This is a genomic window from Ramlibacter humi (genome assembly GCF_004681975.1).
Classification (GTDB): Bacteria; Pseudomonadota; Gammaproteobacteria; order Burkholderiales; family Burkholderiaceae_C; genus Ramlibacter; species Ramlibacter humi.
The window spans coordinates 220,428-444,411 of record NZ_SMLK01000001.1 but is presented as its reverse complement, the minus strand read 5'-3'; the positions used below and the strand labels follow the sequence as shown (position 1 = coordinate 444,411).

206 protein-coding genes, 1 pseudogene and 1 riboswitch (2 of these 208 only partly in view) are annotated in these 223,984 nt (G+C 69.5%); of the genes and pseudogenes, 86 read left to right on the top strand and 121 right to left on the bottom strand.

The features are described 5' to 3' along the window. The 5 genes from mfd to EZ216_RS02095 all read left to right on the top strand — a co-directional run. A protein-coding gene (mfd, locus tag EZ216_RS02115; protein ID WP_135247921.1) for a transcription-repair coupling factor crosses the window boundary here: on the top strand, positions 1 to 3,135 show its 3' portion. Its footprint begins 312 nt before the window's first position; the window shows 3,135 of its 3,447 coding nt (coding positions 313-3,447); its start codon lies off the left edge, out of view; its stop codon occupies positions 3,133 to 3,135. A gap of 101 nt (positions 3,136 to 3,236) precedes the next feature. Continuing rightward, on the top strand, positions 3,237 to 3,545 hold the full coding sequence (locus EZ216_RS02110) for a DUF1272 domain-containing protein (RefSeq protein ID WP_135247920.1): 309 nt from the start codon (positions 3,237 to 3,239) through the stop codon (positions 3,543 to 3,545). Positions 3,546 to 3,653: 108 nt separating this feature from the next. Next, positions 3,654 to 5,015, top strand: coding sequence for an NfeD family protein (locus EZ216_RS02105; RefSeq protein WP_135247919.1), 1,362 nt, complete (start codon positions 3,654 to 3,656; stop codon positions 5,013 to 5,015). Between the two features lie 23 nt (positions 5,016 to 5,038). Further along, entirely contained in the window at positions 5,039 to 5,809 is a 771-nt protein-coding gene (locus EZ216_RS02100; RefSeq protein WP_205959605.1) for a slipin family protein, read from the top strand. Positions 5,810 to 5,889: 80 nt separating this feature from the next. After that, positions 5,890 to 6,555, top strand: coding sequence for a response regulator (locus EZ216_RS02095; RefSeq protein WP_135247918.1), 666 nt, complete (start codon positions 5,890 to 5,892; stop codon positions 6,553 to 6,555). Here EZ216_RS02095 and EZ216_RS02090 read toward each other — a convergent pair whose 3' ends face one another. Next, a complete protein-coding gene (locus tag EZ216_RS02090; protein WP_135247917.1) occupies positions 6,556 to 8,913 on the bottom strand; it encodes an outer membrane protein assembly factor BamB family protein in 2,358 nt (785 codons plus the stop codon). Positions 8,914 to 9,005: 92 nt separating this feature from the next. Between EZ216_RS02090 and EZ216_RS02085 the strand changes: the two genes are divergently transcribed. From EZ216_RS02085 to serB, 5 genes are all read left to right on the top strand, one after another. Further along, entirely contained in the window at positions 9,006 to 13,964 is a 4,959-nt protein-coding gene (locus EZ216_RS02085; protein WP_167772807.1) for an AAA family ATPase, read from the top strand. 134 nt (positions 13,965 to 14,098) lie between these two features. Then, positions 14,099 to 14,332 (top strand): hypothetical protein, encoded by a 234-nt coding sequence (locus tag EZ216_RS02080; protein ID WP_135247915.1) that lies wholly within the window; start codon positions 14,099 to 14,101, stop codon positions 14,330 to 14,332. Positions 14,333 to 14,357: 25 nt separating this feature from the next. Further along, positions 14,358 to 18,911 carry a coiled-coil domain-containing protein gene (locus EZ216_RS02075; RefSeq protein ID WP_135247914.1) on the top strand — a complete coding sequence of 1,518 codons (4,554 nt, stop codon included), beginning with the start codon at positions 14,358 to 14,360 and terminating at the stop codon, positions 18,909 to 18,911. A 29-nt stretch (positions 18,912 to 18,940) separates the two neighbouring features. Beyond that, positions 18,941 to 19,192, top strand: a complete 252-nt coding sequence (locus EZ216_RS02070) for a hypothetical protein (protein ID WP_135247913.1) — start codon at positions 18,941 to 18,943, stop codon at positions 19,190 to 19,192. 47 nt (positions 19,193 to 19,239) lie between these two features. Beyond that, on the top strand, positions 19,240 to 19,962 hold the full coding sequence (gene serB, locus EZ216_RS02065; RefSeq protein WP_135247912.1) for a phosphoserine phosphatase SerB: 723 nt from the start codon (positions 19,240 to 19,242) through the stop codon (positions 19,960 to 19,962). Here serB and EZ216_RS02060 read toward each other — a convergent pair. From EZ216_RS02060 to EZ216_RS02050, 3 genes are read right to left on the bottom strand one after another with little or no spacing between them, the layout of a single operon-like run. Continuing rightward, on the bottom strand, positions 19,959 to 22,697 hold the full coding sequence (locus tag EZ216_RS02060) for a sensor histidine kinase (RefSeq protein WP_135247911.1): 2,739 nt from the start codon (positions 22,695 to 22,697) through the stop codon (positions 19,959 to 19,961). The two genes, serB and EZ216_RS02060, sit on opposite strands and share 4 nt — an antisense overlap. Continuing rightward, entirely contained in the window at positions 22,694 to 24,286 is a 1,593-nt protein-coding gene (locus EZ216_RS02055; RefSeq protein ID WP_135247910.1) for an alkaline phosphatase D family protein, read from the bottom strand. Before EZ216_RS02055 ends, EZ216_RS02060 begins: the two co-directional genes overlap by 4 nt. Positions 24,287 to 24,332: 46 nt before the next feature. Beyond that, positions 24,333 to 25,592 carry an MFS transporter gene (locus EZ216_RS02050; RefSeq protein WP_135247909.1) on the bottom strand — a complete coding sequence of 420 codons (1,260 nt, stop codon included), beginning with the start codon at positions 25,590 to 25,592 and terminating at the stop codon, positions 24,333 to 24,335. A 126-nt stretch (positions 25,593 to 25,718) separates the two neighbouring features. Here EZ216_RS02050 and EZ216_RS02045 point away from each other — a divergent pair, with 126 nt between their 5' ends. Together EZ216_RS02045 and EZ216_RS02040 are read left to right on the top strand one after the other, a co-directional pair. Beyond that, the gene (locus tag EZ216_RS02045; protein WP_135247908.1) at positions 25,719 to 26,837 is read left to right on the top strand and encodes an ABC transporter substrate-binding protein; all 1,119 of its coding nucleotides are present in this window, start codon (positions 25,719 to 25,721) and stop codon (positions 26,835 to 26,837) included. A gap of 101 nt (positions 26,838 to 26,938) precedes the next feature. Next, positions 26,939 to 27,565, top strand: a complete 627-nt coding sequence (locus tag EZ216_RS02040) for a CDP-alcohol phosphatidyltransferase family protein (protein ID WP_135247907.1) — start codon at positions 26,939 to 26,941, stop codon at positions 27,563 to 27,565. A gap of 7 nt (positions 27,566 to 27,572) precedes the next feature. Here EZ216_RS02040 and EZ216_RS02035 read toward each other — a convergent pair whose 3' ends face one another. From EZ216_RS02035 to EZ216_RS02025, 3 genes are read right to left on the bottom strand one after another with little or no spacing between them, the layout of a single operon-like run. Continuing rightward, entirely contained in the window at positions 27,573 to 27,833 is a 261-nt protein-coding gene (locus EZ216_RS02035) for a DUF5985 family protein (protein ID WP_239024251.1), read from the bottom strand. A gap of 3 nt (positions 27,834 to 27,836) precedes the next feature. Continuing rightward, positions 27,837 to 28,091, bottom strand: a complete 255-nt coding sequence (locus EZ216_RS02030) for a DUF5985 family protein (protein ID WP_135247906.1) — start codon at positions 28,089 to 28,091, stop codon at positions 27,837 to 27,839. A 1-nt stretch (position 28,092) separates the two neighbouring features. Then, positions 28,093 to 28,470 (bottom strand): hypothetical protein, encoded by a 378-nt coding sequence (locus EZ216_RS02025; RefSeq protein WP_135247905.1) that lies wholly within the window; start codon positions 28,468 to 28,470, stop codon positions 28,093 to 28,095. Positions 28,471 to 28,558: 88 nt separating this feature from the next. Between EZ216_RS02025 and thpR the strand changes: the two genes are divergently transcribed. The 3 genes from thpR to EZ216_RS02010 all read left to right on the top strand — a co-directional run bounded on the left by thpR (position 28,559) and on the right by EZ216_RS02010 (position 31,264). Then, the gene (gene thpR, locus EZ216_RS02020; protein WP_135247904.1) at positions 28,559 to 29,083 is read left to right on the top strand and encodes an RNA 2',3'-cyclic phosphodiesterase; all 525 of its coding nucleotides are present in this window, start codon (positions 28,559 to 28,561) and stop codon (positions 29,081 to 29,083) included. Positions 29,084 to 29,234: 151 nt separating this feature from the next. Continuing rightward, entirely contained in the window at positions 29,235 to 30,041 is an 807-nt protein-coding gene (locus EZ216_RS02015; RefSeq protein WP_135247903.1) for a DUF6502 family protein, read from the top strand. Beyond that, complete coding sequence (locus EZ216_RS02010) at positions 30,038 to 31,264, top strand: DUF5666 domain-containing protein (RefSeq protein ID WP_135247902.1); 1,227 nt, start codon at positions 30,038 to 30,040, stop codon at positions 31,262 to 31,264. Before EZ216_RS02015 ends, EZ216_RS02010 begins: the two co-directional genes overlap by 4 nt. Here the strand turns inward: EZ216_RS02010 and EZ216_RS02005 are convergent. The 4 genes from EZ216_RS02005 to EZ216_RS01990 all read right to left on the bottom strand — a co-directional run bounded on the left by EZ216_RS02005 (position 31,261) and on the right by EZ216_RS01990 (position 33,785). Then, a complete protein-coding gene (locus EZ216_RS02005; protein WP_135247901.1) occupies positions 31,261 to 31,938 on the bottom strand; it encodes a hypothetical protein in 678 nt (225 codons plus the stop codon). The genes EZ216_RS02010 and EZ216_RS02005 overlap by 4 nt on opposite strands. A gap of 56 nt (positions 31,939 to 31,994) precedes the next feature. Then, positions 31,995 to 32,306, bottom strand: a complete 312-nt coding sequence (locus EZ216_RS02000) for a PilZ domain-containing protein (RefSeq protein ID WP_167772806.1) — start codon at positions 32,304 to 32,306, stop codon at positions 31,995 to 31,997. Between the two features lie 37 nt (positions 32,307 to 32,343). Continuing rightward, positions 32,344 to 32,655, bottom strand: a complete 312-nt coding sequence (locus EZ216_RS01995; protein WP_135247899.1) for a PilZ domain-containing protein — start codon at positions 32,653 to 32,655, stop codon at positions 32,344 to 32,346. A 131-nt stretch (positions 32,656 to 32,786) separates the two neighbouring features. After that, entirely contained in the window at positions 32,787 to 33,785 is a 999-nt protein-coding gene (locus EZ216_RS01990; RefSeq protein WP_135247898.1) for an aldo/keto reductase, read from the bottom strand. A gap of 324 nt (positions 33,786 to 34,109) precedes the next feature. Here EZ216_RS01990 and EZ216_RS01985 point away from each other — a divergent pair, with 324 nt between their 5' ends. The 3 genes from EZ216_RS01985 to EZ216_RS01975 all read left to right on the top strand — a co-directional run bounded on the left by EZ216_RS01985 (position 34,110) and on the right by EZ216_RS01975 (position 38,209). Beyond that, positions 34,110 to 35,273 carry a WD40/YVTN/BNR-like repeat-containing protein gene (locus EZ216_RS01985; protein WP_239024250.1) on the top strand — a complete coding sequence of 388 codons (1,164 nt, stop codon included), beginning with the start codon at positions 34,110 to 34,112 and terminating at the stop codon, positions 35,271 to 35,273. 230 nt (positions 35,274 to 35,503) lie between these two features. Continuing rightward, positions 35,504 to 37,099: a sialidase family protein gene (locus EZ216_RS01980; RefSeq protein ID WP_135247897.1), complete on the top strand. Its 1,596-nt coding sequence runs from the start codon at positions 35,504 to 35,506 to the stop codon at positions 37,097 to 37,099. Positions 37,100 to 37,576: 477 nt separating this feature from the next. Beyond that, a complete protein-coding gene (locus EZ216_RS01975) occupies positions 37,577 to 38,209 on the top strand; it encodes a class I SAM-dependent methyltransferase (protein WP_135247896.1) in 633 nt (210 codons plus the stop codon). Here the strand turns inward: EZ216_RS01975 and EZ216_RS01970 are convergent. From EZ216_RS01970 to EZ216_RS01955, 4 genes are all read right to left on the bottom strand, one after another. Further along, positions 38,190 to 38,783: a DUF2889 domain-containing protein gene (locus EZ216_RS01970; RefSeq protein ID WP_135247895.1), complete on the bottom strand. Its 594-nt coding sequence runs from the start codon at positions 38,781 to 38,783 to the stop codon at positions 38,190 to 38,192. The genes EZ216_RS01975 and EZ216_RS01970 overlap by 20 nt on opposite strands. 15 nt (positions 38,784 to 38,798) lie before the next feature. Continuing rightward, positions 38,799 to 39,239, bottom strand: coding sequence for a helix-turn-helix domain-containing protein (locus EZ216_RS01965; RefSeq protein ID WP_135247894.1), 441 nt, complete (start codon positions 39,237 to 39,239; stop codon positions 38,799 to 38,801). A 182-nt stretch (positions 39,240 to 39,421) separates the two neighbouring features. Then, a complete protein-coding gene (locus EZ216_RS01960) occupies positions 39,422 to 40,018 on the bottom strand; it encodes a DedA family protein (RefSeq protein WP_167772805.1) in 597 nt (198 codons plus the stop codon). Next, positions 40,018 to 40,986 (bottom strand): LysR family transcriptional regulator, encoded by a 969-nt coding sequence (locus EZ216_RS01955; protein WP_135247892.1) that lies wholly within the window; start codon positions 40,984 to 40,986, stop codon positions 40,018 to 40,020. Before EZ216_RS01955 ends, EZ216_RS01960 begins: the two co-directional genes overlap by 1 nt. Positions 40,987 to 41,076: 90 nt before the next feature. Between EZ216_RS01955 and EZ216_RS01950 the strand changes: the two genes are divergently transcribed. From EZ216_RS01950 to EZ216_RS01940, 3 genes are all read left to right on the top strand, one after another. Next, a complete protein-coding gene (locus tag EZ216_RS01950; RefSeq protein ID WP_135247891.1) occupies positions 41,077 to 41,880 on the top strand; it encodes a DODA-type extradiol aromatic ring-opening family dioxygenase in 804 nt (267 codons plus the stop codon). After that, positions 41,873 to 42,505 (top strand): esterase, encoded by a 633-nt coding sequence (gene ypfH / locus EZ216_RS01945; RefSeq protein ID WP_135247890.1) that lies wholly within the window; start codon positions 41,873 to 41,875, stop codon positions 42,503 to 42,505. Before EZ216_RS01950 ends, ypfH begins: the two co-directional genes overlap by 8 nt. 77 nt (positions 42,506 to 42,582) lie before the next feature. Then, positions 42,583 to 43,875 carry a phospholipase D-like domain-containing protein gene (locus tag EZ216_RS01940; protein WP_135247889.1) on the top strand — a complete coding sequence of 431 codons (1,293 nt, stop codon included), beginning with the start codon at positions 42,583 to 42,585 and terminating at the stop codon, positions 43,873 to 43,875. Here the strand turns inward: EZ216_RS01940 and EZ216_RS01935 are convergent. Continuing rightward, positions 43,872 to 44,918 carry an Ldh family oxidoreductase gene (locus EZ216_RS01935; RefSeq protein ID WP_135247888.1) on the bottom strand — a complete coding sequence of 349 codons (1,047 nt, stop codon included), beginning with the start codon at positions 44,916 to 44,918 and terminating at the stop codon, positions 43,872 to 43,874. The two genes, EZ216_RS01940 and EZ216_RS01935, sit on opposite strands and share 4 nt — an antisense overlap. A 106-nt stretch (positions 44,919 to 45,024) precedes the next feature. Between EZ216_RS01935 and EZ216_RS01930 the strand changes: the two genes are divergently transcribed. Beyond that, a complete protein-coding gene (locus EZ216_RS01930; RefSeq protein ID WP_167772804.1) occupies positions 45,025 to 45,849 on the top strand; it encodes a MipA/OmpV family protein in 825 nt (274 codons plus the stop codon). Here the strand turns inward: EZ216_RS01930 and EZ216_RS01925 are convergent. Beyond that, complete coding sequence (locus EZ216_RS01925; RefSeq protein ID WP_135247886.1) at positions 45,846 to 46,148, bottom strand: hypothetical protein; 303 nt, start codon at positions 46,146 to 46,148, stop codon at positions 45,846 to 45,848. The genes EZ216_RS01930 and EZ216_RS01925 overlap by 4 nt on opposite strands. Before the next feature lie 222 nt (positions 46,149 to 46,370). Here EZ216_RS01925 and EZ216_RS01920 point away from each other — a divergent pair, with 222 nt between their 5' ends. Beyond that, positions 46,371 to 46,556 carry a hypothetical protein gene (locus tag EZ216_RS01920; protein ID WP_135247885.1) on the top strand — a complete coding sequence of 62 codons (186 nt, stop codon included), beginning with the start codon at positions 46,371 to 46,373 and terminating at the stop codon, positions 46,554 to 46,556. Position 46,557: 1 nt separating this feature from the next. Here EZ216_RS01920 and EZ216_RS01915 read toward each other — a convergent pair whose 3' ends face one another. Both EZ216_RS01915 and EZ216_RS01910 read right to left on the bottom strand, forming a co-directional pair. Continuing rightward, positions 46,558 to 47,223, bottom strand: coding sequence for a papain-like cysteine protease family protein (locus tag EZ216_RS01915; protein WP_135247884.1), 666 nt, complete (start codon positions 47,221 to 47,223; stop codon positions 46,558 to 46,560). Positions 47,224 to 47,432: 209 nt separating this feature from the next. Further along, a complete protein-coding gene (locus tag EZ216_RS01910) occupies positions 47,433 to 48,347 on the bottom strand; it encodes a cupredoxin domain-containing protein (RefSeq protein WP_167772803.1) in 915 nt (304 codons plus the stop codon). Positions 48,348 to 48,519: 172 nt separating this feature from the next. On the opposite strand from EZ216_RS01910, the gene EZ216_RS01905 reads away from it, so the two are divergent. Further along, positions 48,520 to 49,497, top strand: coding sequence for an HDOD domain-containing protein (locus EZ216_RS01905; protein ID WP_167772802.1), 978 nt, complete (start codon positions 48,520 to 48,522; stop codon positions 49,495 to 49,497). A 6-nt stretch (positions 49,498 to 49,503) separates the two neighbouring features. On the opposite strand, the gene EZ216_RS01900 is transcribed toward EZ216_RS01905, so the two are convergent. The 3 genes from EZ216_RS01900 to EZ216_RS01890 form a co-directional block, all read right to left on the bottom strand. Continuing rightward, positions 49,504 to 50,067, bottom strand: coding sequence for a type 1 glutamine amidotransferase domain-containing protein (locus EZ216_RS01900; RefSeq protein WP_135247881.1), 564 nt, complete (start codon positions 50,065 to 50,067; stop codon positions 49,504 to 49,506). 116 nt (positions 50,068 to 50,183) lie between these two features. After that, positions 50,184 to 50,963 carry an SDR family NAD(P)-dependent oxidoreductase gene (locus tag EZ216_RS01895; RefSeq protein WP_135247880.1) on the bottom strand — a complete coding sequence of 260 codons (780 nt, stop codon included), beginning with the start codon at positions 50,961 to 50,963 and terminating at the stop codon, positions 50,184 to 50,186. Between the two features lie 389 nt (positions 50,964 to 51,352). Next, entirely contained in the window at positions 51,353 to 53,149 is a 1,797-nt protein-coding gene (locus tag EZ216_RS01890; protein ID WP_135247879.1) for an ATP-binding protein, read from the bottom strand. A 176-nt stretch (positions 53,150 to 53,325) separates the two neighbouring features. Between EZ216_RS01890 and EZ216_RS01885 the strand changes: the two genes are divergently transcribed. Both EZ216_RS01885 and EZ216_RS01880 read left to right on the top strand, forming a co-directional pair. Then, on the top strand, positions 53,326 to 53,784 hold the full coding sequence (locus EZ216_RS01885) for a hypothetical protein (protein WP_135247878.1): 459 nt from the start codon (positions 53,326 to 53,328) through the stop codon (positions 53,782 to 53,784). Between the two features lie 2 nt (positions 53,785 to 53,786). Then, positions 53,787 to 54,239, top strand: coding sequence for a bacteriohemerythrin (locus tag EZ216_RS01880; RefSeq protein ID WP_135247877.1), 453 nt, complete (start codon positions 53,787 to 53,789; stop codon positions 54,237 to 54,239). Between the two features lie 7 nt (positions 54,240 to 54,246). On the opposite strand, the gene EZ216_RS01875 is transcribed toward EZ216_RS01880, so the two are convergent. Beyond that, positions 54,247 to 55,803: a CYTH and CHAD domain-containing protein gene (locus EZ216_RS01875; RefSeq protein WP_135247876.1), complete on the bottom strand. Its 1,557-nt coding sequence runs from the start codon at positions 55,801 to 55,803 to the stop codon at positions 54,247 to 54,249. Between the two features lie 144 nt (positions 55,804 to 55,947). Between EZ216_RS01875 and ppk2 the strand changes: the two genes are divergently transcribed. Together ppk2 and EZ216_RS01865 are read left to right on the top strand one after the other, a co-directional pair. Further along, positions 55,948 to 56,853: a polyphosphate kinase 2 gene (gene ppk2 / locus EZ216_RS01870; protein WP_135247875.1), complete on the top strand. Its 906-nt coding sequence runs from the start codon at positions 55,948 to 55,950 to the stop codon at positions 56,851 to 56,853. A gap of 135 nt (positions 56,854 to 56,988) precedes the next feature. Next, entirely contained in the window at positions 56,989 to 57,417 is a 429-nt protein-coding gene (locus EZ216_RS01865; protein WP_135247874.1) for a response regulator, read from the top strand. Here the strand turns inward: EZ216_RS01865 and EZ216_RS01860 are convergent. Then, entirely contained in the window at positions 57,414 to 58,226 is an 813-nt protein-coding gene (locus EZ216_RS01860) for a transglutaminase-like domain-containing protein (protein ID WP_135247873.1), read from the bottom strand. The genes EZ216_RS01865 and EZ216_RS01860 overlap by 4 nt on opposite strands. Positions 58,227 to 58,404: 178 nt before the next feature. On the opposite strand from EZ216_RS01860, the gene EZ216_RS01855 reads away from it, so the two are divergent. Further along, entirely contained in the window at positions 58,405 to 58,776 is a 372-nt protein-coding gene (locus EZ216_RS01855) for a PA2779 family protein (protein WP_135247872.1), read from the top strand. A 95-nt stretch (positions 58,777 to 58,871) separates the two neighbouring features. On the opposite strand, the gene EZ216_RS01850 is transcribed toward EZ216_RS01855, so the two are convergent. From EZ216_RS01850 to EZ216_RS01825, 6 genes are all read right to left on the bottom strand, one after another. Next, positions 58,872 to 60,383 (bottom strand): MFS transporter, encoded by a 1,512-nt coding sequence (locus EZ216_RS01850; RefSeq protein WP_135247871.1) that lies wholly within the window; start codon positions 60,381 to 60,383, stop codon positions 58,872 to 58,874. Positions 60,384 to 60,520: 137 nt separating this feature from the next. After that, positions 60,521 to 61,357, bottom strand: a complete 837-nt coding sequence (locus EZ216_RS01845; protein WP_135247870.1) for a PPK2 family polyphosphate kinase — start codon at positions 61,355 to 61,357, stop codon at positions 60,521 to 60,523. Positions 61,358 to 61,454: 97 nt separating this feature from the next. Continuing rightward, complete coding sequence (locus EZ216_RS01840) at positions 61,455 to 61,877, bottom strand: LytR/AlgR family response regulator transcription factor (RefSeq protein WP_135247869.1); 423 nt, start codon at positions 61,875 to 61,877, stop codon at positions 61,455 to 61,457. Positions 61,878 to 61,961: 84 nt separating this feature from the next. After that, positions 61,962 to 63,179: a hypothetical protein gene (locus EZ216_RS01835; RefSeq protein WP_135247868.1), complete on the bottom strand. Its 1,218-nt coding sequence runs from the start codon at positions 63,177 to 63,179 to the stop codon at positions 61,962 to 61,964. Positions 63,180 to 63,633: 454 nt separating this feature from the next. Continuing rightward, complete coding sequence (locus EZ216_RS01830) at positions 63,634 to 64,833, bottom strand: aminotransferase-like domain-containing protein (protein ID WP_135247867.1); 1,200 nt, start codon at positions 64,831 to 64,833, stop codon at positions 63,634 to 63,636. 201 nt (positions 64,834 to 65,034) lie between these two features. Beyond that, positions 65,035 to 65,667, bottom strand: coding sequence for a hypothetical protein (locus tag EZ216_RS01825; RefSeq protein WP_135247866.1), 633 nt, complete (start codon positions 65,665 to 65,667; stop codon positions 65,035 to 65,037). A 161-nt stretch (positions 65,668 to 65,828) separates the two neighbouring features. On the opposite strand from EZ216_RS01825, the gene EZ216_RS01820 reads away from it, so the two are divergent. The 3 genes from EZ216_RS01820 (at position 65,829) to EZ216_RS01810 (ending at position 67,769) form a co-directional block, all read left to right on the top strand. Beyond that, positions 65,829 to 66,173, top strand: a complete 345-nt coding sequence (locus EZ216_RS01820; RefSeq protein ID WP_135247865.1) for a hypothetical protein — start codon at positions 65,829 to 65,831, stop codon at positions 66,171 to 66,173. Next, positions 66,170 to 66,964: a S1 family peptidase gene (locus tag EZ216_RS01815; protein WP_135247864.1), complete on the top strand. Its 795-nt coding sequence runs from the start codon at positions 66,170 to 66,172 to the stop codon at positions 66,962 to 66,964. The genes EZ216_RS01820 and EZ216_RS01815 overlap by 4 nt, the downstream gene beginning before the upstream one ends. 70 nt (positions 66,965 to 67,034) lie before the next feature. Beyond that, complete coding sequence (locus EZ216_RS01810; RefSeq protein ID WP_135247863.1) at positions 67,035 to 67,769, top strand: dienelactone hydrolase family protein; 735 nt, start codon at positions 67,035 to 67,037, stop codon at positions 67,767 to 67,769. Between the two features lie 17 nt (positions 67,770 to 67,786). Here the strand turns inward: EZ216_RS01810 and EZ216_RS01805 are convergent, their stop codons facing one another. Beyond that, on the bottom strand, positions 67,787 to 69,154 hold the full coding sequence (locus EZ216_RS01805; RefSeq protein ID WP_167772801.1) for a S8 family peptidase: 1,368 nt from the start codon (positions 69,152 to 69,154) through the stop codon (positions 67,787 to 67,789). Positions 69,155 to 69,261: 107 nt separating this feature from the next. Between EZ216_RS01805 and EZ216_RS01800 the strand changes: the two genes are divergently transcribed. Together EZ216_RS01800 and EZ216_RS01795 are read left to right on the top strand one after the other, a co-directional pair. After that, positions 69,262 to 70,164: a YihY/virulence factor BrkB family protein gene (locus EZ216_RS01800; RefSeq protein ID WP_135247861.1), complete on the top strand. Its 903-nt coding sequence runs from the start codon at positions 69,262 to 69,264 to the stop codon at positions 70,162 to 70,164. Positions 70,165 to 70,243: 79 nt separating this feature from the next. Further along, positions 70,244 to 70,699, top strand: coding sequence for a hypothetical protein (locus EZ216_RS01795; RefSeq protein ID WP_135247860.1), 456 nt, complete (start codon positions 70,244 to 70,246; stop codon positions 70,697 to 70,699). Between the two features lie 58 nt (positions 70,700 to 70,757). Here EZ216_RS01795 and EZ216_RS01790 read toward each other — a convergent pair whose 3' ends face one another. The 5 genes from EZ216_RS01790 to pcaC all read right to left on the bottom strand — a co-directional run bounded on the left by EZ216_RS01790 (position 70,758) and on the right by pcaC (position 76,119). Continuing rightward, positions 70,758 to 72,368, bottom strand: coding sequence for a gamma-glutamyltransferase family protein (locus EZ216_RS01790; RefSeq protein WP_135247859.1), 1,611 nt, complete (start codon positions 72,366 to 72,368; stop codon positions 70,758 to 70,760). Positions 72,369 to 72,495: 127 nt separating this feature from the next. Then, entirely contained in the window at positions 72,496 to 73,485 is a 990-nt protein-coding gene (locus EZ216_RS01785; RefSeq protein WP_239024249.1) for a Bug family tripartite tricarboxylate transporter substrate binding protein, read from the bottom strand. A 122-nt stretch (positions 73,486 to 73,607) separates the two neighbouring features. Then, on the bottom strand, positions 73,608 to 74,510 hold the full coding sequence (locus tag EZ216_RS01780; RefSeq protein WP_135247857.1) for a crotonase/enoyl-CoA hydratase family protein: 903 nt from the start codon (positions 74,508 to 74,510) through the stop codon (positions 73,608 to 73,610). 62 nt (positions 74,511 to 74,572) lie between these two features. Next, complete coding sequence (locus tag EZ216_RS01775) at positions 74,573 to 75,739, bottom strand: acyl-CoA dehydrogenase family protein (protein ID WP_135247856.1); 1,167 nt, start codon at positions 75,737 to 75,739, stop codon at positions 74,573 to 74,575. Then, a complete protein-coding gene (gene pcaC / locus EZ216_RS01770; RefSeq protein ID WP_135247855.1) occupies positions 75,736 to 76,119 on the bottom strand; it encodes a 4-carboxymuconolactone decarboxylase in 384 nt (127 codons plus the stop codon). Before pcaC ends, EZ216_RS01775 begins: the two co-directional genes overlap by 4 nt. Before the next feature lie 79 nt (positions 76,120 to 76,198). On the opposite strand from pcaC, the gene nth reads away from it, so the two are divergent. From nth to EZ216_RS01740, 6 genes are all read left to right on the top strand, one after another. Further along, positions 76,199 to 76,849, top strand: a complete 651-nt coding sequence (gene nth / locus EZ216_RS01765) for an endonuclease III (protein ID WP_135247854.1) — start codon at positions 76,199 to 76,201, stop codon at positions 76,847 to 76,849. Between the two features lie 39 nt (positions 76,850 to 76,888). Beyond that, on the top strand, positions 76,889 to 77,368 hold the full coding sequence (locus tag EZ216_RS01760) for a J domain-containing protein (RefSeq protein ID WP_167772800.1): 480 nt from the start codon (positions 76,889 to 76,891) through the stop codon (positions 77,366 to 77,368). 34 nt (positions 77,369 to 77,402) lie between these two features. Continuing rightward, positions 77,403 to 77,672 carry a hypothetical protein gene (locus EZ216_RS01755; protein WP_135247852.1) on the top strand — a complete coding sequence of 90 codons (270 nt, stop codon included), beginning with the start codon at positions 77,403 to 77,405 and terminating at the stop codon, positions 77,670 to 77,672. Positions 77,673 to 77,680: 8 nt separating this feature from the next. Further along, complete coding sequence (gene crcB, locus EZ216_RS01750; protein WP_239024248.1) at positions 77,681 to 78,061, top strand: fluoride efflux transporter CrcB; 381 nt, start codon at positions 77,681 to 77,683, stop codon at positions 78,059 to 78,061. Positions 78,062 to 78,347: 286 nt separating this feature from the next. After that, positions 78,348 to 78,587: a hypothetical protein gene (locus EZ216_RS01745; protein ID WP_135247850.1), complete on the top strand. Its 240-nt coding sequence runs from the start codon at positions 78,348 to 78,350 to the stop codon at positions 78,585 to 78,587. A gap of 25 nt (positions 78,588 to 78,612) precedes the next feature. Continuing rightward, the gene (locus EZ216_RS01740) at positions 78,613 to 80,598 is read left to right on the top strand and encodes an AAA family ATPase (RefSeq protein ID WP_135247849.1); all 1,986 of its coding nucleotides are present in this window, start codon (positions 78,613 to 78,615) and stop codon (positions 80,596 to 80,598) included. An 11-nt stretch (positions 80,599 to 80,609) separates the two neighbouring features. On the opposite strand, the gene EZ216_RS01735 is transcribed toward EZ216_RS01740, so the two are convergent. The 16 genes from EZ216_RS01735 to EZ216_RS01660 all read right to left on the bottom strand — a co-directional run bounded on the left by EZ216_RS01735 (position 80,610) and on the right by EZ216_RS01660 (position 102,739). After that, positions 80,610 to 81,881 carry a type II toxin-antitoxin system HipA family toxin gene (locus EZ216_RS01735; protein ID WP_135247848.1) on the bottom strand — a complete coding sequence of 424 codons (1,272 nt, stop codon included), beginning with the start codon at positions 81,879 to 81,881 and terminating at the stop codon, positions 80,610 to 80,612. Further along, positions 81,878 to 82,207 (bottom strand): RodZ family helix-turn-helix domain-containing protein, encoded by a 330-nt coding sequence (locus EZ216_RS01730; protein ID WP_135247847.1) that lies wholly within the window; start codon positions 82,205 to 82,207, stop codon positions 81,878 to 81,880. The genes EZ216_RS01735 and EZ216_RS01730 overlap by 4 nt, the downstream gene beginning before the upstream one ends. 59 nt (positions 82,208 to 82,266) lie before the next feature. Beyond that, positions 82,267 to 83,721: an efflux transporter outer membrane subunit gene (locus EZ216_RS01725; protein ID WP_167772799.1), complete on the bottom strand. Its 1,455-nt coding sequence runs from the start codon at positions 83,719 to 83,721 to the stop codon at positions 82,267 to 82,269. Positions 83,722 to 83,744: 23 nt separating this feature from the next. After that, on the bottom strand, positions 83,745 to 87,008 hold the full coding sequence (locus EZ216_RS01720; protein WP_135247845.1) for an efflux RND transporter permease subunit: 3,264 nt from the start codon (positions 87,006 to 87,008) through the stop codon (positions 83,745 to 83,747). After that, positions 87,005 to 90,151 (bottom strand): efflux RND transporter permease subunit, encoded by a 3,147-nt coding sequence (locus EZ216_RS01715; protein WP_135247844.1) that lies wholly within the window; start codon positions 90,149 to 90,151, stop codon positions 87,005 to 87,007. Before EZ216_RS01715 ends, EZ216_RS01720 begins: the two co-directional genes overlap by 4 nt. 58 nt (positions 90,152 to 90,209) lie before the next feature. Next, positions 90,210 to 91,829, bottom strand: a complete 1,620-nt coding sequence (locus tag EZ216_RS01710; RefSeq protein WP_135247843.1) for an efflux RND transporter periplasmic adaptor subunit — start codon at positions 91,827 to 91,829, stop codon at positions 90,210 to 90,212. A gap of 172 nt (positions 91,830 to 92,001) precedes the next feature. Then, on the bottom strand, positions 92,002 to 93,645 hold the full coding sequence (locus EZ216_RS01705; RefSeq protein ID WP_167772798.1) for an alkaline phosphatase family protein: 1,644 nt from the start codon (positions 93,643 to 93,645) through the stop codon (positions 92,002 to 92,004). Beyond that, positions 93,642 to 94,079: a universal stress protein gene (locus EZ216_RS01700; RefSeq protein ID WP_135247841.1), complete on the bottom strand. Its 438-nt coding sequence runs from the start codon at positions 94,077 to 94,079 to the stop codon at positions 93,642 to 93,644. Before EZ216_RS01700 ends, EZ216_RS01705 begins: the two co-directional genes overlap by 4 nt. Positions 94,080 to 94,157: 78 nt before the next feature. After that, positions 94,158 to 95,180, bottom strand: coding sequence for a nicotinate-nucleotide--dimethylbenzimidazole phosphoribosyltransferase (gene cobT / locus EZ216_RS01695; protein ID WP_135247840.1), 1,023 nt, complete (start codon positions 95,178 to 95,180; stop codon positions 94,158 to 94,160). Then, positions 95,177 to 96,640 carry a cobyric acid synthase gene (locus EZ216_RS01690; RefSeq protein WP_135247839.1) on the bottom strand — a complete coding sequence of 488 codons (1,464 nt, stop codon included), beginning with the start codon at positions 96,638 to 96,640 and terminating at the stop codon, positions 95,177 to 95,179. Before EZ216_RS01690 ends, cobT begins: the two co-directional genes overlap by 4 nt. A 1-nt stretch (position 96,641) precedes the next feature. Continuing rightward, positions 96,642 to 97,409, bottom strand: a complete 768-nt coding sequence (locus EZ216_RS01685) for an ABC transporter ATP-binding protein (RefSeq protein WP_135247838.1) — start codon at positions 97,407 to 97,409, stop codon at positions 96,642 to 96,644. Further along, entirely contained in the window at positions 97,406 to 98,362 is a 957-nt protein-coding gene (locus EZ216_RS01680; RefSeq protein ID WP_135249087.1) for a FecCD family ABC transporter permease, read from the bottom strand. Before EZ216_RS01680 ends, EZ216_RS01685 begins: the two co-directional genes overlap by 4 nt. A gap of 74 nt (positions 98,363 to 98,436) precedes the next feature. After that, positions 98,437 to 99,297 carry an ABC transporter substrate-binding protein gene (locus tag EZ216_RS01675; protein ID WP_135247837.1) on the bottom strand — a complete coding sequence of 287 codons (861 nt, stop codon included), beginning with the start codon at positions 99,295 to 99,297 and terminating at the stop codon, positions 98,437 to 98,439. Then, complete coding sequence (locus tag EZ216_RS01670) at positions 99,294 to 99,971, bottom strand: bifunctional adenosylcobinamide kinase/adenosylcobinamide-phosphate guanylyltransferase (RefSeq protein ID WP_135247836.1); 678 nt, start codon at positions 99,969 to 99,971, stop codon at positions 99,294 to 99,296. The genes EZ216_RS01675 and EZ216_RS01670 overlap by 4 nt, the downstream gene beginning before the upstream one ends. After that, entirely contained in the window at positions 99,964 to 100,773 is an 810-nt protein-coding gene (locus EZ216_RS01665) for a cobalamin-binding protein (RefSeq protein WP_135249086.1), read from the bottom strand. Before EZ216_RS01665 ends, EZ216_RS01670 begins: the two co-directional genes overlap by 8 nt. Positions 100,774 to 100,792: 19 nt before the next feature. Further along, positions 100,793 to 102,739 carry a TonB-dependent receptor gene (locus EZ216_RS01660; protein ID WP_135247835.1) on the bottom strand — a complete coding sequence of 649 codons (1,947 nt, stop codon included), beginning with the start codon at positions 102,737 to 102,739 and terminating at the stop codon, positions 100,793 to 100,795. A gap of 69 nt (positions 102,740 to 102,808) precedes the next feature. Beyond that, positions 102,809 to 103,080, bottom strand: a riboswitch (cobalamin riboswitch). A gap of 37 nt (positions 103,081 to 103,117) precedes the next feature. On the opposite strand from EZ216_RS01660, the gene EZ216_RS01655 reads away from it, so the two are divergent. The 3 genes from EZ216_RS01655 to EZ216_RS01645 all read left to right on the top strand — a co-directional run bounded on the left by EZ216_RS01655 (position 103,118) and on the right by EZ216_RS01645 (position 104,993). After that, positions 103,118 to 103,330: a cell division protein ZapB gene (locus EZ216_RS01655; RefSeq protein WP_135247834.1), complete on the top strand. Its 213-nt coding sequence runs from the start codon at positions 103,118 to 103,120 to the stop codon at positions 103,328 to 103,330. Positions 103,331 to 103,340: 10 nt separating this feature from the next. Next, complete coding sequence (locus EZ216_RS01650; protein ID WP_135247833.1) at positions 103,341 to 103,676, top strand: cell division protein ZapA; 336 nt, start codon at positions 103,341 to 103,343, stop codon at positions 103,674 to 103,676. Positions 103,677 to 104,177: 501 nt separating this feature from the next. Next, entirely contained in the window at positions 104,178 to 104,993 is an 816-nt protein-coding gene (locus EZ216_RS01645) for a sulfite exporter TauE/SafE family protein (protein WP_135247832.1), read from the top strand. 27 nt (positions 104,994 to 105,020) lie between these two features. Here EZ216_RS01645 and EZ216_RS22055 read toward each other — a convergent pair. From EZ216_RS22055 to EZ216_RS01615, 6 genes and pseudogenes are all read right to left on the bottom strand, one after another. Then, positions 105,021 to 105,680, bottom strand: a pseudogene (locus EZ216_RS22055) (alpha/beta fold hydrolase); the annotation flags it as partial. Positions 105,681 to 105,749: 69 nt separating this feature from the next. Then, positions 105,750 to 106,058, bottom strand: coding sequence for a hypothetical protein (locus tag EZ216_RS01635; RefSeq protein ID WP_135247830.1), 309 nt, complete (start codon positions 106,056 to 106,058; stop codon positions 105,750 to 105,752). A 60-nt stretch (positions 106,059 to 106,118) separates the two neighbouring features. Beyond that, positions 106,119 to 106,898, bottom strand: coding sequence for an enoyl-CoA hydratase/isomerase family protein (locus tag EZ216_RS01630; protein ID WP_135247829.1), 780 nt, complete (start codon positions 106,896 to 106,898; stop codon positions 106,119 to 106,121). Then, the gene (locus EZ216_RS01625; RefSeq protein WP_135247828.1) at positions 106,895 to 108,097 is read right to left on the bottom strand and encodes a CaiB/BaiF CoA transferase family protein; all 1,203 of its coding nucleotides are present in this window, start codon (positions 108,095 to 108,097) and stop codon (positions 106,895 to 106,897) included. Before EZ216_RS01625 ends, EZ216_RS01630 begins: the two co-directional genes overlap by 4 nt. Before the next feature lie 147 nt (positions 108,098 to 108,244). Continuing rightward, on the bottom strand, positions 108,245 to 109,210 hold the full coding sequence (locus EZ216_RS01620) for a Bug family tripartite tricarboxylate transporter substrate binding protein (RefSeq protein WP_135247827.1): 966 nt from the start codon (positions 109,208 to 109,210) through the stop codon (positions 108,245 to 108,247). Between the two features lie 114 nt (positions 109,211 to 109,324). Beyond that, the gene (locus EZ216_RS01615) at positions 109,325 to 110,554 is read right to left on the bottom strand and encodes a pyridoxal-phosphate-dependent aminotransferase family protein (protein ID WP_135247826.1); all 1,230 of its coding nucleotides are present in this window, start codon (positions 110,552 to 110,554) and stop codon (positions 109,325 to 109,327) included. 95 nt (positions 110,555 to 110,649) lie between these two features. Between EZ216_RS01615 and EZ216_RS01610 the strand changes: the two genes are divergently transcribed. The 5 genes from EZ216_RS01610 to EZ216_RS01590 all read left to right on the top strand — a co-directional run bounded on the left by EZ216_RS01610 (position 110,650) and on the right by EZ216_RS01590 (position 119,879). After that, the gene (locus EZ216_RS01610; protein WP_135247825.1) at positions 110,650 to 111,345 is read left to right on the top strand and encodes a GntR family transcriptional regulator; all 696 of its coding nucleotides are present in this window, start codon (positions 110,650 to 110,652) and stop codon (positions 111,343 to 111,345) included. Further along, positions 111,342 to 114,404: an FAD-binding and (Fe-S)-binding domain-containing protein gene (locus EZ216_RS01605; RefSeq protein WP_135247824.1), complete on the top strand. Its 3,063-nt coding sequence runs from the start codon at positions 111,342 to 111,344 to the stop codon at positions 114,402 to 114,404. The genes EZ216_RS01610 and EZ216_RS01605 overlap by 4 nt, the downstream gene beginning before the upstream one ends. 45 nt (positions 114,405 to 114,449) lie before the next feature. After that, positions 114,450 to 114,899 (top strand): GNAT family N-acetyltransferase, encoded by a 450-nt coding sequence (locus EZ216_RS01600; protein WP_135247823.1) that lies wholly within the window; start codon positions 114,450 to 114,452, stop codon positions 114,897 to 114,899. A gap of 134 nt (positions 114,900 to 115,033) precedes the next feature. Beyond that, the gene (locus EZ216_RS01595) at positions 115,034 to 115,372 is read left to right on the top strand and encodes a hypothetical protein (protein ID WP_135247822.1); all 339 of its coding nucleotides are present in this window, start codon (positions 115,034 to 115,036) and stop codon (positions 115,370 to 115,372) included. A 133-nt stretch (positions 115,373 to 115,505) separates the two neighbouring features. After that, entirely contained in the window at positions 115,506 to 119,879 is a 4,374-nt protein-coding gene (locus EZ216_RS01590) for an ATP-binding protein (protein ID WP_135247821.1), read from the top strand. A 123-nt stretch (positions 119,880 to 120,002) separates the two neighbouring features. On the opposite strand, the gene EZ216_RS01585 is transcribed toward EZ216_RS01590, so the two are convergent. The 6 genes from EZ216_RS01585 to EZ216_RS01560 all read right to left on the bottom strand — a co-directional run bounded on the left by EZ216_RS01585 (position 120,003) and on the right by EZ216_RS01560 (position 126,821). Then, positions 120,003 to 121,169: an ABC transporter substrate-binding protein gene (locus tag EZ216_RS01585; protein WP_135247820.1), complete on the bottom strand. Its 1,167-nt coding sequence runs from the start codon at positions 121,167 to 121,169 to the stop codon at positions 120,003 to 120,005. A gap of 88 nt (positions 121,170 to 121,257) precedes the next feature. Next, positions 121,258 to 123,114, bottom strand: coding sequence for an AMP-dependent synthetase/ligase (locus tag EZ216_RS01580; RefSeq protein ID WP_135247819.1), 1,857 nt, complete (start codon positions 123,112 to 123,114; stop codon positions 121,258 to 121,260). A 49-nt stretch (positions 123,115 to 123,163) separates the two neighbouring features. Further along, complete coding sequence (locus tag EZ216_RS01575; RefSeq protein ID WP_135247818.1) at positions 123,164 to 123,973, bottom strand: ABC transporter ATP-binding protein; 810 nt, start codon at positions 123,971 to 123,973, stop codon at positions 123,164 to 123,166. Beyond that, the gene (locus tag EZ216_RS01570; RefSeq protein ID WP_135247817.1) at positions 123,970 to 124,773 is read right to left on the bottom strand and encodes an ABC transporter ATP-binding protein; all 804 of its coding nucleotides are present in this window, start codon (positions 124,771 to 124,773) and stop codon (positions 123,970 to 123,972) included. Before EZ216_RS01570 ends, EZ216_RS01575 begins: the two co-directional genes overlap by 4 nt. Further along, positions 124,770 to 125,846, bottom strand: a complete 1,077-nt coding sequence (locus EZ216_RS01565) for a branched-chain amino acid ABC transporter permease (protein WP_135247816.1) — start codon at positions 125,844 to 125,846, stop codon at positions 124,770 to 124,772. Before EZ216_RS01565 ends, EZ216_RS01570 begins: the two co-directional genes overlap by 4 nt. A gap of 99 nt (positions 125,847 to 125,945) precedes the next feature. Continuing rightward, positions 125,946 to 126,821 carry a branched-chain amino acid ABC transporter permease gene (locus tag EZ216_RS01560; RefSeq protein WP_135247815.1) on the bottom strand — a complete coding sequence of 292 codons (876 nt, stop codon included), beginning with the start codon at positions 126,819 to 126,821 and terminating at the stop codon, positions 125,946 to 125,948. Between the two features lie 117 nt (positions 126,822 to 126,938). On the opposite strand from EZ216_RS01560, the gene EZ216_RS01555 reads away from it, so the two are divergent. The 3 genes from EZ216_RS01555 to EZ216_RS01545 all read left to right on the top strand — a co-directional run bounded on the left by EZ216_RS01555 (position 126,939) and on the right by EZ216_RS01545 (position 129,454). Further along, positions 126,939 to 127,736 carry a crotonase/enoyl-CoA hydratase family protein gene (locus EZ216_RS01555; RefSeq protein ID WP_135247814.1) on the top strand — a complete coding sequence of 266 codons (798 nt, stop codon included), beginning with the start codon at positions 126,939 to 126,941 and terminating at the stop codon, positions 127,734 to 127,736. Between the two features lie 2 nt (positions 127,737 to 127,738). Further along, positions 127,739 to 128,545 carry a helix-turn-helix domain-containing protein gene (locus tag EZ216_RS01550; RefSeq protein ID WP_239024247.1) on the top strand — a complete coding sequence of 269 codons (807 nt, stop codon included), beginning with the start codon at positions 127,739 to 127,741 and terminating at the stop codon, positions 128,543 to 128,545. Positions 128,546 to 128,632: 87 nt separating this feature from the next. Further along, entirely contained in the window at positions 128,633 to 129,454 is an 822-nt protein-coding gene (locus EZ216_RS01545; protein WP_135247813.1) for a class I SAM-dependent methyltransferase, read from the top strand. 209 nt (positions 129,455 to 129,663) lie between these two features. Here EZ216_RS01545 and EZ216_RS01540 read toward each other — a convergent pair whose 3' ends face one another. Continuing rightward, positions 129,664 to 130,308 carry a hypothetical protein gene (locus tag EZ216_RS01540; RefSeq protein ID WP_135247812.1) on the bottom strand — a complete coding sequence of 215 codons (645 nt, stop codon included), beginning with the start codon at positions 130,306 to 130,308 and terminating at the stop codon, positions 129,664 to 129,666. A 76-nt stretch (positions 130,309 to 130,384) separates the two neighbouring features. Here EZ216_RS01540 and EZ216_RS01535 point away from each other — a divergent pair, with 76 nt between their 5' ends. The 9 genes from EZ216_RS01535 (at position 130,385) to EZ216_RS01495 (ending at position 140,232) form a co-directional block, all read left to right on the top strand. Next, positions 130,385 to 131,053, top strand: coding sequence for a Shedu anti-phage system protein SduA domain-containing protein (locus EZ216_RS01535; RefSeq protein ID WP_135247811.1), 669 nt, complete (start codon positions 130,385 to 130,387; stop codon positions 131,051 to 131,053). 84 nt (positions 131,054 to 131,137) lie between these two features. Next, the gene (locus EZ216_RS01530; protein ID WP_135247810.1) at positions 131,138 to 131,842 is read left to right on the top strand and encodes an AbiU2 domain-containing protein; all 705 of its coding nucleotides are present in this window, start codon (positions 131,138 to 131,140) and stop codon (positions 131,840 to 131,842) included. 277 nt (positions 131,843 to 132,119) lie between these two features. After that, positions 132,120 to 132,380 (top strand): energy transducer TonB, encoded by a 261-nt coding sequence (locus EZ216_RS21240; RefSeq protein WP_167772797.1) that lies wholly within the window; start codon positions 132,120 to 132,122, stop codon positions 132,378 to 132,380. A gap of 502 nt (positions 132,381 to 132,882) precedes the next feature. Then, positions 132,883 to 133,365, top strand: a complete 483-nt coding sequence (locus EZ216_RS01520) for a hypothetical protein (protein WP_135247808.1) — start codon at positions 132,883 to 132,885, stop codon at positions 133,363 to 133,365. 175 nt (positions 133,366 to 133,540) lie between these two features. After that, positions 133,541 to 134,320, top strand: a complete 780-nt coding sequence (locus EZ216_RS01515; protein WP_135247807.1) for a hypothetical protein — start codon at positions 133,541 to 133,543, stop codon at positions 134,318 to 134,320. A gap of 112 nt (positions 134,321 to 134,432) precedes the next feature. Next, positions 134,433 to 136,043 carry an acyl-CoA carboxylase subunit beta gene (locus tag EZ216_RS01510; RefSeq protein WP_135247806.1) on the top strand — a complete coding sequence of 537 codons (1,611 nt, stop codon included), beginning with the start codon at positions 134,433 to 134,435 and terminating at the stop codon, positions 136,041 to 136,043. A gap of 149 nt (positions 136,044 to 136,192) precedes the next feature. Next, positions 136,193 to 137,347 (top strand): acyl-CoA dehydrogenase family protein, encoded by a 1,155-nt coding sequence (locus EZ216_RS01505; RefSeq protein WP_135247805.1) that lies wholly within the window; start codon positions 136,193 to 136,195, stop codon positions 137,345 to 137,347. Next, on the top strand, positions 137,344 to 139,302 hold the full coding sequence (locus EZ216_RS01500) for an acetyl/propionyl/methylcrotonyl-CoA carboxylase subunit alpha (RefSeq protein ID WP_135247804.1): 1,959 nt from the start codon (positions 137,344 to 137,346) through the stop codon (positions 139,300 to 139,302). Before EZ216_RS01505 ends, EZ216_RS01500 begins: the two co-directional genes overlap by 4 nt. Before the next feature lie 276 nt (positions 139,303 to 139,578). Further along, the gene (locus EZ216_RS01495; RefSeq protein ID WP_205959603.1) at positions 139,579 to 140,232 is read left to right on the top strand and encodes a DsbA family oxidoreductase; all 654 of its coding nucleotides are present in this window, start codon (positions 139,579 to 139,581) and stop codon (positions 140,230 to 140,232) included. Positions 140,233 to 140,239: 7 nt separating this feature from the next. On the opposite strand, the gene EZ216_RS01490 is transcribed toward EZ216_RS01495, so the two are convergent. Next, a complete protein-coding gene (locus EZ216_RS01490) occupies positions 140,240 to 140,587 on the bottom strand; it encodes a hypothetical protein (protein ID WP_135247803.1) in 348 nt (115 codons plus the stop codon). A gap of 219 nt (positions 140,588 to 140,806) precedes the next feature. On the opposite strand from EZ216_RS01490, the gene EZ216_RS01485 reads away from it, so the two are divergent. Next, positions 140,807 to 141,049: a hypothetical protein gene (locus EZ216_RS01485; RefSeq protein WP_135247802.1), complete on the top strand. Its 243-nt coding sequence runs from the start codon at positions 140,807 to 140,809 to the stop codon at positions 141,047 to 141,049. On the opposite strand, the gene EZ216_RS01480 is transcribed toward EZ216_RS01485, so the two are convergent. The 10 genes from EZ216_RS01480 to EZ216_RS01435 all read right to left on the bottom strand — a co-directional run bounded on the left by EZ216_RS01480 (position 141,046) and on the right by EZ216_RS01435 (position 152,549). Next, positions 141,046 to 142,200, bottom strand: coding sequence for a class I SAM-dependent methyltransferase (locus EZ216_RS01480; RefSeq protein WP_135247801.1), 1,155 nt, complete (start codon positions 142,198 to 142,200; stop codon positions 141,046 to 141,048). The two genes, EZ216_RS01485 and EZ216_RS01480, sit on opposite strands and share 4 nt — an antisense overlap. A 10-nt stretch (positions 142,201 to 142,210) precedes the next feature. After that, positions 142,211 to 144,418: an ATP-binding protein gene (locus tag EZ216_RS01475; RefSeq protein WP_135247800.1), complete on the bottom strand. Its 2,208-nt coding sequence runs from the start codon at positions 144,416 to 144,418 to the stop codon at positions 142,211 to 142,213. Between the two features lie 40 nt (positions 144,419 to 144,458). Further along, positions 144,459 to 145,988, bottom strand: a complete 1,530-nt coding sequence (locus tag EZ216_RS01470; protein ID WP_135247799.1) for a malonate--CoA ligase — start codon at positions 145,986 to 145,988, stop codon at positions 144,459 to 144,461. A 19-nt stretch (positions 145,989 to 146,007) separates the two neighbouring features. Then, positions 146,008 to 146,769: an enoyl-CoA hydratase/isomerase family protein gene (locus EZ216_RS01465; protein WP_135247798.1), complete on the bottom strand. Its 762-nt coding sequence runs from the start codon at positions 146,767 to 146,769 to the stop codon at positions 146,008 to 146,010. A gap of 3 nt (positions 146,770 to 146,772) precedes the next feature. Continuing rightward, positions 146,773 to 147,771, bottom strand: coding sequence for a Bug family tripartite tricarboxylate transporter substrate binding protein (locus EZ216_RS01460; protein WP_135247797.1), 999 nt, complete (start codon positions 147,769 to 147,771; stop codon positions 146,773 to 146,775). A 37-nt stretch (positions 147,772 to 147,808) separates the two neighbouring features. After that, the gene (locus tag EZ216_RS01455) at positions 147,809 to 149,173 is read right to left on the bottom strand and encodes a malonyl-CoA decarboxylase (RefSeq protein WP_135247796.1); all 1,365 of its coding nucleotides are present in this window, start codon (positions 149,171 to 149,173) and stop codon (positions 147,809 to 147,811) included. Then, entirely contained in the window at positions 149,170 to 149,838 is a 669-nt protein-coding gene (locus tag EZ216_RS01450; protein WP_135247795.1) for a GntR family transcriptional regulator, read from the bottom strand. The genes EZ216_RS01455 and EZ216_RS01450 overlap by 4 nt, the downstream gene beginning before the upstream one ends. Before the next feature lie 71 nt (positions 149,839 to 149,909). Beyond that, positions 149,910 to 150,662 carry a methanethiol S-methyltransferase gene (mddA, locus tag EZ216_RS01445; protein ID WP_135247794.1) on the bottom strand — a complete coding sequence of 251 codons (753 nt, stop codon included), beginning with the start codon at positions 150,660 to 150,662 and terminating at the stop codon, positions 149,910 to 149,912. A 113-nt stretch (positions 150,663 to 150,775) separates the two neighbouring features. Then, the gene (gene lgt / locus EZ216_RS01440; RefSeq protein ID WP_135247793.1) at positions 150,776 to 151,603 is read right to left on the bottom strand and encodes a prolipoprotein diacylglyceryl transferase; all 828 of its coding nucleotides are present in this window, start codon (positions 151,601 to 151,603) and stop codon (positions 150,776 to 150,778) included. A 28-nt stretch (positions 151,604 to 151,631) separates the two neighbouring features. Further along, positions 151,632 to 152,549 (bottom strand): LysR family transcriptional regulator, encoded by a 918-nt coding sequence (locus tag EZ216_RS01435; RefSeq protein WP_135247792.1) that lies wholly within the window; start codon positions 152,547 to 152,549, stop codon positions 151,632 to 151,634. 166 nt (positions 152,550 to 152,715) lie between these two features. Here EZ216_RS01435 and ilvD point away from each other — a divergent pair, with 166 nt between their 5' ends. Then, positions 152,716 to 154,416 (top strand): dihydroxy-acid dehydratase, encoded by a 1,701-nt coding sequence (gene ilvD / locus EZ216_RS01430; RefSeq protein WP_135247791.1) that lies wholly within the window; start codon positions 152,716 to 152,718, stop codon positions 154,414 to 154,416. Positions 154,417 to 154,542: 126 nt separating this feature from the next. On the opposite strand, the gene EZ216_RS01425 is transcribed toward ilvD, so the two are convergent. After that, the gene (locus EZ216_RS01425) at positions 154,543 to 154,782 is read right to left on the bottom strand and encodes a TIGR04438 family Trp-rich protein (RefSeq protein ID WP_135247790.1); all 240 of its coding nucleotides are present in this window, start codon (positions 154,780 to 154,782) and stop codon (positions 154,543 to 154,545) included. Between the two features lie 129 nt (positions 154,783 to 154,911). Between EZ216_RS01425 and EZ216_RS01420 the strand changes: the two genes are divergently transcribed. Further along, complete coding sequence (locus tag EZ216_RS01420; RefSeq protein ID WP_135247789.1) at positions 154,912 to 155,226, top strand: c-type cytochrome; 315 nt, start codon at positions 154,912 to 154,914, stop codon at positions 155,224 to 155,226. 159 nt (positions 155,227 to 155,385) lie between these two features. Here EZ216_RS01420 and acs read toward each other — a convergent pair whose 3' ends face one another. Further along, positions 155,386 to 157,371, bottom strand: a complete 1,986-nt coding sequence (gene acs, locus EZ216_RS01415; protein ID WP_135247788.1) for an acetate--CoA ligase — start codon at positions 157,369 to 157,371, stop codon at positions 155,386 to 155,388. A 180-nt stretch (positions 157,372 to 157,551) separates the two neighbouring features. On the opposite strand from acs, the gene EZ216_RS01410 reads away from it, so the two are divergent. Further along, on the top strand, positions 157,552 to 158,169 hold the full coding sequence (locus EZ216_RS01410) for a YqhA family protein (RefSeq protein ID WP_135247787.1): 618 nt from the start codon (positions 157,552 to 157,554) through the stop codon (positions 158,167 to 158,169). A gap of 54 nt (positions 158,170 to 158,223) precedes the next feature. On the opposite strand, the gene EZ216_RS01405 is transcribed toward EZ216_RS01410, so the two are convergent. Then, a complete protein-coding gene (locus EZ216_RS01405; protein ID WP_135247786.1) occupies positions 158,224 to 159,231 on the bottom strand; it encodes an aldo/keto reductase in 1,008 nt (335 codons plus the stop codon). Positions 159,232 to 159,395: 164 nt separating this feature from the next. On the opposite strand from EZ216_RS01405, the gene EZ216_RS01400 reads away from it, so the two are divergent. After that, the gene (locus EZ216_RS01400; protein WP_135247785.1) at positions 159,396 to 160,496 is read left to right on the top strand and encodes a two-component system sensor histidine kinase NtrB; all 1,101 of its coding nucleotides are present in this window, start codon (positions 159,396 to 159,398) and stop codon (positions 160,494 to 160,496) included. Here EZ216_RS01400 and EZ216_RS01395 read toward each other — a convergent pair. From EZ216_RS01395 to EZ216_RS01360, 8 genes are all read right to left on the bottom strand, one after another. Next, a complete protein-coding gene (locus EZ216_RS01395; RefSeq protein WP_135247784.1) occupies positions 160,486 to 160,968 on the bottom strand; it encodes a hypothetical protein in 483 nt (160 codons plus the stop codon). The genes EZ216_RS01400 and EZ216_RS01395 overlap by 11 nt on opposite strands. Beyond that, positions 160,965 to 161,384, bottom strand: a complete 420-nt coding sequence (locus EZ216_RS01390) for a MarR family transcriptional regulator (protein ID WP_135247783.1) — start codon at positions 161,382 to 161,384, stop codon at positions 160,965 to 160,967. Before EZ216_RS01390 ends, EZ216_RS01395 begins: the two co-directional genes overlap by 4 nt. Next, complete coding sequence (locus EZ216_RS01385) at positions 161,381 to 161,725, bottom strand: GIY-YIG nuclease family protein (protein WP_135247782.1); 345 nt, start codon at positions 161,723 to 161,725, stop codon at positions 161,381 to 161,383. The genes EZ216_RS01390 and EZ216_RS01385 overlap by 4 nt, the downstream gene beginning before the upstream one ends. A gap of 322 nt (positions 161,726 to 162,047) precedes the next feature. Next, positions 162,048 to 163,001, bottom strand: coding sequence for a Gfo/Idh/MocA family oxidoreductase (locus tag EZ216_RS01380; RefSeq protein ID WP_135247781.1), 954 nt, complete (start codon positions 162,999 to 163,001; stop codon positions 162,048 to 162,050). An 87-nt stretch (positions 163,002 to 163,088) separates the two neighbouring features. Further along, positions 163,089 to 163,766 carry a sulfite exporter TauE/SafE family protein gene (locus EZ216_RS01375; protein WP_135247780.1) on the bottom strand — a complete coding sequence of 226 codons (678 nt, stop codon included), beginning with the start codon at positions 163,764 to 163,766 and terminating at the stop codon, positions 163,089 to 163,091. Between the two features lie 4 nt (positions 163,767 to 163,770). Further along, complete coding sequence (gene hemN / locus EZ216_RS01370; protein ID WP_239024246.1) at positions 163,771 to 165,150, bottom strand: oxygen-independent coproporphyrinogen III oxidase; 1,380 nt, start codon at positions 165,148 to 165,150, stop codon at positions 163,771 to 163,773. A gap of 62 nt (positions 165,151 to 165,212) precedes the next feature. After that, on the bottom strand, positions 165,213 to 166,001 hold the full coding sequence (locus tag EZ216_RS01365) for a helix-turn-helix domain-containing protein (protein WP_135247779.1): 789 nt from the start codon (positions 165,999 to 166,001) through the stop codon (positions 165,213 to 165,215). An 18-nt stretch (positions 166,002 to 166,019) separates the two neighbouring features. Beyond that, the gene (locus tag EZ216_RS01360) at positions 166,020 to 166,403 is read right to left on the bottom strand and encodes a response regulator (protein WP_135247778.1); all 384 of its coding nucleotides are present in this window, start codon (positions 166,401 to 166,403) and stop codon (positions 166,020 to 166,022) included. A gap of 179 nt (positions 166,404 to 166,582) precedes the next feature. Between EZ216_RS01360 and EZ216_RS01355 the strand changes: the two genes are divergently transcribed. Then, positions 166,583 to 166,927, top strand: a complete 345-nt coding sequence (locus EZ216_RS01355; protein ID WP_239024245.1) for a GIY-YIG nuclease family protein — start codon at positions 166,583 to 166,585, stop codon at positions 166,925 to 166,927. Positions 166,928 to 167,063: 136 nt separating this feature from the next. On the opposite strand, the gene EZ216_RS01350 is transcribed toward EZ216_RS01355, so the two are convergent. The 11 genes from EZ216_RS01350 to EZ216_RS01300 all read right to left on the bottom strand — a co-directional run bounded on the left by EZ216_RS01350 (position 167,064) and on the right by EZ216_RS01300 (position 176,736). After that, positions 167,064 to 167,702, bottom strand: a complete 639-nt coding sequence (locus EZ216_RS01350) for a response regulator (RefSeq protein ID WP_135247777.1) — start codon at positions 167,700 to 167,702, stop codon at positions 167,064 to 167,066. Next, entirely contained in the window at positions 167,699 to 168,742 is a 1,044-nt protein-coding gene (locus EZ216_RS01345) for a PAS domain-containing sensor histidine kinase (protein WP_135247776.1), read from the bottom strand. Before EZ216_RS01345 ends, EZ216_RS01350 begins: the two co-directional genes overlap by 4 nt. A gap of 144 nt (positions 168,743 to 168,886) precedes the next feature. Further along, the gene (locus tag EZ216_RS01340) at positions 168,887 to 169,105 is read right to left on the bottom strand and encodes a hypothetical protein (RefSeq protein WP_135247775.1); all 219 of its coding nucleotides are present in this window, start codon (positions 169,103 to 169,105) and stop codon (positions 168,887 to 168,889) included. 9 nt (positions 169,106 to 169,114) lie between these two features. Beyond that, entirely contained in the window at positions 169,115 to 169,390 is a 276-nt protein-coding gene (locus EZ216_RS01335; protein WP_135247774.1) for a FixH family protein, read from the bottom strand. A 21-nt stretch (positions 169,391 to 169,411) separates the two neighbouring features. After that, the gene (gene ccoG, locus EZ216_RS01330) at positions 169,412 to 170,839 is read right to left on the bottom strand and encodes a cytochrome c oxidase accessory protein CcoG (RefSeq protein WP_135247773.1); all 1,428 of its coding nucleotides are present in this window, start codon (positions 170,837 to 170,839) and stop codon (positions 169,412 to 169,414) included. 175 nt (positions 170,840 to 171,014) lie between these two features. Then, the gene (gene ccoP, locus EZ216_RS01325) at positions 171,015 to 171,932 is read right to left on the bottom strand and encodes a cytochrome-c oxidase, cbb3-type subunit III (protein WP_135247772.1); all 918 of its coding nucleotides are present in this window, start codon (positions 171,930 to 171,932) and stop codon (positions 171,015 to 171,017) included. Positions 171,933 to 171,943: 11 nt separating this feature from the next. Further along, positions 171,944 to 172,081, bottom strand: a complete 138-nt coding sequence (locus EZ216_RS01320; RefSeq protein WP_135247771.1) for a cbb3-type cytochrome oxidase subunit 3 — start codon at positions 172,079 to 172,081, stop codon at positions 171,944 to 171,946. Positions 172,082 to 172,091: 10 nt separating this feature from the next. Further along, positions 172,092 to 172,718, bottom strand: a complete 627-nt coding sequence (ccoO, locus tag EZ216_RS01315; RefSeq protein WP_135247770.1) for a cytochrome-c oxidase, cbb3-type subunit II — start codon at positions 172,716 to 172,718, stop codon at positions 172,092 to 172,094. Between the two features lie 19 nt (positions 172,719 to 172,737). Then, the gene (gene ccoN / locus EZ216_RS01310) at positions 172,738 to 174,177 is read right to left on the bottom strand and encodes a cytochrome-c oxidase, cbb3-type subunit I (RefSeq protein ID WP_135247769.1); all 1,440 of its coding nucleotides are present in this window, start codon (positions 174,175 to 174,177) and stop codon (positions 172,738 to 172,740) included. Positions 174,178 to 174,241: 64 nt separating this feature from the next. Next, on the bottom strand, positions 174,242 to 174,379 hold the full coding sequence (gene ccoS / locus EZ216_RS01305) for a cbb3-type cytochrome oxidase assembly protein CcoS (protein ID WP_135247768.1): 138 nt from the start codon (positions 174,377 to 174,379) through the stop codon (positions 174,242 to 174,244). 101 nt (positions 174,380 to 174,480) lie between these two features. Further along, on the bottom strand, positions 174,481 to 176,736 hold the full coding sequence (locus EZ216_RS01300) for a heavy metal translocating P-type ATPase (RefSeq protein WP_239024244.1): 2,256 nt from the start codon (positions 176,734 to 176,736) through the stop codon (positions 174,481 to 174,483). Between the two features lie 101 nt (positions 176,737 to 176,837). Here EZ216_RS01300 and EZ216_RS01295 point away from each other — a divergent pair, with 101 nt between their 5' ends. Next, the gene (locus tag EZ216_RS01295) at positions 176,838 to 177,281 is read left to right on the top strand and encodes a universal stress protein (protein ID WP_135247766.1); all 444 of its coding nucleotides are present in this window, start codon (positions 176,838 to 176,840) and stop codon (positions 177,279 to 177,281) included. Between the two features lie 12 nt (positions 177,282 to 177,293). Then, positions 177,294 to 177,713, top strand: coding sequence for a universal stress protein (locus EZ216_RS01290; protein ID WP_135247765.1), 420 nt, complete (start codon positions 177,294 to 177,296; stop codon positions 177,711 to 177,713). Between the two features lie 117 nt (positions 177,714 to 177,830). Here the strand turns inward: EZ216_RS01290 and EZ216_RS01285 are convergent, their stop codons facing one another. From EZ216_RS01285 to EZ216_RS01260, 6 genes are all read right to left on the bottom strand, one after another. After that, positions 177,831 to 178,685: a class III extradiol dioxygenase subunit beta gene (locus tag EZ216_RS01285; protein ID WP_135247764.1), complete on the bottom strand. Its 855-nt coding sequence runs from the start codon at positions 178,683 to 178,685 to the stop codon at positions 177,831 to 177,833. Then, positions 178,686 to 179,060, bottom strand: coding sequence for a protocatechuate 4,5-dioxygenase subunit alpha (ligA, locus tag EZ216_RS01280; RefSeq protein WP_135247763.1), 375 nt, complete (start codon positions 179,058 to 179,060; stop codon positions 178,686 to 178,688). An 87-nt stretch (positions 179,061 to 179,147) separates the two neighbouring features. Continuing rightward, on the bottom strand, positions 179,148 to 180,077 hold the full coding sequence (locus EZ216_RS01275; protein WP_135247762.1) for an amidohydrolase family protein: 930 nt from the start codon (positions 180,075 to 180,077) through the stop codon (positions 179,148 to 179,150). A gap of 10 nt (positions 180,078 to 180,087) precedes the next feature. Beyond that, a complete protein-coding gene (ligK, locus tag EZ216_RS01270) occupies positions 180,088 to 180,771 on the bottom strand; it encodes a 4-carboxy-4-hydroxy-2-oxoadipate aldolase/oxaloacetate decarboxylase (protein ID WP_135247761.1) in 684 nt (227 codons plus the stop codon). 32 nt (positions 180,772 to 180,803) lie between these two features. Further along, the gene (locus tag EZ216_RS01265; RefSeq protein WP_135247760.1) at positions 180,804 to 181,832 is read right to left on the bottom strand and encodes an amidohydrolase family protein; all 1,029 of its coding nucleotides are present in this window, start codon (positions 181,830 to 181,832) and stop codon (positions 180,804 to 180,806) included. Between the two features lie 30 nt (positions 181,833 to 181,862). Beyond that, complete coding sequence (locus EZ216_RS01260; RefSeq protein WP_439126702.1) at positions 181,863 to 182,564, bottom strand: substrate-binding domain-containing protein; 702 nt, start codon at positions 182,562 to 182,564, stop codon at positions 181,863 to 181,865. 103 nt (positions 182,565 to 182,667) lie between these two features. Between EZ216_RS01260 and EZ216_RS01255 the strand changes: the two genes are divergently transcribed. Next, positions 182,668 to 183,579, top strand: coding sequence for a LysR substrate-binding domain-containing protein (locus EZ216_RS01255; protein WP_135247759.1), 912 nt, complete (start codon positions 182,668 to 182,670; stop codon positions 183,577 to 183,579). Between the two features lie 497 nt (positions 183,580 to 184,076). Here EZ216_RS01255 and EZ216_RS01245 read toward each other — a convergent pair whose 3' ends face one another. The 8 genes from EZ216_RS01245 to EZ216_RS01210 all read right to left on the bottom strand — a co-directional run bounded on the left by EZ216_RS01245 (position 184,077) and on the right by EZ216_RS01210 (position 191,773). Next, positions 184,077 to 184,976 (bottom strand): NAD(P)-dependent oxidoreductase, encoded by a 900-nt coding sequence (locus EZ216_RS01245; protein WP_135247757.1) that lies wholly within the window; start codon positions 184,974 to 184,976, stop codon positions 184,077 to 184,079. Between the two features lie 9 nt (positions 184,977 to 184,985). Further along, entirely contained in the window at positions 184,986 to 185,957 is a 972-nt protein-coding gene (locus EZ216_RS01240) for a tripartite tricarboxylate transporter substrate binding protein (RefSeq protein ID WP_135247756.1), read from the bottom strand. A gap of 139 nt (positions 185,958 to 186,096) precedes the next feature. Beyond that, a complete protein-coding gene (locus EZ216_RS01235; RefSeq protein WP_135247755.1) occupies positions 186,097 to 186,801 on the bottom strand; it encodes an ABC transporter ATP-binding protein in 705 nt (234 codons plus the stop codon). After that, positions 186,794 to 187,558: an ABC transporter ATP-binding protein gene (locus EZ216_RS01230; protein ID WP_135247754.1), complete on the bottom strand. Its 765-nt coding sequence runs from the start codon at positions 187,556 to 187,558 to the stop codon at positions 186,794 to 186,796. Before EZ216_RS01230 ends, EZ216_RS01235 begins: the two co-directional genes overlap by 8 nt. Then, entirely contained in the window at positions 187,555 to 188,565 is a 1,011-nt protein-coding gene (locus tag EZ216_RS01225; RefSeq protein ID WP_135249080.1) for a branched-chain amino acid ABC transporter permease, read from the bottom strand. The genes EZ216_RS01230 and EZ216_RS01225 overlap by 4 nt, the downstream gene beginning before the upstream one ends. 118 nt (positions 188,566 to 188,683) lie before the next feature. Further along, positions 188,684 to 189,559 carry a branched-chain amino acid ABC transporter permease gene (locus tag EZ216_RS01220; RefSeq protein WP_135247753.1) on the bottom strand — a complete coding sequence of 292 codons (876 nt, stop codon included), beginning with the start codon at positions 189,557 to 189,559 and terminating at the stop codon, positions 188,684 to 188,686. Positions 189,560 to 189,677: 118 nt separating this feature from the next. Further along, positions 189,678 to 190,850: an ABC transporter substrate-binding protein gene (locus EZ216_RS01215; protein ID WP_135247752.1), complete on the bottom strand. Its 1,173-nt coding sequence runs from the start codon at positions 190,848 to 190,850 to the stop codon at positions 189,678 to 189,680. 161 nt (positions 190,851 to 191,011) lie between these two features. Next, the gene (locus EZ216_RS01210) at positions 191,012 to 191,773 is read right to left on the bottom strand and encodes a GntR family transcriptional regulator (RefSeq protein ID WP_135247751.1); all 762 of its coding nucleotides are present in this window, start codon (positions 191,771 to 191,773) and stop codon (positions 191,012 to 191,014) included. Positions 191,774 to 191,921: 148 nt separating this feature from the next. On the opposite strand from EZ216_RS01210, the gene EZ216_RS01205 reads away from it, so the two are divergent. The 6 genes from EZ216_RS01205 to EZ216_RS01180 all read left to right on the top strand — a co-directional run bounded on the left by EZ216_RS01205 (position 191,922) and on the right by EZ216_RS01180 (position 197,021). After that, positions 191,922 to 192,965, top strand: coding sequence for an aromatic ring-hydroxylating dioxygenase subunit alpha (locus tag EZ216_RS01205; RefSeq protein WP_135247750.1), 1,044 nt, complete (start codon positions 191,922 to 191,924; stop codon positions 192,963 to 192,965). A gap of 1 nt (position 192,966) precedes the next feature. After that, positions 192,967 to 193,920 (top strand): PDR/VanB family oxidoreductase, encoded by a 954-nt coding sequence (locus EZ216_RS01200; protein ID WP_135247749.1) that lies wholly within the window; start codon positions 192,967 to 192,969, stop codon positions 193,918 to 193,920. A 159-nt stretch (positions 193,921 to 194,079) separates the two neighbouring features. Beyond that, positions 194,080 to 195,192, top strand: coding sequence for a 5-methyltetrahydropteroyltriglutamate--homocysteine S-methyltransferase (locus tag EZ216_RS01195; RefSeq protein WP_135247748.1), 1,113 nt, complete (start codon positions 194,080 to 194,082; stop codon positions 195,190 to 195,192). Positions 195,193 to 195,311: 119 nt separating this feature from the next. After that, positions 195,312 to 196,301: a Vgb family protein gene (locus tag EZ216_RS01190; protein WP_239024243.1), complete on the top strand. Its 990-nt coding sequence runs from the start codon at positions 195,312 to 195,314 to the stop codon at positions 196,299 to 196,301. A 120-nt stretch (positions 196,302 to 196,421) separates the two neighbouring features. Continuing rightward, positions 196,422 to 196,718 (top strand): GYD domain-containing protein, encoded by a 297-nt coding sequence (locus EZ216_RS01185; protein WP_135247747.1) that lies wholly within the window; start codon positions 196,422 to 196,424, stop codon positions 196,716 to 196,718. A 105-nt stretch (positions 196,719 to 196,823) separates the two neighbouring features. After that, positions 196,824 to 197,021 carry a hypothetical protein gene (locus EZ216_RS01180; protein ID WP_135247746.1) on the top strand — a complete coding sequence of 66 codons (198 nt, stop codon included), beginning with the start codon at positions 196,824 to 196,826 and terminating at the stop codon, positions 197,019 to 197,021. On the opposite strand, the gene EZ216_RS01175 is transcribed toward EZ216_RS01180, so the two are convergent. The 4 genes from EZ216_RS01175 to EZ216_RS01160 all read right to left on the bottom strand — a co-directional run bounded on the left by EZ216_RS01175 (position 197,015) and on the right by EZ216_RS01160 (position 200,949). Next, positions 197,015 to 197,593 carry a DNA-3-methyladenine glycosylase I gene (locus EZ216_RS01175; RefSeq protein ID WP_135247745.1) on the bottom strand — a complete coding sequence of 193 codons (579 nt, stop codon included), beginning with the start codon at positions 197,591 to 197,593 and terminating at the stop codon, positions 197,015 to 197,017. The two genes, EZ216_RS01180 and EZ216_RS01175, sit on opposite strands and share 7 nt — an antisense overlap. A 174-nt stretch (positions 197,594 to 197,767) precedes the next feature. After that, a complete protein-coding gene (locus EZ216_RS01170) occupies positions 197,768 to 198,745 on the bottom strand; it encodes a Bug family tripartite tricarboxylate transporter substrate binding protein (protein ID WP_135247744.1) in 978 nt (325 codons plus the stop codon). Between the two features lie 45 nt (positions 198,746 to 198,790). Further along, a complete protein-coding gene (locus EZ216_RS01165; protein ID WP_135247743.1) occupies positions 198,791 to 199,993 on the bottom strand; it encodes a CaiB/BaiF CoA transferase family protein in 1,203 nt (400 codons plus the stop codon). Next, complete coding sequence (locus tag EZ216_RS01160; RefSeq protein ID WP_135247742.1) at positions 199,990 to 200,949, bottom strand: hydroxymethylglutaryl-CoA lyase; 960 nt, start codon at positions 200,947 to 200,949, stop codon at positions 199,990 to 199,992. The genes EZ216_RS01165 and EZ216_RS01160 overlap by 4 nt, the downstream gene beginning before the upstream one ends. Before the next feature lie 74 nt (positions 200,950 to 201,023). Here EZ216_RS01160 and EZ216_RS01155 point away from each other — a divergent pair, with 74 nt between their 5' ends. Both EZ216_RS01155 and EZ216_RS01150 read left to right on the top strand, forming a co-directional pair. After that, positions 201,024 to 201,938, top strand: coding sequence for a LysR family transcriptional regulator (locus EZ216_RS01155; protein ID WP_135247741.1), 915 nt, complete (start codon positions 201,024 to 201,026; stop codon positions 201,936 to 201,938). Further along, complete coding sequence (locus EZ216_RS01150) at positions 201,935 to 203,917, top strand: aconitase family protein (protein ID WP_135247740.1); 1,983 nt, start codon at positions 201,935 to 201,937, stop codon at positions 203,915 to 203,917. The genes EZ216_RS01155 and EZ216_RS01150 overlap by 4 nt, the downstream gene beginning before the upstream one ends. A gap of 160 nt (positions 203,918 to 204,077) precedes the next feature. Here EZ216_RS01150 and EZ216_RS01145 read toward each other — a convergent pair whose 3' ends face one another. From EZ216_RS01145 to EZ216_RS01130, 4 genes are all read right to left on the bottom strand, one after another. Beyond that, entirely contained in the window at positions 204,078 to 205,616 is a 1,539-nt protein-coding gene (locus tag EZ216_RS01145; protein ID WP_135247739.1) for a SpoVR family protein, read from the bottom strand. After that, positions 205,613 to 206,923, bottom strand: a complete 1,311-nt coding sequence (locus tag EZ216_RS01140; protein WP_135247738.1) for a YeaH/YhbH family protein — start codon at positions 206,921 to 206,923, stop codon at positions 205,613 to 205,615. The genes EZ216_RS01145 and EZ216_RS01140 overlap by 4 nt, the downstream gene beginning before the upstream one ends. A gap of 36 nt (positions 206,924 to 206,959) precedes the next feature. Beyond that, positions 206,960 to 208,882 carry a PrkA family serine protein kinase gene (locus tag EZ216_RS01135; RefSeq protein ID WP_135247737.1) on the bottom strand — a complete coding sequence of 641 codons (1,923 nt, stop codon included), beginning with the start codon at positions 208,880 to 208,882 and terminating at the stop codon, positions 206,960 to 206,962. A 333-nt stretch (positions 208,883 to 209,215) separates the two neighbouring features. Next, entirely contained in the window at positions 209,216 to 210,079 is an 864-nt protein-coding gene (locus EZ216_RS01130) for an amidohydrolase family protein (protein ID WP_135247736.1), read from the bottom strand. Between the two features lie 92 nt (positions 210,080 to 210,171). Here EZ216_RS01130 and EZ216_RS01125 point away from each other — a divergent pair, with 92 nt between their 5' ends. The 8 genes from EZ216_RS01125 to EZ216_RS01090 all read left to right on the top strand — a co-directional run bounded on the left by EZ216_RS01125 (position 210,172) and on the right by EZ216_RS01090 (position 218,919). Further along, entirely contained in the window at positions 210,172 to 210,945 is a 774-nt protein-coding gene (locus EZ216_RS01125; protein ID WP_135247735.1) for a crotonase/enoyl-CoA hydratase family protein, read from the top strand. Beyond that, complete coding sequence (locus EZ216_RS01120; RefSeq protein WP_135247734.1) at positions 210,945 to 212,816, top strand: feruloyl-CoA synthase; 1,872 nt, start codon at positions 210,945 to 210,947, stop codon at positions 212,814 to 212,816. The genes EZ216_RS01125 and EZ216_RS01120 overlap by 1 nt, the downstream gene beginning before the upstream one ends. Then, entirely contained in the window at positions 212,813 to 213,577 is a 765-nt protein-coding gene (locus EZ216_RS01115) for an SDR family NAD(P)-dependent oxidoreductase (RefSeq protein WP_135247733.1), read from the top strand. The genes EZ216_RS01120 and EZ216_RS01115 overlap by 4 nt, the downstream gene beginning before the upstream one ends. A 38-nt stretch (positions 213,578 to 213,615) precedes the next feature. Further along, positions 213,616 to 214,737 (top strand): ABC transporter substrate-binding protein, encoded by a 1,122-nt coding sequence (locus EZ216_RS01110; protein ID WP_135247732.1) that lies wholly within the window; start codon positions 213,616 to 213,618, stop codon positions 214,735 to 214,737. A 146-nt stretch (positions 214,738 to 214,883) separates the two neighbouring features. Then, a complete protein-coding gene (locus EZ216_RS01105; protein ID WP_135247731.1) occupies positions 214,884 to 215,921 on the top strand; it encodes a branched-chain amino acid ABC transporter permease in 1,038 nt (345 codons plus the stop codon). 1 nt (position 215,922) lies between these two features. Continuing rightward, on the top strand, positions 215,923 to 217,689 hold the full coding sequence (locus EZ216_RS01100; RefSeq protein ID WP_135247730.1) for a branched-chain amino acid ABC transporter ATP-binding protein/permease: 1,767 nt from the start codon (positions 215,923 to 215,925) through the stop codon (positions 217,687 to 217,689). After that, on the top strand, positions 217,689 to 218,423 hold the full coding sequence (locus EZ216_RS01095) for an ABC transporter ATP-binding protein (RefSeq protein ID WP_135247729.1): 735 nt from the start codon (positions 217,689 to 217,691) through the stop codon (positions 218,421 to 218,423). The genes EZ216_RS01100 and EZ216_RS01095 overlap by 1 nt, the downstream gene beginning before the upstream one ends. 16 nt (positions 218,424 to 218,439) lie before the next feature. Then, the gene (locus EZ216_RS01090; protein ID WP_135247728.1) at positions 218,440 to 218,919 is read left to right on the top strand and encodes a MarR family winged helix-turn-helix transcriptional regulator; all 480 of its coding nucleotides are present in this window, start codon (positions 218,440 to 218,442) and stop codon (positions 218,917 to 218,919) included. Positions 218,920 to 219,175: 256 nt separating this feature from the next. On the opposite strand, the gene EZ216_RS21945 is transcribed toward EZ216_RS01090, so the two are convergent. After that, positions 219,176 to 220,840: a methyl-accepting chemotaxis protein gene (locus EZ216_RS21945; RefSeq protein ID WP_275405126.1), complete on the bottom strand. Its 1,665-nt coding sequence runs from the start codon at positions 220,838 to 220,840 to the stop codon at positions 219,176 to 219,178. A gap of 241 nt (positions 220,841 to 221,081) precedes the next feature. Between EZ216_RS21945 and EZ216_RS01080 the strand changes: the two genes are divergently transcribed. Continuing rightward, a protein-coding gene (locus EZ216_RS01080) for a hybrid sensor histidine kinase/response regulator (protein ID WP_135247726.1) crosses the window boundary here: on the top strand, positions 221,082 to 223,984 show its 5' portion. Its footprint extends 208 nt past the window's final position; only the first 2,903 of its 3,111 coding nucleotides appear in the window; it begins with the start codon at positions 221,082 to 221,084; its stop codon lies beyond the right edge, outside the window.

Sequence of the window (223,984 nt, the reverse complement as noted above, 5' to 3'; positions counted from 1 at the left end):
GTCATCGTGCCGGCCACCACCGCGCTGTACCGCGTGGCGCCGCCCTCCTTCCTCGCCGGCTACACGTTCCAGTTCGCGGTCAAGCAGAAGCTGGAAGAGAGCAAGCTGAAGGCGCAGCTCACGCTGGCCGGCTACAACCACGTCACGCAGGTCGTCAGCCCCGGCGAGTACGCCGTGCGCGGCGGCCTGATCGACCTGTTCCCCATGGGCTCGTCGGTGCCCTACCGCGTGGACCTGTTCGACGACGAGATCGATTCCATCCGCACCTTCGATCCCGACTCGCAGCGCAGCCTGTACCCGGTGCCCGAAGTGCGCCTGCTGCCCGGCCGCGAGTTTCCGATGGACGACGAGGCGCGGGCGAAATTCCGCAGCCGCTGGCGCGAGCTGCTGGAAGGCGACCCGACCAAGAGCCGCATCTACAAGGACATGGGCAACGGCGTCGCGACGTCGGGCATCGAGTACTACCTGCCGCTCTTCTTCGACGACACCGCCACCGTCTTCGACTACCTGGGCCCGCAGGCCACGCTGGTGCTGCACGGCGAGCTGGAGCCCGCGTTCCAGCGCTTCTGGCAGGACACGCGCGATCGCTACCGCCTGCTGCAGGGCGACCCCGAACGGCCGCTGCTGCCGCCCGAGGCGCTGTTCCTCACCATCGAGCAGTTCTTCGCGCGCGCGAACGAGCAGGCGCAGCTGTCGCTGCGGCCCGGCGCGCAGGACGTGGCAGACAGCGCGCTGTTCCAGAAGCTGCCCGACCTGTCGGTCGTCCGCGGCGCCGAAGAACCGCTGGACAGGTTCAAGCGCCATCTCGCCTCCACCGCGCACCGGGTGCTGGTGCTGGCCGAAAGCGCGGGCCGGCGCGAAAGCCTGCTCGACTTCCTGCGCGCCAGCCACGTCTCGCCGCCCGCGTTCGACTCGCTCGAAGAGTTCCAGTCGTCCGACGAAAAAGTGGGCATCGCGGCGGCCGCCCTTGTCGAAGGCTTCCAGTGGATGGAAGCCGGCCTGGACTTCGTCACCGAGACGGAGCTGTTCGCCGCCGGCGCCACCACGCGCCGCCGCCGCAAGCAGGAACAGGTCAGCGACGTCGAAGCGCTGATCAAGGACCTGTCGGAGCTGAACGTCGGCGACCCGGTGGTGCACGCGCAGCACGGCATCGGCCGCTACAAGGGCCTGGTCAACATGGACCTGGGCCAGGGCAACACCGAGTTCCTGCACCTGGAATACGCCGACAAGGCCACGCTGTACGTGCCTGTGAGCCAGTTGCACCAGATCAGCCGCTACACCGGCGTGTCGGCCGACGAGGCGCCGCTGCACAAGCTGGGCTCGGGCCAATGGGAGAAAGCCAAGCGCAAGGCGGCAGAGCAGGTGCGCGACACCGCAGCCGAGCTGCTGAACATCTACGCCCGCCGCGCTGCGCGCGAAGGCTTCGCCTTCCGCTTCTCGCCGCAGGACTACGAGACGTTCGCCAACGACTTCGGCTTCGACGAGACGGCGGACCAGAACGCGGCCATCCACGCGGTGATCCAGGACATGATCTCGCCGCGGCCCATGGACCGGCTGGTGTGCGGCGACGTGGGCTTCGGCAAGACCGAGGTGGCGCTGCGCGCCGCGTTCATCGCGGTGACGGGCGGCAAGCAGGTGGCCTTCCTCGCGCCGACGACGCTGCTGGCCGAGCAGCACTACCAGACGCTGGTGGACCGCTTCTCCAAGTGGCCGGTGAAGGTGGCCGAGATGAGCCGCTTCCGCTCGCAGAAGGAGATCACCGCGGCGGCCAAGGGCCTGGCCGACGGCAGCGTCGACATCGTGGTGGGCACGCACAAGCTGCTGTCGCCGTCGATCAAGTTCAAGAACCTGGGCCTGCTCATCATCGACGAGGAGCACCGCTTCGGCGTGCGCCACAAGGAAGCGATGAAGGCGCTGCGCGCCGAGGTGGATGTGCTGACGCTCACCGCCACGCCCATCCCGCGCACGCTGGGCATGGCGCTGGAAGGCCTGCGTGATCTGTCCGTCATCGCCACCGCGCCGCAGCGCCGCCTGGCCATCAAGACGTTCGTGCGCAACGAAGGCAACGGCGTCATCCGCGAAGCCGTGCTGCGCGAATTGAAGCGCGGCGGCCAGGCCTACTTCCTGCACAACGAGGTGGAAACCATCGAGAACCGGCGCGAGCGCCTGGAGCAGCTGCTGCCCGAAGCGCGCATCGCGGTGGCGCACGGTCAGATGCCCGAGCGCGAGCTGGAACGCGTGATGCGCGATTTCGTCGCGCAGCGCTTCAACGTGCTGCTGTGCTCCACCATCATCGAGACCGGCATCGACGTGCCGACCGCCAACACCATCGTCATCAGCCGCGCCGACAAGTTCGGCCTGGCGCAGCTGCACCAGCTGCGCGGCCGCGTGGGCCGCAGCCACCACCAGGCCTATGCCTACCTGATGGTCCCGGACAAGGAGAGCCTGACCAAGCACGCCGAGCAGCGGCTGGACGCGATCCAGCAGATGGAGGAACTCGGCTCCGGCTTCTACCTGGCCATGCACGACCTGGAGATCCGCGGCGCGGGCGAGGTGCTGGGCGAGAACCAGAGCGGCAACATGCTGGAAGTCGGCTTCCAGCTGTACAACGAGATGCTCTCGGAAGCCGTGCGTTCATTGAAGGCGGGCAAGGAGCCCGACCTGCTGTCGCCGCTCTCGGCCACCACGGACATCAACCTGCACGCGCCCGCGCTGCTGCCCGGCGACTACTGCGGCGACGTGCACCTGCGGCTGTCGTTCTACAAGAAGCTGGCCAGCGCGAAGAACACCGACCAGATCGATTCGCTGCTGGAGGAGATCGTCGACCGCTTCGGCAAGCTGCCGCTGCAGGCGCAGAACCTCATCGACGTGCACCGCCTGCGCGTGCTGGCGCGGCCCTACGGCGTGGTGAAGGTGGACGCGGCGCCCGGCGTGACCCACATCACCTTCCGGCCCAATCCGCCGATCGATTCGCTGCGCATCATCGAGCTGGTGCAGAAGAACCGCCACATCAAGCTGGCCGGCAACGAGAAGCTGCGCATCGAGCGCGAGCTGAAGGAGCCGAAGGACCGCGCGCAGATGGTGCGGGATGTGCTGCGCGCGCTGGGACAGCCGAAGGTCGCCGAGCCGGCGTAAGCCGCGCGAGAGACCGGAGTCCCCGCGAAGGCGGGGACCGGCTGGAGTTTGGCGGAATCTGTCCGGGGGGCTCTCCTACCATTGGCGGCAGGAGGCCCCCCATGCTCGAACTTCGCCCGTCCTGCGAACACTGCGACAAGCCGCTGCCGCCCGCTTCGGCCGAAGCGCGCATCTGCTCCTTCGAATGCACCTTCTGCGCGGATTGCGTCGACCAGGTGCTGCGCGGCGCCTGCCCCAACTGCGGCGGCGGCTTTGTCCCCCGCCCCATCCGCCCTTCGAAGCGCTGGGTCGGGCACGCGTGGCTGGGTGAGCGCCCGGCCGGCACCCGCAAGCACCACCAGCCGGTCGACCCGCAGGTGCACGCGGCGTTGCTTGCGGAACTGGGCGACCTGCCACCGGAAAAGCGCTGACGAACGCACGGCCGGGCTGCGCGCCAACGGCCCAGCTGCCAGGCTCCCAGGAGCAAACCAGGATGCAAATCGCATTGACGACGGTCGAGTGCCGCCTAGACTGGTTTCATGAGCCGTGCGCTTCGTTGCCTGCTGTGCTTTCTCGTCCTCTGCGTCTTCACCGGCGCAAGCGCGCAGGCGCCTGCCCAACGCGCAGTCGTGGTGCTCGAGGTGGATGGCGCGATCGGTCCCGCCAGCGAGGACTACCTGCACCGCGGCCTGGCCCTCGCGCAACGTGAGCACGCGCAGCTGCTGGTGCTGCAGCTCGACACGCCCGGCGGCCTGGACACCGCGATGCGCGGGATGATCAAGGACATCCTGTCCTCGTCCGTGCCGGTGGCCACCTTCGTGGCGCCCGGCGGCGCCCGGGCCGCGAGTGCCGGCACGTACATCCTCTACGCCAGCCACGTCGCCGCGATGACGCCGGCCAGCACGCTGGGCGCGGCGACGCCTGTGGCCATCGGCTTGCCGTCCGGCGGCGGCACCGCGCCACGGCCGGCTGCGTCCGCCCCGTTCCCCAGCGCCAGCGGGCCGTCGGCCGCCGAAGCGGGCGACGCGCTTGCGGCCAAGCGCATTTCGGATGCGGCGGCCTACATCCGCGGGCTCGCGCAACTGCGCGGCCGCAATGCCGACTGGGCCGAGAAAGCCGTGCGCGACGCGGCCAGCCTGTCGGCACCGGAGGCGATCCAGCTGAAGGTCGTGGACCTGGTCGCGACCGACGTGCCCGACCTGCTGCAGAAGCTCGACGGCCGCGAGCTGCAGATGGGCGCCACCGTCCAGCGCCTGCAGACCCGCGGCGCGCCCGTCGTCGCCTTCGACCAGGACTGGCGCAGCCGGCTGCTGTCGGTCATCACCAATCCCAGCCTTGCATTGCTGCTCATGATGGCCGGGGTCTACGGCCTCGCGTTCGAGTTCAGCAGCCCGGGCCTGGTGGCGCCCGGCGTCATCGGCGCCATCTGCCTGGTGCTCGCGCTGTTCTCGCTGCACATGCTGCCGGTCAACTACGCCGGGCTGGCGCTCATCCTGCTGGGCATCGCGTTCCTGGTGGCCGAGGCGTACCTGCCGACTTTTGGCGTCGTGGGCTTCGGCGGCATCGTGGCGTTCGCGTTCGGCTGCGTGATGCTGATCGACAGCGACTCGCCGGGCTACGGCATCCCGCTGCCGTTCATCGCCGTGCTCACGGCGGCCTCGGCCGCCTTCCTGCTCATTGTGGGCGGGCTGGCCGTGCGGACCCGGCGGCGGCCGGTGGTCACGGGACCGCAGACGCTGGTGGGGGCCGGCGGCGAACTGGTGGAGTACGCCGGCGGCACCGGCTGGGCCGTGGTGCAGGGCGAACACTGGCGGGTGCGCGGGCCGGACCAGCTGCATGCCGGCGACCGCGTGCGCGTGCACGGCCTGCATGACGGCGTGCTGGAGATCGTGCCGCTCTGAGCCGGCACGGACGGGACATCGCGATGATCGCGGGCGGCATCGGCATCGGCTTCGTGGTCCTGCTTCTGGCGGTGGTGCTGGCCAGCGCGCTGCGCGTGCTGCGCGAGTACGAGCGCGGCGTGGTGTTCCAGCTGGGCCGCTTCTGGAAGGTGAAGGGGCCGGGCCTGGTCATCCTCATCCCGGGCCTGCAGCAGCTGGTGCGCGTGGACCTGCGCGTGGTGGTGATGGACATCCCCAGCCAGGACGTGATCACGCGCGACAACGTGTCGGTGAAGGTGAGCGCGGTGCTTTACTTCCGCGTGGTGGATCCCGCGCGCGCCATCATCCAGGTGGAGCGCTTCCTGGAAGCCACCAGCCAGCTGGCGCAGACCACGCTGCGCGCCGTGCTGGGCAAGCACGAGCTGGACGACCTGCTGTCCGAGCGCGACCGCCTCAACCTGGACGTGCAGAAGATCCTGGACGCGCAGACCGACGTGTGGGGCATCAAGGTCACCAACGTCGAGATCAAGCACGTCGACCTGAACGACACCATGGTGCGAGCCATCGCGCGGCAGGCCGAGGCCGAGCGCGAGCGCCGCGCCAAGGTCATCCACGCCGAAGGCGAGCTGCAGGCGTCGCACAAGCTGGCCGAGGCGGCCGAGGTGCTGTCGCGGCAGCCGCAGGCGCTGCAGCTGCGCTACCTGGAGACGCTGACCGTGATCGCGGCCGACAAGAACTCCACCATCGTGTTCCCGCTGCCGCTGGAGATCCTGGGGCCGCTGCTTCGCTCGCTCGGGGGCAGCCCGCCGCGCTGAGCCCATGCCGTCCCGCAAAGACGGTACCCCTCGCCCCCGGGGGCGATGTGACAATGCCTTCCCATCCGGGAGGTTCCGCCATGGCTGCCAGTGTGCTGATCGTCGAGGACGAGTCGGCCTTCCTGCACCGGTTCTCTCAGGCCGTGACGGCCGACGAGACGTTGCGCCTGTACGGCGCCGTGGCCAGCGTGGGCGCGGCCAAGGCGCTGATCGACGCGGACCCGCCGGATGTCGTGCTGACCGACCTGGGCCTGCCGGACGGCAGCGGCGTGGAGGTGATCCGCCACGCCGTCGCGCGGCGGCCCGATTGCGACGTCCTCGTGGTGACGATGTTCGGCGACGACGTGCACGTGACCGACAGCATCGCCGCGGGCGCGACCGGGTACCTGATGAAGGACGCCCTGACGGAGCGCATCGCCGAAGCGATCCGGGAGGTGCGCGCCGGCGGAGCGCCCATCAGCCCCGGCATCGCCCGGCGCGTGCTGCAGCGGTTCCGGGACGCGGCGGCGGCCTCTTGCGCGACCGCGCATTCCGCCGAGCGCGCCACGGCCGAGGGCACGCTGACGCGGCGCGAGACGGACATCCTGCGCCTCGTGGCCAAGGGCCTGGGCTTCGCCGAGATCGGCGAGGTGCTGGCCATCTCACCGCACACCGTGGTCACCCACGTCAAGCGCATCTATCGCAAGCTGGCCGTGCACTCCCGCGGCGAAGCGGTGTACGAGGCGCGGATGCAGGGCCTGCTGTAGTCAGGCCAGCCGCAGCGCCTGGCTGTTGGCGACCAGCCAGACCGAGAACCGCGCCGGCCACGCCGTGCCCTGCGACCGGCGCAACGTCAGCACCGTGTCGTCGCCGTCCAGCGTCCGCGCCAGTTCGTTGCTGTAGTCGGTGGAGACCGGCACGCCGCTGTCGTCGAGCAGCGCCAGCGACAGGCAGGCCTGGCCCAGCGAGGTCGCGGCGCGGCAGCGCGCAGTCACCTGGCCGTCCTGCACGGTGCAGGTGGCCTGCAAGCCGGGCACCTCTTCCTGCGGGTGGTTCACTCGCATGTCGCCGCTGCCCAGCACTTCGATGGGGCGGTCCGCGCTGCCCATGCCCAGGCCTTCGAGGAAAGGGCCGTAGAACTCCACGCCGGCAGGGAAATAGCTGATGCGCAGGCACGGCTCGGGCCCGGGCCGGCCGGCGGCATCCAGCCAGCAGGTCAGGCCGAAGTGCTTCATGTGGGTGGTGAAGCCGTTCAGTTCGGACACCACTTCGTGGCCCTCCAGCGCGAGCATGCCGCTCGCGCTGTCGTAGCGCGCCACCAGCGGAAAGCGCACCCGCGTCGCCACGTCCGGGTTCGCGTTCACCTGGCATCCGGTCAGCCAGTAGAGCCACCGGTCCTGTCCCAGCGCGGTGACCTGCGTGATGGCGTAGACCAGGGTTTCGAAACCGATCTGGTTGTAGCTGGGCATCAGGCCGGGCAAGGCCATCACGATGCGCTGCAGCCAGAGGTGGGCCGGCGGCAGCGCCGGGGGAGCACCGTCGCCGGGCAGCACCGGCACGATCCACACGTTCCGGACCGTGCCGGCGCGGTACCCGGCTTCCATGCGCAGCCCCTGCCGCTGCGGTTGCACCACCCAGTCGGCCTGCAGTTCCAGCGCCAGTTCCTCGCCGGGCTGCGCGTCGCGCGGACGCAGCAGCACGTAGCGGCGGTCACCCGAGAGCGCCACTTCCCAGCGTTTTTCCGGCAAGGCACGCACGTCCTGCAGCAGGCCCAGCGTCGCCTGGCTCGAACCGCCGGGCCCGGGCATGCGCGCATCCAGCGTGAAGCAAAGGGTCTGGCCGCAGCGCACGGCGCCCGGGTGGCCGCGCCGGCTGACGCCCCACACGTCGGTGGGCAGCAGGAAGGCTTCCGGCCGCAGGATCGGCCCTTGCGCCTGTTCTTCCTGCTCCACCGCGGCCGTGGCGGGCCACGGCAGGTGGTGCAGCGCGCCTTCCGAATCGCCGATGACCACGCCGGCCGGCGCCAGGGCCGGCGACGCGTTCACCGCCTTGCGCGGCCCGGGCACCGGCAGGGGGAACGCATGCAGGCGCCTGCCATCCGGGCCCAGCACCAGAAGGTGGCCATCACCGGTGCCCAGCCAGATGCGGTTCGCCGCATCGACGGCGGGAGACGAGCGCAACGGATTGAGCGGGCTCGTGTCGTACTGCCACAGCACCTCGCCGCTGAAGGGATGCAGGGCGTAGACGCTGCCGTCGCAGCCGGCCTGGATCACGGTGCCGCTGGACAGCTGCGCCGGGCTCGCGTACAGGTGGTCGCGGGTCTGCAGCGTCCACGCCGGCGCGCCCGGCAGCTTGCCGCCGCTGAAATCGAAGGCGTACAGCGTGCCGTCGAACGAGCCCGCGTACAGCCAGTCGCCCTGGCCCCACAGGGGGCTGGCGACGACGCTGCCGCCGGTTTCGTAGCGCCAGAAGGTGCGATCGCCCGCGTCCACGCCGAACAGGTTGGGCCGCGGGATCGGGTCGCCCGCCATGCGCATGGCGTTGTTGCCGAAGAACATCTGGCCGTGCCGGTTCACGCAGGGCAGCGACCAGCCCTGGTCGTCCAGCGCGAAGTCCCAGAAGGTGGCGGGCTCGCCGCGCTCGACGAGGTAGAGGCGGCGGTTGTCGCAAGGGGCGACAACGCGGCCGCGGGCGTCCAGCGCCAGGTGGCCTTCGAACCAGTTGATGAAGGCGTCGGTGGGCCGCGCCGCCTGGAACCAGCGCGTGGCCTCGGTGGCGCCCTTGCGCCGGTGGTAGATCCAGCCGTCACCGCAGGAGAGGTAGAGCCCGTCGTCGGCCAGCAGCGGGGTGGTGTCGATCAGGTGCGGCAGATCCTGCTTGGCGAGCAGGTCGCGCTGCGGGGACAGCGCCAGCAGCCGCCCCGCGCCGTCGCCCGACCAGATCGTGCCGCCGGCTTCGATCACCGGCGAGTTGAAGATGCCGCGCGCCGCGTTGCCGGGCCGATCCGCCGCTTCTTTCGGCGGGTAGGTCCAGCCGCGCGCGCCGGGCTGGCCCTGGAAGGCCACGCGCCCGGTCTGGGCGGGATTGCCGCGAAAGCGCGGCCACGGTGCATTGTCTTCCCCCATTCGAAGCGCTCCCCTCGCAGCGTCGCCGCGCGTCGGGTCAATATACTGGCGCGGGCCGTTTCGACCAAGCCGGGCCCCCAAGGAGCATGCGCATGCTGACGGCCCTGTCGAACCGGTTCGAAGCGGTGGAACCACTGCGCGAAACCCCTGGCCTGCTGGTCGCTTCGGCACGCGCCGAAGGCCGGCCCGTCATGCTGTGGCACCGCGCCGGCCTGGACGCCGCGGCCTGCGCGGCCAACCGCGCAGCCGCCGACCGGCTGCGCGCCGCCGGTGCCAGCGGCGCCCCGCTGCAATGGCTGCAGTCCGCCGCCGGCGTCACCTGGGTGGTGGAGGCCGACGAAGGACTCTTCCTGGACGAATGGCTGGCCGGCGCGCCGCAGCCGCCCTTGGGCGTGGCGCTGCGCCTGCTGCTGGACTTGGCGCAGGCGCTCGACGGCCTGCACCGCGTGCGCGTGCTGCACCTGCGCCTGCGCCCCGGCTGCGTGCGGGTGATGCTCGCCCCGCTGCCGCGCGCCCGCCTGCTGGCGGCCGAAGCCGTCGGCGGCGAAGAGGCGGCCGCAATGCCCGACGGCGATACGCGCGACGATTTCCGCTTCAGCGCGCCGGAGCAGAGCGGCCGCAGCGCCGCCCGGCCCGACGCCCGCACCGATCTCTACCTCCTGGGTCTCATGGCCTACCAGTTGCTCGCGGGCCGCCTGCCCTTCGAAGCCGCGGATGCGCTGGGCTGGATCCACGCACATGCGGCGCAGGAACCGCAGGACCTGGGCCGGCTGCGTCCCGAGGTGCCGCCCGCGCTGGCGGAACTGGTGCATGCACTGCTGGCCAAGCCGCCCGCGCATCGCCCCGCTTCGGCGCGCGTGGTCGCGGAGGACCTGCGGCGCTGCCTGGACGCGCTGGTCGCGCAGCGCCCGCTCGCCGGGCTCGCGCTGCAGGCCCCGCGCGCCCGCTTCACCCTGCCGCGCGTGCTGGTGGGACGCGAACCGCAACGCCAGATGCTGGCGCAGGCGTTGGCGCGCGCGCGCGCCGGCGCGGTCGAGGCCCTCGTGCTGGCGGGCCCATCGGGCATCGGCAAGTCCGCCCTGGCGACCCACCTGCTGGGGGAGGCACAGGCGCAGGGCGCCTGGGTGGCGCACGGCAAGTTCGACCAGTTCGGCTCCGGCGGGCCGTTCGCGGCTCTGGCGCAGCTGTTGCGGGTGCTGGGGCGCGCGCTGCGCGAAGCGCCGGACGCCGCACGCCGTGTCGCCGAGGCTGCCGGGCCCGAAGGCGCCGCGCTGGCAGCGCTCTCGCCCGAATGGGCCGCAACGATGGGCGTGCCGGCGGCCGCGGCGGAGATGCCGCCGGCGCAGGCGCGCCAGCGGCTGGTGCAAGCCTTGTCCGGGGCTCTGGGGGCGCTGGGCCGGCAACGCCCGCTGGTGCTGTTCGTGGATGACGTGCAGTGGCGAGACGGCGAAACCCTCCCCCTCCTCCTCGCCGCGCTGTCGGACCGGGCGGTGCGCTGCGTCCTGCTGCTGCTTGGCGAGCGCAGCGACACCGGCGTGCCGATCGAAGGCGAGGCGCTCGCCGGCAGCCAGCCGGCGCCGGCCCTGCAGCGCTGCGTGCTGCCGGCGCTGGACAGCGACGCCCTGCTGCACTGGCTGCAGCTGGCGCTCCCCGGCGGCTTCACCGACGCCGCCGCCACGGTGGCCTACCTCGCCGTACGCAGCGGTGGCAATCCCCTGTTCCTCGGCCAGCTGCTCGACGCGATGGTCCTGCGCGGCCAGCTCGTGCCGGAGGCCGATGCGCGCTGGCGGCTGGACGCGGCGGCGGCGCGCGGCGAGGCCCTGCCCGAGTCCGCGTTGCAGGCCGCCAGCGGCCGCATGCGCGCGCTGGGCGACGCGCCCGCCGCGACACTGGGCCTGGCCGCCGCGCTGGGCGCGAGCTTCGACGAGACGGTGCTGGCGGCTGTCGGCGGCACGCCCGTCGACGCGCTGCGCGAACTGTTGCGCAGCGCCCAGCAGGAAAGCCTGCTGGAAGCCGAAGGCGCGCCGGGCCGCTGGCGCTTCACGCACGACCGCCTGCAGCAGGCCGCCTACGAACTGGTTCCGCAGCCGCAACGCCTGCACTGGCACCTGCGCATCGGCCGCGCCCTGCAGGCGGCGGCCGCGCCGCAAGACCTGTTCGAGGCTTGCCGCCACCTGAACCTGGCCGCGCCGCTGCTGGATGCGCAGGAGCGCACCGCGCTCGCACGGCTGGACCACCGCGCCGCGCTGCAGGCGCGCGCGAGCGCCGGCTTCCGGCCCTACGCGGCCCTGATGCGCGCGGCGCTCGCGGTGCTGCCGGCCGAAGGCGGCGTGAGCGCGGCGCAGCGCGTCGCGCTGCTGCACGACGCGGCCGACGCCCTGCTGCTGGAACGCGACCTGGCCGGCTGCCGCGAATGTCTCGAGCAGGCGCGGGCGCTGGCGACCGGAGACCTGGAGCGGGCGCGCAGCGACGAGTTGCACGTGCACTGGCTGATCGCGCAGGACCGCGCCCAGGAGGCGCTGACCTACGGCCTGGCGGCGCTGACGCGGCTGGGCATGCCGCTGCGGGAGGACCGCGCCACGGCGGCCACGCTGTGGCACCTGCTGCGCCTGAAACTGCTGCTGCGCGGGCGGCCGATCGCGGCCTGGACCGGCGCGCCGGCCAGCGAGGACCCGCGCCACCTTCAACTGCAGCGGCTGATCTTCGCCACCATCAACGTCGCGCACACACTGGCCTCGCCGGCTTACGCGGTGCTGGGGCTGGCGGGGGCGCGGCTGTCGCTGCAGAAGGGCCTGACGCCATGGTCCTGGCAGCCGATCGCGGTGGCGGGACACGTGCTGTCCGGCGTTTTCGGCGACATCGCCACCGGCCACCAGCTGGGCGAACTGTCGGTGCGGCTGGGAGAGCGCTTCGGCACCCACAGCATGAGCTTCAACCACCTGTTCTACGTCATGCACTGGAAGACGCCCGTGCTGCGCACGGCGCCGGGGTTGCGCCAATGCTTCGAGCAAGGCGAGCGCAGCGGCAACTTCGAGATCGCGGGCTACGCCGTGTCCATGCACGTGGGCGTGATCTGGAACGCGATGCAGTCGCTGGCGGCGGTGCAGGAGGCGCTGGACGAGGCGCGCGCATTCGGCCTGCGCCACGGCAACGACCTGGTGCTCGATTGCTGCGACACCTTCGCCTGGCTGCTGGGCCTGCTGCGCGGCCCGGGGCTGGCCGGTCCCATCGCGCCGCTGCGGCGCGTGCGTGCCGATGGCCGCGTGCTGCCGCACGACCCCATCTTCGACCTGATCCACGACCAGCTGGCCGTCATGCTCAACGTCACGGCCGGCCATTTCGGCGACGACGTGGTGGCCTGCGGCGAACGCGTGCGGCGCAACCTGCACCGCATGGCGGGCAACTTCTCGACGCCGTTGGCGCACTGGTTCGAGGCCCTGCTGCACGCCGAGCGCCTGCGCACCCGGCCATCGGCCGCGTCGCGCCGCCTGATCCGCCGCCACCTGGAGAAGCTGCGCCACTGGGAGCGGCACTGCCCCGCCAACCACGCGCACCGCGTCGTTTCGCTGCGGGCCGAACTGGCCGCGCTGGCTGGGCGGGAAGAAGCCGGCGCGCTCTTCGCCGAGAGCGTGCGCCTGGGGCGCGACAACGGCTTCGCCGGCGACGCCGCCATCGTCGCTCATCGCTGGGCGCGCCACAGCGCACGCGCCGGCCGGCCCGAAGACCTGCGCCAGGCCATGGAGCTGGCGCACGAGCTGTTCGCGCACTGGGGCTGCACCGCGATGCTGCGCGAACTGGAGGCCGCGCTGCCCGCGTTTGCCAGGCCCGGCGCCGCGCCGCAGCGCGCCCTGCCGCTGGACGCCGCCACGCTGATCAAGGCTTCGCAGGCCATCAGCGCCGAACTGGAGATCGCGGTCGCCGCCGGCCAGCTGCTGCAGCATGCGATGGAGAACGCCGGCGCCCGCTACGGGGCGCTGCTGCTGGACGAGGGCGGCGGCATGAAACTCGCGGCCGAGCGGGCCGAGGCCGGTGCCCGCCTGGAGAACCGGGCCGGCGCCGCGCTGGAGCAGACGGCGCTGCCGCAGGGCCTGCTGCGCTCGGTGCGCGCAGGCGGCGAGGCGGTGCTGGCCGACGCGCGAGCCGAGCCGGCGCACGGCCCGTGCCTGCGCTGGGCCAGCCACACCGCCGTCTCGGTGCTGTGCGTGCCGGTGGTGGCGGCGGGCGGCACGCTGGGCGCGCTGTACCTGGAAAACGAGCTGCATGCCGGCTGCTTCACTCCGGAGCGCGCCGCGGTGGCGCGCGTGCTCGCGGCGCAGGCGGCCATCGCGATCGCCAACGCGCGCCTCTTCGGGGAGCTGGCAGTGGCGCACGAGGAACTGCAGCGGGCCAACGCGCTGCTGGAGGAAAGGGTGGCGCAGCGCACGCGCCAGCTGGAGGACAACCACCAGCGCCTGCGCCAGCTGGAGCGGCGGCGCGCGGCCGACGACGAGCGGCAGCGCATCATGCGCGACCTGCACGACGGGCTGGGCTCGCAGCTGTTCGTGACGCTGTCGCGCGTGGAGCGCGGCGAACTGGCCGCGCCGCAGGTAGGGGACGCGCTGCGGGCGTGCATCGTCGACATGCGCCTGGTGCTGGAGGCCATGAGCCCCGACGGCGACGACTTCCTGGAAGCCTGGGGCAGCTTCCGCTTCCGCTGGGAAGGGCAGCTGCGCGACGCAGGCGTCGCGAGCCGGTGGCAGGCGCAGGCCGACCTCCCGGCCATCGCCCTGCCCGCCCCGACGGCGCTGGGCCTGTTGCGCATCGCCCAGGAGGCCCTGACCAACGTGCTCAAGCACGCCCAGGCGCGGCATGTGGAGGTGCGCCTCGCGCTGCACGAAGGCACGCTGCGCCTCGAACTGCGGGACGACGGCCGCGGCTTCACGGGCGAACCCGGGCCGGCGTCGCGCGGCCTGGCCAACATGCGCGCGCGCGCCAGCCGCATGCATGCGGCGCTGGAGATCGAGCCGCTGCAGCCTGGCACCTGCGTGCGCTTGCGGCTGGCCATGCCCTGAGCGCCGGCGCGCTACCGCGAACGCGGTACGCCATGGCCGCCCGCCGCCGCGATCGCGGGATCGCGCCGGCGGGCACGCGTTCCTAGAGTCCGCCTCGACGGTGCAATCCCGCGCCGTCCACCACGGGGACCGACATGAAGATCACGTATTCCAGCGCGGCGCAGGCCACGCTCCAGGCGATGCACCACGAGACGCAGACGGAGCTGAAGACCCTGATCGGCCAGTGGGTGACGGCCAACGCCGCCGGATGGGAGCTGGACGTGCTGCAAACCAAGGCCATCGCGTTCAAGGGCACCAATCGCACGATCCAGGCGAAGCTGCGCAAGGGCACGGTGGCCGAGCGCGAAGTCGAGATCCTCAAGGTCTGACGCCGGCATCCCCAGGGAGAACACCATGCGTGAAATCGCCTTCCAGGACATTCAGGCGCACGGGCTGGTCGATGCCTACTGGCCCGAAGAAGACACGCGGATCTGCTTCACCGGCCCGGCGGCGCGGACGCTGTCCGCCGCGCACGTCGCGGGCCCGGCCGCCGGCGCGCTGGCCGGCCGCTTCGCGTGCACGCCGGACCCGCGCGGCACCGATCGGTGCCTGTTCGAATTCACCGCCTCCGGCGATGCCGCCGGCCGCTACGACGCCGCCGACCTGCAGTTCGACCTGCGCGCCGGCGACGTCACCCACCGCCTGGTGCTGCGGCGCGCGCTGCGCGACCCCGACCAGACGGTGGGCATCGCGACCCGGTCGCAGCGCCGGCCCGACCCGGGCGACTACGCGCTGGCGCAAACCTGGTCGGAAGAGGAGACCTGGTTCAACAACGACTTCCGCCTGACGCGCTCGGTGTCCTGCTGCGCGCTCACCATCGAACTGGGCAACGCGCAGAACCCGCTCAGCCGCCTGCTGGGGAACACGGACGACCTGCAGAACCTCACCCTGATCGCGGACCGCCTGGTGGTGTCCAGCACGGTGCGGCTGCCGCAGACGGCCATCGAAATCTACGCGCGGGTCGTCGAATTCGCGCCCGGCGCCCGCATCGACACCTCGGCCAATCCGCTGGAGCTGTGGGCCGACGAATGCGTCACGGGCGAGGCCGGCGGCGCCGGCGGCCCGGTGACCTTCCATGCGCGCGACATCGTCGGTGCGCCTTGCGTGGTCTCCAACGGTGCCAAGGGTGGGCGCGGCGGCAACGGCCAGGCGCGCAACCCGGTCCAGCTGGCGACCTACCCGTACGGCAACAAGACCATCCAGCGCAAGTACTTCCTCGGGCCGCCCAAGGATCTGGTGGTGAAAGACAACCTGCGCAGCGACGACGAGCGCCACATCCTGGACCGGGCGGTGCGCGTGGACTACTGGGACAAGGAGCCGCCCGCCGAGGGCAACATCGAGCGGCCGTACTTCAACATCCCGGACCTCGCCAACGGCGAAACCTGCTGGGGGGCATGGCCCGGCTTCGCGCCCATCCGCACCCGCGAGCCCGCCGGCCAGGGCGGCCCCGGCGGCGACGGCGGCACGGTCGGCGGCACCGCCGGCATCGCGCCCGCCCTGCGGGCCGCCGGCGCCGTCACGGCGCAAGGCGGCGAGCCGGGAGACAACGGCACGCCGGCCACGCCGCTGAACGCGACCAACGCGCGCCAGCCCCTGAACCCCTGCAAGGCCAAGCTGATGTACTGGCGCGGCTTCTGGGACGCCGCCAACGAGATGAGCATCACCGTGCTGGCCGAGGCGCCGCCGATGCAGCTGGTGACGCCGCCCGAACCGGGGCCCGCCGCCACGGGGCGCAGCCTGCCCGTGGCCGACGTCCCCGGTGGCTGGTGCCATCCCACGCTGGCCAACCGCGCATGCGACCATGCGCAGAAGCTGTTCCGTGCCGGCTTCACCGCCGAAGCCACGCTGCTGGTGGAGGCCTACGGCAAGGCGCTGAAGGACGGTCAGTTCGCCCAGGGCTTCAGCGCCGGCGACTTTCTCCCGGAGGCAGCCGCGCTGGACGCCCTGCATGAGCGGCTGGAGAGCGGGCTCGACGCCTTCGGCAAGCGCCCGGGCTGGGTGCCGGCCCTGTCGTTCGAGCTGAACCTGAAGCTCTACCGCGCCACCATCGACGGCGCCATCCCGGTGCTGTGCTTCGCGCGCTGGCTCAACGCCCGCTACGAGCAGCTGTCCACCGCCTCGCTGGAATGGGACCTCGCGCTGGACGGCCTGGTGCGGCGCCGCAAGGCGCTGGCCGAGGAGCACAACGACGCGCTCGCCTCCCTGGACGGCATCCGCAAGGAGATCCTGGATGCGAAGGTGGAACAGGACGCGTTGCGCCAGAGCCTGCGCGACAAGGAAGCGCAGCTGGAGAAGCAGGTCGTCGCCAACGAGAAGCAGAAGGCGATCTTCAAAGGCGTGCTCAACATCCTGTCCGGCGTGCTGCAGCTGGTGCCGGTGGGCCAGCCGATCACCGGCATGATCGGCCAGGGCGCCAACATCCTGGGCGCCATCGACTCGTCCAAGTCGATCGACGAGAACCTGCAGGCCATGAAGGGCAAGGGCCTGGACGCGCTGGCCGAAAAGACGGTTTCGGGGCTCGCCAGCGCCGGCAGCGACAAGCTGGGTGCCCAGGTGGCGGCGCTGGAGGAGCAGTACGCCAGGCTGAAGGAAAAGCGCAAGGCCGAATGCGACCGCAAGCTCAACGCGGCGGCCGAACGCCAGGCGCGCCGCGAAGACGTGGCCAGGCAGCGCGAGCAGGACAAGCAGAAGGTGCTCGGCGAGTTGGCGGGCAAGCACGGCCTGCCCGCCGGTGCCAGCGAAGCCGACGTGCTGGCCAAGCTGAAGGAAAAGGGCATCGCCGGGGAATACGGCAAGCGCCTGCGCGCCGAAGGCCAGGCGCGCGTGGCCGAGCGCAGGAAGAACGACGCGACGCTGCGCGCCTGGAAGGACGAGGACAGGCAGCTCGATCGCACGGCGGCCGAGCGCCAGCAGCCGCTGAAGGACTTCTCCGGCCAGCTGGGCCAGGTGGCCAACCAGGCCGGCAGCGCCGTGCACGACCTCACCGAGGGCATCTCGGCGCTCAGCGTGCCGCGCTCCACCATCGACGCCGAACTGGCCAAGGCCAAGGAGAACTGCCCGGCCTACATGGACCTGATCCACAAGATCGACGCCGCGTCGGAGCGTCAGGGCGACGCCGCGACCTCGCTGGCGTCCGCGCTGGAAACCGTGCGCGACTCGCTCGCCCGCATGGGCGAGGTGCAGGCGGCCATCGCCAGGATCACCGCCGCCCGCGACGGCGCCCTCAAGGCGCTGGATCCGGCGCTGCACGGCTACTTCCAGGTGGTCGAGCGCGACGCGGTGGAGAGCCTTGCCCGCATGCAGTACTACCTGGCGAAGTCTTTCGAGTACCGGCTGCTGCGCCCGTGCACCAAGGCGGACTTCCTGCTGAACGACCTGACGGCCAGCGTCGACAAGCTGTGCAACGCCGCGCCGGCGGCAGGCACGCCCGACACGCTGCTGCAGGCGGTGGACCTGGTCTTTCCGCGCGAGAAGATCGAGAACGTGCGGCGCACCTACGAAGCGCAACTCCAGTCCATCGTGGCCGAGCTGGTGGACGTGGTGAACACCACCGACGTCGCCTACCAGCAGAACGTGTACGTCACGCTCGATGCGCAGCAGCTCGCGCAGCTGAACACCACGGGCTCGACGACGGTCAACCTGATGGAAGCGGCGCAACTCGATCCTTCCGACCAGAACGTGCGGCTGCTGTCCATCGGCCTGGACGAAGAGGCCGGCCTGGCGCTGAAGGCGCCGCCGGCGGACCTCAACCTCAACTTCTGGCTGGTGCACGCCGGGCAGTCGATCCTGCGGTCCGAGGACACGCTGCTGGCCTTCCTGACCAAGATCCGCGAAAGCGCCAACAGCAAGCAGGAAGAGCGGGGGCGGGCCTGGAGCGTCTCCTGCGCCTACAAGGACGGCGCGGTCAGGATCGCCAACAACCGTCCCGACGACGGCGACGCGAGCCTGCTGGACTGGCTGGTGGGCCAGTCGTCCAACCGCGTGGCCGCCAACACGGCGCGCTACACGGCGCCGGCGGCGTGGTCCGACATCCTGGTGACGCGCACCGTCCTGCCGGCGCAGTACGGCGACAAGGCGCAGGTGACCAAACTGCGGCTGAAGCTGCTCCTGAGCCACATGCGGCGCAGCAGCGTGGACGTGAAGACGCTGTCGCTGGTGGGCAACCACGGCCTGCGTCCCTTCCTGTCCTTCTCCGGTGCCGACGTCGCCGGCCGCGGCGACGGGCGCGCCACCGCCCTGCGCATCTATCGCACGGGCGAGGCCGTGGAGGTGCAGGCGCCGGCCAGCTGCGGCGGCCAGCGCTTCCAGTACTGGGAAGCCTTCTACTACTCCGGCCGCGCTTCTGCGCGCTTCGAGGCACGCCGGCGGGAGTTCGTCGCCGACGAGCACATGTGGCTGCAGGCGACCTACGGAGAGCTGGGCGCCGTCTGCGACGCGGGCACCTTCCGGCGCATGGGCTTCACCCAGGAGGAAGGGGCCTACGCCAAGGCCTGCGACGGCCTGGGCAGCGTGCGCATCGCCGTGCAGGAACTGCCGGCGGGGCCCGACGGCGTGCCGCAGTTGCTGGCCACCTCGCTGGCGCTCGGCGTGGACGGCGACGGCTTCCCGGCGCAGGCGAGCGTGGGCGGCTTCGGCTACCCGCTGCGCCAGCTCGACGGATGGACCGCATCCGGGCAGGGCCGCAAGGTGCTGCGCCTGCTGCAGGAAGAAGTGCCGCGCGGGCTGCTGGAAGGCCTCACGCGCGAGGTGGTGGCGGAAATGGAGCGGCACGGCCAGTCGGCGGACCTGCCTCGCATCGTCTCGAAGCTGGCCCGGGTTCGGCAGCTGGTTCCGGCCAGCCCGTCCGCACCCGCACCCGCGCCGGTGCCGCGCGAGCGCGAGCAGTCCGAGATGGCCGCGGCCAAGTGAATGTTGTTCAACCCTGAAAGGAGATCGTGATGAGTGGCGTGAAAAACGTGGATGGCGACAACAAGGAAGTGAGGCTCGGCATGCTCAAGGGCACGGTGAGCGTGTACAACCCCAAAGGGGCGAACGTGAGCTACTGGATCGAACTTGGCGCCGAGCGCCATCCGGACCAGACGCTCAGCGCGGGCCACACCGACAAGTTCGACTGCGGGGCCGGCCGGGAGGTCCACATCCGCAACCGCGGGCCGGGCAAGCTGCAGGTTCTGAACGCCGGGCTGACTTGACCCGGCGCCGCGCGAGCGGCCAGGCGCGGGATGGGACAATCGCTCCCATGCCCGCGCAAGATTTCTCACCCGGCCTCGCCATCCAGGGCTTCACCCCGCCCCTTCGCCTCTCCGGCTTCAAGCTGATCGCTTTCGACATGGACTCGACGCTGATCAACATCGAGTGCGTCGACGAGATCGCGGGCGCGGTGGGGCTGAAGGACGAAGTGGCGGCCATCACCGAAGCCGCCATGCGCGGCGAGATCGCCGACTACAAGGAAAGCCTGCGCCGCCGCGTGGCGCTGCTGCGCGGCGTGACGGTGGCGGACATGGAACTGGTCTACACCACGCAGCTGCAGCTGAACCCCGGCGCCGAGAAACTGGTCAGGGCGTGCCAGGCCGCGGGCCTGAAGACGCTGCTGGTGTCCGGCGGCTTCACCTTCTTCACCGACCGCATCCGCGACCGGCTGGGCATCGACTTCACGCGGTCCAACGTGCTGGAGATCGAGTCCGGCCCCAACTGCGGCCAGCTCACCGGCCGCATGGTCAACCAGCCCTGGGGCGACATCTGCGACGGCGCCGAGAAGCGCAAGATGCTGTTGGAGACCTGCGCGCGGCTGGGCATCTCGCCAAAACAGGCCATCGCCATGGGCGACGGCGCCAACGACCTGCCGATGATGGGTGAGGCCGGCCTGTCCGTCGCCTACCACGCCAAGCCCAAGGTCCGCGAGCAGGCGATGGTGCAGATCAACGAAGGCGGGCTCGACCGCCTGCTGGAAGTGTTGGCTTAGGCGGCTGCCACCGGCTCCGGCTGCAGCGGCAGCCGCACGATGAACCGGGTGCCGCGGCCCAGCTCGCTGTGCACCTCGATGCGGCCGTGGTGCACCTCCACCGCGTTCTTCACGATGGCCAGGCCCAGGCCCGTGCCCTGGATCGCGCCGACGTTGCTGGCGCGGTGGAACGACTCGAACAGGTGCTGGACTTCTTCGGCCGGGATGCCGATGCCCTGGTCGGCCACCTCGAACACCATCTCGCGGCCCTCGGGCCGCACCGTAAGCAGGACCTTGCCGCCGGCGGGCGAGTACTTCACCGCGTTGGACAGCAGGTTGCCGAAGATGTGGCGCAGCAGCTTCTCGTCGAACTGGCCCTGGCCCACGCCGGCCGCCCAGCGCGCCGACACCTCGCAGCGCGTGTCGGGGTGCTGCGCCCTCGCCTCTTCCACCAGCTTGCGGCACAGGCCCGGCAGGTCCACCGAGCCGGGCACGAAGTCCAGCATCCTCGCGTCGGCCTGCCCCAGCAGCAGGATGCGGTCCATCATGCGCGACATGCGCTGCACGCCGGACGCGATGTCGTCCAGCGTGGCCAGCCGCTCGGACTGCGGCAGCCGGTCGCCGTAGTGGCGCAGCACTTCCTCGGCCGACAGGATGGCCGCCAGCGGCGTGCGGAACTCGTGGCTGGTCATGGCGACGAACCGCGTGCGCAACTCGTTCAGCGCCTTCTGCTGCTCCAGCGCCTCGCGCACCTCGTCGGCCGACTTCTTTTTTTCGGTGATGTCCAGGAAGGTCCAGATCACGCCGCTGTCCGGGTCGTGCGGGCGCACGCAGCTGCCGCCCATCTCCACCCAGAACAGCTCGCCGTTGCGGCGCCTCAGCCGCCTCTCGTGGGTGTAGCCGTTGGTGGCGATGAGCGCGGCGCGCGCCTCCACGCCGAAACGCAGCCAGCTTTCCTCGTCGGGGTGGATGTACATCGACGACTGGCCGATGAGGATCTGCCGCGGGTAGCCCAGCATCTGCGCGAACTTCTCGTTCACCCACTCGTGGCGGCGGTTGACCGACAGCACGATGCCCATCACGGCGTTGTTCAGGATGGCCTCGCGCTCGGACATGGTGCTGCGCAGCTGCTCTTCCAGCTGCTTGCGCTCGGTGATGTCCATGATCCCCCACACCGTGCCCAGCGCCAGGTCGCTGCGGCTGGCGGCCTTGCCCGACAGCTGGATCCAGATGCGCGTGCCGTCGATCCGCCGCACCGGCAGTTCGCGCTCGTAAACGTCGCCGCGCGCCACCGCGGCAGCCACCTCGTGGCCAACCCGCAGGTACTGCTCGCGCGATTCGTAGAACGGCTCCATCGAGATGATCGAGTTCCGGTCGGCCCCGAAGATGTCCAGCATGGCCTTGTTGGCCCACTTGAAGCGGCCCTGCGGCGTGAGGAAGGCGATGCCGACCAGCGAGTTCTCCAGGATCACCTCGCGCTCTTCCAGCACCTGCTTCAGCCGCTCCTGCGATTCCGACAGCACTTCCACCATCGCGTGCTCCGCCGCGATGCGCGCCTGCGCCTGCTCCTTGAAGCGGCGCGCCACGTTGATGCGGTCGCCCAGCGCGAACGACAGCAGCACCATCTCCAGCGCCGAGCCGATCAGCAGCGCGTTGGACGTCAGCGCGTTGGACGGCAGCACGCCCGTGTCGTGCAGCGACAGCAGGCCCACGCCCAGCAGCAGCATGGCCCAGGCGGTGAAGAACCAGCGCGCGCCGGCGTATTCGCGCCGGATGCTGATGTAGCCGATGGCCGCCATGGTCGCCACGCTCACCACGGCCAGCACCGTGACCATCCATGCCGCCACGTGCAGCACCGACAGCGCGGCGAGCAGCGCGATGCCCCAGCCGGCCATCTGCGCGAGCAATACCTTGTCCAGCTTCGGCATGCGGGCGGCGCTGGAGAGGAAGCTGCGCGCGAACTGCAGCCCGAGGATGGCGGCGGCGCTCAGGCCGACGGGGACCGACACGCCGGTCCACCAGGTCCACTCCGGCCACAGGAACTGCGCGCCCAGGCCCGACAGCGCGGCCTGGCCGACGCCCATCGAGGCGACGAAGGCCACGTACACCAGGTAGGCGCGGTCGCGCACCGATACCCACAGCAGCAGGTTGTAGAGCAGCAGCCCGCCCAGCAGGCCGAAGTACAGCGCCAGCGTGGCGTAGGTCTGCTGGTCGTGCGCCCACAGCGCCCTGGGCTGCCACAGGCGCACAGGCGCGGATACCGTGCCTTCCGACTGCACGCGCAGATAGATCGTCGACGACGTGCCCGGGTACACGCGCACCGGGAACACGTGGTTGCGGTGCGGCAGCTCGCGCGCCGCGAACGGCTCGTTGTCGCCGCCCACCTGCTGCTGGAAGCCGAAAGCCTGGTCGGGCGAGAACAGGTTGATGTGGTCCAGCGGCGGATAGGCCACCTCCAGCAGCCAGTCGCGCGGCACGCCCGCCGGCACGTCCAGCGACACCTTCAGCCAGAACGCGGACCGCGTCAGCCCGAAGTTCGGGCCCGGACCCAGCGGCGCCAGCGGCTTGAACTTCGCCTGGGTGTCCGGCCGCAGGACGTCTTCCAGCTGCAGCATGCCGCCCGCGTCTTCCAGGTAGCTGAACGAGCGCGAGAGCGGGTAGCTGGGCTCGTCGCCGAGCATCACCGTGTCGGCGCGCGATTGCCACGCCGCCAGCAGCAGCAGCACGGCGAACAGCGAACGCGCGAAGCGGCTCACGCCCGCTCCAGCCGGCGCGCGCCGGCTGCCACGTGGAACGCGGCAAGCGTCGCGATGCCCGAATCGGCGCGCCGCACGTCGTCCAGGCCGCGCAGCGTGGCGGTCATGCGCGAAGGCGTGAACTCGGCCACGCCGTAGCCGCGATGCTCGGCGTCGGCGAACACGAAGTGCGGGTTCTCGGCCAGGCGCGCGGGCATGCGGTCCACCGCCCCGGGACGCGAGGTGATGCTGGTGCCGCAGAACTCCACGCCCAGCGTAGCGCTGTCCGGGCGGCGGTAATCGGCCTTCAGGTGGCCGACCCAGTTCTCGTGCACGTCCCCACCCAGGAACACGGGATTGGCCACCGCGTGGCGCTGCAGCGCGCCGGTCATGCGCCGCCGCGCCGCCGCGTAGCCGTCCCAGCCTTCGCTGGAGAACAACTCTCCCGGGCCGGGCTTCAGGTCGCGCTGGCCGAAGAGCGTCTGCTGGCCGACGACGGTCCAGCCGCTGCCCGCCTTCGCGAACTGCTGCGCCACCCAGTCTTCCTGCGCCGCGCCGAGCAGCGTGCGCGCCGGGTCTTCCCACACGGCGCACGTGGCCGGATCGATGGCGCCCGCAGGCCGGTCGTCCGGCGGACAGGGCTGCGCGTCGCGGTACTGGCGATCGTCCAGCAGCAGCAGGTCCGCGAGGCGGCCGAACCGGTAGTTCGTGTACAGCCGCAGCTCGCCGCCCGGCTGGCCTTCGCCCAACGCGCGCGCGAAAGCCGAAGCGCGCACCGGCATGTGCTCGTAGAAGGCCTGGTACGCCGCAGCGCGCCGCGCGGCGAAATCGGCCACGCGGTTCATGCCCATCGGCCGCGGGTCGCCCGGGTGTTCGCCGGCGTAGTCGTTCTGCACCTCGTGGTCGTCCCAGGTCACCAGCCAGGGGCAGGCCGCGTGCATGGCCTGCAGCGCGGCATCGCTGCGATGCAGCTCGTACCGTTCACGGTAGTCGTCCAGCGTCTTCACCCAGCCCAGCTTGGGGAAGCTGCGCACCGCCGAAGTGGCGTTCGGGTACTCGTAGATGTAGTCGCCGAGGAACACGACGAAGTCCAGCGATTCGTCGCGCATGTGCCGCCACGCCGCATAGTGCCCGTGCTCCCAGCGCTGGCACGACGCGTACGACACGCGCAGGCGATCGGGCATCGCATCGGGCGCGGGCAGCGTGCGCGTGCGGCCGGTCACGCTGGTGGCGTCGCCGCAATGGAAGCGGTAGTGGTACCAGCGGTCGGCCGCGAGCCCGGGCACTTCGACGTGCACGCTGTGCGCCAGCTGCGGCAGCGCCAGCGTCTCGCCCTGCCGCACGATGCGGCGGAAGCCGTCGTCTTCCGCGACTTCCCATCGCACCGCCACCGGCACGCGGCCGCCTTCCGGCAAGTCGCCGCGCGTGGGGCGCAAGCGGGTCCACAGCACGACGGAATCGGTGGCCGGCGCGCCGCTGGTGACGCCCATGGAGAAAGGATTCGAAGTCCAGCGAGCCTGCGCGCCGAGGTCCGGCAACCAGAGCAACCCGGCGGCCGCCGCCGCGAGCTGCAGCAGCTGGCGGCGGGTGGTTTCGGGGGCGGCGGGCATGGCCGGGGCACTATAGCAACTCATCCGGCGCCGCCCCGCCGGCGAACTACGCCCGCGCCATCCTGTGCACCCGGTGCAGCAGGAACAGCACGATGGACAGGTTCAGCGCGTTCCATGCGATGCCGTTCAGGAAAGCCGCGCGGTACGAGCCGGTGAGGTCGAACACCGCGCCCGACATCCACCCGCCCAGCGCCATGCCGAACAGCGTGGCCATCAGCACCGTCCCCACCCGCGCGCCCGCTTCCGCCGGCGAGAAGTGCTGCCGCACGATCAGCGCGTACGAAGGCACGATGCCGCCCTGGAACAGGCCGAACATCGCGGACACCAGGTACAGCGGCACCAGTCCGTTGAACGGCAGGAACGACAACAGCGCGATGCCCTGCAGCACCGACCCCAGCAGCAGCGTGCGCAGCCCGCCGATGCGGTCCGAGATCCATCCCGAGACGAGCCGGCTGACCACGCCCATCCCGAGCATGATCGCCAGCATCTCCGCGCCGCGCGCCGCGCCGAAGCCCAGGTCGGTGCAGTACGCGACGATGTGCACCTGCGGCATCGCCATCGCCACGCAGCAGGCCACGCCCGCGACGCACAGCAGCCCTTGCGCGACGGCGGGCGACAGCCCCATCGGGCGGCTGGTGGACGGCGCGTCGCTGCCTGCCGCGGCGGATGGCGCCGCCGCCGCAGGCGGCCGCGGCCGCAGGAACCACGCCAGCGGCAGGATGGTGGCGAGGCAGAAAACGCCGATGCCCACGTAGGTCTGGCGCCAGCCGGAAGCGTCGATGAAATGCTGCATCACCGGCGGCCAGATGGCGCCGGCCACGTAGTTGCCGCTCATGCAGATGGCCAGCGCGGTGCCGCGGCGGCGATCGAACCACTGCGAGGTGTCCGACACCAGCGGCGCGAACGTGGCGGACGTGCCCAACAAACCCATCAGCAGCCCCTGCGCCAGGCAGAAGGTCCACAGCCCCGGCGCGAGGCCCGCGAGGATGAAGCCCGCGCCCAGCGCGGCGCCCCCGATGGCCACCGGCACCATCACGCCGAAGCGGTCGGCCAGCCGTCCCATCAGCACGCCGCCCACGCCGAAGCCGATCATGGTCAGCGTGTACGGCAGCGAAGCGGTGCCGCGCGCCAGGCCGAATTCCGACTGGATGGCCGGCAGCACCACGCCGGCCGAATACATGCCCACGCCGCCCACCGTCATCAGCAGCAGCGAGACGGCCAGCCGCAGCCAGGCATAGCGGGATTCGACGGCGTGGGAGGGCGCGGGGGGCGCGGCGAAGAACGTGACGGCACGGGACGACGACATGAACCCGATTGGACACCGGCGCGACAAATTGCGCACCGGATGCGATCCCTCCGCACTTTCCACAGTGCGCCGCCAGGCACTTCTCGCTAAGGTGGGATCGCGTTTGCAGGACAAAAGAGACCAGGAATGAAGAACACCATCCGTGTTTCGGCCGCGGCGCTTGCGCTGGCGGTCCCCTTGCTCACCCACGCGGCCCAGATCGTCGTGGGCCAGGTCGGCCCGATGTCCGGGCTGGAAGCCGCGCAGGGCCGTGCCTATGCGGCCGGCATGCAGCTGGCTTTCGGCAACGCCAACGCCGCCGGCGTCAACGGCCACACCTTCACCCTGGTGCGCAAGGACGACGGCGGCCGGCCCGAGGACACCATCGCCGGCACGAAGGAACTGCTCGAGAAAGACAAGCCGCTGGTGCTGGCCGGCTACTTCGGCAGCCGCAACGTCGCCGACCTGATCAAGGCGGGCCTGCTGGAAAAAGACAAGATCGCGCTGGTGGGTTACCGCACGGGCGAGATCCGGCCCGACGTGCCCTGGGTCTACAACGTGCGCGCGGGCCTGCGCGACGAGTTGAACAAGGTCGTGGAGCACCTGGCCACCATCGGCATCACGCGGCTGGGCCTGCTGTACGAGGAAGGCCCGGGCGCGCCGGCGCTGCTGGCCGCCGCCGACGAAGCGGCCGGCAAGGCCAAGGTGGCCATCGGCACCAAGGCTGCCTACCCCGCGGGCACGGCCAGCATCGGCCCCGCCGTCGACACGTTCCTGAAGCAGAAGCCGCAGGCCATCCTGATGGTGGCCACCGGCGCCGCGGCGGCCGGCTTCATCGAGCAGTACCGCGCCGGCGGCGGCACGGCGCAGCTCTTCGCGCATTCCGGCGCCGACATCGAGCAGCTGTCCAAGCGCCTGTCCGAGGAGCAGATGCAGGGCGTGGCCATCGCGCAGGTGACGCCCAGCCCGTACAAGATCTCCAGCCGCATCGCCAAGGAATTCGCCGACACGGTCGCGAAGACCAAGGACCTGGAGGTGCCGGTGAGCTACGCGATGATGGAAGGCTTCATCACCGGCAAGGTGATCGTCGAAGCCGTGCGCCGCCAGGGCGCCAGGCCCACGCGCGAAGGCATCGCTTCGGCGCTGGAGGCCATGGACCGGCTGGACCTGGGCGGCTACCTGGTGGGGTTCAGGCCCGGCGTGCGCACCGGTTCGCGCTTCGTCGAGCTGTCCATCATCAGCGGCACCGGCAAGATCCGCCAGTAACCGGCCGCGAGTCGGACACAGCCGACAGCAGCGCGTGCCGGGGGACGACCGGCCGCGCCCGCACGGCGACCTATGGTGAGCCCATCCACCAGGGGCACACCATGCAGCAGACCGCGCCGCGCCACTTCTCCATGCTGCGGGGTTTCCACCTCGCCGACTTCTTCACGCTGGGCAACGCGGCCTGCGGCGTGGGCGCCATCTTCCTGGCGATGCAGTTCCTGGCCAGCGGCGAGCTGACGCATTTCCTCGCGTCGGCGGCGCTCGCGCCCGCGGCCTTCGCCTTCGACGTGCTGGACGGCCGCATCGCCCGCGCCCGGCACCAGCATTCCGCGCTGGGACGCGAGCTGGACTCGCTCTCGGACGTCATCTCCTTCGGCGTCGCGCCGGCGGCCCTGGGTTTCGCGGCGGGGATGCAGGGCGGCTGGGACGTGGCCGCGCTGGTCTACTTCGTCTGCTGCGGCGTCAGCCGCCTGGCGCGCTACAACGTCACCGCCGAAGCGATGGCGGGCAACACCGGCAAGGTGTCGTACTTCGAAGGCACGCCCATCCCCACCAGCGTGGTCCTCACGGCTGTGCTGGCCGTGGCGGCGTGGCGCGGACACACGGGCGACGACCTGTGGGGCGGCGCGCTGGTCCTGGGCCCGTGGACCCTGCACCCGATGGCCCTGCTGTACGTGCTGTCGGGCAGCCTGATGATCAGCAAGACGCTGCGGATCCCCAAGCTCTAGCGGCGGGCTACGGGGCCTTGCGGTTCTTCTGCACGATGGCGACGACGATCAGGCCGTACGCGATCACGCGCACCATGTAGAACACCGGCTCCAGTTCGTTGCCGACGACCAGCGCCAGCGCCATGCGGTTGGCGGCCTCGATCCAGAACGAGGCGGCGAACAGCAGGAAGAAGCTGTCCCGCGTGTTGCGCCAGTAGCGGAAGAAGAACAGCCCCACCACCGCGTTGGCCAGGATGGTGGCGCCGGCCAGCATCGGATTCAGGTTCATGCGCTATTCCTCCTCCCAGACCAGCCCGTACAGCAGCAGCAGCAGCGCCGACAGGCCCATCAGCAGGCGCGGCAGCCCGAGGTCGCGCTCCACGAAGAGCTTGTCCAGCACCAGCAGCACGTTGTTGATCGTCATGCCCGCGAAGCAGAGCGCGCTCCAGAACAGCAGGCGCAGCCCGCTGGCGCGCCAGCTGCGGAACAGCAGCACGAAACACGTCGCGCAGGTCAGGGCGCACAGGAAGTACACGACGGCCGCCATGTCAGGAGTCCTTTCTCCAGCGGAACGCATCGGCGAACTGCTGGGCTTTCTTGCCGGCACGGGAATGGATGAGGTCGCTCACGCCCACGAGGTCGGCGGCATAGTGTGCCGCCACCGAATCGAGCAGCTCGCGCAGCTCTTCGGCGGGCCCGTAGCGGAACCCGCCGGGCGCCGGCTGCGCGATGCCGGCTTCCGCCAGCGCCTGCAGCAGCTCGACGACCCGCGGCTCGGGCAGGTACAGCCGTCGCGCGACGTCGGGCGCGGCCCACTCGCGGGCCGGCTCGGCGCGCAACAGCAGCATCGCTTCCAGGTAAGGCACCGAAGGGATGCTGGTCAGGATGAAGCGCCGCAACTCGGGCGGCAGTTCGGGCCGGCTCACTCGGTCGTTCGGTCGGGATGGAACGGCATGAGGGTCGCGACTCTACCAACGCGGACTCAGCTTGTGGGCTCATCAACAGCCGATTCGCATGAGTAGTTCCACGGCCTCCGCGCGCCTGTTCTTCGCCTTGTGGCCGAATGAAGAGGTGCGCGCGGCCCTGTCGGACCGGCAGCGGCTGTGGCAATGGCCCGCGGGTGCGAAGCCCGTTCCCGTAGACCGGCTGCACATCACGCTGCACTTCCTCGGCGCGGTGCCCATCGCCCGCGTCGCCGCGCTGGCGGCGAACACGCAGGTGCCATCCGAGCCGTTCCAACTTGATCTGATGGAGGGCTGCTGCCGCGTCTGGCCCGGCGGCATCGCGGTGATGGAATGGGAAGCGCCGCCCGCGCTCGCGCGGTTGCACGCGGCGCTGGGCGATGCGCTGCGCCGCTTCGGCTGGCCCGTGGAAGAAAGGCGCTACCGTCCCCACGTCACGTTCGCGCGCCACGCGCAAGGCGCGCAGCCTCCCGGGACATCGGCGGAGGGCATCGCCTGGCGAGTGCGCGAAGGCTACGTTCTCGTGCACAACGTGCCGGGCCGCGGCTACGAGGTCATCCATCGCTTCGCGGCCTGACGGCTGGCTCTGCGGTTCCCGCGAACCCATGACCCGTTCAGACTATTCACTGGCCTTCGGGGGCCATCCGCATGGGAAATATGCGCACGGTTACATCGCGGCTGGGAACAATGCTCCGGAGACACCCAATGACCTGACGCGACGATCCCGGATGCAAGACCGACTTACCTGGGCCCAGTCCGCCTGCGCGCGCGTGATGCGCCCGCTGGTGCGGCTCGCCCTCGGCATGGGCCTGAAGCACCCGCACCTGGAGTCCATGCTGCGAGACCTGCTGCTGGATGAAGCGACGCGGCTCTGGCGCCGGCAGGGCGTGTCCGCACCCAACATCAGCCAGCTGGCCGTGACCACCGGCCTGAACCGCAAGGACGTCACGGCGCGCGTGCGCCGGCCGGCCGACCCGCTGCCGCACACCGAGCTGTCGGCCGCGGCCAAGACCTTCACGCGCTGGTTGCAGCTGGCCACACAGAACCCCGCCCTGCAGACCTTGCCCGTCGCGGCCAACGGCGAAGACCTGTCGTTCGAGGACGTGGCGCGCGAGGCCAGCCGCGGCGACGTGCACCACCGCGCCGTGCTGGACGAACTGATGCGCCTGGGCATGTGCTCGCGCACCGGCGCCAATCACGTGGAGCTGACGGCCGAAGGCTTCGTGCCCACCGCCGACCTGCAGAGCACCCTCGCCTTCCTGGGCGACAACCTGCGCGACCACGCGGCGGCGGCGGTGTCCAACACGCTCGGCGAGGCGCCCCTGATGCTGGAGCGCGCGGTGTTCGCCGAAGGCCTTTCCGAATCGGACGTGGACAGCGTCCACCAGTCGGTGCGCCAGAACTGGTCGCAGCTGCACCGCGACCTGGTCGGCCAGCTCACCGAGGCGATCGCGCGCACCGGCGGCCAGGGGTCGCGGCGGCTGCGCATCGGCATCTACCTCTTCCACGAAGAGCGGGAGGAAGCCGGGGAATGACGAGGCGCCTGCAGTTCCTGGCGGCCCTGCTGCTGGCCGCGATGCTCACCGCGGTGGGCTGCGGCGGGGGTGGAGGCAGCTTTTCGGGGGACGGCGACTTCGCCGGCGTCGGCTCCGGCGGCACCGGCATCGACCCCGGCGGCGTGGGCTCGGGCGGCACGGGGATCCCGGCCGCCAGCGCGAGCGGCGTCGGATCGGTCAGCGGCTTCGGCAGCATCATCGTCAACGGCGTGCGGTTCGACACGGACACCGCCACGCTGCAGCTCCAGGACACCAGCGAGCTGAAGCTGGGCATGACCGTGCGCGTCACCGGGCAGCTCGCCGCCGACCTGGTCAACGGCACGGCGACGCTGGTGATCTCGGCGGCTGACCTGCGGGGCGCCATGTCTTCGGTGACCAGCGGCACCGCCTTCGAGGTCGCCTCGGTCCCGGTGGAGACCGATCCGTCCACCGTCTTCGCGGGCGGCCTGGGTTCGGTGGCGGACCTGCGCGCCGGCGACCAGCTGCAGGTGCATGGCCTGGTGGCGCGCGGCGAGCCGCTGCGGGCCACCCGGGTCGAGAAGCTCGCCACGGCGCAGCCGCCGGTGGTGTCGGGCGCCGTCGAGCAGCTGGACACTTCGGCGAAGACCTTCCGCATCGCGGGCCAGGTGGTGAACTATGCCGCGGCCGACTTCCCCGGCTGGACGGTGGCCCAGCTCGCCGAAGGCGCGGTGGTCCGCGTGCGCGGCAACGCGCCGGGGCAGCCGCTGCGCGCCACCACCGTCGAGCAGTGGTACCCGCAGCCGCTGACCGAAGGACTGCGGCTGACCGTGGCCGGGCTGGTCACGCAGTTCACCGGTTTCGGATCGCTCCAGGTCGACGGCGTGGCCGTGGACGGCTCGGCCGCTCAATGGACCGGCAACACGCGCTCCGTGGGCGTGGGCACCAGCCTGGAGGTGACCGGCGAAGTGCGCGATGGTGTGCTGGTGGCGGGACGCGTGAAGGTCAAGCACGGCGGCGGCCTGGACCCCGACGCGGCCGAGTCGTTCAGCGCCACCGGCCCCGTGGGCGCCCTGCGCTCCGTGTCGGATTTCAAGGTCAAGGGCCAGACGATCGACGCGAGCGGTGCCACGTTCGTCGGCGGCACCGCGGCCGACCTGCTCAATGGCCGCAAGGTGGGCGTCACCGGCGCGCGCGTGGTCAACGACGTGCTGATCGCCGACCGGGTGGAGTTCCTGCCCTAGGAGCCCGGGCCGCCGCCGCTGGGCGTGAAGCCCGGCCGCGTCGGCTCGAAGTCGTTCTCGTCCGGCGGAGACAGCGGCGTTTCGTTGCGAAGCGCCGCGTCGCGGATGGCGAACAGCGCCTTCAGGTCCTGCGCGACGTCGTCGTCGATGCCGGCATCCGCCTGCGCGCCCAGGCTGCCGGGGCCGGTGTCCGGCACCGCGGCGACGGCACCCGCGGCGCTGCCGTCGACCACCTTCCAGTCGCCGGAGCCGGGCAGCTCGCCCGCGCTGCTGGCGCTGATGCCGGAGAACTGCCACGAGATGCTGAGCAGCCAGTCCCAGGCGCGCGGCTCGAACTTCTCGATCTCGGCCATGAAGGCGCTCTGGAAAGCGGGGATGTAGGTCAGCAGGCTGCCCTGCCCCTGCTTGACGATCAGCTGCACGTGCAGCCCGCTCTTGTTCTTGCGGGTGACGACCGGCAGCATGCGCACGTCCAGCCAGTCGGAAGGGATGGCGTGGCGTCGCATGGTCTCGCGCAGCGTGACCTGCACCAGTTCGCGCCGCACGGCGGTGCGCTGGGCTTCGGTCTCGTTCTCGCCGCCGCTGTCGCTGTCCTGGAAACGGGTGCCCGAAGGCGCTTCCGAAGCCGGCCCTTCGCGTCCGTCGTTCCTGAAGATCTTCTTGAGCAAACCCATCCGCGCATTATCACGCGGCGGCCATGCCCGACTGCCCGGGTCGGAACCGGCGCGCGCTATTCGAGGAAAGCCGTGGTCAGCTTGGCGCCGACGGTGAAGCCGCCGTCCGCCGGCTCGCAGCGCACCACCACGGCTTCACAGCGCAGCGGGAAGCTGTGCCCGTCCAGCAGGTAGTCCACCGTGAGGTCGATGTGCTCGCCCACGACGTAAGGCTGGCGCGAGGTGAACGACAGCCCCGACAGGCTGACATCGCGCGTGATGCCGCCCTGGCCGTTGGCCACGGTCAGCGGCAGTTCCATCTCGAAGCGCTCGGCGCCTCGCTTTTCCTCGCGCCGCCGCAGCGGCACGACAACCCGGGGTTCGGCCATGGCCATTCTTTCTCTCCCTTCGCCATCGGGCACCGGCTCAGCCGGTGCCGCCTTCCTGCGGCACCGCGTCCTTGAACAGGGGCTCGTCCAGCCGCACGGCGATGTTGTAGTTCTCGCCGTGCCGCTCCACGCGCACCACCTCGCCCTGGCAGCCGAGGCTGAACTCGCGGCCTTCGGCCTGGTACTGAAGCGTCAGCGACACGTGCGCGCCCAGGTCGGGCGCGGCCGCGGATTCCAGCAGGACACCGGTCGCGCTGAGGTCATGGCAGGCGCATTCCTCGCCTTCCATCGTGATCGGCAACGCCAACCCGAAGCGCTGGGCCGATCGCTCTCTTTGCGCATCCTGCATCGATCTCTTCTCCCTGTTCGCGCATCTGCGGCGCTTTGGGCAGCAGGTTAGGCGGCGGGCACCCAGCGTCCGTGTAGGAGCGGGGCGTAACAGGGTGTCGGGATTCGCAACAGCCTCCCGGCCCGGTCGGACTAGCGCCGCGGCGGCAGCGGGTACGCCGGATCGTTGAAGCCCGGCGTGGACGGATGGCCGGGCACCACCAGCGAATCGATCAGCGCCTCGTCTTCCGCTTCCAGCCGGCAGTCCAGCGCGGCCGGGTAGGCCTGCCACTGCTCGAGCGTGCGGGGGCCGGCGATGACCGAACTCACCGCGCGGTGCGCCAGCACCCATGCGGTGGCGAACTGCGCCAGCGTCACGCCGCGGGCGGCCGCATGCGGCAGCAGCGTCTGCGCGATGCGCAGCGATTCCTCGCGGAACTCGGTCTCGTGGATGCGCTTGTCGCCGCGCGCGGCGCGCGTGCCTTCGGCGGCCGCCTGCCCGGGCAGATACTTGCCGGTGAGCACGCCGCGCGCGATCGGGCTGTAGGGCACCACGCCCAGGCCGTGGTGTTCGCAGGCCGGCAGGATCTCGACTTCCGGCATCCGGTTGAGCAGGTTGTAGTACGGCTGGCAGACCGCGGGCCCGGGCACGCCCAGTTCGCGCGCGGTGCGCACCGCCTCGGCGATGCGCCAGCCGCGGAAGTTGGACACGCCCCAGTACAGCAGCTTGCCCGACTGGATCAGGTCGCCCAGCGCGCGCAGCGGCTCCTCGAAGTCCATGCCCGCGAAGTCGCGGTGCAGGTACAGCACGTCGATGCGGTCGGTCTGCAGGCGCTTCAGGCTGGCTTCCACCTCGCGCACGATCCACCAGCGCGAGTACTGCGAGCGGTTGGGCGCGTCGCCCATGGCGTTGCCCAGCTTGGTGGCCAGCACCCAGTCGTCGCGCTGTCCGCGCAGCAGCTCGCCCACCATCGTTTCCGAAGCGCCCTTCGTGTACACGTCCGCGGTGTCGAGGAAGTTCACGCCGCGATCGCGCGCGTCGGCCACGATGGACGACGCTTCCTTCGCATCGGTCTGGTCGCCGAACATCATCGTGCCCAGGCACAGGGCGGATACGCGCAGGTTGCTGCGGCCAAGGCGTCGGTATTCCATGCGGGCGAGCTTACCGCGCGGCGCATCGATCTTTTTTCCGCGATCGCGCAGATGGATTCCTGCCCGGCAGGACGCCGCGTGCGCGGCAGTCGGCTGCGCACGAGATAGCCCCATGGGGCTAGTGCATAGCCCCCGCGAACTAGGCACTGTTGCAGTTCGCAATCGGCAGAGTTTCCGCTGGGCATTTCTCCTACAGAGAGACGCTCCAAACGCGCAAGCGGCCGAGGTTGGGAATGCAGACCATCCGTTGCGACGTGTATCGATCGCGTCTTATCAGCAACTTGGAGGCTCGAGATGTTCAAGGGAGAAACGAAAACCCGTGTGGTGATTACCGCTGCGCTGGCCGCGATGTGGCTTGCAGCGTGTGGTGGCGGCGGCGGCGATAGCACCCCCGTGGCCACCGATGGCGGCACGTCCGCACCTGCGCCGGCCGCCGGCGGCGGCACCGGCGCCCCCGCGCCGGCGCCGGCGCCGACGCCAGCGCCCGCCACCCAGCTGGCCTGGGCCACCGCCACCGGCGGCTCCACCAGCACGCCGCAGATGTGGCACTGGGTCAACGAGAACCAGGCCGGCACGGTGATGGTCGCCGGCGCCATCCCCGGCCCCTTCGCGATCTCTCGCGACGGCGGCGCCACCTGGACCGACACCACGCTGTCCAACACCGGCAGCTGGATCGCGGCCGACATGAGCGCCGACGGCAACACCATCGTGGTCCTGGGCTTCGGCGGCGCGATGCACCGCTCGCTGGACGGTGGCGCCACCTGGGCGGTGATCGACACCGCGTACAACGCGGGCGGCAACCTGAGCTACGAATCGGTGACCGTCTCCGCCGACGGCACGATGATCGTCGCCGTGGACATCAACGGCAACGTGTACCGCTCGGCCAACGGCACCGCCGCCACGCCGACGTTCACGACCCAGGCCGTCGCCGGCGCCGCGTTCCGCACGGTGGACAGCTCGGCCGACGGCAACGTGGTGATCCTCGGCAGCCAGAACGGCAGCCTGTACCTGTCCACCGACGGCGGCGTCACCATCAACCCGCTGCCCGTCACCGTGGGTGGCACGGCGGTGGCCGACAGCTGGTACCGCAGCGCGATCACGCCGGACGGCAACACCATCGTCGCGGTCGCCAACACCGACTTCGCGGGCGTCAACAGCACCGGCATCTACGTGTCGCACGACCGTGGCGCCACCTGGGTGCGCGGCGACGCCACCGGCGGCGCGTACACCTCGGTGGACGTGTCCGGCGACGGCCAGACCATCGTGGCCAGCCTGTCCTCGCGCGCCGGCGGCACGCTGGGCGGCGAGCTGCTGGTCTCCACGAACGGCGGCACCTCGTTCTCGGTGATGGATTCGCCGGCCGGTGAAAGCAACTGGCGCTCGATCGCCATCGACGGCGCCGCCACCCGCATGGTGCTGGCCGCCGGCACCTTCGGCGCCACGACCGGCCGCGTCTACGTGTCCTCGGGCACGATCGTGGGCCAGTAAATCCGGATCACGCTGTCACCCTGCAGGGAGGGAGACGAAAGAGCCGGGCCTCAGGGCCCGGCTTTTTTTCGTCCTGGCTGGGCAATAGCCCCTTCGGGCTCGGCGCGCGCCCGACACCGCCGAGCCAGCCCCTCCTACGCTGACTCTGCGGGTAGGCCCACGGCCGAGGCAGCCCCCGCTTTCGAGAATTCCCCCGTCGCAGCAATCGCATTCGAGGGAGCAAAGGGAAGATGGACAAGCAAGGGCATGGCGGAGCGCAGCGCTCGGCGGTCGTGATCAGCGCGGCGCTGGCGGCGCTGTGGCTCAGTGCGTGCGGTGGTGGTGGCGGCGGCGCGGACACGGTCGCCAGCAACAACACCAACGCCACGCAAGCCACGGCGTCGGGCAACGGGACGGTCACGGGCGAACCGGAAACGGTTCCTTCGCCGACCCCGGCCCCGACCGCCGCGCCCACGCCGGCTCCTACCTCCGCGCCGATACCTGCGCCTGGCCCCACGCCCGCACCGACCCCCGCCCCCACACCCGCGCCGACCTCCGCGCCCGCCCCTGGCGTGTCGCAGCAAGCCACGCCCAACGGCAGCTACACGGTCACGGCCAGCGGCAGCACGCCGTGGGTGATCGCGCTACCCGCCAACGCCAGCCTGCGCGCCGGCGACACGGTGCGCGTCACCGGCTCCGGCACCGCGCCGTGGCGGCTCGCGCAGAACGAACTGCAGTACGTGGAGACGACCAACCTGCCCGGCAACGTGGTGCCCGGCACGGCGTGGACGCCGCGCACCGTGGACGCCGCGCAGCCGAACCAGAACTGGTCGTTGACGGCTTCTTCGGCCAGCGGCAACCGCCTCGCGGCCGCGGCCAACGGCGGCGGCATCTACGTCTCGCAGGACGGCGGCGCGACCTGGACGCGCAGCAACGCGCCCGCCGCCGCGTGGAGCGCGATGGCGATGACGCCGGACGGCAGCCGCCTCGTCGCCGCCGTTCGCGACGGCCTGCTCTACGCGTCCAACGACTACGGCATGACCTGGACCGCGCGCACGTCGGTCAACCAGTTCTGGACCGGCGTGTACCTCTCCGCCGACGGCCAGCGCATCGCCGGCGTGGTGAACGGCGGCGCGGTGCAGCTGTCCACCGATGGCGGCGCGACCTTCAACGCCGCCGCCGGCACCGGCAACACCGACTGGCGCGGCATCGCCGGTTCCGAGAACGGCCTGCGCCTGGTAGCGGTGGCATCGAAGTTCTCCGGCGACGCCACGCGCCAGGGCGTCTGGGTGTCGCAGGACGGCGGCGCCACCTGGACCAAGCCCGCGGTCAACGACCCCGTCGACCCGCCCACCGGCAACTGGACCTTCGTCGCCGCCAGCAGCGACGGCCTGCGCATGGCCGCGCTGGACAACGGCGGCTTCCCGTGGACCAGCGCCGACGGCGGCGTGACCTGGGCCAAGCGCTTCGGCTTCTCCAACTGGTCGGGTGTCGCCGTGTCGGGCGACGGCCGCATCGTCAGCGCGCTGGAGCCGCGCGACGACGTCAACGGCCACACCGGCTACGTCTTCATCAGCCCCGACGCCGGCGGCAACTGGAACTGGTACGGCGAAAACCGCTGGTACCGCGCCGTCAGCCTCTCGTTCGACGGCAACTGGGTCACGGTCGCCGACGCGGGCCTCAACGGCACAGGCGGGCTGATCTACACCTCGCAAGGCAACCGCACGTCCGGCGGCACGGTGGGTTCCATCACCGGCGGACAAGGCCAGATGGTCGAGGTGACTTACCAGGGCAACGGCCGCTTCACGATCAGCAACTCCGGCGGCGGGCCGTTCACGATTCGATAGCTGTCACGCGAGAAGGGCGAGAGCAAGGGAGAGCGAAAAGGGAAAGGGAAGGGAAAGTAGTTTCAAGGGAGTTGGGCCGGGGTGGGAATCCCGGCCCGTTTTTTTGGGAGTTCAGCAGAGCGCGCCCTCGCGCCAGGCGGTGCCCGGCCTGGCGCGCGGAACCAGAGCGCGGGTCCAAAGAATGAACAGCCACCGTCTGCGTCATTCCCGCACGCGCGTGCCGGCGCGGCGGGTGGCGCCTGGCGCGGCCGATTCGGCAGGAAACCTGTGCGAGCGTCAGCGAAGCACGGCCGCTGGAGCATGAGGCCGCGACAGGCGCCACCCGCCGCGCCCGCAGAGCCTCCCAGCACCATGTCTCGCTCTGACCTCCAGCAACAACGCACGCCTGCAGAGCTTCCCAGCGTGGCGGCTCCGTCCGACACCACGCACGCGCTCACGCCACCAGAATCCCCCGCACCCAACAGAAGCAGGCGAACCATGGCCCTCCACGAATCCCGCGCCGGCCGTGCCGGCCCTTTCGCCCAGCGGCCCGCGCGCGAGCCGCGCGACGCCCTCGAATTCCTGCGCGGCTTCCTTCGCCACCCGGCACAGGTCGGCTCGGTCGTGCCGAGCTCGCACCGGCTGGAACAGCGCCTGGTTCGCAACGCGGCGCTGGCGCAAGCGCGCACGGTGGTCGAGCTGGGCCCGGGCACGGGCGGCACCACGGCCGCGTTCCTGCGCGCCATGCAGCCTTCGGCGCGGCTGCTGGCGATCGAACTCGACACGCACTTCCACGCGCTGCTGCAGACGAAACTGCACGACCCGCGACTGCTGCTCGAACAGGCCAGTGCCGAGCAGATCGAATCGCTGCTGGCCGCGCGGCGGTTGCCGGCGCCCGATGCCATCCTGTCGGGCATCCCCTTCTCCACCATGCCCGCGGACGTCTCGGATCGCATCGCCGCGGCGGTCGCGAAAGTGCTGCGGCCGGGCGGCCGCTTCGTGGCTTACCAGGTGCGGCCACACGTGGCGACCTACACCACGCCCTACCTGGGTGAACCCGCGGCGGAGTGGGAATGGGTGAATGTCCCGCCCATGCGGGTGTTCACCTGGGTCAAGCCCGCGGCGGCTTGACGGCGCGCTTGAGCGGCTGGCCGAAGAACTGCGGGTAGTAGCGCTGGGTGACGGCGCCGCTGGGGTCCCACGCGATGCAACGGCCGAGGTGATACGGCGGCTCGGTGGCCTGCGAAGGCGCCTGGCCCGCACCACGCCTTTCGCTCTCGCGCCAGGGGAAGATGGTCTGGTACGCCGCCGTCGCCATGTTGAAGAGCAGCTCGCGCAGGTGCGTGCAGCCGCGCACGCCGCCCAGCGCGGCCTCGATGGCCTGGCGCCAGCCCGGGCCCAGCCGCGCGCCCACCATCTTCTGCATCGGGTCGTTGCCCTGCTGGCATTCGCCGAAAGGCGTGCCGTCCATCGAGGTGGCGACCTCGCGGATGGTCATCGCCTCATCCACCGTCAGGCGGATGAGCATGTGGTGGATGGGACGTCCCGGCGGCATGTCGCTGCCGTCCGAGCGGACGAAGCCGTACGTCTTGGTGTCGCGCAGCTCGCCTTCGATGTCCCAAAGGCCGTCCTCGCGGAGAAAGCCGGTGTAGGTGACGGCGCGCGTATGCAGGTGCCGGCGCGGCGCCGGATCGGGCAAAGGCATGCTGCGCGCTTCCTGTCAGGCAGCCAGCCTGGCCGTGGCCTCGCGCTTGCCCATCTTGCGCAGCTGGGCGATGGCTTCCAGCTGGCGCGCGCGCGGGCGCGTCTTGCCGCTTTCCCACTTGTAGACCGACAGCGCCGACACGCCCAGGATCTTCGCGACCGAAGCGGCCGACAGGCCCAGGCGCTTGCGCTGCGCCGCCAGACCCTTGGCCGAGAAGCGCAGGTTGGGGCCTTCGTCCTCTTCGTCCTGCGCCGCCGCCGCCGCGCGGCTTGCGCCACCGCCGCCACGCGCCAGGCGCTTGAGCTGCTGCTCCAGCGTCTGCATGCGGCGCTTCAGCTGCGCGATCTGCCCGCGGTACTGCGCGACGGACTTCTTCAGCTGCTGCACTTCAGAGCGCTGCTCCTTGCGCGCGACCCGCGCGATTTCCTGTTTCAGGACGGTGCCGATATTGGGCATGGCTTTGGATACCTTGTCATGATGGCGGCCGCGGGGTTGTGGACCCCCTGCTGGCCTCCGGATGGAGCCGCCTCCCCGGGATGCCGGGCGTTGGCGGGCATCTTAGCCGCAACAGGTGAAGCAAAACTTTTCAGCGGCTGACGACAGATGCGGCCGGCCTTCATACCGGGCATCAAAGTTCCTCAACGCCACGCACGCCTCACGGCCCAGGCGACGGCCGCGGCGGCCAGCAGGATCGCCAGCACGGCCCATGCATTCGCACGCCCGAACGCGAGCAGATCTTCCCAGCGGCCACCGGCCCAGCGCACGCCGTACACCAGCAAGGGGATCTCGATGGCCGCCGCCGTGCCGTCGTACATCAGGAGCTGCCGGTACGGCACGCGAAGCGAGCCGGCGGTGAAGAGCAGCGGCGTGCGCAGCCCCGGCAGGAAGCGCACGGCGAACAGCGCGGCGGACCCCCAGCGGCCCAGGGCGCGTTCCATCGCGGCCAGCCGCCGCGGCGGCAACGCGCCGGCCACCAGCCGGTGGCGCAACAACTGCGTTCCGAAGCGCCGGCCCCACAGGAAGATCAGCGAGTCCGCGCACAGGATGCCGCACCACGCGACCGTCACCAGCAGCATCGGTTCCATCACGCCGCGCAAAGTGGCCGCGGCGGCGGCCACCAGCAGCAGGTCTTCGTTCACCGGCAGGAAGAAGCCGCTGCCCACGAGCAGCGCGAACACCAGCCCATAGGCCGGCGCGCCCTGCAGCGACTGCAAGGCGGCGAGCGCCTGTTCCATCATCGCGCTGCTCTCCTCGCCTTCCTCCCTCCCCCTCCGGGGGAGGGCCGGGGTGGGGACGCTCCGGCCTCCATCTCCCACTGCGGCCTTCTGAACGCCTCCACCAAAAAATCCACGAGCGCCCGCGTCTTCGGCAGCAAATGCTTGCGCGACGGGTACACCGCATGCACGCCCAGCTCACCCGCCTGCCACTGCGGCAACAGCTCCACCAACTTGCCATCCGCCAGGTCGGGCCCGACCAGGAAGGTCGGCTGCAGGATCACGCCCTGCCCCGCCAGCGCGGCGGCCCGGCAGGTGTCGCCGTTGTTGGTGCGCAGGACGGGCGTGGTCTTCACCGTCACCTCGCCTTCGGCCCCGCGAAAGGCCCACTCGTCGCCCGAAGCCCAGTAGCTGTACGCGATGCAGTCGTGCGCGCGCAGGTCCTGCGGCGACTTCGGCCGCCCGCGCCGCCGCAGGTACGCGGGCGACGCGCAAGCCACGATGCGCGTGCCGGCCAGGCGCCGGCTCACCAGGCTGGAGTCCTGAAGCCGCGAGATGCGCACCGCCAGGTCGTAGCCTTCCTCCACCAGGTCCACAGAGCGGTCCTGCAACGTGACTTCCAGCTGCACCTGCGGATGCAGCGCGCGGAAGCGGCCCCACAGCGGCGCCAGGTGCAGGATGCCGAAAGTCACCGGCACGTTCACCCGCAGCACGCCGCTGGGCTCGGCGCGCCGCGAGCCCACTTCCGCCTCGGCGTCGTCCATGCCCGCCAGCAGCTCGCGCACGCGCGCATGGAAAGCCTGGCCTTCGGGGGTGGCCGAAAGGCGCCGCGTGGTGCGCTGGATCAGCCGCACGCCCAGGCGCGATTCCAGCTCCGCGACGTGGCGCGACACGGCGGGACGCGACATCTGCAGCGCCTCGGCCGCGCCGGCGAAGCTGCCGGCGTCGATCACCGCGGCGAACACGCGCATCTGGTCGAAACGGTCCATCGTTCCAATTTCCGAAACAATTCATCCCGATTCTGCACCTTTATTTCCCCCTCGGCCGCTCCTACAGTGGAAGCAAGCGAGGAACCCACCATGAACCAACGCCTTCCCGTCCTGTTCGTCTCCCACGGCGCGCCCACCTTCGCGATCGAGCCGCACCTGGCCGGTCCGCTGCTCAACCAGCTGGGCCGCGAACTGCCGCGCCCCAAGGCCGTGCTCGTGCTGTCGCCGCACTGGATGACACGCGGCGTGCGCGTGGCCACGACGCCGGCGCCGGAGACCATCCACGACTTCGGCGGCTTCCCGGCCGAGCTGTACCGCATCCAGTACCCCGCGCCCGGCGCGCCGGAAGTCGCCGCGCGCGCGCTCGAACTGCTGCGCGCCGCGGGCTGGGACGCCACCGCCGACGGGCAATGGGGCATGGACCACGGCGCCTGGGTGCCGGTGCGCCACCTGTTCCCGCAGGCCGACGTGCCGGTGCTGCAGGTGTCCATGCCGCGCGACCTGGATCCCGAAGGCGCGGTGCGCCTGGGCCGCGCGCTGGCGCCGCTGGCCGAAGAAGGCGTGCTCATCGTCGGTTCCGGCAGCATCACGCACAACCTGTACGAGTTCCGCCAGGACGTCGGCGCGGCCGGCGCTTCCTACGCGGCCGAATTCGTCGACTGGGCGCGCGGCGCCGTGCGCAAGCACGACCAGCACGCGCTGGTGGACTACCTGGACCTGGCGCCGCATGCGCGGCGCGCGCATCCCACGCCGGACCACTACCTGCCCCTGCCCTTCGCGCTGGGCGCGGCCGATCCGCAAGGCGACGTCACCGTCATCGACGGCGGCATGACGTACGGCGTGCTGGCCATGGACGCCTACGTGTTCAACGCGAAGGAGGCCGCCCATGCCTGAAGCGCTGCGCGTTTCCGTTCCCGCGAGCGGTGCGCCGGACCACCTGTTCCTGCTGTTCCACGGCGTCGGCGCCGATGCCGCCGGCCTGGTGCCGCTGGGCCGCGCCATCGCGCGCGCCTTCCCGCAGGCGGCGGTGTACAGCGTGCCCGCCGCGTTCCCGTTCGACGCGGGCGGAGCCGGCCGCCAGTGGTTCTCCATCCGCGGCGTGACGGAGGAGAACCGCGCGCAGCGAGTGGCTGGCGCGTTGCCGCACTTCGCGCAGGCGGTGCGCGAACTGCAGCAGCGTCATGGCCTGGACGCGGCGCGCACCACACTGGTGGGCTTCTCCCAAGGCGCCATCGTTTCGCTCGAAGCCGCGCGCCAGGGCCAGGCGCTGGCCGACCGCGTCGCGTCCATCGCGGGCCGCTTCGCCCAGCCGCCGACGCAGCCGCTGGCGGCGCGCAGCTTCCACTTCCTGCATGGTGAGCTCGACGGTGTGATCCCGTTCGCGTTCGCCCGGCAAGCCGCGCAGGCCACCGCCGCGCTGGGCGCCGCGGCCACGCTCGACCTGTTCCCCGATGCCGGCCATGGGCTGACGCCCGCCATGGAAGAGCGGCTGCTGCAGCGGTTGAGCACGGCCGCCTGACACGCCGCCCGCCTACGAAGCTCGTCGTCGCGCGCTGGCCGCGGGCACGCCGCCGCGGCCCTACCCTGCCGCTCGCGATGAGCCTGCGGCACCCCCACCACGACCACCCCCGTATCAACTTCTGGACCGGCGTCTTCGCCGGCGCTTCCGCGCTGCTGGCCGTGGCGCTGTGGTCCGCGCGGCGGCACCGCAGCCCCAGGCTCTCGCTCGAATGCGACGCGCCCATCGAGAAGATGCTGCCGTCGCTGTCGGGCCTGACGCTGGGCACGGCGCTGCCGGGCAACTCGGTGGAAGTGCTGGAGAACGGGCGCTACTTCGACGTGCTGGCCGAGCGCATCAACCTGGCGCGCAAGACCGTGCACTTCGAGACCTTCCTGTGGAAGCCGGGCAAGGCTTCGCGCCGGCTGGTGCACGCGCTGGCGGAGCGGGCGCGCGCGGGCGTGAAGGTGCGCATCATGCTCGACGCGGTGGGCGGCCGCCGCATGCCGGACGACGAGCGCAAAGCGCTCTGCGACGCCGGCTGCCGCCTGCAGTTCTTCCACAACCGCAGCATCTACAACCTGGGCGTGCTGACCGACCGCGACCACCGCAAGATCGTGGTGATCGACGGGCGCGAAGCCCTTGCGGGCGGCCACTGCGTCACCGACGAGTGGCTGGGCGACGCGGAAGACGGCGAGCATTTCGCCGACGTCAGCCTGCTGCTGCGCGGGCCCATCGTGCACAGCCTGCAGTCGGCTTTCAGCGAGAACTGGGCCGGCGAAACCGGCGAGCTGTTCGTCGGCGAGGACGTGTTTCCCGAGCTGAAGCCCGAAGGCGACGCGGTGGTGCACGCGGCTTTCGTGAAGCCCGAGAACTCCGCGCCCGCGGTGAAAATCCTGCACCACACCGTGCTGTGCATGGCGCGCGAGCGGCTGTGGATCCAGAACCCGTATTTCCTGCCGGAGCCGGAGGCCATCGACGCGATGGGCCAGGCGGTCAAGCGCGGCGTGGACGTGCGCGTTCTGATGCCTTCCACCGGCGGGTCGGACAACCCCGTCGTGCAGCACGCCGGCCACCGCAACTTCCAGAAGCTGCTGGAATGCGGCGTGCGCCTGTTCGAGTACCCGCACACGCTGCTGCACCAGAAGGTGGTGACCATCGACGGCAAGTGGTGCGCGGTGGGCTCGACCAACTTCGACGACCGGTCTTTCGACACCAACGACGAGGTGACGCTGGGCATCCTGCACCCGCCGCTGGCGCGGCGCATGGAAGAAGTGTTCGAGCGCTACGCGAAACGCGCGAGCGAGATCGACCTGGAGCGCTGGCGCAAGCGCAGCCCGCTGCACAAGCTGCGCGACAACGCGGTGTACCTGCTGAAGGAAGTGCTCTAGGCGGGCAGCGCCACGCCGTACTTCTGCGCCCACGGCTTCAGCATCGGCAGGATGCTCTCGTGCAGCACGACCCCTTCGGCCGCCTGCTGCTTCGACAACTGAAAACCGCGCTCACCCGGCAGGCGCACCGGGCGCTTCGCATCCACCGGCTTCGAAGCGCGGCTGCGCGAAGCCACTTCGTCCATCTGCCGCGTGAAGGCCGCGCGGCCGGCGAAGCGGTCGGGGTCGATCACCTGCAGGAACACGGTGGCGCCCCAGCCTTCCTTCGGGTCGGCGCGACCGTGACCGGCCAGGCCGCCGGTCAGCGCCTCCACCAGCAGCGACAGGCCGTAGCCCTTGTGGCCGGAGTCCAGGCCGCCCAGCGGCAGGATCGTGCCCTTGGGCTCGTTGAACAGCACGGCAGGATCGTCGCTGGGCTGGCCGTGGCCGTCGATCAGCCAGGGCGCGGGCAGCTTGCCGCCCTGCGCGTGCAGGCGATTGGTCAAGCCATTGGTGGTGGTGGACGTCGAGATGTCGACCGACACCGGCAGCCCGCCCGTGGGCCAGCCCGCCGACACCGGGTTGGGCGTGAACACCGGGTCCAGCCCGCCGTAAGGCGCGACGCTGGCGCTGTTCGGGTCCGAGCAGGCCAGCAGCAGCAGCAAGCCCTCTTCCGCCGCGCGGCGGTGGTAGCTGGCCAGGCTGGCGATGTGGTGGCTGCGGCGGATGACCACCGTGCCCGTGCCCAGGCGCCGCGCGCGTTCCGAGGCTTCGGCCATCGCGCGCAGCACCAGCCACGGGCCCGGCAGGCGGCGGCCATCCCAGGTGAGCGCGGCATCCGATTCCGCCACCACCTCGGGTTCGCCTTCCTTGAGCATGGTCCCCGCTTCCAGTTCGCGCAGGTAAGGCGCGAGCAAGGCGAGGCCATGCGTGGTGTGGCCCATCAGGTCGCCCTCCACCAGCACGCCGGCCACGGCCGCGGCCTTGTCGGCGGACAGGCCGGCGGCTTCCAGCAGGTGCAGGGCGAAGCGGGTGAGCGAATCCAGGGAGTGGCGTGCGGTCATGGCGGGGCAGTCTAAGCGCCGCGCGCGGATGGGTTGGCACGTTTCCACACCGCGGGCCCCCAAGCGGCGCGCGCTGCGGTAGAACAGCTGGGCCATGCGCCTGAACATGACCTGCCTCCTCCGCCCGCTCGCGCTCGCCGCCGCTCTCGCCGCCCTCCCCGCCTTCGCCCAGGACACGTCCAGCCGCCCGCTGTGGGAAGTCGGCGCCGTCGGGCTGTACGTGGGCCAGCAGGCCTACCCGGGATCCGCCCGGCAGGTGAACCGCGGCATCGTGCTGCCCTGGCTGCTGTACCGCGGGCGCTACCTGCGCGCCGACAACGAAGGCGTGGGCGTGCGCGCGGTGCACACGCCGCGGTACGAGTTCGACGTCAGCGCGGCCGCCGCCTTCGGCTCCAACGCCAGCGACGATCCCGTGCGGCGCGGCATGCCCAACCTGGGCACGCTGGTGGAGTTCGGGCCGCGGCTGAAGGTCAACCTGGGCGGCAACGCTCAGATGGGCCGCTGGCGGCTGGACCTGCCGGTGCGCGGCGTGTTCGACCTGAGCCACCAGCTGACCTACCGCGGCGCGGTGTTCCAGCCCGGCGTGAGCTGGTCCCAACGCCTGCCCGGCGCCTGGACGGCCCGCGCGGGCGCCAGCGTGCTGTTGGCGGACGAGCGCCTGGCGCGCACTTTCTATGAAGTGGCGCCTGTCTATGCGACCGCAGGGCGGCCCGCCTACCAGGCGCGCAGCGGCCTGCTGGCCACACGTCTGTCGGCTTCGCTGTCGAAAGACGTTGCGCGCGACTGGACCGTGTTCGGCTTCGCGCGGCTGGACAGCGTGGCCGGCGCGGCCAACCGCGCCAGCCCGCTGGTGCGCCAGGTCACCGGCCACACCGTGGGGATCGGCGTGTCCTGGACCTGGATGCGCTCGCCGGAACCCGCTTCCGACTAGCCGCGCAGCAACACCGCGCCCGCGGGCACGCGGTTCTGCAGGTCGTCGCAGGCGCCCGACGGGGCCTGGTTGGCCGGCGCGACACCCGGTACCCAGATGCGGCAGCTGCCGGGCGCGGGGTACTGGCCCGGCGGCACGTCGATGGTGACGGCGGCGGGCGCGCCCATCACGACGGGCGGCGCGGGCGTGGCCTGCACCACCGGCGGCGGCGTGGTCACCACTACCGGGCGCGGATTGACCGTGCAGGCGGCCAGCGCGGCCAGCGGCAGCGCGGCAAGGACGAGGCGAACGGATGGCATGGATCTTTCTCCCGGCATGTGGATGACATGGATGTTGGAAGAAGCTTTCACGCGCATGTCGCACGAATGCGATGCAATTGCATCCGTCGGATACACCGGCGGCGCTGCTGGGCACGTCCCCGGCATGTGACGGCTGAGTTACGGTTGTTGCACGCCGCCGCTTGATCGGATGGCCGCTTGCGCCGAATCTGAGCAGCAACTCAGGACATGGGGGACCAAGCGATGGACACGGAATCACGCGAAGGCAGGTTGCCGCGCAACGTGATGCTGCGCCTGCTGGAAAACCTGCGCCGCCGCAGCGGCCGGCGCGAACTGCCGCCGCCGGGCCAGCGCAGCGGCGAAGGCGCCGGCAGCCTGGAGCCTTACCTGGAGCACAACCGCCGCACGCGGCCCGCCCCGCTGGAGTGATTCAGCGCAGCACGGCGCGGCCGGCGAGAGCCACGGCCCCGTCGCCGGCCGCCGCCACGCGCGTGAGCTGGACGATGGCCGCGCCGGGCCTCAGGGCCCGCACCGAGCCTTCCTGGGCCGCCGGGTCCAGCACCACCGCGCGCTTCACCTGCGCCCCGCTGTCGTCGCCGGTGGGCCGTTCGTATTCCAGCTGGACCAGCACCACCGCGTGCCCCGGCACCACCAGCACCAGCGGCCGCTCGCCGTCCAGGTCCTGCAGCACGTCGGGACTGGTCAGCCCGCCCTGCGCAGGCTGGCTGACCGTGCGCGCCGTGAGCGTCACCGCCCGGCCCGCCGGGTCGTTCCAGGTGCGGTTGATCAGGCCGGGAATGGCCGAGACCGGCAGCGCCATGTCCACCGCCGCGCCCCAGTACTGGCGCACCACCTGCTCCTGCGCCACCGCCACGCCGTAGGCGCGCAGCAACATGCTGACCACCGCGGCCCAGCACCACTGGCTGGCCTTCTGCGCCTGCGCGATGGCGCGGATGGCGTCGGGCCGCAGCCCCGACACGCAGCGCTCCACGCCCGCGCCGATCGGCTCGCACCGCGTGGCCGCGGCTGCCGGCGCCGCGGCCATCGCCGCCGCCAGGCCCAGCGCCGCCGCCAGGCCCCTGGTTTTCCACCGCATCGAAACCTCCTCCGATTGCTCTCGGAGGTCTCTTCGGCGGGCCCGAAAACGGGCGCAGAGGCGAATTGCCTAGGGAACATGCCTCTTTTCGCAAGACCGCATGGCTCAAGTCCTGCGTTGCGCGGCCGATAACGCGCGCGCCGCCGGGAGTGCCGGCGGCGCGAATCTTTCGGCGTCATCCCGCGTAGGCGGGGATGACGGGAAGGGGGCTAGTGCTTGTGCGAGCCGTGCGCGGCAGGCGCCGGCTTGGCCGCATCCACCGGCGCGGCATTCGCCTGCGCCACCGCGATGTCGCCGCGCATGCCCGCCTCGAAGTGGCCCGGGATCAGGCAGGCGAATTCCAGCGGCCCGGCGTCGCGGAAGGTGACGACCAGCTCGCCGGTGGCGCCCGGCGCCAACCGGATGGCCGCGCCGCCGCCATGCGCGTGGGCTTCGCCTTCGCGCATGGCCTGCGCGTGCACCTTCAGCTCGGCCGGCGTGCCGATCACCAGCTCGTGGTCGACCTGGCCGCGATTGGTCAGCGAGATCCGCACGGTCTCCCCCGCTGCCACATGCAGCGAGGCGGGCGAGAAGCGCATGTCGTCGCCCATGGCGACAGCCACGGACCGGTTCACCACCTGCGCGGCCGCGACGCCGGAGGTCGCCGCCCCGTGATCGTCGCCATGCGCGTGTGTGCCCAGCCATTCGGGGTTCGCGCGCAGCAGCTGCAGCGCCGCCAGGCTGCCGGCGACGACCACCACGCCGCCAAGCGCCGCGTACCGCGTCACCTGCTTCGTCCACGCCGGGAATTCCAGCGCGACGAACGCGGCGACCGACACGGCGAAGCCCAGCGGCACCACCCAGGCGCTGCGCGCGGGCGAATCGGGGAAATGTTGCAGCCCGCCGGTGAAGAAGCCCAGGCCCACCGACAGCAGCGCGCTCCACAGCAGCTTGCGCCAGGTGGCGGCGCGGTCGTCGCCGTGCTCCAGCCGGAAAGCCGCCGCGAACAGCACGATGCCCACGGCCGCCGTCGCGAACGACCGCGTGCCGCTGAAGAAGCCGTGGTTGACGGCGCCGGAGATGAAGCTGATGCCCGAATAGCGCAGCAGCATGGTGGCGTGCGCGCGGGTGAAGGATGTCTGCATGGGGGTGTCCCTGGAAGAATGGCGCGACTGTGGACCTTGCCCCCATGGCAAGGTCAAGCGCCGCCCGCCGCGATGCGCGGAAATCGCGCCCTTTGCCGCCGCTTCCCGGCGCTTCGCGGGCCGCCGCCGCGTGGGAGCATGGCCGCCAACCTCCCTCCATTGCGTGCGTCCCATGGCACTGGCACAACTTGGCCGACTCCTGCGCCTCGCCCTCGGCGACGAGCCCACCCCGCCCCCGCTCACCCGCGAGGAGCCGACCGCTTCGCGCCTGTTGCCCGAAGGGCCGAACTCGCCCGCGGTCAGCGTCACCCCGGAAGAACGCGGCCGCTACCTGGCCTGGTTGCTGGGCGTGGACGGCCTGCCCGATCGCCCCGCGGGACCCGAATCCGCCCGCCTGCTGCGCGCGGCCGATGCCGAGATCAACGGCAAGGGTTCCAGCACCCGCCTGCTTCGCCGCAGCCCCAGCGTGCTGCCGCGCCTGATCCGCATCCTGCGCACCGAGACCTACACCCGCACCGAGCTGGCCCACCAGATCGAGCAGGACGTGGTGCTGGCCGCCGAAGTGCTGCGCATGGCGCGCTCGGCGATGTTCGCGCACTACGGCGCCACGTCACCCAGCGTGCAGCAGGCCGTGGCCGTGCTGGGCAGCGTGGGCGTGGAACAGGTGATCGCGCGCGTGCTGGTGCGGCCGCTGTTCCAGTCCGACTCGCGCAGCCTGCAGGCGCGCGCCGCCGCGCGCATGTGGGAAGACTCCGAGCGCTGCGCGACGCTGTGCGCCCTGCTGGCGCACCGCCACGAGCAGGACACCTTCGACGCCTACGTCGCCGGCCTGCTGATGAACAGCGGCTGGAACGCGATGCTGCGCACCTTCGAACTGCATGGCGCCGAAGCCGCGCTGACGCCGGCCGTGCTGGCCGACCCCGTCACGCAGGACGCGTTGTCCCAGCGCCGCGACCGCCTGCTGGCACGCCTGATCCCCGCGTGGGACCTGAGCATGCGGCTGAACGCGATGGGCCGCTCGCTCGGCGTCGCCGGCGGCCCGCCCTCGCCCCTGCGCGAACTGGTCGCGCAGGCCGAGCAGCGCGTGATGCGCCGCCGCGTCGACGAACTGGCCGAAGCCGACGCCGCGCCGCAGCCCAAGGCCGCGTGACCGCTTCTAGTGCGCGGCCTGCAGCTGCCGCGCGAACAGCGCCAGCATCGCCTGGTTGAACTGCGGGATGTCGTCCGGCTGCCGGCTGGACACCCAGTTGCCGTCGCGCACCACCGCCTGGTCGCTCCACTGCGCGCCCGCGTTGCGCAGGTCGTCCTGCAGCGTGTGGTAGCTGGTCATCTTGCGGCCCTTCACCAGCCCCGCCGACACCAGCAGCCACGGCGCGTGGCAGATGACGGCGAACGGCTTGCCGTCCTGCTGCAGCGCCTGCACGAACTTCTGCGCCTTGGGGTTCGCGCGCAGCGTGTCGGCGTTCATCACGCCGCCGGGCAGCAGCACGGCGTCGAACTGCGAAGGGTCGGCCTGGTCGAGCGTCATGTCGACGTCCACCTTGTCGCCGGGCTTGTCGTGCTGGAAGCCCTGCACCTGCCCGGCCTTGGCCGAGATGACGGTCGTCTTCGCGCCCGCCGCGTCCAGCGCCTTGCGCGGCTCGGTGAGCTCGGCCTGCTCGAAGCCGTCGAGCGCGAGGATGGCGACCTTCAGGCCGCCGAGGTCTTGTTGCTGTGCCATGGAGAGACTCCTTCTTTTCCGTCGAAGCCACCATGGTCGCGTTCGGCCCGCGTGCGCGCTGTCGGTGCGCCCTGCCGCTTGCCGTAGGAATCGCCGGGCGGGCCGCAGCCGCCGCGTCAGAACTTGGTGTAGCCGCCGTCGATCAGGAACTGCTCGCCCGTGGCATACGACGAAGCCTCGCTGGCCAGGTACACCGCGATGCCGCCGAAGTCGTCGATCGAGCCCCAGCGCCGTGCCGGGATGCGGGGCAGCACCGCATCGGCGAACTTCGAATTGCCGACCGAACGCTCGGTCATGTCGGTGACGATCCAGCCCGGCAGGATGGAGTTGACCCGGATCTTGTGCCGTGCCAGTTCCACCGCCAGCGCGCGCACGTACGCCGTGACCGCTCCCTTGGAAGCACCGTAGTGGCTGTTGCGCGCCGCGCCCTCCACCGCCGCCGTGCTGGCCGTGGCGACCAGCGAGCCGCCCTGCCCGTGCGACATCATGTGGCGCGCCGCCGCGCGGAAAGTAAGGAACACGCCTTCCACGTTCACGCGCTGCACGCGGCGGAATTCCTCCAGCGTCATGTCCACCAGCATCGTGCCTTTGCTGGACACGCCCGCGTTGGCGAAGCACGCGTCGATGCGGCCGCCCAGTGCTTTGACCGAAGCGTCGAAGCTGGCCTCCACCTGTCCTTCGTCGCCGACGTCGCAGACGAAGGAGTGGATCCGGGCCTTGTCGCCGCATTCGTCCGCCAGTTGTTCATGGGCGGTTTTCGTTTTCACGGGATTGGAGCCCCAGATGGCGACGGCGGCGCCCGAGGCGAGGAGTGCACGAGCCATGCCCAAGCCGATGCCGCCGTTGCCCCCGGTGACGATGGCTGTGCGGTTGGTGAGGTCGAAGGGTTGGTACATGGGGGTGCTCCTGGTTGGCGTGATTTTGGCGCGATCGAAGGCAGCGCCCTCGCGCCAGGCGGTGCCCGGCCTGGGCTCATTCTCCGGCGATGCTTGAGCGCTGACGCGCTCAAACACTTCGCGGTGGCTTCGGAAATCACCCAGGCCGGGCACCGCCAGGCGCGCGGAACCAGTGCGCGGGTTCCAATGGCGTCATTCCCGCGAAGGCGGGAATCCATGGCTCCCGCATTCAACGGCCGTAGTGGAAGCGATGGATTCCCGCCTTCGCGGGAATGACGCCGTTGAGGGGCTGTGCGCTGCAGGTGGAATGCCTTCGAATCCGCACGCTGGTCCCAGCGCGGCGGGTGGCGCCTGGCGCGCGCAGCCTCCTCGCCTCACATCACGGAAGCTCAAGCCCCCAAGGTGAACTCGAAGCGGCACCCTTCTCCAGGAGAACTATGCGCCGAGATGCGACCACCGTGCCTCTCCACCAACCGCCGAACCGTCGCCAACCCAATGCCCGTCCCGGGAAACTCGTTGTCCGCATGAAACCGCTGGAACGGCACGAACAGCCGCTCCGACGCTTCCCCATCGAACCCCACCCCGTTGTCGGCAATCTCGAACGTGAAGGGCGACTCTCCCGTCACCCGCCGGAACGCGATCTTCGCCGGCCGGCGCGGCGCCGTGAACTTCCACGCGTTGCGCAGCAGATTCCCCAGCATCACGTCCAGCAGCGCCGCATCCCCCTGCACCCGCAGACCCGGCTCGATCGCCACCTGGCAATCGCGCAGCGGCTCGGCATCGGCCAGGTCGCGGCAGATGCGCGTGGCGATGGCCGACAGGTCCACCAGCTCCGTGCGCATCGGCGCGAAGGACAGCTTGGCCAGCGCCAGCGACGACTCGACCATCACGCCCATGGTCGCGATGTTGGCGCGGATGCGCTGCAGGTAGTGGCGCGGCTTCTCGCGCTTCTCGTCCTCCAGCAGCGCCGCCAGCGCCTGCGCATAGCCGTCGACGCGGCCCAGCGGCGAACGCAGGTCGTGCGACACCGAAAAGGCGAAAGCCTCCAGGTCGCGGTTGGCGATCGACAGCGCCTGCGTGCGCCTGGCCACGCGCTGCTCCAGCGTCGCATTCAGCTGCTCCACCGCCTGCCGCGCCGCGCGCTCGCGGTCCAGCAGCCCGAGCCGCTCCTGCGCCAGTTGCCGCGCCTCGCCCAGCAGCCGCGCGTTGTCCAGCGCGACGGCGGCGCCCGCGGCCAGGCCCGAAGCCAGGCGCTGCGCGCGCTCGCCGAACATGCCGGCGCGGCTGTGGCCCAGCATCAGCGCGCCGGCCACCGAGCCATCGCGCGCGATCACCGGCACCGCCAGGTAGCTGCGCATCACGGGATGCGGCGCGGCTTCCTGCGCCGCGCTGCGCGCCATCAGGTCCGCGATGCGGATGGTGCGGCGCCGCTCCAGCGTGGCGCGGAACAGGCGCGTGGGCGGGATGCGCGCGTCCATGCGCAGGTGCGGCAGCGGCGGACCCGCATAGGCCAGCACGCGCGCCGAATCCGTTTCCAGCTCGAAGTACGCCGCGTATTCGGCGCCGCCCACCTGCAGGCATGCGGCGGCGATGGACTGCAGCAGCCGCTGCGGGTCCAGCTCGCGCACCACCTGCAGCTTGGTGCGGTTCACCAGCTCCAGCGCGCGTGCTTCCTCGCGCAGCTCGCTCTCCGCGCGGTGCTGCTGCGTGACGTCCAGGAACGTCCAGACCCGGCCCGCCGCCTCGCCGCGCAGGCGCTGCGGCCGCGAGCGCTGCTCGATCACGCGGCCGTCGGCCAGGTGCAGGCAGGCATCGGCGCCGTCGACGCAGGACAAAAGCTGCGAGGCATCGCCGGCCAGCAGCGGCGCCAGTTCGGCGAGCAGCGCGCCGCGCTCCAGGCCGGTGGCGGGCAGCGTCAGCGCCCACAGGGCTTCGAAGCGGCGGTTGGCCATCGTGACCCGGCCGTCCTCGTCGGTGACCAGGATGCCTTCGCGGGTCGCTTCCAGCGTGGCCTGCAGCGTCGCGACGGTGGCTTCCAGCTCGCGCGTGCGCGCCTGCAGCTCGCCGGACGTGGCCAGCTGGGCCTGCAGCGCGGCAACGGCGCGGGAGGCGTCGTCCTGCCCGCGGGGTGACAGCAACGGGTCCAGGGCCGGAGGCAAGGCCGTGGTGTGGGGGATGGCGTTCAAGTCGAAAAGCGCGCGGCGGCGGTCGGGCTGCTCCCTGGCGGCCCCGGCGCGGTCTTAGGGTCGCGCTCGCTCGGGCCCCATTCGTATTGGGCCCGAATCCGCGGCGCCGCCCTTAGGCAAATGGCTTACATGCGGGGCTTGCGCGCGTCAGGGCGCCGTCAGTGCTGTTTCAAGCCGTGAGCACGATCCTGCGGCAGCCCGCGCAGCGCGGGTGTTTTGCAGGCCACGTGCGGCGCTGGCTGCGCAACCTTCACACGCGAGTCACAGTCGCGTTCCACCATGGCGGCCTGATGTTCGCCACCGTCACTTCGTTCGTGCTTCCGCTGCGCTTCCTGGCGTCCCGCTTCGTCACCGGCGAAGCGGCCTGTGCGGGCGCCCCGGAGCGGCACGACTACCGCGTGCTGGCCGGCGGCCTGGGCCGGCTGCTTTCGCGCTGCACGCCGCGCGGCATCGAGAGGCAGTTCCCCGCTTCGGGCCAGGCGCTGGCGCTGCTGCGGCGCCAGCTGCGCTGGGGCGGCGACGCCGCCGTGCCGCCGCACCTGCTGATCGAGCTGGCGCACGAGATCGCGCTGCACGCCGACACCGCCACGCGCGCGGCCGCGCGGCGCTGCCTGCAACGCGCCACCGCGGCCTGAGCATGCCGTCCGCCGAAGCGGCGCCGGGCCCGATCACGGTGCCCGCATGGGACGTATCCATGTCGGTCGGCCATGCGCTGCTGGACAAGCACCACATCCTGCTGCTGGAGCTGGCGCGCGCGCTGGTCAACGACCTGCCGGGGATGGACGCCGGCACGCTGCGCCTGGCGGCCAGCGACCTGCTGGAGCTGGCCGAGCGCCACTGCGCGGCCGAAGAGCACCTGCTGACGCTGAACGGCTACGAATGGGTGGAGCAGCACCGCGAGGAACACCGCGCGGGGCTGGATCGCTTGCGGCGGCTGGCTTCGGGCGAGCCGGCGATGGTACGGAAGAGATTTCCGCCCGCATTGGTGGATTGGCTGCAGGCGCACCTGGCCGACATGGACCTGCCGGCGGCGGAGTGGTTCTCGCATCCGGCGGAGGCGCGCGTGCCGGATCCGCTGGACCGCGCCTGAAACCCCGTCACCAGAACACCTGCGCCTTCCCCATCTTCCTCAACGCCTTCTGGCATGCCTTCGCCTCGCCCTTCTGCCTTCCCGCCAGCCAATCCACGCCGAACTGCGCGTCCGGGTCGGCGTGCGCCAGCTCGCCGTACAGCTGCCACGCCATGACCTCGTCGTTGTAATCACCCAGGGCCTCCTGCGCGGGCCTGATCGCTTCCAGGTACTTCGCCACCGCCTTCTGCGGGAACAGCGGGCCCGCGAACTCGGCCAGGTAGCGCAGGCGCTTCAGCCGCTTGCGCACGCGGTGCTGCCGCTCGGGCGACAGCCTGGTGTACCGCTCGCCGTCGCGCGCCACCTGCCGCTGCAGCTTCGACAACAGCGCCCGCAGCGTCCGCTTCAGCCGGTCGCCGTCTTCGGTGCGCACCGATTCCGTCCGCTGCAGCAGCGCCAGCAGCGTGTCCTGGAAGGCATCGCCGCGCACGGCGGCGCCCAGGTCTTCGCTCTCATGGAAGCCGGGCGGCATCCGCAGCGCCGGACCGCCCGCGGCTTCCACCAGCGGCTGGATGGTGTGCAGCACGTGCGTGCGGTCGCGCCGCTCGCCCAAGGCGCGGAACACCGCCGCCAGCGCCGCCTCCGCGCGTTCGCGGTCCGCGGCCAGCCACGGCAGTTCGCGCAGCGCGCTGCGCAGGCGGCGCAGGCCCACGCGCAGCTGGTGCACGTGCTCGTCCGACTGGCTGCCCGCCGCCACCTCGCCCGCGTTCGCCAGCACCTGCTCGAGCGACGAAGCCAGCACGGCCGAGGTGAACTCGCCGATCGAGCACCCGTCCGGCAGCACCGGTAGCTGGGCGTGCGCCGGCGGCGCGTACAGCTCACCCGCCGCCAGGCGCCTCCCGCGTTCGGCCTTGCTCGCCACGGCCAGCCACAAACCGTGCTTCTCGCGCCAGCGCCGCGCCAGCTGCAGCAGGTCGCCGAAACCGCCTTCCACCAGTTCCAGCTCCAGCTCGCGGATGGGCCGCGTGCGGCCCGCCGCGCTGATGCGGCCATCGTCCAGCGCCAGTTCGACCAGCGAATCGCCGAAGCGCATCCGCCGCACGTGCCGCGTGACGCTCACCTCGAACAGCGGCAGCACGGCCGCGGGGGCATCGCCCACGGCGCGGCGCAGCGCTTCGCGCACGCGCGGCTCCCGGTGGCGCGCCAGGTCGGGCGAAGGAACGGCGTCGCCGGACGAAGGCACCGGCACGTTGTCCTCCAGCCGCTCGAACGGCCCCGACCCGCGCGCCTTCAGCGTCTGCACCCAGTCCGCGCCCTCGCGCCGCAGGCGCAGCGCGATGCCCGCACGCGCCAGCGCGCCGTCGGCGGTGTCCAGGTACACCGCGCGCAGCGGCACCTGTTCCAGCTCGGCGCCACGCATCGCGCGCGCCACACCTTCCCACGCGCCGTCGGGCACTTCCAGTTTCAGCTCGCGTTCCAGCCCCGCGGCCGGCGAGGCCTCGGGTGCCGCGGGCAGCAGGCGCACGGGCCGGCTCGCGCCTCGGTGCACGCGGCGGCGGCGTCGCTTCAGGTCGTCGTTCTTCATGGAGGTCCAGCCTTGTCCAGCCCGGCAGTGGCGCCTGTCGGCCTTCCATGTTGCCGCACGTGGCCGCACGCTGTCATGGCTTCGTCACACGCCCCGCTTGACCCAACGCAACAATCGGATCTTTCCCCGACGGAACATGCCGCCATGAAGCGCGAAGACGAAGACACCCGCCTGCACCTGGACCTGCTCGACGCCGACGACGAGGAGTACGAGCTGGAATACGAGGACCGCGCCTTCGACGCCGAGGGCCGCGAGATCGCGCTGGACGCGCAGCAGAAGTCCGGCCGCCAGCTGTACTTCCGCGAGCTGTTCCGCCTGCAGCGCGAGCTGGTGAACCTGCAGGACTGGGTGGTGGCCACCGGGCACAAGCTGGTGATCCTGTTCGAGGGCCGCGACGCCGCCGGCAAGGGCGGCGTGATCAAGCGCATCACGCAGCGCCTGAACCCGCGCGTGGCGCGCGTGGCCGCCCTGCCCGCGCCCAACGACCGCGAGCGCACGCAGTGGTACTTCCAGCGCTACGTCGCGCACCTGCCGGCCGCGGGCGAGATCGTGCTGTTCGACCGCAGCTGGTACAACCGCGCCGGCGTCGAGCGCGTGATGGGCTTCTGCACCGACGAGCAGTACGAGGAGTTCTTCCGCAGCGTGCCCGAGTTCGAGCGCATGCTGGCGCGTTCCGGCATCCAGCTGGTGAAGTACTGGTTCTCCATCAGCGACGAGGAGCAGCACCTGCGCTTCCTCTCGCGCATCCACGACCCGCTGAAGCAGTGGAAGCTGAGCCCCATGGACCTGGAGTCGCGCCGCCGCTGGGAGGCGTACACGCGGGCCAAGGAAGTGATGCTGGAGCGCACCCACACGGCCGAGGCGCCCTGGTGGGTGGTGCAGGCCGACGACAAGAAGCGCGCGCGCCTGAACTGCATCCACCACCTGCTGTCGCTGGTGCCTTACCGGCCGGTGCCGCACACCGAGGTGGTGCTGCCGCAGCGCGAGCGGCACGAGGACTACCTGCGCCGCCCGGTGCCGACGGACCTCATCGTCCCGGCCGCCTACTGAGCGCCGGGCACCGCCCCCCATAATCGTGCCGTTACCACAAGCAGCAACGGCCGGCATGGGAACACTTGTCGCGCAAGGTGAGCCGGAGGCTGGACGCCCCCGCTGGGCAGCAGCGCGCCTGGCGCCGGAGGCCGCATGACGCCGCCGGCCGGCGAAACGGCGGCTCATCCGGGGCCGGCTTCCGAAGGCGTCACGCTGCTGATCGTGGACGACAACGAGGATGCGGTGTGGGGCTTGCGCACGCTGCTGGAGCTGGCCGGCCACACCGTGCTGGCCGCCGGCACCGGCGAACGCGGGTTCGCCGCCGCGCAGGCGCACCGGCCGGCCATCGCGCTGCTGGACATCGGGCTGCCGGACATGAGCGGGCTGGAGCTCGCGCGCCGCATCCGCGCCACCGGCTGGGGCCACGAACTGGCGCTGGTGGCGCTCTCCGGCCTGGGCCAGGAAGACGACGTGCGGCAATCGAAGGCGGCGGGTTTCGATGCCCACCTCACCAAGCCCGCTGAAATAGCGCAGCTGCGCGCGCTGGTGGCCGAACTGGCCGGACGCAAGGCGAAGCCCTAGGCGGGCTCGGCTTCCGGCACCGGCTGCGCCGCGGACGCTTCGACGGTGACCTTCATCTGCGTCACCTCCAGCGGCGCGTAGCTGGACAGGAAGGCCACGTCGGTGGCGTCGCGGCCGTACGCCACCACGATGCGGCCGCCGCGCGGCTTGTCCTGCGTGGGGTCGAAGGTGTACCAGCGGTCGCCGACGAACACCTCGTACCAGGCGTGCATGTCCATCGGATCCAGCCTGTACAGGTAGCCGACCACGAACCGCGCCGGCAGGTGCAGCGCGCGGCTGAGGGCCACGCCCACGTGCGCGAAGTCGCGGCAGACACCCGCGCCGTCTGCCAGCGTCTGGCGCGCGCAGGTGGAAGCGTCGCTGACGCCGTAGCGGTACTCCAGCTTCCCGTGGATCCACTGGCAGATGCGTGCCGCCTGCGCGTAGCCGGGCGCGCAGCCCTTCACGATCTCGCGGGCCTGGTCTTCCATCGAGTCGCTGGGGCAGTAGCGGCTCTGCAGCATGTACATGAGCGCGTCGTCGGGCAGTCGGTCCACCGGCGTGAAGGACGCGTGCACGTCGACGGCGGCCTGCTCGGCCACTTCCGCTTCGGACGTGACCAGGATGCGCATCTCGCCGCGCGGCACGACGAAGCGCTGGCACAGGTTGCCGTAGGTGTCGACGTATTCGCGCGCGGGCACCCAGGGCGCCAGTTCGTAGCGCTGGCCCAGCACCCATTGGGCCGGGCCGCCGCGCGGCCGCAGCATGGCCACCACGGGCGTGTCCTGTTCGCAGGCCACGCGGACGTCGGAAACGGCGGTCAGCAGCATCCATCGAGGCTAAGGCTGGAGGGCGAACTCAGCTGTCGGACGGCATGCCTGCGCACTGGCGGCGGACGCCGCTGCCGCGCGGCGCGCACGCAACCCATCCGCAGCGCGAAGGCACACGAAATGCCGCGTGCTGCCTATAGTCGCGCCTACCTCGCCCGTCACCCGAAAGGAGCCCGCCATGTCCTGGTCCCCATTCATCCGCTGCGCCTGCTGGAGCCTGGCCGCCGCCCTCGCGTTGCAAGCCGCGCCCGCGCGCGCCGCGATGATCGGCGCCGAAGCCGCGGCCGCCGCCACCGAGAACGCGCCGACGCCGGCCGGGCAGGAGCGCGAGAAGGTGCGCCGCTTCCTGGAAAGCACCGCGCTGCAGGAGCGGCTGCGCTCGCTGGGCGTGGACGGCCTGAACGCCGCCGCCCGCGTCGACGCGATGTCGCAGGACGAAGTGCACGCGCTGGCCGAGCGCATCGACGCCCTGCCCGCCGGCGGCGCGCTCAGCGACCGCGACTGGATCCTGGTGCTGCTGGTGGCGCTGCTGGTGATCGTGGCGCTGTAGGGCGTGGATGCCGGGCCGAGCCCGGCATGACAACAACTGCTGTCATCCCGGCGAACGCCGGGATCCACCTCACGGCCGCCAGGCCCGCGCGGCTTTCACTTCGCGCGCCGCGAGTCGATCCACAGCGCCGCCACGCCGGCGCTGAGCACCGCCAGCACCGCGCTGGTGGCCATGATCCAGCGATACCCCGCGACGAACGATTCGTGCACCGCGGCGCGGGCCTTCTCCGCGCCGGCGGGGACCTCGATGGCCGCCAGCCGGTCGCGCTGCTGCCAGACGGCGTCGGCCAGTTCGCGCGGCAATGAATCCAGGGCCGCATGCAGGCGCGGTTCGAAGACCGCGGCCATCAGCGCGCCGAACACCGCGATGGCCAGCACGCCGGCAACGCGCGACACCGCGTTGTTCACGCCCGAGGCGACGCCGCTGCTCTCCTGCCCCACCGAGTTCATCACCGTCGTCGTGAGCGGCGCGATGGCGATGGTCATGCCCAGCCCCAGCACCGCCACGCCGGGCAGGAAGCCGGTCCAGTAGCTGGCGCCGGTGCCGGGCAGCGCCAGCAGCGCGAAGCCCGCGGCGGCGATGAGCGGCCCCACGATCAGCGGTCCGCGCGCACCGTGCCGGTCCACCAGCCCGCCGGCCCAGCGCGACAGCGTGAACATCATCAGCACGAAAGGCAGCAGTGCCGCGCCGGCCGCGGTGGCGCCCAGGCCCTGCACCTGGATCAGGTTGAGCGGCAGGAAGAACAGCCCACCGCCCAGGCCCGCGTACAGCAGCAGCGTGAGCAGGTTGGCGCCGGCGAAGTTGCGGTTGCGCAGCAGGTGCAGCGGCAGCATGGGCGCGGCGTTGCGCTGCTCCACCACGATGAACGCGGCGATGCCGGCGACGCCGGTGGCCGCAGCGGCGAGCACCGCGGGCGAATGCCAGCTGCGCGTGGGCGCTTCGACGAAGCAGAACACGATGCCGGCCAGGCCCGCGGTGGCCAGCAGCGCGCCGGCGACATCCAGCCGCGCTTCGGCGCCGCGCGGGCGCGTTTCCGGAATGTGCCGCCAGGCGATGGCCAGCACCACGGCGGCCAGCGGCAGGTTGATGGCGAAGGCCCAAGCCCACGACAGGTGTTCCACCAGCCAGCCGCCCACCAGCGGCCCCACCGCCGACGTGATGCCGCTGAAGCCCGCCCAGGTGCCGAACGCGCGGCCGCGTTCATCTTCGGGGAAGGCGGCGCTGATGAGCGCCAGGCTGCCTGGCACGAGCAGCGCGCCGCCGATGCCTTGCACGGCGCGCGCGGCGAGGAGCTGGTGGACGGTCTGCGACAGCGCACAGCCGAGCGACGCGAAGGCAAAGATCGCGACGCCCAGCATGAACACCTTGCGGCGGCCGAGCCGGTCGCCCAGCGCGCCACCTACGAGCAGCAGCGCGGCGAGGAGCAATGCATACGACTCGACAACCCACTGGGCCTGGTAGACCGACGCGTGCAGTTCATGCTGGATGGCCGGCAGCGCGACGTTGACGACGGTGCCGTCGACGAACGCCAGGCTGGAGCCGAGGATGGACGCGACGAGGATCCAGCGCTTCTGCTGCGCGGTGCAGTGGAGGGCTGGTTCCGGCATGGTCAACCGTCATCCTCGCGGAGCAAACAGCGTCATCCCCGCGGAGGCGGGAATCCATGGCTTCCAGGGCTTCCGTGAAAGCGGGCGCCATGGATTCCCGCCTTCGCGGACAGGTGCGGGACCAGCTTCAACGAGCGTCATTTCACCTTCACCCCCACCAGCTCCTCGGGCAGCGGCGGGAACCGCAGCCCCAGCGACTCCATCGCCTTCTTCAGCACCGTCGCGATCATCAGGTTGCGGTGCGTCTTGGAATCCGCCGGCACGATGACCCATGGTGCCCACGGCGTACCTGTCGCGCGGATGGCGCGTTCGTAGATCGCCTGGTACGCGTCCCATTTCTCGCGCGCCTGCAGGTCCGCCGGGTCGAACTTCCAGTACTTCTCGGGGTCGTCCAGCCGCTGCTGCAGGCGCTTGCCCTGCTCCTTCTTCGAGATGTGCAGCATGAACTTGAGGATGACCGTGCCGGTCTGCGACAGCATGCGCTCGAAGTCGTTGATCTGTGCCAGGCGCTCGTCCACGGCTTCATCGTCGAGCGTGCCCGCGACCACCGGCACCAGCACGTCTTCGTAATGGCTGCGGTTGAACAGCACCAGCTCGCCCGCGGCGGGCACGGCCTGGTGGATGCGCCAGAGGAAGTCGTGCGCGCGCTCCGCTTCGGTGGGCGCTTTCCAGCCGGCGGTGCGCACGCCCAGCGGGGTCATGCGCCCGAACACGTGGCGCAGCGTGCCGTCCTTGCCGCTGGTGTCCACGCCCTGCAGCACGACCAGCAGCTTGAAGCGCTTGTCGGCCCAGAAGCGGTTCTGCAGCACGTCCAGGTCCAGGGCGAGCTGGTCGACGATCACGCGGTCGTCGGTCTTGCCGCCCGATGAGCACGGCTTGTCTGCGGGATCAATGGCCGCGAGCTTGAAGTTCTTGTCGCCGGGTTGGGAGACGGTGAATTTCGAGACGGACTTGGGCAGGGTCGGCGCGGGCATGGGGAAAGTATGCCGAAGCAGGGAGGATTCGGGGAGCCGGCGGAGAGTGTGGGGCTGCTGCCTGGACGCCATGTGCGCTCTCCGGCGGGCAGCATCCTCAGGGTTGGCCGGCGTGCGCCGGCGCCTCCTCGCGCCGCTGCTGCACGTAGGCCAGGAACGCATCGAGCTCCAGCTTGCTGAACACCGCATCGGCGCCCAGCGCCAGCGCCTGCCCGCGCGCCGGATCGCGCGTGTAGCTGGTCAGGAAAACCACGTGCTGGTGCTCCGCGCGATCGGTGCACGCGCGCAGGACCTGGAAGCCGTGCCCTTCGGCGAGGAAGATGTCCAGCACCGCCAGGTCCCACCCGTCCGGATGGGCCTGCAGCCAATCGACCGCGTCGTTGCGGCGCTCTGTGGTGTGGACGATGCGAACGCCCGGCAGCTCTTCCAGCCGCCAGGTCAGCTGTTCGCGATAAGCCGCGTGGTCTTCCACGAGAACGACGCGGAGGGGGAAGTCGGGGTCATCCTTTGGCAAGGGCATAGGCGCCCTATGGTGGTGCAAAGGTGGACTCGAGTGTGTAGGAAGGCCGCGAATCCTATCTGGCGAGCTTGTATGCGTTCCTTACTAGTTCACCCACTCTGCGCTCTCGCCGAGATTTTCACGCCGCTTACCACGTGCGAATCCGAAGATCTTGCCTTTCTGATCAACAAAGTAATCATGGACAAAGGAAACAATCACCAAGCGATCTTCGTAAATGATATGCAGCTGATTGCTGTAGTGTTCAGAGCGTGAGAACACGCGCCAGTGAACGGGTTCACCATCAAAAACCTCTACATTGCCATCGCTGCGGTGAACAATGAGCCCAGTTGAGGTTTCGATAACCGTTCCGAACGGAGCCGTGCCGGTAGAGACCACTTCGTCAGGCCGTATCCTGTCGGCGTAGGACGCGCCCCTTTGCTGAAATTGCGGACGAGCCTTATCTTTATCCGGTTTTGGGCTGTAGTCAGTGACTTGTAGGCCAGATTCTGTGAGGCGGTATAGCTTCTCTCGGCACCCCCAGATTGCCGCCCCCTCATCGTTTTGACCATCCTCGAACATCTCTGACGGATCGATGATGCGATCAAACATTCGCTCGCTCCGCTTAGTTCTCGGATCTTTGATTTCCCTAAAGCTAGCCAGGAACGCAGTAGCGCTAGACCATCCTAGTACGCTCTGGAAAACCCAGTCGCAGGACACGCAGGACCGTCGTGCTAACAGCCGCAGCTTGTCGAGCACCTCCGCTTCTTTCGGGCGGAACGGAAACTCAAGCAAGCCATCATCTCCGGCCGCGCACGCCACAGACGTAAAGCTGTCCGAAGAGCGAACTCGAAAGATGCGCCCGTCGTGGTGCTTCCGAACCTTCGGCTGAAACGCCTTGCCCTCAGAGACCGCGTATCGGGGTACAGAAAACAGCCCCTCATCCCCCGCGAAAAGTATGTGGTTGTAGTAGACGTCGGTGTCGGTTGGCAGGAAGTCGAGCGCGGAATCAGTCGAGTAGAGGAACTCTCGCCACTTCGTGATTGGCTCACTTAGCTCAAGGTCAGCAAGTTCATCGAGTTGCCTCTTGATCGGTGCTTCAATTTCGGGATCGCGCAGGATCTTCTGGACCTTCGGGTTGTAGAACAGATCGCTGTCAGCGAATGCGACGCGGAGCGCCGTTTGCACCTTTTCGTTAGCGCTCGCGATTTTGTCGATCAACGCGCGCCAGTCGATCCTATGTACGGCGTTTTGGGAATCGATAAGAAGCAGCTCACCAGAGTAGATCTGTGAGTCCCAATATTCACCCGCGATGGTGAACTTCACAGAGCGCATTTTTTTCCCCTGTGAATCTTCGACAGCTTCGGCCGGCTTATCAAGCCCGCATCGAGCCAAGCACGCAAGACGTTGGCGCTGGGTTTGTCAAAGGGCGACAACCAGTGCGCGACCGGGTAGCCGTGCCAATTACCTTGGTTCTCAACGAACTTTGCGACGTGGACGGGGTCAGCTGCAGGAGTCACTGACACCCCCAGAACTTGGGGCTGCGCTGCGACAACGTGTAGTCCGAACGCGCAGCTAGCGTCCATCCATTGACTCCCAGCTGCCAAGGCGTAGCACTGCTCCTCCTCGGCAACAGTGATCGTCCACTGAGACTTCGCTGCAGCATATGCAGCGGACCTATGTTGTGGATTCGGGGTATATGGCATGCCCAATAGTTGAGCACGCAACGTTACACATTGCAATACGGCAGCTGTAAATTGAGTCCGAAGGATCCAGTCCCTTAGCTTGCTTGCCGAAGCCGGGCGACGCCTTCTGCGATCTTGTCCACTCCCGCAGTCGCAAACGACAACCTCAACGCACTCCGATCCGGCTCCTTCGCAAAGAACGGCGCCCCCGGCACAAACGCCACGCCCTTCTCGATCGCCCTCTTCGCGAACTCCGCCGCGTCACTCACCTTCCCGCCCGCACCCGTCAGCCGAGCCCAGAAGAACAACCCGCCCTGCGGCTGCGTGAACTCGATCGCATCCCCCAGCTCACGCTTCAGCGCATCCCCCATCGCCAGTGCGCGCTCCGCATAGACCTTCCGCACGCGATCCAGCGTCGCGGGCATGCGCCCGCTCTTCAGGTACTGCGCCGCGGTGGCCTGGGCGAAGGTGCTGGTGTGGGCGTCGCTGAACTGCTTGCACATGGTGGCCTTGGCCAGCAGCTCGGGCGGCGCCACCAGCCAGCCCACGCGCAGGCCGGGCGACAGCACCTTGCTCATGCTGCCGCAATGCGCCAGCCAATCGCGCGAGCCGGGCACGTCCTTCGACAGCGCCAGCAACGAAGGCGGCGGCGGTTCCTTGGTGAAGTACAGGTCGCCGTACGGGTCGTCTTCCACGATCAGCGTCTGGTAACGCACGGCCAGTTCCAGCACCTTGCGGCGGCGCTCCAGCGACAGCAGCGCGCCGCTGGGGTTGCCGAAGGTGGGGATCAGGTAGACGAACTTGGGCTTGTGTTCCCTGATCAGCGCTTCGAGCTTGTCGACGTCGACACCCTGCGAGTCGATGGGCGCGCTGACCAGGTCGGCGCCGTACAGGCGGAAGCACTGGATGGTGGCCAGGAAGGTGGGGCCTTCCACGATCACCTTGTCGCCGGGGCTGATCATGGTCTTGCCCAGCAGGTCCAGCGCCTGCTGGCTGCCGGTGGTGACGATCAGCTGGTGCGGCTGGATGTCCTGCACGCCCTTGCTTTGCTCGAAGGCGGCCAGCTGCGCGCGCAGCGGCTCGTAGCCTTCGGTGGCGCCGTATTGCAGCGCAGCGCCGGGTTCTTCGGCCAGCGCCTTCTGGCTGGCTTCACGCAGGCCTTCGACGTCGAACATGGCGCTGTCCGGAAAGCCGCCGGCGAACGAAATGATGCCGGGCTTGCCAAGCAGCTTGAACAGCTCGCGGATGGCGGAGGTTTCGACGTTGTCGAGGCGGGAGGCGAATGGGAGGGGCATGGCAGGGATTCTTCGGGGAATGCCTGCCTATTGTGGGGCTAACGGGCGCCCTGCCCAGCCCCACTGCCGCCGAATGCGGACTCCCTTACGCCGAGGACGCAGAGGGTTCGCAGAGGACGCGGAGAAATACTTTTGACTTTTCTTCTCTGCGCTCTCCGCGAAACCTCTGCGCGCTCTGCGTAAGGGAGTCCGCTTCCGGATTTACCGCGGCGTCTTGTCCTTGTCCAGGTTTTCGTAGCGCAGGCCGACGTGGTCCAGGTCGGGGTCGCGCAGGTCCAGGGGGCGCTGCTCACCCGGAGTGCCGGCGGCCACGGCGCGTTCGCGGGTGTCGGCGCTGCGGTCGGTCCAGTCGGTGCTGCGGCCATGGAAGGCGGCCTGGATGCGCTCGGGCGAATCCACATGCACGGGCATGTCAGCCACCAGGTCGCGCACCGGGCGGCTGTCGGCGCCGCGGGCGTAGACGTTGACGTCGTCGGCCTGCAGGTCGTGCAGCAGCGCGCGGGCGCGGTCGGCTTCGGTTTCGCTGTGCGTGTCCACCACCAGCACGGTGCGGCCGCTGTCCACGCGGCGCGTGTAGTTCTCGCGGTCGTTGGCGGCATCGGCACCGAACAGGTGGACGAAGAAGCCGGCCACGCGGTCGACCATGTTGCGGTCGGCGGCCACCTCGCGGTCGGTGCCGCTCCAGGCGCGAGGGTCTTCGCCCATGGCGTCGGAATCGCGCGCGCCGCGGTGCTGCAGGTGCACGTCCTCGGCGGCGAAGCCGGCGCGCAGCAGCCGGTCGCGTGCGCGTTCGGCGTTGGCGCGGTCCTCGAAGGTGCAGATGGCGGTATGCATGAGGGTTCTCCTGTCAAGCTTGCTGCCACCGTGATAGCCCGGCGCGGGCAACGCCGCAGTCGTCGCGCGCGGGCGGCGCCTGTAGGCGCCGGACTACTGCCGCGAGGTGGTCACGGCGCGCGGGCGCATGATGGGCGTTTGGGTTCGAAGGAGGCTCGGCCATGGACGACACGCAGCGGCGGCAGATGCAGGACCAGCACGGCCGCGACGAGGCACAGATGCGCCGGTCACAGCAGCAGGCGGCCGGCAGAGGCCACCCCGTGCAGGCCTACCCACCCCACGGCGAAGCTTCGGCGCTGCCGCACACGACCGCTTCCGCCGACGCGCTGGTGCGGGCCTACGACGACGCGGTCCAGGCCGAGCGCGATGCCTGGTCGGGCGTGCCGGCGCTGCCGGGTGAGCCCGGCTACGACGGCGGCGCCTGGGACCGCTGGCGCGCCACGGTGGAGGCGCGCGACAAGGCCACCCGGCTGCTGATCAACCACGCGATGGGCAGCCAGCCATGACGGCCGGCATCGCGCCGCTGCTGCTGAGCGTCGTGCGCGTGCTGACCTTCGACGGCATGCGGCCGCTGACGGCCGGATCGGGCTTCTTCTTTCAGCGGGAAGGCCGGCTGTTCCTGGTGACCAGCCGCCACGTGTTCCACGACGCGCCGGCCGGGCACTTCCCCGACCGCATCGAGATGGTGCTGCACGCCAGCCGCACCGACCTGACCGACACGCGCTTGCTGCGCCTGCCGCTGTACGAACAGGGCACAGCGCGCTGGCATCAGGCGGTCGATGGCGGCGGGGAAGTCGACGTCGCGGTGCTGGGGGTGGACCGTGCCCAGGTGCCAGAGGCCACCGCGGCTTGCCATTTCGCGCCGGATCATCTGCCCGGGGAAGCGGCGGCCGTGGATGTGGGCGCGCCCCTGGTGCTGGTGGGCTTTCCGCTCGGGTTCTACGACACGGTGCACCACCTGCCCGTGGCACGGCAGGCCATCGTGGCATCGGCGTACGGCGTGCGCTTCCAGGGGCTGGGCTACTTCCTCACCGATGCGCGCATGCACCGGGGCACCAGCGGCGCGCCCGTCGTGATGCGGCGGGCGGACGACGACGGGCCCTTGCCGTGGACGCTGCTGGGCGTGCACTCCGCGCGCCTGGACATGGGCACGCGCGACACGCTGCAGGACGACCGGCTGGGGCTGAACTGCGCCTGGTACGCCGACATCCTGCTGGCACTGACGCGTCCGGAACTTTCGCGGCCGAGCGCGGACGGCCGGCCGGCGGACGGCGCTGCCTCGGCGCCGCCGGCGTGACGCGCGTTTGTCCCGGTGCGGGCCGGCCGCCGGCTCTGGCATGCTGCGCCCCGCAAGGAGACCGCGTCCCATGATCGAGCACCACCTGGACATCCCCACCGCCGACGGCGCCATGAACACCTTCGTGGTCCATCCCGAGGAAGGCGGTCCGCACCCGGTGGTGCTGTTCTACATGGACGCGCCCGGCAAGCGCGAAGAGCTGCACGACATGGCGCGTCGGCTGGCCAGCGTGGGCTACTTCGTCGTGCTGCCCAACCTGTACTACCGCCGCAGCCGCGACTACTGGCTGAAGGAACGCACGCCCGAAGCGATGCAGCCGATGTTCGAGCACATGCAGAGCCTGAGCAACGCGATGATCGTGGAAGACACGCGCGCCATGCTGAAGTTCGTCGATGCGCAGAAGGCGGCGGACGGCAAGCGCATCGGCGCGGTGGGCTACTGCATGAGCGGGCCGTTCGTGTTCGCGGCGGCGGCGGCCTTCCCGGACCGCATCAACGCCATCGCGGCAGTGCACGGCGCGCAGATGATCACCGACCGGGAAGACTCGCCGCACCTGATGGCGCCGAAGATCAGGTGCGAGGCGTACGTCGCCTGCGCCGAAACCGACAAGTGGTTCAGCCCCGGGCAGGTGGCGCAGTTCGAAGCCGCCATGAAGCAAGGCGGCATGAACTACCGGCTGGAGTGGTACCCGGACACGGAACACGGATTCGTGTTCCCGCTGCGCGGGGGCATCTACCACCAGCAGGGGGCAGAGAGGCATTGGGAGCGGTTGTTCGCACTGTTCGACCGCAACCTGCGGCGCTGAACGCCTGGGAGGCCTGACTAGGCCACGGCCGGCGCCGGCACCGGCGGCAACGCGGGCGCACCGGCCAGCACCGGCAGCGCCTTCGCCATGTCGGTGCACAGCCGCCCGATGTCGATGATCCCGGCGCCGAAAGGCTGCGGCTGCCAGTTGGCGGGCTGGCGGCAGGTGGCCTGCACGGCGGCCTTGAAGGCCTGCGCGCGGCGCGCGGTGCGGCCGCCGTACATCGCGTTGATCTGCGGGCCCCACGCGCGCAGCCACAGCGCCGCGGCGCCGGTGGTGATGGCGGTGGCGTAGGAGGTGCCATCCCCTCCCCCCGCGAACTGCGCGCCCACGCCGTTGCGCTGCGGCTCGGGCCGCCACAGGTTGTTGGCGGGCGCGCTGAAGGCCACCTGCGGGCCGAAGCTGCTGCCGCTCCAGGGCTGGTCTTCCGCGGTGACGCCGGCCACCGCGATGGCCGTGTCCAGCGCGGCGGGCACCACCACCGGGTCGACATAGTTGCCGGCCGCGCAGACGACGATGGTGCCGCGGCTGCGCGCATAGGCCATCACGTTGCGGATGGCGGCTGAAGCCACCGGCGGGAAGATGCCCAGGCTGACATTCACCACGTCGGCGCGCACCACGTCCACCAGGTAGGTCAATGCGTCGACGAAGTCGTCCTGGTGCGTGTTGATGGCGACGGTGTCGGTGATGCGCACCACCACGTGCGGCACCTTGGGCGCGACGCCATAGAACTTCAGGCCGCCGGGCAGGTTGCCGCCGCAGCCCGAAATGGTGGCGCCGATGCGCGTGCCGTGGCCCTTGTTGAGCGCGCCGAAGAACATCGGGTCCACGCCGTTGTCGGGCTGCGGCGCGGCGGGACCGTAGTCGGACGGGATCTGCGAGGTCATCATGGTGCGGCACAGGTCCGTGCGCAGCCAGCTGGTGCCGGGAAAGCCGTACGCCTCGTGCCGGGTGAAGCCGGTGTCGATCTGCCCGACGACGATGCCGCCCCAGTCGATGTCGTCGGGTCCGCCCACCGCCACCCATGCCGGCAGCACGTTCGCCTTGTCCAGGTGCCACTGCGGGTTGCCCAAAGGGGTGACGACGGGCTTGGGCTGCAGGTCTTCGGGCACGCGCTGGTTGGCCAACGCCAGCGCATCGGCTTCGGTGATGAACTCCACCCGCTGCGCGCCGGCCTGCACCAGCAGGTCCTGCAAGGGCGTGCCGGGGTGGCGCGCGGCCAGGTGCAGCGCCAGGTGCGGCCGCAGCACGGCCTCGTGCACGCCCACCTGCAGCAGCCCCATGTCCACGCCGGGATCGGCCAGCTGGGCCAGCCGTTGGCGGTACTGCTCGAAGTCCGGCCCGCCCGCCGGTATCACGACTTTCGCATGGCGTTTCTCGCTCATTTCCGACTCCCTGGGTTGAAAAGGGAGGCCAGAGTAAGAGCACGCAACAGGTGTCCGACCCGGGTTTGCCCTTTGACGCCCCCCGTAGTTCCTGCAACTCATCCAACATGACCAGACCCAAGACGCTTTTTCACCTGGCCGTCCAGTCCGTCAAGGCCTGGTCGAACGACTACGCGCCGTCGATGGGCGCGGCCATCTCGTACTACACGGTGTTTTCGCTGGCGCCGCTGCTGGTGATCGTCATCGCCATCGCCGGCGCGGTGTTCGGGCGCGAGGCGGTGCAAGGCGTCGTCTCGGCGCAGCTGTCGGGGCTGGTGGGCACGCAGGGCGCCGAAATGGTGCAGAACCTGGTGGCCAGCGCCAGCGACACCAGCCGCGGGCTGGTGGCGGGGCTGATCAGCATCGGCGTGCTGGTGGTGGGCGCCACCACGGTGTTCGCCGAGCTGCAGAGCGCGCTGGACCGCATCTGGAAGGTGCCGGAAGCCAGGAAGCCTTCGGGCATCTTCGGGCTGCTGCGCGCGCGGCTGCTGTCGTTCGGGCTGATCCTGGGCGTGGCTTTCCTGCTGATGGTGTCGCTGGTGGTCAGCGCGGGGCTGGCCGCCTTCGGCCAGTGGGCGGGCGGGCTGATGCCGGGCTGGACGGTGCTGCTGCACGTAGTCAATTTCGTGGTGTCGCTGGCCATCCTGACGGTGCTGTTCGCGGGCATCTACAAGTTCATGCCGTCCACGCGCGTGGCCTGGCGCGACGTGTGGACCGGCGCCGCGGTCACCGCGGTGCTGTTCGAGGTGGGCAAGGAGCTGATCGGCATCTACCTGGGCAAGAGCCGCATGACCGAGACCTTCGAAGCCGCGGGCGCGGTGGTCATCGTGCTGGTGTGGGTGTACTACGCGGCGCAGATCTTCCTGCTGGGCGCGGAGTTCACCAAGGCATATGCGGACACGCACGGTTCGCTGTCGGGACCGCGCAAGCCGCCGGAAAAACCGGTACAGGAGAACCCCACCAAAACCTGATGCGCCGGGCATGCGGACCGGATGAGCGCCGCATGTGCGCGGTGGCAGTTTCTTGCAATGGCATTACACTGTCGCGCACATGCCCGGCAGTCCAATCCCCGCTTCTCCCGCCCCCATCGTCGTCGCCGAGACGGCGCCGGCCACGCTGCAGCTGCGCCGGATGCTGGACGGCACTTGGCCGCTGTCGACCGCGCAGACGCTGTCGCACGCGCGCCAGGCGGTGAACGGCGACACGCCGCTCATCCTGTGCGGCTGCCACTTCGACGAAGGCCGCATGTACGACCTGCTGCGCTGGGTGCGCGGGCAGCAGCCGCTGCGCCACATCCCCTTCCTCACCATCCGCGTGCTGGAAGGCGAGCTGGACGACGCGATGTACGAAAGCGTGAAGATCGCCACCGGCGCGCTGGGCGGCAACGGCTTCGTCGACCTGCTGCGCTGGGAAAGGCGCTACGGCCCGCAGGCCGCGGGGCAGCGCTTCGCCGAACATGTGAAGGCCATGGCGCTGGGCGCGCCGGGCCACCTCGACTCGCTCTGATCCAGCCTCCATGACCTGAGGCGTCATGGACCGCGCTGTACCGCCGCGCGCGGCTGGCTTAGAAGCCCGCGGCCAGCCCGTCGCGGCGCGAGTCGGATGCGGCCACGTAGCCTTCCGTCTTCGGGTCGCCCGCACGCCAGATGAACTGGCCGGCGCCGAAGTCCTGGTAGCTGTCGTTGATCACTTCGGCGACGTGGCCGCGGTTCAGCAGCTCCTGCAGCGTCGCCTTGTTCATTTCCTTCTCGACGTTGATCTCCAGGCCGCTGTTGAAGCGCCAGCGCGGTGCGTCGCACGCGGCCTGCGGGTTCTGCTGGTAGTCGAGCATGCGCACCACCGTCTGCATGTGGCCTTGCGGCTGCATGTTGCCGCCCATCACGCCGAACGACATCACGGGCTGGCCGTCCTTGGTGAGGAAGGCCGGGATGATGGTGTGGAACGGCCGCTTGCCGGGCGCGACCTGGTTGGCGCCGGGCTTCAGCGAGAAGCCGTGGCCGCGGTTCTGCAGGCTGATGCCGAAGCTGGGCTCCACGCAACCGGAGCCGAAGCCCATGTAGTTGCTCTGGATGAAGCTGACCATCATGCCGTTCTCGTCGGCGGCGGTGAGGTAGATGGTGCCGCCCTTGACGAAGTTGCCGGACTTGAAGTCCTGCGCCTTCTTGCGGTCGATCAGCTTCGCGCGCGAAGCCAGGTACGCGTCGTCCAGCAGCTGCTCGGGCTTGACGGTCATGTGCTCCAGCTCGGCGCAGTGCTCGTACACGTCGGCGAAGGCCAGCTTCATCGCTTCGATCTGCAGGTGCTGCGAATCGGGGCCGTCCACCGGCAGGCTGGCCATGTCGAAGTTCTTCAGGATGCCCAGCGCCATCAGCGCCGCGATGCCCTGCCCGTTGGGTGGGATCTCGTGCAGCGTGTAGCCGCGGTAGTCCTTGCTGATGGGCGTGACCCACTCGGGCTTGAACTGGGCCAGGTCGCGCGCGGTCATGGCGCCGCCGTTGGCCTTCATGAACTTTTCGATGGCGTGCGCGATCTCGCCGCGGTAGTAGGCCTCGCCCTTGGTTTCGGCGATCAGGCGCAGCGCGCGCGCGGCGGCCTTGAACCGGAACAGCTCGCCCACGCGCGGCGCGCGGCCGTGCGGCAGGAAGGCCTGCGCGAAGCCGGGCTGCTTGCCCAGTTCGTCGATGGGGGCTTCCCACTTGCCCTGGATGACGGGCGGCAGCAGGTAGCCGCGCTCGGCGATGTCGATGGCGGGCGCCAGCAGGTCCGCGAACGGCAGCTTGCCGAAGCGCTCGGACAGGGCCATCCACGCCGACACGGCGCCGGGCACGCTGACGGAATCGATGCCGCGCTTGGGCGGCGTGGCGGCGCCGTCGCCGTACTTCTTGCGGAAGTACTCGGGCGTCCAGGCTTGCGGCGCGTAACCCGAGGCGTTGAGGCCGTGCAGCTGCTGGCCGTCCCACAGGATGGCGAAGGCGTCGCTGCCCAGGCCGTTGCTGACCGGTTCGCACACCGTCATCACCGCGGCGGCGGCAATGGCCGCGTCGACCGCGTTGCCGCCGCTCCACAGGATGCGCAGCCCCGCCTGCGCCGCCAGCGGGTGCGAGGTGGACACCACATTGCGCGCGAAGACGGGGATGCGGGTGGTGGGGTAAGGGTTGTGGAAGTCGAATTGCATGGTCATGTCTCTCTGGAGGGCTGTCATGCCGGGCTTGACCCGGCATCCATCACCAGAACGCCGATCGCGCACGAACAGCCGCCGGGGGATGGATGGCGGGTCAAGCCCGCCATGACCACCGATGTGCTCAATCGATCGTCAGCTTGCGGTCCGCGATGATCATCTTCCACTTGGCGCGGTCGGCTTCGGCCATCGCGGCGAACTGCTGCGGCGTGCCGCCGACGGGCTCGATGCCCAGGCGCGCCAGGCGGTCCTTCACGTCGTTGTCCTGCAGCGACTGGTTGATCGCGGTGTTGATGCGGTTGACCAGCTCCGCGGGCAGGCCCTTGGGGCCGTACAGGCCGAACCAGGTGTTCACCACGTAGCCGGGCACCGTCTCGGCGATGGGCGGCAGGTCGGGGAACAGCGGCGAGCGCTTGGCGCTGCTGATGCCCAGCGCCTTCACGCGGCCGTCCTTCACGTGCGGCAGCGCGCTGGCGATGGAGTCGAACAGCACGTCGACCTTGCCGCTCACCAGGTCGGGCATGGCCAGCGCCGTGCCGCGGTACGGGATGTGCACGAGGTAGGTGCCGGTCAGGCCCTTGAAGTACTCGGCGCTGAGCTGGACGATGGTGCCGTTGCCGCTGCTCGCGTAATTGAGCTTGCCCGGGTTCTTGCGGGCGTACTCGATCCACTCCTTGACGTTCTTCACCGGCGCGCTGGTGGGCACCACCATGATGTTGGGCGCGTCGCCCACGTGCACGATGGGCGTGAAGTCGGCGACGACGTCGTAGGGCAGCTTGTTGTTGGCGTAGCTGGGGCCGATGGCGTGCGTGCTGCTGGTGGCCAGCAGCAGCGTGTAGCCGTCGGCGGGCGCCTTGGCCGCGATGTCCGAGCCGATGGCGCCGCCGGCGCCCGGCTTGTTGTCCACCACGATGTTGCCGCCCAGGCGCTCGCCCAGCTTCTTCGACACCTGCCGCGCGAAGATGTCCGTCGCCCCGCCCGCGGGGAACGGCACCACCAGGCGGATCGGCTTGTTCGGGTAGCCCTGTCCGGCCGGGGCGGCGGTTTGCGCCCAGGACGGCGTGACGGCGGCGGCGGATGCGGCCAGCAGGAGGGAGCGGCGGGAGGTCTTCATGGGACGGATTATCGGGCGGCGGCGTGGATGGGTTGGCATGCCACCAGTGAAAAGCAGTGCTGCCCGAAAGCGCGCCAATCCCCCGGGTTTTCTCCCTCCCCCTCTGGGGGAGGGAAAAGACATCAGGCGTTCCGCGCCGCGTCCATCTTCGCCACCAGCGCCCTCGCCTCGTCCCCTTCCGGGATCGGCTTGCCGCTGTCGCGCCACTGCACCGCGGCCTTGAACCCTTCCGCCTGCGCATAGCGGCGGAACCACATGCCTTCCGGGTTGTGGCGCGTGATGCCGTCCATGAGGGTGGCGAGCGACTGCGTCTGCTCCAGCCCCATGGTCTGCATCACCTGGTTGACCACCAGCTTGTGCATCGCCAGGTGGCTGCGCGGCACGCCCGCGATGCGTTCGGCCAGCTTCATCGTCTCCGCTTCCAACTGGTCCGCCGGCACGCACGAATTCGCCAGGCCCCATTCGGCGGCCGTGCGGCCGTCGATGGTGTCGCCGGTGAACATCATCTGCTTGGCCCGCGTGGGGCCCAGGCGGAACGTCCACATGGCAGTGGTGGGGCAGCCCCACACGCGCGTGGGCATGTAGCCGATGCGCGCGTCTTCGGCCATCACCAGCAGGTCGCAGCACAGTGCGATATCGCTGCCGCCCGCCGCCGCGTAGCCGTGCACCTTGGCGATGGTGGGCTTGGGGCTGCGCCACAGGGCCATGAAGTCTTCGGTGTTCCTCTTCATGTACTGGTAGTCGACCATCGGGTCCCAGGGGAAGCTTTCCTGCTGGCAGGGATGGTCCTGCTCGCTCTCGCCGAAGTACTGCAGGTCGTAGCCGCCGCAGAAGCCCTTGCCGGCGCCATCCAGCACGATGACGTGCACTTCGCCGTCGGCGTTGGCCCAGTCGACCGCCGCGCGGATGTCGCGCGGCGTGTCGTCGTTGATGGCGTTCAGCCGCTCGGGGCGGTTGAGGGTGATGCGCGCGACGCGCGGATTGGCGTCGTCCTTGCGGGCGAGAAGGGTCTTGAATTCGGGCATGGCGGGAACGTTACCTCCGCCCCGCCGCCCGCGGGCTCAGCACTTACCTTGAGCGCGGGCGATCAGAATGACCGCGGCAACCCCAGCAGGTGCTCCGCCACGTAGCTGTAGATGAGGTTGGTCGAGATCGGCGCCACCTGGTACAGGCGGGTCTCGCGGAACTTGCGTTCGACGTCGTATTCGTGGGCGAAGCCGAAGCCGCCGTGCGTCTGCAGGCAGACGTTGGCCGCTTCCCACGACGCCTTGGCCGCCAGGTACTTGGCCATGTTGGCTTCCGCGCCGCAGGGCTGCCCCGCATCGAACATTGCGCAGGCCTTGAAGCGCATCAGGTTGGCCGCTTCGGTCTCGATGTACGCGTCGGCGATGGGGAACTGCACGCCCTGGTTCCGGCCGATGGGCCGGCCGAACACGACGCGCTCGCCGGCGTAGCGGCGCGCCTTGTCGATGAACCAGTACGCGTCGCCCATGCATTCGGCCGCGATCAGCGTGCGCTCGGCGTTCAGGCCGTCCAGGATGTAGCGGAAGCCCTGCCCTTCCTCGCCGATGAGGTTCTCCGCTGGCACCTCGAGGTGGTCGAAGAACACCTCGTTCGTCTCGTGGTTCACCATGTTCGGGATGGGTCGCACGGTCATGCCGTTGGCCAGCGCTTGGTGCAGGTCCACGATGAAGACGGACATGCCTTCGCTCTTGCGCTTCACCTCCGCCAGCGGCGTGGTGCGCGCCAGCAGGATCATCAGGTCCGAATGCTGGATGCGCGAGATCCACACCTTCTGCCCGTTGACCACGTAGCGGTCGCCCTTCTTCACCGCGGTGGTCTTCAGCTGCGTGGTGTCGGTGCCGGTGGTGGGCTCGGTCACAGCCATCGACTGCAGCCGCAGCTTCCCGCCGGCGATGCCGGGCAGGTACTTCCGCTTCTGTTCCTTCGAGCCGTGCCGCAGCAGCGTGCCCATGTTGTACATCTGGCCATGGCAGCTGCCCGCGTTGCCGCCCGAGAGGTTGATCTCCTCCATCACCACCGAAGCCTCGGCCAGGCCCAGGCCCGAGCCGCCGTACTCTTGCGGGATCAGCGCGGCCAGCCAGCCGGCCTGCGTCAGTGCGCCGACGAAAGCTTCGGGGTAGCCACGCGCCTCGTCCACCTGCTGCCAGTAGGCCGAGTCGAAGCGGCGGCACAGCGCCCGCACGGCCTCGCGCAATTCCTGGTGCGCGTCGGGCGTGGGGATCTCTTTCATCGCGCCGCGTCCATTTCCTTGAACACTTCCTTCGCGACGCGGAAGCTGTCCAGCGCCGCCGGCACGCCGCAGTAGATGGCGGCCTGCAGGAACACTTCCTTGATCTCGTCCTTCGTCAGGCCGTTGTTCAGGGCGCCGCGCACGTGCAGCTTCAGCTCGTGCGGGCGGTTCAGCGCGGTGATCATCGCCAGGTTCAGGAAGCTGCGCGTGCGGCGGTCCAGGCCGGGACGGTTCCAGACGTCGCCCCAGCAGTACTGCGTCACCAGCTCCTGCATCTCGCGCGTGAAGCCGTCGGCCTCGCGGAGGGACTTGTCCACGTACTCGGCCCCCAGCACCTCGCGGCGCACCTTCAGGCCCTTGTCGAACAGCTGCTGGTCCATGGCTTGGTCTCCTGCGTCGGATGAAGCCCCGCATGATGCCGCAGCGGGCCTTTCGCGAGCGGCCCTACACTCGCGCCCGATGAAGGATGAGGACGTCGAACCGTTTTTCGCCACGCTGAAGGCGGCCAACCCCAGCCCGGAGACCGAGCTGGAATTCACCAGCGTCTTCGAGCTGCTGGCCGCGGTGCTGCTGTCGGCGCAGGCCACCGACGCGGGCGTGAACAAGGCCACGCGCCGGCTGTTCCCCATCGCGGGCACGCCGCAGGCCATCCTGGACCTGGGACTGGAGCAGCTCGAGGGCTACATCAAGACCATCGGCCTGTACCGCACCAAGGCGCGCAACCTGATGGAGACCTGCCGCATCCTGGTGGACAAGCACGGCGGCCAGGTGCCCCGCACGCGCGAGGAGCTGGAGGCGCTGCCCGGCGTCGGCCGCAAGACCGCCAACGTGGTGCTGAACGTCGCCTTCGGCGAAGCCACCATGGCCGTGGACACGCACATCTTCCGCGTGAGCAACCGCACCGGCCTCGCCCCCGGCAAGGACCCGTTCCAGGTCGAGATGAAGCTGCTGGAGCGGGTGCCGCCCGCGTACCTGCAGGACGCGCACCACTGGCTGATCCTGCACGGGCGTTACATCTGTATCGCGCGGCTGCCCCAGTGCTGGCGCTGCGCCGTGCGCGCGTATTGCGACTATGAACCGAAGACGCCTGCGCCCCGCATTGGCACCTGAGTAGTACCGCCTGCCTCTTCGGTGGTAATGTCCGCCCCCATGTCGAAGACCGGTACCTTCTACGACGTGCTGCAGCTGCGCCCCGGCGCCGCTGCCGACGACGTGCGCAAGGCCTACCGCCGCCTCGCCCGCGAGAACCATCCCGATGCCGGCGCGTCCGACTCCGAAGCCATGGCGCTGATCAACCAGGCTTACGAAACGCTCTCCTCACCCGAGAAGCGCGCCGACTACGACCGCGAACTCACCCGTCCCGCCGGCCCCGGCCGCCGGCCCGGCCGCGTGGAACTGCCCGGCGACCGCCTGAAGCGCCGCGCCTTGTGGGCCGGCGTGGCCGTGGCCGTGCTGGCCGCGGCTGGCGGCGCCGCCTACGCGATGTGGCTCGACGAGCCCGAACCCCAAGCGCCCCCCACGGTGAAGACGGCGAAACCGGCCTCCCCGGCGGAGCCCGGCCTTCGCCTGACGCCCTCGCACCAGCTGGCCAGCTGGCCCGCCGCGAAGGGCGCGCCTCGCCAGCCCTAGGCACGCCGGCGTTGCGGCCTGCTACATTGGCCGGATGGAAGATGCCGACCTGCAGAAGATGCTCGCCGAGATGGCGCAGAACCTCGAAGCCCTGAAGGAGAACCAGTTCGCGCTGGTGGCCCAGGTGCAGGTGCTGCAGGCCGCGCTGGCCAGCGCGCTGATGCACCACCCCGACCGCAAGGCCGTCCTCGGGGCCTTCGAGCGGTACATGCAGGTGGCCAAGGACTCGGCCCCCAACCTCGCGCAGCGCATGCAGGGCCTGGAAGCCGGCATGCTGTCCTTGCTGGGCAAGCACCAGGCATGAGCCCGGCGATGCCGTGGCTGCTGCTGTGCATCGGCGCGTGCGCCGGCGCCGTCGCCCGCTGGCGTCTTTCCCTCTGGCTGAACACCGGCACGCACTGGCTGCCCGTCGGCACGCTGGTGTGCAACCTGGCGGGCGGCTGGATGATCGGCTTCCTGGTCGCCATGTTCCAGGCCATGCCGCAGATCGACCCGGTGTGGCGGCTGGCGCTGATCACCGGCTTCCTCGGCGCGCTGACCACGTTCTCCACCTTCTCGATGGAGACGGTGCAGCTGCTGCAATCCGACCGGCTGGGCCAGGCGCTCGCGCTCACGGCGCTGCACCTGGCGGGCTCGCTGCTGCTGACGTGGGTGGGGCTGCGCTGCGGCGAATTCGCGATGGCGGCACGTTAGCCGCATTGGCATCCACGCAACACCCGCCCCGTTTCGAACGCGCGTTCGCTTGCCATCCGGCAGGCGCGTTCTCCACAATCCGCCCTTCGCCCGGTGGAGCGCATTGCAACGAATGACCTTGCAATGCCAACACCCGCCGGCGTGAACACCGCCATGTCCTACTTCGCACTGACCTAACCGCTCCATCTGCCGCCCCGGCTGGATGTGCGCGCACATGCCCAGCCCGCGGCCCGCAAGCCCCGGCCAGGCCTTGTTCCAGCCGGGGTTTGTCGTTTCCGGAGCGCACATGAGTGCCAAGCAAGCTTCGCGCGATTTCGCGCAAGGCCGGCCGCGCAAGCTGCAGAGGATCAAGCAGCCGATCGCGCTGGCCATCGTCCAGTCCATCCCGCCTCGCAACCACGTTGCGAGGGCCCACGCCCTGCGCGCCGCCTCGTCGGCGGCGGGCGCGCACATCCGCAGCCGCGGCGCGCAAAGGCGCGCCGACAAGGTGGCGCTCGCGCGGGCGGTGAGGCAGTTGGACTGGTGATGAACAGGAACAGGACCGAAGAAAAATGGAACCGCAACAAGAACAACTGAAGGACCGCATCGCGCGCCGCAGCGCGCACCTGCGGCAGGTGGCCTGCGAGCTGAAGCAGGAGCTGTACGGCATCGACGCGGCGATCGATCGCGTGATCGAGTCCGTGCGCGCGTGGTACGTGCTGCCCGAGATCGTGCAGCGGCCGGTGATCGTCTGCCTGTGGGGCCTCACCGGCACCGGCAAGACGCAGCTGGTGCGGCAACTCACGCGCAAGCTGGGCTTCTACGACCGCTTCGTGGAAGTGCAGATGGACGGCTTCTCGCACGGCTCGGGCTACTGGTCCAACAGCATCTCGTCGATGCTGGCGGACTCGGGCATCCGCGAGGGCGAGCGCGGCGTGGTGCTGCTGGACGAATTCCAGCGCTTCCGCACGCTCGACGAGAAAGGCACCGACCAGCCGGTGCGCCGCTACCAGGACGTGTGGGCGCTGCTGTCGGACGGCCGGCTGCCGCCGCCGCTGTCGTTCCTGCAGGACCTGGAAGCCGCGCTCGCCAGCGCCGAGTACGACGAGGACGAGCGCCAGGCCGACGCCGCCGAAAGCAAGGACGGCGAGAAGCCGCGCGTGCGCCGCTATCGCCTCAGCCCGTGGGAAGCCCGCGAGCTGAAGCAGAGCCTGAAGCTGGCCGAGTCGCTGACGGACATCATGGCGTGGACGCCTTCGCAGGTGCGCGAACGCATGGAGGCTTTCCGCGCGTCGGCCGAGCGCTGGGACACCGACTACAGCCGGCTGCTGATCTTCGTCGCGGGCAACCTGGACGAGATGTACCAGGGCGTGGCCAAGCGCGTGGAAGACTGCGACACCGACGCCGAGATCTTCCACCGCTACACGCGGCGCCTTTCCGTCATCGACGCGAAGAAGGCGCTGGCGCTGCGCTTCAAGCCCGAACAGGTGGCGCGGCTGGGCAACACGCACATCGTGTACGCGAGCCTGGACCGCGCCGCCTACGAACGACTGATCGCGCAGCAGTGCCAACGCTACGCGCTGGAGACCGGCCAGGCCTCGGGCCTGGTGATCGAGGTGGACGCCGGCGTGCAGCACCAGCTGTACGCGAACGGCGTGTTCCCGGCGCAGGGCACGCGGCCGCTGTTCTCCACCATCCAGTCGCTGCTGGGCGGCGCGCTGGCGGGCATCGCCTTGTGGGCACTCGAACAGGGCGCGGAGCCGGGCGACGCGGTGCAGGTGTCGATGTCCGAGGACGCGCAGCACCTGTGCGCCCGCTGGCGCACGCAACGGCAGCTGTTCCCGGCATCGCTGGAGCTCAGCCGGCTGAAGCAGCGCACGCACCCGGACTTCCGCGCGCTGCTGGCGGCGCACGAGGCCGGCCACGCGCTGCTGTACGGCCTGCTGCTCGGCCACGTGCCGCTGGAGGTGAAGATCAACGTGGCTTCGTTCGACGGCGGCTACAACAGCTACCTGCCGTTGCGGACCGAATCGCGCCGCACGGTGCTGGACACGATCTGCGTCAGCCTGGGCGGCCGCGCGGCGGAGACGCTGGTGTTCGGTCCCGACGCCTGCACGACGGGCGCGCGGCAGGACCTGCGTTCGGCCACGCGGGAAGCCGCGGAGTTCGTGCGCGTCCACGGCTTCGCGGGCCGGCTGGCGCACACCGACGTGGGCGTGGACCCGGATTGCGACTTCGCGACCGACGTCGACGCGACCAACGCCGCGGTCGAACGCATCCTGGCCAGCCAGATGACGCGGGCCCAGCAGCTGCTGCGGGCGAACGCGGGCCTGCTGGCGCGCATCGCGCAGGCGCTGGTGCGCGACGGCGAGGTGTCGCGTGCCGAACTGGCGCAGTGGATGGGACTGGCGACAGGCGAGGACCCGCTGGTGACGGAGCCCTATGCCGCGCGGCTGCAGCGGTTCACGCAGCTGCAACTGCGGACGGATGGGGAACAGGCGTCGGAAGACAACCTGGGCTCGCCCGAGGCTGAAACGCAGCCGGCCGTCATGGCCTGATGGTCGCGGGGCTAGCGGGCGCGCCGTTTCGCGGGCGCGCCCGCGGGCCGCTTCAATGCCACCCGCTGCGACCGCAGGTTCCCACCATCGATGTACTGGTCCAGCACCTCCAGGTCCGCCTTGCGGACACCCGCGGCCTGGAAGTGCGCACGCCAGCCGTCCACCACCGCAGCCACTTCAGCCGCGATGGCCAGCGCCACGTCCTTCTTCAGGCCGTAGGCGCCCGCGTTGCTGACCGCGTTGTCGATGCTCGACTCCGCGCCGCGGTCGCCGACGTGCATCGCCTGCACGCCCAGCCCCTGCGCGGACGGCACGATGTCGAACGCGGGCGACAACTCGTACAGGCCGTCGGCGCGGCGCAGCAGCGCGTGGTTCTTCTCGTGGTCGTCGGTGTTGTCGACCAGGATGTTGAAGACCAGCCGCCGGAACAGCTGCTGCTGCTGGGCGGCGATGGCATCGGCCGGCGCCATGCGGCGCAACAGTTGCGCCAGCTGCGGGTAGCCGAGCGTTTCGCCGGCCGCGCGCAGCACCACGTGGGCCGACAGCGCGTGCAGGCGCGATCCGCCCGCGCGGTCCCATCTGCGGACGGCGACGGCGTGCCGCCGGCCCACCGGCAACGCGCGCGTCTGCGCCACGTGGATGCCGCAACGCGCCGCCAGCGTCATCGCCGCGTGCTCCACCAGCTCGGTGTCCATGTCCTCGCCTTCGGAGAACTTCACCAGCCAGGGTTCGCCATCGATCATCAGCAGCGACTTGGGCCGTGCGCCGCCCATCGACACGCCGGGGCGCAGCAGGCGCTGCTGCGGCTGCGGCACCGGTTCGTTCGCGAGCACCTTGCGCACCACCTCTGCCATCTCGGCCAGGTTGCGCAGGCCGGGGACGGGTGACGATCCCCATGGCTGGTAGTCGTCGCCCGCCAGGCTGACGCCCAGGGCGCCGTAGCGATCGGCGCCGGCAAAGTAGAGAAACTCCAGGATCGACAACCGCGGCGTCTTCTCGAACTTGCGGATGACCCGCTCGCCCCAGCGGTCGGGGCGCGCATCGTCCACCGCGCCGGCCGCCTCGTCCTTGGCGGGCGGCAGGAACAGCTCGTCGCGCAAGGGCAGGTCCGTGCTGAGAGCGAAGCCCTGTTCCAGCCACCCGGGCGCATAGCGCAGGCCGACGGCGCGAGCGCCGGCGACGAGGTGCAGTTCACCGACCAGGCGCGGTTGCGCCGGCTGCGCGAGCCACCACAGGAACATGCTGTCCTGCGGCCGGTACGCGTCGCGCCCCGCCGTGCTCATGGCGAGGGCCTCGGCCGGTGGCGGCGCGCGGCGTTCTGCACGTCGGCTTCGAGCGCGGCCAGGTCTTCCTTCGGGTCCGCCAGCGCGGCCAGTGCGGCATGGCGCTGGATCATCCACAGCGCCGTGGCGTAGACGCCCATCGACACCGAGGGATCGCCCTTCTCCATGCGGATGAGCGTGTGCACCGACACCTGCAGCCGCGCCGCCCAGGCCTTCTGCGATTCCTTGCGCCGCTTGCGCGCCGTGGCCAGGTCGCCGCCCAGCCTGGCCAGCGCGGAAGCGACGGCGTCCGGCAATGCATCGATGGCGGCGGAGACTTGAGGCATTAGCGTATTTTGCACTGTTTCTGCAAAAACAGTGCAAAATACGCTAATAGCAGCTCACCTCAAGGCTTGGCGGCGGCCTCCGCCTGCAGCCCCTGCCAGCCGCCGCCCAGCGACTGGATCAGCGCCACCGCCGCCGCCTGGCGGTCGGACTGCAGTTGCACCAGCGCGCGGCGGGCGGTCTGCGCCGTCACCTGCGCGGTGATCACGTCGGTGAAACTCACCTGCCCCGCCTGGTAGCGGTTCAGCACCTGCTGCTCCACCAGGTCGGCGTCGCGGCTCGCTTCCTCGCGCAGCGCCACCTGCTGCTGCAGCACGCGCACGCCGGTGAGCTGGTCCTCCACGTCCTGGAAGGCGGCCAGCACGGCCTGGCGGTAGCGGGCGGCGGCGGCGTCCAGCCCGGCGCGCGCGCCTTCCACCTGCGCCGCCGTCGCGCCGGCGTCGAAGATCGTCTGCGCCAGCGACGCGCCGAGCGCCCACACCAGCGCGGAGCTGCTGAACAGGTCGCTGATGCTGGCCGCGCCCGCGCCCACCGACCCGGTGAGCCGCAGGCTGGGGAACCAGCCGGTCATCGCGATGCCGATCTGCTCGTTGGCCTGCGCCACGCGGCGCTCGGCCCCGGCGATGTCGGGCCGGCGCTGCAGCAGCGTGGACGGCACGGCCACCGGCACGTCGGGCACGACGGCGCGCCACTGCGGGTCGGGCGCGATGGAGAAGTTGGCGGGCGCCTGGCCGACCAGCACCGCGATGGCGTGTTCGAGCTGCGCGCGCTGGCGGTCCAGCGTGAGCAGGTCGGCGCGCGTGCTGGCCAGCTGCGTCTGCGCCTGCAGCACGTCGGTGCGCGCGGCGATGCCCGCCTGGTAGCGGTTGTTGGTGATCTGCAGCGTGCGCTCGTAGCCGGCCAGCGTCTGCGCCTGCAGCGCGCGCTGCACGTCCAGCCCACGCAGGTTGCAGTAGTTGGCGGCGAGTTCACCCTGCGCCGCCAGACGGGCTGCCGCCAGGTCGGCCAGGCTGGCCTGTTCGCTGGCGCGCGCGCCCTCCACCGTGCGGGAAAGGCGGCCCCAGACGTCGGGCTCCCAGCTGGCGCCGATGTCGAACTGGTAGCTGGTGCGCGCGCTGCCGCTGCCGGTGACGATCGCCCCGGAAGTCGTCGTGGTGGGGGAACCGCCGCGGCTGCCGCTGCGGTTGCCGCTGGCGTCGAGGCTGACGGTGGGGAACAGCGAAGCGCGCTGCTGCGCGACCAGGGCACGTGCCTGGCGGTAGGCCGCCACCGAAGCCGCGACGGTCTGGTTGCTGACCTCCACCTTGGCCGCCAGGTCGTTGAGCACCGGGTCGTTGAACAGCTGCCACCACGCGCCGCGCTCCAGCGCGTCGGCCGGCGCGGCACGCACCCACTCGCCCTGCCCTTCCTTGAAGGCGGCGGGCGTGTCGATGGCGGGCGCCGCGGTGTAGCGCGGGCCGACGGCGCAGGCGGAGAGGGCGAGCGAAAGGGCGAGGCAGAGCGTCTTCTTGTACATGGCTTGTGTTGGCAGGAGCCCCCTCATACCGGCTCCAGTTCATGCGACCGCGCCAGCAGCTTCTCGTTGGGGCTGCGATGCCGCAGCTTGTCCAGCAGCAGGTACACCACCGGCGTGGTCAGCAGCGTGATCAGCTGGCTGGCGATCAGGCCGCCGACGATGGCGATGCCCAAGGGCCGGCGCAGTTCCGCGCCTTCGCCGAAGCCGATGGCCAGCGGCAGCGCGCCCAGGGCGGCGGCCAGCGTCGTCATGAGGATCGGACGGAAGCGCAGCAGGCAGGCTTCGCGCACCGCCGCCACCGGCGACAGGCCGCGCGAGCGCTCCGCGTCCAGCGCGAAGTCGATGATCATGATGGCGTTCTTCTTCACGATGCCGATCAGCAGGAACAGCCCGATCAGCGCCATGATCGACAGTTCCAGCTTGAACAGCATCAGCGCCAGCACGGCGCCCACGCCGGCCGACGGCAGCGTGGACAGCACCGTCACCGGGTGCACCAGGCTTTCGTACAGGATGCCCAGCACGATGTAGATGACGATGATGGCCGCCGCGATCAGCAGCGGCTGCTGGCCCTGCGATTCCTGCGCCGCGCGCGCGGTGCCCTGGAAGCTGCCGCGCACGTTGTTCGGCATGGCGATCTCGGCTTCGGCCTGCCGCACCGCGGCCTGCGCCTGCGACAGCGTCGCGCCATCGGCCAGGTTGTAGGAGATGGTGGTGGCCAGCTCCGCGTCCTGGTGGTTCACCGAAGCGGCGGTGGGCCTCTCCACCACCCGGGCGATCGCGGACAACGGCACCATGGACCGCGCGCTGGCACTGAGCGCGGCGCCGGTGGACTGGTCGCGCAGCGCCGGATTGACGGGGCTGCTGGTCGTGTTGGTGGTGGGGGTGGACGAAGTCACCGAGGTCGCCGCGGCGTTCGACGGCACGTAGATGTCGCGCAGCGCCAGCGGGCTGAGCGTGTAGCGCTGCGCCACGCCCAGGATCACGCGGTACTGGTTCAGCTCGCCGTAGATGGTGGCGACCTGCCGCTGGCCGAAGGCGTTGTACAGCGCGTTGTCGATGTCGCGCGAGCTGATGCCCAGGCGCGCGGCGCTGTCCTTGTCCACGTCGACGTACATCTCGACGCCGTTCTCCTGCTGGTCGGTGTCCACGTCCACCAGTTCGGGCTGGTGCTTCATGGATTCGGCCAGGCGATTGGCCCACTTCTTCAGGTCGTCGTTGTTGTCGCTCTTGAGCGTGTACTGGTAGGTGGAGTTGCTCTGCCGCCCGCCCATGCGCAGGTCCTGCACCGGGTTGAGGAACAGCTGGATGCCCGACACCCTGGCCAGCTGCGGCCGCAGCCGCGAGATGACGGCCTGCGCCCTTTCGCCCGGCGCGCGCTGCGATGCCGGCTTCAGCGTGATCTGCAGGAAGCCGCCGCCCGCGCGGCTGCCGCCGGTGAAGCCCACCACCGTGTCCACCGCGGGGTCGGCGCGGATGATGTCCACCAGGTTGCGCAGTTTCTCCTGCATGGCCTGGAACGAGATGCTCTGGTCGGCCCGCAGGCCGCCGCCGATGGCGCCCGTGTCCTGCTGCGGGAAGAAGCCCTTGGGGATCTTCACGAACAGCAGCACGTTCATCGCCACCACGACGATGAGGATGCCCAGCACCAGCCAGCGCGCCTGCAGCGCCCAGTCCAGGCTCAGCGCATAGGTGCGGTGCAGAAAATCGAAACCCTTCTCGGACCACCGCGCCAGCCGCCCCGGTTGCCTGTGCCGCTGCGAATCGGGCCGCAACAGCCACGCGCACATCATCGGCGTGGTGGTCAGCGAGATCAGCAGCGAGATCAGCACCGCCGCCGACAGCGTGACCGCGAACTCGCGGAAGAGGCGCCCCACCTGCCCGCCCATGAACAGCAGCGGGATGAACACGGCCACCAGCGAGATGCTGATGGACAGCACGGTGAAGCCGACTTCGCGCGCGCCCAGCAGCGCGGCCTGGAAGCGGTTCATGCCCTTTTCCAGGTGGCGCGAGATGTTCTCCAGCACCACGATGGCGTCGTCCACCACGAAGCCGGTGGCCACCGTCAGCGCCATCAGGCTCAGGTTGTTGAGCGAGAAGCCCAGCAGCAGCATCACGCCGAAAGTGCCCAGCAGCGAGACGATGGTGGCCACCGCGGGGATGAAGGTGGCGCGCGCGCTGCGCAGGAACACGCTGACCACGAGGACCACCAGGGCGATGGCGATGGCCAGCGTCAGCTCCACCTCGCGCAGCGCGGCGCGGATGGACGTGGTGCGGTCCGACGCCACCTGCATGCGGATGTCGCCCGGCAGCGCCGCCTCCAGTTCCGGCAGCAGCGCGCGCACGCCGTCGACGGTCTGGATGACGTTGGCACCCGGCTGCAGCGTGATGAGCACCACGACCGCGGGCTCGCCGTTGAACAGGCCTAGCGTGTTGATGTTCTCCACACTGTCGCTGACCTCGGCCACGTCGCCCAGGCGGACGGCCGCGTCGTTGCGCCAGGCGATGATCATGCCGCGGTAGTCGTTGGCGGAGAGCCGGTTGCCGCCGATGGCCAGCAGGCCCTTGGAATCGGGGCCGCTGGCGCCGGTGCTGGTGTATATCTGCAGCCGGCGGCCGGCGGAATCGGTGACGTCGCCCTTGGGACGGTTGGCGCTGCCGGCCTGCAGCGCGGCGCGCACGTCCTCGGTGGAGATGCCGTACTTGTTCAGCGCGAAAGGCAGCAGGTCCACGCGCACCGCGGGCTGCGAGCCGCCGCCGAGTTCCACGTCGCCCACGCCGGGCACCTGCGCCACCTTCTGCTGCACGACGTTGGACACCGCGTCGTAGACCTGGCCCGGCGAGCGCTTCTGCGAAGTCAGAGCCAGGATCAGCACCGGCGCGGCCGACGGGTTGGCCTTGCGGTAGGTCGGGTTGCTGCGCAGCGTCGAAGGCAGGTCGGCGCGCGAGGCGTTGATGGCCGCCTGCACTTCGCGCGCGGCCGAGTCGATGCTGCGGTTCAGGTCGAACTGCAGGCTGATGCGGGTGGAACCGACGCCGCTGCTGGAAGTGACCTCGTTGACGCCCGCGATGGTGGACAGCCGCCTTTCCAGCGGCTGCGCCACGCTGGTGGCCATGGTCTCCGGGCTGGCGCCCGCCAGGGTGGCGCTGACGCTGATGACGGGGTAGTCCACCTGCGGCAGCGAAGCCACCGGCAGGTTGAAGAACGCCGCGATGCCGGCCAACGCGATCCAGATGGTCAGCAGCACCGTGCCGACCGGTCGGCGGACGAATGGCGCCGAGAGGTTCAAGCCTCGCCCTCCTCGCGCGCCTGCGGCAACGGGCGCAGTTCGCCGCCGCCCGCGTGGCCGCGGCGCCGGCGCCAGCGGTCGCTCAGATGCTCGAACCCGAGGTAGATCACCGGCGTGGTGAACAGCGTCAGCAGCTGGCTGACCACCAGTCCGCCGAAGATCGACAGGCCCAGGGGCCGGCGCAGCTCGGCGCCCTCACCCCAGCCGAACATCAGCGGCACGGCGGCGAACAGCGCGGCCAGCGTCGTCATCAGGATGGGGCGGAAGCGCAGCAGCGCGGCCTGGTGGATGGCTTCGCGCGGCGGCTTGCCTTCGTGGCGCTGCGCCTCGATGGCGAAGTCGATCATCATGATCGCGTTCTTCTTCACGATGCCGATCAGCAGGATGATGCCGATGATGCCGATCACGCCCAGGTCGTGCCCGGCCATCATCAGCGCCAGCAACGCGCCCACGCCCGCCGACGGCAGCGTGGACAGGATCGTCAGCGGGTGGATGTAGCTCTCGTACAGCACGCCCAGCACGATGTACACGCACACCACGGCGGCCAGGATCAGCCACAGCTGGTTGGTCAGCGAAGCTTCGTAGGCGCCCGAAGCGCCGAGGAAGGTCATGCTCAGCGTCGCGGGCAGGCCCATCTCCTTGGCCGTGGCGCGGATGGCGTCCACCGACTTGCCCAGCGCCACGCCGGGCGCCGTGTCGAAGCCGATGGTGGCGGCCGGGTACTGCGCCACGTGCGTGATCTGCAGCGGCGCGCGCTTCTCGCTGATGCGCGCCACCGCCGTCAGCGGCGTGGGATCGCCCGTCCCGGTTTTCAGCTGGATGCCCGCCAGCGTGTCGGGCGTGGGCGCGGCGTCGCTGCGCGCTTCCAGGATCACCCGGTACTGGTTGGTCTGCGTGAAGATGGTCGAGACGATGCGCTGGCCGAAGGCGCTGTACAGCGCGTCGTCGATGCTGGACGCCGTGATGTTCAGGCGCGAAGCCGTGTCGCGGTCGATGTCCACGTACACGGCCGCGCCGGCGGCGCCCGCATCAGTGACGGCGTTGCGCACCTGCGGCACGGTCTGCAGACGCTGCGCCAGCTTCACCGCCCAGTCGTTGACCGTGGCGGTGTCCGAGCCTTCCAGCGAGAAGCGGTACTGCGTGGGGCCCGACTCGGCGTCGATGGTCAGGTCCTGCACCGGCTGCAGGTACAGCTGGGCGCCGGCCACGGTTTGCGCGCGGCGGCGCAGCGCGTCCATCACGTCCGTCAGCGAGCCGCGCTGGCCTTTCAGGTTGATCAGCAGCCGCCCGGTGTGCAGCATGGTGTTGTTGGCCGCGTCCACGCCGACGAAGCTGGCGATGCTTTCCACCGCCGGGTCTTCCATCAGCCGGCGCACCACGTCCTGCTGCAGTGCTGCCATCGCCGGATAGGACACGGAGTCCTGCGTTTCCACCCGCGCCTGCAACTGGCCGGTGTCCTGCGTCGGGAACAGGCCCTTGGGGATGAAGACGTACAGCAGCACCGTCAGCACGAAGGTGCCCAGCGCCACCAGCAGCGTGAAGCGCTGGCGCTCCAGCACCCAGGTGAGGCCGCGGTCGTACTGGTGGATGACCTTGTCGAACTGGCGCTGCAGCCGCGCGCCCCAGCTGTCGCCCGCGGATTCGCCGCCCGGGTGCGACCGCAGCCAGCGCGCCGACATCATCGGCACCAGCGTCAGCGACACGACGGCCGAGATCAGGATGGTGATGGCCAGCGTGACCGCGAACTCGCGGAACAGGCGTCCCACCACGTCGCCCATGAACAGCAGCGGGATCAGCACCGCGATGAGCGACACCGTCAGCGAGATGATGGTGAAGCCAATCTCGGTGGCGCCTTCGATGGCCGCCTGCATCGGCTTCTTGCCCATCTCCAGGTGGCGCTGCACGTTCTCGATCATCACGATGGCGTCGTCCACCACGAAGCCGGTGGCGATGGTCAGCGCCATCAGCGAGAGGTTGTTCAGGCTGTAGCCCAGCAGGTACATCGCGCCGCAGGTGCCCACCAGCGAGATCGGCACCGCCAGGCTGGCGATGACGGTGGCGCGCGGGCTGTGCAGGAAGGCGAAGATCACCAGTACCACCAGCAGCACGGCCAGCACCAGTTCCATCTGCACGTGGTGCACGGACGCGCGGATGCCGGTGGTGCGGTCGGACAGCACTTCCACCTTCAGCGAGGCGGGCAGGCCCGAGGTGAGCTCGGGCAGGCGCCTCTGGATCTCGTCGACGGTGGCGATGACGTTGGCGCCGGGCTGGCGCTGCACGTTGACGATGACCGCCGGGCGCAGCTGGCCGCTGGCGGCGGACCACGCGCCCAGCTTCACGTTCTCGGCGCTTTCCACCACCGAAGCCACCTGGTTCAGGCGCACCGGCGCGTTGTTGCGGAACGAGACCACGAGGTTGCCGTACTCCTTGGCCGTCATCAGCGCGTCGTTGGAGTTGATGGTCCACGAGCGCGTCGGGCCGTCGATGCTGCCCTTGGCCGCGTTGGCGTTGGCGGCGCTGATGGCGGTGCGCACGTTGTCCAGCGACAGGCCGAAAGAAGCCAGCGCGCGCGTGTCCACCTGCACGCGCACCGCGGGCCGCTGGCCGCCCGCCAGCGTGACCAGGCCGACGCCGGGCACCTGGCTGATCTTCAGCGCCAGGCGCGTGTTCACCAGGTTCTGCACGTCGGGCAGCGGCATCTGGTCGGACGTGATCGCCATGGTCAGCACCGGCGCGTCGGCCGGGTTGACCTTGGCGTACACCGGAGGCGCCGGCAGGTCGGCGGGCAACAGCGAAGCGCCCGCGTTGATGGCGGCCTGCACCTGCTGCTCGGCGACGTCCAGCGCCAGGCCCAGCGTGAACTGCAGCGTGACGATGGACACGCCGGCGGCGCTGGTGGAGCTCATGCGCGACAGGCCCGGCATCTGGCCGAACTGCCGCTCCAGCGGCGCGGTGACGGTCTGCGCCATCACTTCCGGGCTGCCGCCCGGGTACAGCGTCTGCACCTGGATGGTGGGGTAGTCCACCTGCGGCAGCGCGGACAGCGGCAGCAGCCTCAGCCCCACCAGGCCGGCCAGCACGATGGCCAGCATCAGCAGCGAGGTGGCGACCGGGCGGAGGATGAATGGGCGGGAGGGACTCATCGCCTTGCCCTCCCCCAGAGGGGGAGGGAGAAAGACAACATCGGGCTCGGCATGGGGATCAACCACCACCCTGCTGCGCGCGGCGCTGCTGCTGCATCTGCTGCCAGCGTTCGATCGCGGCGGGGTCGCCGCGGTCCAGCGCTTCCAGAAATTTCTTGCGGCGGTCCAGCTGCGCGGGATCGCCCTGGGCCGAGTCGAGGATGCGCTGGCGCTGCTCGGCCGTGGGCCCGTTGGACAGTGCCGCGTTGGCGGCCGGCGCGGCGTTGGCCGCCGGAGCGGCGCCGCCCTGCCCACCCTTCGCGGATGCGGCCGCCGAGCCACCGCGTTGCGGCGCCGACGCGGCGGGCTGCCCGTCCGCCGGCGCCGCGGCGCCCTGCTGGCGCTGCTGCCAGTTGCCGTGCGCGCCGCTGGCGCCCTGCCGCGGCGTGTCGGTGGGCAACACCACGCGCGCGCCGTCGCGCAGGCGGTCGGCGCCTTCGGTCACGACGCGCTCGCCGGCCTGCAGCCCGTTGGTGATCTGCACGCGGTCGGCGAGGGCCTGGCCGCGCTGCACAGGGCGCATCTGCACCGTCTTGTCGTCGCGCAGCACGAACACGTAGTCGCCGTTCGCGCCGGTGCGTACCGCCGCCACGGGCACGGTGATGGCGCCCTGGATGGTGCGCAGCTTGAGCTGCACGTTGACGAACTGCATGGGGAAGAGCTGCTGCTTCGCGTTGCCGAACCGCGCCTTCGCCTTCACGGTGCCGGTGGTGGTGTCCACCAGGTTGTCCAGCGACGAGAAGTTGCCGGTGTCCAGCAGGTTCAGGCGCGTGCGATCCAGCGCGCGCACTTCCATCGGCCCCGTGGCGCCGTTGGCCTGCAGGGCGGCGGCCTGGTCCTGCGGGATGGCGAACTGCACGTCGATGGGCGAAAGCTGAGTGATCACGGCCACGCCGTTGGTGTCGCTGGTGCTGACGACGTTGCCCACGTCCACCGTGCGCAGGCCCACGCGGCCGCCGATGGGCGAAGTGATGCGCGTGTAGCCGAGGTTCAGCCGGGCCGTGCCTTCGTTGGCCTTGTCGATGACCACCGCCGCTTCCAGCTGCTTGACCAGCGCCTGCTGCGTGTCCACGTCCTGGCGGGCGATGGAGTCCTGCTTCAGCAGCGTGCGGTAGCGTTCCAGCGTGACCTTGGCCGCGTCCAGCTGGGCTTCGTCGCGCATGCGCTGGCCGGTGGCCTGCTGCAGCGCCATCTCGTACTGGCGCGGGTCGATCACCGCCAGCAGGTCGCCCTTCTTCACCAGCTGGCCTTCCTGGTACAGCACCTGCTGCAGCACGCCGCCCACCTGCGCCTTCACGCGCGCGGTGGCTTGCGGGGACACCGTGCCCAGCGCTTCGATGGTCACGGGAATGTCGCCGCGCTCGGCCACCGCCAGGCCGACCGTGGTGGCCGGACCGCCGCGGGCGCTGCCGCCCGGGCCGCCAAAACCGCCGGGACCTCCGCCGGGCGCGCCGGTACGGCCGCCTGCGGCGGTGCTGCTGGACTGGCGCGTCAGGTCCCAGGTGACCCAGCCCAGCGCGGCGACGACCGCGAGGGCCAGGACCACGCCGATGGCCATGCCGCGGCGGCCGATGCGGCGCGGCGGCGGGGTGTCTTCGGAAACGGGAAGGTGGGAGTCGCGAGGATCGTCGGTCGGCATTCTTGTCCTTGGGTCCGTCCCCGTTGCACGGCACGGACTGCTGGCGTGCGGCGTGCCGGAGAACCCTAGGTTAAATGTTTTTGCCTCCGGGAACGGGCAGGTCAAGCATGCCGCGCCGAGGTATCTCGGCCTTGGCCGGATTGTTTCCGGCCTGCAAAGTTGGGCCGGCGGGCTAAGGCAGCGGCAGCGGTCTGCCCTCGGCCGCCGGCGGTGGCGGCAACGCCAGCATGCGCGCCAGCGTGGGGGCGATGTCCACCACCTCGACCCGGCTGTCCACCCGACCCGGCTTCACCCACGGCGGACCCCAGAACAGGATGGGGACGTTGGTGTCGTACGGGTAAGGCGAGCCGTGGGTGGCGTTGTTGGACGAGGCCATGTAGCCGGGCTTCAGCACGTACTGCACGTCGCCCGCCACGTCCTTGTGCCAGGTCTTCTCGATGGCTTCGAAGAACGGCGCGCCGGCGCGGCTGCGGCTTTCCAGCTCGCGCCGCGTGTAGGCGGCGGCCAGGCCGGGCTCCTGCAGCAGCGCCGCGCGGGCGCGCTCGGCGACCGCATCGAAGTCGAGCCGCTTCTCGGCCAGCAGCTTGCGATTGACCACCAGCGCCGAGCCCGGGCTGCCGAACACCAGCGGCGCGGCGCCGAACGCGCTTTCCAGCTGCGCATTGACGCGCCCGACGAACTGCCCCGTGTTGAGCCGGCCGCCGTCCTGCCCCTGCGCCTTGAACACTTCCGGCGCGGGCATGAAGCCGTGGTCGGCGGTCAGCACCGCGACGTAGCGGCCCGGGCCGACCATCTGGTCGAGGTCGCGGAAGAACGACTGCAGCATGCGGTCGAGCTGCAGGAAGTGGTCCTGCGACATGCGCGATTCGGCGCTGTACGCGTGGTTGACGTAGTCGTGGCCGGAGAGGCTGACCGACAGGATGTCGGGCACTTCGTCCTGCCCCAGCTGCTCGCCGCGGATGGCGGCGCGCGCGAATTCCAGCGACAACTCGTCGGCGAACGGGCTGCGCAGCAGGCCGGTGTAGTAGCCCGGGCCCGGCGCGTCGTCGGCCTGGGTGCCCATCATCATCGGCAGCTTGCCGCCCGCGCGGCCGTACCAGGGCTGGTTGTCCGGCAGCGAGCGCGCGTATGCGGCCTCGGGCAGCAGCGGCTTCCACTCCTGCTTGAACCAGCGATCGGCGGGCCTGGCCGCGTTGAACGCTTCCACCCACGCGGGGTGCTGCTGCATGTAGTACGTCGTGGAGGCGAAGCGCCCCGTAGACCCCATGTACATGTACGCGGTGCCGCGGTGGCCGGCGGGCAGGATGGCGCCGCGGTCCTTGCCGGAGATGGCGATGACCTTGGCGCGCGGGTCGGCCTGCCGCAGCACGTCGCCCACCGTGTCGGCCTTCAGGTTGCGCGGGCTGGTGCCGTCCAGCGGGTTGGTGTTGTGGCCGATGTAGCGGTGCGCGGTGTCGCCGGTGTTGTAGACCTCGGCGCCGGTCTGCAGGTCGCGCCATTCGTTGGCGACGATGCCCGTGCGGTGCGGGTAGGCGCCGGTGAGCATGGTGGCGTGGCCCGCCGCCGTCACCGTGAACGCGTGCGCGTAGTTCGCCTGGGAGAACCACGCGCCCTTGTCCAGGAAGCGGGCGAACCCGTCCGGCGCCAGCTGGTCGCGGTATGCCAGCACCTGCCGCTGCGGCAGGCCGTCGACGACCAGGAACACGACGAGGCGCGGCCTGGCTTCGGGCGGCGGCGTACCGACCGAAGCGCACGCGGCCAGCAGCAGGACGAGAAGGAACGCGGAGAGCCGGGCGAGCAGGCGGCGCAACGTCACGGTGTGATCACCGCGAGGACGCTGCAGGGCGAGTGCTCGATCAGCGCGCCCGAGATGGACCCGCGCCACCAGCGCGCGGCCCAGCTGTCGAGGTGCTTGTGGCCCACCACGATGAGGTTGGCGTCCACCTTGCGCGCGAACTTGGTGATCTCGTCGATGGCTTCGCCGGTGACCACCTCACCGCGCGCCGTGTAGCCGGCCTGTTCCAGCCGGCGCAGGCCGTCCTGCAGGATGCTGCGGTACTTGGCCCGCTCGCGCTCTTCCAGTTCGACGTCGTACACGCCGCCTTCCAGGCCGACGAAGCTCATGGCCGAAGGCATGACCGCGATCAGGAAGAGCTCCGACTTGGACCATTGCGCCAGCTCCTGGCAATCGAGAAGCGCTTTCTGGCCGGCGTCGCTGCCGTCATAGGCCAACAGGATTCGTTTGTACATGCGGGCTCCGTAAGGTGTGCCGATGCGGCGGAGGATAGACGCGCCACAAGCGTGCCACAACCGGGGCCGCCCCGGGGTTCACCCGGAGCGCGAAACGCCCGCGGAGTCGAAACTGGCCATCTCGCGCAGCAGGTTGCAGGCCGACACCAGCAGCGGCCAGGCCGTCGCCGCGCCGGAACCTTCGCCCAGGCGCAAACCCAGATCCAGCAGCGGCCGCGCGCCCAGTTCGCGCAGCATCAGCGCGTGGCCGCTCTCGTCGGAGCGGTGCGCGAACACGCAACGCTGCAGCACCAGCGGCTCGATGCGCGACGCCACCAGCACGGCTGAGCTGGTGATGAACCCGTCCACCACGATCACGCGCCGCTCCTGCGCGGCCTGCTGCACGGCGCCCACCAGCGCGGCGACTTCGAAGCCGCCGAACGCGGCCAGCGCGTCGAGCGGGTCGCGCGCGTCGGCGTGGCTTTCGAGCACCCGGCGAAGGACCTCGCGCTTGCGCACGACGCCGGCGGCGTCCAGCCCGGTGCCCGCGCCGACGCATTCATTCAGGTCGGCGTCAGCCAGGCGAGCCAGCAGCAACGAAGCCGCGGACGTGTTGCCGATGCCCATCTCGCCCAGCAGCAGCGCGTTGCCGGGCAGGCTCCGCACCACGTCGCGGCCCGCTTCGAGGGCCTGGTGGCACTGGGCCGCGCTCATCGCGGGGCCTTCCAGCGCGTCGGCCGTGCCGGGCGCGACCTTGCGCACCAGCAGGCCCGGGCGCGGCGTGAACTCGTGGCGCACACCGCAGTCCACCACCGTCAACGCCAGGTGGTGCTGGCGCGCGAGCACGCTCACCGCCGCGCCGCCGGCGAGGAAGTTCTCCACCATCTGCCAGGTGACGTCGCTGGGATAGGCCGAGACGCCGCGCGCCGCCAGGCCGTGGTCGCCCGCGAACACCACCAGCTGCGGCTGTTCCAGCCGCGGCGATTCCGTGCCGAGGATCAGGCCGATGTGCAGCGCGAGGTCCTCGATGCGGCCAAGCGATCCCAGCGGCTTGGTCTTGTGGTCGAGCAGGTGCCGCAGGCGCGCCGCCAGCGTGGGGTCGTGAAGGTCTTTGAGGGTCATCGCAGCAGGCGCTCCAGCACGCCTGGATGGAAATGTCGCTCGACGAAATCGGCCATGGCGTCGAACACCGGGTCCAGCCCGGGCAGCGCGGTGCCGAACAGGACTTGCTGCACGCGCGGGTCTTCGAACAGGCCGTGCAGGTACACGCCCAGCACGTTGCCGCTTTCGTTCTGCCAGGCCAGGCCGGGGATGGGCTCCCTCGCCTTCGCCATCGCGGGATGCTGCGCGGTCTGGCCGTGGTGGATCTCGTAGCCGCGCACCGGCGTGCCCGACAGCGCGGACCACGCACCTGCCACTTCGCCGAACGAAGCTTCGGTGCGGCGGATGGTCTTGCGCGGTTCGAACACCGTGACCAGCGGCAACAGCCCCAGCCCCGGCCCGTTGCCGTCGATGCCGTGCGGATCGACCAGCGCTTCGCCCAGCATCTGCAGCCCGCCGCACACGCCCAGCACCCTGCCCCCGCGGCCCGCATGCGCTGCGACGGCGCGATCCAGGCCTTGCGAACGCAACCACGCCAGGTCACTGCAGGTGTGCTTGGAGCCCGGCAGCACGATCCAGTCGGCGGCTTCCAGGTCTTTCGGCGTCCTCGCCCAGGCCAGTTGCACGCCGGGCAACTGCGCGAGTGGCTGGAATTCGTCGAGGTTGCTGATGCGCGGGCAGGCGATCACGGCGACGCGCGTGCCCCCACCCCCGCCCTCCCCCAGAGAGTGAGGGAGCAAATACACACCATCCTCTTCCGGCAACCCATGCCCGAACCACATCGGCAGCGTCGCCACCACCGGCACGCCGGTCAGCGCCTGCAGTTGCCGCGGTCCCGGCGCCAGCAGGGACGCGTCACCCCGGAACTTGTTCAGCACGAAACCCTCCAGCAGCGCGCGCTCGGCTTCCGGCAACAGGGCCCAGGTGCCGTAGAGGTGCGCGAACGCGCCGCCGCGATCGATGTCAGTCACCAGCAGGCAGCGTGCCTGAGCGTGCAGCGCCGTGCGCATGTTGACGATGTCGTCGTCCTTCAGGTTGATCTCGGCCGGCGAGCCCGCGCCTTCGATGACCACGACGTCGTTCTCCGCCCGCAGCTCGTCCAGCGCGGCCGACACCCGCGGCCAGACCTTGTTGCCGCGGCCGCGCCAGCCTTCGCTGGACAGCTGCTCATCCACCTGCCCCAGCAGCACGACCTGGCTGTGGGTGTCGCGCTCGGGCTTGAGCAGCAGCGGGTTCATGCGCACGTCCGGTTCGGCACGCGCCGACAGAGCCTGGAGGTACTGGGCGCTGCCCATTTCGCCTGCCGCGAGCCTGTCGAACCGGCCGCCTGCGACGACGCGCGCGTTGTTGCTCATGTTCTGCGCCTTGAACGGCGCCACCTTCAGGCCGCGCCGCGCGTACCAGCGGCACAGCGCCGTCGTGAGCCAGCTCTTGCCCGCGCCGCTGGTCGTGCCCAGCACCATCACGCAACGAGCGGCCACGTCAGTCTTCCGGCAGCGCGACGAAGTGGCGGTCCACGGCGCGCACCTTCACGCGGTGGCCGAACACGCGGCTCACGGCTTCGTGCGTGTCGGGTTCCGAGCAGCCGCCATGGTGCGCGATGCGGCCGCCGTCCACCACCAGCAGGTCGTCGGCGCGAAGCGCGAGCGACAGTTCGTGCAGCACCGTCACCGCGGTGCCGCCGCCGGCCACATGGGCGCGCACGATGGCCAGCACGTCGGCCTGGTGCGGCGGGTCGAGATTGGCCAGCGGCTCGTCCATCAACAGCACGGGGGCGCCGACGGCGAGCAGCCGCGCGAGCAGCACGCGCTGGCGCTCGCCGCCCGACAGCTGGCCGAGCGGCCGTGCGCGCCAGTCCCAGCACTGCGTGCGGCGCATGGCCTGTTCGACCGCAGCGCGGTCCTGCGCGTTCGGTGCGCCCAGCCATGCCCGATGCGGCAGGCGGCCGAGCAGCACGATGTCCCACGCGCGGAGATCCTCGGCGCCCGCCTCCTGGCCCTGCCCCAGCCAGGCCAGCGCTTTCGCGCGCTCACGCGATGTCCAGGCGGCGGCATCGCGGCCCAGGACCGAGACCCGCCCCTCGTACGGCACCAGGTGTGCCAGCGCGCGCAGCAGCGTCGTCTTGCCGGCGCCGTTGGGACCGACCACCGCCGTCCAGCAGCCCGCCTGCAGCGAAAGATCGACGCCATGCAGCACCTCGCGGCCCGCCAGCGCCACGCGCAAACCCTGCGCGACGAAGGCGACGCTCACGCCGGCCTCCGGTGCATCAGCCAGAGCAGGTAGCCGCCGCCCAGCAGCGCGGTGAGCACGCCGACCGGCAGCTCGCGCGGCGCCAGCAGCCAGCGCGAGAACACGTCGGCGGCCAGCAGCAGCACGCCGCCCGACATCGCGGACAGCACGAGCAGCGCGCGGTGCGTGGGCTGCACCGTCGAGCGCACCGTGTGCGGCGCCACCAGCCCGACGAAAGCGATGAGCCCCACTTGCGCGACGGCCGCGCCCGTGGCCAGGCCGATGGCGATCACCAGCCCGATGCGCACCGGCCGCATCGGCAGGCCCAGGCTGGCCGCGGTGGATTCGCCCAGCGCCAGCGCGTCCAGCGCGGGACTGAGCACCACGGAACCCGCCAGCGACACCAGCAGCACGCCGCCCATCAGCGCCACGCTGCCCCAGCCGAGGAAGCCGGTGGTGCCGAGCAGGAAAGCCTGCATCGCGCGCATCACGTCGGGCGCCCAGAACATCACCAGCGCGGCCAGCGCGCCGAACACCACGCCGACGATCACGCCGGCCAGCAGCAATCGCAGCGTGTGCTGCACGCCGCGCGCCAGCACCAGCGTGAGCAGCACGGCCGACACGGCGCCCAGGAAACCAGCGCCGGCCAGGCCCAGGTGCGCGAGGCCGGTCGCGGTACCGGGGATGCTGCCCAGCGCGACGAGCAGCACCGCCACGCCGAAGGCCGCGCCGGTGGCGCTGCCCATCAGGTAGGGATCGGCGAGCGGGTTGCGGAACAGGCCCTGCGCCACCGCGCCCGCCAGGCCCAGCAACGCGCCCGCGCACCACGCGCCGATGCTGCGCGGCAGGCGGATGTCCCAAAGGATGGCGGACGAAGCTTCGCTTTGCGTGCCCAGCGGCTCCCAGCCCTGCGAGCCGACCGCGATGCCCAGCGCCACGAGCACGACGCTGGCGAGCGCAAGCACCGCACCCAGCAACAGCACGCGCCGCGCCTGCGCGGCGACGACCGGGTCCGGCGCCGCGAGCGGGTCGAGCGCGTGATCGGCGTTCACCGCCCGCCCTTCAGGCGGCCCGCCAGGCAGTCGGCCAGCAGCTGCGCCGCTTCCGCCAGCCGCGGGCCGGGCCGCACGATGACGTCGCCCTGCTGCGTCGTGAAGCGGCACACGCGGCCTTCGCGCAGCGCGCGGATGCGCGACCAGCCCGGACGCGCGAGCAGCGCCTGCGCGTCGCGGTCCGACACCATCACCACCTGCGGGTCAGCGCGCACCACGAATTCCGGGTTGAGCAGAGGCACCGAGCCCAGCCGGCCCGGCACGATGTTCGCGGCGCCCAGCCGCGCGAGCAGCTCGCCGATGTGCGACGACTCGCTGGCCGCATACGGCCCGGCGCTGACTTCGAAGTACACCGTGGTGCCGCGGACGGAAGGCGGCAGGCTGCGCGCGGCGGCGTCCACGCCGGCTTCGATGCGCTGCCAGGCCGCGTCGGCGCCGCGCAGCTCCAGCAACTGGCCGATCTTGCCGAACGCGCGCTTCGCGTCGGCCAGTGTCTTCAGGTCGAAGCCCAGCACCGGCACGCCCAGTGCCTGCAGGCGGTTGAGCGCGCGCGCGGTGTTCGACAGCAGCACCACGTCGGGCTTCAGGGCGACGATGCTTTCGATCTGCGCGTCGTCCAGGCCGCCCACGTGGGGCAGGCGGCGCACCTGCTCGGGATAGTTGGCGTAGTCGTCGACGCCGGCCAGGCGGTCGCAGGCGCCGAGTGCGCACACGGTTTCGGCCAGCGAAGGCAGCAGCGTGACGATGCGCTTGGGCGGCTCGCGCAGCGTGACGGCCACACCACGATCGTCGGTGACGGTGACCGCGTTGGCGGCCAACGCGAGGAAGGCAAGCAGTGCCGCGACGAGGCTCTTCATGCGGCGCCCTTCAGGACCATCGGCAGGCCGGCGGACATCAGCGTCACGCGTTCGCAGGCGGCGGCGGCTTGCTGGTTGAGCGTGCCGAGCGTGTCGACGAAGTTGCGCACCTCGCGGCCGAGCGGGATGACGCCCAGGCCGATCTCGTTGCTGATGAGGATGAGCGGGCCGGCGCAGGAATGGACGGCGGAGGCGATGGAAACGGAGGGGGGCGCCCCCCTCCCAGCCTCCCCCCGGAGGGGGGAGGAGAAAGAGATGCCCTCTTCACATGCGCGGTCGGTTTCTGCTCCCTCCCCCTCCGGAGGAGGGTTGGGGTGGGGGCGAGCGCCCGCGCCCTGCCCCGCCGCCGGCATCAGGCTGGCGGTGAGCCACAGCGTCAGGCAATCCACCACCACCAGCGTCTCCGGCCGGCTGTTGGCGCCGATGGCGTGCGCCAGCGCGAGCGGTTCTTCCACCGTGCGCATGCGCGGCACGCGTTCGGCGCGGTCGCGGCGATGGCGGGCGATGCGCTCGCGCATCTCTTCGTCCCAAGCCTGCGCGGTGGCGATGTACACGGCTTCGTGCTGCGGCGACAGCGCCAGCCACGCGGCGGCCAGCGATTCGGCGCGCCGTGTCTTGCCGCTCTTCTGGCCGCCCAGGATCAGTTCGCTGCGGGCCACATGCAGTTCAGCCATGGCGCTCGCTCCACTGCTTCACGATGCGATGCAGTTGCTCCACGCCATCCGTCAGGGCCGCGGGCCCCGGCTGCAGGATGTCGGCGGACTTCACCTCGAACAGCTGCTGGTCACGCACCGCGTTGACCGCGTCCCACCCCGGGCGCGCGGCGACACGCTCCGGCCGGAACTTCTTGCCGCACCACGAGCCGACCACGATGTCCGGGTTGCGGCGCACGATCTCGTCGGCATCCGCGACGATGCGGTCCTTGCCCAGGGGCTGCTTCGCGAGTTCCGGGAAGCAGTCGTCGCCACCGGCGATGCCCACCAGCTCGCTCACCCAGCGGATGCAGCTGATGGGCGGCTCGTCCCATTCCTCGAAGAACACGCGCGGCCGGCGCGGCAGCTTCGCCGCTTCGGCGGCGATGGCGTCCAGGCGCTCACGCATGCCCCGCAGCAGCTCCAGTCCCTTCTCGGCGCGGCCGACGATGGCCGCCACCTGGTACAGCATGGAGAAGATGTCCTGCACGCTGCGCTGGTTGAAGATGGTGACCTGCACGCCGTGGCGCACCAGCTGGCTCGCGATGTCGGCCTGCAGGTCGGAGAAGCCGAACACGCAGTCCGGCTGAAGCGCGAGGATCTTGTCGATCTTCGCGGAGAGGAAGGCGCTGACCTTGGGCTTCTCCTCACGCGCGCGGCGCGGCCGCACGGTGTAGCCGGAAATGCCCGCGATGCGGTCCTGCTCGCCCAGCAGGTACAGCCACTCGGTCGTCTCCTCGGTGAGGCAGACGATGCGGCGCGGCGCCAGGCTGGACGAGGGCAGGCCCAAAGTCGCTTGCTCCTTAGAAGCTCACCCTCACGGCGGCGGTGACGGCGCGGCCCGGTTCCGGGTAGATCGCCGACGGCTGGCCCGCCACGCAGGCGAAGGCTTGCGTGAAGAACTTCTTGTCGAACAGGTTCGACGCCGCCAGCGAGAACTCGGCGTTGCGCCAGGTGTAGGCGTAGCGCAGGTCGGCGGTGGTGTAGGCGGGCATGGAACAGGTGTTGCCGAAGTCCGGATGCTGAGACGATACCCAGTTCACGCCGCCCGTGAGCAGGTGCTCGGCCGAGGGACGCCACTCGGCGCGCAAGGACGCCGTCTGGCGCGGCGCCAGCGGCACGTCCTTGCCGGCATAAGGGCCGCTGCGGAAGGTCGCGCGGCGCACGCTGGCGTTGGCCCGCAGCGCCACCTGCTTGGTCAGCTCCTGGCGGGCATCGATCTCCAGCCCCTGGCGGCGCGTCGGGTCGAAGTTGATGTTGGCCGGCAGCGGGCCGAACACGCTGGCGGCGTTGGGATCGAAACCGATCTCATCGGTGAGCTGGCTGCGGAACAGCCGCGCATCGATGCTGCCGCCGGCGTACGACCAGCGCACGCCCAGCTCGGTGTCGCGCGACGTCTGCGGGCGCAGCAGCGCGCCGGGCAGCGTGAAGCTGAACTCGTCCACGTTGGCCAGGCGGAAGCTGCGGCCCGTGCGCGCATAGGCGGTCACGTCCTGCAGCACCGGATGGCTCACGCCCAGTTCCCATGCGTTCAGCGTGTCGGCGACGGGCGTCGTGGGCGCGGCCGACGTGTCCTTGCGGATGCGCTCGGTGCGCCAGCCGGCCGATACGCGCGTGCCGGTGGCGAACGTCAGGTCGTCCTTCACGTAGATGCCGCGGGAGTGCTGCGTGCCCTTCGTGCCGAACGCGCCCAGCACCTCGCGCTGCCAGTGCAGCGAATCAATGCCCGCGACGAAGGTGTTCTGCAGCGAGCCGAAGCGGCCCGAGTGGCGGGCGCGCAGCGACGCGGTGTCGGCGTCGATGTCGTAGTCGTACGGGAAGCCGCCGTTGATGCTGCGCAGCGTCTTGTCGCGATGCGCCACGTCCAGCCCCAGCTGCCAGTCGCCCAGCCGCACTTCGCCGAAGGCGCCCACGCGCTGGCCGTTGATGGAAGCGCGGTCCAGCGGCGTGGTGGTCTGCCGCGGATTGGCCTGGTACTGCGCGAGCGTCAGTGCGCCGGGCAGTCCGGTGTCCAGGTCTTCGCGCGACAGGCGGATGCCGACGCGGCCCGTGTCGCCGATCCACTGGCCGGTGACGGCGGCAGCGTCCAGGTCCGAGCGGAAGTTGTCGCGGTGGTTGTCGGCCTTGCGCTTTTGCGCATTGGCGTCGAGCAGGAAGCCGCCCGTGCTGAGCGTCGCGTCCGCGCGCAGGTCGCGCAGGCCGTACGAGCCCGCGGCCGCGCGCACCGTGGCGCCGCTCGGGCGGACGATGCCGGCGCCCGCCTTGGTGGTGATCACGATCACGCCGGCGGTGGCGCCCTCGCCGTACAGCACGGCGCCGCTGCCGCGCAGCACTTCGATGCGCTCGACGGTGTCGATGGGGATGCCGGCGAGCCGCGTGCCGCCGAGGTCGGACTCGGACAGCCGCACGCCGTCGACGATGATCACCTGGTTGACGTCGGCGGTACTGCCGAAGCCGCGCAGGTCGAGGTTGTACTCGCCGCCGCCGTAGAAGTCCTGGCGGCCGACCACGCCGAGGATGCGCATGATCGCGTCGTTGACGGTGGTGGCGCCGGAGCGCTCGATCTCCCCGGCGGTGATCACGCTCACGCCGAACGGCAGCGGGCGTGCTTCTTCCGGGAAGCGGGTGGCGTTGACCATCACACCCGGCAACGACGACGTCGTCTGGGCGGACACGGACAGGGGCAGCAGCGCGGCGAGGACCGACGCGGCCAGGACGGCGCGTTGCGCCGGTGGGACCAAAGGGTTCATGGATGAACGAAGACACTGGTTGCCCTGGCCGGCTTCCCCGCCGGCACTGGGCGACACGGCCGCGCACGGGGCGCGGCCACCTTGTTGGCCGGTATCCGGGCTGGCGGAGAGTCGCGTCCATCGCCTTCCCGGTGGCGCCGTGTCGGGCGCCTGCCAGTGGCTGCTGTGATGGGGCGGGCGCCCTTGACGAGGCGCCATCCGCTTACCGTTGCGGGGGCAGCGCAGGTTGGCCCTGGTCGCCGTGCCGCGCACTGAGTGCGCGGTGGGCAGGGGGCTTCCTGCTTCCCGTTGAACTGCGGCATGCGAACCACACCGCGAGCACCAACGGGGCGATTTTAGGTGCATTCGTGAAACGCAACCCTACAATCCTTTCCACTTATGGCCAGCGCTTCCCAGGTCGAACAGATCGCCGAACGAGTCGAGCGCCTGCTCGTTCGCTACGAGGAACTGCAGCGCACCAACGCGCTGCTCGCGCAGCAGGTCGAAGTCCTCACCCACGAACGCGATTCGCTCCGCTCGCGCCTGTCGGCCGCCCGCTCGCGCGTCGACGCGCTGCTCGAACGCCTGCCCGACATCAACGCGGCGTCCTGAACTTTCCGCCATGGCCGCCACCAAGCAGATCGAAGTGCAGATCATGGGCCAGAGCTACCTGCTCGGCTGCCCGGAAGGCGGGGAAAGCCGCCTGCTGGAAGCGGTGGAGAAGGTGGACACCGCCATGTGCCGCATCCGCGATGCGGGCAAGGTGAAGGCGCGCGACCGCATCGCGGTGCTGGCGGCGCTGAACCTGGCTTTCGACATCGCCGACCGCGATGCCGCGCCGCGTGCGGCCGCACCCGCCCCGGTGGCCGCGCCCGCGAACGGCCACGACGACCCGCGCCTCGCGCAGCTGCTGCAGCGGCTGGATGGCGCACTGGGCGACGACGGCCGCCTGATCTGACCGGGGCTTCCAATGGCGTCATTCCCGCGAAGGCGGGAATCCAAGGCGTCCGTGTTCTGCGTATTCAGCAAAGCCATGGATCCCCGCTTTCGCAGGGGATGACGGAGTCGCTGTCAAGCTCGTCAACGCCTTCTCCGAAATGCGTCGGTGTCTTACGCGCCAGCCGCCCCCACCCGCCGCGATGACGACCTAGAATGGCCTCCGTCTGCAGTGCGTGCCGGGCTTTATATTTCCTTGAACCAATGCTCGTATGAGCCCGGGCTTGGAACAAACCTGGCGAGCGTGAACGTCTCGCGTCAGATGATCCCAACGCCAGGATGACCTCGCCCACCTGAACCCCCGGTTCAGGATGCCGGTCCGGTGCCTAGCTGCAGACACCTATCCATGACAAAGGCCGGAGCGATCCGGCCTTTGTCTTTGGCGAGTGATGTCTCCGGCGCAAAGCACCTGCGACTTCACCGTCAGCTTTCACGGCTGGGCTTGCGGGACAATCGCAGCCCCATGGACCTCGGCCTTCCCCTCCTTCTCGAACTCGCGGCGCTGGGCATCGGCACCGGTTTCCTCGCCGGGCTGCTGGGCATCGGCGGCGGGATGATCATGGTGCCCTTCCTCACCATCATCCTCGACGCGCGCGGCGTGCCGGCGGACCTGACGGTGAAGATGGCCATCGCCACGTCGATGGCCACCATCATCTTCACCTCCATTTCCAGCGTGCGCGCGCACCACAAGCGCGGCGCTGTGCGTTGGGACATCGTGAAGGCGCTGGCGCCCGGCATCGTCATCGGCAGCCTGATCGGCAGCCTGGGCGTGTTCGCGCTGCTCAAGGGCAACGTGCTGGCGATCGTGTTCGGCCTGTTCGTCGGCTTCTCGGCCACGCAGATGTTCCTGGACAAGAAACCCAAGCCCACGCGCCAGATGCCCGGCACCGCGGGCACCGTCGCCGCGGGCGGCGTCATCGGCTTCATCTCAGGGCTGGTGGGCGCCGGCGGCGGCTTCATCAGCGTGCCGTTCATGGCCTGGTGCAACATCGCCATCCACAACGCCGTGGCCACGTCCGCCGCGCTCGGCTTTCCCATCGCGGTGGCCAACGTCGCGGGCTACGTCGCCAGCGGCCTGAAGGTCGCCAACCTGCCGCCCGCCTCTTTCGGCTACATCTGGCTGCCGGGGCTGGTGGTCATCGCGGCGTGCAGCGTCTTCACCGCGCCGCTCGGCGCCAGGGCCGCGCACGCGCTGCCCGTCGGCAAGCTCAAGCGCGTGTTCGCCACCATCCTCTACCTGCTGGCGGCCTACATGCTCTACAAGGGCTTCGCGGCCTAACTCGCGCAGCACCTCCAGCACCAGCGAAGGCTGCGTCAGCTGGGGGAAGTGCCCGCTGCGGCGGGCGATCACCTGGCGGCCGCGCGGCGACAGCATCGCCAGTTCCCGCTGGTGCGCGCGCCGCGCGCGCAGGACTTCGGGCGGCACCAGCCACACCGGCGGATCGTTGCCGCCCGACATCACCGCCAGCGGCACGGCCGGAAACGGCGGCGCCGTCTCCACTTCGCGCGCGGTGGCGTCGATCCAGTCCATCTCCGAATGCAGGTTGGCGCGAAACAGTTTCTGCGGCAGCGACAGCACGCGCGACAGCACTTTCGCCAGGTGGCCTTCGTGGCCCTTCAGCTGCTCGCGGTCGCGCGGGTGCGTGGCTTCGAGCAGCAGCACGCCGGCCACGTCATGGGGAAAACGGCGCGCGAACAGCTGCGCATGCAAACCACCCAGCGAGTGGCCGACCAGCAGGTACGGCGGCTTCAACTGCAGCGCGTCCAGGAGCGCACGCGTCGAGTCCACCACCACGCTGCCGGTTTGCGGCGAGACCGGCTTCGCGCTGCGGCCGACGCCCGCGCGGTTCCACGCCAGCACGCGGCCGATGCTTTCGATGCCGGGATACAGGCGCGACCAGTCTTCGGCCGTGACGCCCGCGCCGTTGAACAGCAGCAGCGTCAGCGGGCCTTCGCCCGACAGCACGTATTCGATGCGGCCCGCGGGCGTGCGCAGCAATTGCCGCCGGGGCAAGGGACCGAGGAACACCCGCGCTCAGGCTCCCCCGATGCCGACGTTCACCTTGCCCGTGCCCTCGCATTCGGGGCACGGCCCGCCATTCAGCTGGCCGGTGCCGCCGCACGCGCGGCAGATGTCTTCGCCGGTGCCAGGCGTTCCCACGGGTGCTTCATCACCGGGCGCCATCGGCGGCGTGGGCGCGCCGGGACGCGCGCCCTGCCCGCCCGCGGGCCGGTCCGAAGCGCCGGGCGAAGCCGGCGTGTGCACGGCCAGGTCGATGGACGCGCCCGGGTCTTCCTCGCCGGCGACGGACTCGCTCAGGTCGATGGGTTCGGTGGGAGCCATGCGGCCATCGTAGGCACCGCTTCCGGGCGCCGCCGTAGGACGGCACCGTGTGGCCGCGGCTCAGCGGCCCTGCCAGCGCGGCGCGCGCTTGCCGACAAAGGCCGTCACGCCTTCGCGGAAGTCTTCGCTGCCGTACGCCGCACGGATCAGGTCGGCGGCGCCGGGCAGCTGCGCGTGCAGCAGGCGGTTGAACGCCTGCTTGCTCACCCGCTGCGTGACGGGTGCCAGCGAAGCCAGCTTCGCGCACAGCTCGTCGCCGGCCTGGCCGATGGCATCCGCCGCGGCGATCTGCAGCACATAGCCGGCGGCATGCGCTTCCTCGGCGGTGAGCAGCTCGGCCAGCAGCAGCAGCCGCTCCGCGCGCGGGCGCCCCACCGCCGCAACCAGCCGCGCGACGTTGGCCATCGACAGGCAATTGCCCAGCGTGCGCGCGATCGGCACGCCCAGCTTGGTGCCCGGCGTGGCGATGCGGAAATCGCAGGCGGTCGCCAGCGCCAGCCCGCCGCCGATGGCCCAGCCTTCCAGCACCGCAACGGTGGGCATGGGCAGCGATTCGACCGCTTGCACGCAGGCGTCGATGCGCTCTTCGTAGGCCACGCCGTCTTCGCCGGAACGGAAGTCCTGGAACTGGGCGATGTCGGTGCCCGCGACGAAGGCCTGCCCGCCGGCGCCGCGGAAGCGCACCACGCGGATCGACGCGTCGTCGCGCAGCTGCCCGCAATGGCGCACCAGCGATTCGTACATCGCCCACGTCATCGCGTTGCGTGCCTCGGGACGATCGAACGTCACCGAAGCGATGGGACCTTCGACCTGCAGGTGGACCGCGCCTTCGCCGCTCATGCGCCGAACGCCCCTTGCGCCTTCAGGTTCGCAATCTCTTCGTCGCTGACCCCTGCTTCGGCGAGCACCTCGTGCGTGTGCTCGCCCAGCAGCGGCGGATGGCGGCGCACCTGCTGCGGCGTGCCGGACAGCTTCACCGCGAAACCGATGTTGGGCACCTGCCCTTCGACGGGATGCTCGATCTCCATGCGCATGCGGCGCGCCTTGGCGTGCTCGCTGCCGAACGCTTCCGGGTACGACAGGATGGGCCCGGCGGGGATGCCGTTGGCCAGCAGCGTGTCGACCCAGTAGTCCTTGGGCTTCGTGCGGAAAGTTTTTTCCAACTCGTCCTGCAGCGCCTGCCGGTGCTTCAGCCGCAGCGCGATGGTGGTGAAGCGCTCGTCCTGCAGCAGTTCCTCGCGGCCCATCAGCTGGCACAGCTGCGTCCACAGCTTCTGGTTGTTGGCGCCCATCACGAAGTGGCCGTCGGACGAAGCCATCGCCTGGTACGGCGCGGTCATCTTGTTGGACGTGCCCAGCGGCTGCGGTGGCACGCCCGTGCCCCAGTAGTCGCAGATGTCCCAGACCGAAAACGCCATCACCGAATCGAACAGCGCGGCGTCCACGTACTGGCCCTGCCCCGTGTTCTTCGCGCCGATGTACGCGGCCAGCGTGGCGTAGATCGCGAACAGCGCGCAGCCGATGTCGGCCACCGGCACGCCCGCCTTCACCGGCGGGCTGTCGGGGTAGCCGGTGACGCTCATCACGCCCGACATGGCCTGCGCCATCAGGTCGAAACCGGGCCGGTCGGCCCACGGACCCGTCTGGCCGAAGCCCGAGATGCTGGTGTAGACCAGCTTCGGGTTCACCTTGCGCAGCTCTTCGTAGCCCAGGCCCAGGCGGCGCATGGCGCCGGGGCGGTAGTTCTCGACCAGGATGTCGGCGTCCCTCGCCAGCCGCAGCAGCACCGACTTGCCGGCCTCGGTCTTGAGGTCCAGCGCGATGCTGCGCTTGTTGCGGTTCATGTTCAGGAAGCCGAGCGAGTCGGCGCCCTTCATCTTGAACCCCATGGACCCGCGCGTCTGGTCGCCCGTGCCCGGCGGTTCGATCTTGATCACGTCGGCACCCAGGTCGCCCAGCAGCATGCACGCATACGGGCCGGCCATCACCTGGCTGATGTCGAGGACCTTGACGCCTTGTAAGGGGAGCGGTTGTGTCATTGGAGTACTTCGAATGCGGGCTCCCTTACGCAGAGTTCGCGGAGGTTACGCAGAGATCGCAGAGAAAACCTTTTAAGTTTTTTTTCTTCTCTGCGTACTCTGCGCTCCCTCCGCGAACTCCGCGTAAGGGCGTCCGCTTTCGGGTTTTCAGACCTCGCCCTTGACGCCGCCGTCCTTGATGATCTTGGCCCACTTGACCTGTTCGGCCGCCATGAACTCGCCGAACTTTTCGGTGGAGCCGCCGCCGTCTTGCGCACCCGAAGCCGCAAGCTTCTCCTGCACGTCGGGCATCAGCATCACCTTGTTCACGTCCTCGTTCATGCGCTTGGCCATGGCCACCGGCATCTTCGCGGGGCCGGCCAGGCCGTACCAGGTCGTCGCTTCGAAGCCGGGGAAGCCCGACTCGGCCATCGTCGGCACGTTCGGGTAGGCGCTCACGCGCTGCTGTCGGGTCTGCGCGATGGCGATGGCCTTGCCGCTCTTCACGTGCGGCGTGGCGGCGGTCATGGTGTCGAAGCTGTACTGGATCTGCCCGCCGATCAGGTCGGTGAGCATGGGGCCCGAGCCCTTGTACGGCACGTGGATGGCCTTGACCTTGGCGGCCAGCATGAACATCTCCAGCGCCAGGTGCTGCGCGCTGCCCGTGCCCGCGCTGCCGAAAGCCACCTTGCCCGGGTTGTCGCGGCACAGCTTCACGAGGTCGGCCACCGTCTTGGCGGGCTGGTGCTCGTTGCAGATCAGCAGGTTGGGCGTCACGCCCACCAGCACGATGGGCGCGAAGTCCCTGGCCGGGTCGTAGTTCACCTTCTGCAGGCCGGGCGTGATGGCCTGGCTGTTGATGTGCGCCATCAGCAGCGTGTTGCCGTCGCCCGGCTGCTTGGCCACGTAATCGGCGGCGATGGTGCCCGACGCACCCGCGCGGTTCTCCACGAGGACCGACGTCTTCCACATGTCGCCGAGCTTCTGGCCGATGACGCGCGCCAGGATGTCCGTGCCGCCGCCGGGCGCGAAGCCCACGATGATGCGCACCGGCCCCGCAGGCAGGTTCTGCGCGCGCACCAACGGCGCGGCCAGGGTGGCCGCTACACCGGCGGCGAAGGTTCTGCGTTGCATGCTTGTCTCCTTGTTTGAATCAATGACGAATGACTTCGCTTCGCTCAATGACGAATGACCCGCTGCGGCTGGATGACTTGGTCATTCGTCATCAAAGCGCAGCAAGGTCATTTGTCATGCGGCTTTCTTCAGCGGCACCGCGGACGCGTGCGAAGCGAAGTGGTCCATCGCGGCCTGCACGCCCGAGCCGGCCAGCTTCACGCCGGACAGCTTCAGGCCCATCTCGCAGCCGCCCAGCGCCGCCACCAGCGTCAGGTCGTTGCAGTCGCCCAGGTGGCCGATGCGGAACATGCGGCCCTTCACCTTGCCCAGGCCGGTGCCCAGCGACAGGTCGAAGCGTTCGTAGATCAGCTGGCGCACCTTGTCGGCGTCCACGCCATCAGGCATCACCACCCCGGTGAGCACCGGCGAATACACGGACGGATCGGCGCACTGGATCTCCAGGCCCCAGGCCCTCACCGCCGCGCGCACGCCTTCGGCCCAACGCTGGTGGCGGGCGAACACCGTGTCCAGCCCGCCCTGCTGCTCTTCCAGCAGCATGTCGCAGGCTTCGGCCAGGCCGTACAGCAGGTTGGTGTTGGGCGTGTAGGGGAAGTAGCCGGTCTTGTTCATCTCGACCATCTCGTCCCAGGCCCAGAACGACTTGGGCAGCTTCGCGTTCTTGCTCACCTCCAGCGCCTTGGGCGACAGCGCGTTGAAGCTGATGCCCGGCGGCAGCATCAGCCCTTTCTGCGAGCCGCTGACGCAGACGTCCACGCCCCACTCATCGTGGCGGTACTCGGCCGACGCCAGGCCGGAGATGCTGTCCACCATCAGCAGCGCCGGGTGCTTCGCGGCATCGATGGCCTTGCGCACCGCCTTGATGTCGCTGGTGGCGCCGGTGGACGTTTCGTTGTGCACCACGCACACGGCCTTGATGCGGTGCTGCGAGTCTTCGCGCAGGCGCTTCTCGATCAGGTCCGCCTGCACGCCGCGCCGCCAGCCCTCCACGCCCGGCAGTCCGAGGAACTCGGTCTGCAGCCCCAGGCGCGTGGCCATCCTGTTCCACAGGCTGGCGAAGTGGCCGGTCTCGTACATCAGCACCGCGTCGCCGGGCGACAGCGTGTTGGCCAGCGCGGCCTCCCATGCACCGGTGCCGGAAGCGGGATAGATCACCACGGGGTGCTTCGTCTGGAAGATGCGCTGCATGCCCGCGAGCACGCGCTTGCCCAGCAAGGCGAACTCGGGCCCGCGGTGGTCGATGGTGGGCAGGCTCATGGCTCGCAGGATGCGGTCGGGTACCGGCGAAGGCCCCGGGATCTGCAGGAAGTGGCGGCCGGTGGGATGGAAATCGAGCGTCAGCATGGTGGCGCATTTTTGCATACAAAATTCGCCTCGCATCCGGACATTCCCCGACATGCTCAGCCGGACAGTGGCGAAATTTGCATACAATCCGCCTCATGGCCGACGTCATCTCCATCCCGCGCGCGGCCCTGCACGAGCAGGTGGCGCAGCGCCTGCGCCAGATGCTGGTGGAAAACCGCATCGCGCCGGGCGCCAAGCTCAATGAGCGCGAGCTGTGCGAACAGCTCAAGGTTTCGCGCACGCCGCTGCGCGAGGCGATCAAGATGCTGGCCGCCGAAGGCCTGGTGGAACTGGTGCCCAACCGCGGCGCCATCGCGCTGGCGCTGGGCAAAGCCGACGTGGTGAACACCTTCGAGGTGATGGCCGGGCTGGAAGGCCTGTCGGGCGAACTGGCCGCGCAGCGCATCACCGACGCCGAACTCGCGGAGATCCAGGCCCTGCACTTCGAGATGATGGCCGCGTACACGCGCAAGGACTTGTCGGCCTACTACAGCCTCAACGCGCGCATCCACCGCGCCATCAACGCCGCGGCCAAGAACCCGGTGCTGACCACCACCTACAACCAGGTCAACGCGCGCCTGCAGGCGCTGCGTTTCCGCTCCAACCAGGATGGCGCCAAGTGGAAGCGCGCGGTCAAGGAACACGAGAAGATGATCGAAGCCCTTGCCGCGCGCGACGCCGCGGCCTTGCGCACCGTGCTGGTCACGCACCTGCACAACAAGCGCGACACCGTGCTGGAACAGCTGCGCGAGGACGCCAGGCCGACGCCGCGCCGGAAGGCCCGCGAATGAACGCGCCCTTGCCCCTCACCGTCGCGCGCGAAGCTGCCGGCGCTTACGACCGCGTCGCATCGGTCACCAACGACATCGCCGGCAAGCTGGCGCAGCGCCTGGCGAAGGAAACGCAGGGCGAAGTGCTGTTCTCCCCCGCCGACCGCGGCCGCTATGCCACCGACGCGTCCATCTACCAGGAGACGCCCGTCGGCGTGTTCGTGCCGCGCGTGGCGGAAGACATCCGCCTGGCGCTGGACATCTGCCGCGACCTGAAGGTCCCCATCGTGCCGCGCGGCGGCGGCACCAGCCAGTGCGGCCAGACCGTGGGCGCGGGCCTCGTCATCGATTGCTCCAAGCACGTGCGCGGCATCCTCGAAGTCGATGCCGCCAATCGCACCGCGGTGGTCGAGCCCGGCCTGGTGCTGGACCACCTGAACGCCGCGCTGAAGCAGCACGGCCTGTGGTACCCGGTGGACGTGTCCACCAGCGCGCAGGCCACGCTGGGCGGCATGGCGGGCAACAACTCCTGCGGCAGCCGCAGCATCGCGTGGGGCAACATGGTCCACAACGTGCTGGGCATCGACGCCTGGACCGCCGACGGCCAGCTGCACCGCTTCGGCAAGTTCGACGAAGCGGCCGGCTTCGTCCGCGGCATCGGCGAGCAGGTGCGGCAGATGGCCGGCGACCTGGCGCCCGACATCGACGCGATGTGGCCCAAGGTGCTGCGCCGCGTGGCCGGCTACAACCTGGACGTCTTCCGCAACCAGAACCCCAAGCCCTACACGGCCGACGGCTCCGTCAACCTCGCGCACCTGCTGGTGGGCAGCGAAGGCACGCTGGCCGTCACGCGCAGCCTGAAGCTGCAACTGGCGCCGCTGCCGCGCGCGAAGGTGCTGGGCGTGGTGAACTTCCCGACCTTCTACAAGGCGATGGACACGGCGCAGCACATCGTGCGCCTCGGCGAAGGGACACTCACGGCGGTCGAACTGGTCGACCGCACGATGATCGAGTTGTCGCTGCAGAACCCCGCCTTCGCGCCCATCGTGCGCGGCGCGGTCATCGGCCAGCCCGACGCTGTGCTGCTGGTGGAGTTCTCCGGCCCGGAGAAGGCACCGCTGGTGAAGCACCTGGACCGCCTGGTGCAGCTGATGGGCGACCTGGGCCTGCCCGGTTCCGTGGTGCGGCTGGAAGACGACGGCGCGCAGAAGGCGCTGTGGGAAGTGCGCAAGGCCGGCCTCAACATCATGATGAGCCTGAAAGGCGACGGCAAACCGGTCAGCTTCATCGAGGACTGCGCGGTGCCGCTGGAGCACCTGGCCGAGTACACCGACGCGCTGACGCAGGTGTTCCGCAAGCACGGCTCGCGCGGCACCTGGTACGCGCACGCGTCCGTGGGCACGCTGCACGTGCGCCCGATCCTGGACATGCGGCAGGGCGGCGCGCCCAAAATGCGCGCCATCGCCGAGGAAGCGTCCGCGCTGGTGCGCAAGTACCGCGGCGCCTACAGCGGCGAGCACGGCGACGGCCTGTGCCGCGGCGAATGGATCCAGTGGCAGTTCGGCCCTCGCATCACCGAAGCCTTCGCGCGCATCAAGGACCTGTTCGATCCGCAGCACCTGCTCTGCCCGCGCCGCATCGTCGACGCGCCCCGCATGGACGACACGCGGCTGATGCGCTTCCCGCCCAGCTACAAGGTCATCCCGCTGCAGCCCGCGCTGGACTGGCGTGGCTGGGACGTGCAGAACGACCCTTCCACCGAGAAGACCACGCGCCCCGGCACCGGCGGCGATCCGGCGCACGGCTACGCCAAGGCCGTGGAGATGTGCAACAACAACGGGCACTGCCGCAAGTTCGACGCGGGGACGATGTGCCCCAGCTACCGCGTCACGCGCGACGAGAAGCACCTGACCCGCGGCCGCGCCAACACGCTGCGGCTGGCGCTGTCGGGGCAGCTGGGGCCGCAAGGCATCACGAATCCGGAAGTGCGCGATGCCATGGACCTGTGCGTGTCCTGCAAAGGCTGCAAGCGCGACTGCCCTACCGGCGTGGACATGGCGAAGATGAAGGTGGAGTTCCTGCACCACTGGCATGCGCGCCACGGCTGGACGCTGAAGGACAAGCTCGTGGCGCGCTTGCCCGACTACGCGCGCCACGCCGCCCGCATCGCGCCGCTGCTGAACCTTCGCAACCGCGTGCCGCTGCTGGCGCGGCTGGGCGAGAAGATGCTGGGGTTCTCCGCGCGCCGCAGACTGCCGGAATGGCGCGCCGACCATTTCTTCCGTGAACGGCCTGCGACGGCGAGCAGGGACCAAGTCCTCGCGGCCGCAAAGCCGGTGGTGTTGTTCGTCGACACGTTCAACGGCCACTTCGAATCCGAAAACGCGCGCGCCGCGCTCGCTCTGCTGCAAGCGGCGGGCTACACCGTGCACGTCGCCACCAAGGCGAACGACGACGGCGGCCACCTCTGCTGCGGCCGCACCTACCTCGCCACCGGCCAAGTCGACGAAGCCCGCCGCAAGGCACGCGAAGTGGTGGAGGCGCTCTCCCCGTTCGCCGAGCGCGGCATCGCCATCGTCGGCCTGGAGCCGTCCTGCCTGCTCTCGCTGCGCGATGAGCACCTGTCGCTGGGCCTGGGCGCTCCCGCGCAGAAGATCGCCGCACATGCGCTGCTGCTGGAGGAGTTCCTCGCGCGCGAGCTCGACGCCGGCCGCCTGGACGAGCTGAAGGCCAAGCTGCGGCCCGTGACGCGGAAGATCCTGGTGCACGGCCATTGCCACCAGAAGGCATTCGACGCGGTGTCGCCGGTACTCAAACTGCTGAAACTCATCCCCGGCGCGCAGCCCGAGCTGGTGGAAAGCAGCTGCTGCGGCATGGCCGGCGCTTTCGGCTACGAAGCCGCGCACCACGACGTGTCGATGGCGATGGCCGAACTCAGCCTGCTGCCCGCGGTGCGCAACGCGCCCGACGCGATCGTCGTCGCCGACGGCACCAGCTGCCGGCACCAGATCCGCGACGGCGCGGGCCGCGAAGCGGTACACGCGGCGGTGCTGCTGGCGCGGCAGTTGCCGGCGGCTTGACCCTGCATGCCGGTGCGGCGAGCCCGCACCGGCAGAATCGGCGGCATGGCCGCCCCCCTCATCCGAGCCGCCCTTCCCAGCGACGAGCCCGTGTGGCGCGAGCTGTGGAAGGGCTACTGCGACTTCTACGAAGCCGCGCTTCCCGATGAAGTGACGCAGCGCACCTGGAAGCGCGTCCTCGATCCCGATTCGGCCGTGATGTGCGTGGTCGCCGAGGTTGACGGGCGCGTGCGCGGCTTCGCGCACTGCGTGGTGCACGAGAACACCTGGGAGACGCAGCCCGTGTGCTACCTGGAAGACCTGTACGTGGCGCCGGCCGCGCGCGGGCAAGGCGCCGGCCGGGCGCTGATCGAGTGGCTGCGCAACGCGATGCGCGCCGAAGGCTGGGCACGTCTTTACTGGATGACGAAGAGCGACAACGCCGCCGCGCGCGCCTTGTACGACCGCTTCACCAGCGCCGACGATTTCGTCCGCTACGTGATCCGCCGGAAATAGCGAAGGCGGCTCTCGCTGCTCGGCCGCCCGGCAGCCGCCCGGGACCTCGCACCCTCCTGCTTTGCACAGAGATACGTCACGGCAGAGTTGCAACGCGCCTAGACTTCGCAGCCCGAATTGAAGGAGAGACGGGCATGCGCAAGACCACCAGCCACACCGACAAGCCGGCCGCTTCCAAGGCCGCGCAGGACAGCGCGCATCCGGCGGCGGCCATCGCCCGCACCACCGGCGCCATGGTCCGCGCGTCCGGCGATCTGCAGGAGACGATGGCGCGGCGCGCCGGCCTGCTGCAGCAGGAGGCCGCGCACCAGCTGCGCATGGCCACCAACCCGGCGGAACTGGTGGCGGTGCAGACGGCGCTGATGATGGCCGGCTGGCAGCACTCCATCCAGTGGACGTCCGACCTGGCCAACGCGTGGTTCGCGCTCGGCACGGCCGGCGCCACGCCGTACCGGGACCCCAAGCCCCACTGACCCACTGAACTCATCCATGGCGGCATGCCGCGCTGGCTGAGCGTTTGACAAGCGGCACGCGAAGGGGCCAGATGGCGCCCCGCGCGTGGCGCCTTTGGTTGCCGCGTCCCGCGGCAACCCGCAGTACCCGCCCATGAACGAGCCCGTCCGATCGATGTTCGCGCCTTCCGCACGCGCCGCGGCCGGCTCGCTGCTGGCCGGGCCCACGGCGAAGGCCGAGGCCATCGCCGGCAGCGAAATGGCCGCCCTGGTGTCGGAGTTCGACTGGGCATCCACGCCGCTCGGCCCGGCGGAAGGCTGGCCCCAGAGCCTGAAGAGCGCGGTACGGCTGATGCTCGGCTCGCGCTACCCCATGTTCATCTGGTGGGGCCCGGAGCTGGTGGGCATCTACAACGACGCCTACTGCGAGGTGCTGGGGCCGCGCCACCCGTGGGCGCTGGGCCGCTCGGCGCGTGAGACGTGGGCCGAGATCTGGGACGTGCTGGGGCCCCAGGGCGATTCCGTCATGCAGCACGGCACGTCCACCTGGAACGACCGAGTGCTGCTGACGATGCAGCGCAAGGGCTACGTCGAGGAAACCTACTTCACCTTCTCGTACAGCCCCTGCTTCAACGACGCGGGCGAGGTGGGCGGCGTGTTCTGCACCTGCACCGACGACACCTCGCGCGTGCTGGGCGAGCGGCGGCTCAAGACGCTGGGCGACCTGTCCGCCGCGGTGCTGGATTCGCGCAACGCGCAGGAAGCGTGCGAAGCCGCGGTGCTGTCCCTGTCGGCCAACACGCACGACCTGCCTTTCATGCTGCTGTACCTGCAGGACGGCAGCGCGCTGCAACTGGCCGCGGGCGCGGGCGTGCAGGACGAACGCATCGCCGTCCTGCGATCGCGCCTGGACGAACCCGGCCTGTGGCCTTTCGCGGACGTCGCCTCCGGCGGCGAGCCCTTGCAGGTCACCCGGCTGGACCAGTACGCCCGCGTGCCCGCCGGCCCATGGGAAGAACCGGTGCAGGACGCGCTGGTGCTGCCCCTGCCCGCGCCCACCGGGGGCACCGCCGGCTTCATGGTAGCGGGCCTGAACCCGCGCCGGCCGCTCGACGGCGAATACCGCGACTGGCTGCGCCTCGTCGCGCAGCAGGTGGCCAGCGCCATCGCCGACGCGCGCAGCTTCGAGGAAGAGCGCCAGCGCGCGCAGTCGCTCGCCGCGCTGGACAGCGCCAAGACAACGTTCTTCTCCAACGTCAGCCACGAGCTGCGCACGCCGCTGTCGCTGATGCTGGGCCCGATGGGCGAACTGCTGGAGAGCCGCACGCTGGACGGCCCGGCGCGCGAATCGCTCGTGCTGGCGCAGCGCAACGGACAGCGGCTGCAGCGGCTGGTGAACGCGCTGCTGGACTTCTCGCGCATCGAAGCCGGCCGCATGCAGGCCTGCTTCCAGCCGATGGACCTGGCGGCCTACACGACCGAGCTGGCCAGCTTCTTCGATTCGGCCGCGCGCAAGGCGGGGCTGGTGCTGGACGTGCGGTGCGACGAGCTGGCCCAGCCGATCTACATCGACCGCGCCATGTGGGAGACGGTGGTCTTCAATCTGCTGTCCAACGCGATCAAGTACACGCTGCGCGGCCGGGTCGAGGTGCGGCTGCACGCAGCAGGCGACGTGGTCAGGCTCGAAGTGCGCGACACCGGCATCGGCATCCCCGAGGAAGCCCTGCCCCGCGTGTTCGACCGCTTCTTCCGCGTGGAAGGCGCGCAGGCCCGCACCATCGAAGGCAGCGGCATCGGCCTGGCGCTGGTGGCCGAGCTCACGCGCATGCATGGCGCGGCGATCGACGTGCAAAGCCGCCTCGGCGAAGGCAGCACCTTCCGCGTGGACGTGCCCTGGGGCCACGCCCACCTGCCGCCGGACCAGGTCGTGCACCAGGAAGCCTCGTTCATGCCGTCCATCGCGTCCGCCGGCTGGATCGAGGAAGTGGAAAGCTGGCTGGAAGGCGCGGCGCCGGACGGTGCGGAAGCGGTGGAAGGCGGCGAAGCACGCGCCGCGGAACCCGAGCGGCTGGCGTGCCCCGCCGCGGCGGGCCGCGGCTCGGTGCTGCTGGTCGACGACAACGCCGACATGCGGCACTACCTGGGCCGCCTGCTCGGGCGCGAGCACGAGGTGCGCACCGCCGCCGACGGCTGGCAGGCGCTCAGCCGCATCGACGACCGCGTGCCGGACCTGGTGCTGACCGACGCGATGATGGGTGGCATGGACGGCTTCGAGCTGCTGCGGCGGCTGCGCAGGGACCCGGCGACGGCCACGCTGCCGGTCATCATGCTGTCGGCCAACGCAGGCGAGGACGCCCGGCTGCGCGCGCTGGAAGCCGGCGCCGACGACTTCCTGGTGAAGCCTTTCCACGCGCGCGAGCTGCTGGCGCGCGTGTCGGGCGCGATGCGGCTGACGCAGGTGCGCCAGCAGGCCATGCGCCGCGAGCAGGAATTGCGCACCGAAGTCGAGCGGGTGCTGGAAAGCATCACCGAAGGCTTCGTCGCGGTGGACGCCGACTGGCGCTTCACCTATGTCAACCGCGCGGCGGAGGGCCTGTACGGCCGCCCGCGCGAGAACATGCTGGGCCGCAGCCTGTGGGACGTGTTCCCCGAGGTGGCCAGCTCCGCGTTCGAGGAGCCTTTCAGGCGCGCCATGCGCGAGCGCGTGGCGCTCACCGTCGAAGGCCCGTACAACCCGCTGGCCGCGTGGTTCGAAGTCAACATCTACCCGGTGGCTTCGGGCGGCCTGTCGCTGTATTTCCGCGACGTGCTGCAGACGCGCCTGATGGAGCGCAGCATCCGCGAGAGCGAGTCGCAGCAGCGCTTCCTGGCCGAGTTCGACCGCCTGATGCGCCACCTGGACGACCCCGAGGCCGTGTTGTGCGAGGCGGTGCGCGCCATCGGCCACCACCTGGGCGCCGACCGCTGCATCTGGGCGCTGGTGGACGGCGACGGCGACAGCGCGGAAGTGCGCGGCGAGTTCCGCCGCGGCGCGAACGTGTCATCCATGCGGGGCCGCATCCGCCTGTCGGACGCGGGCCGCGAGCACCTGCGCCTGTACAAGGCGAGCCGCCCGTTCGTCTCGCACGACGTGGACCGGGACGAACGCACGGCCGACGGCCGCCAGCCCTACCGGCAGGCGGGCATCGGGGCCACCATCTCTTGCGGCATCCTGCGCGGCGACCGGCTGGTAGCCGGCATCGGCGTGCACCAGCGCGAACCGCGCCACTGGATCGAGTCCGAGGTGCAGCTGGTGCAGGCGGCCGCGCAGCGCTGCTGGGAAGCTTTCGAACGCGCCCAGGTGCAGCGCCGCCAGCGCGAGGACGCCGAGGCCCTGGGCCAGGCGCACGCCGCCCTGCAGCAGGTGGAGCGGCGCAAGGACCAGTTCATCGCCACGCTGGCGCACGAGCTGCGCAACCCGCTGGCGCCGCTGCGCAACGGCGTGCAGCTGCTGGCGCTGGGCGGCGGCCCGGACGGCGGCGCGCGCGTGCAGGCCATGATGCGGCGGCAGATCGACCACCTGGTGCGCCTGGTGGACGACCTGCTGGAGGTGTCGCGCATCACTTCGGGCAAGGTCGTGCTGCAGCGCGGGCGCCTGTCGCTGCACGAGGTGCTGGTGGGCGCCGCGGAGAGCTGCCGTCCGGTGGTGGAAGCCGCGCGCCATTCGCTGCACGCGGACGTGGACGCGGTGGCGGGCCTGTACGTGGACGGCGACGCGATGCGCCTGGGCCAGGTGTTCACCAACCTGCTGAACAACGCGGCCAAGTACACCGAACCCGGCGGCCACATCTCGCTGTCGGCGCAAGGCCGCGACAGCGAGGCCGTGGTGGTGGTGCAGGACAACGGCATGGGCCTGGCGCCCGACATGCTGGAGGAAGTGTTCCAGCCCTTCGTGCAGGTGGACCGGTCCGCCGCACGCGCGCAGGGCGGACTGGGCATCGGTCTGTCCATCGTGCGAAGCCTGGTGGAGCTGCACGGCGGCCGCGTGCAGGCGCGCAGCGGAGGCCTGGGGCACGGCTCAATGTTCGAGGTGCGCCTGCCGCTGGCCGAGGGCTCGGTGGCGCAGCCGCCGGACCGCCGCGGCGCGATGAGCTGGCAGATGCCATCGGACGACGGCCCGCTGGTGCTGGTGGTGGACGACAACCGCGACGCGGCCGACAGCCTGGCCGCGATGCTGGAGATGATGGGCGCGCGCGCCCAGGTGGTCTACGGTGGCCCCGACGCGCTGGCCGCGGTGGACCAATACCGGCCGCAGCTGGTGCTGCTGGACCTGGGCATGCCGGGCATGGACGGCTACGAGGTGGTTTCGCGGCTGGCCGGGCACCCGCACCGCGGGCAGATGCACATCGTCGCCCTCACCGGCTGGGGCCAGGCCGAGGACCGCCAGCGCACCCGCGAAGCCGGCTTCGACGACCACCTGGTCAAGCCGGCCGAGATCGAGGCGCTGGAGCTGGTGCTGTCGAAGGTCGGCGGGACGGTGCGCGCTTAGGGGCACCGCCGGCCCCTGCCCTTTGTCATGCCGGGCTTGACCCGGCATCCACCTCCTGCCCGGTGATGACGCGCATTCGGCCCGCCGGGGATGGATGGCGGGTCAAGCCCGCCATGACAGGCATCAGGGCTTCACGTAGTCCGAAATCACCTTCCACTTCCCGTCCTGGATCTGCGACAACCGCGACAGGTCGCTGCCCAGGCGCTTGTTCGGGCCGTAGGTGGCCGGCGCGGCGCCGAACATGTCGGTGTCGAAGCTGATCGAGTCCATGGTCTTCACGAACGAATCGGTCGTGAGGTTGGGGCCGGCCTTCTGCGCCGCCTTGATGAACCAGTCGACGATGCTGTAGCCGTACACCGAGAACACGGTGGGGTCTTCGTTGAACTTGGTCTTGTACTTGTTGGCCCAGAAGCGGATCGGCTGCGAGGCTTCGTCCAGGTAGGGGTTCTGCACCGTCATGGTGGCGTACAGGCCGTCCATGGCCTTGCCGCCCAGCTTGTGGATGAGGTCGGTGTACGCCGCGCTGGAACCCAGGAACGTGGGGCTGAAGCCGGTCTTGCGCGCTTCGCCGATGGTGCCGATAGTCTCGCGGATGATGGTGCCCAGCACCACGAAGTCGCAGCCCGCGCCCTTCATGCGCGCCACCTGCGACGAGAAGTCGGTGGCGCCGCGCTTGTACGTGGTTTTCTCGGCCAGGTCCATGTTGATGGTCTTGAGCCCCGCCTCGGCGCCGCGCAGCACTTCCAGCCCGAAGTCGTCGTCCTGGTAGAGGGTGCAGACCTTCCTGGCCTGCTTGTCCTTCACCAGCTTGGGCAACGCCAGGCGCATCTGGTCGTAGTAGGTCGCGGCGAACGAATACTTCAGCTTGTGCAGCGGCTCGTACATCTCGCGCGCGGCCGTGATGGGCATGAAGTTGACCACGCCCTTCTCGAACTGCACCGGCATCGCCGCCATGTTCTGCGCCGTGCCCAGGTGGCCCGCCATCAGGAAGATCCTGTCCTGGTTCACCAGCTTCTGAGCCGCCAGCACCGCTTTCTTCGGGTCGTAGCCGTCGTCTTCCACCAGCAGCTTCAGCTTGCGGCCGTGGATGCTGCCCTGCTCGTTCAGTTCGTCCACGCGAAGCTGCATGCCGTTGCGCGCCTGCTTGCCGAAGCCGGCCAGCGGGCCCGACAGGTCCTGGATGGTGCCGATCAGGATCTCGTTCTTGCCCACGCCCTGCTGCTGCGCAAGGGCGGGTGAAGCCGCGACGGCCAGGGCCGCGGCGGCCAGGAAAGTGCGGGTGCTGCGCATGTCGTCTCCTCGACTCGTTGGGTGGGTGCGGGGCATTCTTCAGGCGCCCCCTCGCCTGTCAAGCGGGCCGACCCGCTTGGGGTAACCGCTAGCGGTACATCGCCTCGACCTGCGGCGAGTACTTGCGCTCCACCAGCTTGCGCTTGAGCTTCATCGTCGGCGTGAGCTCCTCGTCCTCGGCGGTCAGCTGGGTGTCCAGCAGGAAGAACTTCTTGACCTGCTCCACCCGCGCGAACTTCGCGTTCACGCGGTCGATCTCGCGCTGGATCAGTTCCTGCACCTGCGGCGCGCGCGCCAGGCTGGCGTAGTTGCTGAAAGGCACGTCGTGGTCCTGCGCGTACTTCTCGACGTTCTCCTGGTCGATCATGACGATGGCCGTGAGGAACGGACGCTTGTCGCCGATGACCACGGCGTCGGTGACATACGGCGAGAACTTCAGCTCGTTCTCGAATTCGCTGGGCGTGATGTTCTTGCCGCCGGCCGTGATGATGATGTCCTTCATCCGGTCGGTGATGCGGAAGTAGCCGTCGTTGTCCACGGTGCCCACGTCGCCGGTGCGGAACCAGCCGTCCGGCGTGAACGACTCGGCCGTCTTCTCCGGCTGGTTGAGGTAGCCCATGAAGACGTTCGGGCCCTTCACCTGGATCTCGCCCGAGGCCGGGTCGATGCGCATCTGGTTGTGCGCGCCCGCCGGGCCGATGGAGCCGGGCTTGATGCGCGCGGGCGGCACCAGGCTGGACACGCCGCACGTTTCGGTCATTCCCCAGGCCTCCAGCATGGGCACCCCCAGCGCCAGGTACCAGCGGATCAGCTCGGGCGAGATGGGCGCCGCGCCCGTCACCAGGAACCGCGCCCGGTGGATGCCGATCAGCTTTCGCACGTTGTCCAGCGCCAGCGCGCGCGCCGCCAGGAACTGCAGCTTCAGCCCCGCCGGCACCGGCTGGCCCGCCAGCACGCGGTCGGCCACGCGCTGCCCCACCCCGATGGACCACGCGTAGGTGGCCTGCTGCAGCCGGCTGGACTCGCGCAGCGCGATGGCCACCGCCGAATAGAACTTCTCCCACACGCGCGGCACGGCGGTGCACACCGTCGGCTGGATCTCCCGCACGTTCTCCGGCACCGTCTCGGGGTTCTCGACGAAGTTGATCTTCGCGCCCGAATACACCGGCAGGTACTCGCCGCCGATGCGCTCGGCGATGTGGCACAGCGGCAGGAAACACATGCGCTCGTCGCGCTCGTCCTGCGGCAGCAGCGGGTTGTACGCGCGCGTGATGTAGGCCAGCGCGCCGTGGCTGTGCATCGCGCCCTTAGGCTTGCCGGTGGTGCCGGACGTGTAGACCAGGATGGCGAGTTCGTCGCCGCGCAGCGCATTCATCCGCTGGTCCAGCGCCTGCGGGTGCTGCGCGTTGTGGTCGCGGCCCAGCGCGCGCAAGGCGTCCAGGCTCACCACCATGGGGTCGCGCAGTTCGCGCAAGCCCTCCATGTCCATCACGACGATCCTGCGCAGGTGCGGCAGTTGCGCGCGAACTTCCAGCGCCTTGTCCAACTGCTCCTCGTCCTCGACGAACAGCACCGAGGTTCCCGAGTCTTCGCACAGGTAGTGCACCTGCGAGGGCGAATCGGTGGGGTAGATGCCGTTGCACACGCCGCCCGCGCTGAGCACCGCCAGGTCGGCCCACACCCACTCGGCACGCGTGTTGGCCAGCACGGAAGCGGTGTCGCGCGCGGAGAAGCCCAGCGCCATCAGGCCGCCGGCGACTTCGCGCACGATGGCGCCCACCGCGTCCCAGGTCCAGCTGCGCCACAGGCCCAGCTCCTTCTGCCGCATCCACACGTGCGGGCCGCGCCGGCGCACGCCGTTCCAGAAGATGGCGGGGATGGTGTCGCCTTCGATGACCAGGCCTTCGCGCGGCTCGATGCGGTGGGCGTTCCAGAGGTTGCTCATGCCGATGTCCCCAGAGCCTGGTCAAGCCCGCGATGACAGGGAACGGATTTCACCGCCATGTCTTTTTCTTCTTCCACCGCCGCTCCCCCCTCACCCCGGCCTGCTTCATTCCCAGGTAGAACTCCTTGATGTCGTCCTTCTCCCGCAGGTGCGCACAGGTGTCCTCCATCACGATGCGGCCGTTCTCCAGCACGTAGCCGTAGTCGGCGGCGTTCAGCGCCATGTTGGCGTTCTGCTCCACCAGCAGGATGGTGGTGCCGCGCTCGCGGTTGATGCGCACCACGATCTCGAAGATCTCGCGCGTGAGCTTGGGCGACAGGCCCAGGCTGGGCTCGTCCAGCAGGATCAGTTCCGGCGCGGCCATCAGCGCGCGCGAGATGGCCAGCATCTGCTGCTGCCCGCCCGACAGCAGTCCTGCGTCCTGCGCCTCGCGCTCTTTCAGGATGGGGAAGTACGCGAACACCGCTTCCAGGTCGCGCGCCGCCGCGTCGCGGTCGGTGCGCGTGTACGCGCCCATCGCCAGGTTGTCGCGCACCGACAGCAGCGGGAACACCTCGCGCCCTTCCGGCACGTGCGACAGGCCGCGCCGCACCACGTCGGCCGGGTCGCGCGCGGTGATGTCCTCGCCCTTGAACTCCACCGTGCCTTTCAGCGGGTCCAGGATGCCGGAGATGGTCTTCAGGATGGTGGTCTTGCCCGCGCCGTTGGAGCCCAGCACGGTGGCGATCTCGCCTCGGCGCACCTGCAGGCTGACGCCGCGGATGGCCTTCACCGGGCCATAGGCCGATTCCACGTTGGCCAACCGCAGCACGGGCACGTCGCCGTTGGGCGCCGAGGTGGTGGCGGGCGCCGCCATCATCGCGTCGCCTCCCTGCGCAGCGTGGCCACGTCGTCGGCCGAGCCCAGGTAAGCCTCGACGACACCGGGATGCGCCTGAACCTCCGCTGGTGTGCCGAGTGCGAGGACTTCGCCCTGGTTCATTGCCAGCACACGGTCGGACACGCGCGAGACCAGCGCCATGTCATGCTCCACCATCAGCACGGTGATGCCCAGCTCCTTCTGGATGTCCTGGATCCAGAAAGCCATGTCCCCGGTTTCTTCCACGTTGAGGCCGGACGAAGGCTCGTCCAGCAGCAGCAGCTTGGGCTCGGTGCACAGCGCGCGGGCCAGTTCGACCACCTTGCGCACGCCGTACGGCAGGCCGGCCACCAGCGAATCGCGGTGGTGCTGCAGGTCGAGCAGGTCGATCACCCGCTCCACCTTCTCGCGCGCGGCGATCTCGGCGGCGCGCGCCTTCGGCGTGAACAGCATGTCGGCCCACAAACCCGTGGCGCGATGCGTGTGGCGGCCGATCAGCAGGTTGTGCAGCACGGTGGCGTGCTCGAACAGTTCGATGTTCTGGAAGGTGCGCGCGATGCCAAGCCCTGCGATGCGATGCGGCGGTTGCGTGGTGAGCGGCCGGCCTTCGAAGTCGATGGCGCCGGAAGTCGGCTGGTAGATGCGGCTGATGAGGTTGAAGACGGTGGTCTTGCCCGCGCCGTTGGGCCCGATCAGCGTGAACACCTCGCCGCGCCGCACATCGAAGCTGACGCCGTTGACCGCCAGCACGCCGCCGAAGCGCACGGACAGGTCCTTCGCGGAGAGCAGCACGCCGGTCACCGCAGCCTCTCCGACTTCTGGAACGACTTCTGCCGCCTGAACATGCCGCGCCGGTAGAACGGGAACAGCTGGAACCAGGTGCGCACCTTCAGCCAGCGGCCGTACAGGCCCATGGGTTCGAACAGCACGAAGGCGATGAGCACCGCGCCGTAGATCACCGCCTTCAGGCCCGGCGCCTGGCCAATGGCATCGGGCAGCAGGTCCTTGAACAGGCCGATGGCCTGCGGCAGCCCGATGAGGAAGATGGCGCCGAGGAAGGCACCGTGCAATGAGCCCAGCCCGCCGATGACCACCATCAGCAGCAGGTCGATGGACTGCACGATGTTGAACTGGTCGGGTGAGAGGAAGCGGATCTGGTGCCCGTACAGCGCGCCGCCCAAACCGGCCAGCGCCGCCGACAACGCGAAGCTGAGCGTCTTGTAGTACGCCAGGTGGATGCCCATGCTCTGCGCCGAGATCTCCGAATCGCGGATGGCGACGAAGGCGCGGCCCGTGGGCGAGCGCAGCAGGTTCAGGCACGCCAGCGTGGCCAGCACCGCCGTGGCCAGGCACACGAAGTAGAACGAGGTGCCCGTGTCCGCCGCCCAGCCGAAGGCCTTGGGCGCGCCCACCGTCAGGCCCGCGTTGCCGCCGGTGACCTTCTCCCAGCGCGCGAAGCCTTCTTCCACGATGAAGCCGAAAGCCAGCGTGGCGATGCCCAGGTAGATGCCTTTGACGCGCAACGCGGGCAGGCCGACCACCACGCCCACCAGCGCCGAGAGCGCGGCCGCCACCGCCATCGCGGCCGGGAACGGCCAGCCCGCGTTGGTCAGCACCGCCTGCGTGTACGCGCCCACGCCGAAGAAGGCGGCGTGTCCGATGGAGAACAGGCCGGTGAAGCCTGCCAGCAGCATCAGCCCCAGGCCGACCACGCCGTAGATGAGCATCTGCGTCATCTGCGCCAGCAGGTACTCCGACGCCGCCCACGGCGCGGCGATGAGCGCCGCTGCGAGCAGCGAATACCAGAACACGTGCCCGCCATGCCTGGCCAGCCGGATGTCCTGCTCGTAGCTGGTCTTGAAGAGGAAGCGCATGGTGGCGGCGTCATTCCCGCGAAGGCGGGAACCCGTGGCTCCCCGCCTTCGCGGGGATGGCGCTGGGAAGGCAATGAGGCGAGAAGCGAGCTTGGGTCATCACACCTTCTTCCTCAGTCTCTCGCCGAACAACCCGTTCGGCATCACCACCAGCATGGCCAGCACCACGATGTACGCGGCGATGTCCTTGAAGCCTTCCGGCAGGTAGAAGCCGGACAGCGACTCCACCACGCCGATGACCAGCCCGCCGACGATGGCGCCGGGCAGGCTGCCGAAGCCGCCCACCACGGCGGCGGGAAAAGCCTTCAGCCCGATGAGCCCCATGTTGGCGTGCACGAAGGTGATGGGCGCGAGCAGCAGCCCCGCGATGGCGGCCACCGCCGACGCCAGGCCCCACACCAGGCCGTTCAGCCGCCGCACCGGGATGCCCATGTAGTACGCCGCCAGCTGGTTCTGCGAAGCGGCCTGCATGGCGATGCCCACCTTGCTGTAGCGGAACGCCGCGTACAGCAGCGCGCACAGCGCGGCGGTGGCGGCGATGACCACCACGTGTTCGACCGCGATGACCAGCCCGCCCGCGTTCCAGACCATGTCCTTGTACGGCACGGCCAGCGTGTGCGTCTCGGTGCCGATGGACGGGATCATGGTGATGGTCCCGCGCGCCACGTAGCCGATGCCGATGGTGAGCATGACGATGGAGAACGCGGGCTGCCCCAGGATGGGCCGGATGACGATGCGTTCCAGCAGCACGCCGAAGACCGCCATGCCCGCGATGGCCGCCGGCACCGCCAGCCAGAACGGCAGGCCCAGCGTGGCGAGCGCCGCCAGGCCGGCGAAGGCGCCCAGCATCATGAGCTCGCCCTGCGCGAAGCTCACCGTCTCGGTGGCCTTGTAGATCAGCACGAAGCCCAGCGCGATCAGGCCGTAGATGCATCCCTGCGCGATGCCGCTGATCACCAGTTGGAGGAATTGCACTTGCCGGGCTGCCTGTGTGTTGGCGGGTTATAGCCGCCGGGTTCGCCGTCGCACTACAGGGTTGGTCCGGAGGACGGGGTGTGGCAGGGCGCCGGGGACGGGGTGTCTAATGCCCCGATGACCAGCAGCGTGAGAGTCGAACAGGACGGCCCCGTGACCATCGTCACGCTGGACCGCCGTGAAGTGCGCAACGCCGTGGACCGCGACACGGCGCGCGCGTTGTACGAAGCCTTCGTCGCGTTCGACGCCGACCGGCAGGCAAGCGTAGCGGTGTTCCACGGCGCCCACGGCCACTTCTGCGCCGGCTGGGACCTGCAGGCCGGCGCGCAGCTGGCGGCGGAAGGGCCGCAGAAGGTGTTCACCGACCTCGATTTCCAGCCGGGCCAGCCGCAGCCACGGGGCCCGATGGGGCCTTCGCGCCTGCTGCTGTCCAAGCCGGTCATTGCGGCTGTCAGCGGCGCGGCCGTGGCCGGTGGCATGGAACTGGCGCTGTGGTGCGACATGCGCGTGCTGGAAGAGGACGCGTACTTCGGCGTCTATTGCCGCCGCTTCGGCGTGCCGCTGATCGACGGCGGCACGGTGCGCCTGCCGCGCCTGGTGGGCATGGGCCACGCGATGGACCTCATCCTCACCGGCCGCAAGGTGGAAGCCGCCGAGGCGCTGCAGATGGGGTTGGCGAATCGCGTGGTGCCGCGCGGCCAGGCACGCGAAGCCGCCGTCGCCATCGCGCAGCAACTGGCTGCCTTCCCGCAGAAGACCATGCTGGCCGACCGCATGAGCGCGTACCGGCAATGGGACCTGCCCATCGAGCAAGCGCTGCACCAGGAATGGCGCGGCGGCGCGCCGTGCATGGCCGACGGCATCGCGGGCGCGGGCCGCTTCGCCGCGGGCGAAGGGCGGCACGGAAAGTTCTGAGCATGCGCGCCGCCCCGCCCTTCCCGCGCCGCATCGCCAGCAGCGAACGAATGATGTGGCTGACGCCGCAGCGGGTGTTCTACGCGGGGCTGCTGGGCGAACCGTCGCGGCATGCGCGCGGGTGCCTGATCGTGCACGTGGCGCTGGAGGGCCTGCTCACGGCGCGCGTGGGATCGCAGGCGCCGGCCACAGGGGAAGTCGTGGTCGTGCCGCCTTGGGTGCCGTACGAGCTGTCCAGCGGCGGGCGCCATGCCATCGGGCTGCTGGTGGAGCCGGAGACGGTGCGGCTCGACGAACTGCCGCCGTTGCTGCGCGGATGCGGCGTCGTCGATGCGCCTGCACTGGCCGATCACGTGCGGCGCTGCCACCAGCGGCTGCTGGCGCCGGGCGCGCTGGATGCGCTCTCGCCCGCCGATTTCGATCCGCTGTTCTTCGGCCAGGCACTGCCCTCGCGCGAGCTCGACCCGCGTGTGTTGGCCGTCCTCGAACGCCTGTGGCGCGAGCCGGCCAGCGGCGTGTCGGCCGACGATTGCGCGCGCGAAGCGGGCCTGTCGTTCTCGCGCTTCCTGCACCTGTTCAAGGAACAGACCGGCGTGCCCTTCCGCAGCCTGCGCAGCTGGAAGCGCGCGCGCAGCCTGCTGCGCTACGCCGCTGGCGCGGGGAACCTGGTGGATGTGGCGCTGGACATCGGCTACCCCGACGCCAGCCACTTCAGCCACTCGATCCGCCAGGCGTACGGGCTGAAGCCGCGCGACATCGTGGCGGGGTCCCGCAAGCTCAGGGTGGTGGAGCACCGCGCCGCCGCCTGAGCGGGGGCGGCCAGGACACTTGTCCCAGGAATCGATCCAAAGCGCGGTACGGCCCCTATAGTGGCCGCATCGCCAAGGGAGGATTCCATGGCCGCAGCCGAAAGCGATCGCGTCTTCGCGGGCTCTGTTCCGCAGCTGTACGAACGGCACATGGTGCCGATGATCTTCGAACCGTACGCCGCCGACCTGGCCGCGCGCGTGCAGCGAATGCGTCCGGCGGCGGTGCTGGAGATCGCCGCCGGCACCGGCGCCGTCACACGCGAACTGGCCAGGGTCTTGCCCGCATCAACGCGCATCGTGGCGACGGACCTGAACCAGGCCATGCTGGACCAGGCCATCGCGAAAGGCACGCCGCGCGAAGTGGAGTGGCACCAGGCCGACGCGATGCAGCTGCCCTTCGAGAACGCCAGCTTCGACCTCGTCGTCTGCCAGTTCGGCGTGATGTTCTTCCCCGACAAGCCCAAGGCGTTCTCGGAAGTGCGGCGCGTGCTGCGGCCCGGCGGCACCTTCCTCTTCAACGTGTGGGACTCGCTGGAGGAAAACGACTTCGCGCTCGCCGTGACGCAGGCGCTGGAGCCGCTGTACCCGCAGGACCCGCCGCGATTCATGGCGCGCACACCCCACGGCTACCACGACGCCGCCACCATCCACGAGCACCTTCGCGAAGCCGGCTTCACGGCCGATGCCGCCTTCGACACCGTCACCGCCCGCAGCCGCTCGGACAGCGCGCGAACGGCCGCCCTCGCCTACTGCCAGGGCACGCCGATGCGCGCCGAGATCGAATCGCGCAGCCCGCCCGGGCTGGAGGAAGCCACGGTTGCTTCGGCCGCGATGATCGCGCAGCGCTTCGGCCAGGGCTCCGTCGACGGCAAGATCCAGGCGCACGTGGTCACCGTGTCGAGGACGTGACGGCGGGTGCGCCATGGCGTAACCTCCGCGCGGAACGGAGGAACCGCCAATGGCGCTCGACACCTGGCTCGTCACTTGCTGGCCTCGATCGGCCCGTCGCTCTCGCCTCGACCCAGCGGCCTACTGACCCTGACGCGCGCGCACTGCACGGCAACCGCAAGAAGCTGTTCACCATTGCTATGCGGGGACGTTCGTGGCGACGGAGCTCGTCACCGAATACGCGCGGCGCATCGCATCCGGCCGTAGTTGGGGCGCGTGGAGAAGCGGTTCAACCGCGTTTTCGGGGATGTATCCGTCTTGATCGGCGCGGCGTTGCCGCTGCGCTCTCGAGTCCTGCTGCGCACCCACTTGAGGTTGACGGCGCAGTGCTTCAGTTTTCGTATAGTTGCACCGGTATATCCGAGGGGAGGCGAGAAAAGCCGTGAAAGATCAACAACATGCACTTGCTGCAATGGCGAGGTTTTTCGGCACTTGCGGGTTTGCAGGTTCCGAGATGCGCTCGAAATCACGTTAAGCGGCAGGTGGGTTCGTTCGTCATGACGGTTATTGAGGCCTGGGCGGACATTGACGCGCAACTGCAGAAGCATGGTTTCACTTCCAAATCTAATCAGACTGCGGACGGTACGAAGGCTGCGATAGAGATTGAACGTGCTGACCGACTTGCGTTGGTAGAGGTCTGGGAGAACGCGCAATGCCTCGATACCACAGTGCTCTATCTTCCGTCGCGGAAGTCTGTAATGCTTTCTGCTGGCGTCTGTCCGTCGCACGCTGAGGCCTTCGATCGGCTTGAAGCGCTCAAGGCCATACTGATTGCAAGGAGCGAGTAACGTGCCGCCTAACAGGTTGTTCGACACGGACGCAAACGTGTTTCCGTGCGCTTCGCGCACTCACTTCGTTTGCGCCGGTCAACTCCGACGTTAGGCCTCACCTATGACGCTCCGCATTCGCTCCAGCGACGAGGTCGTCGGCGAACTCCTGGCGGCGGATCCCCTACGAGACTTCTTTACGTGGTGGGATTCCATTGAGTCATCGGACCTGTCTGGGCTTGCTGCTGCAATCGACTCAGCGAAACGCGAGGAGGACGTACAGCAGTACCTGCAGGCGAACCCCAAGTTTCTGATTCAACACCTCGGTGGGGGTCATGGACGTTGGGTCATTCCGAAGGCGCGGCTGGGCTCAGAACACGTCACTGACTTTTTGATCGCGGAAAGGCACTCGTTCGGCTTCGAATGGCAGGCTGTCGAACTGGAGAGCCCGTTGCGTCCCATGTTCAATCGAAACGGCGATCCTTCCCAGCATTTGAACCATGCGATCCGCCAAATCGTTGACTGGCGTGCCTGGCTCAAGTCGAACCAAGCTTACGCTGCACGTCCTCGCGCCGAGCAAGGTCTCGGTCTGATTGATATCGACGCAAACGTAAGGAGGCTCATTCTGATCGGACGGCGAGCTCGTACAAGCCCTGAAACTTCTGCGAGAAGGAGGCAGTTGGGGCAGGATCTCAACATCAGCATTCACTCGTACGACTATTTGCTGTCCTCTCTGGAGGGGCGCTTGAAGGGCTTACGCATGATGGAAGAGGACCGGCCGGATGAGACCTAACTTGGCAATCGACACGGACGTCCTATCGGCCGGCTTTCGCCGGCCCACTGTCCGCCGGTCGTTTCTACGTTAGAGCGCATCGCCATGGCATCGAATGAACTGACGGCCGATCAAGCCCGAGATCGCAACTTGGCGGCGATGGGTGAGGAACTCGGGTCCATCTACTCGCAGCTCTGGCAGGAGCTCGCTTGGCTGCATCGCACGTGGGCCGAGTACGTCGCATTGTTCGGAACGAAGGAGTCCCGAGTAGACCTCCTGAATGAAGCGGCACCGGCTTTCAATCGCATCGTGCAGGATTCCCTTTGGGAAGGCGTCATTCTTCATGTTGCTCGGTTGACCGATCCGCCCAAGTCGGTGGGGAAGCGGAATCTGTCGATTCGAGCCCTTGAAGACGCCGCGACAGACTCGGAGCTGAAGGTGCAGGTGTCGAAGGCGGTCGCCGAAGCCCTCTCTGCTTCAGAGTTCTGCCGTGACTGGAGAAATCGCCACCTTGCGCATCGCGACTTGAATCTGGCACTGAAGCGGGGCGCCGAGCCCCTGCAGGCCGCATCGCGGCAGAAGGTGAAGGAGGCTCTGGCCAGCCTTTCTCATGTTTTGAACGTGGTGTCGTTGAAGTACATGGAGTCGACCACGTTATTTGACGTCGACCTTCGTGTTGGTGGAGGTCCTGGTGGCGCGATGTCGCTGCTCTACTACATCGACATGGGCGTCGAAGCAGAGAGGAGAAGACGCGAAAGACTCAAGAGCGGGAGTTTCGACGAAAGCGACTACCGTCCAAGGGACCTATAGGGGTAAATGCGCTCTAACGTGGCAATCGACACGAACGTCCTATCGGCGGGCTGTCGCCCGCCTACTGTCCGCCGGTCATTTCTACGTTATGCCGCTTAGGTGTCGCCCTTTGTTCACCCCTGTCCGGCTGTCCTTGTTGCACGTCGCGCTCGCCACCGCGGTCACCGCCGTCTCGGCGCATGGTCAGACCGGAGTACCGCCGGTCTCAGAATTGACTGGCAAGACCCCCCTCGCTTACCGAGCAGAAGGCAGCCCCTCGAAGGGATACTACGAGCGAATGAAAGCGCGCATCGACCACGCGATCTTGGCGGATCCTCCCAAAAGAGCTGAATCCTTCATGAAAGGGAGCACGGTGGTTAAGTTCACCGTGTCTGAATCGGGTGCTCTTGAGAGCGTCTCAACCGAGCAGGCCACCTCTCCCGAATTCGCGCAGTATGCGGTCCGCCTAGTGAGCAGCTTGGCACCCTTCGAGCCGTTCTCAGCTGAAATGAAGAAACGGACGGATCGCATCGAGGTGGTGACCAGGATCGAGTACTAGGAGCAAAGATGGCGCGCGACATAACAGGTCGGTCGACTCGGACACGTTGCGGCATGGGGCCGCACGACCCCGTTGGAGATCGTGCATCGTGCGGCCCTTTGCCGCGACGTGCTGGTCACCTTCACGCTAGGCATCACAAGGAAGGTTGGTGAATGCTCCTGCATTTCAAAAAAAATGGGGCAAACGGCAGTTACCGTGTGCATAGTCGGGTACGGTGCCGCAATGATCCTGCAAAGCCAGTTCAAATCTGGCGCGGACATCTCGCGGTTTCTTGTTGATCTCTCGGCGTGGGCCGGAGGTATCGGTTACTTCACGTCCATGTGTGCATTCGCGAGGGCCAAGGTCGCTCAGGCGCGCTGGGCTTGGGTTTGGCTGTACTAAACATATCGGCCGCGGCGGGCGTGATGCCTAACGGGTTTTTTGACACGGCGTCCGCGCGTTGCGCGCGCACATTTTCCTGGCCGCCAGTCAACTTGGCATTAAAGCTACCGGATTGCCCCACATGCACAAAGCTCCCCCAAATATCCTGCGTTTCGATCTCATCGTATTGGCGATTTTTTCGAGTCTGTACGACTCGTTCCCCTCGCCTGCAGAGCTTGACATTGGCGCTGTGAGTAGGCGCTGTGTTCCAGATGGCGCCTCGCTAGACGAAGTATTTGCTTGGACCTCTGTGGGGGAAGCTGCGGCTGATTGGTTGGCGGAAGAGGGGTTCATACGGTTTGAGCGGCGATCGGGCCATAGCCGACCAAGTGGCACGCTATTTGAGACCCGTCTCACCCTTAAAGCGCTCACCATACTAGGCTATCTTCCCGCGTCTCTTAAGGAGGCTGTGCCAAGGGAGGCGTTGATCCATAAGATCAAGAAAGTGCTTTCGACCGGGGCCGAGAAGGCCGGAGCAGATGCAGTCAAGTCGCTGATGACGGAGGTTTTCAAGCTGTCGCTTGGTTTGGCTGCTGGCGGAGTCATGTCATTCACCGCTTGCTAAGCCGCTCTAAACGGTCGTTGAGCACGGACGCGAACCGGTTGTGCGTGGGTCAACTCCGACTACAAGGGCATCACAGTCTGTCAAGCAAATAGCTCTCACGGCCGAGAAGGCCTGAGGTCCGCCCATGCGCCCTCGTTAGCCGCTTCTCACAAGACTTCCTGCCCGCCAAGTCCACATGTTCCTGAATCGTTTCATGCAGTTGTTGGAGGCGCTGGTCGCGCCGTCGCCTCGACAGCTGAGAGGTTTCGTCTATGTCGCGGACTCTGAGCGCGGCGCCATGAGTGGCGCACCCCCGGGCACGGTCGCCGGCTCAGGTTCCGACAGCCCTCCATGGATCGTGGTGGACCACTCGCCTTCCTCGGTGATCGCTGCGAAGTGGCCTGGGCGCCTGATGGAGGTCGAGATCCTTCTCCGCGCCGGACAGCAGCCCGCTGCCGATGCGCCATACACGCGCGCCACGAAGGTCCGTGTGCTCGGCGAGGTCCCGGTGGGGATGATCTTCGGGCCGAACGGTGAGGACGTGAGGGCACTCATCAGTCGAGCGTCAAGGTGGACCGGGAAAGACTTCGCATTGCTCGAGGGCGCACCGATGGAAGATGCGTTTGCTGCCTATTCGGAAGCATGGAACCGATGGTTGCGCGACGTCGAGCCCGGCTCCCATCACATAGGCGACGACCACAGGCACACATTGGCGGCGGGTTGCAGGGGTTTGCGATCACCCGTCAACGGCGCGTTCGCCGTCTTGCACTCCGTTCTCGTCAGCAGGGCAAGGGAACTGGACGGGCAGGCGGCATTCGTGGTCGAAGGCGACGAGCTGTGGTTCGCGCCCAAGTGGCAACTTGCCCTTGACGCGATGCTGGTCGCGGCCATGGCCTTGGGCGCACCGCAGGGGCTCTTGTCCGCGGAGGAGCGCGAATCGATGCTGACAGCATATGAACAACTGCCGCTGACCTGAACGGCTAGATGGGGTTGGCAGGGCATGCGCCGCCTTGACCGGGCGCTTTCCCGGCTTGACTAGCCACTTCCCACAAGACGCAGCACCCTTCCCCCGCCTAACCTCCCGGTCGATGCCCACCATCGACTCCACCCTCGCCCCTTCCAGCGAGGTCTTCGCCGCCAACCGCGCCCACATGCTGGGCCTGCTCGAGCAGGTGCGCGCACACGAGGAGCGCACGCGCACCAAGTCCGCCGCCGCAGGCGAACGCTTCGCCGCCCGCGGCCAGCTGCTGCCGCGCGAGCGCATCGCGCTGCTGCTGGACCCCGGCGCGCCGTTCCTGGAGCTGTGCACGCTCGCCGGCCTGGGCATGGACACGCCTGACCTGTCGAAGAGCGTCCCCGGCGGCGGCATCGTCGCGGGCATCGGCTTCGTCAGCGGCATCCGCTGCATGGTGATGGCGTCCGATTCCGGCATCGACGCCGGCGCGCTGCAGCCGATGGGGCTGGAGAAGCTGCTGCGCGTGCAGGAACTCGCGCTGGAAAACCGCCTGCCCTACGTGCAGCTGGTGGAATCGGCCGGCGCCAACCTGCTGGAATACCGCGTCGAAGACTTCATCCGCGGCGGCGCGACGTTCCGCAACCTGGCGCGGCTGTCGGCGGCGGGGCTGCCGGTGGTGACGGTGACGCACGGCTCGTCGACGGCGGGCGGCGCGTACCAGACGGGCCTGTCGGACTACATCGTGATGGTGCGCGACCGCACGCGCGCCTTCCTCGCCGGGCCGCCGCTGCTGAAAGCCGCCACCGGCGAGATCGCCACGGAAGAGGAGCTGGGCGGCGCGGTGATGCACACTTCCGTCTCCGGCCTGGGCGACTACCTGGCGGAAGACGACCGCGATGCCTTGCGCATCGCGCGCAACATCCTCGCCAACATCGACTGGGACCGCCAACACGAACGGCGCGACTTCGAACCGCCCCGCTGCGACGGGGAAGAACTGCTGGGCGTGATGCCCGCCGACCTGAAGCGGCCGGTGGACATGCGCCAGGTCATCGCCCGCATCGCCGACGGCAGCGATTTCCTCGAGTTCGGCGAGAACTACGGCAGCGCCACCGTGTGCGGCCATTTCCGCCTGGAAGGCTGGCCGGTGGGCGTGATCACCAACAATGGCCCCATCGATTCGGCCGGCGCCAACAAGGCCGCGCACTTCATCCAGGCCTGCTGCCAGTCGGGCACGCCCCTGCTCTACCTGAACAACACGACCGGCTTCATGGTGGGCAAGGCGCACGAAGAGGCCGGCATCATCAAGCACGGCTCCAGGATGATCCAGGCCGTGACCAACGCCACCGTGCCGCAGGTCACCGTGTACTGCGGCGCGTCGTACGGGGCGGGCAACTACGGCATGTGCGGCCGCGGCTTCGCGCCGCGCTTCTGCTTCAGCTGGCCGAACGCACGGACGGCCGTGATGGGCGGCGAACAGGCAGCAGGCACCATGCGCATGGTCACCGAGGCCGCCATGCGCCGCAAAGGCGCGGTGGACGAAGCCAAGCTGGACGACCTGTCGCGCCGCATCGTCGAGCGCTTCGACAGCCAGATGAGCGTGTTCACCACCAGCGCCCGGCTGCTGGACGATGGCGTGATCGATCCCCGCGACACGCGCGCCGTGCTGGCGGAGGCGTTCGCCATCTGCCGCGAGGCGGAAGCCCGGGCTCCGCGCAAGATGCAGTTTTCGGTGGCGCGGCCATGAAAAGCGGACTCCCTTACGCAGAGGACGCAGAAGAAGCGCAGAGCTCGCAGAGAAAAAATGGATTCCTATGTCATTGCTCCGCGCTCTCTGCGTGACCTCCGCGTCCTCTGCGTAAGGTTGTCCGTATTTCTTCGAGATAGGAGAGCAGCATGCAACTCACGCACGAACACGAACAGCTGCGCGACACCATCAAGCGGTGGATCCGCGATGAGGTCAATCCGCATGTCGACCAATGGGAGCGCGACGAGATCTTCCCCGCGCACCAGGTCTTCCGCCGCATGGGCCAGCTGGGCTTGCTGGGCCTGACCAAGCCGGAAGAGAACGGCGGCGCCGCGCTGGACTACTCGTTCGCGGCGGTGCTGGCCGAGACACTGGCGGACATCCGCTGCGGCGGCGTGCCCATGGCCATCGGCGTGCAGACGGACATGTGCACGCCCGCCCTCGCCCGCCACGGCAGCGCGGAACTGCGCGCGGAGTTCCTCACGCCTGCGATCCAGGGCGAACTGGTGGGCTGCCTGGGCGTGTCGGAAGCCGGCAGCGGCTCCGACGTCGCCAGCGTGCGCACCACCGCGCGCAAGGACGGCGGCGACTACGTCATCAACGGCGGCAAGATGTGGACCACCAACGGCACGCAGGCCGACTTCTGCTGCCTGCTGGCCAACACGTCCGATGGCGCCGCGCACCGCAACAAGTCGCTGATCGTCGTGCCGATGAAGACGCCCGGCATCAGCGTGGCGCGCAAGATCCGCAAGATGGGCATGCACTCGTCCGACACGGCGCAGCTGCACTTCGACGACGTCCGCGTGCCGCGCCGCTTCTGCATCGGCGAGGAAGGCATGGGTTTCATGTACCAGATGGAGCAATTCCAGCTGGAAAGGCTGTGGAGCGCGCTCAACGCGGGCGGCTTCGCGCGCCGCGCCATCCAGGAAACCATCGCCTACACGCAAGAGCGGCAGGCTTTCGGCCGCAGCATCCTGGACAACCAGTGGGTGCACTACAAGCTGGCCGAGCTGCAGACCGAAGTGGAAGCGCTGCATGCGCTGGCCTGGCAAGGCGTGGAGATGGTGGTGCGCGGCGAGGACGCCACGCGCGTCGCCACCATGGCCAAGCTGAAGGCGGGCCGCGTGGCGCGCGAAGTGGCCGACGGCTGCCTGCAGTTCTGGGGCGGCATGGGCTACACCGACGAGGCGAACATCTCGCGCATCTTCCGCGACATGCGGCTGGTGTCCATCGGCGCGGGCGCCGACGAGGTGATGCTGCAGATCCTGTCCAAGTTCATGGGCACCTTCCCGAAGAACGGATGAACCCCACGCCCTTCCGCAAGCTGCTGGTGGCCAACCGCGGCGAGATCGCGCTGCGCGTGCTGCGCACGGCCCATCGCATGGGCTACGCCACCGTCGCGGTCCACTCCACCGCCGATGCGCACGCGCCGCACGTGAACGCGGCGGACGAAGCCGTGTGCATAGGCGGGCCGTTGCCGGCGGAGTCGTACCTGCGCATCGATGCCATCGTCGATGCGGCGCGGCGCACCGGCGCCGACGCGGTGCATCCCGGCTATGGCTTCCTGGCGGAAAACGCGGCCTTCGCGCAGGCCTGCCGCGATGCGGGCCTGGTGTTCGTCGGTCCTTCGCCGGAAGCGATCCGCGCGATGGGCGACAAGGCGGGCGCCAAGCAACGCATGGCGGCGGCGGGCGTGCCGTGCATCCCCGGCCATCAAGGCGACGATCCGTCGGAAGAGCGGCTGGCGGAAGAAGCACGGCGCATCGGCTTTCCCGTGATGGTGAAAGCCACCGCGGGCGGCGGCGGGCGCGGCATGCGGCTGGTGCGGGATGCGTCCGAATTCCTGCCACTGCTGCGCAGCGCGCAATCGGAAGCGCGCAACGCGTTCGGCGACGGCACGGTGCTGCTGGAACGCGCCATCGAATCGCCGCGTCACGTGGAGATCCAGGTCTTCGCCGACCGGCACGGCAACGCCGTCCACCTGGGCGAGCGCGACTGCTCGGTGCAGCGGCGCCACCAGAAGCTGGTGGAGGAGTCGCCCTCGCCTGCCGTGGACGCCGCGCTGCGCCGGCGCATGGGTGCGGCAGCCGTCGCGGCCGTGCGCGCCATCGGCTACGAAGGCGCCGGCACGCTGGAATTTTTGCTGGATGCGCAAGGGCAGTTCTGGTTCATGGAGATGAACACGCGGCTGCAGGTGGAGCATCCCGTCACCGAAGCGCTCACCGGACTGGACCTCGTGGAGTGGCAGCTGCGTGTGGCGGCAGGCGAGCCGTTGCCGCTGCGGCAGCAGGACATCCGCTTCGAAGGCCACGCCATCGAGGTGCGGCTGTGCGCCGAAGACGCCGCGCAAGGCTTCCTGCCGCAGGCCGGCACGCTGCGCAGATGGCGCCCGCCCGAGGGCTTGCGCGTGGAACACGCGCTGCACGACGGCGCCGTGGTGCCGCCGTTCTACGACTCGATGATCGCCAAGCTGGTGGCGCACGGTGGCACGCGCGAAGAAGCGCGCCGGCGCCTGTCGCAAGGTTTGCGGCAGCTGCTGGCGCTGGGCGTCACGACCAACCAGGCGTTTCTCGCTTCGGTGCTGGCGCATCCGGAATTCGCGGCGGGCCGCGCGACCACGGCCTTCATCGCGGCGCACGGCGGGCAGTTGCTCGAAGCGGCCGGCGCCGAAGTGGCGCGGTCACAAGCCATCGCCGCGTGGCTGCTGCTCGCCAGCGCGCCTTCCCGCCGCCGCGCCGATGGCGCACTCGCGCCGCGGCTGCCCATTCCCGTCTGGCTGCAGGTGGATGGAGCGGCCGTGCACGCCAAAGTGCTGGCGCTGGGCCAGGGCAACGTCGAGGTGCGCATCGGCGAGGCAGTGCACCGCCTGCAGGACACGCATGCCGCCAATGGCAGCGCACGCGCCACGCTGGACGGCACGGCCCACGCCATCGAGTTCGCGCGCGAAGGCGACGCGTTGTGGCTGCAGGTGGCCGGACGTCCGCACCGGGTGGAAGACCTCACGTGGCTGCCCGCACCCAAGCCGGGAGCGGGCAACGGCGATGGCCGCGTGCGGGCCGCGATGAACGGCCGCGTCGCCGCCGTGCTGGTCGGACCCGGTGAGACCGTCACCGCGGGCCAGCCGCTTCTCACGCTGGAGGCGATGAAGATGGAGCACGTGCACGCCGCGCCCGCCGCGGGCCGCGTCACGGCCCTGCATGCCGCCGCCGGCCAGCAGGTGGCGGGCGGCGCGGTGCTCATCGAGATCGCGGCCGGCTGAGCCGGAAAAAAAGAAACCCCCGCACGGCCAAAGCCGGCGGGGGGATGAAACATCGGCAGTTGTTCAGGCCAACGATCGTTCCCACCTGAAGGGGAGCCACTGCCGACGGGAGGAGATTCTTGTCCGCCATTGGCCGTTCGTGGCCATTGCCGCTTCCATGCACGGGGTCTCGGCGCACAAGTCAGTGTCCATTCAGCAGCTTTGCGGCTGGCCCCTTTCCTTCGCGCGAAAGCCTGCGCGCCGCAGGGTCGGCGGACCGCCGCTACCATCCCCCGCATGACCTCCGCCCTCAAGATCGATTTCGTCTCCGACGTGGCCTGCCCGTGGTGCGCCGTCGGCCTTTCGTCGCTGGAGCAGGCACTGCAGCGCATGGGCGACGTGAAGACCGAACTGCACTTCCAGCCGTTCGAGCTGAACCCTTCCATGGGGCCGGAGGGCCAGGACATCACCGAGCACCTGTCGCAGAAGTACGGCTCCACCGCCGAGCAGCAGGCCGCCAACTGGCAGGCCATCCGCGAGCGCGGCCAGACGGTGGGCTTCGACTTCCGCAAGGAAGGACGCGGCCGCGTGTGGAACACCTTTGACGCGCACCGCCTGCTGCACTGGGCCGGCTCGCTGCCGGGCGATGCCCAGCACAAGCTCAAGAAGTCGCTGCTGCGCGCCTACTTCACCGAAGCGACGAACGTCTCCGACGCGCAGGTGCTGCTGGCTGCCGTGGACCGCGCGGGACTCGACCGTGCGCGAGCGCAAGCCATCCTGGAAACCGGCGAGTTCGCGCGCGAGGTGCGCGAACAGGAAGCGCACTGGCAGCAGCTGGGCATCCGCGCGGTGCCCTCGGTGGTGATCAACGGCCGCCACCTCATCCAGGGCGGCCAGCCGCCCGAAGTGTTCGAGCAGGCGCTGCGGCAGATCGCGGCCCAGCCGGCCTGACTCCCGCCTAGGTCCCCGCCCACGCGCCGCGAAGCGACTGCACCACCGTGCGGTGGCGCACCTTGGCTTCGCGCAGGCGCGAGTGCAGCCGCGCCCGGGTCCAGTCGTCGCGGGCCTGGGCCATCTGGTTGGCCAGGTTCACCGCGTCCCAGTGCGCGCACACCAGTGGGTAGAGTTCGCGCATGCGGTTGCCCCGCCGCCGGGCTTGCGCCTGGTAGAGCGATTGAAGCGTGTCCTGCCCCCGGCCCGGCGCGTGGCCGCAGACCAGGCAGAAGCAGTACCAGTCGAATTCGGCCGCGTACACCTCGAGCAGCGCGAGCTGCTCGAGGGTGCGGTCTGGGTGCAGGAGGGCCATGGGTTCTTCGCAATCGTCTTCGCGTGCTGGCGCCAATGTGCGCCCGACCGCCGCGTTCCAGGCGTATGCAAGCGCAAGAAATGAGTTGCCTGGCGTGCAGTCCGTAAGCATGGGACAAATGTCCAGAGTCCGCCCGCTGCATTGGCTGTGGGAGCCCGCCGACAACACCTGTGCCACGCCGCTGGCAGCCCCGCCGAGGGCGGCCGCCAACCATTCCGCATGGACACCCTCTGGCAACCACCGCTGGATCACGCATCGGCGCCCCACGAACCGAACGCGGAGGCGCGCGGGTTGTTCGCGGGCGGCTGGTACGCCACGCGCGAGGAGTGCCGCGTGGTCAACCCGGCCGACCACGCCGAACAGATGGTGTCGCCCGAAACCTGGCGCGCGCTGCGCGAGCTGGATGCGGGCGTGCCGGTGATGCCGGCGCAAGAACCGGCGCACGCCCGTCCGGCCGGCTAGCCTTGCCGCGGCCAGAGCGGCGCGATGGCGCCGCCGCGCCAGAGTGATTCCAGGCCGGCGCGCAGCGCGCTTTCCGGCGCGCCGTGGCCCCATGCCGCCACGATGCTTTCCCATGGCAGCGGCCCCTGCGCGAGCGCATCGAGCACCGCGGCCGCGCGCGGCTGGTGCACCGTGAGATGCACGTCCTGCCCGCGCAACTGGTACCGCCGCCCTTCCGCCGAAGGCGCCGCGGCGACGCAGCACGATCGCCAGGCCGGCCGGGCGACGTCCGGCCGCGCGCCCGCGTCCATGCGGACGAAGACGGCATGGCGGTAGCGGGCCGCCGCGTAGTCCAGCGCGTCGGCCGCCACCGCCCTTTCGCGCGGCGTGCTTCCCGGCGGCTGGGCCAGCGGATCGAGCCAACCCGCGAAGCCCACCCCGAAAGGCGACAGCGCGCTGTCCAGCTGCGCCGTCTCCAGCGTGTCGAAGCGGCCGTTGAGCACCTCGTGGAAGAACACCGTGTCCGGCAGTTCCTGCGTGGTGCGCATCACGGCCAGGAGCATGTCCCGCAGCGGGCCCGCCGGCGGCAGCGCCTGGGCCATGGCTTCGATGTGGGCCCGCGCGGCGGGGATGCCGGCCTCGCCGGGCGACACCGCTTCGCGCACGCTGCGGTGCAGCGCCGCGCGCGCAGCATGGAAGGCCCCGGTGTAGTAGCTGATGACCAGGGCGCCGCCGGGCTTCAGGCAACGGCCCAGCAGGCGGAGCACTTCGGCGCGCAAGGCTGGCGGCAGCACGTACAGCACGCCGATGTGGCACGCCACATCGAACTGCCCCAGTGTGTCCGGGTCCAGCGCGAGGAAGTCGCGGCACAGCACGTTGACGCGGCTGCCGAAAGGCCGGCAGCGTGCGGCGGCGCGCTCGCATGCCTGCGCCGAGATGTCGACGCCGGTCAACCGGCCCTGCGTCTGCGTGGCCAGGCGCTCCAGCAGGCTGCCGGTGCCGCTGCCGAAGTCCAGCACGTCGGGGTCCCGCGGCGGCGTGCCGCCGAACAGCACGGACAGGCCCAGCAGGCGCTCCAGGTCGAGCGAGGCGTCCAGCACGGGGTCGTAAGCGATGCGGTCGTAGCCGCGGCCGATCTCGGCGTTCAGCTCGGCCAGCACGGAGCTTTCCATGGTGGCGAGCTCAGGCCGGTTCCGCCGCCGAAGCGGCAACGTCCAGCGCGTCCAGCAGGTCTTCGATGACGTAGGGCTTGCACAGCAGCTTCCAGACGCCTTCGGGCGGCCGCGCGGAATAGCCGGTGGCCACCAGCGCCGGCAGCTCGGGCCGGTTCTCACGGCACCACGCCACGAGTTCCAGGCCCGTCATGGAACCGGGCATCACCACGTCGGTGAACAGCACATCCGCAGCCAGGCCCTGCGCCAGCAGCAGCCGGGCTTCGTCGGCCGTGCGGCAGAGCGTGACGCGGTGGCCTTCGTGCTCCAGCGCCGCCGGCACGACCGACGCGACCAGCACGTCGTCTTCCACCATCACCACGCGCAGGCTGCGGCGCGGGCGGCGGATGGCGGGCTGGACAGGCAGCTCCGTTTCGGCGGGGCTGCTGGACACCAGCAGGTACATGGTGACGGTGGTGCCCTCGCCCGGCGTGCTGGCGATGCGCACGTCGCCGCCCGACTGGCGCGCGAAAGCCTGCACCTGCGGCAGGCCCAGGCCAGTGCCGCGGCCCACCGGCTTGGTGGTGAAGTACGGCTCGAACACGCGAGATAGCGTGTCGCCGTCCATGCCGTGGCCGCTGTCGCGCACGTCGATGCGCACGAAGGCGCGGTCTTCCAGGCCGATTTCACCGCTGTCCGCCGGCCGCGCGCTGACGGTGACGCTGCCGCCTTCGGGCATGGCGTCGCGCGCGTTGAACACGAGATTGAGCAGGGCCAGTTCCAGCTGCGTGGGATCGGCCAGCACCGGCGGCAGCGAGGGGTTGAGGTCGGCCACCAGACGGATGCGTTCGCCCAGCGCCTTGCCGGTGAGGTCGCGGCTGCGCAGCAGCAAGTCGGCCAGGTCCACCGGCTGCGGGCGCAGCTGCTGCGCGCGGCCGAAGGCCAGCATCTGCCGCACCAGGTCGGCGGCCTTGCCGCAGGCGGCCAGCGCGGCCTGCAGCGGGCGCGTGTGGCGGCCTTCGGGCACGCCGCGCTGCACCACCTGCAGGCCCATGGAGATGGTCTGCAGCAGGTTGTTGAAGTCGTGCGCCACGCCGCCGGTGAGGCGGCCGATGGCTTCGTGCTTGCGCGCCTCGAAGAGCCGGCTTTCGGCCTGGCGCACTTCGCTCACCGCTTCGGCCACGCGCGCTTCCAGCACCCTTTCCGATTCGCGCGCCCGCACGCCGGCGTCGTGCAGCACCGCGCCGACGCGGTCGACTTCGGCCAGACCGGTGCGCAGCGGCTCGGGCACGCGCTGCGCCAGCAGTTCGCCGGCGGCTTGCTCCAGCGCCAGCACCGGCCGGCTGATGCGGCGCGCGACCAGCAGCGCGATGGCCAGGCCGGTGACCAGCAGGACCGCCGATGCGCCGATGGCTTGCAGCGCGATGCGCTGCGCCGCCAGCCTCAGGGCCGACTGGGGCAGGGCCACGATCGCGGCCCATCCATAGCGGTTGGGCGGGGTCAGGAACGTGAGCGACGACACGCCGTCCAGCGTGGTGGTCTCGACAAAGCCGCTGCCACCGCGTTCGGCCCGCGCCAGCAGTTCCGTGTTGCTGGCGCGGGCGCCGAGCCATTTCTCCGGATCGCGGCTGCGGGCCATCACGCGCTGCCGCGCGTCGACGATGGAGGCGAGCGCGCCTTCGGGATAGTCGGGCCGCATGGCCACCGCCTGCACGGCGGCGGGGCTGAAGGTGACGCCGACATTGAACTCCGGCGCCGGCGTGCCCGGCTCGGGCAGAAACAGGCCGATGGCGGGCTGGCCGGTGATCGGGTCGCGGGGGACGTAGGCAATCACCGGACCGTGCTCGGAGAACACGGCGCCGGGCGTGCGCGGGGTGACCTGCGGCGCGGCCTGCGCGGTGTGCAGCCGCTGCCGCGTGCGGTCCACCAGCATCACGTTGAGCCCCGTGCCTTCCACCGCCTCGCGCGCCTGCGCGTGGAACGCCGCCAAGTCGCGCGTCCGCAGCGAGGGGGACGCCGCCAGCACGCGGGCCAGCACCATGCGGCGGTCCAGTTCCGCTTCCGCCGAATGCGCCAGCGAACCGGCCAGCTGCCGCAGGTCGTCGCGCGCCGCGGCTTCCTCGCGAAGATAGGTGTCGCGCGCCTGCAGCCCGAGCCCCGCCACGGCCGGCAGCCACAGCGCGAGCACCAGCAGGATCAGGCGGGCACGGATGCTCGCTGCGCGGAGGTGGGACGGCACTCGGGCAGTCTAGCCGGGCTCATCCCATGACATGCACATGTCAGGCAAATAAATCCTTGTACTCGCCGCGCAGCAGGTTCTTCTGCACCTTGCCCATGGTGTTGCGCGGCAACTCATCCACGACGAAGCAGCGCTTGGGGATCTTGAAGTTGGCCAGCTTCGCCTTCAGCGTGGCCACGATCTCGCCGGGCGACAGCTTCGCGCCCGGCTTGGGGATGACCACCGCCACGCCCACTTCGCCGAAGTCCGGGTGCGGCACGCCCACCAGCGCGCTCTCGGCCACGCCGGGCATCTCGTTGATGTAGCCCTCGATCTCGGCGGGGTACACGTTGTAGCCGCCGCTGATGATCAGGTCCTTGCTGCGGCCCACGATGCTGACGTAGCCGTCGCCATCGACCTTGCCCACGTCGCCGGTCCTGAACCAGCCGTCGGCCGTGAATTCTTCCTTCGTCTTTTCCGGCATGCGCCAGTAGCCCTTGAACACGTTGGGCCCCTTGACCTGGATGCCGCCGATCTCGCCGGTGGGCAGCTCCTTGCCGTCGTCGCCCATCACGCGCAGGCCCACGCCCGGCAGCGGGAAGCCCACCGTGCCGCCGCGGCGGCCTTCCTCGGGCCGGTACGGGTTGGACGTGAGCATCACCGTCTCGCTCATGCCGTAGCGTTCCAGGATGGTGTGGCCGGTGCGGTCCTGCCAGGCCTTGAACGTCTCGACCAGCAGCGGCGCGGAGCCGGCGATGAACAGGCGCATGTTCTTCGCCGCGGCCTGGTCCAGCGACGGCTCGGCCAGCATGCGCACGTACAGCGTGGGAACGCCCATGAACACAGTGGCGCGCGGCATCCACGCGATGACCTTCTTCGGGTCGAACTTCGCCATCCAGAGCATCTTGCTGCCGTTGATGAGCGCGCCGTGGATGGCGACGAACAGGCCGTGCACGTGAAAGATGGGCAGCGCGTGGACCAGCACGTCGCCCGGCTTCCAGCCCCAGTAGTCCTTCAGCACGCGCGCGTTCGACAGCATGTTGCCATGCGTGAGCATCGCGCCCTTGCTGCGCCCGGTGGTGCCGCTGGTGTACAGGATGGCGGCCAGGTCGCCGGCCGGCTTCTTCGCGGGCTGGTGCACGTCGCCGTGCACCGCGGCGCGGTCCAGCAGCGAGCCGGTGCGGTCGTCGCCCAGCGTGAACACGTTCCTGGTGCCGGCCTGGAAGGCGATCTTGCTCACCCAGCCGAAGTTCTTCGGGCTGCACACCACCACGGCGGGTTCGGCGTTGGCTATGAAGTATTCGATCTCCGCGCTCTGGTAGGCCGTGTTCAGCGGCAGGAACACGTAGCCGGCCCGCAGCGTGGCCAGGTACAGCATCATGGCCTCGACCGACTTCTCCACCTGCACCGCGATGCGCGAGCCTTCGGGCAGCTTCAGCGACACCAGCAGGTTGGCGATCATGGCGGTGGCGCGGTCCAGGTCGCGCCAGCTGTAGGCCAGTTCGTCGTCGGTCTCGACGGCGATCTCGTCGAGGTTCTTGGGGAAAGCCGCGCGCAGCGCGGCGAAGAGGTTCTGGTTCTCGGTCGTCATGGGATCTCCGGCGCGGGGGTCAGAAGGCCGGCTTGCGCTTTTCCAGGAAAGCCGCGACACCCTCCCGGTGTTCGGCGGCGGGAGCATAGCGGTAGGCGCCGTCCAGTTCGGCCTGGTTGCCCTCGCGCAGCGCGCGCAAGGTGCGCTTGTTCAGTCGCGCGGCCTGCGGCGCGAGCGACGCGATGCGGCGGACCACCTCGTCGCATCGCGCCTTCCATGCGTCCGCGGGCACCAGGTGCTGCAGGAACCCCAGCGTGTAGAGGCGCGCCGCGTCGAGCACCGCCGCTTCCAGCAGCATCTGGCGGGCGATGCCCTCGCCGGCCGCGCGCACCACCAGTTGCGCTTCGCGCGGCGCCATCGGGAAACCCAGCCGCGCGATGGGCGCGCCGAAGCTGGCGCTGTCCGCCGCGATGCGGATGTCGCAGGCGCTGGCGATCTCCACGCCGGCGCCCATGCAGGCGCCGCGGATGCAGGCGACCACGGGCAGGTCGCAGTCCAGCACCGCGGACAGGCCGCCCCACACGTCTTCCTCGTGGAAGGCGCGCAGCGACGCTTCCTCGAAGCGGAACTGCGCGTATTCGGAGATGTCGCCGCCGGCGCAGAACGCATCGCCCTCGCCCTGCACCACGGCGCAGCGCAGGGACGTGTCGTGCTGGATGGAAACGAAGGCTTCGCGCAGCTCACGCCACATCGCGCGCGACATGGCGTTGAGCCGCCCGGGATGGGACAGGACGACCCGGGCGATGGGACCTTCGCGTTCGAGCCGGACCTGCCCCGTCAACGCTCAGTCCGCCTTCACGTTGGCGGTTTTCACCACTTGCGCCCAGCGGGTGACTTCCTCGTGGATGAAGCCCGCGAACTGCTGCTGCGCGAAGTTGGGGAACTCCGCGCCCTGCTGGGCCCAGATGGCCTTGAGCTCGTCGGTCTGGATGGCCTTGCGCACCTCTTCGGCCACGCGCGCCTGGATGTCGGCCGGCGTGTTCTTCGGCGCCCAGATGCCGTACCAGGTGGTCACCGTGTAGTCGGGCATGCCCACTTCGGAAGCGGCCGGCACGTCGGGGAACGCGGGGTTGCGCTTGTTGCCCGACACCATCAGCGCCTTGATGCGGCCGCCCTTGATGTGCGCGGCCGAGGAACCGAGCCCGTCGAACATCAGGTCGGCGCTGCCGGTGATGAGGTCCTGCAGCGCGGGGCCCGCGCCGCGGTACGGGATGTGGGTGATGAAAGTCCTGGTCTGGATCTTGAACAGCTCGCCCGCCAGGTGGTGCGAGGTGCCGTTGCCCGCCGATGCGTAGTTGTACTTGCCGGGATTGCGGCGCAGCAGATCGAGGAAGCCCTTGAAGTCGCTGGCCTCGATGCGCTTGGGATTGACCACCACCACCTGCGGCACGCGCGCCACCAGCGTGATGGGCACGAAGTCCTTCTCCAGGTCGTAGTCGAGCTTCGGGTAGATGGACGGCGCGATGGTGTGGTGCACCGCGCCCATGAACAGGCCGTAGCCGTCGGGCGGCATGCGCGAAGCCAGGCTGGCGCCCACCGTGCCGCCCGCGCCGCCCTTGTTGTCGATGACCAGCTGCTTGCCGGTCTGCTTGGCGAACTGCGCGGCCAGCGGGCGCGCGAACGCGTCCGTGCCGCCGCCCGCGGGGAACGGCACGACCATGGTGATGGGCTTGGAAGGCCAGCTTGCGGCGGCCTGCGCGAACACCGGCGAAGCGACCGCGGCGGCACCCGCCGCCCCCGCGGCGCGCAGCACGTCGCGCCGGCTGAAACCGAAATGCTTCATGGCTGTCTCCTTTTGTTGTCGGATGTCTTCGGACCGCTCAACCGTACAGGTCTTCGATGGCACCGGAAATCGGGATTTGTCCTTGCGCCAGCTGCGCCCGGTGGCGGTCCAGGCGCTTGATGTCGTACAGGTAGTTCACCATCAGGCCGAAAGACTGCTTCAGCCCCTTGGGCGAAGGGTCGGCGCCCCAATTGAGCTTCTCCACCCGCGCGCCGTTGCCCAGGTGGAAGCGGGCGACGGGGTCGATGGGGCGGCCGTTGTCCAGTTCCTGCCCCAGGTAGCGCGCGGCCCACGACAGCAACTGCACGCGATGCGGCGATTTCGGTCCCAGCGACAGCGGGTCGTCCAGCGCCGACATCAGCTCCGGCGGCGCGTGCTTCGCCATCCACGAGCGCAGCCCTGGGATGGGCGACAGCGTGGCAAACACTTTCAGTTTCGGCAGTTCGGACTTGAGCTGCTCCACCACGCGCTTGATCAGCGAGTCACCGAAGCTCACGCCCTTGAGCCCCGCCTGCGTGTTGCTGATGGAATAGAAGATGGCGGTGGCCGCGCGCGCCAGGTCGGCCGGCGGGCCCGTTTCGTCCAGCAATGGCGTGATGCTGCCGGCGATGCCGTCGGTGAACGCCACCTCCACGAAGATCAGCGGCTCGCCTTCCAATCGTGGATGGAAGAAGCCGTAGCAGCGGCGGTCGCTGTCCAGCCGGTTCTTCACATCGGCCCAGCTGCGGATGTCGTGCACCGCCTCGTACTTGATGAGCTTTTCCACCAGCGACGCGGGCGAGTCCCAGCTGATGCGGCGCAGCTCGAGGAAAGCGACGTCGAACCAGGTGGAGAAGAGGTGCTCCAGTTCCGCGTCCAGCGACAGCAGGCGCCGGTCGGACTTCAGGTGCGGCAGCAGCTCGGCGCGCAGGTCCACCAGGAAGCGCATGCCCTCCGGAAAGCCGGCGAAGCGCTGCAGCAGCCGCGCGCGCGGCGACACCAGCGCGCGGCGCAGCCGCACTTCGGCGTGCGCCTCTTCGGGCGTGCCGATGGCGGTTTCGTATTTTTCGCGCGCGGCCTTCACGTGCGAAGCGTCGGGCGCGAACTGCTCGCTCATCAGCAGCCAGGAATCGCGGCGTTCTTCGGGCGACGCCTTGGCGTAGCCCAGGGCGAACTCGTGCGCGCGGCGCGCGCCCTCCACTTCGCTCACGCGCGGATCGACCACCGCCTGCAGTTCGGCCAGCGTGCGGCGCAGCACGCGCGGCGACAGCGCTTCCTGGTTGCGGCGCAGCGTGGCCTTCAGCCTTTCACGGGTGGAACGCGGCGCGCGCTCTTCCACCGCCGCGGACGCCTCGACGGCGCGCGGCTCCGACGCGTTGCGCAGCATGGACACGCCGCGCGTGAGCCATTCGCCGGCGCTCATCCGGCCAGCCTCACGCGCCGGGCGCGCGCCAGTTCGCGCAGCGCACCGCGCTGGCGGGTCAGGTGGGTCTTCATCGCGGCCTCCGCCCCTTCGGGATCGCGTGCCTTCAGCGCCGCGAACACCGCCAGGTGCTCCGACAGGCTCTGCTCCAGCCGCCCCGGCGCATGCAGCTGCTGCAGCCGCGACAGCTTGACGATCTTGCGCAGGTCGGTGATCACCTGCGCCAGCCAGCGGTTGCCGGCCAGCGCGATGATGGCTTCATGGATGGCGAAGTTGGTCGCGTAGTAGTCGTTGACGCGCCGGGCCTTCGCGTGGCGGGCGAGCTTGTTATGCAGCTCCTCCAGCGCCTGGACGTCCGCGTCGGTCGCGTTCGAAGCCGCTTCGTACGCGCAGCGGCCTTCCAGCAGCGCGATGACGGGAAAGATCTCGTCCAGGTCCTGCTCGGTGACCTGGGCGACGAAGCAGCCGCGGCGCGGCTCGTGGCGCACCAGCCCTTCGGCGGTGAGCACCTTCAGCGCTTCGCGCAGCGGCGTGCGCGAAATCTCCAGCTCCTGCGCGATGCGCACCTCGTCGAGGAAGCTGCCGGGCGCCAGCTCACCGTCGAAGATGCGTTCGCGCAGGCGGTCGGCGACCTCCTGGTGCAGCGAGCTGTGGACGACGCGCATGCCGTAATTACGTGTAATGACAGGAAATCATGCGCCTGATCTGCCGGCTTGTGCAAGCCCCGGCGGGAAAATCACCAGCGCGCCACGTCGCGGCGGCCGATGCGCGGCAGCAGCATGCCGGCCTTGCGGCGGTAGGCCAGGTACTGCTCGCCGAAGTGCGCGACGAGGTCGCGCTCCTCGAACCAGATGCCCAACAGGATGTACGCGGTGCACGCCGCCGCGAACAGCAGGTGGCCGGCCGTCATGACCGGCGCGGCCCAGAACGCCATGACGAAGCCCAGGTAGATCGGGTGGCGCACGTACGCGTACAGGCCGGGCGTGCGGAACTCGCCGTCCGCTTCCGGCCAGCGGAACAGCGGCGCGGTCGACTGCCGCAGGCCGAAGAGCTCGAAGTGGTCGAGAAGGAAGGTGGCGATCAGCAGCACCGCCCAGCCGGCGACGAACGCGGAGTCCAGGAAGGGACGCGCCAATGTGCCCGACAAGTCCCAGACCACGCTCGGCAGCGGACGCCATTGCCACATCAGCAGCGCCAGGGCCGCGGCGGCCGCCAGCACGTACGTGCTGCGCTCGAGCGCGGCCGGCACGACCCTCGCCCACGCGCGCTTGAACGCCGGGCGGGCCATCACGCTGTGCTGCAGGGCGAACACGCCGAGCAGCAGCAGGTCGGTCAGCACGGCCTCACCGGGTGGCACGGCCACGCCGCTGTCCAGCGTTTTCAGCCCGGGAATGGGCAGGCCGCCGACGAAGCCGACGGCGTAGACGACGGTGGCGCAGGAGAAGGCGTAGGCCGCCACTCCGTAGGCAGCGTAGAGCAGGTTGCGCATGGAAGGCCTCCTTGAAGGAAGTGAGCGGCCGATTGCACCGCGGACCGGCCTTTCGATCTTTGCCCGGATGTTTTCGTTCTTGCTCGCGCGTACTGCCCCGCGCCGCGCACAGCTCAGGCCGAAGCCGGCAGTGGGCGGCGCTGCGCCCGGAAGTACAGGACGATGCCGAACACGATCATCGGCACGCACAGCCACTGGCCCATCGACAGGCCGGTCTGCGCCTTCAGCCAGAGCAGGTGCGCGTCGGGCTCGCGGAAGAACTCGGCCGCGAAGCGGAACACGCCGTAGCCGAAAAGGAACACGGCCGAGACACTGGCTTCGCGCCGCGGCTTGCGCGCGTACAGCCAGAGCAGCACGAACAGCAGCAGGCCTTCCAGCAGGAACTGGTAGACCTGCGAGGGGTGGCGCGGCTGCATGCTGCCGCTTTGCGGGAACACCATCGCCCACGGCAACGAGGGATCGGCGAAACGGCCCCACAGTTCGCCGTTGATGAAGTTGCCGACCCGGCCCGCGGCCAGGCCGGTGGGCACGCAGGGCGCGACGAAGTCCATCACCTGCCAGAACGGCTTGGCGCGCGTGCGCGCGAACCACCACTGCGACGCGATGACACCCAGCATGCCGCCGTGGAAGCTCATGCCGCCCTGCCACAGGTAGAAGATCTCCAGCGGGTGCGTGAGGTACCAGCCCGGCTTGTAGAACAGGCAGTAGCCCAGGCGGCCGCCCGCGATGACGCCGACGATGCCGAAGAACAGCATGTCTTCCACGTCGCGCCGGGTCCACGCCCCCGGCCCCTGCACGGAAGCGAAGGGCTCGTGGCTGAGGCGCCGCACGGCCAGCAGGTAGAACAGGCCGAACGCGGCCAGGTAGGTCAGCCCGTACCAGTGCACGGCCAACGGGCCGATGTGGATGGCGATCGGGTCGATCTTCGGGTAAATGAGCATGCGCGCGATTGTGCCCGCGCCTCGCCTGCTAGGCGGCCTGCCGCCGCGCGAACGCGACGAAACGCGACAGCACGGGCGAAGGCGAGTCGCGCCAGGCCAGCGTGGTTTCGCAGCGAGGCACCCGCGCGGCCTGCGCGCCGCCGAAAGTGCGGTACACGACGCCGGGGCGCTGGAACTGCCGCACGCTGTCCGGCACCCACGCGACACCCAGGCCCGCCGACACCAGGTTGACGATGGTCTGCATCTGGATCGCCTCCTGCGCCACGCGCGGCTCGCGCCCCGCCGCGTGGTAGAGCGCGAACACCGCGTCGTGCAGCGAAGGCAGGATGCGCCGCGGGAACATCACCAGCGGCTCGGCCAGGACCTTGGGGAACGCCAGCGTGCGCGCGGTGGCCAGCGGGTGCGACTCGGGCACCGCGAGCACCAGCGGTTCCTGCGCGACGAGCAGGTGCGCCAGCCCTTCGGGCGCGAAACCCGGCGAGTGCAGCAGGAAGCCGGCGTCGATCTCGCCGCGTTCCAGCGCGGGCAGTTGCACGTCGCCCGTCGCTTCCAGCAGGTCCAGGGTCGCGCCCGGATGCTCCGCGCGGAAGACGCGCACCCACTCGGGCAGCAGCGTGAACCCCGCCGTGGAGACGAAAGCCAGGCGCAGGTGACCGGCCTCCCCTGCCGCCGCCGCGCGGGCCTGCGCGGGCAAGGCGCGGGCGCGGGCGAGCAGCGCCTGCGCTTCCGGCAGCAGCGCCGCGCCGGCTTCGGTGAGCTGCACGCTGCGCTTGGTGCGGTCGAACAGGCGCACGCCCAGCAGCTTCTCCAGCTGCGCGATGGCCTGCGTCAGCGGTGGCTGCGTCATGTGCAGCCGCGCCGCGGCGCGCCCGAAGTGCAGCGTCTCGGCGACGGCGGCGAACTGGCGCCACAGGCGCAGCTCCACCAGCGGGGATTCGGCTTTCATACGTGGTGCATATTACTGCCGGGTTGGAAATGGATTGGAAGGAATCAACGGCGGGCCGCATACTGCGGCCCTTTGCGAAACCGCCCGTTCGGGCTGAGCCTGTCGAAGCCTGGCCGTGCACCGGCCCTTCGACAAGCTCAGGGCGAACGAAGCTCAGGAGACACCCATGGCCACCGAACAACCGATCAAGCTGCACCTGCGCAGCGACAACATCACCCAGGGCAAGGCGCGCGCGCCCAACCGCTCCATGTACTACGGCATGGGCTACAAGGAAGGCGACTTCGGCAAGCCCATGGTGGGCGTGGCCAACGGCCACAGCACCATCACGCCCTGCAACAGCGGCCTGCAGAAGCTGGCCGACGCGGCCGTCAAGGGCATCGAGGAAGCCGGCGGCAATCCGCAGATCTTCGGCACGCCCACCATCAGCGACGGCATGGCCATGGGCACCGAAGGCATGAAGTACTCGCTGGTCAGCCGCGAAGTCATCGCCGACTGCATCGAGACCTGCGTGCAGGGCCAGTGGATGGACGGCGTGGTCGTCGTCGGCGGTTGCGACAAGAACATGCCCGGCGGCCTGATGGGCATGCTGCGCGCCAACGTGCCCGCCATCTACGTGTACGGCGGCACCATCCTGCCGGGCAAGTGGAAGGGCCAGGACCTGAACATCGTCAGCGTGTTCGAAGCCGTGGGCCAGAACGCGGCCGGCAAGATCAGCGACCAGGAGTTGAAGGACATCGAGCAGCACGCCATTCCCGGCACCGGCTCGTGCGGCGGCATGTACACCGCCAACACCATGAGCTCCGCGTTCGAGGCACTGGGCATCTCGCTGCCGTACTCGTCGACGATGGCGAACCCGCACGACGAGAAGATGAACTCGGCCAAGGAATCGGCCAAGGTGCTGCTGGAGGCCATCAAGAAGGACCTGAAGCCGCGCGACATCGTCACCAAGAAGGCCATCGAGAACGCGGTGGCGGTGATCATGGCCACCGGCGGTTCGACCAACGCGGTGCTGCACTTCCTGGCCATCGCGCACGCCGCGGGCGTGGAGTGGACCATCGACGACTTCGAGCGCATCCGCAAGAAGACGCCGGTGATCTGCGACCTGAAGCCTTCGGGCAAATACCTGGCGGTGGACCTGCACAACGCGGGCGGCATCCCGCAGGTGATGAAGGTGCTGCTGAACGCCGGGCTGCTGCACGGCGACTGCGTCACCATCACCGGCAAGACCATCGCCGAGACGCTGGCCGGCGTGCCCGACCAGCCGCGCGCCGACCAGGACGTGATCCGCACTATCGACAAGCCGATGTACGAGCAGGGCCACCTGGCCATCCTGAAGGGCAACCTGTCGCCCGAAGGCTCGGTGGCCAAGATCACCGGCCTGAAGAACCCGGTGATCACCGGTCCGGCGCGCGTGTTCGACGACGAGCAGTCGGCGCTGCAGGCCATCCTGGACGGCAGGATCAAGGCGGGCGACGTGATGGTGCTGCGCTACCTGGGCCCCAAGGGCGGCCCGGGCATGCCCGAGATGCTGGCGCCCACCGGCGCGCTGATCGGCGCGGGGCTGGGCGAGAGCGTCGGCCTGATCACCGACGGCCGCTTCTCCGGCGGCACCTGGGGCATGGTGGTGGGCCACGTGGCGCCGGAAGCGGCGGCGGGCGGCAACATCGCGCTGGTGAAGGAAGGCGACTCCATCACCATCGACGCGCACCAGCTGGTGCTGCAGCTGAACGTGAAGGACGACGAACTGGCCCAGCGCCGCGCCGCTTGGAAGGCGCCGGCGCCGCGTTACACGCGTGGCGTGCAGGCGAAGTTCGCGTTCAATGCGGCGAGCGCCTCGAAAGGCGCCGTGCTGGACAACTTCAGCTGATCACGCATCGCTGAAAACCGTCATCCCCGCGGAGGCGGGGATCCATGGCTTCCAGAGCAGTCCGCGAATGCGGACGCCACGGATTCCCACGTACGCTCCGCTCCTCACGCGGGAATGACGCCGGATTTATTTCCGCTTTGGCGCGAGCCCGATGTTCTCGCGGTTCTTGTCGATGCGCGCCCGGCGCTTGGCGGCTTCGCGGTCCATGGCCTTCTTCTTGGTGTAGCCCGACCAGTCGGCCCACGCCCACCAGGCCACGGCCAGGCCGAAGGGCGCCAGGACGACGTACCACGACCAGCTGGCCGGCGGGCCGATCTCCAGGTATTTCAGCGCCAGCAGGATGATTCCCAGGCCCAGGAACAGCATCGGTCGTTTCTCCGCAAAAACCCGATCAGGGGATTTACCCAAGGTTCACGGCACGGGGAACCGGGGCCGTCAACCGGGATCACTACAATCTCGTTCAAGGATCGTAACCCAACCACAGAGGATTCCTCCATGAAACGTGCCCTGCTTGCCTTCGCTGTTCTCGCTTCGGCCCTGACCGTTGCGGGTCCGGCACTGGCCGACCAGGCGCTGGCCCAGGCCAAGAACTGCATGTCGTGCCACGCCGTCGACAAGAAGCTCGTCGGCCCGGCCTTCAAGGAGATCGCCGCCAAGTACGCCGGCCAGAAGGACGCGACGGACAAGCTGGCCGCCAAGATCCAGAAGGGCGGCTCGGGCGTCTGGGGCCCGGTGCCCATGCCCGCCAATACGCAGGTCAACGAAGCCGAAGCGAAGAACCTGGCCGCCTGGGTGCTGAGCCTGAAGTAGCCGGCGCTTCGCGCACAAAGAAAAAGGCCCGCTGTCGCGGGCCTTTTTCTTTGGTGGCATCCACCTTTGTCATCCCGGCGCACGCCGGAATCCACCCTCCGCCCTTCATCCACCCGCCGATGGTGGATGCCGGGTCAAGCCCGGCATGACAGGGGCAGGTCAGTTCTTCTCCGCCAACTGCTCCAGGATCGCCGGATTCTCCAGCGTCGAAGTGTCCTGCGTGATCGCCTCGCCCTTGGCGATGCTGCGCAGCAGGCGGCGCATGATCTTGCCGCTGCGGGTCTTGGGCAGGTTGTCGCCGAAGCGGATGTCCTTGGGCTTGGCGATGGGGCCGATCTCCTTGGCCACCCAGTTGCGCAGTTCGTTGGCGATGGCCTTGGCTTCCTCGCCGGCCGGCCGCGCGCGCTTGAGCACCACGAAAGCGCAGATCGCTTCGCCGGTCACGTCGTCCGGGCGACCCACCACCGCGGCTTCGGCCACCATGTCGGTCTTCGCGACCAGGGCCGACTCGATCTCCATCGTGCCCAGGCGGTGGCCCGACACGTTCAGCACGTCGTCGATGCGCCCCGTGATACGGAAGTACGCGGTTTTCGCGTCGCGCACCGCGCCGTCGCCGGCCAGGTACAGCTTGCCGCCCATCTCCTCCGGGAAGTAGCTCTTCTTGAAGCGTTCCGGATCACCCCAGATCGTCCGGATCATCGAAGGCCACGGCCGCTTGATCACCAGCATGCCGCCCGCCCCGTTCGGGATGTCCTTGCCCGTCTCGTCGACGATGGCGGCCATGATGCCCGGCAGCGGCAGCGTGCACGAGCCCGGCACCAGCGGCGTGGCGCCCGGCAGCGGCGTGATGACGTGGCCGCCGGTCTCGGTCTGCCAGAACGTGTCCATGATGGGGCAGCGCTCGCCGCCCACGTGCCGGTAGTACCACATCCAGGCTTCGGGGTTGATCGGCTCGCCGACGCTGCCCAGGATGCGCAGAGACGACAGGTTCCAGTTTTTCGGGTGCACCTTCTCGTCGGTTTCCGCGGCCTTGATCAGCGAGCGGATGGCCGTGGGCGCCGTGTAGAACACCGTGACCTTGTGCTTCTCGATCATCTGCCAGAAGCGGCCCGCGTTCGGGTACGTCGGGATGCCTTCGAAGATGACCTGCGTGGCGCCGGCCGCCAGCGGACCATAGGCGACGTACGTGTGGCCCGTGATCCAGCCGATGTCGGCGGTACACCAGAACAGGTCGTCCGGGCGGATGTCGAACGTCCAGTCCATCGTGAGCTTGGCCCACAGCAGGTAGCCGCCGGTGGAGTGCTGCACCCCCTTGGGCTTGCCGGTGGAACCGGACGTGTACAGGATGAACAGCGGGTGCTCCGCGCCGACGCTGACCGGCGCGCACTCGGTGGACTGGCCCTTGAGGACCTCGTCGAACGTCTTGTCGCGCCCCGCCACCATGTTGCAGGCGGTGGGCGTGCGCATGTAGACGAACACCGTCTTCATCGTGTCACAGCCGCCCATCGCGATGCCTTCGTCGACGATGGCCTTCAGCGGCAGTTCCTTGCCGCCGCGCATCTGGTAGTTGGCCGTGATCACCGCCACCGCGCCGGCGTCGATGATGCGTTCGTTCAGCGCCTTGGCCGAGAAGCCGCCGAACACCACGCTGTGCGTCGCGCCGATGCGCGCGCAGGCCTGCATGGCGACCACGCCGTCGATGGTCATCGGCATGTAGACGATGACGCGGTCGCCCTTGCGGATGCCCTGCGCCTTCAGCGCGTTGGCGAACTGGCCGACGCGCGCCAGCAGTTCCTTGTAGGTGACCTTGGCGACCGTGCCGTCGTCGGCCTCGAACACGATGGCCGTCTTGTTCTCCACCGGCGTGCCGATGTGCCTGTCCAGGCAGTTGGCGCTGGCGTTGAGCTCGCCGTCCTCGAACCACTTGTAGAACGGCGCCTTCGACTCGTCGAGCACCTTGGTGAACGGCCTGGTCCACTTCACGTTCTCGCGGGCGAGGCGGGCCCAGAAGCCCTCGAAGTCTTGCTCCGCTTCCTTGCACAGCGCTTCGTACGCGGGCATGCCCGAAATGCGCGCGCCGCGCACGGCGGCATCGGACGGGGGGAAGACCCGGTTCTCGACCAGGACGGACTCGATGGCGCTCATGCTTGTCTCCGGGGTGGTTTTGGCGATCGCGGCGAACTGTCGGGTGAGGCTCTTACACCCCCCTGACTGGCATGGAGCTTACAAAATTACCCCGAAACGGCGCCGGCTGCCACGGGGTTGCCATGGGGCGCTCCCTACAATCCCGCGCCACGGAGCCAACGCCGTGCAAGAGAAGAAAGAATGCAAGACCCCAATCCCCTCCAGAGCCGCGGTTCGCCGCTGCGCCCCCTCCCCGGCCTGATCTTCGCCAGCCGCTGGCTGCAGCTGCCGCTGTACCTCGGTCTCATCGCCGCCCAGGCGGTGTACGTGGTGCACTTCCTGATCGAACTGTGGCACCTGATCGAGGCCGCGGCCGGCAGCGGAACCGCGCTGCAGGCGCTGGTCACCAGCATCGGCTACAAGGCCAGCGCGCCCATCGGCTCGCTGAACGAAACCGTGATCATGCTGGTGGTGCTGGCGCTGATCGACGTGGTGATGATCTCCAACCTGCTCATCATGGTGATCGTCGGCGGCTACGAGACTTTCGTCAGCCGCATGAACCTGGAAGGCCACCCCGACCAGCCCGAATGGCTGAGCCACGTGAACGCGTCGGTGCTGAAGGTGAAGCTGGCGACGGCCATCATCGGCATCAGCTCCATCCACCTGCTCAAGACCTTCATCAACGCGGACAACTACTCCGACCGCGTGCTGATCGCGCAGACGGCCATCCACATCGCCTTCCTGCTGTCGGCGATGGCCATCGCGTTCACCGACCGCATCATGGCGGGCGTGGCCGCCCCGGACGGCCGCGGCCACTGACAGGCCGCGCGGCGGTCAGCCGGCCGCCGCCCGCGCGGTTCACGGCCGCGGTGCCTACGCCGCGTAGTCTTCGGTATCCACCTCGGCACGCGCCTGCGCGCCATACCGGTGACCGCTCACGGTCTGCTGGTTGACGTGCGCTTCCAGCCGTTGCAGCAGCGACGCGTCCAGCTTCACGTCCGCCGCGCCCAGGTCCTCGCGCAGGTGCTCCACGCTGGTGGTGCCCGGGATGGGGATGATGTTCCCGTCCTTGTGCAGCAGCCACGCGATGGCCAGCTGCGCGGGCGTGCACCCGGCTTCCTTGGCCAGCTGCCTGTAGCCAGGCAGCAGCGCCAGGTTGCGCGCGTGGTGACCGGGTTCGAAGCGCGGCATCGAGCGGCGGATGTCCTTCGCGTCGAAGGCCATCACGTCGTGCACCGCGTCGCACAGGAAGCCGCGAGCCACCGGGCTGAACGCGACGAACGTGGTGCCCAGCTCGCGGCACGCCTCCAGCACCGCGATCTCGGGGTTGCGGGTCCACAGCGAGTACTCGGTCTGCAGCGCGCCGATGGGATGCACGGCGTGCGCCTTGCGCAGGGTGGCTGCCGACACTTCGGACAAGCCGAGCGCGCGCACCTTGCCCTGCTCCACCAGCCGGCTCATCGCGCCGACGCTTTCCTCGATGGGCACCTTCTTGTCCCAGCGGTGCAGGTAGTAGAGGTCGATGACGTCGGTCTGCAGGCGGCGCAGGCTGTCCTCGCAGTTCTTGCGGATGGCCTCGGGCCGGCCATCGATCACGCGCCGCACGACGCCGTCGTCGCCGGTCACGCCGGCCATGCCGCCCTTGCTGGCGAGCGTGAACCTGCCGCGATGCGCCTTGAGCACCCGGCCCACCAGCGTCTCGTTCGCGCCGAAGCCGTACAGCGAGGCCGTGTCGAACAGCGTGACGCCCGCGTCCAAAGCCGACAGCAGCACGCGCTCGCCCTGCTCGGCCGATGGCGGCGTGCCGTACGCATGGCTGAGGTTCATGCAGCCCAGGCCGATGGCCGAGACGGTGAAGGGTCCGAAGCGTCGTTGTTGCATCGGCGCAAGCTTAGCGTGCGGCGGCGCACCGATCCGCGAGGACCCTTGGCCGCGCCGGCGTGAACCAGTTCACCGGCAGCGCATCAAGTGCCGCCTGCTGAGCCACCCGGCGTCGAAGGCTTGCGACCATTGCGGCCCTCGCGTTTTTCCGCCCTCGCTGAACCATGCACTCCGCCACTGCAATCACGACCGCACCGCCGTTCCAGCCGGAGATGACGGACTTCTTCGCGTCCACCGTCGACATCCTCATGTCGCTGGACCCGCGCGGCAACATTCGCTACGTCAACCCTTCCTACGAACGGGTCACCGGGCACACGCCGGCCGAGGTGGCGGGGAACTCGTGCCTTTCGTACGTGGCGGAGCCCGACGTCCGCAGGACGATCGCGATCATCGCCCAGGGCGTCGAAAACGATGGATTCGAGAACCTCGTGCGGGCCAAGGACGGAAGCTTCCGCGTCGTCTCGTGGCGCGGCAAGCCGGCGAGTGACGGCAACCTCTGCGCGATCGGCCGCGACGTCACGTCCCAGCGCGCCGCCGACGACCGCCGGCTGGCCGGCCACCGGCTGGACGCGGTCATGCAACTGACCGGCGGCATCGCGCACGACTTCAAGAACATCCTGGCGAGCATGCTGGGGTACCTGGAGATCGGCATGCGCGTCACCGCGGAAGAGCGGACCCGGACCATTTTCAAGAAGGCGCTCGATTGCGGCCGGACGGGGACCAAGCTGGTCGAGCAGATGCTGGCCGCCGCCCGGCAGCAGCAGCTCAAGGTCGAAAAGGTGGAGCTGGGCGGCCTGCTGCTGCGCATGTCCGAGGCCCTCGGCTCAGCGGTCCGGCCCCTGGCACGGGTGAGCTACGAGCTGGATCCGCTGCCGATGTTCGTCGAGATCGACGCGGCGCAGATGCAGGTCGCCATCACCAACCTCTGCCTCAATTCGATGGAAGCCTTCCAGGGCAAGGGCGGCCACATCGCCCTGGCGACCTCGCCCATGCAGGTGGAGGCCGGGGCGACCGGCCGCTACGCCGGACTGCAACCCGGCCGTTACGCGCACCTTTGCGTGCAGGACGATGGCCCCGGCATGCCGGAAGCGGCCGTGGCCCGGTGCTTCGAGCCGTTCTACACGACGCGCGGCGTGACGCACGGCCGCGGGCTGGGCTTGCCGTTCGTGCACGGCGTTGTGGCCCAGTGCGGCGGCACGACCTGGATCGACAGCCTGCCCGGGCAAGGCACGGCCGTCCACATCCTGCTGCCGCTCAAGGACTGACAGCGTCGCCCGGCGCGGCGCGAAGCGCGCGAACACGCCGTTCAGTCAGCGCGTGCCAGGCCGGGCTGCCGCTGGCGGCAACCAGGTCGCGGCCAGCGGCGTCCCAGTGCGGGTCGCGCGGGTCCAGGCCAAGTTCACGGATGAAGTCCTCACCGACGAGCATGAACTGGCGCCGGTAGGGCAGCAGGTAAGCGCGCCTGCCGCGCGCCAGGGCTGCCCGGGCCTGCCCGAGGTCCGCGAACCACTCGTTGAGCATCGACGTCGTGCGCGGCGAATGCCAGAAGGTGCCGAAATCGTCGCCGGGCGCGGCCAGGCCTTCGAGCACGTGGCGCGCGTGCTCCCAGTCCGCGAAGCCCACCTCGCGCGCCACCTCGTGCAGGCGGTCGCGCAGGCGGCTCTCCAGGCCTTCGCGCCGCGCGGCATTCAGCCGCACGCGGGCGCGAACCTTCAGTTCCTCGATCGCGGCGCTCACGGCGTGCGCAGCGCCGGGCTGGACGACATGCGGGCCAGCACTTCGGCGGCAGTCGGCAAAGCGGGATCGGATCCCAGCGCGACGTCACAGAGATGCGCGGCCGTTTCGCGCGCCTCGCGGGCCAGCCGGCGGCCGCCGGGACGCAGCACGACACGCATGCCACCAGCGCCGCGCTCGCGCGCCAGCCAGCCGGTTTTCTCCAGCGGCGGCAGGCGGCGCAGCAGCGCCGAGGCTTGCAGGCCAAGCAGGCGGCCGAGGTCGCGCAACGGCAGGCCGCCGGGGTGGCCATCCAGGCTGGAGAGCAGCACGAACTCGTCCCAGCCCAGGCCGTGCAGAAAGCCCAGCTCCTCGTCGAGCTTGAGGCGCAGGGCAGCGCCGGCGCGGTGCAGGCCCAGGCAGAAGTCGAGGGGGCTCATGCCTGCAGCTCCGCCCGCCACAATTCCAGCAACGCCGCCAGTTCGGCATCGTGATCGAAAGTTGGATCGGAACGCTCGCGCACCATTTCCAGCACGTCGATGCGCACGCCCTGCTCGCCCAGGCGGTCCCACGCGCCCTGGAGCGCGCGGTCGCGGTGGGTGCGCTGGCGCAGTTCGAAATTCACGCGGTTGATCGCACCCGGCACGTTGCGGCTGGCGGCGACCTGCGTGGCGCCGGTCTCGAGGTTGCGGATGGCGTACACGCCCATCGGCGGGAACGCGTCGCGCGCGGCACGCGAGAGTTCGCGGCGGCGGGCGGAGGTGTCGGCGGGAGAAGCCATGACAGGAGTCCTTTTCGCAATTGGCCCTTCCCCGCGAAGTGGGCCGACGAAACAGGATGGACTGTCAGGTCTGCAAGACGTGTGACGAGGGTGAGAGCCTCTTGTGCGGGAAGGCGCCCCTCAGCGCCTCGAGCTGGATTTTACCTGCGCTCCGCACCTCGCCCTTTCCCCCGACGGGTCGCCCTCTCACCCGCGTCATCCCAGCGGAGGCGGGAATGACGCCAGCGCGACAGCGCTCAAACATCGCCGGAGAATGAGCCCAGGCCGGGCACCGCCTGGCGCGCCGCGCGGACTACCGGTACCTCGCGACGAGCCGGACGGCTTATGCCAGCTGCTTCTCCAGCTGGTCGAGCACCTCATAACAAGGCAGCACCTGCGCCACGCTCGCATTCGGCTCCCGCCCTTCGCGAATCGCCGCGACGAACTCGCGGTCCTGCAGTTCGATGCCATTCATCGACACGTCCACCTTGGACACGTCGATCTTCTCGTCCTTGCCGTTCACCAGGTCGTCGTAGCGCGCGATGTAGGTCGCGGTGTCGCCGATGTAGCGGAAGAACGTGCCCAGAGGGCCGTCGTTGTTGAACGAGAGCGACAGCGTGCAGATGGCGCCGTCCTCGGCCTTCAGCTGGATGCTCATGTCCATCGCGATGCCCAGCGCCGGATGGATCGGCCCCTGCACCGCGTTGGCCTTCACCACGCGCTTGCCGGTCTGGTACTGGAACAGGTCCACCGTGTGCGCGGCGTGGTGCCACAGCAGGTGGTCGGTCCAGCTGCGCGGCTGGCCCAGCGCGTTCATGTTGGTGCGGCGGAAGAAATAAGTCTGCACGTCCATCTGCTGGATGCGGAACTCGCCGGCCAGGACCTTCTTGTGCACGTACTGGTGGCTGGGGTTGAAGCGGCGCGTGTGGCCGCACATGGCCACCAGTCCCGTCTCCCTCTGCTTCTTCACCACCGCGATGCCGTCGGCCAGGTTGTCGCACAGCGGGATCTCCGCCTGCACGTGCTTGCCGGCCGACAGGCAGGCCAGCGACTGCGAAGCGTGCATCTGCGTGGGCGTGCACAGGATCACCGCGTCGACGTCGTCTCGCTTCAGCGTTTCGTCCAGGTCGGTGGTGACGTGGCCGATGCCGTACCTGGCGGCGACTTCCCTCGTCTTGTCCAGCTCGCGGCCGATGACGGACGTGACCTGCACGCCATCGATCAGCTTCAGCGCGTCCAGATGCTTCTGGCCGAAGGCGCCGGCGCCGGCCAGCGCGATGCGCAGCGGTTTGCTCATGGGGGTTCTCCTGGTTCGCCCGCGATTGTGCGGGCGCGCCGTACCCCAACGGAACCCGGCGGCGGGGCTAACAGCTAGAACAAGGGCTTATAGCCCGCACCACTGCGCGATGCGGTGCATGGTGTCGGCCCACAGCGCCCAGACGGCAACGACCACCAGGATGGCGCCTGCAACGCGCGTGCCGCCGGCCTGCCGCCAACGGTTGCCCTGCCCGCTCAGCCAATGGAAGAGCCGCGGCGCCAGCCACAGGCCCAGGCCGCTGCCGGCCGCGAACAACGCCATCGACAACGCACCACCGCGCGAGTCACCCGCGAGCGAAGCCACCAGCAAGGCCGAGTACAGCAGCCCGCACGGCATGAAAGTCCACAGTGCACCCGCGCCGAATGCACCGCCGCGCGCGCCCGCCCAGGGCCGCACGCGGCCCCACACCGAACGCCCGAAGCCGTCCAGCCACACCGGCTGCCGCGCCATCACCAGCAGGCTGAGCCCCCAGCCCAGCACCACGACATGCATCAGCGCCCACGCCGGCTTCAGCACGGCCGTGTGCTGCACCAGCCAGGCCAGCGCCTGCGCCGCGCTCGCCACCACCGCGCCCGCGGCCGAGTAGCCAAGGAGCCGCCCGACCTGGAACTGCATCGCTCGCCTGGCGGCAGACCCGTGCCCCGCGTGCGCGATACCCACGCACGCCGCGCCGCACATGGCCGCGCAATGCGGCCCGCCGGCCAGGCCCATCAGGAAAGCGGTGGCCGCCAGCGTCGGCGTCATGGCTTCACAGGATGCGCGAGAAGCGCGTGCGCTGCCGGTCGGCCTGCAGGTAGCGGTCGAACACCATGCCGATGGCGCGCACCACGTACCAGCCGGCGGCGGTCACCTGGATGCCGCTGTCGTCCACGCGCACCAGCCCGTCGCCGGCCATCTGTTCCAGTCGCGCGAGTTCCGAAGCGAAGTAGCTGCGGAAGTCCAGCAGCCACGCTTCCTCCACCGCTTCGAACAGCACCTGCCCCTGGCACATCAGGCTCATGATCACCGCGCGCCGCACCAGGTCGTCGCGGTCCATCGACAGGCCGCGCACCACGGGCAGCTGCCCCAGGCGCAGCCGGTCCTCGTACTCGTCCATGGTCTTGGCGTTCTGCGCATAGGCCGCGCCGATGCGGCTGATGGCCGACACGCCCAGCCCGATCAGGTCGCAATCCGGCTGCGTGCTGTAGCCCTGGAAATTGCGGTGCAGGCGGCCCTGCCGCTTGGCCACGGCCAGCGCGTCGTCCGGCAGCGCGAAGTGGTCCATGCCCACGTACACGTAGCCCGCGTCGCCCAACGCATCGATGGCGCCGGCCAGCATCGCCAGCTTGTCGCCGCCCGCGGGCAGTTCCGCCGGCACGATGCGCCGCTGCGGCTTGAAGCGCTCGGGCAGGTGCGCGTAACCGTACAGCGCGATGCGGTCGGGCCGCAGGTCGCGAACCTGCGCGATGGTGCGCGCGAACGAAGCGGGCGTCTGCAGCGGCAGGCCGTAGATGAGGTCCACGTTGAGCGACTCGAAGCCCAGCTCGCGCGCATCGGCCACCAGTGCGGCGACTTGCCCGTAAGGCTGCACGCGGTGCACCGCGGCCTGCACGCGTGCGTCGAAATCCTGAACGCCGAAGCTCAGGCGGTTGAAGCCCAGACGCGCCAAGTGCGCCAGGCGCTCGCGCGTGACGGTGCGCGGGTCGACTTCAACGGAGTACTCGCCGCCCGGTACCGGCGCGAAGTGCCGGCCCAGCATGGCCATCAGCGACGACAGTTCTTCGTCCGACAGGAAGGTCGGCGTGCCGCCGCCCAGGTGCAGCTGGCTCACGGCTTGGCGGGGACCGGCCAGGCTGGCGGTCAGGGCCGCTTCGCGCTCCAGCAGTTCCAGGTAGGGCCGCGCGCGCTCGTACCGCTTGGTGATGATCTTGTTGCAGGCGCAGTAGTAGCAGACCGATTCGCAGAACGGCACGTGCACGTACAGCGACAGCGGCCGCGCGGCGCTGTCCGCGCGCTGGCGCAAAACGCGCTCGTGGTCTTCGGGGCCGTAGGCCTCGACGAAGCGGTCGGCGGTGGGGTACGAGGTGTAGCGCGGGCCGCTCACGTCGAAGCGGCGCAGCAGGTCGGCAGGCAGGACGGCGGTGTTCACTTCGCCACTCTGCGCCGGGGACGCCCCGGCCGCGTTGACGGGCGTCAAGGAAAGGACGCCGCTCACTGCAGGCGGCCCTCGAAAGTGCGCGTCAGCGCTTCCAGGTCCAGGATGCGGATGTGGCGCTTGTCCACTTCCAGCAACCGCTGCTGCACGAAGGCCGAGAACGTGCGGCTCACCGTCTCCAGCTTCATGCCCAGGTAGCTGCCGATCTCGGCGCGCGACATGCGCAGGTGGAACTCGGTGGCCGACCAGCCGCGCGCCTTCATGCGCTGCGACACGTTCAGCAGAAAGGCCGCCAGCCGCTCTTCCGCGTTCATGCTGCCCAGCAGCATCATGAGGCTGTGCTCGCGCACGATCTCGCGGCTCATCAGGCGGCCCACGGCGCGCTGTAGCTCGCCGCTGTCGGCGGACAGCTCCATCAGGTGGTCATACGGGATGGCGCAGATCTCCGCGTCTTCCAGCGCCACGGCCGTGCTGGGGTGGCGGCCCTGCGCCAGCCCGTCCAGGCCCATCAGCTCGCCGGCCATGGCGAAGCCGGTGACCTGCTCGCGGCCGTCGGTGGCGCCCAGCGTGGACTTGAAGGTGCCGCTGCGCACGGCGTAGATCGCTTGGAACGATTCGCCCGCGCGGTACAGCGGTTGGCCGGCCTTCACGCGACGGCGGCCGAAGTGCAGGCCGTCCAGGCGCTCCACGGTCGGCGCGCTCATGCCGCAGGGCAGGCACAGGTCCTTCAGGTGGCAGCTGGAGCAGACCGTCGTCAGCGCGGGCGGCGCTTCGGCGCGCTGGCGCGAGCGCGACACGAACTGGATGGGGACGCTGCTGGTTTCGGCGAAGGCGGGTTGGGACATGGCGGTCTCTCTCGGGGTTCAGTGGCGGCTGGCGGCGACGGCGGCGGCGAGACGGTCGAACTCGCTGCTCTTGTCCAGGAAGGTGCGCGCGCCCGCGCCCAGGTAGCGGCGGCGGTACGGCTCGCTGGCGTTGTTCGACAGGACGACGAAGGCGATGGCCGGGCGGGCCTCGCGCACCGCGCGCAGTACCTGCAAGCCCGTGCCGCCTTCCAGCTGCACGTCCAGCACCACCACGTCGGGGCCCGCGGCCAGGATGCCGTCGATGGAGCCTTGCGGCGTGCCCGCCTCCCCCACGATGGCGATCTCGTCGCCGGCCAGCAGCGCGGCCACGCGGCGGCGGATGGCGTCGGAATCGTCGGCAAGGAAGACCCGCAGCGGTGCGGCGGTGATGGCGTTGTCCATGTCCCGAACTTTGCCGGGCGGGGCGCGCGCGGGCCATCGGCGCGCGCTGAAACGCGGGCTAGGAGGCGTCCGGTTCGTCGGGGTGGGAATTCCGAGGTGGGCTAGGAATATTCCGAGAGCCGATTTGCCCTTCAGGCGAACAACCCGTATTGGCGTCATTCCCGCGAAGGCGGGAATCCATGGCTCCCGAATTCCTCCACGCTTCGCAGATGCGACCGGCCGTCTACATCCTCTCTTCAGGGCCGAACGGCACGCTGTACATCGGCGTGACTTCCGACTTGGTCAAACGCGTTTGGCAACACCGCGAGCACCTCGCCCCCGGCTTCACTGCACGGTATGCCGTGACGCATCTCGTGTACTACGAGTTGTTCGACACGATGGCGCTCGCGATCACGAGGGAGAAGCGCCTGAAGAAGTGGGACCGCGCGTGGAAGGTCCGGCTGATACGCGAGCGGAACCCGGATTGGGTGGATCTATGGGACGAAATCATTGGAAGCCATGGATCCCCGCCTCCGCGGGGATGACGCCGAAAAAAGAGCGTCGAAGAGAGACCAACCAACGTGGAGAACGGCGTCATTCCCGCGAAGGCGGGAATCCATGGCTCCCGAATTCGCAACCCGACGGACATCACACCCCAGCGCCTTCTGCGGGACGCAATCCCTACGGTTCGATCAACCCATGCTTGATCGCATACCGCACCAGGTCCGTCGGGTTCTGCAGCGCCAGCTTGGCCATCAGGTTGGCCTTGTGCGTGCTCACGGTCTTCACCGACACATTCAGTGCGGTAGCGATGTCGGTGACCGAATCGCCCGCCGCCAGGCGGCGGAACACCTCGAACTCGCGGTCGGACAGCGTCTCGTGCGGCGCCGAAGGCGCGCCGCCGGGCATGGCGCCCAGCGCCAGCTGCTCAGCCACCTCGGCGCTGATGTAGGCGCCGCCGCCGGCGATCTTGCGCAGCGCCTGCTCCAGCTGGGCGGGCGCCGTTTCCTTCGTGAGGTAGCCGCTGGCGCCCGACTTGATGGCGCGCACCGCGTACTGCGTCTCCTGGTGCATGGACAGCACGAGGATGCGCAGGCGGGGCTTCTCGGCCTTCACCAGCTTGATCAGCTCCATGCCGCTGCGCCCGGGCATGGACAGATCCAGCACCAGCACGTCGAAGTCCAGCTCGCGCACGCGCTGCATCACCTCGGTGCCGTCGGCGGCTTCGCCGACCACCTGCAGGTCGGACACGTCACCGACGATGCGCTTCAGGCCCTCGCGGACGATGGCGTGGTCGTCGGCCAGCACGACGCGGATCATGCGGCCTCCTGCACCGGGATGCGCGCCTCGACGCGGGTGCCCTGCCCCGGCGCGCTGTGCACGCTGACGTGCCCGCGCATCAGCTGGGCGCGCTCGCGCAGCCCCACCAGGCCCAGCGACTGCGGCTTGCGCGGGCTCGCCGGATCGAAGCCCGCGCCGTCGTCCTGCACCTCCAGCACCAGCTCGCCGGCCTCGCGCGCCACCCGCACGCGGACGTGGCTGGCGTACGCATGCTTGGCGACGTTCGCCAGCGACTCCTGCACGATGCGGAACACGCCGGTGGCATACGGCTCGGGCAGGTCCAGGTCTTCCTCCATCTCCAGCGAAGCCGCCACGCCGTGGCGCTGGCCGAAGTTCTGCACCAGCCATTCGAGGGCCGGGCCCAGGCCCAGGTCGTCCAGCACCAGCGGCCGCAGGTCGGCGGCAATGCGCCGCGTGGCCGCCACGCTGGCGTCCAGCATGGCCAGCATCTCGTCGAGCTTGGCGCTCGCGCCATCGGGGTCGTCGCGCAGGTGGTCGCGCAGCCAGATGGTGTCCATCTTCAGCGCAGTGAGCGATTGCGCCAGCTCGTCGTGCAGCTCGCGCGCGATGCGCGTCTTTTCCTGCTCGCGCACGGACGTGGCTTCGGCGGCGAAGGTGGCCAGTTCCTCGCGGGCGCGCACGCGCTCCGTGACGTCGCGCAGGATCACGGTGTAGAGCTTGCCGTCGGGCGAGTCCAGCAGGGAGATGGATGCGTCGACGGGAAAGGTATCGCCGCCCTTGCGCAGGCCCAGGATCACCCGGTCGCCTCCCATGCGGCGCGGCGAGCTGACGCCGGTCTGGCCGAAGCGGCGCACCTCGCCCGCGTGGTTGGGGCGAAAGCGCTCGGGAATGAGCATCTCCAGCCGCCGGCCGATCACCTCCTCGGCGGTCCAGCCGAAGATCTTTTCGGCGGCGCGGTTGTACTGGACGATCCGCTGTTCCTCATCGACGGACAGGATCCCGTCCATGGCGGCGTCCAGCAGGCCCGCCAGGCGGGCGGCGACGTTCTGGGTCGGCATTGGCGGAATTTACCGCAGCTGAAATCAGACACCCTTGCGCAGAGCGCGCAGAGGTTTCGCGGAGGACGCGGAGAAAACCTTTTGAATATCTTCCTCCGCGAACTCGGCGAAACCTCCGCGCGCTCTGCGCAAGGGAGTCCGCCTTCACTCCCGGCCCAGAAGCACCGTCAGCGCGCTCGAGAGCATCGCCGCGCCCCAGAAGACGAAGAACGCCATCGCATACACCGCCTGCCGCGACCATTCGAGTTCGCGGCCGAACCAGCGCAGCTCCAGCGGGTCGACCAGCGCGAACACCAGCAGCTGCAGCAGGCAGGCCGCCAGGAAGGCGGGCCAGGCGATGCCCATGAGCTTGCGCGAGAGCACGGGGCGGCCTCAGTGCTGCCGTACAGCCGGTGTGGCCGGCGTGGCCGCGTGGTTGCGGCCCTGCATGGCGGGCAGCAGGTTGCGCTCGGCCAGGCGCTGGTTGATCTCCACGCCCTTGCGGTAGTAGTCCTCCTCCACCAGCTTGTCGGAGCCGCGCGCGGCGATGAAGAAGCTGACGAACGAGGCGACCACCACCACGGCGGGGCCGGCGAACACCAGCCATACCAGGCCGTAGCGCCACCAGGGCTTGGCGGGCACGCCTTGTTCTGCGGTCGGGTCGGACATGGGCTTCTCCTTCACGGGCGGTCAGCGGGGCACGAGAAAGACGGACTTCTCGCTCACGTGAGCGCCGCCGCCTTCGATCTCGAAATGGATGGGATGCGAGCCGGGTTCGGCCGTGCCGAAAGGCAGTTGCACGCGAACGGCGACCCAGCGGGATTCGGCAGGGCCCACCTCGAGCTGCGGCTCGGCCATCACCACCGCCAGTCCGGCCAGGCCGGTGGCGCCGATGCGGTAGCGCTGCGTCTCCTCGGTGGCGTTCATCACCTGCAGGCGGTAGACGTTCTCCAGCTTGCCGCCGGGCACGATGCGCGCCAGCGTCGCGCGGTCGCGCACCACGTCCACCTTCAGCGGCGTGCGCACCGCCAGGCTGATGGCGATGCCCACGCACAGTGCGGCCAGGATGCCCGCGTACACCAGCACGCGCGGCCGCAGCACCCGGCGCACGATGGCGCCCGTGTCGCTGCCCGCCGCCAGCGCGTTCTGCGTGGTGAAGCGGATCAGGCCGTGCGGGTAGTTCATCTTGTCCATCACGCCGTCGCACACGTCCACGCACGCCGCGCAGCCGATGCACTCGTACTGCAGGCCGTTGCGGATGTCGATGCCGGTCGGGCACACCTGCACGCACAGGCCGCAGTCGATGCACGAGCCCAGGCCCATGGCGCGGAAGTCGTCCTTGCGGCCGCGCGTGCCGCGCGGGTCGCCGCGGCCGGCGTCGTAGCTGACGATCAGCGTGTCGGCGTCGAACATCGCGCTCTGGAAGCGTGCGTACGGGCACATGTACTTGCACACCTGCTCGCGCAGGAAGCCAGCATTGCCGTAGGTGGCCAGGGCGTAGAAGAACACCCAGAAGACTTCCCACGAGCCCATGCGGGTCTGCAGGAATTCCAGGCCCAGTTCGCGGATGGGCGTGAAGTAGCCGACGAAGGTATAGCCGGTCCACATGGCCACGCCCAGCCAGAGCAGGTGCTTGAACCACTTCTTGACCAGCTTCTCCGTGCTGAAGCGGGCGCCGTCCAGCTTGATGCGCTGCGGCCGGTCGCCTTCCACCTTGCGCTCGATCCACAGGAAGATCTCGGTGTAGACGGTCTGCGGGCAGGCGAAGCCGCACCACAGTCGGCCCGCCACGGCGGTGAACAGGAACAGCGACAGCGCGCTGGCCACCAGCAGGCCGGTGAGGTAGATGAAGTCCTGCGGGTACAGCACGTAGCCGAACAGGTAGAAGCGGCGCGCGGCCAGGTCGAACAGCACCGCCTGGCGGCCGCCCGCTTCGGTGGCCCAGGGCAGCCACGGCAGGCCGTAGAACACCAGTTGCGTGAGCCACACGAAGGCCCAGCGCCAGCGCGCGAACACGCCCGTGACGCTGCGCGGGTAGATCTTCTTCTGCGCCTCGTAGAGCGAAGCGCTCTCCCCGCCGGACGGCACGGGGAGGATGGGGATGACTTTCTGGTTCATGGCGGGAATGCGCCATGTTCGCGCGCAGGGGGCCGTGGGGACTTGCGCTGGATCAGACAGAGACGTCATTCCCGCGGAGGCAGGAATCCATGGCTTCCGCGTTCGGCAATCAGGGAAGCCATGGATCCCCGCCGTCGCGGGGATGACGCTATGCGGGCGGGGACGAGCCCGGATATCAAGGCTTCGCCGTCACCGGCTTGTTCGAGAACCCCCACACGTACGCCGCCAGCACGTGGATCTGCGCGTCGGTCAGCTTGCCGGCCTGCGCCGGCATCACGTTGGTCTTGCCGTTGTTGATCATGCTGATGATCGCCTGCTCGCCGTAGCCGTGCAGCCAGACGTCGTCGGTGAGGTTGGGCGCGCCGATGGCCTGGTTGCCCTTGCCATCCATGCCGTGGCAGGCGGCGCAGGCGGTGAACTTGGACTTGCCCAGCTGCGCGCGCACCGAGTCGTGCGGCGCGTTCGACAGCGACAGCACGTAGTTCGCCACGTTCTTCACGTCGTCGGGCGTACCCACCGCCGCCGCCATCGGCGGCATCGAACCCTGCCGGCCGCCGCGGATGGTCTCGGCGATCTTCGCGGGCGAGCCGCCGTGCAGCCAGTCGCCGTCGGTGAGGTCGGGGAAGCCCTTGCCGCCGCGCGCGTCGGAGCCGTGGCACTGCGCGCAGTTGTTCATGAACAGCCGCTCGCCGATGGCGCGCGCCCGCGGGTCGCCGGCCACTTCTTCCACCGGGCGCGAGGTGAACTGCGCGTACAGCGGCACGAGTTCGCGGTTGGCTTTCTCCACCTCGCCTTCGTACTCGGCCTTGGACGTCCAGCCCAGGCCGCCCTGGTAGGTGCCCAGGCCCGGATACGCCATCAGGTACAGCAGCGAGAAGACGATGGTCATGACGAACAGCCACATCCACCAGCGCGGCATGGGGTTGTTCATCTCGGTGAGGTCACCGTCCCAGACGTGGCCGGTGGTGTTGTCGGCGGTGGAAGCCACCTTCTTGCGGGACGTGATCCACAGCAGCAGCAGGCAGGCGACGATGCCGACGAGGGTGATGGCGGTGACGTAGGCGGACCAGAAGCCGCTGGTGAAATCGCTCATGGCAGCTCCTTTCAGTCCTGCTGGAACGGGATGCGGCCGTCTTCCTCGAAGCGGGCGCGGTTGCCGCGGGCGAAGGCCCAGGCCAGGATGCCGATGAAAGTGGCGAAGCAGGCCAGCGTGGCCGCGATGCGAAGCGTGTTGATGTCCATGGCCTTCCCCCTACTTCAGCGCGATGCCCAGCGACTGCAGGTACGCCACCAGCGCGTCGGCTTCGGTCTTGCCCTTCAGCTGGGCCGGGCCTTCGGCGATCTCCTGGTCGGTGTAGGGCACGCCCACCGAGCGCAGCGCCTTCATGTGCGTAGCTATGGTCTCGGCGTCGGCCGGCGTCTTCTCCAGCCACGAGTAGGCCGGCATGTTGGATTCGGGCACCACGTCGCGCGGGTTGTTCAGGTGGATGCGGTGCCACTCGTCCGAGTACTTGCCGCCCACGCGGTGCAGGTCGGGGCCGGTGCGCTTGCTGCCCCACTGGAAGGGGTGGTCGTACACGAACTCGCCGGCCACCGAGTAGTGGCCGTAGCGCAGCGTCTCGGCGCGGAACGGCCGGATCATCTGCGAGTGGCAGTTGTAGCAGCCCTCGCGCAGGTAGATGTCGCGGCCGGCCAGCTGCAGCGCGGTGTAGGGCTTCAGGCCCCGCACCGGCTCGGTGGTGCTCTTCTGGAAGAACAGCGGCACGATCTCCACCAGGCCGCCGACGGCGACGACCAGCAGGATGAGCACGATCATCAGGAAGTTGTTGGTCTCGACCTTCTCGTGGGTGAAACCGGTGGAAGCGGTGTTGTCGCTCATGTCTCGCTTTCGTTGCGCTTCAGGCGCGCGCCAGCGCGGGGGTGGGCACCACCACGCGCACGGCACGGCCGCCGGCCACGGTCATCCAGGTGTTCCAGGCCATCACCAGCATCCCGGCCAGGTACAGCAGGCCGCCGATCACGCGGATCACGTAGAAGGGGAAGGTCGCCTTGACCGACTCGACGAAGGTGTAGGTCAGCGTGCCGTCGGCGTTCACCGCGCGCCACATCAGGCCCTGCATCACGCCGGCGATCCACATGGCGGCGATGTACAGCACGATGCCCACGGTGGCGATCCAGAAGTGCAGCTCGATGGCGGCGATCGAATGCATCTGCTTCCTGCCGAACAGGCGCGGGATCAGGTAGTACAGGCAGCCCATGGAGATCAGGCCGACCCAGCCCAGCGCGCCGGCATGCACGTGGCCGATCGTCCAGTCGGTGTAGTGCGACAGCGCGTTCACCGTCTTCACCGACATCATCGGGCCCTCGAAGGTGGCCATGCCGTAGAAGGACAGCGCCACGATCATGAAGCGCAGCACGGGGTCCTCGCGCAGCTTGTGCCAGGCGCCCGACAGCGTCATCACGCCATTGATCATCCCGCCCCAGCTGGGCGCCAGCAGGATCAGCGAGAACAGCATGCCGATGGATTGGGTCCAGTCCGGCAGCGCGGTGAAGTGCAGGTGGTGCGGGCCCGCCCACATGTACGTGAAGATCAGCGCCCAGAAATGCACGATGGACAGGCGATAGCTGTACACCGGACGGCCGGCCTGCTTCGGGATGAAGTAGTACATCATCCCCAGGAAGCCCGCCGTGAGGTAGAAGCCCACCGCGTTGTGGCCGTACCACCACTGCACCATCGCGTCCTGCACGCCGGCGTACGCCGAGTACGACTTCATCCAGCCGGCCGGCACTTCGGCGCTGTTCACCACGTGCAGCACCGCCACCGCGAGGATGAAGCCGCCGTAGAACCAGTTGGCCACGTAGATGTGGCGGATCTTGCGGATGCCGATGGTGCCGAAGAACACCACCGCGTACGACACCCACACCAGCGTGATCAGGATGTCGATCGGCCACTCCAGCTCGGCGTATTCCTTGCCGGTGGTGTAGCCCAGGGGCAGGCTGATGGCCGCGGCGACGATCACCGCCTGCCAGCCCCAGAAGGTGAACGAAGCGAGCTTGGGCAGGAACAGCGGCACATGCGACGTGCGCTGCACGCAGTAGTAGCTGCTGGCGAAGAGCGCGCAGCCGCCGAAGGCGAAGATCACCGCGTTGGTGTGCAGCGGGCGCAGGCGGCCGTAGCTGAGCCAGGGGATGCCGAAGTTCAGTTCGGGCCAGGCCAGCTGGGCCGCGATGAACACGCCGACCAGCATGCCCACCACGCCCCAGACCACGGCCATGAGCGTGAACTGCCGCACCACGGTGTCGTGGTAGTGGGCGGCGGGTTCGGGGGAATCGTTCATGCGAGGCACCTTGATCGTGATGCCCCAGTGTCGCGGCGCCCACGGCCGCGCTCCTTGATGGAAGTCAATCGCCGGTGAGAATGCGCTCGCCTTCGGCTTCCAGCGACTCGAACTGGCCACGCCAGACGGCCCAGCCCAGCGCGGCCAGGATCAGCAGGCCCAGGCCGACGGACAGGGGGATGAGCAGGAAGAGGATGTCCATGATTGGGAATGACGAATGACAAATGACGAATGACAAAAAGCGCGGCCGTATCGGTCATCCGTCATCAAAGCGAAGCGAGGTCATTTGTCATTCGTCATTCGTCATTCGAAACGCGCAAGGCGTGCAGCGTTGAGCACGACGAAGAGCGAGCTGGCAGCCATGCCCAGGCCGGCCAGCCAGGGCGGCATCTGGCCCGCCAGCGCGAGCGGCACGCACACGGCGTTGTAGGCGGCGGCCCAGGCCAGGTTTTGCCGCACCACGCGGCGCGTGCGGCGCGCGAGGTCCAGCACCGCCGGCACGGCGGACAACTGGCCGCCGGGCACGACGAAGTCGGACCTCGATTGCGCCACCGGCGCGCCCTGCCCCATCGCGAACGAGACGTGCGCGCGCGCCAGCACCGGGCCGTCGTTCAGGCCGTCGCCGACCATCGCCACGCGGCGGCCGCGCTCCTGCAGGCCGCGCACGTGCGAGAGCTTGCCTTCCGGTGACTGCCCGCCCCAGCGCCATTCGATGCCGGCGCGCGCGGCCAGGCGCGTGACCGCGGCCATGCGGTCGCCGGAGAGCAGCTGAACGAGCAGGCCCCGCGATTGCAAGATGCCGACCGCCGTGGCGGCGTCGGGCCGCAAGGCTTCGTCGAGGCTGAAGCTCGCGAGCCAGCCTTGTTCGTCGGCGAGGTGGACTTCCGCAGGACCGCCGGGCAGCTCGAGGGCATCGCACCAGCGCGCGGACCCCAGGCGCAGCGCGCGGGCCGCGGCGCCGCGGCGCACCACGCCCTGCACCCCTTCACCGGCCCACTCGCGCACCGCTTCGGCGGCCCATTCGCCCTCGCCCGCCGCGGCGGCGACCGCGCGCGCCACGGGATGCAGCGATTGCCGCGCCAGCGCGCCGGCCCATTGCAGGGCCAGGGCCGGATCGACGCCTTCGCGCGCGCGGCCGCCCGTCACGGCGATGCTGTCCTGCGTCAGCGTGCCGGTCTTGTCGAACACCACGGTGTCCACGCGCGCGGCGGCCTCGAAAGCGTCGAGGTGGCGCACCAGGATGCCGCGCCGCGCCAACGCGCCGGCCGCGGCCAGCGTGGCCGCCGGCGTGGCCAGCGACAGCGCGCAGGGGCAGGTGACGATGAGCACCGCGACGGCGATGCCGATGGCGTGGCCCGCGCCGGTGGCCCACCACCAGGCGCCCGCACCCGCCGCTGCGAGCACCACGCCCAGCAGGAAAGGGCCCGCGATGCGGTCGGCCAGCTGCGCCAGGCGCGGCTTGTCCACCGAAGCCTGCGCCATCAATGCGACGATGCCGGCGAAGCGCGTGTCGTCACCGACTTGGTCCACCCGCACCAGCAACGGCGCGGCCAGGTTGTGGCTGCCGGCGATGACGGCTTCGCCCGCCACGCGCCGCAGCGGCTGCGACTCGCCGGTGAGCAGCGCTTCGTCGACGCGGCTCTCGCCTTCGACCACGGTGCCATCGGCGGCGAAGGCCTCGCCCGCCAGCACGCGGATGACGTCGCCGCGCACCAGGCGCCGCGCGGACACGCGCTCGAAGCTGCCGTCCGCGCTGCGCCGCTCCACCATCGCGGGCAGGCGGCGCACCAGCGCTTCCAGTGCGCCGGCGGTGCGATCGCGCAAGCGCTGCTCCAGCAGCCGCCCCGAGAGCAGGAAGAACACGAACATCGTCACCGAGTCGTACCAGACGGCGCCGCCCAGCGGCCCCGCGGGGTCCAGCGTGGCGAGCGTGCTGGCGCCGAACGCGATGGCCAGCCCCAGCGCCACCGGCACGTCCATGCCGATGCGGCCGTGGCGCAGGTCGCGCAGCGCGGAAGAGAAGAACGGGCGGCAGGAAAACAGCATCACCGGCACGGTGAGCGTCCACGAAGCCCAGTTGAGCAGCGACTGGATGTCCGGCGTGATCTCGCCCGGCGGCGCGACGTACGCGGGCACCGCGTACATCATCACCTGCATCATGCAGAAGCCCGCCACCAGCCAGCGCCACAGCAGGCGGCGGCGCTCGCGGCGGCGCGGTTCGGCGGCGGCTTCGCCGGCCGCGGGCAGGCCGCGGTAGCCGGCTTTCGACAAGGCCGCGAGCCAATCGTCGGGCCGGCATCGCGCGGGCGACCAGACGACGCGCGCGGTGGCGGTGCCGCCGTTGACCTGCACCGACTCGACGCCGGGCACCGATCCCACCGCCTGCTCGATGGTGAGCGTGCAGGCTGCGCAGTACATGCCTTCGATGGCCAGCCAGCTTTCGCGCCGGCCTTCACGGCCGGCGACCGGGCGCGTGCACTCTTCCCACGCGTCCTCGAGGGGCGCGGCATCGCGCGGCGCCGGCAAGGCGCCGGGCAGCGGCAGGGAGACGGAGACCATGGCCGCAAGCGTATCGGCGGGCCGCATGGCGGCAGTTGACCTGCGTCAAGGCACGCGCCCGGCGCCGCGCCTACGCTGGCGCCATCCACAGGAGGCCCCCCATGTACGAACGCATCCTCGTCACCACCGACGGTTCCGAACTGTCCCGCAAGGCCGTGATCGAAGCCATCGCGCTCTGCCGCAAGCTCGGCGCCGAGCTGTACCTGCTGCACGTCGTGCCGCGCTACCCGATGTCGTACTTCGAAGGCGGATCGGCACTGGAAGCCGGCGAAGTCTCCCGGATCGAGAAGCAATGGGCCGACCACGGCCGGACCATCGTCGACCAAGCCGCGAAGCAGGCCGAGGAGTCGGGGCTGGTCGCCCGCGCCGTGGTCATGCAGTCCGACGCGGTCGCCGATTCCATCATCGCCGCGGCGCGCAAGCACCGCTGCTCGCTGATCGTGATGGCATCGCATGGCCGCCGCGGGCTGCAGCGCGTGCTGCTGGGGAGCGAGACGCAGCACGTGCTGACGCAGTCGGAGATTCCGGTGCTGGTGCTGCGCTGAAAGGCCGAAACGATGAAGATCATCCTCGCCGCCGACGGCAGCAAGTTCACCAAGAAGGCGCTCGCCTTCCTCGTCAACCACGAATCGCTGGCGGAGGCCGACGAGATCGTCGTGCTCAATGTCCAGCAGGCCCTGCCGCCCCGCGTGGTGCGCCTGGCCGGTTCGGCCGTGGTCCGCGACTACCACCAGGACGAGGCGGAGATGGTGCTGGCGCCGATCCGCAAGTTCCTGGACCGCAAGGACCTGCCGCACCGCTGCGAGTGGAAGGTGGGCGATCCGGCGCAGCAGGTGCTGGCCACGGCGCAGAAGGAAAAGGCGCACCTGATCATGATGGGCACGCACGGGCACGGCCTCGTGGGCCGCGCGATCATGGGAAGCGTGGCGCAGCGCGTGCTGCAGGGAGCGGAGATTCCGGTGCTGCTGGTGCGGTAGGGACAGGCGCCCGACTTCGTGATTCCCGCGGAGGCGGGAATCCATGGCGCCCGCATTTGCGGACTGCTCAAGGCGGAAGCCGTGGGTCCCCGCCTCCGCGGGGACGACGCCTATCGATCAGCTGTTCTCGAGGATCAGGTGCCCCACCGCCGTGTTCGACGCGGGCACGTGATAGAAGCGGTGCTTCACCTCGGGCCTCTTCCCGCCAGCGACGTCCGCCATCGCGCCGCGCGCGATCAGCCACATCACCAGCTCGATGCCTTCGCTGCCGGCCTCGTTGACGTATTCGACGTGCGGCACCGAAGCCAGGCCTTCCGGGTCGGCGATCAGGCGGTCCAGGAAGCGGTTGTCCCACTCCTTGTTGATCAGGCCGGCGCGCGGGCCTTGCAGCTGGTGGCTCATGCCGCCCGTGCCCCAGATCTGCACGTTCAGGTCTTCGTCGAAGCTCTCGATCGCCTTGCGGATGGCCTGCCCCAGGCGGAAGCAGCGCATGCCGCTGGGCACCGGGTACTGCACCACGTTGACCGCGAACGGGATGACCTTGAACGGCCAAGCCTTGGGCTGGCCGCACATCAGCGACAGCGGCACGGTCAGGCCGTGGTCCACGTCCATCTTGTTCACCAGCGTCAGGTCGAAATCCTGCTGGATGACCGACTGCGCGATGTGCGCGGCGAGTTCCGGCGCGCCATCCACCGGCGGCACCGGGCGCGGGCCCCAGCCTTCGTCGGCCACCGCGTAGTGGCCGGCCGTGCCGATGGCGAAGGTCGGGATCATGTCCAGGCTGAAAGCCGTGGCGTGGTCGTTGAAGACCAGGAACACCACGTCGGGCGGGTTGTCCTTCAGCCACTGGCGCGAGAACTCGTAGCCGGCGAAAACCTTCTGCCAGTACGGCTCCTGCGTCTTGCCAAGGTCCATGGCCGCGCCGATGGCGGGCACGTGCGAGGTGTAGACGGATGCGGTGATGCGTGCCATTTACTTGCGCCCCCACTTGGGATCGCGGCCGCCGCCGATCATCATGTTGCGGTACTCCTCTTCGGACATCCCGGTCATGGAGCCGGCCATCTGCTGGAAGCTCTTGCCGTCGGTGGCGCCGATCTTGGCCAGGAAGTAGATGTTGCCGCCCAGCGAGATCATGCGGTTCATGTCGCGGTCCAGCACGGCCTGCTTCTGCTCGGCGGTCATCTTCCACTCGTCGAGGTAGGCGCGCTCGTCGCGCTTGAAGCGCTCGCGGTTCTCGGCCTTCATCAGCGACATGCAGAACTGGTTGAGCCAGTAGCCCTTGCGGCTCTGGTCGGCGTCGAAGATGGTCGTGCCGGGCACGCCTTGGTACGGTTTGTCGAGTGGCATGGTGGTCTCCGGATGACGAATGACTTCGCTTCGCTCAATGACGAATGACATCATCGATGCGCGAAGCGCAAGGTCGTTTGTCATTCGTCATTTGTCATCCCAATAAAGACGCGTGGGGTTGTCCACCAGCAGTTTCCTCTGCAGCCCGGGCGTGGTGGCGATGTGCGGGATGAAGTCCACCAGCAGGCCGTCGTCGGGCATGTGGTCCTTCAGGTTCGGGTGCGGCCAGTCGGTGCCCCACAGCACGCGGTCGGGGAAAGTCTCCACCACCTTGCGCGCGAACGGCACCACGTCGCGGTAGGCGTCCTGCTCGCCGTCCAGCGCCTTCGGGCCGGTGATGGACAGGCGCTCGGGGCAGCTCACCTTGCTCCAGACGTTCTGGTGCTCGCGCATGAATTTCAGGAACAGGGCGAACTCGGGGCCGTCCACGGGCTTGCTCACGTCGGGGCGGCCCATGTGGTCCACCACCACCGTGGTCGGCAGCGCGGTGAAGAAGTCCCACAGCTCGGGCAGGTCCACTGCCTCGAAGTAGATCACCACGTGCCAGCCCAGCGGGGCGATGCGCGCGGCGATCTCCATCAGCTCGTCCTTGGGCGTGAAGTCCACCAGCCGCTTGACGAAATTGAAGCGAACGCCGCGAACGCCGGCGGCGTTCATCTCCTGCAGTTCGCTGTCGGTGACGCCGCGCCGCACGGTGGCCACGCCGCGCGCCTTGCCGTTGGCGTGCCTGAGCGCATCGACCATCGCTCGGTTGTCCGCTCCGTGGCAGGTGGCCTGCACGATCACGTTCCTGTCGAAGCCCAGGTGGTCGCGCAGCGCGAACAGCTGCTGCCAGCTGGCGTCGCACGGCGTGTACTTGCGCTCGGGCGCGTACGGGAATTCGGCGCCGGGGCCGAACACATGGCAGTGCGCGTCCACGCTGCCGGGCGGCAGCTGGAACTTCGGCTTGCTGGGACCGGTGTACCAGTCCAGCCAGCCGGGCGTCTTGGTGAAGGGGCCGGAGGTCGGCTTGGACATCGCCGCTCCTTCAGTCGATGTACTTGAGGCCGGCCTTGGCCAGCGGCTCGCGCATCTTGTACATGTCCAGGCCCAGCACGCCCGAAGCCAGCTTGGCGCGCTTCTCGCCTTCGTTGGCCTCGCGCGCGGCGGCGGCTTCCAGCGTCCTGGCGGCCATGGCGCGCGGCACCACGACCACGCCGTCGTCGTCGGCCACGACCACGTCGCCCGGGTTCACGATCATCCCGGCGCACACGACGGGGATGTTCACCGAGCCGATGGTGGCCTTGATGGTGCCCTTGCTGCTGATCGCCTTGCTCCACACCGGGAACTGCATCCCGGTCAGCGTCTTCACGTCGCGCACGCCGGCATCGATGACCAGCGCGCGGGCGCCGCGCGCCTTGAACGACGTGGCGAGCAGGTCGCCGAAGTAGCCGTCGGTGCAAGGCGCCGTGACGGCGGCCACGACGATGTCGCCGGGCTGGATCTGCTCGGCCGCGACGTGCATCATCCAGTTGTCACCCGGGTGCAGCAGCACGGTGACGGCGGTGCCGGACACCTGCGCGCCGGCATAGATCGGCCGCATGTAGGTGGCCATCAGGCCCACGCGGCCCATCGCCTCGTGCACCGTGGCCGAGCCGTATTGCGCCAGCTGGCCGGCGACCTCGCGATCGGCGCGCTGGATGTTGCGGTAGACGACGCCCAGTTCGTACATGGGGTTCTCCGTTGAGCGTTTGGCGTTGAGCGTTAGTGGCCACGCTGCTTGAGCAGCTTGTCCAGGCGGGGGAACACGCGCCGCGTGTTGCCCTCGAAGATCGCCAGCTTGTCCTCGGACGACAGGATCTTCGACGCGTCGATGTAGCGCTTCGTGTCGTCGTAGTAGTGGCCGGTCTGCGGGTCGATGCCGCGCACCGCGCCGATCATCTCGCTGGCGAACAGCACGTTCTTCACCGGGATCACGGTGTTCAGCAGGTCGATGCCCGGCTGGTGGTACACGCAGGTGTCGAAGAAGATGTTGTTGAGCACGTGCTCGTCGAGCAGCGGCTTCTTCATCTCCTGCGCCAGCCCGCGAAAGCGCCCCCAGTGGTAAGGCACCGCGCCGCCGCCGTGCGGGATCAGGAAGCGCAGCGTGGGGAAGTCCTTGAACAGGTCCCCCTGCACGCACTGCATGAAGGCGGTGGTGTCGGCGTTCAGGTAGTGCGCGCCGGTGGTGTGGAAGCACGCGTTGCAGCTGGTGCTGACGTGGATCATCGCGGGGATGTCGTACTCCACCATCTTCTCGTAGATGGGGTACCACCACTTGTCCGTCAGCGGCGGCTCCTTCCAGTGGCCGCCCGAAGGATCGGGGTTCAGGTTGATGCCCACGCAGCCGTATTCCTCGACGCACTTCACCAGCTCGGGGATGCAGGTCTTGGGGTCGACGCCCGGCGACTGCGGCAGCATGGCCACGGGCACGAAATGCTCGGGGAACAGCTTGCTCACTCGGAAGCACAGCTCGTTGCAGATGCCGGCCCAGGTGCTGCTGACGTTGAAGTCGCCGATGTGGTGCGCCATGAAGCTGGCGCGCGGCGAGAACAGCGTCATGTCGTTGCCGCGTTCCTTCATCAGGCGCAGCTGGTTCTGCTCGATGCTGTCGCGGATCTCGTCGTCGCTGATCTTCAGGCCGGCGACCTTCGGCATCATGGACGGGTCCTTGATGCCGGCGATCTGCTGGTTGCGCCACACCTCCAGCGCTTTCGGCGCGGTGGTGTAGTGGCCGTGGCAGTCGATGATCATGAAGTCTCCTCGGTGGATACGTTGGCGCGCTCAGGCCGGGTCCATGCCCTGGCGGCGCTTGGCCTCGGCCGTCGCCGGCGAAGCCATGAAGGCGAGCAGCTGGCGCACGGCGGCAGGCTGCATGGAAGCGGCGCACACGGCGCCGGAAAACACGGTAGTGATCTGGATAGGTTCGGGCAAGGCACCGGCCACGTCGATGCCGTCCAGGTGCATCAGCTCGCTCAGCTGCTGGAAGCCGAGCGCGATCTCGCCCTTCGCGACGAGCGAACCCACCGGCACGCCGGCGGGCGCCTGCACCAGCCGCGGCTTCACCTGCCCGGCGATGCCCCAGCGTTCGAACAGCTTCAACAGCGCGGTGCCGCTGGGGCCCGTGGAATAGCCCAGCGTCGGCGCGGCCAGCACAGCCTGCTTCACGGCGGCTTCGCTGGACAGGTCGGGCCTGGATGCGCCGTGCTTCACGGCGACGGCGACGCCCGAGCGCACCAGGTCCACGCGGCTGCTGGCCAGCGCATGGCCGGCGGCGATGAGTTTGTCGACGGCGTCGGCGGCCAGGAACACCACGTCGAACGCTTCGCCGGCGGCGACGCGCTTGGCGGCATCGACACCGCCGACCGATTCGATGTCCACCTGCACGCCCGCGTTCTCGCGGTAGGCAGCGGCCAGCTCGGCCAGCACCTGGCGCGTGGCCATGGACGAAATCCCGCGCAGGGTCATTGCGGCTCCGGTGGGCATGGGCCGCCATTGTGCGAACCCTCCCCTCGCCCGCAAAGCCGCCGACCCCGCTATCAGCTAGAACAAGCGCGTATAGCTGTGGCCCGGCCTTTACACTTTGGGCATGGATTTGCGCCAGCTCGAGTATTTCGTCCGCGTGGCCGAGCTGGGCAGCTTCACCCGCGCGGCCATCGAGCTCGATGTCGCCCAGCCGGCGCTCAGCCGGCAGGTGCGGCTGCTGGAAGTGGAGCTGCGCCAGACCCTGCTGGTGCGCAACGGCCGCGGCGCCGTCCCCACCGAAGCCGGCAAGACGCTGCTGGAGCATGGGCGCGGCATCCTGCACCAGGTGCAGCGCGCCAAGGATGACCTGGGGCGCCTGCGTGGCGGTCTCTCCGGGCGGGTTGCCGTCGGTCTTCCGAGCAGCGTGGCGCGCGTGCTCACGGTGCCGCTCACCCGGGCCTTCCGCGAAGCGATGCCGGATGCGCGGCTGTCGATCAGCGAAGGCTTGTCGTCCGCACTGGAAGCCGGGCTGGCGAGCGGCCGCCTGGATATCGCCGTGCTCTACAACGCGCAAGCTTCGCGCGAACTGGACGCGGTGCCGCTGCTGGACGAAGACCTGCTGCTGGTGCGCGCGCGGCCGCCGGGCCTGCACGAAGACCCGCCGCCGGGGCCCGTGGAGCTGAAGGCGGTGGCCGAGGTGCCGCTGGTCATCCCCACGCGGCCGAACGCCATCCGCATGCACGTGGAATCGGCGCTGGCGGCCGTGGGCTGCAAGCCCGATGTGGCGCTGGAGATCGACGGAGTCACGGCCATCCTCGATCTGGTGCGGGATGGTGCGGGGTGCGCGATCCTGTCGCGCAACGCGCTGCTGAATTCGGCGCGGCCGTCGGCGTTCACGGCGCAGCCTATTGGAAAGCCGCCGCTGCGGATTCGGCTGTCGCTGTGCACGAGTGCGCAGAGGCCTGCTACGCCGGTGCAGGAGGCGACGTTGGAGTTGATTCGGAAGACGGCACCGAAGGTGGTGCCGCACGCCTGAACGTCATTGCGCGATGGAAGCCATGGATTCCCGCCTTCGCGGGAACGACGCGGTCAAGGTCTATCGCAGCGTGACTTACAGCACCCTCTCCGGTCCCGCACGCGCGTGCCAGCGCGGCGGGTGGCGCCTGGCGCGGCCGATTTTGGAAGCGCCGCCGAATCGGCCGGGCCTGGGACAGCATCACGCGCGACAGCGTGTGATGCGACTGTCCTCTAGCTCCGGTGAGTGTCTGAGTGGCGAGCGCAGCTCGCAACGAGTTGCGCCGGCCGTCCCGGGCCCGGCCGATTCGGCGGGAAGCCTGTGCGAGCCGAAGGCGAAGCACGGCCGCTGGAGCATGAGGCCGCGCCAGGCGCCACCCGCCGCGCCCGCAGAGCGGTTGAAACCGCCAGCGGATGCAGCAGCAGCCTCCCGGCCGCGAACAGGCCGGCGCGCGTGGCCAGCCAGCCCGCCGCCATCACCAGGTAGATCGGGACGGTGACGGCGAGGACGGACCCCATTCAGCGTTTGCGGGCGGCCAGCAGGCGGTCGGCGTAGGCCTGCCAGGGCGCGTCCTTGGGCAGGTCCTTGAACACCCCGGCGGCCGCGGCGTCGGCCACCCACTGCTGCTTCTCCGCGATGGCCGCGGCCATCAGCGGCGGGAAGCCGGCTTCCTTCACGGTGTTGGCGGCTTCGCGCATTTCCTCGGCGCGCCGCTTTCCGTGCTGCACGACGCGGCTGAAAAAGTACGCGCCCTGCTTCGGCCAGTCGATCTGCGGAAAGGTTTCGGCCAGCGTGGGCAGCACGTGGTCTTCCACGCCGTACTGCCGCGCGGTGGCGTAGCTTTCGACGACGATGGCCTCCAGGCCCTTGATCATCACGCTGCGGCACATCTTGATGGCGCTGGCCACGCCCAGCTTCTCGGACACGGCCTTCGCGTCCAGGCCCCACGCAGCCAGCACTTCGGAGAGTTCCGCCGCCTTCGCGCCACCGAGCAGCATCGGTACACGGATGCCGTACGGCGGCACGGACGTCATCACGCCCGCTTCGACATAGTGCGCGCCCGTCGCGTCCACCAGCGCCGCGCATTGCTGCTTGGTGCCGGGCGAGGCCGAGTTCAGGTCCAGGAACACGGTGCCGGGCTTCAGGTGCGCGGCCGCTTCCTTCGCCACCGCCAGCGTGTTCGAAGCCGTGACGGCGGAGATCACCAGGTCGCTGGCTTCGCACAGCGCCTGCATCGAAGGCTGCGCCACCACGCCCGCTTCGCGCGCGTGCGCGAATTCGCTCTCCCGCGTGCCGGCCTGCGCGAACTTCAGGTCCCAGGCGCTGGACTGCGTCACGCCGGGCTTGTCCTTCAAGCCCTTGGCGAACGTCTTGCCGACTTCGCCGTAGCCAACCAGGCCGATGCGGGTGATCTGCATGCTGCTTCCTTATTGCTTGGGGATGCCCGCACGCGCGATCACTTCGGACCAGCGCTTCACGTCGGCAGCCAGGCGCTGGCCCAGCTGCGCGGGCGTGCCGCCTTGCGGGTTGAGGTTGAGTTCGATGAGCTTCTGCCGAACGTCCGGTTTTGCGAGCGCTGCGTTCACTTCGCGGTTCAGGCGCTCGATGGCGGCGGCGGGCGTCTTCGCGGGCACCGCCAGGCCGTTCCAGGAGCTGACGTCGAAGTCCGCCAGCGGCCCGCCCGATTCACGCACGGTTGGCACGTTCGGCAGCTGCGACGCGCGCCTGGCCCCGAGCACCGCCAGCGGCCGAAGGGACTGCCCTTTCAGCTGGCCGATCAGCGGCCCGAGGATGTCGATGCCCACGTCGATCTCGCCCGAGCGCAGCGCCGTGATCACCGGCGGCGTGCCGTTGAACGGCACCACCTGCGCCTGGATGCCCGCCGTCGTCTTGAACAGCTCGGCGGCCAGGTTCTGCGTGGTGCCCATCTGTGGCGTGCCCAGGTTCAGCTTGCCGGGGTTGGCCCTCGCATAAGCCAGCAGGTCGGGCAGCGTCTTGAAGCGGCCGTTCTCCGCGACCACCAGCACGAGGTCGAAGGTCGCCAGCAGCGACACCGGCGCGAAGTCGCGCAGCGTGTCGAACGGCAGCGACTTGAACAGCGCCGCGCTGACCGCCGAACCGCTGGACACCAGCAGGATGGTGTGCCCGTCCGGGTCGGCATGTGCGACCTGCTCACCGGCCACGACACCGCCGGCGCCCGGCTTGTTGTCGATGACCACGGGGTGGCCCAACGTGGCGGCCATCGCCTGCCCGACCGTCCGCGCCGTCAGATCCGCCGCCCCGCCGGGGCCATTGGGCACGATAAGCCGCAGCGGCCTGGAGGGGAACTTGGTCTGTGCACCGGCGAACGCCGGCAGTGCGGCGGCCGTGGCCAGGAGGAAGTGGCGGCGGTTGGTCATGGGCAGTTGAATGCGGGGTCCGCAACGCAGAGAACGCAGAGGTTTCGCAGAGGACGCAGAGATCGAAAGGCGAATACCTTCATTGTCTTCTCTGCGATCTCTGCGCACCTCTGCGTTCTCTGCGTTGCGGACCCCGCATTTACCGCGCGACACCCAGCAATCGATCCACCAGCGCCGGATCGTCTCGCAGCTCCCGCGCCGTGCCGCTGTGGACCACCGTGCCGCGATCCAGCACGACCGCGCGGTCGGAGATGGCGAGGATGGCTTGCGGGTGCTGCTCCACGATGATGGCCGACAGGCCCTCGTCGCGGGTGATGCGGCGGATGGCCTTGAGCAGCTCGTCGACGATGATGGGCGCCAGGCCCTCCAGCGGCTCGTCCAGCAGCAGCAGCCTGGGGTTGAGCACCAGCGCGCGGCCCACGGCCAGCATCTGCTGCTCGCCGCCGGACAGCTGAGTGCCCAGGTTGGTCTTGCGCTCCGCCAGGCGCGGGAACATCGCGTACACGCCGTCGGGCGTCCACTTGCCCGGGCGAGCCACCGCGGTGAGGTTCTCGTGCACCGTCAGCGACTTGAAGATGTTGCGCTCCTGCGGCACCCAGCCGATGCCGGCCGCGGCGCGCTGGTGCGACGGCAGCTTGTGCAGCGCATTGCCCGCCAGCGAGATGCTGCCCGCGTGCTGGCGCGTGGCGCCGGCCAGCGTGTTGAGCAGCGTGGTCTTGCCGGTGCCGTTGCGGCCCAGCAGCGCCAGAGTGGCGCCTTCGTCCAGCGCGAACGACACGCCTTGCAGCACCACCGCCTCGCCGTAGCCGGCGGAGAGGTTGTCGACCTTCAGCAGTTCAGCCATGAGCGGCCTCCTCGCCATGGCCCAGGTAGACCTCTTTCACGCGCGGATCCGCGGCGATCTCCTCGGGCGAGCCTTCAGTGAGCACCGTGCCGTTCACCAGCACCGTCATGCGGTTGGCGAAGCTGAAGACCAGGTCCATGTCGTGCTCGATCAGCAGCACCGACACGTCCGAAGGCAGTTCCGCCACGGTCTGCAGGATCTCTTCGCGCTCGCCCGCCGGCACGCCGGCCACGGGCTCGTCGAGCAGCAGCACGCGCGGCTCGCAAGCCAGCGCGATGGCGATTTCCAGCAAGCGGCGCTTGCCGTACGCCAGGTACTCGGTGGGCACGTCCATCACCTCGGCCAGGTGGAAGTGCGCCAGCAGCTGCTCGGCGCGTTCCGCCACGGCGCGGTCGCGGCCCAGGGCCGACCAGAAGCGGCCGCCCAGCCCGCGCTGCTGCGACACCACCAGCGCCAGCGTCTGCAGCGGCGTCATGGAGAGGAACAGCTGGTTGATCTGGAAGGTGCGCACCATGCCGCGGCGCACTCGCAGGTGCGGCGCCAGCCTGGTGATGTCCTCGCCTTCCAGCGTGATGCGGCCTTCGGTGGGGGGCAGCACGCCGGTCAGCAGGTTGATCAGCGTGGTCTTGCCGGCGCCGTTGGGGCCGATCAGCGCATGGCGCGCGCCGCGCGCCAGCTGCAGCGATACGTTGCCCGTGGCGGTGATGCCGCCGAACTTCTTCACCAGGTTCTGGCAGGACAGGACGACGTCGCTCATAAGCCGTCATCCCCGCGAAGGCGGGGATCCAGTTTCTTGATTCCGAACCAGGTCCACGGGCGAAGCAGGCGGTCGCGGCCCACCAGCACCAGCACCACCAGGAACAGGCCCAGCCAGAAGGTCCAGTACTGCGGCGTGATGGACGACAGGAAGTCCTGCGCCAGCTTGAACACGATGGCGCCCAGGACGCCGCCGTACAGCCAGCCCGTGCCGCCGATCACCAGCATCAGCATCAGGTCGGCGCTGCGGTGGAACTCGAACACGTCCAGCGAAGCGAAGCCGGTGGTCTGCGCGAGCAGCGCGCCGGCGGCACCGGCCAGGCCGGCGGCCACGGTGTACGCCACGGTGATGCGCGAGCCCACCGGGATGCCGATGGCCATGGCGCGCAGCCGGTTGTCGCGGATGGCCATCAGCGTGGAGCCGAACGGCGACCGCGCGATGCGGCGCGCGAGGAGGAAGAACACCAGCAGCACGGTGAGCGAGTAGTACGCGGCGGTGCGGCCTTCCAGGTCGAAGTCGAACTTGCCCAGCACGGGGCCCATGACCACGCCCTGCAGGCCGTCGGCGCCGCCGGTGATCTCGCTGAACTTGTTGGCCAGTTCCAGCAGGATGAGCGCCGCGCCCAGCGTGACCATCAGCCGCGTGAGGTCGGTGCCGCGCTGCACGGTGAAGCTGGCGAAGAAGCCGACCACCGTGGCGGCGACGATGCCCACGGCCAGGCCCAGGAGCGGGTCCGGCATCGCGTACTTGGCAAACAGCGCCGCCGAATACGCGCCCAGGCCGAAGAAGGCCGCGTGGCCGAGCGAGACGATGCCGGTGAAGCCCAGCACCAGGTCCAGCGACAGCGCGAACAGCGCCACGATGGCGATCTCGTTGACGATGGCCGCGTACTGGCGCAGCACCAATGGCGCGGCGAAAGCCACGAGCCACAGCACCGGTTCCCAGGCGCGCCAGCGGCTCGCGCGCAGCAGCGCGGTCTGCGCAATGACGCCGCCTGCCGGCGGCATGACCTTGCCGCTGCGCGGCGTCGATGACGAATGACTCACCGCAGTGCCCCCTCATCCTGGCGCGAAGCGCCGCCATCGAAGCGCGGCGAGGTCATCGCGCCGCGGGCGCGGTCATTCGTCATGCCTTGCCCCCTTGCCGCACGAACAGCCCCTGCGGGCGCCAGATCAGGATGACGATCATCAGCGTGTAGACGATGAAGGCGCCGAGCTTGGGGATGTAGTACTTGCCCGCCACGTCGGCGATGCCCAGCAGCAGCGCGGCCAGCAGCGGGCCGGTGATGGACGACGTGCCGCCCACGGCCACGACGATCAGGAAATAAATCATGAACTTGAGCGGGAACTGCGGGTCCAGCCCCAGCACTTCCGCGCCCAGCGCGCCGCCCAGGCCGGCCAGCCCGCTGCCGAAGGCGAAGGTGGCCAGGAACACCACGTTCACGTTGATGCCAAGGCCCGCTGCCACGCGCTGGTCGTCCACCGACGCGCGCAGGCGGCTGCCGAAGCGCGTGCTGGACAGCACGTACTGCAGCACGATGGTCAGCGCCGCGCACACCGCGATGATGAAGAGGCGGTAGTGGCCCATGCCCAGCGTCCACGCGCCGTCGCCGATCTCGGTGCGGCCGCGCAGCCACGCGGGCAGTTGCACGATCTGCTGCGTGGAGCCGACGAAGTAGTCCACCGCGGCCACGGCCATGAAGGTGAGGCCGATGGAGAACAGCACCTGGTCCAGGTGCGGGCGGCGGTACAGGGGGCGGTACAGCGTGCGCTCCAGCACCGCGCCGAGCAGGCCCGCGCCGACGAAGGCGAGCGGCAGGCAGGCGAGGAAGGGCACGCCGTAGTGCTGCATCAGCAGCACGGTGATGTAGCCGCCCACCATGGCGAAGGCCCCGTGCGCGAGGTTGATGAAGTTCATCAGCCCCATGGTCACGGCCAGGCCCAGCGCCAGGATGAACAGCAGCATGCCGTAGGCGATGCCGTCGAAGAGGATGGTCAACATCTGATGACGCCGCTGCGCGGCATGACTTCGGCGCTGCGCGCCTCAATGACGAATGACAAATGACGCACGGGTATCGCCGTCATTTGTCATCAAGGCGCCGCGGGCGCCAAGTCATTCGTCATTTCGTCTTGCCCGGATCCTTCACGTCCTTGAGCACGTCGAACTCGACGTTCCACAGCTGTCCGTCCTTCTTCTCGACCTTGCGCAGGTAGACGTTCTGGACGATGTCGCGGGTCTGGGCGTCGATGAACACGGGGCCGCGCGGGCTTTCGAAGACCTGGCCCTTCATGCCGGCCACCAGCGCTTCGCCGCCGCCCTTGCCGCCGGTCTTCTTCAGCGCTTCGTAGATCACGCGCATGCCGTCGTAGCCGCCCACGGCCATGAAGTTGGGGCGCAGGTTCTTGTTGGCCTTCTGGAAAGCCTCGACGAACTTCTTGTTCGCCGCCGACGGGTGGGCCGCGGAATAGTGGTGCGAGGTGACCACGCCCAGGGCCACGTCGCCCATGTCGTTGAGCTGGTCGTCGTCCGTCACGTCGCCGGTGGCGATGAGCTTGATGCCGGCCTTGTCCATGCCGCGCTCGCCGAACTGCTTCATCACCGCGGCGCCCGCGCCAGACGGCACGAACACGAACAGCGCGTCGGGCTTGAGGTCGCGCACCTTCTGCAGGAACGGCGCGAAGTCGGGGTTGCGCAGCGGCACGCGCAGCTTGTCGGCGATCTTGCCGCCGTTGAACTGGAAGCGCTCGGCGAAGTACTTCTCGGCGTCGATGCCCGGGCCGTAGTCGCTCACCAGCGTGACCACGCTCTTGATGCCGTTCTTGGGCGCCCAGTCGGCCAGCGCCACCGACACCTGCGGCAGCGTGAAGCTGGTGCGCACGATGAAGGGCGAGGCTTCCGTGATGCTGGACGTGGCGGCGGCCATCACCACCAGCGGCGTCTTCGATTGCGTGGCGATGGGCGCGACGGCCATGGCGGACGGCGTGATGCCCATGCCGGCCAGCACGTCCACCTTGTCGTTCACCACCAGTTCCTGCGCCAGGCGGCGGGTGACGTCGGGCAGGCTGGTGTCGTCCTTGACGATCAGTTCCACCTTGCGGCCGGCGACCGTGTCGCCGTTCTGCGCCATCCACAGGCGCGCGGCGGCCTCGATCTGGCGGCCGGTGGTGGCCTGCTGCCCGGTCATGGGCAGGATCAGGCCGATCTTGAACGGCGCGGCTTGCGCGAAGGCCAGGGTGCCGGTGGCCAGCAGCGCGGCGAAGGCGGTGGCCTGGAGCAGGGTTCTCTTGTGCATCGAAGGTCTCCTCTTTGGACAGGAAGGGGCGGCCCGCGCATAACGCCGGCAGGCCGCGATTGTGGTCACGCGCCGCGTGAAGGCCAAGCCGCGCGATGGTCTATCAGCTATCCAGTTCGAGCATAGCCGTGCGCATGCTATCGCGACTTGCAAGGGGACCGTCAGCTCTGCCGTATGAGCCGCACAGCCGGCATGCGTTCGTGGTGATGCCCCTGCACCGCTTCGCGCAGGTTGCGCTGGGCGATGCGCGAATGCTCGCGCATCAGCGCTTCGGCGCGCGCGCCCTCGCGCCGCTCGATCGCCTCCAGCACCTGGCGGTGCTGGTCCTGCGCCACGATGAGCATGTCGCGCGCGCGGCCGCTGTTGGCCTGCACGACCACGAAGCCCGACGGCGAGGCGAACGGCAGCCGCACCACGCGTTCGATCTCGCGCGCCAGCACGCTGCTGCCCGACAACTCGGCCAGCAGCTGGTGGAAGCGCGCGTTGAGCTTCACGTACTGGCCAAAAGCCTCGTCGTCCAGTGCGCGCCGAGCCAGCACCGCGTCGATGCCGTCCAGGCATTCGCGCGCCTCGGCCAGCGCCTGCGCCGGCGCGCCGCGCTCCGCGGCCAGGCGCGCGGCCAGGCCTTCGACGGTGCCGCGCAGTTCGATGGCGTCGGCCACGTCGCGCTCGCTGAAGGTGCGCACCCCGAAGCCGCCGCCGGGCAGCGCTTCGAGCAAGCCCTCCTGTTCCAGCCGCATCAGCGCCGCCCGGATGGGCGTGCGCGAGACGCCCAGCATCTCCACCACCGTGAGCTCGGCGATGCGGCTGCCGCCGGGCAGTTCGCCGGCCAGGATCATTTCGCGCAGGCGCAGCTGGGCCTTGACGGCCTGGGAGCCGCCGTCTTCGGCGGCCGGATCGGGACGGGTGGGGGCGGCTTTCATGTATACAGGCAAGCAGTCTAGCGGTGGATCAGCTTCGTCACAAGTCTCGAATTCCTCTCTGATGTCGAGTGCGCCGCAGCGCTTTGTCTTGTCGCCACTGTATACAACGAGTATGCTCCCGCCGAATCCCTCCACCTCCCCCACCCCCATGTTCCCGAAGAACGCCTGGTACGTCGCCTGCACCCCCGACGAGATCGCCGACAAGCCCCTGGGCCGCACCATCTGCAACGAGAAGATCGTCTTCTGGCGCCCCAAGGCGGGTGAAGTGGCGGCGGTCGAAGACTTCTGCCCGCACCGCGGCGCGCCCCTGTCGCTGGGGCGCGTGTGCGACGGCCAGCTGGTCTGCGGCTACCACGGCCTGGCGATGGGCTGCGAAGGCAAGACCATCTCCATGCCCGGCCAGCGCGTGCAGGGCTTCCCGAAGATCCGCAGCTTCCCCGTGGTGGAGAAGCACGGCTTCATCTGGGTGTGGCCCGGCGAAGCGTCGCTGGCCGATCCCGCGAAGATCCACGAACTGGAATGGGCCGAAAGCCCCGACTGGGCCTACGGCGGCGGCCTGTACCACGTGGCCTGCGACTACCGCCTGATGGTCGACAACCTGATGGACCTGACGCACGAGACCTACGTGCACGCCGACAGCATCGGCCAGAAGGAGATCGACGAGACGCCCGTCGCCACCAAGACCGTGGGCGAACGCGTGCTCACCAGCCGCTTCATGGACAACGTGATGGCGCCGCCGTTCTGGCAGGCCAACCTGCGCGGCAACGGCCTGCCCGACAACGTGCCGGTGGATCGCTGGCAGGTGTGCCACTTCATCCCGCCCAGCCACGTGATGATCGAGGTGGGCGTGGCCCTCGCCGGCAAGGGCGGCTACCACGCCGACCCCAGGGACAAGGTGTCCAGCATCGTGGTGGACTTCCTCACGCCCGAGACCGACACGGCCATGTGGTACTTCTGGGGAATGGCGCGCAACTTCAAGCCCAGGGACCACGCCCTGACGGCGGAGATCCGCGCCGGGCAGGCCAAGGTGTTCGCCGAAGACACCGGCGTGCTGGAAGCGCAGCAGCGCAACCTGCTGGCCAACCCCGGCCGCCGCCTGCTGATGCTGAACATCGACGCCGGCGGCGTGCAGGCGCGCCGCATCATCGACAAGCTGGTGGCGCAGGAGCAGCCGCAGCCGCTGGCGGCCTGACATGGAACTGCAGGTCAAGGTCCTGCGCAAGCAGCAGGAAGCCCAGGACATCGCGAGCTTCGAACTCGCACGAGCCGGCGGCGGGCCGCTGCCCGCCTTCAGCGCCGGCTCGCACATCGACGTGCACGTGCCGGGCGGGCTGGTGCGCCAGTACTCGCTGTGCAACGACGTGGGCGAAAGCCACCGCTACCGCATCGCGGTGCTGCGCGACGCGAAGACGCGCGGCGGCTCGGCCGGCATGCACGACGCGGTGAAGGAAGGCGACCTGCTCACCATCAGCGAGCCGCGCAACCATTTCCCGCTGGTGCACGCGAAGCGCACCGTGCTGCTGGCCGGCGGCATCGGCGTGACGCCGCTGCTGTGCATGGCGCAGCGGCTGGCCACGACGGGCGCCGATTTCACGCTGCACTACTGCGCGCGTTCACGCGAGCGCACCGCGTTCCACGACGAGATCCAGGCTTCGCCGTTCGCGGCGAAGGTGCAGTTCCATTTCGACGACGGCGCGCCTTCGCAGGTGCTGAACCTGCCCGCCGCGCTGGGCACGCACGACCCCGACACGCACCTGTACGTCTGCGGCCCTGCCGGCTTCATCACGCACGTGACGCAGGTGGCGCAGGGCATGGGCTGGACGCCGCAGCAGATCCACGTCGAGTTCTTCACCGCCGAAGCGCAGGACACCAGCGCCGACAAGGCCTTCGACGTGAAGATCGCCAGCAGCGGCGAGGTAGTGCGCGTGGCCGCGGACCAGACCGTGGTGCAGGCGCTCGGCGCGCACGGTGTCGAGGTGCTGACCTCCTGCGAGCAGGGCGTCTGCGGCACCTGCATCACGCGCGTGCTGGAAGGCGAATGCGACCACCGCGACCTGTACTTCACCGACGAGGAAAAGGCCAGGCACGACCAGTTCACACCCTGCTGCTCGCGCGCGAAGAGCGCGGTGCTGGTGCTGGACCTTTGAATGCGGACTCCCTTGCGCAGAGGGCGCGGAGGTTACGCAGAGCTCGCAGAGGGAAATTCAATAGAAATGGATTTCTCTGCGGACTCTGCGTAACCTCCGCGTGCTCCGCGTAAAGGAGTCCGCTCCCGCATTGATCAGCACCCAGAAGAGGACCACAACATGATGCAACTCCCCGCCCGATACGACCACGTGGGCAGTTTCCTGCGGCCGAAGTACCTGCTGGAAGCGCGCGAGCAGAAGGCCAACGGCCGGATCACGCCGCAGCAGCTGCGCGAGGTCGAGGACAAGGCCATCACCGAGATCGTGAAGTTCCAGGAGGACATCGGCCTCAAGAGCATCACCGACGGCGAGTTCCGCCGCACGTACTTCCACATCGACTTCCTCGAGCAGCTGGGCGGCGTGAAGACCGACATCCCGGTCACCATCCGCAAGCCCGACGGCACGGAAGAGCTGGCGCCGCCGGTCATCCGGGTGATCGACAAGGTGCGCCACGCCAAAGACATCCAGAAGGCCGACTTCGAGTACCTGAAGTCGCAGGTCAGCGCCGGCCACACGCCCAAGGTGACCATCCCCTCGCCCACCATGCTGCACTTCCGCGGCGGCCGCGCGGGCATCAGCAAGGACGCGTACCCGGAACTGGACCCGGTGTTCTACGACGACGTGGCCAAGGCCTACGGCGACGAGCTGCGCTCGCTCTACGAAGCCGGCTGCCGCTACGTGCAGATGGACGACACCAACCTTGCCTACCTGTGCGACGAAAAGATGCGCGAGGCGGCTCGCCAGCGCGGTGACGACCCCAACGAGCTGCCGCACCGCTACGCCAAGTTCATCAACAAGGTCGTCGCGCGGAAGCCCGAAGGCATGCTGCTGGGCATGCACCTGTGCCGCGGCAACTTCAAGAGCACCTTCGCCGCCCAGGGCAACTACGAGCCGGTGGCCGAGGCGCTGCTGAAGGAAATGGACATCGACGCGTACTTCATGGAGTACGACGACGACCGCTCCGGCGATTTCCGCCCGCTGCGCTACCTGGCCAAGGGCAAGACCGTGGTGCTGGGCCTGGTGACCACCAAGTTCGGCCAGATGGAGAAGAAGGACGACCTGAAGCGCCGCATCGACGAAGCCGCCAAGTACGCCCCGATGGAGCAGCTGGCGCTGTCGCCGCAGTGCGGCTTCTCCAGCACCGTGCACGGCAACAACATCGCCGTCGAGGACCAGCGCAACAAGCTGCGGCTGGTGGTGGAGACGGCGCAAGAGGTGTGGGGCGGGAAGTAAATTGCCTCGTCGTCCCCGCGGAGGCGGGGACCCATGGCTTCCATGGGGAGCGCAGACCATGCAAGATGGAAGCCATGGATTCCCGCCTCCGCGGGAATGACGCCACTGAAGGAGTCACCATGTCTCCTGAACCGCTCTCCCGCCGGGCTCTGCTGCAGACAGCGGTCCTGCTGCCGCTCGCCGCCACGCTGCCCGCCGCGCAGGCCGCCGGCGGCATGCAGAGCTGGAAGCTCGCCACGCGCCGCAGCACAGGCATCCACGACGTCGCGCCCGCGCCCGATGGCGGCGTGTGGTTCAGCGCGCAGGCCAGCGGGCACCTGGGCTGGTTCGAGCCTTCCACCGGCCGCACCGACCTCGTCGCGCTGGGCAACGGCTCGTCGCCGCACGGCGTGATCCAGGGACCGGACCACGCGGCGTGGCTCACCGACGGCGGGCAGAACGCGATCGTCCGCGTCGGCTGGCCCGATCGGAAGGTGACGGTGTACCCGTTGCCGGCGGGTACGCCTCGCGCCAACCTGAACACCTGCGCGTTCGACGGCGCGGGCGACCTGTGGTTCACCGGCCAGAACGGCTGGCTGGGCAAGGTGTCGGTGAAGACGGGCTTGGTGACGGCGAAGCAGTCGCCGCGCGGCCCCGGCCCCTACGGCATCTGCGCCACGCCCGCGGGCGACGTGTGGTGGTGTTCGCTGGCCGGCTCGTTCATCGCGCGCATCGACCGCGCCAGCGGTGAATCGCACATCGTCGAACCACCGACCAAAGACCAGGGCGCGCGCAGGGTGTGGAGCGACAGCCAGGGCCGCATCTGGGTCAGCGAATGGAACAGCGGCCAGCTGTCCATGCACGACCCGCGCAACGGCAGCTGGCGGGCGTGGAAGCCACCCGGCGGTGACGCCCGCGTCTACGCGGTGTACGTGGACGAGCGCGACGTGCCCTGGATCAGCGAGTGGACCGGCAACGCGGTCTACTCGTTCGACCCCAAGGCCGAGAAGTTCGAGCGCTACGCGCTGGAGCGGCCCAACGCCAACGTCCGGCAGATCCTCGGCCGCAAGGGCGAGGTCTGGCTGCCCGAGAGCGGTACCGAGCACATCTCGGTCATCCGTACGGCCTGAATCGCGCCGCGCCGCGTGCGTGCACGCGCATTGCCCGGCGCGCGCCGCGGACGGCTCGGCTTGAACCCGCGCAACCCGCCGCCTACCTTGCACTCCCCCAGCGAACCTCAGGAGTGCACCATGGCCACGTACATCGCCCTATGCAAGTTCACCGACCAGGGCATCCGCACCGTGCGCGACACGGTCAAGCGGGCCGACGCCGCGCGCGAGATGGCCGGCCGCTTCGGCGTGCAGATGACCGACATCTACTGGACGCTGGGGAAATACGACCTGGTGGTGGAATGCACCGCCAAGGACGACGACAGCCTCATCGCCTTCAATCTCGCCCTGTCCTCCGCCGGCAACGTGCGGATGCAGACGCTGCGTGCACTGGACCGCGGCGAGATGGAGAAGGTGCTGGGCAAGCTGACCCAGTAGCAGCCCGGGCGCGGACACTTCCCGACACACAACACTGCGCACGGGCAACACGCCGTTCACCCCGGTGCGCGGCAATGGGGTCTCACCCGTGAAGGAGAAGTCCCCATGAAACGAATCCTGTTGCTGCTGGCCGCCGTGTGCGGCGCCACGGCCCTGACCGGCTGCGTCATCGCGCCGGTCGAACCCGTCGCGGTGCGCGGCGGTTACTACCACTCGCCGCCCCCGCGGGCCTGGCGCGACAACGACGGCGACGGCGTGCCCAACCGATACGACCGCCGCCCGAACGATCCCTATCGCTACTGACCGCGCGGCGCGGACGGCCTGAACGACTTTCGCGCCGCCTGAGCCTGCCCGCGCACCGAGCAGCCTTCGGCGTGGTCGTTGACCAGGCCAATGGCCTGCATGAAGGCGTAGACGGTGGTCGGGCCGACGAAGCGCCAGCCGCGCTTCTTCAGGTCCTTGGAGATGGCCGCCGCGTCCTGCGGCGCGTTCCAGAAATAGGCGGCGAGCGAGCCGCATTCCTTGCGCAGGTCCAGCGCGCGCTGCGCGTTGTTGATGGCGGCTTCGATCTTGCCGCGGTGGCGGATGATGCCGGCGTCGGCCAGCAGGCGCTGGACGTCGGCCTCACCGAACTTCGCGACCTTGGCCGCGTCGAAGCGGGCGAACGCGCGGCGGAAGTTCTCGCGCTTGTTCAGGATGGTGAGCCACGACAGCCCGCTCTGGAAACCTTCCAGGCAGATCTTCTCGAACAGCCGCCGGTCGTCATCGACCGGGAAGCCCCACTCGGTGTCGTGGTAGTCGCGGTAGGCCGGCGAGGCGCGGCACCAGTGGCAGCGCGCGACGCCGGCTTCGTCGGTGAACAGGGTTTCGGCCATGGCCGAGTATGCGGCTCCCGGCGCTCGCAAGCTTCGCGGAAGGCGGACTCCCGTACGCGGAGTTCGCAGAGCGAGCGCAGAGGGCGCAGAGAAGTCAAAGAGAATAGTTCCTAGGTTGTTCTCTGCGACCTCTGCGCTTGCTCCGCGAACTCTGCGTACGGGTGTCCGCTTTCCTTACTGCGGCTCCAGTCCCACCTTCTTCACCAGCGCCGCGTACTTCGCCAGTTCGCGCTTGAACGCGGCCTGCGCCTCTTCCGGCGTACTGATGGCGATGGTGTTGCCCTGCTTGGCCATCGCGTCCTTCACCGCGGGATCGTTGAACGCGGCGACCACCGCGTCGTGCGCCTTCTTCACGTTGGCGGCGTCCAGCTTCTTCGGGCCGATGACCGCGAACCAGGCTTCCACCGCGAAACCGGCCAGGCCCTGCTCCGCCATCGTCGGGATCTCCGGCGCCGCGGGCGTGCGCTGCGGGCTGAGCATGCCGATGGCGCGCAGCGTGCCGGCCTTGATCTGCTGCTGCACGCTGGGCAGGGCCACCGTGCCGAAGTCCACCTGGCCGCCGATCAGGTCGGTGACCATGGGGCCCACGCCCTTGTAGGGGATGTGCCGGGCCTGCGTGCCGGTGGCGTCGAGGTAGATCTCCGTGGCCAGGTGCAGGATGGTGCCGTTGCCGCCCGACGCGAAGTTCAGCTGGCCCGGCTTGCTCTTGAGCAGCGCGACGAATTCCTTGCTGTTGGTGGCCGACACGCGCTGCGGGTTCACCACCAGCACCATGGGCGTGGCACCCACCACCGCGATGGGCGTGAAGTCGTTCGGCATGTCGAACGGCAGCGACTTGATCACGCTGGGGAAGATGACCACGTTGTTGGACACCACGGCCAGAGCACTGCCATCGGCCGGCGACCGCGCCAGCGCGTTCAGGCCCACGATACCGCCGGCGCCCGGCTGGTTGTCGACGACGACCGAGGCCCCGAGCGCCTTGCCCAACGCGGGCTGCGCCGCGCGCGTGATGGCGTCCACGCCCGAGCCGGTGGCGTTGGGCAGGATGAACTTCACGGTACTGGGCTGCGCCAGCGCCGCCAGCGGCGTGACGCCCGCGGCCAGCGCGGCGGCCAGCACGTGGCGGCGGTTCAGGTGGAGGAAGTCGTTCATGCGTTTGTCTCCTTGCACATCGATGGAATTCTTGGCCGCGGCCGCTCAGGCCACGCTGCGGCGATCACGTAGCTTCGCCACGTCGCCTTCGGTGTAGCCCAGCCCCTGCAGCAGGCCGGCCGTGTGCTCGCCCATGCGCGGCGGGTCGGTGCGCACCGGCAGCCGCTGCCCATCCATGGTGATGGGGAACAGCGTGACCTTGGCCTTCTCGCCGGCCTTGGGGCCGTCGCACAACGCCACGTCGGCCAGGCCGCCGGTGGCTTGCAGATGCGGGTCGTCGAACAGCTCTTCCGGCTTGCGGATGGGCGCGTACGGCAGGCCCTGGCGTTCGAAGATCGCGGCCAGCTCGGCCGCGGTCCAGCGCGCCAGGCGTTCGCGCAGCACGGGCATCAGGCTCGCGCGCTGCTGCACGCGCATGTTGTTGGTGGCGTACGCGGGATCGGCCAACAGGTCGGCGAAGCCCAGCGCGTCGCAGAAGGTCTTCCACTGCGCGTCGCTCACCGCGGCCAGGAAGATCTGCTCGCCGTCCTTGACGGTGAAGACGTCGTACACGGCCCAGGCCGAGATGCGGTCGGGCATCGGCGCCGCGGGCTGGCCGGTGATGGCGTACTGCAGCATGTGCTGGCCGACCAGGAACACGTTGTTCTCGAACAGCGCGCTCTGCACTTCCATGCCGCGGCCAGTGATGCCGCGCTGCACCAGCGCGCCCAGCACGCCTATGGCGCCGAACATGCCGCCCATGATGTCGTTGACGCTGGTGCCCGCGCGCAGCGGGTCGCCGGGCCGCCCGGTCATGTAGGCCAGGCCGCCCATCATCTGCACCACTTCGTCCAGCGCGGTGCGGTGCTCGTACGGCCCGGGCAGGAAGCCCTTGAGGCTGGCGTAGATCACCTTGGGATTCGTCTTCGACAGCGACGCGTAGTCCAGGCCGTACTTGGCCATGGTGCCGGGCTTGAAGTTCTCGGCCACGACGTCGGCCGTGGCGCACAGCTCGCGCGCGACGCGCGCACCCTCTTCGCTGCGCAGGTCCAGCGCGATGCTTTTCTTGTTGCGGTTGAACATGGGGAAAAAGCCCGCGCCCGCGCCCAGCAGGTGGCGCGTGCGGTCACCGTCGATGGGCTCGACCTTGATCACTTCCGCGCCCATGTCGGCCAGCACCAGACCGCAGGTGGGGCCCATCACCATGTGGGTGAATTCGACGACGCGCAGGCCCTTCAGCGGCTGCGGGATCTCGCGTTGCGCGCTCATGCCGCCACCTCTTCTTGCTTCATCGTGCGCGGCAGCCCGGCGCGCCACAACGTGCCGTGCAGCTGCTCGCCTTCCAGCCAGCGCGACAGCTTGCCGCGCAGCGCGATGAGCGCGCCAAAGTCCTGCCCGCTTTCCACGCCCATGCTGGCCAGCATGTAGGCGAGGTCTTCCGTCGCCACGTTGCCGCTGGCGCCCGGCGCATGCGGGCAGCCGCCGATGCCGCCCAGGCAGGCGTCGAACTTGCGGATGCCCAGCTGCAGCGCGGCGAAGCAGTTGGCCAGGCCCAGGCCGCGCGTGTCGTGGAAATGGGCGCATTGCAGGCGATCGCCCGCCACCTTCAGCACCTTGGTGAACAGGCGGCTGACCTGCTGTGGGTCGGCGTAGCCCACGGTGTCGGCCAGGCCGACCGCATCCACGCCGGCATCCAGCACGGCTTGCACCAGGCGCACCACTTCGTCTTCATCGACCTGGCCCTGGATCGTGCAACCGAACGCGGTGCTCAGGCCGACTTCCAGTTTCGTGCGCGAACCGGCGGCATCTCGCGCCGCACGGATCCGGCCGATCTCGGCCACGACTTCGTCCGGCGTCTTGCGCAGGTTGGCCAGGCTGTGTTCGTGGCTGGCCGACAGCGGCACCAGCATCGAGTGCGCTTCCTCCGCGATGGCGCGCTCCGCGCCCTTGAGGTTGGGCACCAGCACCGACGCGACGAGGCCCGGCAGCGTCTTGGCGAAGGCAAGCACTTCGGCGGTGTCGGCCAGCTGCGGCATCAGCCGCGCGGGCACGAACGAGCCGATCTCCATTTCGCGCTGGCCCGCGGCGTACGCGTCGCGGATCCATTCGAGCTTGGTGGCGGTGGGCACGACGCGCTGCAGGATCTGCAGGCCGTCGCGCAGGCCCACCTCGCGGATGACCGCGCTGGGCGGCAGCGAAGCGGGAAGTGCGGTGTTGGACGTCATGGAAGCAAGTTTAGAATTTCCGAATGGACACGGCATCTCATTTTGAGAAGCCTAACCTTCCAAATCGGAATATCTTGCGCGACCTCGACCTGACCACGCTGCGCCTGTTCATCGCCGTCTGCGAGCTGGGCAACATCGCCCGCGCCGGCGAGCGGGCGAGCATCGTCGGCTCGGCCATCAGCAAGCGGCTGGCCCAGCTGGAAAGCCAGGTGGGCACCGCCCTGCTCGTGCGCAAGCGGCACGGCGTGGTGCCCACGCCCGCGGGCCAGACCCTGCTGGAGCATGCGCGCGCCATGCTCGACAGCGCCGCGCGCATCGAAAGCGACATGCAGGCTTTCGCGGGCGGCGCGCGCGGGCAGGTGCGCATCCTGGCTTCGGTGTCGGCGATGACGGAATCGCTGGCCGACGACATCGCGCAGTTCCTGCAGGCGCCGGGGCACCGCAATATCCAGGTGGACCTGGAGGAGCGCGTCAGCCCCGAGATCGTGCGCGGCGTGCGCGAAGGCCTGGCCGCGCTGGGCGTGTGCTGGGACGCCGCCGAGCTGGGCACGCTGCAATCGCGGCCCTACCGCCGCGACCGCCTGTGCCTGGTGGTGCCTGCCGGCCACCGGCTGGCGGCGCGCAAGTCGGTGCGCTTCACCGACACGCTGGACGACGAACACGTGAGCCTGCCGGTCAACAGCGCCGTGCAGGTGATGCTGCAGCGCGTGGCCGCGGCCGCCGGCCGCACGCTGCGCCGGCGCGTGATCGTCACCAACTTCGAAGCTTCGCTGCGCGTGGTGCGCGCGGGCCTGGCCATCAGCGTGGTGCCGCGCGAGATCGCCGAGCCGCGCGTGCGCGCCGACGGCCTGAAGCTGGTGACGCTGGACGAGCCCTGGGCCGAGCGGCGCTTCATCATCTGCTACCGCGACGCGGGGCTGCTTTCGCCGGCGGCGCAGCTGCTGGTGGACCACCTGGCCGCGCGCGCCGAATCCCATCCTTCCCGATGACGACCGACTCCCTCGACCTCGGCCGCGCGCCGCGCGTGCTCTTCCTTTCCGGCGACCCGCAGCCGGTTCGCCGCCAGCTCGCCGGCGAGCGCCTGCAGCTCGCGCAGGCCGCCCCGCTGCGCCACGACGTCTCCACCGACGAGATCACGCCGGTGGCGATCCTCTCGCACTACGACGACCGCCTCGCGCGGTTCCCGTACACCGGCTTCACCACGCAAGGCCAGGCGCCGATCGCGGCCGGCGCCGTGCAGGCCGGCGGCTTCAGCGTGACGGTGGGCGGCCGCCGCTACGGCAAGGGATCGTCGCGCGAGCACAGCCCCGCCGCGGAGAAGCTGGCCGGCATCCGGCTGGTGATCGCGGAAAGCTTCGAGCGCATCTACCGGCAGAACGCGGACAACATTGGGCTCTTCACGTCCACCAACTTCGGCCTGCTGGACCGCGTGCAGCGAGGCGAACCGATCCCGCTGGACGAACTGCTGAAGGACCGCGAGCCGCTGGCGGCGGCGATCCTGCGCGCCGGTGGGCTGCTGCGCTTCGGGCAACTGCACTTGCGCGATGCGGCGCCCGCGCCGGCGGCGGAATCGGATCGCCCCATGACGCTGTACGAGAAGATCGTGCGGCGCCACCTGCTGTCCACGCCCGTGACGCCCGAGGAGCCCGCCATCGGCCAGGGCTGCTTCCTGCGCGCGGACCGGCGCTTCATCCACGAGTACTACACCGGCATGGCGGCGCACCTGCTGGACCGCGAGCTGGGCGGCCAGCTGCAGCTGCATGAGCCCGAATCCATCGTCGTGTTCGAGGACCACACCTCGTACATGGACGAGAGCCCCGCGCACCTGAAGGCCGGGCTGGTGCCCAACGTGCGCGCGATGTGCCAGGCGCAGCGCGACTTCGTGGCGAAGCACCAGCTGCGCTGCCACCGCACGCTGACGGATGCCGAAGCGGGTGCCGACGACGGCAGCAACGTGGCCGGTATCTCGCACGCGATGGTGGCCGAGCACTACGCCCTGCCCGGCCAGGTGGTGGCCGGCACCGATTCGCACACGCCGCACAGCGGCGCGCTGGGCTGCCTGGCTTTCGGCGTGGGCACCACCGACATGGCCAACGCCTTCGCCACCGGCGCGGTGCGCATGACGCTGGCGCCGGTGCTCCGCGTGCAGCTGGACGGCGCGCTGCCCGCGGGCGTGACCGCGAAGGACATCGTGCTGCACCTGTTGGCGCTGCCGGGCATCCGCGCGGGCGCGGGCGTGGGCAAGGTGTTCGAATTCACCGGCCCCGTGGTCAGCTCACTCGCGATGGACGAGCGCGCCACGCTGACCAACATGACGGCGGAGCTGGGCGGGCTGACGGGCATCGTTGCGCCGGACGAAGAGACGCTGCGGTTCATCCGGGACCGCCGCGGCGTGGAAGCGCGCATCGAGCCGTGGATGAGGAGCGATGAAGGCGCGGTGTACGCCGAGACGATCACCGTCGATTGCACGGCGCTGTCGCCCATGGTGGCTTCACCCGGCGACCCGGGCAACGGGCTGGCGCTGGATTCACTCAGCCAGCCGGTGAAGGTGGACATCGCCTACGGGGGGTCCTGCACCGCGGGCAAGCGCGAAGACTTCGACCACTACCACTCGGTGCTGGCCTGGGGCTTGTCGCACGGACTGAGGGTGCCGCCGCACGTGAAGCTGTACCTGCAGTACGGCACCACGGCCGTGCGCGACTACTGCGTGGCACGCGGCTACGACCGCGTGTTCGCGCAAGCAGGTGCGCGCATCCTGCAGCCTTCGTGCGGCGCCTGCGCCAATTGCGGGCCGGGATCGTCGACCGACGCGGGCCAGGTGACCGTGAGCGCGATCAACCGCAATTTCCCCGGCCGTTCGGGCCCGGGGCAGGTGTGGCTGGCGTCGCCTCCCACCGTGATGGCGAGTGCTTTGGCGGGAGAGCTCTGCTCATTCGCCGAGCTGCAGCGGCGCGCCGGCGGCGCTTAGCGCTCGCAGGCTCGCGAAAGTCGGACTCCCTTACGCAGAGGGCGCGGAGGTCCGCGGAGTTCGCAGAGAAGAAACAGAAAAGTCTTCTCTGCGTTCTCTGCGGAACCTCTGCGTGCTCCGCGTAAGGGAGTCCGCCCCCTGCGAGGCGCGACGGGCACGCCTACAGCCCAACCGCCGGCGGCGTGATTTCCCAGTGCTGGAGCACCCGCTCGTGCGAGTCGACACTTTCCAGCCGCACGCGGAAGCCCCACAGGCGGGCGACGTGCTTGACCACCTCTTCGGCGCTGTTGTCCAGCGGCCGGTCGTTGTGGCGGGTGTGGCGCAGCGTCAGTGAACGGTCGCCGCGCAGGTTGACGTTCCACACCTGGATGTTGGGCTCGCGCACGTTGATGTCGTACTGGCGCGAGAGCGCCTCGCGCACGCGGCGGTAGCCCAGGTCGTCGTGGATGGCGGCGACTTCCAGCTCGCGCTGCGCCGCGTCGTCGACGATGGAGAACAGGCGGAACTCGCGCATCAGCCGCGGCGACAGGTACTGGCCGATGAAGCTCTCGTCCTTGAAGTGCCGCATGGCGTAGTCCAGCGTCTTCAGCCAGTCGCCGCTGCCCGCGAAGTCGGGGAACCACTCGCGGTCTTCGGGCGTCGGCTCCACGCAGATGCGCTTCAGGTCGGTGAACATCGCGAAGCCCAGCGCGTACGGGTTGATGCCGGAATAGCGCGGATCGGTCACCGGCGGCTGGAACACCACGTTGGTGTGCGAGGACAGCACCTCCATCATCATGCCGTCGGCCAGCTGGCCGCGGTCGTACATGGTGTTCAGCAGCGTGTAGTGCCAGAACGTGGCCCAACCTTCGTTCATCACCTGGGTCTGGCGCTGCGGGTAGAAGTACTGCGCCACCTTGCGCACGATGCGCACCACTTCGCGCTGCCACGGTTCCAGCAGCGGCGCGTTCTTCTCGATGAAGTACAGCAGGTTTTCCTGCGGCTCCTCGGGGAAGCGGCGGCGCTCCTGCTTCTGCTGCTTGCCGGGCTGGCGCGGCAGCGTGCGCCACAGGTCGTTCACCTGCTGCTGCAGGTAGTCCTCGCGCTCCTTGCGGCGCTGCTCCTCTTCCACCATGCTGATCTTCTGCGGCCGGCGGTAGCGGTCGACACCGTAGTTCATCAGCGCGTGGCAGGCGTCCAGCACTTCCTCGACCGCGTCCAGGCCGTGGCGCTCCTCGCATTCGGCGATGTACGCCTTGGCGTAGACCAGGTAGTCGATGATGGACGACGCGTCCGTCCACATGCGGAACAGGTAATTGCCCTTGAAGAACGAGTTGTGGCCGAAGCAGGCGTGCGCCATCACCAGCGCCTGCATGGGCAGCGTGTTCTCCTCCATCAGGTACGCGATGCAGGGGTCGCTGTTGATGACGATCTCGTACGCCAGGCCCATGTGGCCGCGGCGGTAGTTCTTCTCGCTGGAGATGAACTGCTTGCCGAACGACCAGTGGCGGTAGTTCACCGGCATGCCGACCGAAGCGTACGCGTCCAGCATCTGCTCGGCCGAGATCACTTCCAGCTGCGTGGGGTAGACGTCCAGGTGGAAGCCTTCGGCGGTCTTGCGGATGGCGTCGAAGTACTCCTCGATGAGCTCGAAGGTCCAGTCGCTGGCCTGCGGCAGGCGCGGCAGCCGCATGCGGTTGTCGTCGAGGATCGCGTTCATTCGGCGGCCGCCCCGACGGGGCCCTTCTTGAACAGGTCCCGGAACACCGGGAAGATCTGCGCGGGCGTCACGATCTTCTGCATGGCGAAGTTGACGTTGCTGTCGCGCACCCGGGTGTACTCCTCCCACAGGTTCTGGTCCTCGTCCGCCACCTGTACGTAGGCGAAGTAGCGGCACAGGGGCAGCAGCTTGTTGTCCAGCAGCTCGCGGCACTTGGACGAGTCCTGCTGCCAGTTGTCGCCGTCGGAGGCCTGCGCGCCGTAGATGTTCCACTCGCTGCCCATGTACCGCTCGCGGACGATCTCGTGCATCAGGACCAGCGCGCTGGACACCACGGTGCCGCCCGACTCGGTGGCGTGGAAGAACTCGTCTTCCGGCACCTCGGCCGCCTGCGTGTGGTGGCGGATGAAGATGACGTCGGTCTGCTTGTAGTGCCGGCTGAGGAACAGGTACAGCAGGATGAAGAAGCGCTTGGCGAGGTCCTTGCGCGCTTCGTCCATCGAACCCGAAACGTCCATCAGGCAGAACATCACCGCCTTGCTGGTGGGCAGCGGCTCGCGCACGCGGCTGCGGTAGCGCAGGTCGAAGGGGTCGAGGAAAGGCACGCGCTTCAGGCGGTCCTTCAGTTCCTGGATCTCGGCCTTCAGCGCGACGATCTCCTGCACGGGCGTGTGGTCGCGCGCTTCGATCAGCTTCAGGTGCTCTTCGGCGCGGCGCAATTGACGGCGCGCGTCGCCGCCCATCGCGATGCGGCGCGCCAGCCCCACGCGCATGGAGCGCACCACGTGCAGGCTGGTGGGGTTGCCTTCGCTGACGAAGCCGGCGCGGCGGGTCTTCCACTCCGGCACGTCGGCCAGCAGCTGGGTGCGGATGAGCCGCGGCAGCGCCAGGTCGTCGAAGAAGTAGTTCATGAATTCCTCCCGCGTGATGCGGAAAGTGAACTCGTCCTCGCTCTGGCCATCCGGCGAAGCGCCGCTGCCGCCACCGCCCTGCCCGCCGCGGGGCCGCTGGATGCGGTCGCCGCGCACGTACTCCTGGTTGCCGGGATGCACCAGCTCGCGGCTGCCGCCGGAGCCGTGGCCGAACACCGGTTCGGACACGTCGCGGCGCGGCAGGCTGATGTCGGCGCCGTCTTCGATGTTGTGGATGCTGCGGTCGCCCACCGCCTTGCGGACCGCGTCGCGGATCTGCTCGCGGTAGCGGCGCAGGAACCTCTCCCGGTTGCCGATGGACTTGTTCTTGCCCGACAGACGCCGGTCGATCACCTGGTGGAGCGCCGAGCGCTCCGACTTGTTGCTGGAGGCCACGGACTTGGGGACTTTCCTTGTGTCAGGCCATTTGCTTCACGAACTCTTGCGGACCCGCAGGTACCACTCGCAGAGGAGGCGCACCTGCCGGTGCGTGTAGCCCTTCTCCACCATGCGGTTGACGAAGTCCTCATGCTTCTTCTGCTCGTCGGCGCTGGCCTTGGCGTTGAAGCTGATGACCGGCAGCAGGTCCTCGGTGTTGGAGAACATCTTCTTCTCGATCACCGTGCGCAGCTTCTCGTAGCTGGTCCACACCGGGTTCTTGCCGCCGTTGTTGGCGCGCGCGCGCAGCACGAAGTTGACGATCTCGTTACGGAAGTCCTTGGGGTTGGACAACCCCGCGGGCTTCTCGATCTTTTCCAGCTCCGCGTTGAGCGCGGCGCGGTCGAAGATCTCGCCGGTGTCGGTGTCGCGGAACTCCTGGTCCTGGATCCAGAAGTCGGCGTAGGTGACGTAGCGGTCGAAGATGTTCTGGCCGTACTCGGAGTACGACTCCAGGTACGCGGTCTGGATTTCCTTGCCGATGAATTCCGCGTAGCGGGCGGCCAGGTGCTCCTTGATGTACGCCAGGTACTTCTGCTCGGTTTCCTGCGGGAACTGCTCGCGCTCGATCTGCTGTTCCAGCACGTACATCAGGTGCACCGGGTTGGCGGCGATCTCGTTGCTGTCGAAGTTGAAGACCTTGGACAGGATCTTGAACGCGAAGCGCGTGCTGATGCCCGTCATGCCCTCGTCGACGCCGGCGTAGTCGCGGTACTCCTGGTAGCTCTTGGCCTTGGGGTCGGTGTCCTTCAGGTTCTCGCCGTCGTAGATCAGCGCCTTGCTGAAGATGCTGCTGTTCTCGGGTTCCTTCAGCCGCGTGAGCACGGCGAACTGCGCCATCATCTTCAGCGTGCCGGGGGCGCACACCGCGTCCTTCAGCGAGCTGTTCTTGATCAGCTTGTCGTAGATCTTCACCTCTTCGGTGACGCGCAGGCAGTACGGCACCTTGACGATGTAGATGCGGTCCAGGAAGGCTTCGTTGTTCTTGTTGTTCTTGAACGCCTTCCACTCGCTTTCGTTGCTGTGGGCCATCACGATGCCGTCGAACGGGATGGCGCCGAAGCCTTCCGTGCCCTTGAAGTTGCCTTCCTGGGTGGCCGTCAGCAGCGGGTGCAGCACCTTGATGGGCGCCTTGAACATCTCGACGAATTCGAGCAGGCCCTGGTTGGCCAGGCACAGGCCGCCGGAGTAGCTGTACGCGTCCGGGTCGTCCTGCGCGTAGCTTTCCAGCTTGCGGATGTCGATCTTGCCGACCAGAGAGCTGATGTCCTGGTTGTTCTCGTCGCCCGGCTCGGTCTTGGCGATGCCGATCTGCTTGAGCACCGAGGGGTAGCGCTTGACGATGCGGAACTTGCGGATGTCGCCGCCGAACTCCTCGAGGCGCTTGACGGCCCAGGGCGACATGACGCGCTGCGTGTAGCGGCGCGGGATGCCGAACTGCTGCTCCAGGATGGGCGCGTCCTCGTCGTTGTTGAACAGGCCCAGCGGCGATTCGTTCACCGGCGAACCCTTGATGGCGTAGAACGGCACCTGCTCCATCAGCTGCTTGAGCCGCTCGGCGATGGAAGACTTTCCGCCGCCCACCGGGCCCAGCAGGTAAAGGATCTGCTTCTTTTCCTCCAGGCCCTGCGCGGCGTGGCGGAAGTGAGAGACCACCTGTTCGATGGGCTCTTCCAGGCCGTAGAAGTCCTTGAACGCGGGGTAGATGCGGATGACCTTGTTGCCGAAGATGCGCGACAGGCGCGTGTCGTGCCGCGTGTCCACCATCTCGGGTTCGCCGATCGCGGCCAGCATGCGCTCGGCGGCGGTGGCGTAGACCAGCTTGTCCCTCTTGCACAGCTCGAGGTATTCCTCGAGGGACATTTCCTCTTCGCGCTGCTGCTCGTAACGCGCCAGGAAATTGCGAACCACATCCATGCGTGAACTCCTTCTGGTATCGCTGCCAGCCCTGCGTACAGGTGATGCCGGTGACCCACTTTAGCGCTTAAGCCCTGCTGAGGCACCGTGACCCTGTAGGCGGATGGCGTACTTCACTGTAGGTGAACCATAGAGAAAAATGAAGCGCGAAAAGTTGCTAGGGGAATGCCCTGTCGCCCGCATGCACTCGGTGCGCAACAGCGTCACGCCGCAGCGTAAAGACGCTTGCGCGGATCGCGTTTGCGTGCACCAATCTGCGCCCGCTTCTTCGCGTGCCGCGGCAGAAAAAAGGCGCGCCCGCGGCGCGCCTCAAACCGGTGCGTGCGGCGTGCGTCAGCCGAGGCCAAGCAGGCGCATCGCGTTGCCTTTCAGGATGCCGGGCATCACTTCGGGCTTGAAGCCCGCGTCCTCGAAATCCTTCATCCAGCGGTCCGGCGTGATCAGCGGGTAGTCGCTGCCGAAGAGGACGCGGTCCTTCAGCAGCGTGTTCGAGTACTGCACCAGCTGCTTCGGGAAGTACTTCGGGCTCCAGCCGGAAAGGTCGATCCACACGTTGGGCTTGTGCGTGGCGACGGACAGCGCTTCGTCCTGCCACGGAAAGCTCGGGTGCGCCATGACGATCTGCATGTCGGGGAAGTCGATCGCCACGTCGTCCAGGTGCATGGGGTTGCTGTACTCCAGGCGCAGGCCACCGCCGCAGCGCATGCCCGAGCCGATGCCGCTGTGGCCGGTGTGGAAGATCGCAGGCAGCTTGTGCGCGTTGATCACCTCGTAGATCGGCCAGGCCATCCTGTCGTACGGGTGGTAGCCCTGCACCGTGGGGTGGAACTTGAAGCCCTTGACGCCTTCTTCCCGGATCAACCTCTCGGCTTCGCGCGCGCCCATCTTGCCCTTGTGCGGGTCGATGCTGGCGAAGCACACCATCATGTCGCTGTTCTCGCGCGCCGCCTGCGCGATCTCCTCGTTGGGGATGCGCCGGCGGCCCAGCTGCGATTCGCTGTCGACGGTGAACATCACCAGGCCGATCTTGCGTTCGCGGTAGTACGCGATGGTTTCGGCGATGGTGGGGCGGCGGCTGTTGCGGAAGTACTTGTCGGCGGCGCGGTCGTATTCCTCGCCGTAGTTGTCGAACGGGTTCCAGCAGCTGACTTCGGCGTGCGTGTGCACGTCGATGGCGATGAGGTTGGCGTGGTCCATCTTGTCTCCTGGCTTAAGGGTTTACCCCTGCGGGATTGGCTTGTTTTTGATTATTGCCCATAACAATAATCCATGGTTTTCCGAACCGCCACATGACTTCCCCCGACCTGCACATCGAGCACCGCGGCGCCGTCGCCATCGTGCGCCTGAAACGCGCCGCCAAGCGCAACGCGCTGTCCGACGGCCTGATCCTGGCCATCCGCGACGCCTTCCAGAACCTGCCCGAAGGCACGCGCGCCGCCGTACTCGACGGTGAAGGCGACCATTTCTGCGCCGGGCTGGACCTGTCGGAGCTGCAGGAGCGCGATGCCGGCGCCGGCATGCACCACTCGCGCATGTGGCATGCCGCGCTGGAAGAGGTGCAGTTCGGCCCCGTGCCCGTGGTCGCCGCGTTGCACGGCGCGGTGGTCGGCGGCGGACTGGAACTCGCGGCCGCGTGCCACGTGCGTGTGGCCGACGACACCACGTTCTACGCATTGCCCGAAGGCTCGCGCGGCATCTTCGTCGGCGGCGGCGGCTCGGTGCGCATCCCGCGCCTGATCGGCGTCGCGCGCATGACCGACATGATGCTCACCGGCCGTGTCTACAACGCGCAGGACGGCGAACGCGCCGGCTTCGCGCAGTACCTGGTGCCGCAGGGCCAGTCCACCGCGAAGGCGCTGGAGATCGCCGGGCGCATCGCGCAGAACGCGCCGCTCACCAACTACGCGCTGATGCACGCGCTGCCGCGCATCGCGGAACAGCCGGCCGACCAGGGCTACCTCACCGAAGCGCTGATGTCCGCCATCGCGCAGAGCGCGCCGGAAGCCAAGGAGCGCGTGCGCGCCTTCCTCGAAGGCCGCGCCAACAAGGTGAGCAAAGGCTGATGGCTGCCTCGCCCCGCTACCGCCCGCTCGCGTTCGGCATCACGCGCGCCCACGTGCGCGACGGTGAAGGCGGCGTGCAATACCTGCGCGGTGACGCGCAGCTGCAGCCCTACGCCCGCCGCATGACCGACCGCCTGGTGCACTGGGCCGGCACCGACCCGCAGCGCGTGTTCATCGCACGCCGCGAGAAGCTGGCCGACGGCGGCACGGTCGACTGGCAGCGCATCACGTACGGAGAAGCGCTGCGCGCCGCGCGCAGCATCGGCCAGGCGCTGGTCGACCGCAAGCTGTCGGCCGAGCGCCCCGTGGCCATCCTCAGCGAGAACAGCCTGGAACACGCGCTGATGGCGTTGGGCTGCCTGTACGCCGGCGTGCCGCACTGCCCGGTGTCACCCGCCTATTCCACCGTCAGCCAGGACTACGACAAGCTGCGCCACGTGCTGGACACGCTGACGCCGGGCCTGGTGTTCGCCACCGACGGCGCACGCTACGGCAAGGCCATCGCCGCCACCGTGCCCAAGGACGTCGAAGTGGTGTTGTGCTCCGGCGAGGTTCCGGACGGCCGCGCCACCACGCACTGGTCGCAGCTGCTGCGCACCGAGCCCACGCCCGCGGTGGATGCCGCGATGGACGCGACGGGTCCGGACACCATCACCAAGTTCCTGTTCACCAGCGGCTCCACCAAGCTGCCCAAGGGCGTGGTCAACACGCACGGCATGTGGTGCGCCAACCAGCAGCAGATGCGCCAGTCGATGCCGGTGCTGCAGGAAGGCCCGCCCGTGCTGGTGGACTGGCTGCCCTGGAACCACACCTTCGGCGGCAACCACAACATCGGCCTGGTCATCTACAACGGCGGCACGCTGTACATCGACGACGGCAAACCCACGCCTGCGCTGATGGGCGAGACGCTGCGCAACCTGCGCGAGGTCGCGCCCACCGTGTACTTCAACGTGCCCACCGGCTTCGAGGCCATCGCGCACGCGATGAAGGCCGATGCGGTGCTGCGCAGGAACCTGCTCTCGCGCGTGCGCATGTTCTTCTACTCGGGCGCGGCGCTCGCGCAGCCCGTGTGGGACCTGCTGCACGAGGTGCAGGAAGCCGAGATCGGCGAGCGCATCGTGATGGGCACCGGCCTGGGCATGACCGAGTCGTCGCCCTTCGCCATCTTCGTCACCAACCCGCAGGTGAAGTCCGGCCACCTGGGCCTGCCCAGCGCCGGCATGGAGCTGAAGCTGGTGCCGGTCGACGGCAAGGTGGAGGTCCGCTACAAGGGCCCGAACATCACGCCGGGCTACTGGCGCGCGCCGGAAGCCACCGCCGAGTGCTTCGACGAAGAGGGCTTCTTCCGCACCGGCGATGCCGTCTGCTGGATCGACGACGCCAACCCGCACCTGGGCCTGCGTTTCGACGGCCGCATCGCCGAAGACTTCAAGCTCGCCACCGGCACCTTCGTCAGCGTGGGGCCGCTGCGCGCGCGCATCATCGCGGCCGGTGCGCCGTATGTGCAGGACGCGGTCATCACCGGCCTCAACCGCAACGAAGTCGGCGCGCTGCTGCTGCCCACGCCCGCCATCCGCAAGCTGGCCGGCCTGCCCGGCGACGCGCCGTTGAAAGATGTGCTGGAAAGCGCGCCCGTGCAGGCCCATTTCCAGGAGGTCGTCGACCAGCTCGCCGCGCAGGCGACGGGCAGCGCCAACCGGGTCGCCCGCCTGCACCTGATGCACGAGCCGCCGTCCATCGACAAGGGCGAGGTCACCGACAAGGGCTCCATCAACCAGCGCGCCGTGCTCAAGCACCGTGATGCGCTGGTGCAGGACTTCCACGACGACCGGCAGCCCTTCACGGTCAAACCGCAAGGAGACAGGAAATGAACATCCAGGGACAGGCCGCCATCGTCACCGGCGGCGCTTCCGGCCTCGGCGAAGCCACCGCGCGCGAACTGGCGCGCCTGGGCGCGAAGGTCGCGGTGCTGGACGTCAACGCCGACCTGGCGAAGAAGGTCGCGGCGGACATCGGCGGCGTCGCGGTGCAGTGCGACATCACGAACGCGCAAAGCACGCAGGACGCGCTGACCCAGGCCGCCCAGGCGCACGGCCCGGCGCGCATCTGCATGAACATCGCCGGCATCGGCACCGCCAAGCGCGTGGTGCAGAAGGACGGCAGCGCCGCGCCGCTGGAAGACTTCGCGCGCGTCATCAACGTCAACCTGGTCGGCACCTACAACGTCAGCCGCCTGTTCGCCGCGGAATGCGCGAAGCTGCCCCCGCTGGAAGACGGCGAGCGCGGCGTGATGATGTTCACCGCCTCCGTCGCCGCTTTCGACGGCCAGGTGGGCCAGCAGGCCTACAGCGCTTCGAAGGGCGGCCTGGTGGGCATGACGCTGCCGATGGCGCGCGACCTGGCGCAGCACGGCATCCGCGTGTGCACCGTCGCGCCCGGCCTGTTCCTCACGCCGCTGATGAAACAGCTGCCCGAGCCGGTGCAGCAGTCGCTGGCCGCGTCCATCCCCTTCCCGCCCCGGCTGGGCAAACCCGAAGAATTCGCCCAGCTGGCTTGCCACATCATCACCAACACGCACCTCAACGGCGAGGTGATCCGCCTGGACGGGGCGCTGCGCATGGCGCCGCGCTGAGCAGGCCTTACTTTTTCCCACCCGAAGGAGACAACCCCATGAAATTCGCACGCACCCTGGTCACGGCCGCCGTGGCCCTGCTGGCCGCCGGCTCGGCGCTGGCCGACCTGAACATCGGCGTCAGCCTGTCGCTCACCGGCCCCGGCTCGGGCCTGGGCCTGCCGATGCAGAACCAGTTCAAGCTGTTCCCCAAGGAAATCGCCGGCGAGAAGGTCAACCTGATCATCCTGGACGACGCGTCCGACCCGGGCAAGGGCGTGAGCAACACGCGCCGCTTCGTCACCGAGGACAAGGTGGACCTCATCATCGGCTCGTGCCTGACGCCGGTGGCCGCCGCCATGACGCCCGTGGCCGCCGAAGCCAAGACCGTGCAGCTGGCCGCCTCGCCCGTCGGTGGCGACAGCCCCTGGCTGTTCCGCCTGCCGCAAGGCAACGACGTCATGGCGCACGCGATGGTCGAGCACATGAAGAAGCACAACATCAAGACGATCGGCTTCCTGGGCTACACCGACGCCTACGGCGAACTGTGGCTGAAGGCGCTGACGCCGCTGGCCGAGAAGGCCGGCATGAAGATCGTCGCGACGGAACGCTTCCAGCGCACCGACACCAGCGTCACGCCGCAGGCGCTGAAGCTCACCTCGGCCAACCCCGACGCCATCCTCGTCGTGGCTTCCGGCTCCGGCGCCGCGATGCCCGAGCTGGCCATCCTCGAGCGCGGCTACAAGGGCAAGATCTACCAGACGCACGCCGCCGCCACCGGCGACCTGATGCGCATCGGCGGCAAGGCCGTGGACGGCACCTACGTGGTGTCCGGCCCGGCCGTGGTGGGTGCGCAGCTGCCCGACAGCCACCCGTCCAAGAAGACGGCGATGGACTTCTATTCCAACTACGAGAAGAACTTCGGCGCGCCCAACCAGTTCGCCGGCCACAGCTACGACGCCGCCATCGCGCTGCAGAAGGCCGTGCCCATCGCCAAGCAGAAGGCCAAGCCCGGCACGCCGGAATTCCGCGCCGCGCTGCGCGACGCTTTCGAGACCATGGGCCGCACCGTGTTCGCGCACGGCGTGATGAACTGGACCAAGGACGACCACTGGGGCTACACGAACGAGACGGGCGTGATGCTGAAGGTGGTGGACGGCAAGTTCGTCGTCGAGAAGTGACGCCGCAGCGGCCGGCGAGTGCCGGCCGCGCACACGGCGTCATCCCCGCGTGAGGAGCGAAAGCGCACGTGGGGATCCACGATCGACACGGTCGTGGAAGCCATGGATCCCCGCCTCCGCGGGGATGACGCAATCCAGGACTCAATGTGGATCTCTCCATCGCCGGCATCCTCGCGCTCGACGGCCTGACCAATGGCGCCGTGTATGCCCTGCTCGCGCTCGCGACCGTGCTGGTCTTCGCGGTGACGCGGGTCATCTTCATTCCCCAGGGGGAGTTCGTCGCCTTCGGCGCGCTCACCCTGGCCCTGCTCCAGGCCGGCAAGGTGCCGGGGACCGTGTGGTTCCTGCTCGTGCTGGCCGGCGTGGCCGCGCTCGCCGACCTGGTGGACGGCCTGCGCCATCACGTCGCGCCCGGGCGCATCGCGATGCGCCTGATGCGCACCCTGGCGTGGCCGGTCATCGCCTCCGCCGTCGCCATCTACGCCGCGCCGCGCGGCTGGCCGATGCTGGCGCAGGCGCTGCTGACGCTCGCGCTGGTCGCGCCGTTCGGCCAGCTGATCTACCGCCTGGCCTACGAGTCGCTGGCCGACGCCAGCGTGCTGGTGCTGCTGATCGTCTCCGTCGGCGTGCACTTCGCGCTGGTCGGCCTGGGCCTGTTCTTCTTCGGCGCGGAAGGCTTCCGCAACCCGGCGTTCTGGGACGCGCGCTTCTCCGCCGGTCCCGTCGCGTTGAGCGGCCAGGCATTGATCATCTTCATCGCCACCCTCGTGCTGATCGTCGCGCTGTGGCTGTTCTTCGACCGCACGCTCACCGGCAAGGCGCTGCGCGCCACCGCGGTCAATCGCTCCGGTGCGCGTCTGATGGGCATCTCGTCCGCAGCCGCCGGCCGCATGGCTTTCGGCATGGCCGCCTTCATCGGCGCGCTGTCGGGGCTGCTGATCGGCCCCACCACGACGATCTTCTACGACAGCGGCTTCCTCATCGGCCTGAAGGGCTTCGTCGCCGCCGTGTTCGCGGGGCTCGCCAGCTACCCGCTGGCGCTGGTGGGCGCGCTGGCCGTCGGCCTGCTGGAAAGCTTCGGCTCGTTCTGGAGCAGCCCGTTCAAGGAAGTGATCGTGTTCTCCTCCATCCTGCCGGTGCTGCTGTGGCGGAGCCTGCGCGACCCGCACACGGAGGAGCACTGAGATGAAGCTGCGCCGCTTCGCCTTCCCGCTCTTCGGCGTGATCATGCTGGCCCTGCCCGCGCTGCCGGTGCCGGACTTCTGGATCACGCAAGCCATCTACATCGGCCTGTACGCGCTCGTCGCGCTGGGCCTGGTGCTGCTCACCGGCGTGGCCGGTCTCACCTCGTTCGGCCAGGCCGCGTTCGTCGGCGTCGGTGCGTACGCCGCGGCGTTCATGACGGTGAAGCTGTCCGCATCGCCCTGGCTCGCGCTTCTGCTCGGCGTGGGGCTGGCGGTCTGCGCCGCGCTGGTGCTGGGCGCCATCACGCTGCGCATGTCGGGCCACTACCTGCCGCTGGCCACCATCGCCTGGGGCCTGGCGCTGTACTACACCATGGGCAACATGGAATGGCTGGGCAAGTACGACGGCATCCTCGGCGTGCCCACGCTGCAGGTCTTCGGTTTCGACCTCGGCACGGGGCGCGGCCTACACGTGCTGGTGTGGGCGATCGCCTTGCTCGCGGCGCTGGGGTGCGCCAACCTGCTCGACTCTCGCCCGGGCCGCGCCATCCGCGCCGTCAAGGGCGGCGCCACCATGGCCGAAGCGATGGGCGTGTCCACCTTCCGCTACAAGCTGGTGGTGTTCGTGCTCGCCGCGGTGCTGGCCGCCGTGTCCGGCTGGCTGTTCGCGTTCTTCCAGCGCACGGTGAACCCCACGCCCTTCTCCATCGGCAAGGGCATCGAGTACCTGTTCATGGCGGTGCTGGGCGGCGTGTCGCACGTGTGGGGCGCTTTCCTGGGCGCCGCGGTGGTCAAGCTCACCGACGACCAGCTGCAGGTGCTGCTGCCCAAGTTGATCGGCACTTCGGGCAACTTCGAAACCATCGTGTTCGGCATCGTGCTGGTCGTCGTGCTGAAGTACGCGCCCGACGGCCTGTGGACCTTCGTCGCGCGCTGGCTGCCGCGAGAGGACCGCCCGCGCGACTGGGCCGATGCACCCGCGCTGCCCGCTCGCGACAAGCCCGCCCGCGGCCAGCCGCTGCTGCAGGTGGATGCGGTGCGCAAGGAATTCGGCGGCCTGGTTGCCGTCAACGACGTCAGCTTCGAACTGCGCGCGGGTGACCTCGTCGGCCTGATCGGCCCCAACGGCGCCGGCAAGTCCACCACCTTCAACCTGGTCACCGGCGTGCTCTCGCTCACCGGCGGCCAGGTGCGCTGGCGCGGCGAAGCCATCGGCGGCCTGCCTTCGCGCGAGATCGCGCGCCGCGGCATCTCGCGCACCTTCCAGCACGTGAAGATGATCCCCGAGATGACCGTGCTGGAGAATGTCGCGCTGGGCGGCCACCTGCGCGGCCAGTGCGGCACCGTGCGCGCCATGCTGCGCATGGACCGCGTGGAAGAAAAGCGCCTGTTCGCCGAAGCCGAGCGCCAGCTGGCGCGCATCGGCCTGGCCGACCGCATGCACGACCTCGCCGGCAACCTGGCCCTGGGTCCGCAGCGGCTGATGGAGATCGCGCGCGCCCTTTGCACCGATCCCGCCCTGCTGCTGCTGGACGAGCCCGCCGCGGGCCTGCGCCACCAGGAAAAGCAGGCGCTGGCCGCGGTGCTGCGCCAGCTGAAGGACGAAGGCATGAGCCTGCTGCTGGTGGAACACGACATGGAATTCGTCATGGGCCTCACCGACCGCATCGTGGTGATGGAGTTCGGCACCCGCCTGATGGAAGGCACGCCCGCCGAAGTGCAGGCCAGCCCCGCCGTGCGCGCCGCCTACCTGGGAACGGAACACTGATGGCCGCGCCGCTTCTCCAAGTGCAAGGGCTGCACGCCGGCTACGGCCGCGCCGAAGTGCTCACCGGCCTGGACTTCGAACTGGCCGCGGGGCAGGTCGTCACCGTCATCGGCCCCAACGGCGCGGGCAAGTCCACCACGCTCAACGCGCTGATGGGCCTGCTGCCCGCGCGCGGCCGCCTCACTTTCGATGGGCAGAACCTTGCCGACACCACGCTGGAAGACCGCGTGATGATGGGCCTGGCCCTGGTGCCGGAAAAGCGCGAGCTGTTCGGCACCATGCCGGTGGAAGACAACCTGGTGCTGGGCGGCTGGCGGCCGATGAAGCTGGGCATCCCCCAGTGGCGCGACGGCCTGGAGCGTGTCTACGCCCTCTTCCCGCGCCTGAAGGAACGCCGCGCGCAACTGGCGGGCACCTTGTCGGGCGGCGAACGCCAGATGCTGGCGGTGGGCCGCGCGCTGATGGCGCAGCCCAAGCTGCTGATGCTGGACGAGCCCAGCCTGGGCCTGGCGCCGCTGGTGGTGAAGGAGATCTTCCAGATCATTTCCCGCCTGCGCGAACAGGGCGTGTCCATCCTGCTCGTCGAGCAGAACGCGCGCGCGGCGCTGGAAGTGGCCGACCACGGCTACGTGCTGGAAACCGGCGCCATCAAGCTGCAAGGCCCCGCGCGCGAACTCGCCGGCGACCCGCGCGTGATCGACACCTACCTGGGCGCCGGCAAGGCCAGGGCCTGACAGGAGACCCAGCCCCATGCCCCGCAGTTCCGCCACCAAGCTGCCCGACGAACCGCCGGTCGTCGAGCAGGTCGACACCAGCTTCCTGGAAACGCTGCTCGGCTATAACGCGCGCCGCGCGGCGCTGGCGGTGATCGAAGTGTTCCTGCCGCGCATGTCCGGCTACCGGATGCGCCCGGTGGACTTCTCCGTCATGTCGCTGGTGGTGCACAACCCCGGCATCACCTCGCGCCAGCTGTGCACCGCGCTGGGCATCCTGCCGCCCAACCTGGTGGCGCTCGTGGGCGCGCTGGAAAAGCGAGAGCTGATCGAGCGCAAGCCGCATCCCCGCGACGGCCGCGCCACCGGCCTGCACCCCACGGCCGCCGGCATCAAGCTGATGCGGCAGGCCGAGAAGACGGCCGCCGACCTGGAGCGCGAGGTGGGCAACCGCCTGAGCGCGGCCGAACTGAAGACGTTGCTGCGCCTCTTGCGCAAGGTGTACCAGCGCCCTTGAATGCGGCGTCCGCATTCTTCGCGCCCCATGGCCGGGCGCTGCGCACAAAAAAAGGGGGACTGCCTGAGCAGTCCCCCGAATGCGGTTTCCGTCCCGCAAGAACCATGAAGGAAACAAGGGCGGCGCCTCTCGCCAAAAAGAAGCCGCCACCCTTGCTTTGCACGTTCCATGCCACCGGCATGGAACCCGGTTGATCACGCCCCTCGAATCGCCTGCTGGACTGCAGGGCCTCCGCGTTGATGTCCCGCAGATGGGGTCAGAAGCTTTGCCAGTTGTCGCCCTTGGTGGCAACGTTCGGCATCGCGGGCATGGCCACCGCCTGCACGGAAGCGAGGCTGGACGCCTGCGCCTGTGAGATCGCCTGGCGCATGCCGTCCTGGCCCAGGCGGAACACGGCCACGGCCTGCACCAGGCGCTGCGCCTGCTGGTTCAGGCTCTCGGCGGCGGCGGCGCTTTCCTCGACCAGCGCGGCGTTCTGCTGCGTGACCTGGTCCAGCTGCTGAACCGCGCTGTCGAGGTGCGTGATGCCCTCGTCCTGTTCGTTGGTCGCGGCGCTGATGCGGTCCACCAGCTCAGCGACTTCCTGCACCTGGCGCACGATGTTCTGCATGGTGCGGCCGGCCTCGTCAACCTGGCGGCTGCCGTCCTCGACCTTGCCGGCACTGTCGCCGATCAGGGCCTTGATCTCCTTGGCCGCGTCGGCGCTGCGCTGCGCGAGCGTGCGCACTTCGCTGGCCACGACCGCGAAGCCGCGGCCCTGCTCGCCGGCGCGCGCGGCTTCCACCGCGGCGTTCAGCGCCAGAATGTTGGTCTGGAAGGCGATGCCGTCGATCACGCCGGTGATGTCGGCGATCTTGCGGCTGGCCGCGCTGATCGCCTCCATGGTCTGCACGACCTCGCCGACGGCCTGGCCGCCCTGGCGGGCCACTTCGCTGGCGCTGCCGGCCAGTTCGCTGGCGCGGCGGGCGCTCTCGGCGTTGCTGCGAACCGTGCTTGACAGCTGCTTCATCGAGGCGGCTGTCTGCTGCAGGTTGGAAGCCTGTTCTTCCGTGCGCTGGCTCAGGTCCACGTTGCCGGTGGCGATCTGGCCCGAGCCGGTGGCGATGCCGTCGCTGCTGTCGCGCACTTCGCCCACGATGCGGCGCAGTTCGGCCGCCATGCGCGACATCGCCGCCATCAGCTGGCCGATCTCGTCGCGGCGGTCGGTACGGATCTGCACGCCCAGGTCGCCGGAGGCGATGGCGTCGGCCACGGCCTGCGCTTCGCGCACGGGCTTGACGACGGAACGGGTGATGATCCAGGCTAGGCCGATGCCCGCCAGCAGCGCCAGCACGGCGCCGGCGGCCAGCACGAACACGCCCTGGTCGGCGGCCTTCTCGGCATCTTCCATGTGTGTGCGCGCGCGGCGGCGCTGGTGCTCGGCCACGTCCTCGATGGAGGCCAGGTACGACGCCGCCATCGGCGCCAGGCGTTCCATGGCGTCGCGCGCGACGGACTCGCCGGCGTCCATCTTCTTGAACAGCTCGTTGCGCGTCTTCTGGTACTCCTCGCGCTGCTTCGTGATGCGCGCGATCAGGGCCAGGCCCTCGTCGTCGCCCACCATCAGCTCGTTGATGCGCTTGAGGTTGGCGTTGACGCGGGTGACCACGGCGGCCATTTCGTCCTTGACCTTGGCCATGACGACCGGCTCGCGCACGAAGAACACCACCCAGTTGCGGGCGGTGTTGGCCTCGATCGCGCGCGTCCACTGCTGCGTGAGCACCAGCATTTCGGCGTCCTCGACGCCCAGGCGCTGGGTCATGCGCTCGACTTCTCGCAGCCGCGCGATGCCCGCGAGCGAGCTGGCCAGCCCGAAGACGATGAGCGCGGCAAAGCCGAAGGCCAACCGCCGGCCGACGGCCATGTTCCTGAACCACTGCATGTGCGAATCCTCCTGCCCGCGGCGCGCGGGGCGTACTGCATGAGACGGGCCGGCGCATGCCGGTCGACGCCTGTATTTCGGATCGCGGCGATTCTTCTTGAGCCAGGCCGGGCGCGGCGCGCGGAAAAGCGCCGTGCCGGCGGCGCAGATCGCGCTTTCGCGCCCTCGGGCGCACAGATGCGGCCCCGCGCCGCCGCTTTTCGAAGGACCGCCTGCCGCGCGCGGCCCAGACACTGCCGGGATGAACCTCAGCATACGCACCCGGCTTGTCGCCGGCTTCAGCGTGATCGTGGCGCTGATCTGCGCTTACAACGTCTACGACACCGTCCACACCGAGCAGACCATGGAGACGCTGGGCCGCCAGCACGGCAAGGCCGCCTACCTGGCGCGGGCGCAGAACGCGATGTGGGAACTGCGCTACGGCCCGCCGCAATACCTGGCGGTCCCCGGGCCGCAAGACCGCCGCCGCATCGTCGGCGCCGAACCCGGGCTGTATGCCACCTTCGAGCACGGCCTGCAGGACTTCGCCGCGTCGGGCGACCTGTCGCCGCCGGAGCGGGACGGCGCGCGCGCGGTGCAGCTGGCTTTCGAGCGCTACCGCCGGGCGCGGCCGCACTGGTTCGAACTGGTGGACGCCGGCCAGCTGGAGGAAGCCGCCACCTGGCGCGCGGCCACCACCTTGCCGTACGGCGCAGCGGCGATCAAGGCCCTGGCCGAGCTGATCGACACCAGCGAGCGCGAAGACAGGAAAAGACTCATGGTGCTGCTCGCCGAGGAACGCCGGCGCGACGAGGTGGCCGGCGGCGTGCTGCTGCTGTGCGCGCTGCTCATCGCGTGGTGGGTGTACCGCGGGCTGGCCAGGCCGCTGGACAGGCTACAGGCCACCATCGAACGCGTGGCCGCGGGCGACCTGAAGGCCCGCAGCGGCATGGCCGGCACGGACGAACTGGCTTCGCTGGGCACCAGCTTCGACCGACTGCTGGACGCCCATCTGCTGGCGCTGGATCGCGTGCAGTCGGAGAACGACGAGCTGAGCCGCTCCATGCAGGCGCTGATGGAAGCCGAGCAGCGCGTGGCCGAAGGCGAACACCTGATGCGGGTGATGGCCGACCACATGCCGGTGCGCCTGGCGTACTGGGACGCCGATCGCCGCTGCCGCTTCGTCAACCGCAAATACTGCGAGCTGCTGGGCGTGGAACGCGACCAGGTGCTGGGCGCGCGCCGCGACACCCGCGTGTTCGAGCGCGAAGGCACGCTGCAGCTGGACGACGAGCACATGGCGGCGGCGCTGAAGGGCAGCGCGCGCCGCATGGAGCAGGAAGCCACCGACGCCGACGGCCACGCCACCTCGTGGATCGTGCACTACCTGCCGCACTTCGCCGAAGGCGAGGTGGCCGGCGTCTTCACCGTGGCGCAGGACGTGACCGAACTGCGCCGCGCGCGCGACGCCGCCGTGGCGGCCAGCCAGGCCAAGAGCCGCTTCCTCAGCAGCATGAGCCACGAGATCCGCACGCCGATGAACGCGGTGGTGGGCATGCTCGCGCTGCTGCAGGCCACGGGCCTGGACAGCCGGCAGAAGGACTACACCGACAAGGCCGAAGGCGCGGCGCGCTCGCTGCTCTCGCTGCTCAACGACATCCTGGACTTCTCCAAGATCGAGGCCGGCCGCATGCAGCTGGAGCCGCGCGCGTTCTCGCTGGACGCGCTGCTGGCCGACCTGTCCACCATCCTGGCCGGCGCCGTCGGCCGCAAGCCGGTGGAGGTGCTGTACGACATCGACAGCCGCATCCCCGACCGCCTGGTAGCCGACGACATGCGGCTGCGGCAGATCCTGATCAACCTGGGCGGCAACGCCGTCAAGTTCACCCAGTCCGGCGAAGTGGTCGTGCAGCTGCGGCTGCTGTCGGCCTCCGCGAACGCGGTGCGGGTGGAGTTCGCGGTGCGCGACACCGGCATCGGGATCACGCCGGAACAGTGCACGCGCCTGTTCGACGACTACGCGCAGGCCAGCGGCGAGATCGCGCGCGCCTTCGGCGGCACCGGCCTCGGCCTGAGCATCTGCCGCCGCCTGGCGGCGATGATGGGCAGCGACCTGCACGTGCAGAGCACCGCCGGCGCGGGCAGCCGCTTCTGGTTCGAGGTGGAACTGCCGCTCGCGGCCGCGGTCGCCGCGCCCGCGGCGGATGCGCTGCCGATCGAGCGCGTGCTGATCGTGGACGACAACGTGGTCGCGCGCGAATCGCTGGCCGGCATCGCCGCGTCGCAGGGCTGGCGCGCCGACGTGGCGTCCAGCGGCCGCGAGGCGCTGGAGCGGCTGGGCTCGCCCGGCACCCGCTACGACGCGATCTTCATCGACTGGAACATGCCCGGCCTGGACGGCTGGGAAACCAGCCTGCGCATCCGCGAGATGCAGGCCGGCAAGGAACCGCAGCTGCTGCTGATGCTGACCGCCTACGGGCGCGAGATGCTCGGCCGCCGCCCCGCGGCGGAACAGGCGCTGATCGACGGCTACCTGGTCAAGCCGGTGACCGGTTCGATGATCGAGGCGGCGCTGCGCGACGCGCTCGGCGGTCCGGCCGCCGCGCGGCGGCCCGGGCCGGTGGCCTGCGCGCCGCTGGCGGGCCTGAAGCTGCTGCTGGTGGAAGACAACGTGGTGAACCAGCAGATCGCCTACGAGCTGCTCACCCGCGAAGGCGCCGAGATCGACGTCGCGGCCGACGGCCGCCAGGCCGTGGACCGGCTGGCGCTGGGCCACCGCTATGACCTGGTGCTGATGGACGTGCTGATGCCCGTGATGGGCGGCCTGGAGGCCACGCGGCACATCCGCCAGCAGCTGGGCCTGCGCGAGCTGCCGATCCTGGCGATGACCGCCAACGCGATGGACAACGACCGCGAGGAATGCATGGCCGCCGGCATGGACGGCCACATCGGCAAGCCTTTCGTGCTGGAGGACCTGGTGCGCACCATCCAGTCGCACGCGCATGGGCGACCATGCACCGCCCCGCCCGCGCCCCAAGCGGCCGCCGCCGGGCATGCGGAGCTGCCGCTGTGGGACCGCGAGAAGGCCTTGTCCGTGCTAGGCGGCCAGCCGGACCTGCTGGAGCGCATCGTGCGCATCTTCGGCGACGACTTGCGCAGCACCAT

Bases quoted from the DNA above. Each gene is read 5' to 3' on its own strand.
- EZ216_RS02110 (WP_135247920.1), top strand. From the start codon at position 3,237: ATGCTCGAACTTCGCCCGTCCTGCGAACACTGCGACAAGCCGCTGCCG.
- EZ216_RS02105 (WP_135247919.1), top strand. From the start codon at position 3,654: ATGAGCCGTGCGCTTCGTTGCCTGCTGTGCTTTCTCGTCCTCTGCGTC.
- EZ216_RS02100 (WP_205959605.1), top strand. From the start codon at position 5,039: ATGATCGCGGGCGGCATCGGCATCGGCTTCGTGGTCCTGCTTCTGGCG.
- EZ216_RS02095 (WP_135247918.1), top strand. From the start codon at position 5,890: ATGGCTGCCAGTGTGCTGATCGTCGAGGACGAGTCGGCCTTCCTGCAC.
- EZ216_RS02090 (WP_135247917.1), bottom strand. From the start codon at position 8,913: ATGGGGGAAGACAATGCACCGTGGCCGCGCTTTCGCGGCAATCCCGCC.
- EZ216_RS02085 (WP_167772807.1), top strand. From the start codon at position 9,006: ATGCTGACGGCCCTGTCGAACCGGTTCGAAGCGGTGGAACCACTGCGC.
- EZ216_RS02080 (WP_135247915.1), top strand. From the start codon at position 14,099: ATGAAGATCACGTATTCCAGCGCGGCGCAGGCCACGCTCCAGGCGATG.
- EZ216_RS02075 (WP_135247914.1), top strand. From the start codon at position 14,358: ATGCGTGAAATCGCCTTCCAGGACATTCAGGCGCACGGGCTGGTCGAT.
- EZ216_RS02070 (WP_135247913.1), top strand. From the start codon at position 18,941: ATGAGTGGCGTGAAAAACGTGGATGGCGACAACAAGGAAGTGAGGCTC.
- serB (WP_135247912.1), top strand. From the start codon at position 19,240: ATGCCCGCGCAAGATTTCTCACCCGGCCTCGCCATCCAGGGCTTCACC.
- EZ216_RS02055 (WP_135247910.1), bottom strand. From the start codon at position 24,286: ATGCCCGCCGCCCCCGAAACCACCCGCCGCCAGCTGCTGCAGCTCGCG.
- EZ216_RS02050 (WP_135247909.1), bottom strand. From the start codon at position 25,592: ATGTCGTCGTCCCGTGCCGTCACGTTCTTCGCCGCGCCCCCCGCGCCC.
- EZ216_RS02045 (WP_135247908.1), top strand. From the start codon at position 25,719: ATGAAGAACACCATCCGTGTTTCGGCCGCGGCGCTTGCGCTGGCGGTC.
- EZ216_RS02040 (WP_135247907.1), top strand. From the start codon at position 26,939: ATGCAGCAGACCGCGCCGCGCCACTTCTCCATGCTGCGGGGTTTCCAC.
- EZ216_RS02035 (WP_239024251.1), bottom strand. From the start codon at position 27,833: ATGAACCTGAATCCGATGCTGGCCGGCGCCACCATCCTGGCCAACGCG.
- EZ216_RS02030 (WP_135247906.1), bottom strand. From the start codon at position 28,091: ATGGCGGCCGTCGTGTACTTCCTGTGCGCCCTGACCTGCGCGACGTGT.
- thpR (WP_135247904.1), top strand. From the start codon at position 28,559: ATGAGTAGTTCCACGGCCTCCGCGCGCCTGTTCTTCGCCTTGTGGCCG.
- EZ216_RS02015 (WP_135247903.1), top strand. From the start codon at position 29,235: ATGCAAGACCGACTTACCTGGGCCCAGTCCGCCTGCGCGCGCGTGATG.
- EZ216_RS02010 (WP_135247902.1), top strand. From the start codon at position 30,038: ATGACGAGGCGCCTGCAGTTCCTGGCGGCCCTGCTGCTGGCCGCGATG.
- EZ216_RS02005 (WP_135247901.1), bottom strand. From the start codon at position 31,938: ATGGGTTTGCTCAAGAAGATCTTCAGGAACGACGGACGCGAAGGGCCG.
- EZ216_RS02000 (WP_167772806.1), bottom strand. From the start codon at position 32,306: ATGGCCGAACCCCGGGTTGTCGTGCCGCTGCGGCGGCGCGAGGAAAAG.
- EZ216_RS01995 (WP_135247899.1), bottom strand. From the start codon at position 32,655: ATGCAGGATGCGCAAAGAGAGCGATCGGCCCAGCGCTTCGGGTTGGCG.
- EZ216_RS01990 (WP_135247898.1), bottom strand. From the start codon at position 33,785: ATGGAATACCGACGCCTTGGCCGCAGCAACCTGCGCGTATCCGCCCTG.
- EZ216_RS01980 (WP_135247897.1), top strand. From the start codon at position 35,504: ATGGACAAGCAAGGGCATGGCGGAGCGCAGCGCTCGGCGGTCGTGATC.
- EZ216_RS01975 (WP_135247896.1), top strand. From the start codon at position 37,577: ATGGCCCTCCACGAATCCCGCGCCGGCCGTGCCGGCCCTTTCGCCCAG.
- EZ216_RS01970 (WP_135247895.1), bottom strand. From the start codon at position 38,783: ATGCCTTTGCCCGATCCGGCGCCGCGCCGGCACCTGCATACGCGCGCC.
- EZ216_RS01965 (WP_135247894.1), bottom strand. From the start codon at position 39,239: ATGCCCAATATCGGCACCGTCCTGAAACAGGAAATCGCGCGGGTCGCG.
- EZ216_RS01960 (WP_167772805.1), bottom strand. From the start codon at position 40,018: ATGGAACAGGCGCTCGCCGCCTTGCAGTCGCTGCAGGGCGCGCCGGCC.
- EZ216_RS01955 (WP_135247892.1), bottom strand. From the start codon at position 40,986: ATGGACCGTTTCGACCAGATGCGCGTGTTCGCCGCGGTGATCGACGCC.
- EZ216_RS01950 (WP_135247891.1), top strand. From the start codon at position 41,077: ATGAACCAACGCCTTCCCGTCCTGTTCGTCTCCCACGGCGCGCCCACC.
- ypfH (WP_135247890.1), top strand. From the start codon at position 41,873: ATGCCTGAAGCGCTGCGCGTTTCCGTTCCCGCGAGCGGTGCGCCGGAC.
- EZ216_RS01940 (WP_135247889.1), top strand. From the start codon at position 42,583: ATGAGCCTGCGGCACCCCCACCACGACCACCCCCGTATCAACTTCTGG.
- EZ216_RS01935 (WP_135247888.1), bottom strand. From the start codon at position 44,918: ATGACCGCACGCCACTCCCTGGATTCGCTCACCCGCTTCGCCCTGCAC.
- EZ216_RS01930 (WP_167772804.1), top strand. From the start codon at position 45,025: ATGACCTGCCTCCTCCGCCCGCTCGCGCTCGCCGCCGCTCTCGCCGCC.
- EZ216_RS01925 (WP_135247886.1), bottom strand. From the start codon at position 46,148: ATGCCATCCGTTCGCCTCGTCCTTGCCGCGCTGCCGCTGGCCGCGCTG.
- EZ216_RS01920 (WP_135247885.1), top strand. From the start codon at position 46,371: ATGGACACGGAATCACGCGAAGGCAGGTTGCCGCGCAACGTGATGCTG.
- EZ216_RS01915 (WP_135247884.1), bottom strand. From the start codon at position 47,223: ATGCGGTGGAAAACCAGGGGCCTGGCGGCGGCGCTGGGCCTGGCGGCG.
- EZ216_RS01910 (WP_167772803.1), bottom strand. From the start codon at position 48,347: ATGCAGACATCCTTCACCCGCGCGCACGCCACCATGCTGCTGCGCTAT.
- EZ216_RS01905 (WP_167772802.1), top strand. From the start codon at position 48,520: ATGGCACTGGCACAACTTGGCCGACTCCTGCGCCTCGCCCTCGGCGAC.
- EZ216_RS01900 (WP_135247881.1), bottom strand. From the start codon at position 50,067: ATGGCACAGCAACAAGACCTCGGCGGCCTGAAGGTCGCCATCCTCGCG.
- EZ216_RS01895 (WP_135247880.1), bottom strand. From the start codon at position 50,963: ATGTACCAACCCTTCGACCTCACCAACCGCACAGCCATCGTCACCGGG.
- EZ216_RS01880 (WP_135247877.1), top strand. From the start codon at position 53,787: ATGCCGTCCGCCGAAGCGGCGCCGGGCCCGATCACGGTGCCCGCATGG.
- EZ216_RS01875 (WP_135247876.1), bottom strand. From the start codon at position 55,803: ATGAAGAACGACGACCTGAAGCGACGCCGCCGCCGCGTGCACCGAGGC.
- ppk2 (WP_135247875.1), top strand. From the start codon at position 55,948: ATGAAGCGCGAAGACGAAGACACCCGCCTGCACCTGGACCTGCTCGAC.
- EZ216_RS01865 (WP_135247874.1), top strand. From the start codon at position 56,989: ATGACGCCGCCGGCCGGCGAAACGGCGGCTCATCCGGGGCCGGCTTCC.
- EZ216_RS01860 (WP_135247873.1), bottom strand. From the start codon at position 58,226: ATGCTGCTGACCGCCGTTTCCGACGTCCGCGTGGCCTGCGAACAGGAC.
- EZ216_RS01855 (WP_135247872.1), top strand. From the start codon at position 58,405: ATGTCCTGGTCCCCATTCATCCGCTGCGCCTGCTGGAGCCTGGCCGCC.
- EZ216_RS01850 (WP_135247871.1), bottom strand. From the start codon at position 60,383: ATGCCGGAACCAGCCCTCCACTGCACCGCGCAGCAGAAGCGCTGGATC.
- EZ216_RS01845 (WP_135247870.1), bottom strand. From the start codon at position 61,357: ATGCCCGCGCCGACCCTGCCCAAGTCCGTCTCGAAATTCACCGTCTCC.
- EZ216_RS01840 (WP_135247869.1), bottom strand. From the start codon at position 61,877: ATGCCCTTGCCAAAGGATGACCCCGACTTCCCCCTCCGCGTCGTTCTC.
- EZ216_RS01830 (WP_135247867.1), bottom strand. From the start codon at position 64,833: ATGCCCCTCCCATTCGCCTCCCGCCTCGACAACGTCGAAACCTCCGCC.
- EZ216_RS01825 (WP_135247866.1), bottom strand. From the start codon at position 65,667: ATGCATACCGCCATCTGCACCTTCGAGGACCGCGCCAACGCCGAACGC.
- EZ216_RS01820 (WP_135247865.1), top strand. From the start codon at position 65,829: ATGGACGACACGCAGCGGCGGCAGATGCAGGACCAGCACGGCCGCGAC.
- EZ216_RS01815 (WP_135247864.1), top strand. From the start codon at position 66,170: ATGACGGCCGGCATCGCGCCGCTGCTGCTGAGCGTCGTGCGCGTGCTG.
- EZ216_RS01810 (WP_135247863.1), top strand. From the start codon at position 67,035: ATGATCGAGCACCACCTGGACATCCCCACCGCCGACGGCGCCATGAAC.
- EZ216_RS01805 (WP_167772801.1), bottom strand. From the start codon at position 69,154: ATGAGCGAGAAACGCCATGCGAAAGTCGTGATACCGGCGGGCGGGCCG.
- EZ216_RS01800 (WP_135247861.1), top strand. From the start codon at position 69,262: ATGACCAGACCCAAGACGCTTTTTCACCTGGCCGTCCAGTCCGTCAAG.
- EZ216_RS01795 (WP_135247860.1), top strand. From the start codon at position 70,244: ATGCCCGGCAGTCCAATCCCCGCTTCTCCCGCCCCCATCGTCGTCGCC.
- EZ216_RS01790 (WP_135247859.1), bottom strand. From the start codon at position 72,368: ATGCAATTCGACTTCCACAACCCTTACCCCACCACCCGCATCCCCGTC.
- EZ216_RS01785 (WP_239024249.1), bottom strand. From the start codon at position 73,485: ATGAAGACCTCCCGCCGCTCCCTCCTGCTGGCCGCATCCGCCGCCGCC.
- EZ216_RS01780 (WP_135247857.1), bottom strand. From the start codon at position 74,510: ATGCCCGAATTCAAGACCCTTCTCGCCCGCAAGGACGACGCCAATCCG.
- EZ216_RS01775 (WP_135247856.1), bottom strand. From the start codon at position 75,739: ATGAAAGAGATCCCCACGCCCGACGCGCACCAGGAATTGCGCGAGGCC.
- pcaC (WP_135247855.1), bottom strand. From the start codon at position 76,119: ATGGACCAGCAGCTGTTCGACAAGGGCCTGAAGGTGCGCCGCGAGGTG.
- nth (WP_135247854.1), top strand. From the start codon at position 76,199: ATGAAGGATGAGGACGTCGAACCGTTTTTCGCCACGCTGAAGGCGGCC.
- EZ216_RS01760 (WP_167772800.1), top strand. From the start codon at position 76,889: ATGTCGAAGACCGGTACCTTCTACGACGTGCTGCAGCTGCGCCCCGGC.
- EZ216_RS01755 (WP_135247852.1), top strand. From the start codon at position 77,403: ATGGAAGATGCCGACCTGCAGAAGATGCTCGCCGAGATGGCGCAGAAC.
- crcB (WP_239024248.1), top strand. From the start codon at position 77,681: ATGCCGTGGCTGCTGCTGTGCATCGGCGCGTGCGCCGGCGCCGTCGCC.
- EZ216_RS01745 (WP_135247850.1), top strand. From the start codon at position 78,348: ATGAGTGCCAAGCAAGCTTCGCGCGATTTCGCGCAAGGCCGGCCGCGC.
- EZ216_RS01740 (WP_135247849.1), top strand. From the start codon at position 78,613: ATGGAACCGCAACAAGAACAACTGAAGGACCGCATCGCGCGCCGCAGC.
- EZ216_RS01735 (WP_135247848.1), bottom strand. From the start codon at position 81,881: ATGAGCACGGCGGGGCGCGACGCGTACCGGCCGCAGGACAGCATGTTC.
- EZ216_RS01730 (WP_135247847.1), bottom strand. From the start codon at position 82,207: ATGCCTCAAGTCTCCGCCGCCATCGATGCATTGCCGGACGCCGTCGCT.
- EZ216_RS01725 (WP_167772799.1), bottom strand. From the start codon at position 83,721: ATGTACAAGAAGACGCTCTGCCTCGCCCTTTCGCTCGCCCTCTCCGCC.
- EZ216_RS01715 (WP_135247844.1), bottom strand. From the start codon at position 90,151: ATGAGTCCCTCCCGCCCATTCATCCTCCGCCCGGTCGCCACCTCGCTG.
- EZ216_RS01710 (WP_135247843.1), bottom strand. From the start codon at position 91,829: ATGCCGACCGACGATCCTCGCGACTCCCACCTTCCCGTTTCCGAAGAC.
- EZ216_RS01700 (WP_135247841.1), bottom strand. From the start codon at position 94,079: ATGTACAAACGAATCCTGTTGGCCTATGACGGCAGCGACGCCGGCCAG.
- cobT (WP_135247840.1), bottom strand. From the start codon at position 95,180: ATGACCCTCAAAGACCTTCACGACCCCACGCTGGCGGCGCGCCTGCGG.
- EZ216_RS01675 (WP_135247837.1), bottom strand. From the start codon at position 99,297: ATGAAGAGCCTCGTCGCGGCACTGCTTGCCTTCCTCGCGTTGGCCGCC.
- EZ216_RS01670 (WP_135247836.1), bottom strand. From the start codon at position 99,971: ATGGCTGAACTGCATGTGGCCCGCAGCGAACTGATCCTGGGCGGCCAG.
- EZ216_RS01660 (WP_135247835.1), bottom strand. From the start codon at position 102,739: ATGAACCCTTTGGTCCCACCGGCGCAACGCGCCGTCCTGGCCGCGTCG.
- EZ216_RS01655 (WP_135247834.1), top strand. From the start codon at position 103,118: ATGGCCAGCGCTTCCCAGGTCGAACAGATCGCCGAACGAGTCGAGCGC.
- EZ216_RS01650 (WP_135247833.1), top strand. From the start codon at position 103,341: ATGGCCGCCACCAAGCAGATCGAAGTGCAGATCATGGGCCAGAGCTAC.
- EZ216_RS01645 (WP_135247832.1), top strand. From the start codon at position 104,178: ATGGACCTCGGCCTTCCCCTCCTTCTCGAACTCGCGGCGCTGGGCATC.
- EZ216_RS01635 (WP_135247830.1), bottom strand. From the start codon at position 106,058: ATGGCTCCCACCGAACCCATCGACCTGAGCGAGTCCGTCGCCGGCGAG.
- EZ216_RS01630 (WP_135247829.1), bottom strand. From the start codon at position 106,898: ATGAGCGGCGAAGGCGCGGTCCACCTGCAGGTCGAAGGTCCCATCGCT.
- EZ216_RS01625 (WP_135247828.1), bottom strand. From the start codon at position 108,097: ATGACACAACCGCTCCCCTTACAAGGCGTCAAGGTCCTCGACATCAGC.
- EZ216_RS01620 (WP_135247827.1), bottom strand. From the start codon at position 109,210: ATGCAACGCAGAACCTTCGCCGCCGGTGTAGCGGCCACCCTGGCCGCG.
- EZ216_RS01615 (WP_135247826.1), bottom strand. From the start codon at position 110,554: ATGCTGACGCTCGATTTCCATCCCACCGGCCGCCACTTCCTGCAGATC.
- EZ216_RS01610 (WP_135247825.1), top strand. From the start codon at position 110,650: ATGGCCGACGTCATCTCCATCCCGCGCGCGGCCCTGCACGAGCAGGTG.
- EZ216_RS01605 (WP_135247824.1), top strand. From the start codon at position 111,342: ATGAACGCGCCCTTGCCCCTCACCGTCGCGCGCGAAGCTGCCGGCGCT.
- EZ216_RS01600 (WP_135247823.1), top strand. From the start codon at position 114,450: ATGGCCGCCCCCCTCATCCGAGCCGCCCTTCCCAGCGACGAGCCCGTG.
- EZ216_RS01595 (WP_135247822.1), top strand. From the start codon at position 115,034: ATGCGCAAGACCACCAGCCACACCGACAAGCCGGCCGCTTCCAAGGCC.
- EZ216_RS01590 (WP_135247821.1), top strand. From the start codon at position 115,506: ATGAACGAGCCCGTCCGATCGATGTTCGCGCCTTCCGCACGCGCCGCG.
- EZ216_RS01585 (WP_135247820.1), bottom strand. From the start codon at position 121,169: ATGCGCAGCACCCGCACTTTCCTGGCCGCCGCGGCCCTGGCCGTCGCG.
- EZ216_RS01580 (WP_135247819.1), bottom strand. From the start codon at position 123,114: ATGAGCAACCTCTGGAACGCCCACCGCATCGAGCCGCGCGAAGGCCTG.
- EZ216_RS01575 (WP_135247818.1), bottom strand. From the start codon at position 123,973: ATGATGGCGGCGCCCGCCACCACCTCGGCGCCCAACGGCGACGTGCCC.
- EZ216_RS01565 (WP_135247816.1), bottom strand. From the start codon at position 125,846: ATGCGCTTCCTCTTCAAGACCAGCTACGAGCAGGACATCCGGCTGGCC.
- EZ216_RS01555 (WP_135247814.1), top strand. From the start codon at position 126,939: ATGACCAGCAGCGTGAGAGTCGAACAGGACGGCCCCGTGACCATCGTC.
- EZ216_RS01550 (WP_239024247.1), top strand. From the start codon at position 127,739: ATGCGCGCCGCCCCGCCCTTCCCGCGCCGCATCGCCAGCAGCGAACGA.
- EZ216_RS01545 (WP_135247813.1), top strand. From the start codon at position 128,633: ATGGCCGCAGCCGAAAGCGATCGCGTCTTCGCGGGCTCTGTTCCGCAG.
- EZ216_RS01535 (WP_135247811.1), top strand. From the start codon at position 130,385: ATGACGCTCCGCATTCGCTCCAGCGACGAGGTCGTCGGCGAACTCCTG.
- EZ216_RS01530 (WP_135247810.1), top strand. From the start codon at position 131,138: ATGGCATCGAATGAACTGACGGCCGATCAAGCCCGAGATCGCAACTTG.
- EZ216_RS21240 (WP_167772797.1), top strand. From the start codon at position 132,120: ATGAAAGCGCGCATCGACCACGCGATCTTGGCGGATCCTCCCAAAAGA.
- EZ216_RS01520 (WP_135247808.1), top strand. From the start codon at position 132,883: ATGCACAAAGCTCCCCCAAATATCCTGCGTTTCGATCTCATCGTATTG.
- EZ216_RS01515 (WP_135247807.1), top strand. From the start codon at position 133,541: ATGTTCCTGAATCGTTTCATGCAGTTGTTGGAGGCGCTGGTCGCGCCG.
- EZ216_RS01510 (WP_135247806.1), top strand. From the start codon at position 134,433: ATGCCCACCATCGACTCCACCCTCGCCCCTTCCAGCGAGGTCTTCGCC.
- EZ216_RS01505 (WP_135247805.1), top strand. From the start codon at position 136,193: ATGCAACTCACGCACGAACACGAACAGCTGCGCGACACCATCAAGCGG.
- EZ216_RS01500 (WP_135247804.1), top strand. From the start codon at position 137,344: ATGAACCCCACGCCCTTCCGCAAGCTGCTGGTGGCCAACCGCGGCGAG.
- EZ216_RS01495 (WP_205959603.1), top strand. From the start codon at position 139,579: ATGACCTCCGCCCTCAAGATCGATTTCGTCTCCGACGTGGCCTGCCCG.
- EZ216_RS01490 (WP_135247803.1), bottom strand. From the start codon at position 140,587: ATGGCCCTCCTGCACCCAGACCGCACCCTCGAGCAGCTCGCGCTGCTC.
- EZ216_RS01485 (WP_135247802.1), top strand. From the start codon at position 140,807: ATGGACACCCTCTGGCAACCACCGCTGGATCACGCATCGGCGCCCCAC.
- EZ216_RS01480 (WP_135247801.1), bottom strand. From the start codon at position 142,200: ATGGAAAGCTCCGTGCTGGCCGAGCTGAACGCCGAGATCGGCCGCGGC.
- EZ216_RS01470 (WP_135247799.1), bottom strand. From the start codon at position 145,988: ATGACGACCGAGAACCAGAACCTCTTCGCCGCGCTGCGCGCGGCTTTC.
- EZ216_RS01460 (WP_135247797.1), bottom strand. From the start codon at position 147,771: ATGAAGCATTTCGGTTTCAGCCGGCGCGACGTGCTGCGCGCCGCGGGG.
- EZ216_RS01455 (WP_135247796.1), bottom strand. From the start codon at position 149,173: ATGAGCGCCGGCGAATGGCTCACGCGCGGCGTGTCCATGCTGCGCAAC.
- EZ216_RS01450 (WP_135247795.1), bottom strand. From the start codon at position 149,838: ATGCGCGTCGTCCACAGCTCGCTGCACCAGGAGGTCGCCGACCGCCTG.
- mddA (WP_135247794.1), bottom strand. From the start codon at position 150,662: ATGCGCAACCTGCTCTACGCTGCCTACGGAGTGGCGGCCTACGCCTTC.
- lgt (WP_135247793.1), bottom strand. From the start codon at position 151,603: ATGCTCATTTACCCGAAGATCGACCCGATCGCCATCCACATCGGCCCG.
- EZ216_RS01435 (WP_135247792.1), bottom strand. From the start codon at position 152,549: ATGAAAGCCGAATCCCCGCTGGTGGAGCTGCGCCTGTGGCGCCAGTTC.
- ilvD (WP_135247791.1), top strand. From the start codon at position 152,716: ATGGCCACCGAACAACCGATCAAGCTGCACCTGCGCAGCGACAACATC.
- EZ216_RS01425 (WP_135247790.1), bottom strand. From the start codon at position 154,782: ATGCTGTTCCTGGGCCTGGGAATCATCCTGCTGGCGCTGAAATACCTG.
- EZ216_RS01420 (WP_135247789.1), top strand. From the start codon at position 154,912: ATGAAACGTGCCCTGCTTGCCTTCGCTGTTCTCGCTTCGGCCCTGACC.
- acs (WP_135247788.1), bottom strand. From the start codon at position 157,371: ATGAGCGCCATCGAGTCCGTCCTGGTCGAGAACCGGGTCTTCCCCCCG.
- EZ216_RS01410 (WP_135247787.1), top strand. From the start codon at position 157,552: ATGCAAGACCCCAATCCCCTCCAGAGCCGCGGTTCGCCGCTGCGCCCC.
- EZ216_RS01405 (WP_135247786.1), bottom strand. From the start codon at position 159,231: ATGCAACAACGACGCTTCGGACCCTTCACCGTCTCGGCCATCGGCCTG.
- EZ216_RS01400 (WP_135247785.1), top strand. From the start codon at position 159,396: ATGCACTCCGCCACTGCAATCACGACCGCACCGCCGTTCCAGCCGGAG.
- EZ216_RS01390 (WP_135247783.1), bottom strand. From the start codon at position 161,384: ATGAGCCCCCTCGACTTCTGCCTGGGCCTGCACCGCGCCGGCGCTGCC.
- EZ216_RS01385 (WP_135247782.1), bottom strand. From the start codon at position 161,725: ATGGCTTCTCCCGCCGACACCTCCGCCCGCCGCCGCGAACTCTCGCGT.
- EZ216_RS01380 (WP_135247781.1), bottom strand. From the start codon at position 163,001: ATGAGCAAACCGCTGCGCATCGCGCTGGCCGGCGCCGGCGCCTTCGGC.
- EZ216_RS01375 (WP_135247780.1), bottom strand. From the start codon at position 163,766: ATGACGCCGACGCTGGCGGCCACCGCTTTCCTGATGGGCCTGGCCGGC.
- EZ216_RS01365 (WP_135247779.1), bottom strand. From the start codon at position 166,001: ATGTCCCAACCCGCCTTCGCCGAAACCAGCAGCGTCCCCATCCAGTTC.
- EZ216_RS01360 (WP_135247778.1), bottom strand. From the start codon at position 166,403: ATGGACAACGCCATCACCGCCGCACCGCTGCGGGTCTTCCTTGCCGAC.
- EZ216_RS01355 (WP_239024245.1), top strand. From the start codon at position 166,583: ATGGCTCCCGAATTCCTCCACGCTTCGCAGATGCGACCGGCCGTCTAC.
- EZ216_RS01350 (WP_135247777.1), bottom strand. From the start codon at position 167,702: ATGATCCGCGTCGTGCTGGCCGACGACCACGCCATCGTCCGCGAGGGC.
- EZ216_RS01345 (WP_135247776.1), bottom strand. From the start codon at position 168,742: ATGCCGACCCAGAACGTCGCCGCCCGCCTGGCGGGCCTGCTGGACGCC.
- EZ216_RS01335 (WP_135247774.1), bottom strand. From the start codon at position 169,390: ATGTCCGACCCGACCGCAGAACAAGGCGTGCCCGCCAAGCCCTGGTGG.
- ccoG (WP_135247773.1), bottom strand. From the start codon at position 170,839: ATGAACCAGAAAGTCATCCCCATCCTCCCCGTGCCGTCCGGCGGGGAG.
- ccoP (WP_135247772.1), bottom strand. From the start codon at position 171,932: ATGAGCGATTTCACCAGCGGCTTCTGGTCCGCCTACGTCACCGCCATC.
- EZ216_RS01320 (WP_135247771.1), bottom strand. From the start codon at position 172,081: ATGGACATCAACACGCTTCGCATCGCGGCCACGCTGGCCTGCTTCGCC.
- ccoO (WP_135247770.1), bottom strand. From the start codon at position 172,718: ATGAGCGACAACACCGCTTCCACCGGTTTCACCCACGAGAAGGTCGAG.
- ccoN (WP_135247769.1), bottom strand. From the start codon at position 174,177: ATGAACGATTCCCCCGAACCCGCCGCCCACTACCACGACACCGTGGTG.
- ccoS (WP_135247768.1), bottom strand. From the start codon at position 174,379: ATGGACATCCTCTTCCTGCTCATCCCCCTGTCCGTCGGCCTGGGCCTG.
- EZ216_RS01300 (WP_239024244.1), bottom strand. From the start codon at position 176,736: ATGGTCTCCGTCTCCCTGCCGCTGCCCGGCGCCTTGCCGGCGCCGCGC.
- EZ216_RS01295 (WP_135247766.1), top strand. From the start codon at position 176,838: ATGTACGAACGCATCCTCGTCACCACCGACGGTTCCGAACTGTCCCGC.
- EZ216_RS01290 (WP_135247765.1), top strand. From the start codon at position 177,294: ATGAAGATCATCCTCGCCGCCGACGGCAGCAAGTTCACCAAGAAGGCG.
- EZ216_RS01285 (WP_135247764.1), bottom strand. From the start codon at position 178,685: ATGGCACGCATCACCGCATCCGTCTACACCTCGCACGTGCCCGCCATC.
- ligA (WP_135247763.1), bottom strand. From the start codon at position 179,060: ATGCCACTCGACAAACCGTACCAAGGCGTGCCCGGCACGACCATCTTC.
- EZ216_RS01275 (WP_135247762.1), bottom strand. From the start codon at position 180,077: ATGTCCAAGCCGACCTCCGGCCCCTTCACCAAGACGCCCGGCTGGCTG.
- ligK (WP_135247761.1), bottom strand. From the start codon at position 180,771: ATGTACGAACTGGGCGTCGTCTACCGCAACATCCAGCGCGCCGATCGC.
- EZ216_RS01265 (WP_135247760.1), bottom strand. From the start codon at position 181,832: ATGATCATCGACTGCCACGGCCACTACACCACCGCGCCGAAAGCGCTG.
- EZ216_RS01260 (WP_439126702.1), bottom strand. From the start codon at position 182,564: ATGCCCACCGGAGCCGCAATGACCCTGCGCGGGATTTCGTCCATGGCC.
- EZ216_RS01255 (WP_135247759.1), top strand. From the start codon at position 182,668: ATGGATTTGCGCCAGCTCGAGTATTTCGTCCGCGTGGCCGAGCTGGGC.
- EZ216_RS01245 (WP_135247757.1), bottom strand. From the start codon at position 184,976: ATGCAGATCACCCGCATCGGCCTGGTTGGCTACGGCGAAGTCGGCAAG.
- EZ216_RS01240 (WP_135247756.1), bottom strand. From the start codon at position 185,957: ATGACCAACCGCCGCCACTTCCTCCTGGCCACGGCCGCCGCACTGCCG.
- EZ216_RS01235 (WP_135247755.1), bottom strand. From the start codon at position 186,801: ATGGCTGAACTGCTGAAGGTCGACAACCTCTCCGCCGGCTACGGCGAG.
- EZ216_RS01230 (WP_135247754.1), bottom strand. From the start codon at position 187,558: ATGAGCGACGTCGTCCTGTCCTGCCAGAACCTGGTGAAGAAGTTCGGC.
- EZ216_RS01225 (WP_135249080.1), bottom strand. From the start codon at position 188,565: ATGCCGCCGGCAGGCGGCGTCATTGCGCAGACCGCGCTGCTGCGCGCG.
- EZ216_RS01220 (WP_135247753.1), bottom strand. From the start codon at position 189,559: ATGTTGACCATCCTCTTCGACGGCATCGCCTACGGCATGCTGCTGTTC.
- EZ216_RS01215 (WP_135247752.1), bottom strand. From the start codon at position 190,850: ATGCACAAGAGAACCCTGCTCCAGGCCACCGCCTTCGCCGCGCTGCTG.
- EZ216_RS01210 (WP_135247751.1), bottom strand. From the start codon at position 191,773: ATGAAAGCCGCCCCCACCCGTCCCGATCCGGCCGCCGAAGACGGCGGC.
- EZ216_RS01205 (WP_135247750.1), top strand. From the start codon at position 191,922: ATGTTCCCGAAGAACGCCTGGTACGTCGCCTGCACCCCCGACGAGATC.
- EZ216_RS01200 (WP_135247749.1), top strand. From the start codon at position 192,967: ATGGAACTGCAGGTCAAGGTCCTGCGCAAGCAGCAGGAAGCCCAGGAC.
- EZ216_RS01195 (WP_135247748.1), top strand. From the start codon at position 194,080: ATGATGCAACTCCCCGCCCGATACGACCACGTGGGCAGTTTCCTGCGG.
- EZ216_RS01190 (WP_239024243.1), top strand. From the start codon at position 195,312: ATGTCTCCTGAACCGCTCTCCCGCCGGGCTCTGCTGCAGACAGCGGTC.
- EZ216_RS01185 (WP_135247747.1), top strand. From the start codon at position 196,422: ATGGCCACGTACATCGCCCTATGCAAGTTCACCGACCAGGGCATCCGC.
- EZ216_RS01180 (WP_135247746.1), top strand. From the start codon at position 196,824: ATGAAACGAATCCTGTTGCTGCTGGCCGCCGTGTGCGGCGCCACGGCC.
- EZ216_RS01175 (WP_135247745.1), bottom strand. From the start codon at position 197,593: ATGGCCGAAACCCTGTTCACCGACGAAGCCGGCGTCGCGCGCTGCCAC.
- EZ216_RS01170 (WP_135247744.1), bottom strand. From the start codon at position 198,745: ATGAACGACTTCCTCCACCTGAACCGCCGCCACGTGCTGGCCGCCGCG.
- EZ216_RS01165 (WP_135247743.1), bottom strand. From the start codon at position 199,993: ATGAGCGCGCAACGCGAGATCCCGCAGCCGCTGAAGGGCCTGCGCGTC.
- EZ216_RS01160 (WP_135247742.1), bottom strand. From the start codon at position 200,949: ATGACGTCCAACACCGCACTTCCCGCTTCGCTGCCGCCCAGCGCGGTC.
- EZ216_RS01150 (WP_135247740.1), top strand. From the start codon at position 201,935: ATGACGACCGACTCCCTCGACCTCGGCCGCGCGCCGCGCGTGCTCTTC.
- EZ216_RS01145 (WP_135247739.1), bottom strand. From the start codon at position 205,616: ATGAACGCGATCCTCGACGACAACCGCATGCGGCTGCCGCGCCTGCCG.
- EZ216_RS01135 (WP_135247737.1), bottom strand. From the start codon at position 208,882: ATGGATGTGGTTCGCAATTTCCTGGCGCGTTACGAGCAGCAGCGCGAA.
- EZ216_RS01130 (WP_135247736.1), bottom strand. From the start codon at position 210,079: ATGGACCACGCCAACCTCATCGCCATCGACGTGCACACGCACGCCGAA.
- EZ216_RS01125 (WP_135247735.1), top strand. From the start codon at position 210,172: ATGACTTCCCCCGACCTGCACATCGAGCACCGCGGCGCCGTCGCCATC.
- EZ216_RS01120 (WP_135247734.1), top strand. From the start codon at position 210,945: ATGGCTGCCTCGCCCCGCTACCGCCCGCTCGCGTTCGGCATCACGCGC.
- EZ216_RS01115 (WP_135247733.1), top strand. From the start codon at position 212,813: ATGAACATCCAGGGACAGGCCGCCATCGTCACCGGCGGCGCTTCCGGC.
- EZ216_RS01110 (WP_135247732.1), top strand. From the start codon at position 213,616: ATGAAATTCGCACGCACCCTGGTCACGGCCGCCGTGGCCCTGCTGGCC.
- EZ216_RS01100 (WP_135247730.1), top strand. From the start codon at position 215,923: ATGAAGCTGCGCCGCTTCGCCTTCCCGCTCTTCGGCGTGATCATGCTG.
- EZ216_RS01095 (WP_135247729.1), top strand. From the start codon at position 217,689: ATGGCCGCGCCGCTTCTCCAAGTGCAAGGGCTGCACGCCGGCTACGGC.
- EZ216_RS01090 (WP_135247728.1), top strand. From the start codon at position 218,440: ATGCCCCGCAGTTCCGCCACCAAGCTGCCCGACGAACCGCCGGTCGTC.
- EZ216_RS21945 (WP_275405126.1), bottom strand. From the start codon at position 220,840: ATGCAGTGGTTCAGGAACATGGCCGTCGGCCGGCGGTTGGCCTTCGGC.